The sequence below is a fragment of the Chromobacterium sp. LK11 genome (assembly GCF_001043705.1).
In the GTDB taxonomy this organism is placed as follows: Bacteria; Pseudomonadota; Gammaproteobacteria; order Burkholderiales; family Chromobacteriaceae; genus Chromobacterium; species Chromobacterium alkanivorans.
The window spans coordinates 112042-342727 of the sequence record NZ_LDUR01000016.1; the positions used below are offsets into that span (position 1 = coordinate 112042).

Below are 230686 nucleotides of genomic sequence, written 5' to 3' on the forward strand. Positions count from 1 at the left end.
GCCCGCGATGCGGCCGTCCACATGCAAGGGCAGGTTGATGCCGGGACGCGAGCCGTGCAGCTTGCCGGCGGTGGCCTCGTCGATCTCCACCGTGCGCCGCTGCGCCAGCGCCAGCAGCGCGCCGTCGTGCAATTGCCCCAGCCGGCCGGCGTCGCCGCTGCCCAGGATCGCGCCCCGGGCGTCCATCACGTTCACGTTGAAGGGGATGATGCGCATGGTGCGGCTGACGATGTCCTGCGCGAGTTCGGCGGTCAGAATGGGCATGGCGTTTCCGGAGTTTATGCGTTTGCATAATATATTCCGGTTTTTTCCCGTCATAAACCAGACGTTTGCACGAGGTATTTTCCGGCGGCGCTGACCAGAATGAGCGACGCAATACAAAAACAATATTCATCGGAACCAAGGAGAGGCGCCGGAGGGAATGGCCCCCGCGCGCAGAGGAGATGGATTTGAACCCTAGCGACACCCTGAGCGCGCCGCGGCAGGACATTCTGGCCGGCGCTTACAAGAAAGCCGTGTGGCGGCTGATTCCCTTCATTTTCGTTTGTTATCTGTTCAACTATCTGGACCGCGTCAACGTCGGCTTCGCCAAACTGGAGATGCTGGACGCGCTGGGTCTGAGCGAAACCGTCTACGGCCTGGGCGCCGGCATTTTCTTCATCGGCTACGTGCTGTGCGGCGTGCCCAGCAATCTGATGCTGCACAAGGTGGGCGCGCGGCGCTGGATCGCCTTGCTGATGCTGGTGTGGGGCACGCTGTCCGCCTGCCTGATGTTCGTGTCCACGCCGCAGTCCTTCTATCTGCTGCGCTTTTTCACCGGCGTGGCCGAGGCCGGCTTCTTCCCCGGCATCGTGCTGTATTTCACTCGCTGGTTCCCGGCCGACAAGCGCGGCCAGGTGATGGCGCTGTTCATGTCGGCGATTCCGGTGTCCGGCGTGCTGGGCGGCCCGCTGTCCGGCTGGATGCTGCAGCATTTCGCCGCCGGGCAGGGTGGCCTGGCCGGCTGGCAATGGCTGTTCCTGCTGCAAGGCCTGCCCACGGTGCTGCTGGGCCTGGGCGTGTACTTCTATCTGAACGACGGCATCGCCCAGGCGCGCTGGCTGAGCGCGGAAGAGAAGGCGGCGATGCAACAGGCGCTGATCGACGACGAGGCGCGGCGCGCGGCGCAGCGTCCGATGGAGCAGTCTTTCGCCAGCGTGCTGCGCAACGCCAATGTCTGGATGCTGGGCGCGATCTATTTCGCCATCCAGATGGGGGTGTACGCGATCAACTTCTGGTTGCCGTCCATCATCAAGGGCCTGGGCTTCCAGAGCGCCGGCGTCATCGGCTGGCTCAGCGCCTTGCCCTATCTGGCCGCCTGCTTCTTCATGGTCTGGGTCGGCCGTTCCGGCGACCGGCGCGGCGAACGCCGCTGGCATGTGGTGCTGCCGCTGCTGATGGGCGTGGCCGGCCTGCTGCTGGCGGCCAATAGCGGCGGCGCGGTCTGGCTGTCCATGCTGGGCCTGACACTGGCCACCATGGGCGCTTTGGCCGGGCTGTCGATGTTCTGGCCGCTGCCCACCGCCTTCCTAGGCAGCGCCGCCGCCGCCGGCGGGCTGGCGCTGATCAACTCGCTGGGTCAGGTGGCAGGCTTCGTCAGCCCCTTCCTGGTGGGCTGGATCAAGGATATGACCCACAGCACCGATCCGGCGCTGTACATCCTGTCCGGTGTGATGCTGGCCGGCGCCTTGCTGGTGCTGAGGATTCCGCCGCGGCTGGTCAATCGCTAATATCTTGCTCTTGTCATCTCTCGTGATTGAAAACCGCATGAAAATCGTGATTGCCCCGGACTCCTACAAGGAAAGCCTGAGCGCGCTGCAGGTGGCCCAGGCGATAGAGGACGGCTTCCGCCAGGTGTTTCCCGCCGTCCGCTATTGCAAGCTGCCGATGGCGGACGGCGGCGAGGGCACGGTGCAGGCCATGCTGGACGCGCTGGGCGGCCAGTGGCGCGAGGCTGCCGTGCGAGGCCCGCTGGGCGACAGGCTGTCCGCCCGCTACGGCTTGACCGCGGACGGCGTGGCGGTGATAGAAATGGCCGCCGCCAGCGGTCTGGCGCTGTTGTCGCCGGCGCGGCGCAATCCCCTGCTGACCGGCAGCCACGGCACCGGCGATCTGATTCGCGACGCGCTGGACGCCGGCGCGCGCCGCTTCGTGCTGGGCATAGGCGGCAGCGCTACCAACGACGGCGGCGCCGGCATGCTGCAGGCGCTGGGCGTCAGGCTGCTGGATGCGGACGGAGCGGAGTTGCCGGCCGGCGGCGCGGCCTTGGCGCGGCTGGCGCGGCTGGACCTGTCCGGACTGGACCCGCGCTTGGCTGCCTGCCGCATCGACGTGGCCTGCGATGTCGACAATCCGCTGACCGGCCCGCGCGGCGCGTCGGCGGTGTTCGGGCCGCAGAAGGGCGCGACGCCGGCGATGGTGGTGGAGCTGGACGCGGCGCTGGCGCGTTTCGCGGTCTTGATGGAAGGGGAGTCGGGCGTGGCGGCGGCCGACGCGGCCGGCGGCGGCGCGGCCGGCGGCATGGGCGCCGCGCTGCTGGCCTGCCTGGGCGGCCGGCTGCGCTCCGGCAGCGCCATCGTCGCCGAGGCCGTCGGTCTGGACGCGGCGCTGGCCGACGCCGATCTGGCGGTGACCGGAGAAGGCCGCATCGACAGTCAGAGCGTGCAAGGCAAGACGCCGATAGGCGTCGCCCGCGTCGCCCAGCGCCATGGCGTGCCGGTGCTGGCGATAGGCGGTTGCTTGGGCGCGGGCAGCGAGCTGACCCACGCGCACGGCCTGGACGCGGTGTTCGCCGCGGTCAGCCGGCCGTGCAGTCAGGAACAGGCCTTGGCCGAGGCCGCGGACAATGTCAGCCGCGCCGCGCGCAACGCGGCGGCGGCATTGGCCTTGGGCATGAAGCTGACAGCTCAGAAACGCTCGAAGTCCGGCACATAACGCCACTGCCCGGCGGCCAACTGGCCGATGGCCAGCCGCCCGATGCGGATGCAGCGCAGCGCCAGCGGGCTGACGCCCAGGCCGGCGCAGATGTCGTCCAGCCAGCGCGCGTCGCGCGCCGCGAGCACCAGGCGCAGCTGGCGGTCGCTCTGGCGCGAGACCTTGAGCTCGCGCGGCGGCTTGCCGCCGGGGCGCAGGGCGTTCTGCCGCTGTTGCAGCTCGGCGGCGGCGGGCGCGGCGTCGACGTTGATCAGGAATTCCAGCTGGCAATCGGCCAGCCGCTGCGCCAGCTTGCGATCCTGGGTCAGCGCCACCAGTCCGTGGGCGCGCTCGGCGACGGCGCCGAAACCTTGCAGATGCTGGCGATGGCGCGGCAGCCAGCTCAGCCCGCTGACGTCGCCCGGCAACTGGCTGTCCGGCCCCAGCACGGCCAGCGGCTCGGCGCCGGCGGGCTTGTGCAGCAGCAGGGTGACCGCCGCGTCGCGCTGGATCTCGGGCCGGCCCGTGAGTTCGACGCGCTGTTGCGGCTCCACCCGGCTGCCCAGCGCGGTGACGGTCTGGCCGTCCACTTTCACCAGACCCTGTTCGATGCAGGCGTCGGCTTCGCGCCGCGTGCACAGACCCAGCTCCACCATGCGTTTTGAAAGTCGGATTGCGGAGTCGCTCATTGTGTCGGGCCTTGAATGCGGGGTTCGGGCGGCGATTATCCCCTTTGCCGGCGTGGCCGACAAATTTGGCGAATCGGGTATCCTTCTCATCTGGAACTGCAGCGGAACCGCCGCGCAGACGGATTCGGGAGTCGCCGTGAATATCTTGATCATTGGAGCGAGCCGTGGCCTTGGCAAGGCTTTTGTTGAGGGATTGGGGACTGAGGGGGACCGTGTGGTCGGCGTGTCCAGGCGCAGGCCCGAGGGTTTGCGGCCGCCGGCCGGCCTGGCCTTGGACTGGATCGAAGCCGATTTGTCCGATCCGGCCCAGGCCGTGCGACAGGTCGTCAGCGCTCTGCCGGAACGGCTGGACGTGGTGATGTGCAATGTGGGCGTCTGGGAGCGGGAGGCGTTCGAGCCGTCCTATGCCTTCTCCCGCTGCTCGGATCAGGAGCTGCTGGACGTGGTCCAGGTCAATATCGCTTCGACCATTCTGCTGCTCAAGCATGTGTTGCCGCGCATGTCGGGCGCGGCCAAACCGCAGCTGTTCCTGACGGGATCGACATCCGGCCTGTCGCGCAGCGGCCGCCCCGAAGTGGCTTTCGCCGCGAGCAAGTTCGCCTTGAGCGGCATGGCCGACGCGCTGCGCGAGGAATACCGCGCGCAGCGTCTGGCCGTGACCTGCCTGCAATTGGGCTATCTCAATACCGAGGACGATTTGTCCGTGCCCCGCGAGCAGGCCGCCGAGCGTGGCGCCGGCCAGCTGATCCCCTTGCATGACGTGGTGAGCCTGGCGCGCGCCGTGCTGAATTTGTCCGACGCCTCCTTCGCGCGGGAAATCGTTCTGCCGGCTATTCTGGACGAACGCTTCTGAACGCGGCGAGCGCGTCTCATCCCGCTTACGGGTCGTTTAAAAGCTCGAATCGAATTAAAGTGTCGCCATCATGAGCCTGCTTCCCCAAGCGCTGGACGCGCTGAACTGCCCGCTGAGCGGCATCAACCTGATCGAGGCCTCGGCCGGCACCGGCAAGACCTGGACCATCGCGGCCCTGTTCGCCCGGCTTTTGCTGGAAGAGCGCGACGGCCAGTCGCCGCCCACCGTCGATCAAGTGCTGGTGGTCACCTACACCAAGGCGGCCACCGCGGAGCTGCGCGAGCGCCTGCGCCGGCGGCTGAGCGAGCTGGCGCAAACGCTGGCCGGGGAAGGCGAGGCCGGCGGCGATCCCTTCCTGTCGGCGCTGGTGCAGCGTTTTCCGCCGGGCGCGGAGCGGGAGCGGGCATTGCAGCGGCTCAAGGCCGCGATCACCGGCTTCGACGCCGCCGCCATCTACACCATTCACGGCTTCTGCCAGCGAGTGCTGACCGACGCCGCCTTTGAAAGCAGCCAGACTTTCGAAGCCGAGCTGGTCAGCGACGACGAGGAGCGCTTGACCGAAATCGTCGACGATTTTTGGCGACGGCGGGTGGTGGACGATCCCTTGCTCGCCCAAGTGCTGGTGGACAACGGCGAAACGCCGGACGGTTGGCTGGCGGACATCCGGCCCTATCTGTCCAAGCCCTATCTGCGCATGCGCGCGCCGCACGTCGCCGGACTGGAGCGCGCCTTGCTCGCGGTGGAGCAAGGCTGGCGGGCGCTGGCGGTGCGGCCGGAACTGGCGGCGGAGGCGGCCGATCTGCTGCGCGCCGCCGCGGGCTTCAACGCGCGCAGTTATAGCCCGGCCATCATCGAGCGCGCCATCGGCGCCTTGAACGGCCTGCTGGCCGCGCCGGACGCCACGCCGGTGCTGGACAAGGACGGCCGCCGTCAATTGGACAAGCTGCTGCCGGCCTCGCTGGCCAAGGGCATGAAGAAAGGCCACGCCGCGCCGGAACACCCCTTGTTCGCGTTGGTGGAGGCCTGGCTGGGCGCCTGGGACGCTTATCTGGACGAGGTGGCGCTGTCGGTGGCTCAGCTCAAGCTGGAGCTGATCGCCTGGACCAATGAGCAACTGAGCGCGCGCCGCGCCGGCGAGCGCAGCCGCAGCTTCGACGACCTGCTGACCGATCTGGGCGCGGCGCTGGCCGATCCCATCAGCGGCCCGCTGCTGGCCGCCCATGTGGCGCGCAGCTTCCAGGTGGCGCTGATCGACGAATTCCAGGACACCGACCCCATCCAGTACTCGATCTTTCGCCATTGCTTCGTCGCGCAGCAGCGGCCGGTCTTCCTGGTGGGCGATCCCAAGCAGGCGATCTACAGCTTCCGCGGCGCCGACATTTTCGCCTATCTGGCGGCGCGCGGCGACGCGCAACATCATTACACGCTGGACACCAACCGCCGCTCCGAAGCCCCGTTGGTGAGCACCGTCAACGCGCTGTTCGCGCGCGAACTGCCGTTTCTGATCGAGGGCATCGCCTATCAGCCGGTGGCGGCGCAGCCGGCCTCCGGCGGCCGGCTGGAGGTCGACGACGACAGGCCGCCGTTCTGCTTCCAATGGCTGCGGCCGGAGACGGCGGACAAGGCCGCCAGCGGCGAAACCGCCACCGCGCTGGCCGCCGACGCCTGCGCCGACGAGATCGCGCGCTTGCTGGCGCTGGCGGCCGACGGCCGCGCCGCCATCGTCGCCGGCGACGCGCGCCGGCCGCTGGCCGGCGGCGACATCGCGGTGCTGGTGTCCACCCACCGCCAGGGCGACCGGGTGCGCCAGGCCTTGGCCGAACGCGGCGTGGCCAGCGTGGCGCTGACCCAGGAGAGCGTGTTCGCCAGCCGCGAGGCCGGCGAGATGCTGGCGTTGTTGCGCGCCTGGGCGGAGCCGGCCAGCGAGGCGCGCCTGCGCGCGGCGCTGGTGACGGAACTGGCCGGAGTCGACGCCGGCGAATTGCTGGCCAGGGTGGAGGACGAGACGCGCTGGGAGGCGCAGCTGCAAGCCAACGCCGCCGACCACCTGCTATGGCGCGAGCGCGGCTTCATGGCTGCCTGGCGGCATTTCTTCGCGCGGGAACGGGTGGCGGAACGCCTGCTGCCGCTGCCGGACGGCGAGCGGCGGCTGACCAATCTGTCGCATCTGGCCGAGCTGCTGCAGCAAGAAAGCGATCAGCGCCAGGGCATGGCGCCGCTGCTGGGCTGGCTGGAGACGCGGGTGGCGCAGCCGCCGGGCGGCGAAGAGGCGGTGCTGAGGCTGGAGAGCGACGCGGCCCTGGTCAAGATCGTCACCATCCACACCGCCAAGGGCCTGCAATACCCGGTGGCCTTCTGCCCCTTTCTGTGGGGCGGCGCGCTGGAGCGGCGCGACGCCGCGTTCTGGCGCTACCACGCCGAAGAGCAATCCTGGCTGGCGCCGGACGCCGCCGCCGACGCCGGGGTGAAGCTGGCGGCGCGCAGCGAGCTGTTGGCGGAGAAGCTGCGCCTGCTCTACGTGGCGCTGACCCGGGCGCAATATCGCCAATACCTGTGCTGGGGCTGGGTGCGCGGCATGGAGACGGCGGCGCTGAGCTGGCTGCTGCACGGCCGCGACGCGCGCGCGCTGCCGGAACTGGAGGCGCTGGAACTGAACGCCGCGGTGCTCAGGCGCGAACTGGACGTTTTCGCGGCCGCGGCCAACGCCGCCGCGGAAGGCGCTTGCGCGGTGCTGGAGGAGGACGCGGCCGGGCCGTCCCTGGCCGCGCGCCGCGAAGCCGGGAGGGATTATCTGGCCCAGGCGTTCGCGCGCCGGCTGGCCGCGCCGTGGCGAGTGGCCAGCTTCACCTCGCTGACCCATGCGCAGGCGGCCGGCAAATGGCAGGAAAGTCCGGACCACGACGCGGGGCAGCCGGCGGCGCCGGCCGAACCGCAAGCACCGCCGGCTCTGGATCGTTTCGGCTTTCCGCGCGGGGCCAAGGCCGGCACCTGCCTACACGAGATTTTCGAAACCATCAGTTTCGGCGTCGACGCCGCCGGCTTGCGCCAGGCGGTGGAGCGGGCCCTGGCCAGGCACGGCTTCGCGCCGGAGTGGACCGACGCGGCTTGCGAGATGGTGGCGGCGACGCTGAACGCGGAGCTGGACCCGGGCGTAAGGCTGGCCGAGGTGCCGGACGGCAAGCGGTTGGTGGAAATGGAATTCATGCTGCCGGCGCCCAGGCTGGAGGTGGCCAAGCTGGCCGCCATCCTGTCCGCGCCGGAGCACGGCCTGGCCGCGCCCTTGCGCGCGGCGGCGTCGCAGCTGGACTTCTCCACCGTGCGCGGCTTTCTCAAGGGCTTCATGGACCTGGTGTTCGAGGCGGACGGGCGCGTCTATCTGGTGGACTACAAGTCCAACCACCTGGGAGGGCGGCATGAAGACTACCGCGCAGAGCGGCTGGCGGAGTCCATCGCCCAAGAACATTATTACCTGCAATACCTGATCTACTGCGTGGCGCTGCGGCGCTATTTCAGCGCGCGCGGCGTGGACTTCGCCGCCCGCTTCGGCGGCGTGCGCTATCTGTATCTGCGCGGCGTCGGCGTCGACGCCTGCGGGATCTGGAGCGATCAACCCGCGCCGGCCTTGCTGGCGGCGCTGGACCAATGGTTCGCCGGGCATGCGTAGGAATGCGGAGTGCGCAAGCCGCGGTCATGGGACTAAGCTGAACTATCTGAAGTGGAACGCGGCCGGAAGGGGAGAGTTGCGCCGGGCGCGGGCCGATAATAAGAACCTGTTCAAAGTCTGCTGCGCTTCGTGAGCGCGTGACACTGTGAGTACAGCATTTGAAATGCTCATGTGCATTCCGTTTTCTCAGCTGTTTTCGCCTGGTCTCGCTCTTGCTCGCGAGACTTTAGAACAGGTTCAAACCAAGGACGCATCATGTTCGAATCCGCCGAAATCGGCCACAGCATCGATAAGAAGACTTTCCGCGAAGCCATGCCCAAATTGCGCGAGGCCTTGCTGGACCTGCAATACGATTTGAAGGAGAAGGCCGACTTTCCGGTGCTGATCCTGATTCACGGCTTCGACGGCGCCGGCCGCGGCGAAACCATGAATCTGATCAACGAATGGCTGGACCCGCGGCTGATCGACACCGTCGCCTTCGCCGAAGCCAACGACGACGCCCGCGCCCGGCCGTGGATGTGGCGCTACTGGATGCAGCTGCCGGCCAAGGGCCGCATCGGCATGTTCTTCGGCTCCTATTATTCCGACGCCTTGTTCGACCGGGTGTTCGCCCGCAGCGACCGCGACGCGCTGGACAAGCAGATTTTCGACATCCTGCGTTTTGAACGCATGCTGACCATGGACGGCGCGCTGGTGCTGAAATTCTGGTTCCACCTGACCCGGGAGCAGCAGCACAAGCGGCTCAAGCAGATGGAAAAGGACCCGGCCAGCAGCTGGCGCGTGACCAAGACCGATTGGGAGCATTACGAGCGCTACGACAAGATACGCAAGTCCGCCGAGCACATTCTGCGGCTGACCAATACCGCCGCCGCGCCCTGGGTGGTGGTGGACGGCGAGGACGCCAATTACCGCAGCCTGACGGTGGGCAACACCCTGCTCAACGCCATCCGCAATCGGCTGGCGCAGGCGCAGGGCTCGCAGGCCGAGCTGATAGACGCGCCGCCGCTGCTGGCGCCGATAGACAACAAGTTGCTGCTGGACACCCTGCAACTGGATCAATCCATGGACAAGGCCGAGTACAAGGCGGAGCTGGAGCAGTTGCAGGGCCGGCTGCACCGGCTGACCCGGCATCCGCGCTTCGCCCAGCACTCGCTGGTGCTGGCCTTCGAAGGCAACGACGCCGCCGGCAAGGGCGGCAGCATACGCCGCATCACCCAGGCGCTGGACGCGCGCCGCTACCGGGTGGTGCCCATCGCCGCACCCACCCAGGAAGAAAAGGCCAAGCCCTGGTTGTGGCGCTTCTGGCGCCACGTGCCGGGCAAGGGCGGCATCACCATTTTCGACCGCACCTGGTACGGCCGGGTGCTGGTGGAGCGGGTGGAAGGCTTCGCCAAGGAGGCGGACTGGATGCGCGCCTATTACGAAATCAACGACTTCGAGCATCAGCTCAGCGAAAACGGCGCCGTCATCGTCAAGTTCTGGCTGGCCATCAGCAAGGAAGAGCAGATGGAGCGTTTCAAAGGACGCGAGGAAACCGGCTTCAAGCGCTTCAAGATCACCGAGGAAGACTGGCGCAATCGCGACAAATGGGACGCCTACAAGCTGGCCGTCAGCGATATGGTGGACCGCACCAGCACCAGCAAGGTGCCGTGGACGCTGGTGGAGGCCAACAACAAATACTATGCCCGCATCAAAATTCTCAAAACCATTTGCGATGCGCTGGAAGCCCGGCTTGCTTGAGCGCGGCGCCTGGCTGATCGCCCTGCTGCTGGCGGCGCAGGCCGCGTCCGCGGCGGCGCCCGTCCTGCGCGCCGGCGTGGCCAACGACAGCTTCGGCTTGCTGTACAGCGCCCAGGACGGCGCGCTGGCCACTCAGTACCGCGCCGCGCTGGAACTGATCGGCCGGCACAGCGGCGTCCGCTTCGAGCTGGAGTACTACCCGTCGTCGCGGCTGCAGCAATTGTTCGAAGTGGGCAAGGTGGACGTGGAGGTGGGTGTCAATCCGTCCTGGCGCGCGCTGTCGCCGGTGGCCGGCTTCTACACCCGGCCCATCGACGTGCAGACGCTGCGGCTGTGCTTCGCGCCGGGCAAGCGGCGCAAGGGCGCGGCGCCGGCCAGCCTGAGCGGCCTGAGCCTGGGGGTGTTGCAGGGACGCAGCTATCCCGTGCTGGAGCCCGGTTTCGCCAGCGGCCAGTTCAAGCGGGTGGAGGCCGCCAGCGAGAGCGACCTGCTCAGCGGCCTGCGCCAGGGCAGCATGCAGGCCATCGTCTTGAGCCAGCGCCAACTGGATTCGCTGCTGAGCCGCGCGCCGGAGGCGCAGCCCTGCGCGGCGGGCGACGCGGTGGGCGGCGTGCCGGTGATGTTGCGGCTGCATCCGCAATACCGGCAGCTGTTGCCGCAATTGGACAAGGCGATTCAGCAGCTGCAAGATAGCGGCAAATTGCGCTGAAGCGCTTCGAGCTTCCCCATCCCGGCTCCGCATCGCGGAGCGCAAAGCATCCGGATTCCAGCCCATGTCTGTCCAGCAAGCCCTGTTGCCCGCCGAACTGGCGCGCTTGTTCGCCCGTCTCGATCCCGGCGTGGACGAGGCCGCGCTGGCGCTGATCCACGAACTGGCCAGCGCCAACCAGGCCGGCCACGTCTGCCTGCCCCTGGCGCAGCGCCCTGAGCGCAAGGCCTTGCAGGCCAGCGCGCTGGTCGGCCGGCCCGGCGACTACGCGCCCTTGATCCTGGACGCGGCGGGCCGGCTGTATTTCGCCCGCCACTGGTTCGACGAAGCGCGGCTGGCCGAGCGTCTGGCCGCCTTGGCCGAGCCGGGGCCGGCGCCGGACGGCGCGCGGCTGCGCCCGCTGCTGGAGGCCTTGTTCGGATCGGCGTCCGCGGCCGGACCGGACCGGCAGAAGCTGGCGGCGGCGCTGGCGGCGCGTCAGCGGCTGATGATCATTTCCGGCGGTCCGGGCACCGGCAAGACCACCACCGTGCTCAAGCTGCTGGCCTTGCTCGCCGGCCTGTCGCCGCGGCCGCTGGTGATGGCGATGGCGGCGCCCACCGGCAAGGCCGCCGCGCGGCTGTCGGAGTCGGTGCGCGGCGCGCGCGCGGGGCTGGACCTGGCCGAGGGCACGCTGCGGCAATTGCCGCAGCAGGCGCAGACCTTGCACCGGCTGCTGGGCCTGCGCCCGGGCGCGGCGGCGCCGCGCCACCACGCCGGCAACCCCTTGCCGCTGGATGTGCTGGTGGTGGACGAGGCGTCGATGATAGATCTGTCGCTGATGGCGCGCATGGTGGAGGCGCTGCCGTCCCAGGCGCGGCTGATTCTGCTGGGCGACCGCGACCAGTTGGCCTCGGTGGACGCCGGCGCGGTGCTGGGCGATCTGTGCGCCGACATCCATTACCGCCCGGACACCCTGGACTGGCTGCGGGCGAATTGCGGCGACACCCTGCCGCCGACGCCGGGCGCGGGCGGCAAGCTCACCGACTGCGTGGCGCTGCTCACCCACAGCCATCGTTTCGGCGCCGACTCCGGCATCGGCGAACTGGCGCGGCGGGTGAACGGCGGCGACGGCGCCGGCAGCTGGGCGGTGTTGCAAGACCCGGCTTGGCGCGACGTGGAGGCGGTGCCGGCGCTGGACGCGGCCGAGGTGCTGGCGCGCTGGCGGCCGTATTGGCGGGCCGTGCGCGCCGGCGCGACGCTGGCCGAGCGGCAGCGGGCTTTCGCCGGCTTCATGCTGCTGGCGGCGGAGCGGCGGCAGGTGGAGGCTTTCAATCAGCGCGTGGAGCGGCAGCTGGAAGCCGACGGCGACAAGCCGGCCGGCCGCGACTGGTATCCGGGGCGGCCGGTGATGATCAGCGAGAACGATTACGGCCTGGGCCTGTTCAACGGCGACATCGGCTTTACGGTGCAGCGCGAGGCCGGTTTGCGCGTGGCTTTTCCCGGCGACGACGGCGGCTGGCGCGAGTTCGCCCCTGGCCGCCTGCCGCAGCACGACACCGTGTACGCGATGACGGTGCACAAGAGCCAGGGTTCCGAGTTCGGCGAAGTCTGTTTGCAGCTGCCGGAAGCGGCGGGACCCTTGCTGAACCGGGCGCTGGTGTATACCGCGATCACCCGGGCGCGAGAGCGCTTCCTCGTCTCCGGCGCGCAGCCGGTGTGGGAGCAGGCGGCCGCGGCGGCGCCGCAGCGCTACTCCGGGCTGGTCGACAAACTGAGATGACAATGGCGTTAAATTTGCCGGGCGCGGCGGTTTGCACGCCGGCCGCCGCGACAATTCCGCAACATCCCACCGCAAAATAATCTGTTTATTTGCCGGCTGTTACGCCAGATATAGTCAAAGCCGAAGAAGCATCCTAAGATGCAGCCTTCCCGAAACACATCGCAGCGGAGTCGGCAATGCAAGTGGATGCGGTTCTGGCCTATCTCGACAAGATCACCCGTTTTGATCGTCAGCAGTTCACGCCTTTGTACATCGGCAAAGAGCGACTGGGCTGGGTCAACGCGGCGTGGAGGGAACGCTTGCTGAGCAGCGAATCTCAGCTGTTCGAGGAACAATACCAGAAGCTGCACTGCCGGCTGGACGGCAGCTACCGCAGCATCAGCCACGCGCTGGCGCAGGCGGCGCGACGCTGGCAGCAGGCCGGCTGGCTGAATGGCTGGCGCAATGAGAACTTCACCGCCTTCCGTCACGACGGCTCCCCGTATTTCGAACTGGAGCGCGCCGCCTTCCGTCCGCTGGGCCTGACCAGCCGCGCGGTGCATCTGAACGGCCTGACCCGGCTGCCGTCCGGCGAAGTGCGGATGTGGGTGGGACGCCGCAGCCCGCACAAGGCGGTGGACCCCAATCGCATGGACAATCTGGTCGGCGGCGGCGTGGCCGCCGGCGAAACCATTGAACTGGCGCTGGAGCGCGAGGGTTGGGAAGAGGCCGGCGTGCGTCGCGAGCAGGTGCGGGACTTGCCGCAATCCAGCTTGCTGTTGGCCGAGCGCCCGGTGCAGCGCGGCCTGCACCGTGAATGGATTTACGCTTTCGACCTGTGGCTGGAGCCGGGCGAAACGCCCTGTAACCAGGACGGCGAGGTGGCCGAGCACATCCTGACGCCGTTCGCTGAAGTCGAGCGCTTGCTGCTGGAAGAGCGCTTCATGATAGACGCGGCGCTGGTGGCCACCGACTGTCTGGCCCGCCACGGTTATTGGGGAGAGCGCACGCCGACGATAGACGCCGCGCTGGCGCGCATCCGTCACCCGCAGCGGCACGACGTGCACGCGCTGGCCCACTAGCCGGTTCCGCAAGCGCCGGGCCGCCTCCGCGGCGGTTCCGCCTGGCCCGGCGCGCGTTTGCACGGCTTCCCCATTGGTTTATGTTACAACTGCGTGAATTAATTCAGGAATCTTTGCCTGATACCGCAGGTAATGGGTAGAATCATTCCTTAAGAGCGGCAAAAGCCGTCAATAAATGCCAAGGGCCAAGGCCCGCGCTGTTTCCCCACGCCAAACACCGCGCCATTGAGCGCCGCCGTCTGCGGATGGAGGCTTGCTTCGCGCAAAATTATGCCAATGAGATTGTCTTGGCAGGATTAACGAAACAGCGGCATGGCGAGTTTCTCACTTTTTGTCGACGGCGCGTCGGCGGCGCTGAACGCCGTCGCCGCGGTCTTGGGGGGGCGCAAGGGGGATGTATCGTTTGAAACTGATCTCGGAGCAGTTCGGCGTCGACGACAGCGGGCCGCTGCATCCCAGCCAGGAACAGGCGCGGCGGGCCGCGCTGGTGATGTGGAACGTTTACCGCGGCCAGCTGCGCATCGAGATTCACCGGGTGGTGGACCTGCGCAGCCGCAAGACGGAAAAGCTCGAGGAGTTGTGCTGACTGTCGCGTTTTAGCCAATGTAGTTGCCGACAAATAAACCCTGTTCGTGTTTATTGGCTGAATATGACAAATGCGGGCATGGCCGGCGCTAATTTTCCATTGCGCGATTTTCCGCGCTTGGCTATTGTCCTACTTCCTATTAAACCCAAAGCAGGCGCGGTCCAAGCGGCGGCCTCTGCACTGGAGCGATCTTTGTTCAACTGGTTCGAAAAGCGGATCAATCCGTATCCCGACACGTCCCCGGCCCAACCTCCCAAGGGCTTTTTCCCATTTTTGTGGTTCTGTACCCGCGGCCTGCGCGGCCTGATTGCGGCCGTCATTCTGCTGACCGCCGGCATCGGCGCTTTCGAGGCCTTGCTGTTCTCCATGCTCGGCTCCGTCGTGGACTGGCTGAGCGCGGTCAAGCCCGCGCTGTTGTGGGACGCGCAACGCCATAATCTATTGCTGCTGGCGGGCATTCTGCTGGCCAGCCCCTTGCTGATCGCCTTGCAGGCGCTGATCAAATACCAGGGCCTGTCCGCCAACTTCCCTATGCTGCTGCGCTGGAACTTCCACCGCCACCTGCTGCGGCAAAGCATGAATTTCTATCAGGACGAATTCGCCGGCCGGGTGTCCGCCAAGGTGATGCAGACCGCGATCGCGGTGCGCGAAACGGTGATGATCGTCGCCGACATCCTGGTGTTCGTGGTGATTTACTTCGTCACCATGATCGCCGTGGTCGGCAGTTTCGACAGCCGCCTGCTGTGGCCCTTCCTGGCCTGGCTGGCCTTGTACGTGGCCACGCTGTACTTCTTCGTGCCGCGGCTGGGCCAGGCCGCCACCGCCCAGGCCGACGCGCGCAGCCTGATGACAGGCCGCATCACCGACGCCTACACCAATATCGCCACGGTGAAGCTGTTTTCGCATGCGCAGCGCGAGGCCGGCTTCGCCCGCGGCGCGATGCAGGAGTTCCTGGCCACCGCCTATCGCCAGATGCGTTTGATCAGCGGTTTCGAAATCATCAACCACAGCCTGAGCATGTTGCTGATCGCCAGCACCGCCGGCGCCACCTTGTGGCTGTGGAGCATGGGCGAAGTCGGCGTCGGCGCGGTGGCGGCGGCCACGGCGATGGCGCTGCGCCTGAACGGCATTTCGCACTGGATCATGTGGGAGATGGCCTCGCTGTTCGAGCAAGTGGGCACGGTGCAAGACGGCATCGCCACCCTGTCGCGGCCGGTGCTGGTCAACGACAGCGCCGACGCCAAGCCGCTGGCGGTCAAGCAGGGCGAGATCCACTTCGATCAGGTGGACTTCAGCTACGGCGGCAGCAAGAGCGTGATCGAGCAGCTGTCGCTGACGATACGTCCGGGCGAGAAGATCGGCCTGGTCGGCCGCTCCGGCGCCGGCAAATCCACCATCGTCAACTTGCTGCTGCGTTTCTATGATCTGGACGGCGGCCGCATTCTGATCGACGGCCAGGATATCGCGCGGGTGACGCAGGACAGCCTGCGCGCCCAGGTGGGCATGGTGACGCAGGATACTTCCTTGCTGCACCGCTCGGTGCGCGACAACCTGCTCTATGGCAGGCCGGACGCCGACGACGCCGAGATGGAGGCCGCCGCGCGCCGCGCCGAGGCGCACGACTTCATCCTGACCCTGACCGATCCCAAGGGCCGCGTCAGCTATGAAGCCCATGTCGGCGAACGCGGCGTCAAATTGTCCGGCGGCCAGCGCCAGCGCATCGCCATCGCCAGGGTGATGTTGAAGGACGCGCCCATTCTGCTGCTGGACGAAGCCACCAGCGCGCTGGATTCGGAAGTGGAAGCGGCGATCCAGCGCAGCCTGTACCGGCTGATGGAAGGCAAGACCGTGGTGGCCATCGCCCACCGCCTGTCCACCATCGCGGCGATGGACCGGCTGATCGTGTTGGACAAGGGGCGCATCGTGGAAGAGGGCGACCACCGCAGCCTGCTGGCCAAGGGCGGCCTGTACTCGCGGCTGTGGGCGCATCAGAGCGGCGGCTTCCTCGGCGAAGAAGACGACGACGCCGCCGAGCCGATGGCCACGCTGGCCTGAGGCCGAGCGGATTGAACGAAGCGGGACGCGTGGGCGGCCCGCTTTTTTCATTGCGGCGGCGCGGACGCAATGCGAGGAAAACGCGGTTTTGGCGCGCGGCGCTGAAAATAGAGGGGAAAAAGCGGGAAAACGGAAAATATCGAGGAGTTGTGGCGCACCCGACAGGGATCGAACCTGTGACCTTCAGCTTCGGAAACTGACACTCTATCCAACTGAGCTACGGGTGCGCTGTGCTTGCTTTGAGGCAGGTCCGCATCATAGCGCAACTTCCTTACCCGAGTCCAGTGTATGGTTTTGCCTTGCCTTCAGGCTTACCGTATAATTATCCTATTTTAAATGTCATTAATTCCAGGCGAGGCTCGTAATGAGTAATGAGAACGTAATGGCTCCCAGCCAGGTCATCAAAGTGCTGGTTGGCGTCGTTGTCTTTCTTGTGGTGGCGATTTGGCTTCTGGCCAAGCTGGCCACCAGCGGTTACAACGTGGATGCCGAAGTAATGACCAAGGAGGCCATCGCGTCTCGCCTGAAACCGGTCGGCGAAGCCAAGGCCAGCGACGCGCCTCCGGGCATGCGCACTGGCGAACAGGTTTATAAAGGCATCTGTATTTCCTGTCACGGCACCGGCCTGGCCGGCGCGCCCAAGTTCGGCGACACCGCCACATGGGGTTCGCGCATCGCCAAGGGCTGGGACACGCTGACCCAGCACGCGCTGCAGGGTTTCAACGCGATGCCGGCCAAGGGCGGCGCCACCGACCTGAGCGATGACGAAGTGAAACGCGCGGTGGCCTATATGGGCAACTCCGCGGGCGGAAAGTTCACTGAGCCGCCGGTGGGCGGCGCAGGCGGCGCGGCCGCGGCGGCAGATCCGGCCGTGGTGGGCAAGAAAATCTACGACAGCGTGTGCATGGCTTGCCACGCGGCAGGCATCGCCGGCGCGCCGAAGTTCGGCGACAAGGCGGCTTGGGCCGAGCGCCTGAAACCGGGCCTGGACGAAGTGGTCAAGATCGGCATCAAGGGCTTGAACGCGATGCCGGCCAAGGGCGGCTATACCGGCAGCGACGCCGAATTCCGCTCGGCTGTCGAGTTCATGGTGAATAATTCCAAATAAGCGGCTGATCGCCGCAGCAAAAAACGCCTTGCAATGCTGCAAGGCGTTTTTTATCGCCAAAAAGCCGGGTTTTCTATGTTTTTTGGGAGATTTTGCTCGGATGAAATGGCAATGTGCTATGTCAACAAAACCCCGCTGTAACAAGGGACAGGTGCCCTCGGGGTGCGCATGGTGCATGATGGGTTCATCTGTTTAGGTCGTGAAGCGTCAGGCGTTTCGCGGCTTGGTGTGGGGATTCAGTGGCTTTCCACTTTCGCTTCACCCAGAGATGTTCCTCATTCTTCATATGGCGCCGCTGGCGCCATTTTCTTTTGCGTTGCGGGACCGACTAGATGGACCGGCCGCGCGCTCCTAAGTTCGAGCGGAGCGAGCGTTTCTCGGATGTCGCCCATGATGTGGCGCGCTAGAATGCGCTAAGAGCCTGTTTACGATCTGCTGCGCTTCGGCGATACGGCGTTGGAAATGACCTCAGAATGCTCATGTACCGTATGTACATTCCGCTTCTTCGGTCATTTCCGCCTTGTCTCGCTCTTGCTCGCGAGATCGTAAACAGGCTCTAAGGCGAATGCCGCTGAGAAAGCGGAATGCGCGAGTGGCGCCGAGCGTGCTTCGCGGTTTTCAACGCGGCGCCGCTGACGCATAGCGCATCGTGAACCGCTTCTCAGGATTCGGCCGGCTTTTCCTTATTGGCCAGCATCGCGCTGAGGCTGGCCAGCCGCGATTTGCCTTCGGTCTTGCTGACGATGGGCTCGGCGCCGGGCTTGCCGAAATGACGCAGATCGTCGCCGTTGATTTCGCTGATGAAGCGCGAAGGCTCGACGAACTGCCATTCGCCGGCGCGCTTGCGCTTGACGCAATAGGTCAGCGTCAACGTGCGCTGGGCGCGGGTGATGCCGACGTACATCAGCCGGCGCTCTTCCTCCACCATGCCGTTGTCCACCGATTCGCTGTGCGGCAGGATGCCTTCCTCGGTGCCGACCAGGAACACGTAGGGATACTCCAGACCCTTGGACGCGTGCAGCGTGGACATCTTCACCGCGTCCACCTCGCCTTCCTCGCGGCCTTCCAGCATGGTGATCAGCGCGATGGTCTGGGTCAGCTCCACTAGGTTCTTGCCGCTATCTTCGCCTTTGCGGCTGAGCCAGGCCACCATTTCCAGGATGTTCTTCCACTTGGTTTCGGCGATGCGCGGGCTGTCCTCGCTATCGTAAAGCCAGGCCTCGTAGCCTATCGCCTGCATCATCTCCATCGCCAGCGGGCCGCCGTCCTCGCGGGTGGCGCGGTATTGCAGGTTGGCGATGAAGTCGCAGAACTGTTCCAGCGGTTCGAGCTGGGCTTTTTGCACCTGCAGCCGGAAGCCTTCCTCATGGGCGCTGGCGAACAGGCTCTTGCCGCGCTCGCCGGCCCAGGCGCCCAGGCGCTCCAGCGTGGCGGCGCCGACGCCGCGCTTGGGCGTGGTCAGCGCGCGGATGAAGGCCGGATCGTCGTCGGGATTGGCGATCAAGCGCATATAGGCCAGCATGTCCTTGATTTCCGGCTTGTCGAAAAAGCTCTGGCCGCCGGCCATTTGGTAAGGGATGCGCTGGTTGCGCAGGGCTTGCTCGAAGATGCGCGCCTGGTAGTTGCCGCGATAGAGGATGGCGTAGTCCTTGAACTCGGTGCGGTATTCGAATTTGTGCGCCAGCAGCCTTTGCACCACGGTCTCGGCCTCGTGCTCCTCGTCCTTGCACTGGATCACGTGGATGGGTTCGCCCAGGCCCAGTTCGCTCCACAGCTGTTTCTCGAACAGCTTGGGGTTGTTGGAGATCACCGAGTTGGCGGCGCGCAGGATGCGGGCGGTGGAGCGGTAGTTCTGCTCCAGCTTGATGATCTTGAGCTTGGGGAAGTCGCTTTGCAGCAGCCGCAGGTTTTCCATATTGGCACCGCGCCAGGCGTAGATGGACTGGTCGTCGTCGCCCACCGCGGTGAACATGCCGCGCAGGCCGGTCAGCAGCTTGACCAGTTGGTACTGGCAGGTATTGGTGTCCTGGTATTCGTCTATCAGCAGGTAGCGCAGCTTGTGCTGCCACTTCTGCAGCACCTCCTCATTGCTCTGGAACAGTTGCACCGGCAGGCGGATCAGGTCGTCGAAGTCCATCGCCTGATAGGCGCTCAGGGTGTCCTGGTAGGCCGAGTACGTGGTGGCGCAGACGCTTTCCCACTGGTCCTGGGCCTCCAGCAGCATCTGGTCCGGCGTTTTCAGGTCGTTCTTCCACAGCGAAATCTGGCTCTGCACCTTGCGCACCTCGTCCTTGGAGGTGGTCTTCAGAATGTCGGAAATGATCTTGCCGGCGTCGAAGGCGTCGAGGATGGAGAATTGCGGCTTATAGCCCAGATGCGGCGCTTCCTGGCGCAGCATCTGCATGCCCAGCGAGTGGAAGGTGGAGACCGTGATGCCGCGGATTTCCGCCGGCGTCATCAGCTTGCCCACCCGTTCCAGCATCTCGCGCGCGGCCTTGTTGGTGAAGGTGATGGCGGCGATATTGCGCGCATTGATGCCGCCTTCGCGGATCAGGTGCGAAATCTTGAAGGTGATGACCCGGGTTTTGCCGGAGCCGGCGCCGGCAAGCACCAGCAAGGGGCCGTCAAGATACTGGATCGCCGCGCGTTGCGGCGGATTGAGCAAGGGAGCGGACATGGCGGTATCGGGGAAGGGGCCCGGCGGGGCGCAGTAAATCGGTAACTCAGCCAGTGCATTGTAGCATGCGGTATCATGGCGCTATCCGCGGATGACGTCTCAAGATCGATCCGCCACTCATGAGGTGCATATGGCCATCTACGCTATCGGCGACATCCAGGGCTGCTTCCAGCCGTTTCAGCAATTGTTGCGGCAAATCGATTTCAATCCGGGCAAGGACACCTTGTGGCTGACCGGCGACCTGGTCAACCGCGGCCCGCAGTCGCTGGAAGTGCTGCGCTGGGTGTTCCAGCATCAGGATCAGGTCGAGATCGTGCTGGGCAACCACGACCTGCATTTGCTGGCGGTGGCCGAGGGCTTTGGCAAACTGCATCGCAGCGACACGGTGCTGGACATCCTCAACGCCGCCGACGGCAAGGTGCTGCTGGACTGGCTGCGCTGCCAGCCTATGATGATAGCCGGCCACGGCTACGCGATGGTGCACGCCGGCCTGCTGCCGGAGTGGAGCATAGACCGCGCGCTGGATCTGGCGGAAGAGGTGGAGGCCGGGCTGTCCGGCCCCAGGCATCGCGAATTCCTGTCGCGCCTGTACGGCAACCGGCCGACGCGCTGGAACGAGGAGTTGCGCGGTTCGGACCGGCTGCGCGTGATCGTCAACGCGATGACCCGGATGCGTTTCTTGAACCGCGACGGCGAAATCGACCTGAATTACAAGGGCGAGCTGGAAAACGCGCCGGCCGGCCTGACGCCCTGGTTCGAGGCGCCGGGGCGCTGGCAGGGCGAGATGCCGATTATCTGCGGCCACTGGTCGGCGCTGGGCGTGCACATCACCGATGACGTGGTGGCGATCGACTCCGGCTGCTTGTGGGGAGGCAGCCTGACCGCGATGCGTTTGGGCGACCAGGCCTTATTCTCCTTGCCGTGTTCGGCTTATCGCGAAATCACCGCTTAAAGAGTATCGGCGGCGTTGCCGCCGTAAATAAAATATCGGCAAGCCATAGTCAGCCGGGCCCTAGGGCTGTCATAATCGCGGCTCTTGCCAGAGCCGTTTTTTTATTTGTATGAGTTACCTTTCGATTGAGTTCGCACTGGCATTCCTGGCCTTTTTCGCCCTGTATTGGCTGTGCCGCAAGCGCACGGATTGGCAGAATGGTTTGCTGTTATTGGGCAGTTACGCCTTTTATGCCAAGCTTGATTGGCGTTTTGCGCTGATTCTGGCCGTTTATACCCTGTTATTGACCCTGATATCGTCGCGGATGCTCGATTCCGTCCGTCCCAAGCGCTGGTTGCGCGCGGGCTTATTGATGGCGGTGGGCAATCTGGCGGTATTCAAATACTTTGATTTCTTCCGTGAAAGCGCGCAAGCGGGTCTGCACGCGCTGGGCATTGCCGCGATATTGCCGGCGGTGGATTTCCTGATGCCGGTGGGCATCTCCTTTTATACCTTTCAATCGGTCAGTTATCTGGTGTCTTTGTACCGCGGTGAATTGCGTTTCGCCCGAGCCAGGGAGCTGGGGCTGTTTCTGGCCTTCTTCCCCACCTTGCTGGCCGGGCCGATCTGCCGCGCCACCGGCCTGCTGGAGCAGCTGCGCAGCGGCGCGCGCCGTCACATCCTGCAACTGGACCGCGCGCTGGGTCTGATCGTGCTGGCCCTGGCCAAGAAGCTGTGGCTGGCCGGCTGGCTGGCCAGCGCCTGGGTGGACCCGGTGTTCAGCGCGCCAGAAACCTATCACGCGCTGGAGGTCTGGGCGGCTTTCTACGCCTACGCCTTCCAGATCTATCTGGATTTCTCCGGCTACACCGATCTGGTCACCGCCTTGGCCTTGCTGTTGGGCATTCAGCTGCCGCGCAACTTCGACGCGCCGTATCTGGCCCACAATCTGCGCGATTTCTGGCGGCGCTGGCATATGTCGTTGTCCAGCTGGATTCGCGATTACATTTATATACCGCTGGGCGGCAACCGGCTGGGCTTTGCCCGCGCCCAGCTCAATTTGCTGCTGGCGATGCTCTTGTCCGGCCTGTGGCACGGCGCCAGCCTGAAATACCTGGCGTGGGGCGGCATGCACGGCCTGGGCGTGGTGGGCTTGAACCTGGGCGACAAGCTGCTGGGCAAGGAGGCCTTGTCGCGGCGGCTGGCCTGGCTGGCGCGCCTGCTGACCTTTCATTACGTCTGCCTGGCCTGGGTGTTTTTCCGCGCGGCTTCGCTGGAGGACGCCTGGAGCTTTTTGGAAGCCATGGCCGGCACCGGCCAGGAGCTGACGCTGAACGCGCCTGGCTTTCTGGCGCTGAGCGCCGCGGCGTTCGCCGCGCTGCCCTATCTGGGCGCGGCATGCGAACGCGGCATCGCCCAGCTGGGCCGCCTGCCGTGGTGGGGCAAGCCCAGCTTGCTGGCGGGCTGCGCCTTGCTGATCATCGTGGTGTCGCCGCCGGGCATTCCGGGTTTTATTTATTACCAGTTTTAGTCGCGCCGCCGCGCGTTTCATCTCTTACCGCATTGAGGCAAGCGTCACATGATCGCCCGTTCCGCCATCCGCCAGGCCCTGGCCATCCTCGGCAGCAGCATGTTGCTGTTGTGCTGGATTGAACAGAGTTCGATCAACGCCTATTGGCGGCAGACTTTTCATCGTCCCAGCCAGCTGGAAGCCCTGTCCGAGTTGAGCGTCTGGCGTCTGGGCGCGGAACTGGGGCGGGAATTCCGCGATCAGAGCCGAGGGCTGTTGACCCGGCTGGATCGCTGGGACGACGATATGATCGCCTATTTCAACGCCTGCTGCCTGCGGCCGGACTTGCCGTCGCCGGCAGCGCCGGCGGAAGCCGCCGCGCAGCGGATTACGGCGCCGGCGTCGAACGCGGTTCCGTTGCCGCCGTCGTCATTGCCGTCGGCCCCGCCGCCCGCGGCGGCCAAGGACGTTCGCATCTTGCTGCGGCCGGGGCAGAAGGTGTTGCTGGCCGGAGACTCCATGATGCAGGGCGTGGCGCCGCATTTGTTGCGGCCCTTGTTCAAGCTGCACCAGATCAAGGCGCTGGATCTCAGCAAGCAGAGCACGGGGCTGACCTATCCGGACTTTTTCAATTGGCCGGACACGATAGAACGGCAGTTGGCGGCGAATCCCGACGCCGGCCTGGTGGTGGTCTTCCTGGGCGCCAACGATACTTGGGACATGGTGGGCGGCAGCCGCTACATCCGCTTCGCTTCCGAGGAGTGGGAACAACGCTACCGCGAACGCATCCGCGCCATCCTGGCTTCGGCCCGCAAGCATAGGGCGCAGTTGCTGTGGCTGGGCGCGCCGAATATGGGCAAGGACAAGCTCAATCGCGGCGTGCATTACATCAACGGCCTCTTCCGCGAGGAAGTCGAAGGCGCCGGCCAGCGTTATCTGTCCACTCGCGAAGCCCTGGGCAGCGCGGACGAGGCGTTCACCAAATTCATGACCCTGCCCGATCAGGGCGAAGTGGCGGTGCGCACCGCCGATGGCATTCATTTCACGCGCCAGGGCCAGGTATTGCTGGCGCGGCGCGTGTTGGCAGAATTGAGGTTTGAATGAAGTTGAGAATCAGCGCGGCATTGGCCGGCTGGCTGGCGGCGGCATCGGCGCTGGCCGCGCCGGTGCAGGATTTCGGCGAGATCAATCTGGCGAGGCTGGCCTCGCGGCTGAAGGCGATTTCCACCGCGGTGCAGCCGGTGCGCGTCACCCAGCTGGGTGACTCGCACACCGCGGCCGATTATCTGACCGGCACGCTGCGCGAGCGCTTCCAAGCCAAGTTCGGCGACGCCGGCATCGGCTGGACGCCGCCGATGGCGGTGCCCGGCCAGCGCCACGCCCTGGTGATCCAGCGCAGCGAGGGCTGGGCGCTGATCAATAGCCGCAAGGACGGCGATCCGGACTTCCCGCTGGGCGGCTATATCGCCCAGGCCCAGCGGCCGGGCGCCGCCATCAGCGTGTTGCCGCGCAACCCGCTGGACGGCTTGTGGCGGGCGCGTTTCCGCGTGCGCGCGGCTCAGGACGGCGCCGGCGCGCTGGAAGTGGACGACGGCCACGGCAGCCGCAAATTGAATCCGCCGGAGCCGGGCAAGGGCTGGCAGACGGTGGAGCAGAAGCTGTACTTCCCCTTCGTGGTGCGCGCCGGCGCGCTGCCGGCGGTGGAGTTGGGCGGCGTCGAGCTGGAGCGGCTGGCGCCCGGCGTGGTGCTGGACAGCATAGGCAGCAACGGCGCCCAGCTGTCGATCTGGCAGCGTTGGGGCAAAAACTGGAGCGCCCAGCTGGCGGAGCGCAACAGCGATCTGGTGATCCTGGCCTACGGCGCCAACGAGGCCTTTGACGACCGCCTGGACCTGATCGAGTACCAGCTCAATCTGCAGGCGGCGATCAACACCGTGCGCCGCGACCTGCCGCAGGCCGCCATCCTGATGCTGGGCGCGCAGGACGCCGCCCGCAAGCGCGGCGCGGCCAGCAAGGAGTGCTCGCCGGGGCGGCCGCTGCAATTGGCGGCGGTCAAGCGCATCCAGCAGAAAGTCGCGCGCGACAGCCATGTGCTGTACTGGGACTGGGAACAGGCGATGGGCGGACCGTGCAGCATGAAGCGCTGGCAGGCGCAGCAATTGGCGCGGCCGGACATGGTGCACTTCTCGCAGCAGGGCTACGCCAAGCTGGCCGACGATTTGTTCGATAATCTGATGGCGCGGCTCAGTCTGTGAGCGTAGTCGGCGATGGATGAGAAAAGCCCCCGGAACGGGGGCTTTTGCATGGGCGGGACTTGGCCCAGGTTTTCAGAGTTGCCGCTCCGCATTCTGTTCCTGCGGCGCTTCCGCGGCCGGAGGCGGGCTCAGGCGCAGCGCGCGCGCCACTTCCTGCTGCGCTTGCTGCGCCAGCGCGAAGCGGGTGTCCAGCCCGTTTTCCCAGGCTTTCAACGGTTGGCCGTAGCTGACCTCCACCTCCATCGCCGGCATCGCCAGCACTTTGCGCACGCTTTGCAGAAAGGTCAGTTCGCCGATGAAGGCCGGCACCAGCGTTTGCTCGCCATCGGCGTCGTAATAGCGCAGGCCCACCGGCTGCACGGTGCCGCGCGACAGCAAGGCGGCTTCGAACAGCGAGGCCTTGAACGGCAGCAGGTTCAGGCCGTCCGAGGTGGTGGATTCGGGGAACACCGCCATGCAGGCGCCGTTTTCCATCGCGTGGGCCAGCGCCTTGTAAACGCGGCTGGCGTCCTTGCGCTTGCTGCGGTCGATGAACAGGGTGCCGCCCAAATGCGCCAGCCAGCCCAGCACCGGCCAGGAGCGAAGTTCGCGCTTGGCGACGAAGCGGGACACCGTGCAGCTATTGAGCACGAAGATGTCCAGCCAGGAAATGTGGTTGGCCACCAGCAGGGTGTTGGGCGGGTAAAAGCCGGGGTTGACGCCCTGGATCCGCACGCTGATGCCCAGAATCTTCAGCGCGTGAGCGGCCCAGCGCCGGGTGACGACGGCGCGCTCGGCGTGGGCCAGCCGGGAATAACGGGTGACCAGGATGAAGACACCGATGGCCAGGTGGCCGAACAGGCGCGCGACGCGTGCTATCCGGGTGAGCAAAGAGGTTGTGGCGATTGACTTCAAGATGCTTCGAGGCTCGGTGCGCAAGGTTGAGGCCGTAACTCTAGCATGGCTGGCACAGCGGACAATAGTAGGAACTGCGCTGGCCCTGGCGCAAATGCCGGATCGGCGTGCCGCATTGCCGGCATGCTTCATCCTGGCGGCCGTACACCATATAGCTTTGTTGAAAGTAGCCGGGCTTGCCGTCGCTGTGCACGAAGTCGCGCAGCGTGCTGCCGCCGGCCTGGATGGCGCGGCTCAGCACGCTGCGGATTTCCTCGGCCAGCCGGCGGTATTCGCCGTCGCGCACCGCGTTGGCGGCGCGGGCGGGATGGATGCCGGCGTGGAACAAGGCTTCGTTGGCGTAGATATTGCCGACGCCCACCACCACGTGATTGTCCATCAGCATCAGCTTGACCGCGCTGCCGCGGCGTTGCGCGGCCCGGATCAGCGTGTCGCCGTCAAAGCCGTCGGACAGCGGCTCGGGGCCAAGCGCTTGCAGCAGGGGATGGTGTTCGATGGCGCCGACATGCCACAGCACCGCGCCGAAGCGGCGCGGATCGCGGTAACGCAGCACATTGGGGCCCAGCAGCAGGTCGACGTGGTCGTGCTTTTCCGGCGGCGTGTCCGCCGGCAGGAAGCGCAGGCTGCCGGACATGCCCAGGTGAATGATCAGGGTGCCGGCGTCGGTGCCCAGCAGCAGATATTTGGCGCGGCGCTCCACCGAGCGTATCGTCAGGCCGCGCAAGGCGGCGTGCAGTTCCGGCGGCACCGGCCAGCGCAATCCGGCTTGGCGGACCACGGCGCCGTCCAGTTTGGCGTTCAAGAGGTGGGGCAGAATCCCGCGGCGGGTGGTTTCGACTTCTGGCAGTTCAGGCATGGGTAGAATGGCGCGAAGATAAAAACAGGTCATGCTATTCTACGCATTCAACAGGTTTATAAGCAGGTCTCTGACTCCATGCGAATGCAACGGCTGAAAAAAACACTCCCTTTGCTGATGGTCGCGCTGCTGTCGGCATGCGCCAATTTCAAGCACCCGGGCGCGGCGAAGGCGGTCGATGCCGGCAAACCGGCCGGCGACGAGGCCGCGATAACGCAGAAAGAAGACGAAACCCTATTGCCCAAGGCGGAGCTGACGCCGGAAATCCTTTATGGCGTGGTGGCGGGCGAAATCGCCGCCCAGCGCGGCTCGGTGGGCGCTTCCGCCGTGACCTATCTGGAGCTGGCGCGGCAGACGCGAGATCCGCGGCTGGCGCAGCGCGCGGCTGAATTCTCGATGTTCGCCGGCTTGCTGAAGGAAACCTCGGAAGCCTTGACCCTGTGGATGGAGCTGGCGCCGGATTCGGTGCCGGCGAGAGAACAGCTGTTCATCACCCTGCTGCGCGCCGGCAAGCTGGCGGAAAGCAAGCCGCTGATCGAGGCGCTGCTGCTGAAAGAGCCGGAGCGCGCGCCGGCCATCTTCGTTCAGCTGGCGCGGCTGACCTCGCGCCAGAGCGACAAGCAAGCCGCTTACGAACTGGTCAAGCAGTTCGCCGCCCGTTATCCGGACCTGGCCGAGGCGCGCTTCGCGCTGCTGGCCGTGGCCGCCGAAGCCGGCGACCAGGCCACGATGAACCGCGAGTTCGACCGGCTGGCGCAGATCGCGCCGGCCTGGGACTTGCCGGTGGCCTGGCAAGTGGATCGGCTGCGCCGCGAGCAGCCGGAGCAGGCTATCGATTTTCTGCAGCGCGAACTGGCGCGACGGCCTAACGCCGGCCTGGAACTGAAGCTGGCCAAGCCGCGGCTGCTGGTGGGCGCCAAGCGCTTCGCCGAGGCGAGACAGGCTTTCGATCAGCTCTTGCCCGGCAATCCCAACAATCCCGACCTGCTCTACGCGTCCGGCCTGATGGCTTACCAGATGCGCGATCTGCCCGCCGCGGAGCGGCATCTGCGCCAGGCGCTGGCGGCAGGGCATCCCGAGGCCAATTTCATTCGCTACACCCTGGGGCAGATCGCCGAGGAGCGCCAGGACGTCGGCGCGGCCAAGGGCTGGTACGAGATGGTGGGCGCCGGGCCGCAATTCCTGCCGGCGCAAGGCCGGCTGGCGGTGATGGAGGCCGGCGACGGCAAGCTGGATCTGGCCCTGGCGCGTCTGGCGCCCTTGGGCGGCAACGACCAGGAGAAAATCACCCTGGCCCTGCTGCAGTCCCAGCTGGCGCGCGAAGCCAAGCAGCCGGGCAAGGCCCACGATTTGCTGAGCAAGGCGCTGCTGCGCATGCCCAAGGCGCCGGAGCTGCTGTACGAGCGGGCGCTGGTGTCGGACACCCTGGGCAATGTCGGCAACGCCGAGCGCGATCTCAAGCAAGTGCTGAAGGAAAAGCCGGGCGACGCCCAAGCGCTGAACGCGCTGGGCTATACCCTGACCAATCGCACCAGCCGTCATCAGGAAGCGCTGGGCTATATCGAGAAGGCGCTGAAGAGCGAGCCGGACAATCCCACCATCCTGGACAGCCTGGGCTGGGCGCAATACAAGCTGGGCCGCCTGGACGCGGCCTTGAAGACGCTGCAGAAGGCCTACGCGCTGTTGCCGGACCCGGAGCTGGCCGCCCATCTGGGCGAAGTGCTGTGGAAGCTGGGCAAGAAGGACGAGGCGCTGACGGTGTGGAACAAGGCCTTGGAGGCGAGCCCGGATCATGACGTGCTGCGCGAGACCATGCGCCGCCTGGGAGCGCATTGATGAGGTGGGGCGGTCTGATTCTGGCCTTGTCTCTGGCGGCGACCGGCTGCGCGACGCGCGAGGCGGTGTTCATGCCCTCCGCGACGCAGTCCGCGGACCAGCCCTTCGCGGTCAGCGGGCGTCTGTCGGTCAATCTGGACGGCAAGGGGCATGTCGCCAACTTCGATTGGCGGCATCAGCCCGAGCGCGACCAATTGGCGATCAACTCGCCGTTGGGCAATACCGTGGCCGAAGTGGTCCGCGACGCCGGCGGCGTCACCCTGCTGGCGGACGGCAAGGCCTGGCAGGCGCCGGATGTGGAAAGCCTGACCGAGAAAACCCTGGGCTGGCCGCTGCCGCTGTCCGGCTTGGCCTGGTGGATCCGCGGCATGCCGGTGCCGGGCGAGGCGAGCGAGATCCGTCCCGACGGCGAGCTGTTGCAGCAGGGCTGGCGCATCCGCTTCGTGCGCGAGGCCGAGTCCGGCGAGCGCTATCCCAAGCGCGTGGACCTGGTCCGGGACGGATTGACGGTAAGAGTGGTGGCCCGCGATTGGCGCTGACGCGCATTGCTCCGCTCGTGTGATTTCAATGATTGCCATGGTGTTCTGTTGATGAGTTCCCCCGTATTCCAAGACTTTCCGGCTCCGGCCAAGCTCAACCTTTTATTGCACGTCGTCGGCAAACGCCCGGACGGCTATCATCTGCTGGAGACGGTGTTCCGTTTCATCGATTTCAACGACACGGTGTCGCTGGCCTTGCGCGACGACGGCCGCGTCGTGCTGGAAACGCCGATCGCCGGCGTGGACCCGGAGCAGGATCTGACGGTGCGCGCGGCGCGGCTGTTGCAAGCCCATGCCGCTTGCCGGCAGGGGGTCGGCATCCGCCTGGACAAAAAGATACCGATGGGGGGCGGTCTGGGCGGCGGCAGCTCCGACGCCGCCACCGTTTTGCTGGCCCTTAACCGCATGTGGGGACTGAATCTGCCGCGGGCGGTGTTGCAGGAATTGGGTTTGAAGCTGGGCGCTGACGTGCCGGTGTTTATTTTCGGCCGCAGCGCGCTGGCCACCGGCGTGGGCGAAAAACTGAATGAAATCAAATTGAAGCCGGCATGGTATGTGGTAATTCATCCTCAGGTGCAGGTGCCCACCGGCAAAGTATTTCAAAATTTTTCGCAAGAGGTGTTGACAGAGGTAGGGGGCGTGGGCATAATGCGAATCCTCGAAACAACGCAGCAACGACGAAACGATCTGCAAAACGTTGTTTCGAATATGTACCCAGCGGTGAATGAAGTGCTGACCGAATTAAGAAAATATGGTTCGCCGCTGATGACTGGTTCCGGCTCCTGTGTGTTTCTGGAGTGCCAGTCTAAAGACGAAGCCGATAAAGTTTATCAGGCGGTGTCGATAAAATATAAGGGATTTTTAGCAAAAGGACTCGATGTCCATCCCTTGATCGACAACGCTGAATAAAGGTTACTGGGGAGTCGCCAAGTGGTAAGGCACCGGATTTTGATTCCGGCATTCGTAGGTTCGATCCCTACCTCCCCAGCCAAGACTTTCTCTCAATAAGAGAGAGCATGAAAAAAGCGTGTAAGAATCCCTTACACGCTTTTTCTTTATCTAGCTAAGGCACACGAATCATGGCGGCATACGACAGTTTGATGGTATTCACCGGGACCGCGAACCCGGAACTGGCCCAAAACGTAGTCAAACATCTGGATATCTCGTTGGGACGCGCCGACGTCGGCAAATTCAGCGACGGCGAAGTGGCGGTGGAGCTGCTGGAAAACGTCCGCGGACGCGACGTGTTCATTCTGCAGTCGACCTGTGCGCCGACCAATGACAATCTGATGGAAATCCTGACTATGGCCGACGCGCTGAAACGCGCTTCGGCCGGTCGTATTACCGCGGCGATCCCGTACTTCGGCTATGCGCGGCAGGACCGTCGTCCGCGTTCCGCCCGCGTGCCGATTTCCGCCAAGCTGGTGGCCAATATGCTGACCAGCGCCGGCATCGACCGCGTGCTGACCGTCGACCTGCACGCCGACCAGATTCAGGGTTTCTTCGACATTCCGGTGGACAACGTCTACGCGACGCCGGTGCTGTTGAAGGACATCCGCTCGCAGCGCATCGAAGACCTGATCGTGGTCAGCCCGGACGTGGGCGGCGTGGTCCGCGCCCGCGCGATGGCCAAGGCCTTGAACACCGATCTGGCCATCATCGACAAGCGCCGCCCCAAGGCCAATGTGGCCGAAGTGATGAACATCATCGGCGACGTGTCCGGCCGCACTTGCCTGATCGTCGACGACATGATCGACACCGCCAACACCCTGTGCAAGGCTGCCAGTGCTCTGAAAGAGCGCGGCGCCCAGCGCGTGCTGGCCTATGCGACTCACCCGATCTTCTCCGGTCAGGCGATCGATCGCATCAAGAATTCCGACATCGATATGGTGGTGGTGACCGACACCATCCCGTTGACCGCCGAGGCCAAAGCCTGCCCGAACATCCGGGTGGCCTCCATCGCCGGCCTGCTGGCCGAGACGCTGCGCCGGATCAACAACGAAGAATCGGTGTCCTACCTCTTCAATGAGGAACTGGTTGCGGCGGGCGCCTGCCTGCCGTGAACATCGGGCCCGCTGGTCGCGGCGGGCCGGGTGCTTTTAATCTGAAACTGGAGTTTTGCCATGTCTTTTGAATTTACCGCCAGCAAGCGTGAAGAGTCGGGTACGAGTGCGAGCCGCCGCCTGCGTCACGCCGGCCAGGTTCCGGCCGTTGTTTACGGCGCTTCCAAAGAAGCCGTATCCATCGTTCTGGACCACAACACCATGTACTACGCGCTGAAGAACGAAGCGTTCCACACTTCCGTTCTGGATCTGGTGATCGACGGCCAGAAAGAACAAGTTAAAGTGGCTGCGTTCCAAATGCACCCGTACAAACAGCAAGTGATGCACATCGACTTCGCTCGCGTGTAATCTAGCTGCCGTGCCGTCTGACGGTAACGGTTGAAAAGCTCGTTGCTAGCCGTCGGCCCGCAACGAGCTTTTTCATTTGGAACAAGAGAATATGTCCGGCATTCGCCTGATAGTGGGTTTGGGCAACCCCGGCCCCGAATACGAAAGAACGCGCCACAACGCCGGTTTCTGGCTGCTGGACGAGTTGTGCTGGCGCCATAAAGGCAGCTGGCGCACGGACGGCAAGTTCCACGGCGACGTGGCCCGCGTGGAGATAGAGGGGCGGGACGTCTGGCTGCTGAAGCCGATGACCTATATGAATCTGTCCGGGCAGGCGGTGTTGGCGCTGGCCCATTTTTACAAGATTCTGCCGGATCAGATTCTCGTCGTGCACGACGAGCTGGACCTGCCTCCGGGCGCGGCCCGCTTCAAGCAGGGCGGCGGCCACGGCGGCCACAATGGTTTGAAGGACATCGCCGCGCGGCTGAGTTCGCCGGCCTTCTGGCGCCTTCGGCTGGGCATCGGCCATCCGGGCGACCGCAACGAGGTCGCCAATTTCGTGCTGAAGAAGCCGCGCGCCGAGGAACAGCAGGCGCTGGACGAGGCGATCGAGCAGGCTTTGCGGCAATTGCCGGCGGCCGTAGGCGGCAAGATGGCGGCGGCGATGAAGGAATTGCACACCGCCGCCAAATGAGCGGCTGGGCAAATCGCCGGCTAGCCGCTATGCTGCGGCAGAACAAGATTTTTCAAGAATTCGAAGGAATGCGGACATGAGTCTGAAATGCGGTATCGTCGGCCTGCCCAATGTGGGCAAGTCCACCCTGTTCAATGCGCTGACCAAGGCCGGCATCGAAGCCGCCAACTATCCGTTCTGCACCATCGAGCCCAATGTCGGCATCGTGGAAGTGCCGGATCAGCGGCTGGCCGAACTGGCCAAGATCATCAATCCGCAACGCATCCAGCCGGCCATCGTCGAATTCGTCGACATCGCCGGCCTGGTGGCGGGCGCCTCCAAGGGCGAGGGTCTGGGCAACCAGTTCCTGGCCAATATTCGCGAGACCGACGCCATCGTCAACGTGGTGCGCTGCTTCGAGGATGAGAACATCGTTCACGTCGCCGGCAAGGTGGATCCGATCGCCGACATCGAAACCATAGGCACCGAACTGGCGCTGGCCGATCTGTCCGCGGTGGAAAAGGCGATGACGCGCGAAGGCAAGAAAGCCAAGTCCGGCGACAAGGACGCGCGCGCGCTGATCGCGGTGCTGGAAAAACTGGTGCCGCATCTGGACCAGGGCCTGCCGGCGCGTTCGCTGGAGCTGAGCCCGGAAGAGAAGGTCTTGATCAAGCCGCTGTGCCTGCTGACGATCAAGCCGGCGATGTACGTGGCCAACGTGGCCGAAGACGGCTTCAGCAACAACCCGCTGTTGGAGCGGGTGCAAGAGCTGGCCGACAAAGAGGGCGCGCCGGTGGTGGCGCTGTGCGCGGCGATCGAGTCCGAAATCGCCGAGCTGGACGACGCCGACAAGGCCGAGTTCCTCGAAACGCTGGGCCTGGAAGAGCCCGGCCTGGATCGCCTGATCCGCGCCGGCTACAAGCTGCTGGGCCTGCAGACCTACTTCACCGCGGGCGTCAAGGAAGTGCGGGCCTGGACCATACATATCGGCGACACCGCGCCGCAGGCGGCCGGGGTGATCCACACCGACTTCGAGCGCGGCTTCATCCGCGCGCAGACCATCGCCTATACTGATTTCATCGCGCTGGGCGGCGAAGCCAAGGCCAAGGAGGCCGGCAAGATGCGCGCCGAAGGCAAGGAGTATGTGGTGCAGGACGGCGATGTGATGAACTTCTTATTTAATGTGTGATCTTAACGGATCGAAAATAAAGGCATGCAGCTCTGGCTCATGCCTTTTTTTTGGAAGTAAACTGGAACGCGGCAATGTGATGCCGGCTGGATGTTGATAAAAGGGAATACGTTTTGGAACGCCAAGCTGAAATTGTTGATGAGATTGGTTTGATTGATGTCGTTCGTTTTTGTAAGGAACAATGGCGGTTGATGGTGTTTCTGCCCATCATCGCTGCGTTGGCGGCAGTGGCCTTGGTTTTGAATATGCAGGACAGGTACGCGGCAACCTCCCTGCTCCTGGTGCCGGCGCCCTTAGGCCCTCAGGGCGGAGCCAGCGTGTTGAAGGACAATGCGATGCTGGGTGTGACTGCGGCTCATTTTGAGCTGGCCAAGCATTACGACGTGGAGGGAGCGGACAAGGCCAAGCTCAGCCTGTTGGACAACCTCAAAGTCACCGCCGGCAAAGACGGTTTGCTTGAGGTCTCGGTCACCGATGTGGACCCGGCATTTGCCGCCCAGCTCGCCAACTACCTGGTGGAGCAGACCCGGCAGCGGATTCTGGGCTTGCACGTGACGGAGCAGAGCAAGAAATACCTGGTAGTGCAGGAGCGGATCAAGGCGGTACAAGGCCAGGTGTCGGAGGCGAGACGGCAGCAGAAACAGTTGGGCAGCGTGGCGGAGGCCTTCTTGAACAGCGAGTCGGCGCGAGTGATCGAGAGTTTCGCGCGTCTGGAAGCGCAAATGAACGCCCAGCAAATGGAGGGGAATAGCCCGGTACAGTCGTCTTTATTGCAATTGCGCGCGGAATTGGAGCGCAGCAATCCATTGGTAAAGTCCATCTCCCCGCGGCAGTTGGCCACGATGCGAGATTTGTTCTTCTACCAGGCCACGCTGGAGGAACTGCAGAAACAGGCTTTGGTGGCCAAAGCCCTGATGTCGCAGGATGTGCAGGTGGTGTTGCCGGCGAGTCAGCCTCTGGAAAAGGCCGGACCCAAGCGCGCGGCGATGGTGTTGCTGGCCGGTCTGGGAGGGTTTGCCTTGGCGGTGTTGATTGGCTTGGGGCGCAAAGCTTGGGGTTCCATGCGTCAGCGCTTGCAAGTCGCCGTGTAAGGCGGGCTTGACGAAATGGCCGCGGTTCGCGGCCATTGTTCTATCTAGAACTTGGCAGCGGCCATGGCTGGTGATATTCTCGCTTTTTGTTATTTTGTTTTTCAAAATCACTAAAGGTTATATTGATATGCGCAAGCTGATGACGGTTCTTGTAATGGCGGGCCTGGCTGGCCAGGCGTTCGCGGCGGACTTGCTGGACACGGTCAAGCAGCGCGGCAGTCTGAAAATAGCTTTGGAAGGCACGTATCCGCCGTTCAATTTCAAGGACGCCAAACAGCAATTGACCGGCTTCGATGTCGAGATCGCCACCGAAATCGCCAAGCGCCTGAAAGTGAAGCCGGAGTTCACTACCGCGGAGTGGAGCGGCCTGCTGGCGGGCTTGCAGGCCGGCAAGTTCGACATCGTGGTCAACCAAGTGGGCGTGACCGACAAGCGCAAGGAAGTGTTCGACTTTTCCCAGCCCTACACTTACTCCAGCGCGCAGTTGATCGTACGCAAGAACGAGACCCGCGCCTTCAAGAGCCTGGCGGAACTGAAAGGCAAGAAGCTGGGCGTGGGGCAGGGCAGCAATTACGCCGATATGGCCAAGGCCGTGCCCGGCATCGAGGTGAAAACCTATCCCGGCGCGCCTGAATATCTGCAGGACCTGGCCAGCGGCCGCGTGGACGCGGCGTTGAACGACAGCTTGCTGATCCCCTTCGCCATCAAGCAGGCCAAGCTGCCCTTGAAGGCCGGCGCGCCGGTGGGCGAGGTGGCGACGATGGCGATTCCGTTCGCCAAGAACAATCCGCAGTTCAAGGCGGCGATAGACAAGGCGTTGGGCGAGATGAAGGCCGACGGCAGCTTCAAGAAAATCTCGGTTAAATGGTTCGGCATCGATGTGTCGAAAGCGCCGGCGGCGGCCAAGAAATAAGCGGCCGTTCGGTTTCGAGTGGATAGGGCAAGACGCCCCTGCTTGCGCGGGGGCGTCGGTTTTTTTGGAAAAACGTGAATGACTGACTGGATCGTCCTGTTCGAATCGGCGCTGCCGGTGTTGTTGCAAGGCGCGGGCTATACCTTGATGTTCGCGGTGGTCGCGATGGTGCTGGGACTGGCGCTGGGCTTTGTCGTGGCCTTGCTGCGCGTCGCCAGGGTGCCGCTGCTGGCTCAACTGGCCGCCTTCTATGTCAGCGCAATGCGCGGCACCCCGCTCTTGGTGCAGATTTTCGTCATTTATTACGGTTTGCCGGGCGCGGGCATCGAATTGGGACCGGTGACGGCGGGCATTCTGGCCTTGACGCTGAACGTGGCCGCCTACCTGTCGGAAAGCCTGCGCGGCGGCATCGCCGGCGTGCATCGCGGGCAGTGGGACGCCGGCCTGTCGCTGGGCTTGAGCTGGTGGCAGACCATGCGTCACATCATCGCCCCGCAGGCGCTGCGCTTGTCGGTGCCCAGCCTGTCCAATTCGCTGATCAGTCTGATCAAGGACACCTCGCTGGTATCGGTGATCACCGTGACCGAGTTGATGTTGGCGACCAAGGAGGTGATCGCCCAGACCTTCCAGCCTCTGCCGCTGTATCTGGCCGCGGCGGCGATCTATTGGGTGTTGAGCGCCAGCTTCGAGCGGGTGCAGCGCTATGTGGAGCAGCGCTTGGAGCTGGCGCACAAGCGCTGAACGTGTCCAAAGAAAAAGCCCCGCGTTGCGGGGCTTTGTCGCATCGGGCTCAGGCCGGAGCGTAGAGGTTTTCTATCATTGCGCGGCAGCGCTCGGCTATCACCTTGCGGCGCAGCTTGAGCGTGGGCGCCAATTCGCCGGCGTCGACGCACCAGGGCTTGTCGACCAGGGTGAATTTCTTGATGTGCTCCCAGTTGCCGAAGTAGCGGTTGAAGCGCTTGATTTCGCGGTCTATCAGCTCGACGATCTTGGGATGACTGCTCATCTCGCTGTCGGTGGTGTAGGCGACGCCGTGTTCGGCGCACCATTCCTTCAGTTTTTCGAAAAGCGGGACAATCAACGCCGCCGCGTATTTCTGACCGTCGCCCACCACCATGATCTGGTCGATGAAGGCGGATTCCTTCAGCTTGTTCTCCAGCGCTTGCGGCGCGATGTATTTGCCGTTGCTGGTTTTGAACATTTCTTTCTTGCGGTCGGTGATGCGCAAGTAGCCGTGTTCCAGCACGCCGATGTCGCCGGTGTGCAGCCAGCCGTTGTTCAACGCTTCGGCGGTGAGCGCCGGCTCCTTGTAATACCCGAGCATCACATTGTCGCCGCGCACCAGGATTTCGCCGTCGTCGGCCAGGCGCACTTCCACGCCGGGCAGCGGCAGGCCCACGCTGCCGATGCGGGTGTCTCTGGCGTTGAACGGGTTGGCGGAGATCACCGGCGCGGATTCGGTCATGCCGTAGCCTTCCGCCACCGACACGCCGCAGGCCCAGAACAGCCGCGCCAGCCGCGGCTGCAGCGCGGCGGAGCCGACATTGATCCATTTGAGTTCGCCGCCCATCGCGGCGCGCCATTTGCGGTAGACCAGCTTGTCGGCCAGCGCGTGCTTGGCGGCCTCCAGCGGCGAGCGCCGCGCATTGGGGTCGAAGCGCTCGGCGCGCTCCACCGCCCACAGATACAGGCGACGCTTGAGGCCGCTGAATTCACGGGCCTTGCCCACCAGTTTGTCGTGGACTTTCTCCAGCACGCGCGGCACCGCGCTGAAGGTGTGCGGACGGATGTCGGCCAGCGCGGAGGACAGGCATTCCACGCTGGAGAAGTAAACGCCGGCGCTGCTGTACATATAGTAGAACACCCCGGCGCGCTCGAAGATGTGCGACAGCGGCAAAAAGCTCAGCGCGCGGCATTCGCCGTGCGGCAGGCGGGTGAACTCCGCGGTGGCGATCACGGTGCTGAGCACGTTGCGGTGCGACAGCATCACGCCTTTGGAGCGTCCGGTGGTGCCGGAGGTGTAAATGATGGTGTAAACGTCGTCAGGCTGGATCGCGTCGCGGCGGCCTTCCAGCTCGGCTTGCCGTTCCGGCTTGGCCAAGGCCAGGATCTCGGTCCAGGACGGGCAGCCTTCGATCTGGCTCAGGCCGTAGATCGGGCAGCTGAACTTGCCCAGCGCCTCATGCAATTTGCGTTGCAATGCGGCATTGCCGACGAAAGCGAGCTTGACCTCGGCATGAGTCAGGATATAGCGTGCATCATCAAGGGTCATTGTGGGGTAGAGCGGCACGCTGACGGCGCCGATTTGTTGCAGCGCCAGATCGGCGAGCACCCATTCTATGGAGTTGTCGGCGGCAATGGCGACCTTGTCGCCGCTGGCGATGCCCAATTCCAGCAGACCCAGGCTGAAGCGGTTGACGCTGTCCGCGACTTCCTCGGTGGACAGCCTGCGCCATTCCTTGCCGGCCTTGGCGGCGAGGCAGTCGGTGCGCGGGTGGCGTTCGAGTTGGCGGGGCAGGATGTCAAATACGCGTTCTAGCTTCATTCGTACAATTGTTTGAATGCGAAACGCTGCAAAATAGTCCTAAAGCGCGTGGATGTAAAGTCAAAGCTGCTAAAAATTTAGTCAAGATCAAGGGAGTAGTCGCCGTTTTAGCGGCGGTTTCCTTGAAGTTTTCGAAAAATGATGAAAGAGTCATGGCTGCGGCGCACTAGGCGCTTGATTGCGGTCGGTTTGTCCGACAAAGCGGACAAGTAAATGATTTTTTGAGGAAAAGCCGTGAAATTTGCAACCAGATCCATTCATGTCGGCTATGACAACGCAGATCATGGCAAGGCGGTGATGCCGCCGGTGTACCAGACTTCGGTGTTCGAATACGGGCATGTCGGCGAATCCATGCCCTTTGTTTACGCCCGCACCGGCAATCCCACGCGGGCGGCGCTGGAAGCCTGCCTGGCCAGCCTGGAAAACGCCCGTCACGGCCTGGCCTTCGCCAGCGGCATGGCGGCCATAGACGCGGTGCTGCGCGCCTGCCTGAAGCCGGGCGACGAAGTGATTGCGGTGGCGGATCTTTACGGCGGCGCTTACCGCTTGTTGACCAAGGTGATGGAGCCGGCGGGCGTCAAGGTCGTTTTCGCGGATTTGAGCGACAGCCGGAAACTGGAAACGCTGATCAGCGCGCGGACCAAGCTGCTGTGGCTGGAGTCGCCCACCAACCCGCTGTTGGGCATGGTGGACATCGCGGAGCTGGCCAAGACCGCGCACGCGCACGGCGTCCGGGTGGCGGTGGACAGCACTTTCGCCACGCCTTATCTGCAGAACCCGCTCGATTTGGGCGCCGACATCGTCGTGCATTCCGCCACCAAGTACTTGGCCGGCCACTCCGACGTTCTGCTGGGCCTGGTGGCGGTCAGCGACGACGCGCTGCACCGCGAGATCAAATTCATTCAGAACGCCGCCGGCGCGGTGCCGGGGCCGCAGGATTGCTTCCTGACCCTGCGCGGCATCAAGACCCTGCATTTGCGCATGGATCGGCATTGCGACAACGCGGAGCGGGTGGCGGATTATCTGCAGTCGCATCCCAAGGTGGAGCGGGTGTTCTTCCCGGGGCTGCCGGAGCATCCGGGGCATGATTTGGCCGGCCGTCAGATGCGCCGCTTCGGCGGCATCGTCAGCATCTGGCTGAAGGACGACAGCCGCGAGGCCGCCAGCCGGCTGGCCGAGCGCTTGCGCCTGTTCGCGCTGGCCGAGTCGCTGGGCGGAGTCGAGTCGCTGATCAATCACAGCTACACCATGTCGCATGGCGGCATGCCGCCGGAGCAGAAAGCGCAATTGGGCATACGCGAAGGCGGGGTAAGGCTGTCGATAGGCATTGAGGATATCGACGACATCCTGGCCGACCTGGAGCAGGCTCTGGCGGACTGATCTGGCTGGGCTGTCTTTCAACCGACGCCCGCGAGGGCGTAATCGAGGAAAAATATGGCTTCCGCTTTGTGCCGTCGCTGGCAGTTGCACACCCCTTTGATTCAGGCGCCGATGGCGGGCGGCGCCACCACCCCGCCCTTGGTGGCCGCGGTCAGCCAGGCCGGGGGCCTGGGCTTCCTGGCGGCGGCGCTGCTGCCGCCCGAACGCTTGCTCAGCGAAGCCGCCGCGGTGCGGCGTCTCACCGACAAGCCCTTCGGCATCAATCTGTTCGTGCAGGACGATCCGGCTCCCAGCCGGGAGGTCTTGCAGCAGGCGCTGGAGTGGCTGGCGCCGCTGCACCGCGAACTGGGCCTGCCGGCGCCGGCAATCCCGGAGCGCTTCTGCGAGCCGTTCGCGCGCCAGTTCGAAGCGCTGCTGGAAGCCAAGCCGGCGGTCGCGAGCTTCACCTTCGGCATCCTCAACCGCAATCAGCTCAAATTGTTGAAGCAGGCCAAGATAGAAGTGATCGGCACCGCCACCAATATGGCGGAAGGGCTGGCCTGGGCCGAGCTGGGTGCGGACGCGATCTGCGCCCAGGGCCGGGAGGCCGGCGGCCATCGCGGCACCTTCATCGGCCGGCCGCAGGACAGCCTGCGGCCCACGTTGTCGCTGGTTTACGAGCTGGCGCAGAACCAGCCGCTGCCGGTGATCGCCGCCGGCGGCCTCATGCATGGACGCGACATCGCCGCCGCGATGCGCCACGGTGCCCAGGCGTGCCAGCTGGGCACCGCGTTTTTGCGTTGCCCGGAATCCGGCATTTCCGCCTTGTGGAAAAGCGAGCTGGCCAAGGCCGCGCCCGGCGGAACCCGTTTGACCCGAGCCTTTTCCGGGCGCCCCGCGCGCGGCCTGAACAATCGTTATATGGAGTTGATGGCCGACAAGGAAGAGCTGGTGCCCGCGTATCCGGTGATGAACGCCTTGACCGGGCCTTTGCGCGCCGCGGCGGCCAAGGCCGGCTTGCGCGACTTTTTGTCCTTGTGGGCGGGGGAGAACGTGGCTGCCGGCCGCGAGCTGCCGGCCGGGCAGCTGGTCGCCACGCTGCACGAGGAGTGGCTGGCCGCCTATCGTTGAGCGCCGCGGAGGCGCAGGCTTGAAGCCGGGGCCGATCTGGAGCACAATACTTGAGTAATTTACTTGGGTATTGGCGAGCAATGGATACAGCGATCGAAGAGAAATACACGGTTCAACCCATCTTGTGGCTGCGGCGCTGGGCGGACAATCTGCTCAGCTTCCGCTTGCGGCGGCCGGACGCCTATCGGTTTGAGCCGGGGCAGTTCGCGCGGCTGGGCTTGCCGCTGGGCGAACAGGGCGGCCAGGTGTGGCGGGCGTACTCGATGTGTTCCGCGGTGACCGACGAGTATCTGGAGTTTTATTCCATCGTGGTGCCGGACGGCCAGTTCAGTTCGCGCCTGGCGCGGCTGCAAGTGGGCGCGGAAGTGATGTTGGACAAGAGGGCGATGGGCTTCTTCCTGGCGGACCGGCTGCCGGCGGGCGAGGATTTGTGGCTGCTGGCCACCGGCACCGGCTTGGCGCCGTATTTGTCGATTCTGCAGGATCCGGGCCAGTGGCAGCGCTTCGAACGCATTGTGCTGGCGCATTGCGTGCGGCACGCAGCTGAGCTCAGCTATCAGGATTTCATCGCCGCTTTATGCGAGCATCCGCTGTGGGACGAGCACGGGCACAAGCTGCAATACCTGCCCATCGTGACGCGCGACGCTCCGGAGGGGGTGTTGAACGAGCGCATTCCGGCCTTGCTGGCCAATGGAAGCCTGGAGCGGGCGGCGGGGCTGGCGATGTCGCCGGAGCACTCGCGCTTCATGATCTGCGGCAACCCGGCCATGGTGGAGGACACCCATAGGCAGCTGATGAAGATGGGCTACCGGATGAGCCGGCAAAGCGCGCCGGGCCATCTGGTATTGGAGAACGGCTGGTAGCCGTCGCAAGCCGGCCGGCCTATAAGGCCTTGCTCATGAACAGGCTGAGCGGGTCGGGCCGGTAGTCGCCGAACGGCGGGCAGGGATCGAATCCGGCGCGCCGGTACAGGCCGATGGCTTCAGGCTGCGACACGCCGGTTTCCAGTTTCAGCGCGGACAGGCCGGCGGCGCGGGCTTCTTCCTCCAGGCGCGCCAACAGCGCCTGAGCCACGCCCTTGCCGCGTTGGGACGTCGCCACGAACATGCGCTTGATTTCGCCGTAATCCTCATGCGGCACCAGCGCGGCGCAGCCGACCGCCGCATGCTTGTCGTCGCGGGCGACGATGAAGCAAACCTGCTGGCGCTCCAGCTCCGCCGGGTCCATCAAGTGATTGCTTTCCGCCGGGTAGAGGGCGGCCTGGTATTCGTCCAGTTGTCGAATCAGTTCCAATACATCGCGTTGCCGCGGCGATTCCCGTTGCAGATGCATGGCGCTATTACTTGTTGGCGTTGGCGAGCAGGGCGCCGAACAGCAGAAAAGTCATGCCGCCGGCCTTGTTCACCCACTTGCCGCCGCGTTCGCTGGCCAGCCAGCGCCGCGCGCGTTGCGCGGTCAGCGCGTACACGGTGTGGATCAGGATGATCAGGCTGCTGAAGGTGCCGACCAGCAGCAGGAACTGCGGCGCGTAAGCGCCCTGGGTGTCGATAAACTGAGGGAAGATGGACAGAAAGAAGAAAATGGATTTGGGATTGGTCAGTTGCACCGCCATGCCTTCCCCAAAGCGCCGGGCAAAGCCGCGCGGCTGGGTTTGGATCTCATCGAAGCGGAAAGCCGGCGCGCGCAGCAGCTTGACGCCCAGGTAGAACAGATAGGCGGCGCCTATCCACTTCATCACGGTGAAGGCCAGCGCCGAGGCGGCCAGCAGCAGGCCGAGGCTGGTGGCCGACACGCCGGCGACGATGAAGGAGCCGCAGGCGGTGCCGAGAATGCCGCCCATCGTGCCGCGCAGGCCGAAGCGCAGCGAATTGGTCAGGGTCATCAAAATGCCGGGGCCGGGACTGAGCACGGTGGCGGCGGCCATCAGCAGATAAAGCGGATAGTGTTGCATGAGGATTGTTCTGGTTGGGGGGCGGGCCCTTAGTCTACGCAGGGTTCGCCATCGATGACAATGTTGTTGCGCGCGCGCCTGGGCCGCGCGGTTTGGGAGAATGAGCTATGACGGTACGCGTCGTGCAATTGGGCAGTCCGCGTCACCCGCAGGAGGGCACGCGCATCGGCACGGTGCGGCGGCCGCCGCGCGGGGTGCCCAAGGAGGCGTTTGCCAGCGGCGACTGGTACGATGTGTGGTTTCCCAACCTGGCGCCCAGCGCGGAATTGGTGAAACAGGCGCAGGCGGCGCAGAGTCCCGCCGAGTGGCAGGCGTTCGAGCGCGCGTATCGCGCCGAGATGAAGGCGCCGGCGCAAAGCCGCGAGCTGGATTTGCTGGCGGCGCTGTCGCACGGCAGCCACTTTTCCATCGGTTGTTATTGCCAGGACGAGGCGCATTGCCACCGTTCGGTGTTGAGAGCTTTGCTGGGAGAACGCGGCGCGGCGCTGGAGTGAGGCTTTGATTCCGACGGGCAGGCTCGTATCATATCGGTTTGTATTTATCCGGAATGTCCGTCATGCCTGATTTGTCCACGCTATTGTTGTTCAGCCTCGCCTGCGTCGCGCTGGCGGCGACGCCGGGGCCGGACATGCTGTTGATCGCCAGCCGCAGCGCCAGCCAGGGACGCCGAGCCGGTTTCGCCACCTTGGCGGGCATCCTGATGGGCACTTACTGTCATGCGCTGGCGGCGGCCTTCGGCCTGGCGCAGCTGTTCGTGCACGCGCCGCTGGCCTACGATGCGGTGCGCATCGCCGGCGCCGCCTATCTGTTCTACCTGGCCTGGACGACGCTGCGCAGTCGCAGCGTGTTGAGCGTTCCCGGCGCGGCGGGCGCGCAGTCGATGCCGCGCATCGTGGCCCAGGGCCTGATCACCAATCTGCTCAATCCCAAGATGGCGCTCTTCGTGCTGGCCTTGTTTCCCCAGTTCGTGCATCCGGCCGCGGGGCCGGTCTCGTTGCAGATCATGGTGCTGGCGACCTTGCTGAACGCGATAGGCTTGCTGATCAACGGCGCGATCATCCTGGCGGCCAGCCGTTTCGGGCGCGCGCTTGGCGACAGGCTGGGAAGCAGCCGGCTGCCGCAATGGCTGCTGGCCTCGGTGTTTGGCGGCTTGGCTTTGCGCTTGGCGCTGGCGAGCAAGGACTGATAGCGCCTGTTCAACGCCTCATGCGCCGCGCTTGGCCCAGGGCAGGATCAGTTGGGCGATGACGCCGCCGTTGGCGGCGTTTTGCACGTGCAGCTTGCCGCCCTGGGCCCGCGCCAAGGTTTCGCAGAGCGGCAAGCCCAGACCCATGCCGCGCGAGCGGGTGGTGAAGAAGGGCAGGAAAATCTTGGGCAGGATGGCGTCGGCAATGCCCGGGCCGTTGTCTATGATCTTGAAGCGGTAGTTGTGTCCGTCGCTTTCGCCGCTGATCACGATGCGGCCGCCTTGTTCCTGCAACGCGTCGCAGGCGTTCTGCACCAGGTTGTGCAGGATCTGCTCCAGCGCGGTGCGCTCCGCGCGCGGCCATTCTTCCGGGCTTAAGTTATGCCACTCCAGCGTGATGTTCTGATTGGCCAGCTCGGCCTGGCGCAGGAACAGCAGGGAGTTCACCAGCGCGTCGGGATCCAGCGGGGTGGTTTCCGTGGCTTTGGGATGGGCCAGCAGACGGCTGAGCCGGCTGATCAGCGCCGCGGCGCGGCGCGCCTGCGCGCCGGTGGCCTGCAGCGTATCGCGCGCGGCTTCGCGTTGCGAGGGTTCGTCCAGCGTCCGTTCCAGCTGGCGGGTATTGGCGATGATGGCGGTCAGCGGCGGGTTGAGTTCCTGGGCCAGCCCGGCCATCATTTCATTCAGGGTATTGAGCCGGGCTTGAGCGGCCAGCCGGTCCTGCTGCTGCTGGCGCTGTTGCGAGGCGCGTTGGCGATGTCTGGCGTAGAGCGCGACGGCGACGGCGGCCAGCAGCGCGTTCCACAACAGGATTTCCATCCAAGGCAAGCTGTTCCAGCTCAAGGCGGTGCGGCTGGACAGGCGGAAGGGCTGGCTGGCGCTGGGCAGCTTGCGATCCAGGCTCAAGTCCCAGTCATTGGCTTGTCCGCCGGCCTTGCGTTGCAGCAATTCGATGCGGTGGCCGCGCAATTGCAGCGAGATGTTTTCCAGAGGTTCGGGCAGTTCGGCCTGGACCAGCATGCGCAGCGGGTCGATCAGCAGCGCCCAGCCGTCTGGGCTTTGCAGCCAGTAGCGTTGTTGCGAGTCGAAGCCGAGAATGGTCTGGCCTTGTTGCTGGGCCTGCCACAGCAAGGCCAGAGGCGGGCGCAGGCCGCCGGGGTCGCCATGCCATTGCTGCTGCCGCCAGTAGCCGATGGCGCTCAACTGCGGCATGGCCGTTTGCAGGCGCTTGAGCATGTCGGCCGGCAAACGGCTTTGCTCCGAGGCGGCCAGCGTGGCCAGCACCGCGTCGTGTTGCGAGGCTTTCTGGCTCAGCAGGCGCAGGGTGATGAAGGACTCCTGGCGGAAGCGCTGCTCCAATTCGCCAAACTGGCGCCAGCCCAGCCATAGGCAGCCCGCCAGGCTGAGCAACAGCCAGGCGGTGAGGGCGTAGCGGCGATCCAATGACATCATGGCGGCGATTATCGCACGCCGCCGAGGGCGCGCCAGCCTGGTGTGTTAAGGATTATTGTGTAGAAAGTGTGCGGCGGGCGGAGCGCCGCCCGCCGTTCCTCATTTCACGCAGTCGACGCAGTAGACCTTGCTGCCGTCAAGCTCCGCCGCCACCAGCCCGTGCACATCGGTTTCAAAGCCGGGCAGCTCGCGGTTGAAGTCCTGGGCGAAACGCAGATAGTCGACGATGGTCTTGTTGAAACGCTCGCCGGGGATCAGCAGCGGGATGCCCGGCGGGTACGGCGTCAACAGCACCGCGGTGACGCGGCCTTCCAGCTGTTCCACCGGCACGCGCTCGATTTCGCGGTGGGCCATTTTGGCGAAGGCGTCGGCCGGGCGCATCGCCGGCTCCATTTCCGACAGATAGATCTCGGTGGTGATGCGGGCCACGTCGTGCTTGCTGTAGAGCTGGTGGATGCGCTGGCACAGATCGCGCAGGCCGACGCGCTCGTATTGCGGATATTTGGCGATGAACTCCGGCATCACCCGCCACATCGGCTGGTTCTTGTCGAAGTCGTCCTTGAACTGTTGCAACAGGGAGATCAGCGTGTTCCAGCGGCCCTTGGTGATGCCGATGGTGAACATGATGAAGAAGCTGTACAGCCCGGTCTTTTCCACCACCACGCCGTGCTCGGTCAGGTACTTGGTGACGATGGCGGCGGGAATGCCCATCTCTTCGAAACTGCCGTCCACATCCAGGCCCGGGGTCAGCACCGTGGCCTTGATCGGGTCCAGCATATTGAAGCCGTCCTCGATGCCGGCGAAACCGTGCCAGCGCTCGTCCGGACGCAACTGCCACTCGGCCGGGTCGCAGATGCCGTCGTCGGACAGGTCGTCCGGACCCCAGACGCTGAACCACCAGTCGCGGCCGTATTCCTCGTCCACCTTGCGCATGGCGCGGCGGAAGTCCAGCGCCTCCACCAGCGACTCTTCCACCAGCGCCTGTCCGCCCGGCTGTTCCATCATCGCCGCGGCCACGTCGCAGCTGGCGATGATGGAATATTGCGGGCTGGTGGAGGTGTGCATCAGATAGGCCTCGTTGAACCAGGCGGTATCCAGCTGACGCTGCTCCGGGTCCTGTACCAGGATCTGCGAGGCCTGGCTGATGCCGGCCAGCAGCTTGTGGGTGGACTGGGTGGAGAAGATCAGGCTGTCCTTGCAGCGCGGCCGCCCTTCGCCGATGGCGTGGAAGTCGCCGTAGAAATCGTGGAAGCCGGCGTGGGGCAGCCAGGCTTCGTCAAAGTGCAGGGTGTCGACCTCGCCGTCCAGCAGATGCTTGATTTCCTCCACGTTGTAGAGAATGCCGTCGTAGGTGGACTGAGTCAGCGTCAGGATGCGCGGCTTGGCCTGCGGGTTCTTGGCCAGCGCTTCGCGGGCGAAGGGATTGGCCTGGATTTTCTTCTTGATGTTGTCGAGCTGGAATTCGGACTTCGGAATCGGGCCGATGATGCCGTAATGGTTGCGCGTCGGCATTAGGAACACCGGGATCGCGCCGGTCATCATGATGGCGTGCAGATTGGATTTGTGGCAGTTGCGGTCCACCAACACGATGTCGCCGGCCGCCACGCAGCTGTGCCAGACGATCTTGTTGGAAGTGGAGGTGCCGTTGGTGACGAAGAACAGATGGTCGGCGTTGAAGATGCGCGCGGCGTTGCGCTCGGAGGCGGCGATGGGGCCGGTGTGGTCCAGCAACTGGCCCAGTTCGTCCACCGCGTTGCAGACGTCGGCGCGCAGCATGTTCTCGCCGAAGAACTGGTGGAACATCTGGCCCACCGGGCTCTTCAGGAAGGCGACGCCGCCGGAGTGGCCGGGGCAGTGCCAGGAGTAGGAGCCGTCGTGGGCGTAGTCCACCAGCGCGCGGAAGAACGGCGGCGCCAGGCTGTCCAGATAGCTTTTGGCCTCGCGGATGATGTGGCGGGCGACGAACTCCGGCGTGTCCTCGTGCATGTGGATGAAGCCGTGCAACTCGCGCAGGATGTCGTTGGGAATGTGGCGCGCGGTGCGGGTTTCGCCGTACAGATAGACCGGGATGTCCGGATTGCGGCGACGGATTTCCGCGACGAAGCCGTAGAGCTTGCCCAGCGCTTCCTGCGCCGCGTCCTCGGTGTGGAATTCCTCGTCGTCTATCGACAGGATGAAGCCGGCGGCGCGGCTTTGCTGCTGGGCGAAGGAAGTCAGATCGCCGTAGCTGGTGTAGCCGATCACGCTCATGCCTTCCGCCTCCATGGCGGCGGCGAGTTCGCGGATGCCGGAACCGCTGGTGTTTTCCGAGCGGAAGTCCTCGTCGATGATCACGATGGGGAAATGAAAACGCATACCTGAGTCCTTAGTTGCTTTAACTCGGACACGCGCGGGGCGGGATGCGGGTTGGCCGCCGGTTCGCCGTAGGCGGGGCCGGAGCCGCGGGCACCTGTAACCCTTTGCGGTGTCACTCGGTGCGCGTTGGGGCGCAGTTCTGTACGCACGGGCAGACGCGGGGTCCGCCGCCGCCATGGAGGCTGGCCTTGAGGCGCGAATAAAAACAGGGCGCTTTGCGCCGCGGTCCGTAGTCGGCTCGCGCTGGAATCCGCGCGGGCTTCACGTCTGCCGGCCTGGAGAACATCCCAAGAAAGCGCGCATTTTAGACCTTTTGCTTGTCATGTTGTTGCGCAGCAAAAACTTTTCGGCGAAAAAAACGCCCGGCGGCGGCCAGGCGCGGTGCGGCGAAGCGGCCAGGGGAACGCAGCCCCTGGTCAACGGATTGTTTTTAATCGAATTTGTCCTGAGGCGCGCCATCTTGACCGCTTGCCGGCGCGGCCGGCGGCGGCTGTTGTTTTTTGCCACGTCTGGCCCAGTACAAGCCCAGGGCCTTGGCGACGATGGCGCCGCCGCTGAGCAGCAGCAGAAACAGCAAGGGCGCGGCCACCAGCCAGGGGAAGAAGGCGATCAGGCCGGCGAAGATCAGCAGGGCCATGCCTATGGTCAGAAAGGCGGACGCCTCGCTGGCGTCGACGTTGCGGGTGCCGCGCACCACCACGCCCAGCGCGTCCCCGATCCGCGCCGCTTGCCGCGCGGCGGCGCTGGCGCCGCTGATGGCGGCGGTGTGCGGCGGCAACAGCAGGCCGTGATAGTCCTTGGGACGCGGCTTGGTCAGCGTCGGGCGGCGGCGCTGGCCGGCCAGAATCACTTCGGTGGCGTGGTCCAGATCCTGCAGGAATTGCTCGGCCAGCTTTTCCGCCAAAGCCTGGTCCTCCACCGCCACGTCCAGTTCGCGATTGGCCAGCCAGCTGGACAGATTGAGATTGGTGGAGCCGATGCGCGCCCAGCGGCCGTCCGCCACCGCGGTCTTGGCGTGGATCATCGGGCCGTCCCATTCGAATACGCGCACGCCGGCTTCCAGCAGCGGGCGATACTGGGTGCGCGACACGGTGGCGATCCAGCCGATGTCGCTGGAGCGCGGCACCAGCAAGCGGACGTCGACGCCGTCGCGCGCGGCCTGTTTCAGCGCGGTCAGATACATGCTGGTGCCCATGAAGTAGGCGTCGGTCAGCCACAGCGTGCGTCGGGCGAAGCAGGCGATCAGCAAATCCAGGCGCATCATTTGAGCGGTGGCGGGCGTGGTGGCGATCAGACGCGCCGCCACGGCGCCGCGGTTCTCCGCCGGCGGCGGGGTCAGCCATTCCTCGGGCAGCGGGCCGCCGCAGCTGGCCCAGCTGTCGGCGAAGGCGGCCAGCGCGTCGGCCGCCAGCGGGCCGCTGAATTTGACGCCGGTATCGCGCCAGGGCTCTTGGCCGCGTTCCGGCCGCCCTTCCCAACTGGAGCTGATGCACAGGCCGGACACGAAGACGGTCTGGCGATCAATCACGATCAGCTTGCGATGGTTGCGGCCCAGCATGCTGAGGCCGGCGGTCAGCGACGGCGGGTTGTAGGCGCGCAATTCCGCTCCCGCGGCCTGCAAGGGCTTGAAAAAACTGCCCAGATGGGTTTTCCAGCTGCCCAGCCAGTCGTAAAGCACGCAAACCTTCACCCCGGCGCGCGCGCGCTCGGTCAGCAGGTCCCGCATCCGCAGGCCGAACGCGTCGTTGGCGAAGATATACATCTCTATGAATATCGACTCCCGGCTGTCGGCGATGGCTTGTTCCCATGCCGGGAAATTCTCCGCGCTGTCGTAGAGCAATTCCAGGTGATTGCCGCCCACCAGCGGGGCGCCGGCGGAGCGGGAAAACGCCTGCTCGGCCAGGTGACGGATCAGCTCCTGATTGGCGGGGGAGGGAGACAGGATGGGCATTATGCTTGGCTATTGTTTGACAATATACTTAATTCGATTAAAAGAGCCATTTTGGATGTCCTTGACAAGGCGGCTTGACGGTCGTTTTATTGAACGTTCGCGTCACAAAATCACAATTAATCCGTCGTAAAAATACGATTTTTCGACATCGAAAAATTAAAAAACATGCTGTAACTTGATGATTTTTATAGTCTAATGCGGTGCACAAAAACCGGTTGCAGGGTCAAGCTCCTTGCCCTTAGAATCGAAACATTCGTTTCACATTATAAGCAGGACAAAGCTATGGACAGACAACGCTGGCTACAGGGCACCCTGTACCATCCGGACTTCGAACAGGATAGCTGCGGTTTTGGCTTGATCGCCCAGCTTGACGATAAACCCAGTCACTGGCTGGTGGATACCGCCATTTCCTCGCTGGCCAAACTGACTCATCGCGGCGCAGTGGCCGCCGACGGCAAATCCGGCGACGGCTGCGGCCTGCTGTTTCGCAAGCCGGACGGTTTTTTGCGCGAAGTCGCCGCTGAGACCGGCTTGGCGCTGAAGCCAGTGTACGCCGCCGGTCTGGTGTTCCACCATCCCGATTCGGAACAGGGCGAGCGCAGCTTGCGCCGTCTGCGCGAGTTCCTGGAATCCCAGGGATTGGAGGTGGCCGGCTTCCGGCAGGTTCCCACCGACGACAGCGCCTGTGGGGAGGCGGCCTTGGCATCGCTTCCCGCCATGGTCCAGGTCTTTGTTAACTGTCCGTTCGGCATGGACGAATTAATGTTCCAGCGCCGTTTGTACATGGGTCGTCGCCAGGCTGAGAAAGCCAATAAGGCGGACGACCCGTTTTTTTATCTGCCGACCTTGTCGCCGCACACCCTGTCCTACAAAGGCTTGGTGACGCCGGAGAACCTGTCCAAGTTCTTTCTGGATTTGAACGATCCCCGCTTCGAGTCCAGCCTGGCTGTGTTCCATCAGCGCTTCTCCACCAATACCTGGCCGCAATGGAAGCTGGCGCAGCCTTTCCGTTTCCTCGCCCATAACGGCGAAATCAACACCGTACAGGGCAATCGTCATTGGGCGCGCGCGCGCGAGCGCATCATGGCCTCTCCGCATCTGGACATGGACGCGGTGCGTCCCATCGTGCAGACCGACGGTTCCGACTCGATGTCGCTGGACAATATGCTGGAAGGCCTGCTGATGGGCGGCATTCCGCTGTTCCGCGCGCTGCGCCTGCTGGTGCCGCCGGCTTGGCAGAATGTGGACTCCACCGACAAGGACTTGCGCGCCTTCTACGAATTCAACTCCATGCATATGGAGCCCTGGGACGGCCCGGCCGGCATCGTGCTCACCGATGGCCGCTACGCCGCCTGCATGCTGGACCGCAACGGTCTCCGGCCGGCGCGCTGGGTGTTGACCCGGGACAATGTGCTGACCATCGCCTCCGAAGTGGGGGTGTGGGACTACCAGCCTGAAAACGTGGTGCGCAAGGGCAGGGTCAAGCCGGGTCAGCTGTTCGCCGCGGACCTGGCCACCGGCGAGCTGTTGCTGCCGGAGGAAATCGACGCTCAGCTCAAGAGCGCCAAGCCGTACCGGCAATGGATCAAGGACAGCGCCAAATACCTGGAGCTGTCGATCGAGGACGACGCCGGAGTCGAACCTTTGTCCAAGGACGAGCTGGCGCGCCTGCAGAAGTTGTTCAACATCAGCTTCGAGGAACGGGATCAGATCCTGCGCGTGCTGGCCGAGGACGGCCAGGAGGCGGTGGGTTCGATGGGGGACGATACGCCGATGGCGGTGCTGAGCCGTAAGGTGCGCTCGCCGTTTGATTATCTGCGCCAACAGTTCGCCCAGGTGACCAACCCGCCGATCGACCCCATCCGCGAAGCGGTGGTGATGTCGCTGAATACGGTGTTCGGACCCGAGCGCAATATGTTCGAGGAGAGCGCCGAGCACGCCAAGCGGCTGGAAGTGCGTTCGCCGGTGCTGTCGCATGAGAAATTTACCCGCGTCACCACGCGGCCGGAGCCCTATCTGAAGGCGACGACCTTTGATCTGTGCTACGACCCGGCCGAGACCGACCTGCGCCAGGCGATAGAGAGCCTGAGCCGGCATGTGGTCGAAGCTGTGGAGGAGGGCACCGTCATCGTCGTGCTGTCCGACCGCCACGTGACGGCGCAACGGCTGCCTATTCCAGCCTTGTTCGCCACTGGCGCGGTGCATCACGCGCTGATCGACAGCGGCCTGCGTTGCAAAACCAATATCGTGCTGGAAACCGGCACGGTGCGCGACGCGCACCAGATGGCCTGCATCATCGGCTACGGCGCCACCGCGGTCTACCCTTACCTGGCTTACCAAAGCATCATCGAGCTGGTGCAGAGCGGCGAGGTCAAACTCAAGCTCAACGAAGCCTTGCAGCACTATCGCAAGGGCATCAACAAGGGCCTGCTCAAAGTACTGTCCAAGATGGGCATCTCCACCATCGCCTCCTATCGCGGCGCGCAGCTGTTCGAAGCGGTGGGCATTCACGAAGAGGTGGTGGAGCTGTGCCTGAAGGGCACGGTGTCGCGGGTGTCGGGCGCGGGTTTCTCCGACTTCGAGGACGATCAGCGCAAGCTGGCGCGTTTCGCCTTCAACCCGATGAGGCCGATTTCCCAGGGCGGCTTGCTCAAATACGTGCACGGCGAGGAGTACCACGCTTACAACCCCGATGTGGTGACCTTGCTGCAAAAGGCGGTGCAGAACGACGACTACCAGGCCTATCAGCAATACGCCGAGGCGGTGAACCAGCGCCCGGTGGCGATGCTGCGCGACCTGATGCAGGTGCAGCCGCTGGGCGAGCCCATCTCCATCGACGAGGTGGAGCCGGTGGAAGCCATCCTCAAGCGTTTCGACTCCGCGGGCATGTCGCTGGGGGCCCTGTCGCCGGAGGCGCACGAGGCGCTGGCGATAGCGATGAACCGTCTGGGCGGGCGCTCCAACTCCGGCGAGGGCGGCGAGGACGCCGCGCGCTACGGCACTGAGAAGATGTCCAAGATCAAGCAGGTGGCGTCGGGACGCTTCGGCGTCACGCCGCATTACCTGGTCAATGCCGAAGTGCTGCAGATCAAGGTGGCCCAGGGCGCCAAGCCGGGCGAGGGCGGCCAGCTGCCGGGCGACAAGGTGTCCGGCCTGATTGCGCGGCTGCGCCACGCCAAGGAAGGCATCAGCCTGATCTCGCCGCCGCCGCATCATGACATCTATTCGATCGAAGACCTGGCGCAGCTGATTTTCGACCTCAAGCAGGTCAACCCGTCCGCGCTGGTGTCGGTCAAGCTGGTGGCCGAGCCCGGCGTCGGAACCATCGCCGCCGGCGTGGCCAAGGCCTACGCCGATCTGATCACCATCTCCGGCTACGACGGCGGCACTGGTGCTTCGCCGCTGACCTCAGTCAAATACGCCGGCTCCCCTTGGGAGCTGGGCCTGTCCGAAGCGCAGCAAGTGCTGCGCGCCAACGGCCTGCGCGGCCGGGTGCGGGTGCAGACCGACGGCGGCTTGAAGACTGGGCTGGATGTGGTCAAGGCGGCGATGATGGGAGCGGAAAGCTTCGGCTTCGGCACCGGGCCTATGGTGGCGCTGGGCTGCAAATACCTGCGCATCTGCCATTTGAACAACTGCGCCACCGGCGTGGCCACCCAGGAAATCAAGCTGCGCTCCAAGTACTTCACCGGCTTGCCGGAAATGGTGATGAACTATTTCCTGTTCATCGCGCGCGAAACCCGCGAGTGGATGGCCAAGCTGGGCGTGCGCAATATGGAGCAGCTGATCGGCCGGATGGACCTGCTGAGCCTGGCGGCCGGCGACACCGACAAGCAGCAGAAGCTCGACCTGTCGCCCTTGTTGTCGCAAGGCCGGGTGCCGGACAGCGAGCCGCGTTTCTGCGTCAGCGCCAGCAATCCCTCCTTTGACAAGGGCGAATTGGCGGAAGCCATTCTGCAGGACGCCTTGTCCGCCATCCACAATAAACAGATGATGGAGCTGAGCTACCCAATCGAGAACACCCACCGTTCCATCGGCGCGCGCCTGTCCGGCGAGATCGCCCGCGTTCACGGCGCGGCGGGCCTGCCGTTCGGCTGTCTCAAGATCAAGTTCAGCGGCAGCGCCGGGCAAAGTTTCGGCGTATGGAACGCATCCGGTCTGCATCTGGAACTGGAAGGCGACGCCAACGACTATGTGGGCAAGGGCATGGCCGGCGGCCGGGTGACCATCTACCCGCCCAAGAACGCCGGATACCGGGCGGGCGAGTCCATCATCATCGGCAATACCTGTCTGTACGGGGCTACCGGCGGCCAGTTGTTCGCCGCGGGCGTGGCGGGCGAGCGTTTCGGCGTGCGCAACTCCGGCGCGCTGGCCGTCATCGAAGGCGCCGGCGACCATTGCTGCGAATACATGACCGGCGGCAGCGTCATCGTGCTGGGCGAAACCGGCTACAACTTCGGCGCCGGCATGACCGGCGGCTTCGCCTTCGTCTACGACCCGAATGAGAAATTCGCTTATCGCTACAACAACGAGCTGATCGACATCCATCTGATCAACGGCGAGGCCATGGGCATGTATCGCGCCTATCTATTGGAAAAGATCGCCAAGCACGTTGAGTTGACCGGCTCCGAGACGGCCAAGGCGATGCTGGAGAACTTCGACGATTACGTCGACTACTTCTGGCTGGTCAAACCCAAGGCGGCCAAGCTAGACAGCCTGCTCAAGGACTAAGACGCGCAGGGCGGGGCGGCTCAGACGCCGTCCCGCCCACACCTCATTCAAAATCCGGCCGCCGGCGAGCGGCGGGTACAGCAAGACAGGAAACAACCATGAGCGATGTTTTCCAATTCATGAAGCTCTCGCGCAACCCCGGCGACAAGGTCGACGCCTCCGTGCGCAAGATCGAATTCAAAGAGATCTACCAGCCGCTGCACAGCGTGGATGCGGCGGAGCAGGCCGGCCGCTGCCTGTCCTGTGGCAACCCGTACTGCGAATGGGAGTGCCCGGTGCACAACTACATCCCCAACTGGCTGAAGTTGGTGGAGGAGGGGCGCTTGTTCGAGGCAGCGGAAATGTCGCACAAAACCAATAGCCTGCCGGAGATCTGCGGCAGGGTCTGCCCGCAGGATCGTTTGTGCGAAGGCGCTTGCACTTTGAACCAGGGAGGCTTCGGCGCGGTTTCCATCGGCAGCATCGAAAAATACATCACCGACGAGGCCTTCAAGGCCGGCTGGCGTCCGGACATGTCCAAGGTGGTGTGGACGGACAAGAAAGTGGCGGTGATCGGCGCCGGTCCGGCCGGCCTCGCCTGTGCCGACGTGCTGGTGCGCAATGGCGTCAAGGCTGTGGTGTTTGACCGCTACGAGGAGATCGGCGGCCTGCTGACTTTTGGCATCCCGGAATTCAAGCTTGAGAAAGATGTGGTGCGCCGCCGTAGGGAAATCTTGGAGGGCATGGGCGTGGAGTTTGTGCTGAATACGGAAGTGGGGAAAGACATCGCCTTCGACAAATTGCTGAGGACGCACGACGCCGTGTTCATGGGTATGGGAGCTTATCAATATATGAAGGGTGGTTTCACTGGTGAGGAGAGTCCCGGCGTATTGGAGGCTTTGCCCTACTTGATCAACAATGTGCGACAGACGCAAGGAACCCTGTCTAAGGGCGAAGCTGCAATCTCGATGAAGGGTAAGCGCGTATTGGTGCTGGGCGGGGGCGATACAGCGATGGATTGTATAAGGACGGCCGTTCGGCAAGGTGCGCTGAATGTCAAATGCGTATACAGGCGTGGCGAGGCGAGCATGCCAGGCTCAAAGAGAGAAGTCACAAATGCAAAAGAAGAAGGAGCTGATTTTCTATGGAATTATCAGCCGCTGGCGATTGAGCCGATGGTGAGCGGGAGCTTAGCTGTACGACTCGCGCAGACTCAGCACCTCCCTGTAGGCAAGAGAGGGCGCGGCACTGTAGAGCTTGTGCCGGGAAGTGAGATGGTCATAGAATGTGACCGCGTTATCATTGCGTTTGGCTTTATGCCACAGAAGCAATCATGGTATGAGACGGCAGGCATAATGACTGATGAGGCTGCGCGAGTGAAAACAAGCTTAAAACCAACCTTTCAGCATCAAACTTCCCATAGCAAGATTTTTGCAGCAGGCGATATGGTGACAGGTTCGGATTTGGTTGTGACAGCAGTGTTCGGAGGTCGACAAGCCGCGTTAGAAATAGTTGACTATCTTGCTGGTATGGATTCATCCGCTAGCTAAGGTAATTGCGTTAAGCGAAAATTAAACTGGGTGGTCAAAAAAGGCGTGAAGTCATTTGTGGCATTAGTCATTAATTGCTTCGCGCCTATTTGCAATATATGCTGCTTTTTTAAAGATTTTCATGAGATTTGGGTTCGGGCTTCAATTTATAAGTTGGCGGCGCACATAAGGTGTTATGTGGCTTATGTGGGCTTGCGATGCAAATCAATATCAAATCAACAAAATTGTGAATGAAACAGGTGTCATTGATTATGAAAACTGATAATCTTAAGCTGGCAGTTGTTGGGCTTGGTTATGTCGGTCTTCCTTTGGCCGTAGAATTTGGTCGAAAAAGAGCGGTTGTTGGGTTTGATATAAAAGAAGAGCGGATTAAAGAGCTAAAAGAAGGCGTGGATTCAACTTTGGAAACATCTAAAGAAGAAATTCATGCCGCCTCCTTTTTGAAGTTTACAAGCGATCTGGGTGATATCGCTGATTGCAATTGCTATATTGTTACAGTCCCGACCCCGATAGATAAATATAACATTCCAGATTTGTCCCCTTTGATCAGCGCTAGTAAAAGCGTTGGGAAGTTGCTAAAGAAGGGCGATATCGTAATTTATGAGTCGACTGTTTATCCAGGGGCAACGGAAGAGGATTGCGTTCCTGTACTGGAGCATGAGTCGGGCTTGACCTTTAATGTAGATTTTTATTGCGGATATAGCCCGGAGCGGATTAACCCTGGTGATAAACAACACCGAGTTACAACTATCAAAAAAGTGACATCCGGCTCAACTGTTGAAATCTCTGAAGTTGTAGATCAACTCTACAACGAGATTATCGTTGCAGGAACACATAAAGCCTCAAGTATAAAAATTGCAGAGGCGGCCAAGGTTATTGAAAATACCCAGCGTGACCTGAACATCGCACTCATTAATGAGCTCGCCATCATCTTTAATAAGATGGGCATTGATACTGAGGAAGTTTTGAACGCGGCAGGTAGCAAGTGGAATTTTCTGCCATTCAGGCCTGGTCTCGTAGGCGGGCATTGTATCGGTGTTGATCCTTATTATTTGACACATAAAGCTCAAGCCATTGGCTATCACCCAGAAATTATCTTGGCAGGTCGCCGCCTGAACGACAATATGGCGGAATATGTCGCTGGTCAATTGATAAAGCAAATGGCTATGAAAGATATCTCGGCGTCAAAAGCCAAGGTTTTGATTTTAGGTCTTGCCTTTAAAGAGAACTGTCCAGATCTGCGTAACACCAAGATCATTGATGTCGTTTCTGTGTTAAAAGAGTATAACTGTACTGTGGATGTATATGATCCATGGGTTAGTTCAGTAGAAGCTGCTCATGAATATGGTATTTCAGTTTTGGAAGAGATAAACGATACGGATTACGATGCTGTCATCGTGGCTGTTGCGCATAATGAATTTAGAAGCATGGGAGTCAAAAAGATTCGTTCTTTTGTTAAACAAAAGAGCGTGATTTATGATTTAAAATATGTTTTAAATGCAACTGATTCGGACTTGAGGCTGTAATATGAGGTATTTTCAACAGCTAAGAAGTAAAATTTCGGAAACCGAAAAGGTCTGGCTGATTACAGGTGTTGCTGGCTTTATTGGTAGTAATCTTCTAGAAGAGCTACTGATATTAAATCAGAAGGTGATTGGTCTAGATAATTTCAGTACCGGCAATATGCGCAATTTGGAAGAAGTCCAGCGTGGGGTAACGGCAGGGCAGTGGAGTAATTTTAGATTTATCGAAGGAGATATACGAGATTACTCGACTTGTGAGGGGGTATGTAAAGGAGTGGATTATGTGCTCCACCAAGCAGCTCTTGGTTCCGTCCCCAGAAGTATTAATGATCCAATAACGACCAATCAAACTAATATTGATGGTTTTTTGAACATGCTACAAGCTGCAAAAAATGCCTGTGTAGAAAGTTTTACGTATGCGGCTAGCAGTAGCACATATGGAGATCATCCAGCTTTACCTAAAGTGGAAGACAATATTGGAAAACCGCTAAGCCCTTATGCGGTTACAAAGTTGGTGAATGAGCTGTATGCGGACGTATACTCAAAAGTATATAATTTTAAACCTATAGGGCTTCGTTATTTTAACGTATTTGGACGTAGACAAAACCCTGCAGGAGCTTATGCAGCTGTTATTCCGAAGTGGACGTCAGCAATGATTGCTGATTCCGATGTGCTCATAAATGGCGATGGTGAGACCAGCCGGGATTTTTGTTTTATAGAAAATGTTGTTCAAGCAAATTTACTAGCAGCGTTGGCGTCGGATAGTGCAAAAGGCCAAGTATATAATGTGGCGTTTGGTGGTCGAACCAGCTTGAACCAGCTTTTCGATATGATTCGGTCTGAATTAAAAGAAAATGGAATAGTTTACTCTAAAGACGCATTGAAGCAAGATTTTCGAGCTGGTGATGTACGTCATTCTCAAGCTGATATTTCCAAGGCAGAGGGACTTCTCCATTACAAACCCATATTTTCGGTTGGAGATGGGATTAAGAAAACTATGCCATGGTATGTTGGCTACTTCTTAGAGAAAAAATAAAGCTGCAAAGCACAGGGAAATAAAAGGTCTAAATTGATTTGTTAGAATTGTAATTCCATTTTAACTATTTCAATTTAGACCTTTTGTCTTGGTTGTTTTTGTTTTTGTTGGGCTAAATTTAATCTACCTTTATTAGCTTGCTAATATAGTGCCGTTCAACTGAATGAAGATAGTTTGTTGATTTGCTACATATGCTTAATAGGGGAGAAGCATATTTTTTGATGTGGAAGAAAGTCTCATGTGTGTTGCAGTCAGCCGCAGGTAGAAAGCATTAAGTGCTTGGCGAGTCTAAATGGAGATGATTCCACATCGTTTCATGGTCTGAGCTGAGGTGCAGTATGGAGGTTAGATTTGGGGAACGAGTCTACAATTGTACTGCACGTCGCTCTCTTTTAGAGATACTGGCTCATTCTTGGATAGCTTTATCTAAATAAGATGCTTATCTCTTTGGGTCTCTTGGTCTAAGTTTTGTGATTCTGCATCCCAAAAATCTAATATATAGTCTGCGGAATAAAATAGTACCCTTTTTCGAGGGCATATTGCAGTAGTTTTTATTGCCTCCCATTGTTGAACGTTGTACAAAGGTTATGAGAAAGAGCGAAGCCGTTAGCATGAAAATGCAGGCTATTGATGTGAATAAATAAGTAATTGCACTTCGGAGTAATGTTAGGCCATGAGAGGTATGTTCACAATTGCCATGGGAGATGTTATCTCGAAGTTGTTATTGGTCGTAATAAATTTAATGCTCATTCGCAACCTTAGTGTTACTAATTATGCGCACTTTACGATTTTAACAACGGTTTCTTTTCTTGGTTATCAAATGGTATGCGGGCCATTGGAGAGGCTTTATATTGCGGAGCATGCAAAATATAAAGAGCATCTGACGGCAATAAAAAATACATTGCTTTTATTGTGCCTGCTGTTGTCCAGCATTTGGTTGTGGAGAATTTCGACAGGTTTAGACGTTCTTCTTTGCTGCGTAGGTATTGTTATACTAACGCATCATCAGTATTTGAAGATTTTCTTCCAGAAGCATGAGAACTTCACATCATATAGCATGATGGAGATTTGTAAGAATTTTGGATGGCTTATTTTTGCAGCCCTTCCCATCGTATTTAAAATTCAGGTAAATGAAGTCTACTATTTCGTTGTGCTCATTTTGTCAGCGATGTTAACAGTTCTTATTTTTGGGGGCTCGAGTCAACTATTTTTGTTGAAAGTGCCTAAAAAAGGAGCGAGGCTTTGCTCTGCGGCTGTCTTAAAAAAGGCAAATTTTGTTATTGGCTATACTTTGGCCGGTGCCGCAATTCCATATTACCCCGTTTTTGTGGCGGCATACACGGGAGAGCCTTACGTTACATCACTTTACGGCGCGGCGAGCAGATATTTGGCCATTCTAAATATGGCTGCTTTTGCATTTAATACAGCATTACTACCTCAATTGGCTAGTGTAAAAAATATCGGTGAATGCAGGAGTATCATCAAAGGACTTTCCAAGAAACTGCCTTTTTTTATTTTGTGCTACATGCTAGTAATAGTTATTGTTTATTTTGGTATACCTTTTGTTGATAAAGGTAAGTATTCAGAATTGCCAGTTATTTTTTTGCTGATGTCGATTGCTCCATTCTTGTCGCTAATTAGTTCACCATTTATAAATATTCTTTTGCTCAATAATGGATCGAGACTGATTTTTTTGACAATGCTATCAGCTTTGATTCTGAGCGTTGTTATAGTTCCATTGATGAGTAGTGTGTTGCCATTTCAATACATTCCTGCTGTAGGTTCTATCATCACTTATTTCTTGATTGCTTTCATATGCATTCTTGGTGCAGGCAATATTAAAGAGCTTACTCCTCTGATTAATCAGAAAATGAAAATGTAAGAGATGAAAATTCTACTTATTAATTATTTTTTTCCTCCGGCAATTGATGCACATGCATATAGATGGCATCAATTGATGAGGTATTGGTCTGAAAATGGGCATGAGGTGGATGTCATAACAAGTGGTGATTTTGAAGGTACAATTTTTGATGAGCCGCATATTTTCTCTTCAATTGCCAGGCTAGGCAGAAAAAGAAGACAGCATAGTGCAGTATATGTTGAGAAAAAGCGAAGCCTACAAAGTAATATTAAGGACTCTCTTTTAAAATTGTACCGAAAAATATACTGGCCAGATGCATTTTGGCATTGGATATTTCCATTAAGTGCTGAGTTATTTAAGAGACGCAAGGTGAAGTATGATCTTATCGTGTCTTATTATCCATGTTTATTGGCGCACTTGGGGGCGTCATATTTGTATTCGAAGCAGAAAAATGATAATGCCAGATGGATTGCAGACTATGGAGATCCATTTTCTACTTCTGACTCGATGCAGCCAAATAATTTCGCACTTTATAAGAAAATTAATATTTATATTGAGAAGTTGATGTTGAATAGATGTTCTGCTGTCGTGTTTACTAATGAAACAACCGCTAGAGACTACGTGGGAGCAGAGGTATGTAACCGAGAAAAGGTCTCTGTTATTCCACACTTGGTGGATATTGACAGTTTTTATGTTGGAAGTGGACCTGGCTTACACGAGGAAACAAGTAAAAATAAAATAATTCGTCTTGTATATATAGGTGGCTTTCATAAAGGAATTAGGGAGCCAGATCAATTGTTTAGCCTGGTGAAGGTTGTTAACGAGCTTGGGTTAAAATTAGAATTAGATATCTATGGGCCAGCAAATGGATATGACTTCGGGAAGTATGACTTTAGCCATATAAACCATCGTGGGATTATTGCGAGAGAATTGGTTTCGACAGTTATAGAAACTGCAGATTTTTTGGTGAACGTGGATAATGTAAATTGTTCAATGACTCCAAGTAAGATTGTTGAGCTTATCGCTACAGGTAAACCAATTATAAATATTGGGGTTCAAAATACCCCGCATAAACTGTTCTCAATGTATGAGGGCGAGGGGTATTGTTTTAATTACAATTATATGGAGAGTCATGAGAATGGCTATACGAAAATAATTGATTTTATTGGTAAAAATACGGGGCGTTATGCTTCTATTGATACGGTAAAGGCTATCCTTGAGGGATATGATCTGCAAGATATAGCCTCTCAGTATGTAGCTGCAGTCGGCATGCATTGAGGAGTATGGGCAAAGTGATATTAATTTTTATTGCTCTAACAATACTACTTACCATTACTATAATGCTTCGGCGTTTTAAGTCGGCCGAAACTATGTTGCTGATCCCTTTTTGGGTGGGAGCTGCTTTTTTACCTGCACTGAGTGACCTGCCATTCTTTCATATTGATGAGGGGCACTATATATTATGTGTGTTTTTGATTTTTGAATGGTTTGTATTGACACTTCTTGGTTTAATATTTCCGAAAGTTTATCAAAGCAATCATTTGAAGAGCCGTGTTTGGCAGAATGAAAATATTACGTACCGTTGGGTGATAGGGATTTTAATAGGTTTGTTTGCAATTTATATTGTAGGTATTTTGGGTAAGTTAATAAATGCGCCAAGTATCAGTGATTACTTTTTAGAGCAACGTTCGCTTGCGCATGCGGGAGAAGGGGTTGATGCTTCTAATCCACTGATATATAGATCAATCAATATTTCCATGGGTTTGGTTGTTGTTTTCTTTTGGTTTATAAGGTTTTATGAAGGTAGTGTAGCAAAATATAATAATAAAATATTATGGGCTTTATTGATATTCTCGGGTTTGGCCAGCTTGTTGGAGGGCAATAGGTCTACACTTATCGTTACTGTTGTTGCATTGGTCTCAAGTTCTTATTATTACAGCCTCATAAATTCTAAGGTGCTATTGCGTGTCATAGCCATTTTTGTATCACTCTTTGTGGTCTCAATGCAGGTGCTGCGTTTGGATGGTGATTTCTCCATAGAGGGTATAAAAATTGCTCTTTCATGGTTCTTTATATACGCATTTGGATCGGTATATTCATTTTCTTTTTTCATTGCACAAAAGATAAATACTTATTGGTACGCTTTTGACATTGCGGCAAATAAATTTGGTTCTGATTTTTCAAAAATGGTTGGTGCAAAGGATTTCTTTATTATCGACTATACGAATATAGGAAGCCTTAGCACTAATGTATACAGTGGCTATGCTGTGTTGTATGATTACCTTGCTTGGTGGGGGCTGGCCTTTATATTTATCAAAGCACTTGTGTTTTATGTGCTTAAAATAATGTCGGGGCGTAGCTACTACTGGAGAGGGGCATTTTCTGTTGTTTTGGCAAGTTACCCATTAACTATTTATCATGAATTTTTTCTGACGACAATATATTACTGCATTAACATTGTGTACTTATATGTGCTGTACTGCGTAGTTTATTGTGTGGTAAGTGCGTGTAGAAAACTAACGCAAAAAAAACATAATATCTGAAAGGGAAAATGATGTGTGGAATAGCTGGTATTTTCTCTAGGAATCATCAGCCTTCATCGCTTGTGTGTGAGTTAAAAGAAATGCTGGATAAAATTTCTCACAGAGGCCCTGATGCTGAAAAAATCTGGTCTGATAATGATGTTAATTTGCATTTTGGCCATAGGCGGTTATCAATTTTTGATCTTAGTGATAGCGGCAGCCAGCCAATGATGTCGCAATGTTGTCGGTATGTCGTATCGTATAATGGTGAGATTTATAATTTTGAGGAGTTGAGAAAGGAATTAAATCAGATAAATGGATTCATGAATTGGCGGGGCGGTTCTGACACAGAGGTTCTGGTCGAGTGCCTTTCAAACTATGGCGTAATGGAAACAATCGCTAGGATAACTGGTATGTTTTCTATCGCGATATATGATAGGCAAGAAAAGTGTGTTTATTTAGTGCGTGATAGAATGGGGGAGAAGCCTTTATATTATGGCGTGATAAATGGAAGATTTGTTTTTGCTTCTGAGCTTAAAGCCATTGCGCAGTGTTATGGCGAGTATCTCAATTTGGATTTAGACTCTACTTCGTCGTATATGAGTTTCGGTTATGTCGGTGGAGGTAGATCTATATATAAAGAAATAAAAAAACTCCCCCCCTCCAGTTATATAAAATTGAATCTGGAGTCTTCAGTATTATCCGAGGTTGAGAAATATTGGAATATAGCCCATTACTTTGAGAAAGAGGACCAACCCTCTAATGAGATTGGAGTGTCTCAGCTTATTGCAAAATTGGATGATGCATTAAATACTGTGATAAGAAGACAAGCAATGGCAGATGTTCCATTGGGGGCATTCTTATCTGGAGGTGTCGATTCAAGCTTGGTTTCTGCAATTATGCAATCGCAAAGCCATCAACCAATAAAAACTTTTACTATTGGATTTGATGAAGATACATATAATGAGGCACCTTATGCAAAGGCAGTTGCCGAGCATTTAGGGACTGACCATACAGAGTTATTTGTACGTGCTTCAGATGCTTTAAAATTAGTCGAAGAGTTACCCTCTATTTATGATGAGCCCTTTGCAGACTCTTCACAGATACCGACATTACTCGTTTCGAGAATGACCAAGCAGTATGTCACTGTTGCCTTATCGGGCGACGGCGGGGATGAGCTATTTAGTGGCTACCCAAGATATCAGCTATGTGAGAAATTATGGCAAAAGCTTTCAAAGACGCCATATTGGGTAAAGAGTAGCACGTCAGCAATATCAAGCTCTCTCTCTCCGTTGAATTGGGACAAACTATTAAAATTAGTACCCAGAAGTCTTCGTTCAGATTTCACAGGAAGAAGAATATATGGGATTTCTGATTTTAGCAAATCAGTTAGCCTCGAGGATCTCTACTTAAAATTAATGACAAGATGGAAGCATGAAGATCACCTTGTATTAGGTAGTCAGACTACAGGTAATTTTGTTGATGGTTTTCATCGCGATTTGTCGAACATAAACCAAATGAGGCTTTGGGACATACAAAACTATTTGCCTGATGACCTACTGGTTAAGGTTGATCGTGCATCAATGTGTGCAAGTCTAGAGATTAGGGCTCCTCTATTGGATCACAAGATTGCGGAGTTTGCGGTCTCTTTGCCTCGAGATATTTTATTAAAAAATGGCAATGGCAAGTGGATACTAAGGGCGCTACTAGACAAATATGTGCCGCGTGAGCTTATCGAGCGTCCCAAGAAAGGATTTGAAGTTCCATTGGCAAAATGGTTAAGAAGTGATTTAAAAAAATGGGCTGAAGAGATTTTGGATCCTATTCAAATAAAAAATGAGGGTATTTTTGATTACGCTAAGGTTAGGAAAGTTTGGGATCAACATCAAAGTGGGCATTACGATCGCTCCCTATATCTTTGGCATGTTTTGATGTTTCAAGCATGGCGTAATTTTAGTCGGTGATTGTAAAAATGAAAATTTTAATAAATGCGCTTTCTGCAAAGCTTGGCGGTGGTCAAACATATATTAAAAACTTATTGGACAACTTGCCTAATAGGGATGGTTTGACAATTTACATATATTGCCCAGATAACTTGCTATTGCCGGAAAGTGAGAACTTAAAAAAATTATCTACCTTTTGGCCTACCAATAATCCAATTTCTCGATTTATTTGGGAGCGCTTTGCTCTTCCATTGATTCTAAAAAAATACAAAATTGATATCTTATTTTGTCCTGGTGGTGTGGTAAGTACAAAGCCTCCTGTTGGATGTAAAGTTGTGACAATGTTTAGAAATATGATGCCATTTGATGATGAGCTCATTTCTACTATGGGGTGGGGGAGGGATAAATTAAGACTAGTCTTGCTAAAAAGGGCTATGTTGAATAGTATGAGCAAGGCTGATTTAACGATTTTCATTTCAAATTTTGCGCGCACTCATATTGAAAAATATATTAAAATAAAAAATGCGGTAACTATACCGCATGGTATCAGTAAGGATTTTTTACTACAAAAATTGCCATTGGCTCGTCCTATAGAGGCTCCTCAGAAAAAATATATTCTTTATGTTTCAAGGTTTGAAATTTACAAACACCATCGAGAAGTTGTGGCAGCTTACGCAAGCTTGCCTCTAGAGCTGAGATCACAATACCCTTTGGTATTGGTTGGTGAGACCAATATGCCGGAGGCCTGCTTTATAAGAGAGTTGATAGCGCGTGAGAATTTACAAAATGATATCTTATTAATGGGCGGGGTGGATTATAAAAATATCCCTGCTTGGAATCAAAATGCTCACGTTATACTGTTTGCATCTTCGTGTGAGAATTGCCCAAACATCTTATTAGAGTCATTGGCTTCAGGTCGGCCTGTTCTTTCGTCTAACGTAATGCCAATGCCGGAGTTTGGAGGGGATGGAATATTATACTTCTCCCCACACTCTCCTGATTCACTAAGGGTAAAGTTGGAAGAAATACTTACCAATAAAACTCTTTTAGAGAATTTATCTAAATCTTCTTATGAAAGAAGCAGTGTATATCGATGGTCCGGTACTGCGAAAAAAACTTGGGACAATGTATTTGATTTAGCTGAGATGAATTGAAGGAACTGAGATGAGAGAACACAATAAGCGTATCGTCATACTGGGCGTATCGGGCATGCTTGGGAATGCAGTATATCGGTTACTGTCTCAATCTGGAGTGTATGAGGTATTTGGAACGGTTCGATCGATGGGAGCCATTTCCGCTTTTTCAGATGAGCTCAAATTAAATGTAACTCAAGGGGTCGATGTTGAAAACTTTGATCACCTTTTGTCAGTGCTGTCCTCTCATAAGCCAGATGTTGTCATAAATTGTATTGGTTTGGTTAAGCAATTAGCTGCTTCCAATAACCCTCTTGATGCATTGCCAATAAATGCTATTTTTCCACATAGATTAGCAAATATCTGCAGCGCAGTTGGAGCGAGACTGATACATCTGAGTACAGATTGTGTATTTTCTGGTAAAAAGGGAGATTATGTTGAGGCAGATTTCCCTGATGCCTATGACCTTTATGGCCGGAGTAAGCTGATTGGAGAGGTTGACTATCAGAATGCCATAACACTTCGTACCTCTATTATAGGTCATGAATTAAACGGGAGTAGAAGTCTGATTGATTGGTTCTTGAGTCAGGAAGGTAGTATATTGGGTTATAAAAATGCTATCTTCTCTGGGCTTCCGACGGTTGAAATTGCGAGAATAATCCGAGATTTTGTTATCCCCAATAGAGAGTTGAGAGGGGTGTATCATGTTTCGGCTGAACCTATTAATAAATTTGATTTGCTGACCTTGGTTGCTAAAATTTATGGTAAAGAGATTGAAATCAAAGAAGATATATCTCTTTCTATCAATAGGTCATTGAACTCCATCAGGTTCCGAAATGCAACAGGCTTTGAACCATTGGAATGGCCTGAGATGATTGCACTGATGAAGAACTTTAATTAAGAGAGAAATGAAAATGAATAGTTTTAAAGGGAAGTCATTGTTAATTACTGGCGGTACTGGTTCGTTTGGAAACGCTGTCTTGCAGCGTTTTATTGACTCTGATATTTCAGAAATTCGTATTTTCAGCCGCGATGAAAAAAAACAAGATGACATGCGGAAAAAATATAACAATATTAAGCTTAAATTTTATCTCGGCGATGTAAGAGATTATCGTAGCATAGAGCAAGCTATGCGCGGCGTTCACTATGTATTTCATGCCGCGGCTTTGAAGCAAGTGCCTTCTTGTGAATTCCACCCCATGCAGGCTGTTTGGACTAATGTGTTGGGAACTGAGAATGTTTTGATGTCTGCTATCGCTGCAGGTGTCAAAAAGGTTGTTTGTCTGAGTACTGATAAAGCAGTATATCCAATAAATGCAATGGGTATCAGTAAAGCGATGATGGAAAAGGTTATGGTTGCAACCAGCCGGAATCTGGAAGGAACCGGTACAACCATTTGCGGCACGCGTTATGGTAATGTTATGGCATCGCGTGGCTCTGTTATTCCTTTATTCGTTGAGCAAGTACTAGCAGGAAAGCCGATTACAATCACGAATCCGGATATGACTCGATTTATGATGACATTAGCTGATGCGGTTGATCTCGTACTTTATGCATTTGAGAACGGGAGGAACGGTGATATTTTTGTTCAAAAAGCACCCGCTGCAACTGTTGAGACTTTAGCGCATGCGATATTGTCCCATATGAAGAAAGAGAATCACCCTGTGCACGTTATTGGAACACGGCACGGTGAAAAGCTATATGAAGTTTTGTTAAGTAGAGAAGAAATGGCGTGTGCGGAAGATATGGGTGAATATTTCCGTGTTCCTCCCGATGGTCGAGATTTGAACTATACAAAATTCGTAGAACAAGGTGATCAACGTTTGACTCGCACGAGTGTGGGTGAAGATTATAACTCACACAATACAGACCGGCTTGCAATTGATGGAATGAAAGAACTTTTGATAAAGTTGGATTTCATGCAGCGTATTGTGAGAGGTGAAGTAGCGGTAGCGGAGGAGTGAAAGTGAAAAAGCTGAAAGTTATGACGGTTGTTGGGACTAGACCCGAGATAATTCGTTTGTCGCGTGTAATGAAGAAGCTGGATGATTTTTGTGAACATGTTATTGTTCATACGGGACAGAATTATGATTATGAGTTGAATCAGATTTTTTTTGACGATCTTTGCATTAGAAAGCCTGATCATTTCCTGAATGCTGCCGGAGCGTCCTCTGCTGAGACAATTGGCATGATCATTGCCAAAATGGACGATGTCCTGGTCACGGAGAAGCCTGATTCATTGCTTGTTTTGGGTGATACCAATAGCTGCTTATCTGTAATTCCGGCTAAAAGAAGAAAAGTACCTATATTCCACATGGAGGCTGGTAATCGCTGTTTTGATTTGCGTGTCCCCGAAGAAATTAATAGACGAATTGTTGATCATACTTCAGATGTGAATTTGACATATAGCTCTATTGCCAGGGAGTGCCTACTGAAAGAGGGTTTGCCTGCCGACTTAGTCATCAAAACAGGTAGCCCAATGGCGGAGGTATTGTCATACTATCAAGAAGCTATTGATCGGTCTGACGTATTGGAACGCTTGGGGTTGAAGTTTGGTGAGTTTTTTGTTGTCAGTGCTCATCGCGAAGAGAATATTGACTCTGAAGTTAATTTCTCTAAGCTGATAAACATTTTGAATGAAATTGCTGAGCAATATAAACTACCTATCATTGTGTCAACGCATCCAAGAACTCAGAAAAAGCTTGATACTATTGGTGCTAAATTTAATAAAATGGTTAGACTGCTCAAACCATTAGGCTTTACTGATTATAATAAGCTTCAACTTTCAGCTCGAGCCGTATTGTCTGATAGTGGAACTATAAGCGAAGAATCTTCGATCCTGAACTTTCCTGCGTTAAATATAAGAGAGACTCAGGAGCGCCATGAGGCCTTTGAAGAGGGGGCTGTGATGATGGTGGGGGTGAATATCGATAGAGTTATGCAAGGCTTGTCTGTTCTTGAACAGCAGCCGCGTGGAGATGAACGATTGCTTATGCCTGTTTCAGACTATTCTACCAGGAACGTTTCTGACAAGGTTGTGCGCATTATTCATAGCTACACCGATTATGTGAATAGGGTAGTATGGAAGAAGTATTGAGGCAAGATTAATGCGGATTGTACTAATCGCGGATACTTTTCCACCCCATCGCACCTCTGGGGCGGTGCAACTTCGGGATTTGGCTCGAGAGTTCGTGCGTCAAGGACATAATTTGACGGTTCTTCTTCCGTCATCTGGCCAAAGGGAGCCTTGGCTGTTGGAGGATTTTGATGAGGTGCAGGTGCTACGTTTAAAAGCGCCACGTACGAAAGATGTTGGTTATGTCCGACGTACGTTGGGGGAGCTCTTCATGCCCTTTTCGATGTTATTACAGCTTCGAAAAAGCCCACTAGCTAATGAAGGGTGGGAGGGGGTTGTGTGGTATGCGCCATCTATTTTTCATGCTCCTTTGGCGAGAGCACTTAAAAATGCTAGTGGTTGTAAAGGCTACTTAATCATTCGTGATATCTTTCCTGATTGGGCGGTTGATATGGGGCTGATGAAGCGGGGATTGCCTTATCTGTTTTTTGATATGGTGGCACGCTATCAGTATTCTGTAGCTGATATTATTGGTGTTCAGACCCCTGGTAATCGAAATTACTTTGATTGTTGGCAACAGCAGCCTGGTCGTCAATTGGAAATTCTACAGAACTGGCTTGATACTCCTGCTGCAGCACCATGTTCGATACAAGTCAACGAAACCTATTTGAAAGGGCGCAAGATTTTTGTCTATGCTGGAAACATGGGGGTGGCCCAAGGCATGGATATTTTGCTTGATTTGGCTGATAAACTGTATCGTAGATCAGATGTTGGTTTTTTATTTGTTGGCCGCGGTAGTGAGGTGAGTAGGCTAAGAGCTGCAGCTCAAAAACGGCAGCTTGATAATGTTATGTTTTTTGAAGAAATTCATCCTGATGAAATTCCTGGGCTTTATGCTCAGTGTAGTGCGGGTATTGTTGTTTTGGACCCTCGTCATAAGTCTCATAATATTCCTGGGAAATTTTTAACTTACATGCAAAGTGGCTTGCCTGTATTGGCAAGTGTTAATCGAGGTAATGACCTTGCCCAATTGATCCGTGATGAGCGGGTCGGGCAAGTCTGTGAAAGTAACCGAGTTGATGAGCTACTATTTCTTGCGGAGGAGTTGCTGACTCAGCTTGAAGGTAATACTGCAGCCTTTTCGGTGCGTTGTAAGGGTCTTTTTGAGCGTGAATTTTCTGTAAAAAAAGCCGTGGGGCAGATTGTGGCCGCGCTATCTTCTTGATTTCTTGCTGATAGTGTGTTGTAGGAATGTTTTGTATGGGTCTGATTTTTAATGTGAATTTACGAGCAAAGAGTTTTAACATGATTAGACCTGGTGGGAGTGGTGTATATGTAGTAGATTGCGGTGATAAAATATTGGATTTCAATGTATCCCTCGAATTTTAAAGCATCCTTGTAACTCTTTGCTTGGGGTTTTATCTTCGATAATCTTATGCTTTACCTTTGTTGGAAAACATCGAAGGGTGTATATAAATGCTGGTAATTCTATTGGCGGCTACATTTTTCTCCTTGCTTGTTGGAATGTGTTTGATTCATTTTGCACATTTGCACGAACATTTTTCGGCTGATTACGAACTGAGCGGAGTGCAAAAGTTTCATGCTCAGCCTGTGCCACGTATTGGAGGGGTGCCGATTGCTGCTGGGTTAGTGGCGGGAAGTTGTATGTTGGCGTGGCTATTAAAGGATGCTTCAGTTTTGATGCTCTTGGCGGTGGCACTTCCTGCTTTTGCCGCAGGGATTTTTGAAGATGTCACAAAAAAAGTGGGGCCATTGCCTAGGTTGCTGGCAACCTTTCTTGCGGCCGCGCTAGGGTATTATATTCTTGGTGCAAGTTTACAGCGCTTGGATATTCCCTTGCTTGATGGTTTTTTAGTACGTTTTTGGATTTTTTCATTGCTTTTAACGATAGTTGCCGTGGGAGGGGTCGCCCACGCAGTGAATATTATTGATGGGTACAATGGGTTGTCTGGCGTTGTGTCAATCTTCATTTTCCTTGCTATGGCGTATGTGGCATTTAAAGTGCAGGATACTATGCTGGTTGGCATCTGTTTTGCTATGGTCGGCGCTATCGCTGGGTTTTTGTTTTGGAACTTTCCCCGGGGGTTGATGTTTGCAGGGGATGGCGGTGCTTATTTGGTTGGTTTTATGATCGCAGAAGTCGCTGTATTATTGGTTGCACGCCACTCTCAAGTCTCTCCTTGGTTTCCATTACTGTGTGTGATTTACCCAGTATTTGAAACCTTATTTTCAATCTATAGGCGTAAGTTTTTGCAAGGCCGAAGAATCGGTTACCCTGATGCGCTGCATTTACATCAATTGATCTATATGCGGTTGGTGCGGTGGATGGTAGGCTCCAAGGATGTAAGTCATAAAACTATGCGTAATAGTTTGACTTCTCCTTATTTATGGGCACTGTCTTCTGTGTCTGTGGTGCCAGCTATGTTGTTTTGGAATAATACTGTTGTATTGATTGGCTTCGTGTTGGCATTTATGTTTACTTATGTGAGGCTATATCGAATGATTATTCGTTTCCGCACCCCGGGCTGGTTGTTGCTGCGGAAGTCGGTCCGTCATTGATGATTTATGCCTTTATTAATATTTGTCGTTTTGAATGCAGGGGTTGGCGGGAGACAAGTCTTGTCTGGGATTTTATTTGCAGTGGGCATACTCTGAAAGTATGGTGCATACTGACTGTAAGCCATTTTCCACATATAGTTGAGAAAGGGCTGTTGCAGAAAGCTCGTAATAAATATGAAACAGCGTTGCTTCAGTGAGGAACAGCCAATCGTCTTCCTCTTGTAAGCTAAACTCTGCATGGAGGGGCGATCTGTGCTCGGCGTGACCGACTCTTGACGAACCAATGCTGTGCTATCTAAGAGAACTTGCTATGTCGCTGACCACCACAAGCGACAGTTTGACTCGTGTATTTAACTTGCTGAAATCGAGTCACACGTCATCTTTCCTGCTTTCACTGTTGGGGCCATCAGCTTGGGCTTCGCCTCATCTGACCGCGGTTTTCGACTGAGGCGATTTTGCTGTTTGGGTTTTGTGTGGAGCATTCCTGAAGGGCTACGCTTTCGACTGCTGAGTGCTTGGTGTGTGTGTGGCTGTGTGTCACGTTTAGGCGTCGATCTAGCTAAGCAGGCCAGGATGCTGAAATTTGACATGGCAGGCTCTTGAAAACCCTCTCTCTCGTCCCTATCATTAGCACTCGCAGCAGGTGAGTGCTAACGCCCGCCTCAACTCAACAGGTTTCAACTCTCAACAGCCACTGTAATAGGAGAGATCCATGGCAATTCGTCCTTTGCACGACCGTGTTGTTATCAAACGCCTCGAGGCTGAAGAAAAGACCGCTTCCGGCATCGTTCTGCCGGGCGCCGCCGCCGAGAAGCCGGACATGGGCCAGGTGTTGGCCATCGGCAACGGCAAGATCCTGGACAACGGCGAGCGTCGCTCGCTGGAGCTGAAAGTTGGCGACAAGGTCATCTTCGGCAAGTACTCCGGTCAGACCGTCAAGGTTGACGGCGATGAAGTCCTCGTGATGCGCGAGGAAGATGTAATGGGCATCGTTGAGTAATCCGACCCGCATCTGAACTTCCCTACACAGAATTCTGGAGATTTAAAGAATGGCTGCTAAAGACGTAAAGTTTGGTGATTCCGCTCGCGCCAAGATGGTAACCGGCGTCAACATTCTGGCTGATGCCGTTAAAGTGACTCTGGGCCCGAAAGGCCGCAACGTGGTGCTGGACCGCTCCTTCGGCGCGCCGACCATCACCAAGGACGGCGTATCCGTTGCCAAGGAAATCGAACTGAAAGACAAGTTCGAGAACATGGGCGCGCAGATGGTGAAAGAAGTCGCTTCCAAGACTTCCGACGTGGCCGGCGACGGCACCACCACCGCTACCGTGCTGGCCCAAGCCATCGTGCTGGAAGGCATGAAGTACGTTGCCGCCGGCATGAACCCGATGGATCTGAAGCGCGGCATCGACAAGGCCGTTGCCTCGCTGGTGGGTGAAATCGCCAAGATCGCCAAGCCGTGCGCTACTACCAAGGAAATCGCTCAGGTTGGCTCCATCTCCGCCAACTCCGATTCCGACATCGGCGACATCATCGCCAATGCGATGGAAAAAGTGGGCAAGGAAGGCGTGATCACCGTTGAAGACGGCAAGAGCCTGAACAACGAGCTGGACGTGGTTGAAGGCATGCAGTTCGATCGCGGCTACCTGTCCCCGTACTTCATCAACAACCAGGACAAGCAGATTGCCGCTCTGGACAATCCCTTCATCCTGCTGTTCGACAAGAAGATCTCCAATATCCGCGACCTGCTGCCGGTTCTGGAGCAAGTGGCCAAGTCCGGCCGCCCGCTGCTGATCATCGCCGAAGACGTGGAAGGCGAAGCGCTGGCGACTCTGGTGGTCAACACCATCCGAGGCATCCTGAAAGTGGTTGCCGTTAAAGCCCCGGGCTTTGGCGATCGTCGCAAAGCCATGCTGCAGGATATCGCCTTCCTGACCGGCGGCACCGTGATTGCCGAAGAAGTGGGCCTGACCCTGGAAAAAGCCTCGCTGGAAATGCTAGGTCAAGCCAAGCGCGTTGAAGTGGGCAAGGAAAACACCACCATCATCGACGGCGCCGGCCAAGCTGCCGAGATCCAGTCCCGCGTGGGCGAGATCCGCAAGCAGATGGAAGAAGCCACTTCCGATTACGACCGCGAGAAACTGCAAGAGCGCGTGGCCAAGCTGGCCGGCGGCGTTGCGGTGATCAAGGTTGGCGCTGCCACCGAAGTGGAAATGAAAGAGAAGAAGGCCCGCGTTGAAGACGCGCTGCACGCTACTCGCGCCGCTGTGGAAGAAGGCGTTGTGGCCGGCGGCGGCGTTGCTCTGCTGCGCGCCCGCTCCACTCTGGACAGCCTGAAAACCGACAACGCCGACCAGGACGCCGGCGTTAAGATCGTACTGAAGGCCATCGAAGCGCCGCTGCGCCAGATCGTCAAGAACGCCGGCGAAGAGCCGTCGGTCGTGGTGAACAAGGTGCTGGAAGGCAAGGGCAACTTCGGTTACAACGCGGCTAGCGGCGAGTACGGCGATATGCTGGAAATGGGCGTGTTGGATCCGGCCAAGGTAACCCGCTCCGCTCTGCAGCACGCTGCTTCGGTAGCTGGCCTGATGCTGACCACCGACTGCATGATCGCTGAACTGCCGGAAGACAAGCCGGCGGCCGGCATGCCGGATATGGGCGGCATGGGCGGCATGGGCGGCATGATGTAAGTCGACGCCTCCTAGGCTTTGAAAAAACCCCGCTACGGCGGGGTTTTTCTTTTGCGGGCTTAAAATGCGTAGGCTTCTGGCAAAATAAGGCCGGGGCATATATTAAGTTAAGGAGTGCGTGATGGAATTGAAGGCGTTGTTGGGCAGTCTGGACGAGATTTTGGAGCCGTGGCGCTACAAGGACTACGCGCCCAACGGCCTGCAGGTGGAGGGCGGGCCGGCGGTGCGCAAGTTGGTGACCGGGGTGACGGCCTCCCAGGCGCTGATTGAGGCGGCGGCGTCGCGCGGAGCGGACGCCGTGCTGGTGCACCATGGTTATTTCTGGAAGGGCGAAGACGCCCGGATTTGCGGCATGAAGCGCAAGCGGGTCAAAACTTTGCTGGAGCATGATTTGAGCTTGCTGGCTTACCACCTGCCGCTGGATGCGCATCCGGAGCTGGGCAATAACGCGATGCTGGGCAAGGTGCTGGATTTGGAGGCGCAGGGGCAGGGCGGCGAGCAGGGCTTGCTGTGGCACGGGGCGTGGCGGCATGGCGGTTCCGCCGGGGATTTCTGCGGGCATGTTTCTGCCCGGCTGGGGCGCGAGGCTTTGTTGCTGGGCAGGGTGGACAAGCCGGTTTCGCGCGTTGCCTGGTGCACTGGCGGCGCGCAGAGTTTTTTCGCCGAGGCCATTGATCTGGGGGTGGACGCCTTCATCACCGGCGAAGCCTCCGAGCAAAATCATCATATGGCAATGGAGTGTGATGTGGCTTTCATCGCGGCGGGGCATCACGCCACGGAGCGTTTTGGCATCAAGGCTTTGGGCGAGCGTCTGGCTCAGCTTCATGGCATAAGTGTTGAATTTGTGGACATTTCCAACCCGGTTTAGGCGGCTTGGCAGGGCTTCGGCCAATTTATTTGCATAGAAGCTTCAAGTCCCTACTCGGAATCGGGTAAAATCAGGCAGTTTTGGGCTCGGTTTCCACGTTTGAGGATGACTGTAATGAGTGAACAACAAGTCGATGCGGGGCGCCGTCGCTTTCTGACGGTTGCAACCAGCGCTGTTGGTGGTGTGGCGGCGGCCGGAGTGGCGACGCCGTTTCTGATGAGTTTCTTCCCGTCCGAGAGGGCGAAGGCCGCCGGCGCTCCCGTCGAGGTGGATATCGGCAAGATCGAGCCGGGCCAGAAGATCAACGTCGAGTGGCGCGGCAAGCCGGTATGGGTGCTGAACCGCACGCCGGAGCAGTTGAAAAACCTGCCGAAGCTGGACGATAAGCTGGTTGATCCCAAGTCCGAAATGGATCAGCAGCCGACGTACTGCCAGAACGAGCACCGCTCGATCAAGCCCGAGCTGCTGATCGCCGTCGGCATCTGCACGCATTTGGGCTGTTCGCCGACCCACCGTCCGGATATCGCGCCCGCCGATCTGGGCCCGGACTGGCTGGGTGGCTTCTACTGCCCCTGTCATGGTTCCAAGTTCGATTTGGCCGCGCGCGTTTACAAGGGCGTGCCGGCGCCGAAGAACTTGGAAATTCCGCCGCACAAATATCTGTCCGACACCCGCCTGCTGATTGGCGAAGACAAATAAGCTGAGGGGGCTACATGACTAAAGGACAAAAGCTGCTCAACTGGGTGGACGAACGTTTTCCGCTATCGTCGATGCTCAAGGAGCACGTCACCGAGTATTACGCGCCGAAGAACTTCAACTTCTGGTACTTCTTCGGTTCGCTGGCCATGCTGGTTCTGGTGATCCAGATCGTCACCGGCATCTTCCTGACCATGAACTACAAGCCGGACGGCACCTTGAATGGCGCCGGCATCCCGGTCGCCTTCGCCTCGGTCGAATACATCATGCGCGATGTGGCCGGCGGCTGGATCATCCGCTACATGCACTCCACCGGCGCCTCGATGTTCTTCGTGGTGGTGTATCTGCACATGTTCCGCGGCCTGATCTACGGCTCCTACAAGCAGCCGCGCGAGCTGGTTTGGGTGTTCGGCACGCTGATCTTCCTGTGTCTGATGGCCGAGGCCTTCATGGGCTATCTGCTGCCTTGGGGCCAGATGTCGTTCTGGGGCGCGCAGGTGATCGTCAACCTGTTCGGCTCCATCCCGGTGATCGGTCCGGACCTGTCGGTGTGGATTCGCGGCGACTACGTGGTGTCTGACGCCACGCTGAACCGCTTCTTCGCGCTGCATGTGATCGCGGTGCCGCTGGTGCTGCTGGCGCTGGTGGTCGCCCACCTGATCGCCTTGCACGAAGTGGGTTCCAACAACCCGGACGGCGTTGAGATCAAGAAGCTGAAGGACGACAAGGGCATTCCGCTGGACGGCATCCCCTTCCACCCGTACTACACCGTCAAGGACGTGCTGGGCGTGGTGGTGTTCCTGATCGTGTTCTCCGCCATCGTCTTCTTCATGCCGGAAATGGGCGGTTACTTCCTTGAGAAGCCCAACTTCGACCAGGCCGACCCGCTGAAGACCCCGCCGCATATCGCGCCGGTATGGTATTTCACCCCGTTCTACGCCATCTTGCGCGCCATTCCGTCTTTCCTGGGCACCCAGGTTTGGGGCGTGATCGCGATGGGCGCGGCGGTGGTGCTGATCGCCTTCCTGCCGTGGCTGGACCGCTCGCCGGTGAAGTCCATCCGCTATCGCGGTCCCAAGTTCAAGTTCATGCTGGTCCTGTTCATCGTGTCCTTCATCGGTCTTGGCATTCTGGGCGCCCTGCCGTCCACCAATGCCCGCACCGTGATCGCGCAGGTGCTTTCGTTCATCTACTTCGTCTTCTTCCTGGGCATGCCGTTCTACACCAAGAACGATGTGGGCAGCATTCCGGTGCCGACGCGGGTGACCGATACCAACGCCAAGCGCCAAATCCGGTTTGCGGTGCTGGTGGTGGTGACCGTGGTGGCCGCCGCCGTATTCGCCATGAACGTGTAATAGGGGAGAGGACTCATGAAAAGCAAAATCCGTCACCTGATCGCGGCCATGGCGCTGGCGCTGCCGTTCAGCGCTACGGCCCTGGCGGCCAGCGAGGGACCCGCGCTGCCCAAGGCGCCAATCAATATCCAAGATACGGAAAGCCTGCAACGCGGCGCGCAGATCTTCACCAACTACTGCCTGTCCTGCCACTCGGCCAGCGCGATGCGCTACAACCGCCTGACCGATATCGGCCTGACCGAAGAGCAGATCAAGGCGAACCTGCTGCCGGAAGGCGCCAAAATCGGCGATCAGATGAATATCGCGATGAACAAGAAGGACGCGCAAGCCTGGTTTGGCGCCACGCCGCCGGATTTGTCGCTGATCGCGCGTTCTCGCGGCGCCGACTATCTGTACGGCTATCTGCGCGGCTTCTACCGCGACCCGAGCCGGCCTACCGGCTGGAACAACGCGGTGTTCGACAAGGTGGGCATGCCGCACATCTTCTGGGAATGGCAGGGTGAGCAGGTGCTGAAAACCGCGAAGAACGCGGAAGGCCATGAAGAGCACAAGCTGGAGCTGATCAAGGCCGGCACCCTGACCAAACTGGAGAACGGCAAGGCCAACACCGTGGAGTTTGACAAGCGCATGGCTGACTTGACCAACTTCCTGGTCTACGTCGGCGAACCGGCTCAGGTGAAGCGTCAGCAGATCGGTTATGTCGTCTTGATGTTCCTGTCGCTGTTGCTGTTGCCGTTGGCCTACTTCCTGAAGAAAGAGTACTGGCGCGACGTGCATTAAGCCCGATTGCGGCTTTTGAAAAAGGCGGAGAAATCCGCCTTTTTTATTTTGAATCATTGACTTACGATGCGGTGCTGGAAATGGGGTGGGGGAAAGTGCTAGAATGCCCAGCTGAATCAACCCATTGTTAGTTAAGGATTTCCTCCTGCCATGATGACTCTTTACTCCGGAATTACCTGCCCGTTCAGCCAGCGTTGCCGCATCGTGCTTTTTGAAAAGGGAATGGATTTCGAAATCATTGATGTGGACATCCATAACAAGCCGGAAGACCTGGCGGTGATGAACCCCTACAATGAGGTGCCGGTATTGGTCGAGCGCGATTTGATCCTGCACGAATCCAATATCATCAACGAGTACATCGACGAGCGCTTCCCGCACCCGCAGCTGATGCCGGCGGACCCGGTGATGCGCGCGCGCGCCCGCCTGTTCCTCTATCGTTTTGAAAACGAGCTGTTCATCCACGTCAAGGCGCTGGAAGCCGGCGCCACCGGCAAGGAAGCGAACAAGGCGCGCGAAGCCATTCGCGACGGCCTGACCACGATCGCCCCGATTTTCGCCAAGCAGAAGTTCATGCTGGGCGACGACTTCTCCATGATCGACGTGGCGATTGCGCCGTTGATGTGGCGCCTGGAGCATTACAACATCGATCTGGGCAAGAACTCCGCGCCTATCCTGAAGTACGCCGAGCGTATCTTCCAGCGCCAGTCCTTCATCGATTCGCTGACGCCGTCCGAAAAGGCCATGCGCAAATAAGGATTGCCAATGAGCTCCAGCACCAAGCCCTACATGATCCGAGCGCTGCACGAGTGGTGCGGCGACAACGGCTTCACGCCCTATGTGGTGGTATGGGTCAACGAGCGCGCCGACGTGCCGCGCGAGTACGTGAAGAACAACGAAATCGTGCTGAACATCGGTTTGTCGGCCACCAAGAACTTGCGCATCGACAATGACTGGCTGTCGTTTTCCGCTCGCTTCGGCGGCGTTTCCCGCGACATCTGGGTGCCGATCGGCAATGTGATGTCGATCTTTGCCCGGGAAACCGGCGAAGGCATGGGCTTCGAAGTGGAGCTGGGCGAGGCGGAAGCCGCCGCGCCGACGCTGAAACCGGTGGCGGCCGACGACGAGGCCAAGCCGACGGAGGCGTCGTCCGAGCCGGAGGCTCCGGTCAAGCCGAGCGGGCGTCCCAGTCTGCGCATCGTCAAATAGCGCTTGCAGTCCCGAGAGCGAAAGCCGGCCCTTCAGGGCCGGCTTTTTCATGGGCGGGGGCTTAAAAAAAGGGCGCCGACGGCGCCCCAAGTCCCTTACCACAACAAGAAAATCCGGATTTATTCGACACGCTCCCCGTGCAGGATCACATCCAGCCCTTCGCGTTCTTCGTCTTCCGCGACGCGCAGCCCAATCACCACATCGATCAGCTTCAGCAAGACGAAGGTGACCACGGCGCAATAGGCCGCGGTGATGCCCACGCCCAGCGCTTGAGCGGCTAAGCTGCCTTCGGCGCCGCCGATTTCCTTGACCGCGAAGACGCCGGTGAGCAGAGCGCCCAGAATGCCGCCGATGCCGTGCACGCCGAAGGCGTCCAGAGAGTCGTCGTAGCCCAATATGTGCTTGAGCCCGGTGGCGCCCCAGAAGCAGACCACGCCGGCCGCCAGGCCGATGATCAGCGCGCCCTTGACGTCGACGAAGCCGGCCGCGGGGGTGATGGCGACCAGGCCGGCGACCGCGCCCGAGGCAATGCCCAGCACCGAAGGCTTTTTCTTGGTGAGCCATTCGGCGAACATCCAGGCCAGCGCGGCGGCGGCGGTGGCAAGCTGAGTGGTGACCATGGCCATGCCGGCGCGGCCGTCCGCGGCGGCGGCGGAGCCGGCGTTGAAGCCGAACCAGCCCACCCACAGCATCGACGCGCCCACCAGGGTCAGCACCAGATTATGCGGCGGCATCGCCTCTTTGCCGAAACCGACGCGCTTGCCCAGCACCAGGGCGGTCACTAGGCCGGCGATGCCGGCGTTGATGTGCACGACGGTGCCGCCGGCGAAGTCCAGCACACCCTTGTCCGCCATCCAGCCGCCCGGCGCCCAGACCCAGTGCGCCACCGGCGCGTAGACCAGCAAGGACCACAGCGCCATGAAGACCAGCATGGCGGAAAACTTCATCCGCTCGGCGAAGGCTCCGGTGATCAAGGCCGGGGTGATGATGGCGAAAGTCATCTGAAAGGTCATGAACACCGATTCCGGTATGGTGCCGGCCAGCGGATGCACGGCCAGTTTGCCGGCTTCTTTCAGATAAACCATGCCGTCCAGCATCACGCGGCTCAGGTCGCCGAGATAAGGCGTGCCGACGGTGAAGGCCAGGCTATAGCCGATGACCACCCACAGCACCGTGATCAACGCGGTGATGGCGAAACTCTGCATCAGCGTCGCCAGCACGTTTTTCTTGCGCACCATGCCGCCATAGAACAGCGCCAGGCCGGGGATGGTCATGAACAATACCAGGGCGGTGGAGATCAGCATCCAGGCGGTGTCGCCGGCGCTGATGCTCTTGGCGTCGGCAATCGCCGGACCCGCCGGCGCGGCGGCGAGCGCCAGCGGAGCCATCAGGCTCAAGCCGGCGAGCTGAATGGTTGCGAGCAGTTTTTTCATTGTCGTTTCCCCTGTGTCTCTCTTGTGGTTCAGACCGCGTCGGCGCCGGTTTCGCCGGTGCGGATGCGCACCACCTGTTCCAGGTCGTAGACGAAGATCTTGCCGTCGCCGATCTTGCCGGTGCGGGCGGATTTTTCGATGGCCTCCACCACCTGGTCGAGCAAGGCGTCGTCGATGGCGATCTCCAGCTTGACCTTGGGCAGGAAATCCACCACGTATTCGGCGCCGCGGTAGAGTTCGGTATGGCCTTTTTGGCGGCCGAAGCCTTTGACTTCGGTGACGGTGACCCCTTGCACGCCGATGGCGGACAAGGCTTCGCGGACTTCGTCCAGCTTGAAGGGCTTGATGATGGCAGAAACGAGTTTCATGACTGCTCCTTGGGTCAAATGATCCGGTGTCTAGAGTTGAGCGCTGCTGTCGCGTCAATACGCATGAATCGTGCCAGGCCGGATTGGCGCAAAAGAAATCCCTAAGATCATGTTGCAACGCAAAAAAGGCCTGTACTGGCCTTTTTGGCACTTTCCCGGTGCATGCGGCGACGGCGCGCCGCACTGATTTGGTGCCCAAGGCGCGCGGCGCAGGGAAGGCGGGGGCGAGGAGGCCGCCGCCGGCCCGCGTGGGGGCGGGGACGCGCCGGCGAGTGGCGGACTTGGCTTTTTGCTACACTCTGCTCTGTTATCACTTACTCATTCAAGGAGCCGCGTCATGTTGAGCCAAAAGTTGTTCGAGGAAATCGGCAACAAGATCAGCGAGACCATCGCCGCCAGTCCGGCCAAGGACATCGAGAAAAACGTCAAGGCGATGATGGCCTCCACCTTCAGCAAAATGGATCTGGTGACGCGCGAGGAGTTCGACGTGCAGCAGGAGGTGTTGGTGCGCACCCGCGAGAAGCTGGCGCAACTGGAGCAGAAGCTGGCGCGGCTGGAGGCGCAGGTGTTCCCGGAGGAGGCGAAAGCCACGGTAGAGGCGCAATCAGAACTCGGCCACTCCTGAGCGACATGGCGCTGGCCGTGGTCGCAAGCCGGGCGCTGGCGGGAATGGACGCGCCCGAGGTGGCGGTGGAAGTGCATCTGGCCAACGGCTTGCCCGCCTTCACCATTGTCGGCCTGCCGGACCTGGAGGTGAAGGAAAGCCGGGAGCGGGTGCGCGCGGCGATCCTGACCTCGGGCTTTGAGTTTCCGGCCCGGCGCATCACCGTCAACCTGGCTCCGGCCGATCTTCCCAAAGACTCCGGCCGCTTCGACCTGCCCATCGCCATCGGCATTCTGGCGGCCAGCGGACAAGTGCGCTGCCCTCAGTTGGCGACCTATGAAATCGCCGGCGAGCTGGCCCTGACCGGCGCCTTGCGGCCGGTGCGCGGCGCCCTGGCGATGGCGTGCAAGACGCGAGAGGCGGGGCGCGCCTTCATGCTGCCGATGGCCAGCGCCAAAGAGGCCGCCGTGCTCGAGGGCATGCCCTTGTACGGGGTGAACTCTCTGGTCGAAGCCTGCGCCTTTCTCAACGGCCTTGCCGCGCTGGAACCGTATCGACCCGAGGAAGGCTTGTCCCGCTCGCCTCCGGACTATCTAGATCTACAAGACATCAAAGGCCAGCCGCTGGCGCGTCATGCGCTGGAAGTGGCCGCGGCCGGACGGCACAGCCTCTTGCTGCTCGGGCCGCCCGGCACCGGCAAATCCATGCTGGCGGCGCGCCTGCCCGGCATCTTGCCCGGCATGCCGGACGAAGAGGCGCTGGAAAGCGCCGCCGTGCGTTCCTTGGGGAGCGACGGCTTCGCGCTGGACGATTGGGGCGTGCGGCCGTTCCGCTCTCCGCACCACACCGCGTCCGCGGTTGCGCTGGTGGGCGGCGGCAGCGATCCCCGGCCGGGGGAAATCAGCCTGGCGCATCATGGCGTCTTGTTTTTGGACGAATTGCCCGAGTTCGACCGCAAAGTGCTGGAAGTGCTGCGCGAGCCGTTGGAGGCCGGGGTGATCCACATCTCGCGCGCCGCGCGCCAGGCCAGTTTTCCCGCCCGCTTCCAGTTGATAGCGGCAATGAATCCCTGCCCCTGTGGTTATCTTGGGCATTTCAGCGGAAAATGCCGGTGCACGCCCGAGCAAGTGGGGCGCTATCGAGGTAAAATCTCCGGTCCCTTATTGGATCGTATCGATTTGCACGTCGAAGTGCAGTCCTTGCCCGCCGACGAGTTGGTGGAAGGACCCGCCGGCGAGCCCAGTGCCCAGGTGCGCGAGCGGGTGGAGGCGGCGTATCGTCGGCAATTGGAGAGGCAGGGCAAGGCGAATGCCGGCTTGAGCGGGGCGGAGTTGGAGGCGGTTGGCGCTTTTCACGCCGAGGCGCTGGCATTATTGCGGCAAGTTTTGGACAAGATCGGCTTGTCGGCGCGCAGTTATCATCGGATACTTCGAGTTTCCAGAACCATTGCCGATTTGCAGGGTCAGGCTATGGTCATGCGGGAGCATGTGTTGCAGGCGATTCAATTACGACGCGCCGCAATGCCTAATGGCTAACAATAAATAAAGAATTGATCAATCCAGATAGTTTGTTGAACTATTTGATTAGTTAAAAGCGTAAGTGCTGCATGGCAAATCGAGATTTAAAAAATTCCTCACGTAGTTCCCGCAGCCGCTCATCCGGCTCCAAAAGCGGAGGCGGCGGCATGGTGGCGGGCATCGTCATCGGCCTGATCGTCGGCGTTGCCGTCGCGGTTGGCCTCGCCATGTATCTGAATAAGTCCTCTACGCCGTTCAGCAATTTGGAAAAGTTGGACCGCAAGGCGGCCGGCGCCTCCGCGCCGCCGACCGAGCTGCTGGCTCCGGGCACCCGCCTGGCCGACGCGGCCTCGGAAACCGCCGCGGTTCCGGCGCCGGCGGCCAAGCCGGCACAGGAGCCGCCGTCCGCTCCGCCGCCGATGCCGGCGGAAACTCCCGCCAAACCGGCCGCGACCGCGCCGGCGGCCAAGGATGCCGGCAAGGACGAACAACGCTTTGATTTCTACAAGATCCTGCCGGGACAGGTGGACGCAGTGCCGGGCAAGAACGGCAAGGCGGCGGAACCTTCGGCGCAGCAGGCGGCCAAAAAGGTCTACTTGCAGCTGGGATCCTTCCAGAATCAGGACGAGGCGGACAACCTCAAGGCCAAGCTGGCCTTGTTGGGCGTGGAAGCCAAAATCCAGTCGGTGACTGTGCCAGAAAAGGGGCTGGTGCATCGAGTCCGAGTGGGGCCGTACAGCCGCCAGGACGAGGTGGACCGGGTGAAGGCTCAGTTGAAGCAGGATGGCATTGGCGCGACTGTCGTCAAGGCGGAATAAACTCTTCCTCTATAGGGAATCGATAATGAAAAAGTGGTTATTGCTTTCGTTGATGCTGTTCAGCGGCCTGGCAAACGCGGCGATTGAGCTGGGCAAGGATTACACCATGCTGGCGACGCCGCAGCCGGTGGCGGATCCGAAAAAGGTGGAGGTGCTCGAGTTCTTCTCCTACCACTGCATTCACTGCCTGGAGCTTGAACCGGCGATGAGCGCTTGGGAAAAGAGCAAGCCCGCCGACGTGGCCTTCTCCAAGGAGCAGATCGTGTGGCAAAAGTCGATGGAAGGCTTTGTGCGCATGTTCTCCGCCTTCAAGACCTCCGGCGCCTACGACAAGCTGCACCGCCCGGCTTTCGAGGCCGTGGTGAAGTCGCGCGTCAATCTGTCCGACGAGAGCGTGTTCGCCAACTGGCTTAAGCAGCAGAAGGGCGTTGACGCCGCCAAGGTGATGCAGGCCTACAAATCCTTCGGCGTGAACGCGCAGGTGGCCAAGGCCGCCAAGATGACCCGCGATTATGCGATCCAGGGCACCCCGACGGTGATCGTCAACGGCAAATACGTGGTGACGCCGGTGGCGCCGGAGCGCATGGTGCAGGTGATCAACGAGCTGGTGGCCAAGGCCCGAGCCGAGAAAAAATAAGAATCGAGCAAGACGCTTGGTGAAGAAGGCAGCCCCGGGGCTGCCTTTTGCGCATATTAAACCGTGATGGGGGATGGGTGGACATGGATGTGATGCTGTTGGCCAAGGCTTTATTGCTGGGCATCGTCGAAGGGGTGACGGAATTTTTTCCGATTTCCAGCACCGGGCATTTGATCGTGGTCGGGGACCTGATCGGTTTTCAAAACAATGCCGACGTGTTCGAGGTGGTGATTCAGCTGGGCGCGATCCTGGCGGTGGTGTGGGAGTATCGGCAGCGTTTTCTGGGCGTGGCGCAGGGGGCTTTGCAGCGGGATGAGCAATCGCTGCGCTTCATCGGCAATTTGCTGGTGGCTTTCCTGCCGGCGGCGGTCATCGGCTTCTTCGCGATCAAGGCGATCAAGCATTATCTGTTCAACCCGGTGACGGTGGCGCTGGCCTTGGTGGTGGGCGGTGTCATCATCCTGCTGGTTGAGCGCAGGCAGCGCGTGCCGCGGGTGAACAGCGTGGACGCGATGAGCTGGCGGGACGCGTTGAAAGTGGGGGTGGCCCAGGTGTTCGCCATGGTGCCGGGCACCTCGCGTTCGGGCTCCACCATTATCGGCGGCATGCTGTTTGGCCTAGACCGCAAGGTGGCCACCGAATTTTCCTTTTTCCTCGCTGTGCCGACCATGTTCGCGGCTACGTTTTACGATGTGTACAAGCATTGGCACCAATTCACCGCCGCCGATGTGCCGGTGATAGGCGTGGGCTTTGTCGCGGCCTTCATCAGCGCCTTCTTCGCCGTGCGTGGTTTGATCCGCTATGTGTCCAGCCATAATTTCAATGCGTTCGCCTGGTACCGTATCGTCTTTGGCTTGGTGATTTTGGCGACATGGCAGCTGGGCTGGGTGAATTGGAGCGCCTGAACTGGCTCAAGGTAGAAATATCTTGACAGCCAAAGCCTGCTTGTATAATATGCAACCTCTCTGACGCGGGGTGGAGCAGTCTGGTAGCTCGTCGGGCTCATAACCCGAAGGTCGTAGGTTCAAATCCTGCCCCCGCAACCAAATTCAAAAATCCAGCTTTCTTTTGAAAGCTGGATTTTTTGTTTGCAGCGCCGCAGAGTCCAATGGACGGCGAGCGTCGTGACGTAAAAAAACCGCCGGGGACGGCGGTTTTTTCATTGCTGGCGCAAACGCGTTTAAATGCGCTTGGCCAGTTCCGCGGCTTTGCCGATGTAGCCGGCCGGGGTCAGTTCCAGCAAACGGGCTTTTTCCGCTTCGGGCAGCTCCAGGTTCTTGATGAAGGCGTGCAGGGTTTCGCGGGTGATGCCGCCCTTGCCGCGCGTCAGTTCCTTCAGCTGCTCGTACGGATTGGGCACGCCGTGGCGACGCATCACGGTTTGCACCGGCTCGGCCAGCAGTTCCCAGCTGTTGTCCAGATCCGCGGCGATCGCCTGCTGATTGATTTCCAGCTTGTTCAAGCCCTTCAGGCAGGCTTTGAGGCCCAGAATGGTGTAGCCGAAGCCCACGCCCATATTGCGCAGCACGGTGGAATCGGTCAGGTCGCGCTGCCAGCGCGACACCGGCAGCTTTTCCGCCAGGTGGCCCAGGATGGCGTTGGCCATGCCCAGATTGCCCTCGGCGTTTTCGAAGTCGATCGGGTTGACCTTGTGCGGCATGGTGGAGCTGCCGACTTCGTCTTTCTTCACCTTCTGCTTGAAGTAGCCCAGCGAGATATAGCCCCAGACGTCGCGGTTCAGGTCGATCAGGATGGTGTTGACCCGCGCCAGCACCTGATACAGCTCGGCCATGTAGTCGTGCGGTTCGATCTGGATGGTGTAGGGATTGAAGGTCAGGCCCAGGCCGGTGACGAAGCGGCCGCAGAAGCTTTCCCAGTCGATGTCGGGATAGGCGACCAGGTGGGCGTTGTAATTGCCCACCGCGCCGTTGATCTTGCCAAGGATTTCCTGATGCACCAGTTGCTCGCGCTGGCGTTTCAGGCGGTACACCGTATTGGCCAATTCCTTGCCCATGGTGGACGGGGTCGCCGGCTGGCCGTGGGTGCGGCACATCATCGCGGTGTCGGCCAGTTCGTGCGCCAGTTTTTGCAGTTTGTGGATGACTTCGTCGATGGCGGGCAGCACAACGGTGTTGCGCGCGGTTTTCAGCATCAACGCGTGCGACAGGTTGTTGATGTCCTCGGAGGTGCAGGCGAAGTGGATGAACTCGCTGGCCGCCATCACCTCAGGGTTGCCGGACAGGCGTTCCTTCAGCCAGTACTCGATGGCCTTCACGTCGTGATTGGTGCGCGCCTCGATGGCTTTGACCTCTTCGCCGTGTTGCACGCTGAAGTTGGCGATCACGTCGTCGACTTCACGGATGGTGGCTTCCGAGAAGGAGGGCACTTCCTCGATGTCCGGCTCGGCGGCCAGCATCTTCAGCCATTCCAGTTCCACTTTGATGCGGAACTTCATCAGGCCGTATTCGGAAAACAGATTGCGCAAGGCCTCGACTTGGCCGGCGTAGCGGCCATCCAGGGGGCTTAGGGCGGTCAGCGTGGTCAGGTTCATGCTGGGTAGTTCCAAACGTGGGTTGCCGGTGTTCTGGCGGGTTGCAGTACAAAATCGCTCATTGCTCAACGCAGGCGGCGCGCGAGCGCCGCGGCCAACTCTTCCGCGGCTTGCGGCCGGAAACGGAAAAACAGCTCCGGCTCTATCATCTCCAACTCCATGACCGCCAGGCGGCCATGGTTGTCGCGTATCATGTCGACGCGCGCGTACAGTACGTCGAAAGGCACCGCCCGCACGGCGGCTTCGGCGAAGGCGATCTCTTGCGCGTCGGCCTGATGCGGGTGGACCTGACCGCCGTGATCGTCCTGCACGCGAAAGTCGCCGGACTTCGGCGTTTTGCGGATGGCGTGGCTGAAGCGGCCGTCGATGACGATCAGGGACAGCTCGCCCTGGCTCAGCACGCTGTGTTGCATCGGTTGCAGCAGCATGGCCTCTTGCTGGATCAACTCGGCGTACGCGCATTCCAGCGTTGCCGCGTTCGCCGGGGCGACGCGGTAGGTGTGCCGGGCGGCGCCGGAGACGGCCGGTTTCAAGATGGCGTCGTCCCAGCCTCGCTCTGCCAGCAATTGGCGCAAGGTTTGCGGCGCGCCTTTCTCAATGTAGTGCGTGTCCACGGTATGGACAGCGTTTTGTTGCAGCTCGGACAGGTAACGCTTGTCCAGATTCCAGCGAATCAGCCCAATCTCGTTGAACAGCCGCGTTTGACCGGCCGCGCGCGCCAGCCAGTCGGCAAACGCGGACAGGCGCTCGAAGTAGTCCCAGGTGGTGCGGAACAACGCGCAGCGGACGCCGGCCCAGTCCATGTCCGGATCGTCCCAGGCCAGACGGCGGGCGCTCAGCCCCTGGCGTTGCAACGCCGCCAGCACCAGGCCGTCCTCGTGGTGAACCTGGCGGCGATACCAATCGCCGTCGTCCGGCGGCAGCAGGCGAGAATCGGTCAGAACGGCAACATCGAGCGACATCGAAATCCTTTTACATCAAGAAAAACGGGTGCTAGGCACCCGTTTCAGCTTACATGCCGGGCATCATGCCCTTCATGCCGCGAAGCATTTTCATCATGCCTCCCTTGGAGGAGAACTGCTTCATCATTTTCTGCGTCTGCTCGAACTGGTTCAGCAGCTTGTTGACTTCCTGCACCGTCACGCCGGCGCCGGCGGCGATGCGGCGTTTGCGGCTGGCCTTGAGCAGTTCCGGCTTGTGGCGTTCCTGCGGCGTCATCGAATTGATGATGCCTTCGATGCGGCGCATGGCTTTCTCCGCCTCCGCGCCTTGCACGCCTTTGGCCATCTGCCCCAGTTGTCCCGGCATTTTCTCCAGCAGATTGCTCATGCCGCCCATTTTCTTCATCTGCTGCATCTGGGCCTTGAAGTCCTCAAGGTCGAAGCCCTTGCCGGACTTCAACTTCTTGGCCATCGCGGCGGCCTCGTCCTGATCGATGCCTTTTTGCACTTCTTCGATCAGCGACAACACGTCGCCCATGCCCAGAATGCGGCTGGCGATCCGGTCCGGGTGGAAGGGTTCCAGGCCGGACACTTTTTCGCCGACGCCGATGAATTTGATCGGCTTGCCGGTGATGTGGCGGACCGACAAGGCGGCGCCGCCGCGCGAGTCGCCGTCCATCTTGGTCAGGATGACGCCGGTCAGCGGCAGCGCCTCATTGAAAGCCTGGGCGGTGTTGACCGCGTCCTGGCCCTGCATCGCGTCGACGACGAACAGGGTTTCCACCGGGTTCAGCGTCGCGTGCAGCGCCTTGATCTCGGCCATCATCGCTTCGTCGATGGCCAGGCGGCCGGCGGTGTCCACCATCAGCACGTCGAAAAAGTGGCGTTTGGCGTGATCCACCGCGGCGCGGGCGATGTCGACGGGGTTCTGGTCGCCGGAGGACGGGAACCATTCGACGCCGACCTGCTGGGCCAGCAGCTGCAATTGCTCGATCGCGGCGGGGCGGTAGACGTCGGCGGAGACGACCAGCACTTTTTTCTTCTGGGTCTCTTTCAACAATTTGGCGAGCTTGCCGACCGTGGTGGTCTTGCCGGCGCCCTGCAGGCCGGCCATCAGCACGATGGCGGGCGGCACGGCCGCCAGATTGAGGGCGTCGTTCTTGTCGCCCATCAATTTGGTCAATTCCTCATTGACCACGCCCACCAGGGCCTGGCCCGGAGTCAGGCTGCCGGCCACGTCTTGGCCGAGCGCGCGTTCCTTGACCTGGGCGATAAAGGTCTTGACCACGGGCAGGGCGACGTCGGCCTCCAGCAGGGCCATGCGCACTTCGCGCATCGCGTCCTGGATATTGGCTTCGGTCAAGCGCGCATTGCCGCGCAGATTTTTCATCACGCCGGACAGGCGGCTGGTCAGGTTGTCTAGCATGGTGCGTCCTTACTTCTGCCAACGGCTTGCCGGTTGGTGTAGACTCTCAAACTATCGATTTTACCACGAGCCGCCGGGGCTGCGCCCGGTTTTGATAAAACACCCGACATGACCCGTTTCCTGCTCGTACTTTCTATTGCGCTGATCCTCTCCTATGGGGTTTTCACCTGGCACTACTTCGCCAACTGGCGCGGCCTGGCGTGCTGGCCGCGCAAGCCTCGGCTGGAGCACAGCCTGCTGGGCGTGCTGCTGCTGCTGCAGGCGATTGCCGTGCTGTTGCCGCTGACGCAGGGGGCCTTGCTGTCCCTGGGGGTCGGCCGCGCCTTGTCGGTGATGGTGTGGATCATGTTGTTGATTTACTGGACCTGCAGCTTCTTCTACCGCGTGGAAGGCCTGCAGCTGTTCATGATGCCGCTGGCGATGGCCGCGCTGGGCTTCGCCCTGCTGTTTCCCGGGCAGCACGTGGTGCAGGACCTGAGCAACCCGGCTTTCGTGCTGCATATCCTGGTGTCCTTGTTCGCCTACAGCCTGTTCGCCATCGGCGCGCTGATCGCCATCCTGATGCTGTTCCTGGAAAAGGCCTTGCACGATAAACGGGCGTCCCCGCTGGTCCGGCAATTGCCGCCCTTGCTGTCCTTGGAAAAAATGATGTTCCAGGTGATAGGCGTCGGCTTTTTGCTGCTGACGGTTTCGCTGCTGACCGGGGTGGTGTTTTCAGAAGAGGTGCTGGGGCACGCCGCGGTGCTGACGCACAAGACCGTTTTCGCCGTGTTGTCCTGGCTGTTGTTCGGCGGCCTGCTGATCGGCCGCAAGTTGCAAGGCTGGCGCGGGCGGGTGGCGATTCGCTGGACTTTGGCCGGTTTCCTGTCCTTGGCGCTGGCTTACATTGGCAGCAAGGTCGTCATAGAATTGATCCTGCAACGCGGTTGAGGTTGCCCAGCCCTGTCTCACAAGGAGATCAATGATGAAAAAATTGTTAGCCCTGTTTGCCGCCCTGATGCTGATTTGCAGTACCGCTTTTGCCGCCGTCAACATCAATACCGCCAACCAGCAGGAGTTGGAGGCGCTCAAAGGCATCGGCCCGGTCAAGGCCAAGGCCATCGTGGATTACCGCGCCAAGAACGGGCCGTTCAAGAGCGTGGACGACCTGAAGAATGTCAGCGGAATCGGCGACAAGACCTTGGAAAAACTGCGTAGCGAGCTCGCGGTCAGCGGCGCGTCCAGCGCCGCGCCGAAAGCGGAGGCCAAGCCCGCCGCCGCCAAACCCGCCGCCAAACCCGCCGCCGCAGCGGCCAAGCCGGTGGCCGGCGTCAAGAAAGAAGCCTCCAAGCCGGCGGCCAAGAAAAAGCCCTGACGCTTGTCCGGCAACGGTTTGCTTGCAATAACGCCCGCGGATGCGGGCGTTTTTCATTGCTTGCCGAACAGGGCCAGCGCCAGTTGCCTTTGTTCGGCGTGGTCGACGATGGGGCGCGGATAGTCCCGGCCCAGCACGAAGCCCCCCGGCAGCGTTTTGGCTTGCCAGGGCGCGTGGATCGCCTGATCGCTTAGCGCGGCCAGCTCCGGCACGTAGCGGCGGATGAAGCGGCCGTCCGGATCGAATTTCTGCGATTGCGTCACCGGATTGAAGATGCGGAAATAGGGCTGCGCGTCGCAGCCGGTGGAGGCGGCCCACTGCCAGCCGCCGTTGTTCGACGCCAAGTCGAAATCCAGCAGTTTCTCCGCGAAATAGCGCTCGCCCAGACGCCAGTCAATCAGCAGATCCTTGACCAGAAAGCTGGCGGCGATCATGCGCAGCCGGTTGTGCATATAGCCGGTTTGGTTCAGTTGTCGCATGGCCGCATCAATCAGCGGATAACCGCTTAGTCCTTTCTGCCAGCTTTCCAGCCAGTCCTGGCGGTTGGGAAAGGGCAGGTCGCGGTATTGCGGCTTGAAGCTGTGAGCGGCGACATCGGGGAAATGCCACAGCAGTTGCTGATAAAACTCCCTCCAGATCAACTCCTTCAGCCAGCACATTGCGCCCTCGCCGCCGTCGAAGCAAGCGAATTGCACCAATTGGCGGATCGAGAGGGTGCCGAAGCGCAAATGGGTGGAAAGATAGGACACGCCCTTAACACCGGGATAGTCCCTTTGTTGATGGTAGCGCTGGATACGCTGCCGGCAGAAATCGGCGAACAATTCCCGTGCTCCGGAGGCTCCCGGCGCCAGCAAGCAGGGCTCGGTCTGGGCAAAGCCCAGCTCGGCCAGGCTAGGCATGGCGGGCGTGCCGGTAGGCGCACGCAGCCGGCCGGCCAGCGGCGGCACGGTCAGCGATTGGCTGTGTTGCGGGCTCAGTCTTTTAAGCCAGGCGTTGCAATACGGGGTAAACACGGTGAACGCCTTGCCGCTGGCCGTGAGCAACTCGTCTCGAGCGAAAATGACCTGATCCTTGTAGGCGTGCAAGGTCTTGCCCTTCGCAGCCAGGCTTTGGGCAACCATGGTGTCCCGCTGGCGCGCATAGGGCTCGTAATCCTCGTTCACATAGACGGCGTCGGCGTCGAGCTGCGCGGCCAGCCTGGGGATGACGTCTTGCGCGGGGCCTATTTCGCACCACAGCTCGCCGCCCGCCGCGCGCAGAGCGTCTTGAATCTCCCGCAAGGATTGCCAGATGAAGCCGAGGCGCCGGTCGGTGGGAGAAAGTGTGCCGAGAATATTGCTGTCGAAAACAAAGACGCATTGCACTGGGTAGCCGGAGGCCAGTGCTTGTTGCAAAGCGTGATTGTCCTCCAGGCGCAGGTCGCGCCTGAGCCAGTAAAGCGAAACCTTGCCCATGGGTAAGGTTTCGGTTTGATTGTCTGACATGGGATGATCCATTTTATGCCTTATGATTTGTTGCTTTTTTGCACTAAGTTGCTGCTTGTGTTGCGTAATTGCATCTTAGTGGCGGCGGCGACTAAGTCTGGTGTTCATGTAAAACAATGGTTTGCAATGCATGTGTTGTTTTTTTGAGTGCTTTTTTGTTGGAAGTGCATGCTGTTTTTGTTTTTTCGCAACGTCGGTCTTATATTGAGCCTAGCGATCACCGAAACATATCGGTGGCATATAAATGTCCGGGTTCTCTGGCTTTGAACAGCGAAATCAACAGGACAACATCAACTGACTTGAAAGGAACTGCAATGAACAAGACGCATATCGCTCTTGCAATCGCCGCCCTGATGCCGGCCGCCGCCGCGATGGCCGACGTCACCATCTACGGTGAGATCCGTGGTGGTTACGAGTACAACAAGACTTACAGCTCCACATTCAGCTTGGATGGCAATAACAAGCTGCAAGGCGGCTCCCAAATCAACGACTGGACTTCGCGCATCGGCTTCAAGGGCAACGAAGATTTGGGTAATGGCCTGAAGGCTATCTGGCAAGTGGAAAACCGCGTGCATATCGATGGTACCACTGGCGCGGGTTCCACTCAGGATACCTTTGCGACGCGCGATAGCTTCATCGGCTTGGCTGGCGAGAGCTGGGGTAAGTTCCGTTTGGGCCGCCTGTCCAACTACGCCAACGATATGATGGAGCAAGTGGATCCGGGCTACTACAGCGATGAAAGCGTTGGTGGTTTGGGCATGTTCACTCGTCTGGACGGCCGTCAAAACAACGCGGTGCGTTACGACAGCCCGAACTGGAACGGCTTCAGTTTTGCCTTGCTGTATGGCACTGATGAAAAACGTACTCTTACTAATGGCTCTACTACCAATAACCAGACCTGGAACCTGGGCCTGAGCTACGAAAACTCCGGTTTCTTCGGTAAATACAACTACCAAAACTGGAACGATGCCGACAAGCTCACTAGTGTCAAAGACTGGCATCGTCTTGAGGCTGGCTATATAGCCAACAACCTCTACGCCGCTTTGGGTTATCAGCAGATTCAAGGCTATGGTCTTGGCACCTTCTACAACGGGTCGCTGAGTTCCAGCATTAACACCGCAGTGGTGAACGCAGGTTACACCCAGGCGCAAATTAATGGGGCCAAGCTGAAAACCAAAGAACTGGCTTTGACTCTCGGCTACACCTTCGGCGCCTTCACTCCGTACTTCTCCTATGTCAAAGGTTACGATGCCAGCTTGAACGGCAATACCATCGACAAGTCCGGCTACGACCAGTTTGTTCTGGCGCTGGACTACGCTTTGTCCAAGCGTACCGAGGTTTACACTTCCTACGGTCACGTGAAGTGGAAAGACGGCGCTTTGGACAAGGAAAACTCCTTCGGCCTGGGTCTGGTGCACCGCTTCTAAGCGCACTTGAGTACGATCTTGAAAGGACTGCTTCGGCAGTCCTTTTTTGTTTTTAGCTTGGCGGCCGATGGAATCCGGTCGCGCCGGGATTTAAGTCAAAGCAGCATCCGCATTTTGCATATAATGTTGTAACGGTAGTGCGGCTGTCTTCAAGGTGGCGAGCTCTGACACGGGGCGCCGCGCGGTGTCGTCCAATCTGTTCACAGGTGAGTTGCAAGCGTATGGAAGCTTCGGCTGGGATTTCCGGCTTGGGTCGGGCCTTGGTGCAAAACAATATGCTGTTGCAGCAGGATGCGGACGCCATTCTGCGCCAGTCTCAGGCGTCGCACATCAGCTTCGTCGAGCAGCTGATTCAGAGCAAGAAGATGACGGCGCAAGATGTCGCGATGTTCGCGTCCAAGACTTTTGGCTATCCCTTATTGGACATGTCGGCGATTGATCTCGATCAGTTGCCCAAGGGGGTGGTTGACGACGAACTGATCGCCAGCCGGCGCTTGCTGCCCCTGCTCAAGCGCGGCAACAAGCTGTATGTCGGCACTTCGGACCCCACTCAAACCTCGGCCTATCACGCGATCACCTTCAAGACCGGAATGACGGTGGAAGTGGTGGTGGTGGAGGACGACAAGCTGGGCAAGATGCTCGGCAAGTACAGCGAGGACGCCACCGCCGCGATCAAGGCGTTGGAGAATGAGGATTTCGGCGATCTGGAATTCGCCGATCCGGACGCGCCGGGGGATACCGGCGCGCAACCGGACGTCGACGACGCGCCGGTGGTCAAGTTCATCCACAAGGTGTTGCTGGACGCCATCAACGGCGGCGCGTCGGATATCCATTTCGAGCCTTATGAGAAGTTCTACCGCATCCGCTATCGGGTGGACGGGGTGTTGAAGGAGATTTCGCAGCCCCCCTTGGTGTTGAAGGAAAAGATCGCCTCCCGGATCAAGGTGATCTCCAAGCTGGATATTTCGGAAAAGCGGGTGCCGCAGGACGGCCGGATGAAGCTGGTCATATCCAAGGCGCGGGCGATCGACTTCCGGGTCAGCACCTTGCCCACCCTGTACGGCGAGAAGATCGTGATGCGTATCCTGGACTCGTCGTCGGCGAATCTGGATATCGAGCAGCTGGGCTTCGAGCCGGAGCAGAAACGTTTGTTGCTGGAGGCGATCGGACGCCCCTACGGCATGGTGCTGGTGACCGGCCCCACCGGCAGCGGTAAAACGGTGTCGCTGTATACCTGTCTTAATTTGTTGAACAAGCCGGACATCAATATCGCCACGGCCGAGGACCCGGTGGAAATCAACTTGCCGGGCATCAACCAGGTCAACGTCAACGAGCGCGCCGGACTGACCTTCGCCTCGGCCCTGAAGGCTTTTCTGCGTCAGGATCCGGATATGATCATGGTGGGCGAGATTCGGGACTTCGAAACGGCGGACATCGCGATCAAGGCGGCGCAGACCGGCCATATGGTGTTTTCCACCCTGCATACCAATAATGCGCCGGCGACCTTGACCCGGATGTTGAACATGGGGGTGGCGCCGTTCAATATCGCCAGCTCGGTGCTGTTGATCATGGCGCAGCGGCTGGCGCGGCGATTGTGCGCGCATTGCAAGAAGCCGGCGGATATTCCCGAAGAGGCGCTCTTGCGCGCCGGTTTCAAGAAAGAGGAACTGGACGGCAGCTGGAAGCCCTATGCGCCGGTGGGCTGCGAGGAGTGCCGCAGCACCGGCTACCGCGGCCGCACCGGCATTTACGAAGTGATGCCGATCACCGACGCGATGACGCGCTTGATCATGCAGAACGGCACCGCCATCGATATCGCCGATCTGGCGCGCAAGGAGGGCATGGTGGACTTGCGCCATGCCGGCTTGCTGAAAGTGAAGGCGGGCTTGACCTCGTTGACGGAGATCGAGGCGGTGACCAACGAGTAAAGCCGGTTTCGCGCCTCCGGCGGCGGCCGGCGAGCGGGCTAAACGGCTTGGAATAAGAAAGAGGCCATGGAATGGCAGTCACGGTAGCAAAAAAAGCGACGCCGGGCTTTGTCTGGGAATGGGAAGGCAAGGACAAGGCGGGCAAGGCGATACGCGGGGAGTTGCGGGCGGAGTCCGAGGCGGTGGCCAAGACCCAGTTGCGGCGTCAGGGCATTAACGTCGTCAAGATCAAGCGCCGGCGCGGCGGTTTCGGCAAGCGCATCACCGAGCGGGACATCACCTTGTTCACCCGCCAGCTGGCGACCATGATGCGCGCCGGCGTGCCCTTGCTGCAGGCGTTCGACATCGCGGCCAAGGGCCACGGCAACCCAGCGGTGACCAAGATGCTGCTGGAGGTGCGCGCCGACGTCGAAACCGGCCTGTCGCTGGCGGAAGCCTTCCGCAAGCGGCCCTTGTACTTCGACAAGCTGTTCTGCAACATCATCGCCGCGGGCGAAACCGGCGGCGTGCTGGACTCTTTGCTGGACAAGCTGGCCACCTACAAGGAAAAGGTGATGGCGATCAAGGGCAAGATCAAGTCGGCCCTGATCTATCCGTCGGCCATCGTCGGCACCGCCTTCATCATTACCGCCGTCATCATGATTTACGTGATTCCGGCGTTCAAGGATCTGTTTTCCAGCTTCGGCGCCAATCTGCCGGCGCCGACGCTGTTCGTGATCTGGCTGTCGGACGGCTTCGTCCATTACTGGTGGCTGATCTTCGGCGTGATTTTCGGCAGCCTGTTCGGCTTTCTTTACGCCTTCAAGCGCACGCCCAAGCTGCAAGAGCGGATGGACCGCATCCTGCTGCGTGTGCCGGTGATCGGCGATATCATCCGCAAGGCCACCATCGCGCGCTGGGCGCGCACCTTGTCCACCTTGTTCGCCGCCGGGGTGCCCTTGGTGGAGGCGCTGGACTCGGTGGGCGGCGCTTCCGGCAACCAGGTGTACGCGGACGCCACCAAGCGGATCCAGAACGACGTCAGCACCGGCTCCAGCCTCAATTACTCGATGCAGCGCACCGACTTGTTCCCTAATATGGTGCTGCAAATGACCTCGATCGGCGAGGAGTCCGGCTCGCTGGACCAGATGCTGGACAAGGTGGCGGATTTTTACGAAGAAGAAGTCGATAACGCGGTGGCCGCGCTGTCCAGTTTGCTGGAGCCGGCCATCATGGTGATTCTGGGGATCTTGATCGGCGGTTTGATCATTGCGATGTATATGCCGATTTTCAAAATGGGGCAGGTGGTTGGATGATTGAGGAGTGGCGCTGGATCGCCGGCTCGTACCCGCTGGCTTTCGCCGGCGCGGCGCTGGTGCTGGGTTTGTTGCTTGGCAGTTTTCTGAATGTGATCATCCATCGTTTGCCGAAGATGCTGGAAGCCGAGTGGCGGCGCAATTGCGTGGATTGCCTGCAATTGGAAGAGGACGAGGCGGGCGAACGCTACAATTTGATGCGGCCGGCCTCGCACTGCCCGCAATGCCGGGCCGCGGTGCGTCCATGGCAGAACATCCCGGTGCTGAGCTTTCTGCTGTTGCGCGGACGGTGCGGCAGCTGCCGGGCCAAGATCTCCTGGCGTTACCCGGCGGTGGAGTTGTCGACCGGGGCCTTGTTCGCCTTCCTGGCCTGGCGCTATGGCTGGTCGGAACAGTTGCCGGCCTATATGGCCCTGACCGCGGTGTTGCTGGCCCTGACCTTCATCGACGCGGACACGCAGCTGCTGCCGGACAATCTGACCTTGCCCTTGCTGTGGGGCGGTTTGCTGTTCAATCTGCTGACCGGCACCGTGCCGCTGGCCGACGCGGTGATCGGCGCGATGGCGGGCTATCTGTGCCTGTGGCTGCTGTTCCACGGTTTCAAGCTGGCCACCGGCAAGGAGGGCATGGGCTACGGCGACTTCAAGCTGCTGGCCGCCTTGGGCGCATGGCTGGGATGGACCTTGCTGCCGCTGGTGATTCTGTTGTCCTCGCTGGTGGGCGCGGTGGTGGGCGTGGTCTTGATTTTGCTGGCCAAGCACGGCCGCGGTCAGCCGCTGCCGTTTGGTCCTTATCTTGCGGCCGCCGGCTGGATCGCCTTGATCTGGGGTCAGGACATTGTGAACTGGTATTTGCATGCCTATTAAAGTAGTAGGGTTGACCGGCGGCATCGGCTCCGGCAAAAGCGCGGCGGCGGATCGTTTCGCCGAGCTGGGCGTGCCGGTGGTCGACACCGACGCCATCGCGCATGAGCTGACCGGTCCGCGCGGCGCGGCGATGCCGGCCCTGGCGGCGGCGTTCGGCGCTGGCGCGGTGCGAGAGGACGGAGCGCTGGATCGCGGCTGGATGCGCGAGCGGGTGTTCGCAGACGCCGACAGCCGGCAGCGGCTGGAAAGCGTGCTGCATCCGTTGATCCGGCGGGAGAGCGAGGCCAGGGTGGCCGCGGCGCGCGGGCCGTATTGCGTGCTGGTGGTGCCCTTGTTGTTTGAAACCGGGCATTATCTGCCGATGCTGGCGCGCACCCTGCTGGTGGACTGCGAGGAGTCGGCGCAGCTGGAGCGGGTGATGCGGCGCAACGGCATGGACGAAAAGGCGGTGCGGGCGATCATGGCGACGCAATGTTCGCGAGCGCAGCGACGCGAACGCGCCGACGATATAATTTGTAATAATGACAGCTTGGCTGCATTGAGGCTTCAAGTCGACGCCAAACACGATTATTATCTTGCCAGCCTAGCCGATAGATCATAACCGGGCTCTCGCGAGCCAAGCAGAAGGGCCGATGCGCCGTGATCAGTTTTGAGTTTCCCGTCACCGAGCGAACCCGCATCCTGCTCCGCCTGGAGCATCTCTACGCACGTCTTGGGTATTTCATCGGCAAGGACCATCCGTATGATCACCATGCGGCCCTGCTGGTCTTGTTCGAGCTGATGGAAACCGCCTCGCGCGCGGACTTGAAGGCGGATCTGCTGCAGGAATTGGAGCGGCAGAAACAGATGCTGGAAGCGCTGCGCGAGAATCCGCAGGTGGCGGAGGAAACCCTGGAGGGCGTGCTGGAGGACATCGAGCACGCGTCCACCCGCCTGCTGGCCCTGACCGGCAAGTTCGGCCAGCATCTGCGCGAGAACGAGTGGCTGATGGCGATCAAGCAGCGCGCCGGCATTCCCGGCGGCACCTGCCAGTTCGATTTGCCGTCTTATCACCAGTGGCAGCAGAAGTCGGCCGAAGTGCGGCGCCAGGACATCAAGCGCTGGGCGTCGCCGTTGATGCCCACCGCGGAGGCGGCGGGCATTCTGCTGACCCTGTTGCGCGACAGCGGCAAGACCCACCATTACGTGGCGCGCCGCGGCGTGTTCCAGCAGATGTCCGGCGGCAAGGTGGTGCAGTTGATCCGCGTCGCCTACGACGGCGGCCTGGAGTTGCTGCCCGAACTATCCGCCAATAAATACGCGCTCAATATCCGCTTCGTCAGCGCGGTGACCGGGGAGTCCCGGCCGCGGCAGACCGAGCAGGATGTCGAGTTTCACCTGACCAATTGCAAGTTCTGACCGGCGCGCGCCGGTCTTTGCCCCCGTTTTGAGAAGCCATGTCTGATTCTGTACGCGTTGTCGCCTGTCCCACCTGTCGCGCTCCGGTGCGCTGGGAGCCGCAAAGCCAGTTCCGCCCGTTTTGCAGCAAACGCTGCCGCCTGATCGATTTGGGCGAGTGGGCGACGGAAAGCTATCGGGTGCCGGCGCAGGAAGAATCGCCGAGCGAGGCGAGCCGCGGCGAGTGAGCGCCCGGCCGCAATGAAAAACAGGTCCCTGACGGGACCTGTTTTGCTTTGGCCGCGGCTCGAACTCAGGCTCTGGCCGCCAGCGCCGCGCCTTGGGAGAAATAGCCCTTCATGCCGGTGAAGATGGCATTGGCCATTTGCTGCTGGAAATCGCTGCTGAGCAGGCGCTGCTCTTCCTCCGGATTGGAGATGAAGGCGGTTTCCACCAGGATGGACGGAATGTCCGGCGCTTTCAGCACCGCGAAGCCGGCCTGTTCCACCGCGCTCTTGTGCAGCTTGTTGAGGCCGCCCAGGTGCCCCAGCACGGTCTTGCCCAGTTTCAGGCTGTCGTTGATGGTGGCGGTCTGAGTCAGGTCCAGCAGGGTGTGGGCCAGGTATTTGTCCTTGCTGCCTATCTTGACGCCGCCCACCAGGTCGGCGTCGTTCTGGCTTTGCGCCAGGGCTTTGGCGAAGGCGCTGGTCGCGCCTTTTTCCGACAGCGCGAACACCGAGGAACCGCGCGCGGCGCGGTTGGGCGCGGCGTCGGCGTGGATGGAGACGAATAGGTCGGCGTTCAGCTTGCGCGCCTTGGCCACCCGTACGCCCAGCGGGATGAACACATCTTCGTCGCGGGTCATATAGGCCTTCATATTGCTTTCCGCATCGATCATTCGTTTCAACTGCTTGCCGATGCTCAGCACCACGTCCTTCTCGCGGGTGCCGTTCAGGCCGACGGCGCCGGGATCTATGCCGCCATGGCCCGGGTCCAGCATCACGATGATCGGGCGGTTGCTGTCCTTTTTCTTGGGCTTGATCTGCGGCGCGGGCTGTTCCAGCTTGCCCTTGTTGTAGTCCTGCAGCAGCGCGAGCAGGGGATCGTCCTGCTTGCCGTCGGCCGGGTAGAGGTCGACCACCAGCCGGTGTTTGTACTCGGCCACCGGCACCATGGTGAAGGCTTGCGGCGTGACGTTGGCCTTCAATTCCAGCACCAGGCGCACGGTGTTCGGATCGAACTGGCCGGCGCGCGCGGTCTTGATGTAGGGGTCGGCGGCGGCAATCTGGCTGCCGATGTCTTTCAGCACGCTATTGAGTTGCACGCCTTGCAGGTCGATCACCAGCCGGTTGGGGTTGGCGATGGTGAACTGCTTGTATTGGATGGCCTCGCTGGCCTCCAGCGTGATGCGGGTGTAAAGCGACGCCGGCCAGATGCGTAGGGCGACGATCTGGCTGCCGGCGGCAAAGCCGACGCGGCTCACCGACAGCATGAAGGTGGCGGCGGCCGCGCCGATCAGTCGGCGGCGGAGGGGGTCGAAAGTCGAATCAGGCATGACTGTCCGGTTTCTGAGTGGGCGAGTAAACGATAATTGCGACCATTTCCGGCCACGGCTAGTTCCAGCACGATATCGGCGCGCGGCAGCAAATCCGCCGCCTTGTCCGGCCATTCAACCAGGCACAGGCTGTCCGGGCCGAAGTATTCGCGGAAGCCGGCATCCTCCCATTCCTCCGGGTCGGCGAAACGGTACAGGTCGAAATGGTGCACGCTATAGTGAGGAAAAGGATAGCTCTCCACCAGAGTATAGGTGGGGCTTTTGACCTTGCCGGCATGACCGAGCGCGGTCAGCAGGCCGCGCGTGAACGTGGTCTTGCCGGCGCCCAGGTCGCCCAATAGATAGACGACGAGGCCGGCTTGCGCCGCTTCGGCGAAGGCTTTGCCCAGCGCCAGGGTGGCGGTTTCATCTTCCAGGTAGCCGCAGCGAACGCTGGTATCATCCATGGCCATGACCGAAAACTCTTTACAAAAACCGGATTATCCCGAATTGGCGCGCCAAATCAAAGCCTGGGCGCGAGAATTGGGCTTTGCCGACGCCAGAATCGGTCGCGCCGGCTTGCCGCCGGAGGCGGAACAGAAGTTGAACGCCTGGCTGGCCGCCGGTCATCACGGCGAGATGGACTATATGGCCCGCCACGGCGCCTTGCGGGTCAAGCCGGCGGAGCTGGTGCCCGGCACCCTGTCCGTCATTTCCCTGCGCATGCATTACTGGCCGCAAGCGCGCGACTCGGCCGAAGTGCTGGCCGACGGCGGCAAAGCCTATTTATCGCGCTACGCGCTGGGGCGCGATTATCACAAGGTCTTGCGCAACCGGCTGCAGGCGCTGGCGGACCGAATCAAGCGGGAGATCGGCGATTTCGGCTACCGGGTGTTCACCGACAGCGCGCCGGTGGCCGAGGTGGCGCTGGCGGCGCAGGCCGGCCTGGGCTGGCGCGGCAAGCACACTTTGCTGCTGACCAAGAACGAGGGCTCGCTGTTTTTCCTGGGCGAGGTCTTCACCGATCTGCCCTTGCCGGAGGACGAGGCGGAGGACGGCCATTGCGGCCGCTGCACCCGCTGCATCGATGTCTGTCCCACCGCGGCCATCGTCGCGCCCTATACCGTGGACGCGCGCCGCTGCATTTCCTACCTGACGATAGAGCTGAAGCGGGCGATTCCGGAGGAGATGCGGCCCTTGATCGGCAACCGCGTTTACGGTTGCGACGATTGCCAGTTGTTCTGTCCATGGAACCGTTTCGCGGTCGATACCCAAGAGACCGATTTTGCGGTGCGTCATGGTCTGGACGACGTGAGCTTGCTAGAGTTGTTCGCCTGGAGCGAGACTGAGTTCAAGGAGAAGATGGCCGGCAGCCCGATTTACCGCATCGGCTATCACAAATGGCTGTCCAACCTGGCGGTGGGCCTGGGCAACGCGCCCACTACGCCGGAAGTGGTGGCGGGGCTGCGCGCGCGCTTGGACTTTCCCGACGAGATGGTGGCCGAGCCGGTGCGCTGGGCGCTGAGCCGGCACGGGGTCTTGGTCTGAATCTCAGTTCTTGCTGGGAGCCTTGACCAGGGATTCGCCTTCCAGCACCACCTTGCCGCGGACCGAGCACTGGGTCGCCAGTTTGACGAAGTGCTTTTCCGGATTCAGTTCGATCACGGTGGCGCGGGCGGTCACGGTGTCGCCGATGCGCACCGGCGCCTTGAAACGGGTGGATTGCGACAGATAGATGGTGCCGTGGCCGGGCAACTGGGTGCCCACCACCGTGGAGATCAGGCTGGCGGTCAGCATGCCGTGCGCGATGCGGGTCTCGAACGGCGTCGTTTCCGCGTATTCCTGATTGATGTGCACCGGGTTGTTGTCGCCGGAGACGGCGGCGAACATCAGCACGTCGGCTTCGGTGATGGTCTTGCTGAACTCGGCCGAATCGCCGAGGCTAAGATCTTCAAACCAAACAGTCATGACCGCTCCTGACTTGATATGACGAGGAAATGTTGCAGTGCATTGTGACAGCTTTTGGCCGAAATGCAAATTACCGAGAAATCACGTACTATCGGCGATAAGTTGCGTTTTTGCCACGCTGTATGCAATACAAATCAACCAAACGCTCGTTTGAATTTGTGCTTGGGGCATAATCAGCCTTGCTTCGGCAATTGCTGCTTCCGCGTTCGATCAATCCAGACGGCGGCATTTCTGAAACGGCCGCGCTTGGCGGCGCGGCGGCGGCGTCGAGCCGCTCCAGGTTTCTTTTAGAGATGTCCAGAGGTTTGTTGGAGGAATATGAAAGTTCTAGTCGCTGTGAAACGCGTTGTGGATTACAACGTGAAGGTTCGGGTCAAGGCCGACGGCACTGACGTGGATATCGCCAACGTCAAGATGTCAATGAACCCGTTTGACGAAATCGCGGTGGAAGAGGCGGTGCGTCTCAAGGAAGCCGGCAAGGTCAGCGAAATCGTCGCGGTGTCGCTGGGCGTCAAGCAATGCGAGGAAACGCTGCGCACCGCGCTGGCGATGGGCGCCGACCGCGCCATCCTGGTGGAAACCGACGTGGAGCTGCAGCCGCTGGCGGTGGCCAAATTGCTGAAGGCGCTGGCGGACAAGGAACAGCCGCAGCTCTTGATCGTGGGCAAGCAGGCGATCGACGACGACGCCAACCAGACCGGCCAGATGGTGTCCGCGCTGCTGGGCTGGGGCCAGGGCGCTTTCGCCTCCAAGGTGGAGCTGTCGGCCGAGACCGTGGACGTCACCCGCGAGATCGACGGCGGTCTGGAAACCGTCAAGCTGCGCCTGCCGGCGGTGGTCACTGCCGACCTGCGCCTGAACGAGCCGCGCTTCATCAAGCTGCCCAACATCATGGCGGCCAAGAAAAAGCCGCTGGACAAGACCACGCCGGCCGAGCTGGGCGTGGACGCCGCTCCGCGTCTGAAGACGCTGAAGGTGGCCGAGCCTTCCAAGCGCAGCGCCGGCATCAAGGTGGCCAACGCCGCCGAGCTGGTCGCCAAACTGAAAACCGAAGCAAAGGTGCTGTAAGCCATGGCCATTCTCGTTATCGCTGAACACGACAACCAGGGCCTGAAAGCAGGCACTCTGAACACCGTTACCGCCGCCGCCAAGCTGGGCGAAGTGCACCTGCTGGTGGCCGGCCACAACGCCGCCGCCGCCGCCGAGGCCGCCAAGAGCGTGGCCGGCGTCGCCAAAGTGCTGCTGGCCGACGCCGCGCACTACGCGCACGGCCTGGCCGAGAACCTGGGCGCGCTGGTGTCCGGCCTGGCCAAGGGCTATAGCCACGTGCTGGCGCCGGCGTCCTCCTTCGGCAAGAACCTGCTGCCGCGCGTGGCCGCCTTGCTGGACGTGGCGCAGATCTCCGAGGTCGTCGCCATCGAGTCCGCCGACACCTTCGTGCGGCCGATTTACGCCGGCAACGTGCTGGCCACCGTGCAGTCCGCCGACCCGATCAAGGTCATCACCGTGCGCACCACCGCCTTCGACGCGGCGGGCCAGGGCGGTTCCGCCGCGGTGGAAACCGTGGCAGCGGCCGCAGACGCGCAGCTGTCCGGCTTTGTCGGCCAGGAACTGACCAAGTCCGACCGCCCGGAACTGGGTTCGGCCAAGGTCATCGTTTCCGGCGGCCGCGCGCTGGGTTCGGAAGAGCAGTTCAAGGCGGTGATCGATCCGCTGGCGGACAAGCTCTCCGCCGCCGTCGGCGCTTCCCGCGCCGCGGTGGACGCCGGCTACGCGCCGAACGACTACCAAGTGGGCCAGACCGGCAAGGTGGTGGCGCCGCAGCTGTACTTCGCGGTCGGCATTTCCGGCGCGATCCAGCACTTGGCCGGCATGAAGGACTCCAAGGTGATCGTCGCCATCAACAAGGACGAGGAAGCGCCTATCTTCCAGGTGGCGGATTACGGCATCGTCGGCGATCTGTTCACCGTGGTGCCGGAGCTGATGGCCGAGTTGTCCAAATAATCCCGCGTCCGCGCCGCGAGTCTCTCGCCGGCGCGGACTTTAAGAACGTGTTTACGCGCTCGCGAGCCAGAGAGAAACAGGGCGAAAGCGGCTGAGAAAGCGGAATGCGCTGGTGGCGCGTCAGCATTTCGAAGCGGAACTCACCGTGCAAGCTCTCTCAACGCGCAGCAGATCGTAAACCGGTTCTGCGGGCCGGGCGCGCCGCATGGCCGCACGGTACAAGAATATTCAGCCGGCACGTCCGCGCGCAGTCATCGGCCCGATGCGGGCCGGACCCGTCGCGGCGTTTGCCGGCTTTTTCATGTCTGCGAAGAGAAACCGATGGCCGGTTGTGTTGGCCATCCCAGCCATCCAAACACGAGGAGAAGGCGATGATTTATCAAGCACCGATCAAGGACATCCAATTCGCGCTCAACGAGCTGGCCGAGCTGCCGGCCATCTGCGGCCTGCCGGGCTATGGCGAATGCTCGGTGGAACTGGTGGACGCCATTCTGGAGGAGGGCGCCAAGTTCGCCGAGGGCGTGCTGGCGCCGATCAACAAACAGGGCGATCAGGGCGCCAAATGGCGCGACGGCGAAGTCAGCGCCGCGCCCGGCTTCAAGGACGCCTGGCAGCAGTACGTCGAATCCGGCTGGGTCGGCCTGCGCGCGCCGGAGGCCTACGGCGGCCAGGGCATGCCGGCCTTGGTGGCCACCGCTGCCGAGGAGATGTGGTGTTCCGCCAACCTGGCCTTCTCGCTGGCGCCGCTGCTGACCCTGGGCGCGATCGAGGCCATCCACCATCATGCGTCGGACGAACTCAAGAACGTCTATCTGCCGCCGATGTCCAGCGGCGCCTGGACCGGCACCATGAATCTGACCGAGCCGCAAGCGGGCTCCGACCTGGCCCAGGTGCGCAGCAAGGCCTTGCCTCAGGCTGACGGCAGCTACCGCATCAGCGGCCAGAAAATCTTCATCACCTGGGGCGAGCACGATATGGCGGACAACATCGTCCACCTGGTGCTGGCCCGCTTGCCGGACGCGCCGGCCGGAGTGAAGGGCATTTCCTTGTTCATCGTGCCCAAATTCCTGGTCAAGGCCGACGGCAGCCTGGGCGCGCGCAACGACGTGCGCTGCGTGTCGCTGGAGCACAAGCTGGGCATCCACGGCAGCCCCACCGCGGTGATGAGTTTCGGCGACCAGGACGGCGCGGTCGGCTATCTGGTCGGCGAAGCCAACAAGGGCCTGAACTATATGTTCACCATGATGAACCACGCGCGGCTGGGCGTGGGCATCGAAGGTCTGGCGGTGTCGGAGCGCGCCTACCAGAAGGCGGTGGAATACGCGCGCGAGCGCGTGCAGAGCCGCGCCGTGGGTTCGCCCGATCCGGCCGGCGTGGCCATCATTCAGCATCCGGACGTGCGCCGCATGCTGCTGACCATGCGCGCCCAGGTGGAGGCGCAGCGCGCGCTGGCCTTGTACACCGCGGCGGCGCTGGACCGCGCCGCGCGCCATCCGGTGGCGAGCGAGAAGGCGCGCAACCAGGCGCTGGCCAATTTCCTTATCCCCATCGTCAAGGGTTGGAACACCGAGCAGGCCAACGAGATCACCAGTCTGGCGCTGCAGGTGCACGGCGGCATGGGGTATATCGAGGAAACCGGCGTCGCTCAGTACTACCGCGACGCGCGCATCACCGCCATCTACGAAGGCACCACCGGCATCCAGGCGCTGGACTTGATCGGCCGCAAGACCGCGGGCGAGGGCGGCGTCACCGCCCGCGCCTTGCTGGAGGAGGCGGCAGGCTGCGCGGCCAAGCTGCGCGCGGCCGGCTTGACCAGCCTGGCGGACAATCTGGACGAAGCGGTCAAGCAGGCGCGCCGCAGCGTAGACTTCATCCTGGAGACCTTCGCCGGGCAGCCGCAGCGGGCAGCGGCCGGATCGGTGCCCTTCCTCAAACTGATGGGCATCGTGCTGGGCGGCTGGCAGATGGCGCGCGCGGCCTTGATCGCCAAGGATAAGCTGAGCGAGGGCGAGGCCGACCATGACTTCATGCGCGCCAAACTGGCCACCGCGCGTTTCTACGGCGAGCATCTGCTGCCACAGGCGGGCGGCCTGGCGGCCGCCATCGTGGAGGGCGCGGACAGCGTGCTGGAGATGAACGAAGCCTGGTTCTGAGGCTGGACGAAGACGCGAAACAAACGCCGCGGGGGTTCCGCGGCGTTTTTTGTTGCCTGGCCGACGCAAGAGCGATTCTTGCATGAGCTTGTAATCGGGCTTTGAGATAATGGCAAAGACCTTGTTGCGGGATGCTGCGGCGCGACAGCAAAAACCGTTTGTCATTAAAAATATTTTGCCGCATAGTGTTTGCTCCGCCCCTAGCTACGGGGGGTGTGCGAAATCAGGCGGAAAAATAGTTCTTAATAGAAGAATTTATCGCATGGCGCGCTGATATTCGCTTGAATATTGCCTGGCTATGCAATTCGGTCTTTTTTCGGATTGACCGTATCCTGATGGCGTGCAAATAATCCGCTGCATGACTCACAGCCATGCTTGAGCCCAACCCCGGCCGATTCCACCACGGCGCGGGCGTCCGCTTGAACTTGGCCGCAAGGTCCGCGCTTAGATTTCAAGAATGAATACAGAAGCCAGGATGCAATGAAGCAAGTGGTCCATTGGAGTGAAAAGGGGAAGCGGTTATTGCCGTCGGCCGCGACGCTGGGGCGTCTGGTCGCCGCTTTGCCCTGGCTGGCGCTGGCAGGCGCCGCCGCATGGCTGGGCACCGCCGCCGCGCCTTTGCTGGGACCCGCCGCCAAGCAATGGCGCGGCTTAAGCGAGCCGGCGCCGCAGTCCGCCGCCGCCAATGTGGCGATGGCGCATTGGTTCGGCGAGCCGGTGGCGCAACAGGCGGTGGCCTTGCCGCCGGTCAAGCTGATCGGCGTCTACGCGCCGCAGGCTTCCGGCGCGCCCGGCTTCGCGGTGATAGACGACAACGGCCGCTCGGTGGCCCTGCTGCTGGGCAAGACGACGCCGGACGGCTGGGAGCTTGCCCAGATCACCGCCTCCGGCGTGCTGATGCGCTCCGGCGGCAGCGAGCAGTTCGTGCCGCTGGTCGAACGCGTGCCCGGCGCGGGCGCCGTCGTCGGCAATGTCCCGCCGGCGATGCCGCCGCCGATTTCCCCTCCTTCCCAGGCTCCCGTTTCGCCCCCCGCTGTGGTTCCTGTGAATCCTGAAACCCCGCCGCAACCTGGGCTGGATTCCGCCAGCATGGTTCGCCAATAAGAAGACTGAATATGCGTATCCACAAACTCGTCGCCATCCTGGCCCTGGTCTACGGTTGCAACGCCGCATTGGCCGCCACCCCGCAGAACGACGGAGTGATGCTCAACTTCGTCAACGCCGACATCGAAACCGTGGTCAAGGCGATAGGCGAGATCACCGGCAAGAACTTCATCATCGACCCGCGGGTCAAGGGCACGGTCAACATCGTGTCCAGCAAGCCGGTGCCGCGCGCCTTGTCCTACCAGATCCTGCTGTCCTCGCTGCGCTTGCAGGGCTTTTCCGCGGTGGAGGGCGGCGGCGTGGTCAAGATCGTGCCGGAAGCCGACGCCAAGCTGCACGCCAAGGCCAGCAAGGGCATTCCGCGCGGCGACGGCGACCGCCTGATCACCAAGGTGTTCACGCTCAAGTACGGCAACGCCAACCAGTTGGTGCCGGTGATCCGCCCCATCGTGTCGCCCAACAACACCATCGCCGCCTACCCGCAGTCCAACGCGCTGATCGTCACCGACTACGCGGACAACATCCAGCGCATCGAATCCATCATCGATTCGATCGAGAGCGCCGCCGCCGGCGACACCGTGGTGGTGCCGGTGCTGTTCGGCTCCGCGGTGGAGCTGGCCGGCAGCCTGAACAAGCTGTTGCAGGACAGCGGCGCCGGCGCCGACGGCGGCAAGACCACCATCATTCCGGACGCGCGCGCCAATGTGCTGATGGTGCGCGCCGACACCCCGGGCAAGATAGGCAAGATCAAAAGCCTGCTCAAGCTCTTGGACCAGCCCAGCCAGGCCGGCGCCAATGTGCGCGTGGTCTATCTGAAGAACGCCGAGGCCGGCAAGGTGGCGCAGACGCTGCGCGCGCTGATGACCGGCGACGCCGGCCCCTTGCAGGGCCGCACCGCGGTGAGCACCAACGGCGGCTCCAGTTCCAGCCTGCTGAACCAGAGCGGCTCGGGCAGCGGCTCCGCCTCTTCGTCCAGCGGCTCAGCCAGCGCCGCGCAGGCTGCCAGCCCGGTGGGCGGCGACAGCGCGTCCAGCGGCTCCGGCAGCGGGGCCGGCGGCGGCGGATCGATGATCCAGGCCGATCCCACCAACAACGCGCTGATCCTGAACGTGCCGGACTCCATGTACCAGAATCTGCGCAACGTCATCGACCTGCTGGACAAGCGCCGCGCCCAAGTGATGGTGGAGGCGCTGGTGGTGGAAGTAGCCGCGCAGCGGGTGATGGAGTTGGGCGTGCAATGGCAGGCCTTGGGCGCGCTCAACGGCAACGGCGCCGGCGTGTTCGGCGGCACCAACTTTCCCGGCACCACCAACCCGGGGATCATCGGTTTGTCCGGCGGAACGTTGGCCGGCGGCACCGGCGCTGCCGCCACCCCCCTGGGCACGCTGGCCGGCTCCGCCGGCCTCAATATCGGTTGGGTCAAGGGCACCGTCAACATCCCCGGCATCGGCACCGTGTTGAACATGGGCGCGCTGGCCCGGGCGATGGAGACCGAAATGGGCGGCAACATCGTGTCCAGCCCGTCGCTGATGGCGATGGACAATGAGAAGGCCAAGATCCAGATTGGCCAGGAAGTGCCTATCCTGACCGGCCAGTACAGTAATACCGGCAGCAGCAGCAGCGGTTCGGTCAATCCCTTCCAGACCTATGACCGCAAGACCATAGGCTTCAACCTGGAAATCACCCCGCAGATTTCCGAAGGCGGCTCCATCCGCATGAAGATTCTGCAGGAAGCATCCACCATCGTGCCGGGCACCGATAAAAACCCGCAAGGTCCGACCACCAATAAGCGGATGATAGAAACCATCGCGAATGTCGACGACGGCGGCATCATCGCCATCGGCGGCCTGCTGCAGGAAGCGGTCAGCGACAATGAAAGCAAGGTGCCGCTCTTGGGCGACATCCCGTGGCTGGGCGCCTTGTTCCGCTACAGCAACAAGAAGCGCGACAAGACCAATCTGATGATCTTCATCAAGCCCACCATCGTTCGTGACGATCTGGGCGCGCGCTCCATCGCCACCGATCGCTACAACTACATCATCGGCGAAGGCCATAAGGCGGAGAAGGAAAAGCTGCAGATGAACCTGGATTCGGCGCTGAAGTCCCTGCCGGAGAGCGGCATCCGCTCGACGCTGGAACAAAGCCTGAAGGCGCAGCAGAAATGAACAAGCCCAAGCTGTCGCCGGCGCTGGGTTTCCCGTTCGCGCGCGCCAACGGCGTGATTCTGCTGGACGGCGAAAGCGGCCGCCATCTGCTGCTGCGCGAAGACTGCCGGCCCGAGGCCTGGGCCGAAGTGCTGCGTCTGCACGGCCAGGGACTGGCCAGCGTCGAGACGCTGGAGGCGGCCTTGTTCGACAAGCGCCTGTCCGAGCATTACGCCAACCGCGACGGCGCTGCGGCCGAGGTGGTGGACGACATCGGCCAGGATCTGGACCTGACCCAGATGGTGGAGTCTCTGCCGACGGTGGAGGACTTGCTGGAAAGCGAGGGCGACGCGCCCATCATCCGCATGATCAACGCCTTGCTGACCCAGGCGCTGCGCGACGGCGCCTCGGACATCCACATCGAGGCTTTCGAAGACCGCTCGGTGGTGCGCTTCCGCCTGGACGGCTCGCTGCGCGACGTGGTCAGCCCGCACCGCGCGCTGCACGCGGCGATGGTGTCGCGGATCAAGATCATGGCCAATCTCGACATCGCCGAAAAACGCATTCCGCAGGACGGCCGCATCTCGCTGCGCCTGGGCGGCCGCCCGGTGGACGTGCGGGTGTCCACGCTGCCCACCAGCCACGGCGAGCGCGTGGTGCTGCGCCTGCTGGACAAGGAGAACGCCCGCCTGGACCTGGCCACGCTGGGCATGGCGGCGGACACGCTGCAGGCGGTGGACAAGGTGATCCGCCAGCCGCACGGCATCCTGCTGGTCACCGGTCCCACCGGCTCGGGCAAGACCACCACGCTGTACGCGGCCTTGTCGCGGTTGGACGCGCGCCACACCAACATCATGACGGTGGAGGACCCGGTGGAATACCATCTGGACGGCGTCGGCCAGACCCAGGTCAATCCGCGCATCGACATGAGCTTCGCCAAGGCGCTGCGCGCGATTCTGCGCCAGGATCCGGACGTGGTGATGATAGGCGAGATCCGCGATCTGGAAACCGCGCAGATCGCGGTGCAGGCCTCATTGACCGGCCACCTGGTGCTGGCCACGCTGCACACCAACGACGCCGCCTCGGCGGTGACGCGGCTGGTGGACATGGGCGTCGAGCCCTTCCTGTTGGCGTCCAGCCTGTTGGGCGTGATGGCGCAACGGCTGGTGCGCCGGCTGTGCCCGCATTGCAAGACGCCGCATCCGGTGCCGCTGGAGGGCGAGGAGAACACGCCGCACTACCGGCCGGCCGGCTGCCCGAACTGCGGCCATTCCGGCTACAAGGGGCGTTACGGCGTTTATGAATTGCTCTTGGTCGACGATCAATTGCAGCGCTTGATCCACGATCGCGCTTCCGAGCAGAAAATGCGCGACTACGCCGCCCGCCACGGCATGCGCTCGCTGCGCGACGACGGCCTGCGCTGGGTCAAGGCCGGCGAAACTTCGCTGGAAGAAATCATGCGGGTGACGAGGAACTGATGGCCGCCTTCCGTTTTACCGCTTTCGACCCCGCCGGCAAGGAGCAGAAGGGCTTGCTGGAGGCGGACTCCGCGCGCGCCGCGCGCAGCCAGCTGCGCGAGCGCGGCCTGCTGCCCTTGGAGGTGGAAAGCGTCAGCGCCAAGAACGGAGACGCCGGCAGCTCGGCGCTGCGCCGCGGCTTGCCGCGCGCCGAACTGGTGATGATCACCGAACAGCTGTCCACTCTGCTCAACGCCGGTCTGCCGCTGGAAAAAGCGCTGACCGCGGTGACCGAGCAGTGCGAACACCCGCGCAGCCGCACCGTGCTCGCGGCCTTGCGCAGCGACATCCTGGAAGGCAAGAGCTTCGCCCAGGCGCTGTCCGCCGCGCCGGGCGTGTTCTTCCCGTTGTATCGCTCGCTGGTGCAGGCCGGCGAGCAATCCGGCCACCTCGACACCGTTATGGCGCGTTTGGCCGAATATCTGGACAAGCGCCAGAACACCCAGCAAAAAGTGATGCTGGCGATGGCCTATCCGGCCGTGGTCACCGTGGTGGCCATTCTGGTGGTGGCCGGCCTGATGAGTTATGTGGTGCCGCAGGTGGTCAGCGTGTTCGCGCAGACCAAGCAGACCTTGCCCTTCCTGACCCGGGCGCTGGTGGCCGCCAGCGATTTTCTGCGCCAGTGGGGCGTCGCGCTGCTGGCCGGCATCGTCGCCGCGCTGTTCCTGACCGTGCGCGCCTTGCGCGCGCCGGCGCTGAAGCGGCGCTTCCACGCCCGGCTGCTGAAGCTGCCGGTGTTCGGCCGCCTGCTGCGCGCGCTCAACACCGCGCGCATGGCCAGCACCCTGTCCATCCTGGTGGGCAGCGGCGTGCCGCTGCTGACCGCGCTGGAAACCGCGCGCGGCCTGATGACCTTGTTGCCGATGCAGGACGCGGTCAGCGAGGCGATGGCCAAGGTGAGGGAAGGCGTGGCGCTGTCGCGCGCGCTGCACGCCACCCGTCAATTCCCGCCGGTGCTGATCCATCTGATCGGCAGCGGCGAATCCAGCGGCACGCTGGCGCATATGCTGGACCGCGCCGCCCAGCAGCAGGAGCAGGAGGTGGAGCGCAAGCTCGCCACCTTCACCACGCTGATGGAGCCGCTGCTGATCCTGTTCATGGGCGGCATGGTCTTGTTGATCGTGCTGGCCATCATGATGCCCATCATCGATATGAACCAGATGGTGCATTGATTTTCGCGGAAAGAAGCACGGCAATGTCTCACAAGGCAGTTTTACAGCAATGGGTGCTGGAGGCGCTGGCCGCCCACGGCGGCAAGGCGGACCGGCTGACGGTGGCCAAGCACATCTGGCATGCGCGCGGGCGCGAGCTGGAAGGCACCGACTTGTTTTACACCTGGCAATACGATATGAGCTGGGCGGCGAGCGAGCTGAGGAAGCTGGGCCAGCTCAAGCCGGCCAATGCCGGACCCGCCGGCGTCTGGGAGCTGTCCGGCGACGGCCCCTCCCTGTTTTGACCCCTTGAAACCTCGGTAGTAGGAGTAGATATGCGACACCTTTCCCAAGCGGCCCAGCGAGGCTTCACCCTGATCGAAATCATGGTGGTGATCGTGATTCTCGGCGTACTGGCGGCGTTGGTGGTGCCCAAGGTGATGAGCCGTCCGGACGAGGCGCGCGCCGTCGCCGCCAAGCAGGACCTGGGCGCCTTGAGCCAGGCCTTGAAACTGTACCGGCTGGACAACGGCCGCTACCCCAGCAGCGAGCAGGGCCTGCAGGCCTTGGTGCAGAAACCGAGCTCGGCGCCGGAACCGAAAAACTGGAAGCCGGGCGGCTATCTGGAGCGCCTGCCCAAGGACCCGTGGGGCAATCCCTACCAGTACGCCAATCCGGGCACCCACGGCGAAATCGACATCTGGAGCTTCGGCGCCGACGGCGAGCCGGGCGGCGAGGGCGTGGACGCGGACATCGGCAACTGGGACGCGGTCAAGTAAGACCGGAGTCGTCGATGAACTCCTCCTTTTCGGCGCGCGGCTTCACCCTGATCGAGGTGATGGTGGTGATGCTGATCATCGGGGTGCTGGCCACCACGGTGACGCTGAGCATGCGGCCGGACACCCATCGCCAGGCCTCGGACGAGGCCTACCGTTTGGCGCGGGTGCTGGAGCAGGCGGCCGACGCCGCCGAAATGGGGGACCCGCTGGCGCTGATGTGGGACGCCAAGGGCTACGGTTTCCGCCGCCGCGGCGACAATGGAGACTGGGGCGGCGCCAACGATGAATTGCTGGCCGACCGGCTGTGGCCGGAGGGCGTGCACGGGGGGGCGCTGTTGCTGGACGGCCAACCTTGGCCGGCGGGCCGGCCGCTGCCCTTGTGGCAGGACGGGCGCGCCAACGCGCTGGCCTTGCAGATCAAGACCGAGACGCGCGGCCTGGCCGTGACCCTGTCGCCGCTGGGGCGCAGCCGGGTGGACGAAGGCTCATGAAGCGCGAGCGCGGATTTACGCTGTTCGAAGTGCTGGTGGCGCTGGCCATCATCGCGGTGGCCTTGGGCGCGCTGCTGCGCGCCACCGGCCTGGCCGCAGACAACGGCGAGGGCATGAAGCGGCGGATGCAGGCGGCCTGGGAGGCGCAGAACATGATCGCGCTGATGCAGGCGCGCCGCGAATGGCCGGACGTGGGCGAGCAGGCGGGAGAGTTGGACGACGACGGCGCGCGCTGGCGCTGGCAGCGCGTGGTCAGCCAGACGCCCAATCCCAATTTCCGCAAAGTGGCGGTGCGGGTGCTGGCCCAGGGCGACGGCCGCTACGTGTTGGCCGAGATGACCGGCTATTTGCGCATGAACATCGGAGGCGGCTCGTGAGGCGCGGCCGGCAGCGCGGCATGACCTTGATCGAGATCCTGGTGGCGATGAGCTTGCTCGCCATCCTGTCGGTGCTCGGCTACAAGGCGTTCGGCTCCTTGCTGATCTCGCGCGAGCGGCTGATGCAGACCAGCGAGCAATGGGTGGACGCCGCGCGCGCCTTCCGGCGGCTGGAGGGCGACCTGACCGGCCAGATGCCGGCGCCGACGCAAGGGCAGGGCCCGAGCCTGGGCGGCAGCCAGCTGCTGCTGCAAAGCGACGGCGACGGCCAGACGCTGACCCTGCAGAGTTTTTCCGCCCGCTATCCCGGCGGCCAGGAACGCATCAGCTACCATGCCGGCGCGCAAGGCCTCAGCTGGGCGGCGGGCGACGCCCAGGGCGCGGCGCCGACCGCTTATGTCCTGCTGGGCAAGGACGCCGCGGTGCGCTGGCGCGTGCTGCTGGACGACGGCAACTGGCTGGACAACTGGCCGCCGCGCGAAGCCAGCCCGGCGCACAGTCCGCGCGCGCTGGAAATGCGCATCCGCATGCCGGGCAATGAATGGGCGAAACGGATATGGGCGCTGCCATGAAGAGGCCGGGAAGCCGGAAGCAGCGCGGCATGGCGGTGATCATGGCCTTGCTGATCGTGGCCTTGGCCACCACCGCCGCCTCGCTGGTGCTGTGGCAGCAGGGTCTGTGGTGGCATCAGCTGGACAACGACCGCAACCGCGCCCAACTGCGCCTGGTGGCCGACGCCGGCCTGGGCTGGGCGATGGAAATCCTGCGCTTCAACAACGGCGCGGCCGGCAACGGCGTGGTGGCCTTGTCCCAGCTGTGGGCGCAGCCCTTGCCGCAGACCGAGGCCCAGGGCGTGACCGTGTCCGGGCAGTTGAGCGATCTGCAAGGCCGCTTCAATCTGAATTCGCTGGTGCAGAACGGCCAGACCAATGCGCGGCAGCTGGTGTTCTACAAGCGGCTGCTGACCACGCTGGGCCTGCCCACGCGCTTGTCCGAACCCTTGGTCAGGCAGTTGCGCGGCGGCAAGGATTCGGAGGACGCCAGCCAGCCGGCGGGGGAGAACCGTCCGCCGGAGCCGGGCGCGACGGCGCCGGGTCATCCGCTGCTTCGCGTGGAAATGCTGCGCTGGCTGCCGGGCTACACCCCGGAGGTGCTGGACAAGTTGCTGCCGCACGTGGCGGCTTTGCCGGCGGACGTCAGCCAGATCAACATCAACACCGCCACGCCGGCGGTGATGAAAACCTTGTTGCCCGGCGTCGGCGACGGCAATTTGCTGGTCTTGCTCAACCAGCGCAAGGTCAATTACTACAAGGACGCCAACGACTTCAAGGCGCGGTTGCCGGCGCCGGGCATCATCGCCGACACCGACATTGCCGCGGCGTCCAATTACTTCATGCTGGACAGCTCGGCCCGGCTGGAACGGGCGCGGCTGGAAATGCGGGCGCTGATCTACAGCAATATGAACGTGGTGAAGACGCTGTGGCGGCAAGACGGCGCGGGACGTCCGCCGCCGGCCAGGGGAAACGGAAATCAGAATGACAACGCTTAGACTGTATCTGCGGGCCGGCTGGCCCGATAGCGAACCGGGGCTGCCCTGGGCCCTGCTGGGGGCGCGCGGCGAAGCCAGCGCCCAGGGCGACAGCGCGCCGGCCGGCTGGCCGCGCGCCGACCGCTGCGAACTGATCCTGCCCGCCGGCCGCACCCTGTTCACCCAGGCGCGGCTGCCGGCCGCGGTCAAGCTGCCGACGGCGGCGATGATGGGCTTCGCGCTGGAGGAGGGGCTGATCAACGACCCGTCCGCCAATCTTTACGCACTGGGCGGAGAACTGCCGGACGGCAGCCGCGCGGTGGCGGTGACCGAGGCCTTCCCGGTGCGCCGCGCCGTGGCCATGCTCAAGAGCGCCGGGCGCTTGTGCGACCGCATCTTGCCGGAGGAAAGCCTGCTGCCGCCGCCGGCGCGCGACGGCTGGAGCGTGGCGCGCGGCGGCGAGGGCTGGTTGCTGCGGCTGAGCGCCACGCGCGCGGCCTGGCTGCCCTACTGCGGCGAAACGGCCGAACAACTGCTGTTCGCGCGGCTGGCGGCGCAACTGCCGCCGGCCAGCCTGACCGTGTGCGGGGCCGAAGCGGCCGGCCTGATCGGATCGCGGTTGCCGGCGTGGCAGGGCGAACCCAGGCAGCTGGCGGCCCATGACTGGCGCAGCGGCCAGGCGCAACAGGCTTTCGACTTCGCCAACGGCGAGCTGGCGGCCAATCGCCGCTGGCGCGACTGGGGGCCGGCGCTGCGCCGCGCCGGGCTGGTGTTGGGCGGCCTGCTGACGGCGCAACTGGCGTTGACCCTGGGCCAGGCCGGCTGGTACACCTGGCAAAAACACAGCTTGTCGGCGGAGATCCGCGCCGCCGCCAAACCCTGGATCGGCGGCCAGGCGATGCCGGGCAGCAGCGCGCTGGCGATGACGCGCGCGGTGGACAAGCTGCGGCTGAGCCACGGCCTGCCGGCGCGGGACGACGTTTTGGAGCTGATGGGCGCGCTGGCGGCGCTCAGCGGCCGCGATCTGCAGACTCGCACCCTCAGCTACGACGGCGGGCGGCTCAAGCTGCAAGTGGCGGACGTGCCGGCGGAGACCTTGCAGCGCTGGCGCGGCCAACTGGCGGCCAAGCAGATCCGCCTGGACGTGACCGCCACCCAGCAAGGGACCAAAGAACTCAGCCTGTCCCGGGAGCCCTGACATGAAGCAATATCGTGAACAATTCGCCGCCTACTGGCGGCAGCGCAGCCGCCGCGAACAAGCCTTGCTGCTGGTGATGGCCGTCGTACTCGGCGTCGGCGTGCTCTACGCCGGCGTCTGGGAACCGGCGGGCAAATCGGTGGAGCGCAACCGCGCCGCCGCGGCGCGTCTGCAAGCCGAGCTGAGCCATGTGCAATCTCTGGCGCACGAGGCCGAGCAGTTGAAACGCCAGCCGGCGCAGGCGGCGCTGCCGGCCAAGGAGTTGTTGCCGGTGATTCGCCAGGTGGCGCAGAGTCAGGGCCTGTCCGAGGCCGGCTGGCAGTTGAGTCCCGAGGGCGAGTCCGGCGTGGCGATGGAGGGCACGATGGCGTTCGACGCCTGGGTCAAGCTGGCCGGCGTGCTGGCGGCCCAGCACCAGGTGCGCGTGCTCAATCTCCGGGCCGAGGCCCAGCCGATGCCGGGCCAAGTGCATATCAAGGCGCTGCTGGCGCATGCCGGAGGCGGCGCATGAAAAAGAAAATATTGTTGGGCGCGCTATTGGGCGCGTTGTTCCTGGCCGGCCTGATCGCCGCATTGCCGGCGAGCTTGCTGTCGCTGCCGCTGTTGAGCGCCACCGGCGATCGCTGGCAGTTCAGCGGCGCGCAAGGCACGGTGTGGCAGGGCAAGACGCAATTGGTCTATGTCGGCGACAAGGGCGAGGTGTTGCCGATGAGCCGGATAGGCTGGCGCTTCCAACCCAAGGCCTTGCTGTCGGGGCGGGCGATCTGGCTGCTGGAGAGCGACGGCCAGGACGGCAAGCTGGAGTGGGGCTGGGACGGGATGGAGGTCAACGGCGTCAACCTGACTCTGCCGGTGGCGGCGCTGGCGAATTTGTCCAAGACCTGGCAGGCGGCGCGCTTGGGCGGCGATCTGCAGCTCAAGATCGGCCAGTTCAGCCGCAAGGGCGGCCAGTTGGCCGGCAATCTGCAACTGAGCTGGCTGGGCGCGGCCTCGCCCTTGAGCCCGTTGTCGCCGTTCGGCTCCTACCAGATGGATGTCAACGGCGCCGGCGCGGGCGTGGCGCTGAACGTGTCGACGCTGGACGGACCGTTGAATCTGAGCGGGCAGGGGCAGTGGCAGCCGGGCGCGGCCTTCGCGCTGAGCGGCAGCGCCCACAGCCCGCCGGAAAAATACGACGCCTTGAAACCGCTGATGCTGATGTTGGGCAAACCTAGCGGGCCGACCAGCGTGCAGTGGCAGATCCGCCCCGGGGCCTGATTGCCGCTCATTTGTCATGTTATCGATTTTTCTTGTGAGTTTTCCGGTTCGGCGTTACTATAGAAAGGTTTAACCAAACGGGACTGATGCGCCAGGCATCGAGTCCCGTTCTTCACATAAAGCAATTCGAAAACTTAGGGTAGGGACAGATCCCATCTGTCGCGGCGGAGGCCTTGCGCGAGCGAGGCGGCCAGGCCGGCGGACGGGGTCAACAAAAACCGGCGCAGCCGGTTTTTCCTTACCCGCCGCAAACGCAATAGGAGCAGCTTGTGTCAACCGTACCCGCAATCCTTGTCTTGGCCGATGGCACCGTGTTCAAGGGCAGTGCTATCGGGGCCGCCGGACATACGGTGGGCGAGGTGGTGTTCAATACCGCCATCACCGGCTATCAGGAGATTTTGACCGACCCCTCCTATACCAAACAGATCGTCACCCTGACTTATCCCCATATCGGCAACGTCGGCGCGAATTCGGAAGACACCGAATCTCGCGCCGTTTTTGCATCCGGCCTGATCATTCGCGATCTGCCGCTGCTGCATAGCAACTTCCGCGCCGAAAACTCCTTGTCCGGCTATCTGAAGCAGCACAATGTCGTCGCCATCGCCGACATCGACACCCGCCGGCTGACCCGCATCCTGCGCGAGAAGGGCGCCCAGGCCGGCTGCATCATGGCCGGGGACATCGACGAGCCGCGCGCGCTGGAGCTGGCGCGCGGCTTCGGTTCCATGGCCGGCCAGGATCTGGCCCAGGTGGTCAGCTGCGACAAGCCTTACGCCTGGACCGAGCGCGAGTGGAAGCTGGGCGCCGGCTATCAGGTGCAGGCGTCCACCCGTTTCCACGTGGTCGCCTACGACTTCGGCGTCAAGCACAACATTCTGCGCATGCTGGCCGAGCGCGGCTGCCAGCTGACCGTGGTGCCGGCCAAGACCCCGGCCGCCGACGTGCTGGCGCTGAATCCGCACGGCGTGTTCCTGTCCAACGGCCCCGGCGATCCGGAACCGTGCGATTACGCGATCTCCGCCATCCGCGACATCCTGGACGCCAAGCTGCCGGTGTTCGGCATCTGCCTCGGCCACCAACTGCTGGGTCTGGCCAGCGGCGGCAAGACTTCCAAGATGAAGTTCGGCCACCACGGCGCCAACCACCCGGTGCAGGATCTGGACAGCGGCCGGGTGATGATCACCAGCCAGAACCACGGCTTCCAGGTGGACGAAACCAGCTTGCCGGCCAATGTGCGCGTCACCCACCGCTCTTTGTTCGACGGCACGGTGCAGGGCATCGCGCTGACCGACCGTCCGGCCTTCTCCTTCCAGGGCCACCCGGAAGCCAGCCCGGGGCCGGAGGACGTCGCCTATCTGTTCGACCGCTTCATCGCCTCGATGGCGGAACGCGTCTAAGCCGGGGAGCGGGAACATGCTGGGGATTACCGATCTCACCACCTATCTGCTGGGCGCCGTGCTCATCGTGCTGCTGCCGGGGCCGAACTCCATGTACGTGCTGTCGGTGGCGGCGCAGCGCGGCACCCGCGCCGGCTTCGCCGGCGCCGGCGGCATCATCATCGGCGACTTCATCCTGATGACGCTGGCGGCCACCGGCGCGGCCGGCCTGCTGAAGGCCAACCCGGCGCTGTTCGCCGTGGTCAAGTACCTGGGCGGCGGCTATCTGGCCTGGCTGGGCTTCAATATGCTGCGCGGCGCGCTGACGGCCTGGCGCCGCGCCGCCCGCGGCGAGGCGGCCGAGGCCAAGTCGGTGCTGGTGGGAGAGGAAAACCCCTTCGTCAAGGCCTTGCTGATCAGCTTGATGAATCCGAAGGCCATCCTGTTTTTCGTGTCCTTCTTCGTTCAGTTCGTCGATCCCGCCTACCCGCATCCGGCGCTGACCTTCGTCGCGCTGGGCTTGATCGTGGAAGTGTGCAGCACGCTGTACCTGACCGCGCTGATCGTCGCCGGCCACCGGCTGGCCCAGGCCTTCCGCCGCCGCCGCAGGCTGAGCGCGGCGTTGGGCGGCTCGGTGGGCGCGCTGTTCGTCGGCTTCGGCGCCAAGCTGGCCGCGGCCAGCCTGTAAGACAGAGATTTAACATTCGCCGCCAAGCCGCCGGGCGTCCCAGGCGCCCGGGCCTGGCGGCAAACAAAATGCAATCATAAAGAGTAGAACCATGCCAAAGCGTAGCGACCTCAAAAGCATTCTGATCATCGGAGCCGGCCCCATCGTCATCGGCCAGGCCTGCGAATTCGACTACTCCGGCGCGCAAGCGTGCAAGGCCCTGCGCGAAGAGGGCTACAAAGTCATCCTGGTGAACTCCAACCCGGCCACCATCATGACCGACCCGGACATGGCCGATGTCACCTACATCGAGCCCATCACCTGGAAAGTGGTGGAAAAAATCATCGCCAAGGAGCGTCCGGACGCCATACTGCCGACCATGGGCGGTCAGACCGCGCTCAACTGCGCGCTGGACCTGGCCAAGAACGGGGTGCTGGAAAAATACAAGGTGGAGCTGATCGGCGCCACCGAGGATGCCATCGACAAGGCCGAAGACCGCGGCCGCTTCAAGGAAGCGATGGCCAAGATCGGCCTGTCCTGCCCGCTGTCCTTCGTTTGCCACACCATGGAAGCGTCGCTGGAAGCGCAGGCCAAGGTGGGTTTCCCGACGCTGATCCGCCCGTCCTTCACCATGGGCGGCTCCGGCGGCGGCATCGCCTATAACCGCGAAGAATTCCTGGCCATCTGCGAGCGCGGTTTCGAAGCCTCGCCCACCCATGAGCTGCTGATCGAACAATCGGTGCTGGGCTGGAAAGAGTACGAGATGGAGGTGGTGCGCGACAAGAACGACAACTGCATCATCATCTGCTCGATCGAAAACTTCGATCCGATGGGCGTGCACACCGGCGACTCCATCACCGTGGCGCCGGCGCAGACGCTGACCGACAAGGAATACCAGATCATGCGCAACGCCAGCCTGGCGGTGCTGCGCGAGATCGGCGTGGACACCGGCGGCTCCAATGTGCAGTTCGCCACCAATCCGGCCACCGGCGAGATGATCGTCATCGAAATGAACCCGCGCGTGTCGCGTTCCTCGGCGCTGGCGTCCAAGGCCACCGGTTTCCCGATCGCCAAGATCGCCGCCAAGCTGGCGGTGGGCTTCACCCTGGACGAACTGAAGAACGATATCACCGGCGGCGCCACCCCGGCTTCGTTCGAGCCGTCCATCGACTACGTGGTTACCAAGATCCCGCGTTTCGCCTTTGAAAAATTCCCGCAGGCCGACGACCGCCTGACCACCCAGATGAAGTCGGTGGGCGAGGTGATGGCGATGGGCCGCACCTTGCAGGAATCGATGCAGAAAGCGCTGCGCGGCCTGGAAACCGGCCTGTCCGGCTTCGATCCGGTCACCAGCGACGAAGCGGCGATCCGCCACGAACTGGGCACGCCGGGACCGGAGCGCATTCTCTACGTGGCCGACGCCTTCCGCATCGGCATGAGCCGCGACGACATCCACGCGGTCAGCAAGATAGACCCCTGGTTCCTGGCCCAGATCGAAGACCTGATCGGCGAAGAGCAAGCGCTGGCCGGCCGCAAGATCGAAGAACTGGACTACGCCGAGCTGCGCCGCCTCAAGCGCAAGGGCTTCTCCGACCGCCGGCTGGGCGAGCTGTTGGGTTCGGACCAGGCCGCGGTGCGCGCCAAGCGCTGGAGCCTGGGCCTGCATCCGGTGTACAAGCGCGTGGACACCTGCGCCGCCGAATTCGCCACCAACACCGCCTATATGTACTCCAGCTATGAAGAGGAGTGCGAATCCAATCCGTCCGACCGCAAAAAGGTGATGGTGCTGGGCGGCGGGCCCAACCGCATCGGCCAGGGCATCGAGTTCGACTACTGCTGCGTGCACGCGGCGCTGGCGCTGCGCGAATCCGGTTTCGAGACCATCATGGTCAACTGCAACCCGGAAACCGTGTCCACCGACTACGACACCTCGGACCGCCTGTACTTCGAGCCGCTGACGCTGGAAGACGTGCTGGAAATCTGCCGCATCGAAAAACCGTTCGGCGTCATCGTCCAGTACGGCGGCCAGACCCCGCTGAAACTGGCGCGCGCGCTGGAGGCCAACGGCGTGCCCATCATCGGCACCACGCCGGACATGATAGACGCCGCCGAGGACCGCGAGCGCTTCCAGAAGCTGCTGAACGAGCTGGGCCTGAAGCAGCCGCCCAACCGCACCGCGCGCGCGCCGGCCGAAGCGATGAAGCTGGCCGAGGAAATCGGCTACCCGCTGGTGGTGCGCCCGTCCTACGTGCTGGGCGGCCGCGCGATGGAAATCGTCCACGAGCCGGCCGATCTGGAGCGCTATATGCGCGAGGCGGTGAAGGTGTCCAACGACAGCCCGGTGCTGCTGGACCGCTTCCTCAACGACGCGATCGAAGTCGACGTCGACTGCGTGTCCGACGGCGAGAACGTGGTGATCGGCGGCATCATGCAGCACGTGGAGCAGGCCGGCGTCCACTCCGGCGACTCCGCCTGCTCGCTGCCGCCGTACAGCCTGTTCCCGGCGGTGCAGGACGAAATCCGCCGTCAGACCGTGGCCATGGCCCGCGCGCTGAACGTGGTCGGCCTGATGAACGTGCAGTTCGCCATCCAGGGCGACACCATCTACGTGCTGGAGGTGAATCCGCGCGCCAGCCGCACCGTGCCCTTCGTCTCCAAGGTGACTTCCGCGCCGCTGGCCAAGATCGCCGCGCGCGCGATGGCCGGCATCGGCCTCAACGAGCAAGGCTTCACCAAGGAAGTGATCCCGCCGTTCTACGCGGTGAAGGAGGCGGTGTTCCCCTTCATCAAATTCCCCGGCGTGGACACCATCCTGGGGCCGGAAATGAAGTCCACCGGCGAGGTGATGGGCGTGGGCAAGACCTTTGCCGAAGCCTACGTCAAGGGCCAGCTCGGCGCCGGCGACCGCCTGCCCAAGACCGGCAAGGTCTTCCTGTCGGTGCGCGATGGCGACAAGAACGGCGCGGTGGAAGTGGCGCGCGAACTGCAGCGGCTGGGCTTCGGCGTCTGCGCGACGCGCGGCACCGCCAAGCATCTGTCGGCGGCCGGCATCGTGGTGCAGGTGGTCAACAAGGTCAATGAAGGCCGCCCGCACATCGTCGACATGATCAAGAACTCGGAAATCGATCTGCTGATCAACACCGTCGACGAAAAACGCCAGGCTATTCAGGACAGCCACTCCATCCGCCGTTCGGCCCTGCAGGCGCGGATTCCGCAATACACCACCCTGGCCGGCGCCAAGGCGGTGTGCGTGGGCATGGCCCACGCCGAGGAGTTCGACGTCTACAGCGTGCAGGAACTGCACAGCCAGATTCAGGGCTGAGTCCTGACGCGGGGGCTTGGAAGCGGGAGGGGTTTGCCGTTACAATCCCTCCCATAACCCGCTACTTCAAGCCGCCGTCCAGTACGGCGGCTTGTGCTTTTGATGAAGGCGGATGCCGCCTCTGGAGAGAATTCTGAAATGATCAAAGTCCCGTTGACCGTGCGCGGTGCCGAGCTGCTGAAAGAAGAGCTGCAACGCCTCAAGAGCGTGGAACGTCCGGCCGTGATCGAGGCGATTGCCGAGGCTCGTTCGCATGGCGACCTGTCCGAGAACGCCGAATACGACGCCGCCAAGGAGCGTCAGGGCTTTGTCGAAGGCCGCATCGCCGAACTGGAAGGCAAGATTTCCAACGCGCTGATCGTGAACCCGGCCGAGCTGGACGCCGACGGCCGCGTGGTGTTCGGCGCCACCGTAGAGCTGATGGACCTGGAGAGCGAGGAAAACGTCACCTACCAGATCGTCGGCGACGACGAGGCCGACATCAAGGTGTGCAAGGTGTCGGTGAACTCCCCGATCGCGCGCGCGCTGATCGGCAAGGAAGCCGGCGACGTGGCCGAAGTGGTGGCCCCGGGCGGCATCCGCGAATACGAAGTGCTCGACGTCAAATACATCTGAGCTCCGTCTGCGGGCGGGCCGGACGGCCCGCGCGCGGCGCGGCGCGGGAGAGGGGCTGAGACATGGATGGATTGCGTTCCATCGCCAAGACGTTCTGGATTGGCGGCTTGTGGGTGATAGGCATCATCGTGGCGCCGGTGCTGTTCGCCATGCTGGACCGGGTCACCGCCGGCATGGTGGCCGGCAAGCTGTTCGCCAGCATCGCCTGGGTGGGGCTGGTGTGCGGGGTGATCCTGCTGGTCGACCACATCCGCCGCAACGGCGCTTCCGGGGTCAAGGAAAGCGGCTTCTGGCTGGTGATGGGCATGCTGGCCTGCACGCTGATCAATCATTTCGCCGTCACCCCCATCATCGCCAACCTCAAGGCGCAGATGAACCATGCGGCCGAAGGCCTGTTCGGCGGCGGCTTCGCCACCTGGCACGCGATTTCCAGCCTGATCTATCTGGTGCAGAGCCTGATGGGCCTGGTCTACGTCTGGCGCAACGACTAAGAACCCGTTTGCGATCTGCTGCGCGTCGGCGGGATGGATAGAAGAGGGCGTTGAAAACATCTTCGAAATGCCGATGTGCCGTATCCACATTCCGCTTTCTCGGTCGCAACGCCTGGCCCCGCTCTCGCTGGCGAGACTTCGAGCAGGCTTCAGGACGCCGCTCCCTGTCTGGAGCGGACAAAACAAAAGCGGTGGCATGCCACCGCTTTTCTATCAAGCGCGATCGCCGCGAACGGCGTTCAGCCCTTCAGCGCCTGCTTGTTCTTGGGCAGAACGATGCGCTCTTTATCGCTGGGGCGCCACAGCACCAGCAGCTTGCCGATGTGCTGGACCGGGGCGGCGCCCAGGTCTTCGCAGATCTGCTCGAACATGGCGACGCGCGCTTCGCGGTCGTCGCCCAGCACGCGGACCTTGATCAGTTCGTGAGCGTCCAGATTGATGGCGATTTCGCGGATCACCGCGTCGGTCAGGCCGTTGTTGCCTATCATCACCACCGGGTTGAGGTCGTGCGCCAGTCCCTGCAGATGCTTGCGCTGGAACGGCTTGAGTTCAATTTTCATGGGAAATACGGATTTACAAAGCAAAAGCCGATTCTACTCGAGTTGAGCGCTTTCCCAAAGTCCGGACCTAAAATAAATGAAAAACAACAGGATAGCGCGGCTGGCCTGTTGCCCACCTATTAAGAGCGGAACGCAATGGCTAGAAGCAAAAGCAGCAACAGCTGGCTGCAGGAACACGTCAACGACCCCTACGTCAACCAGGCGCAGAAAGACGGCTACCGCGCGCGGGCCGCTTACAAGCTGCTGGAGATCAACGACAAGGACAAGCTGATCCGCCCCGGCACGGTGCTGGCCGATCTGGGTTCCACCCCCGGCAGCTGGTCGCAGGTGGCGGCGCGCCTCGTCGGCGACAGCGGCAAGGTGTTCGCGCTCGACATCCTGGACATGGACCCGGTGCCCGGCGTCGACTTCATTCAGGGCGACTTCCGCGAGGAGGAAGTGCTGGCGCAATTCGTGCAATTGCTCGGCGGCCGCGAATTGGACCTTGTAATTTCCGATATGGCGCCCAATATGTCAGGCATGAGCGCCATCGACCAGGCCAGAAGTTTTCTGCTGTGCGAGCTGGCGCTGGAATTTGCGCGAGATCATTTGAAACCTGGCGGTCATTTTCTCGTCAAAGTGTTCCAGGGCAGCGATTTCCAAGTCTATCTCAAGTCCATGCGCGAGCTGTTCGACGAGGTAGTCACCCGCAAGCCGAAAGCGTCGCGCGACCGCTCCAGCGAAATTTATCTGCTGGGCAAAGGCCGACGCTGACATAAAGTGGCTCGCGGCGTACAATCAAAGCAAATATCTAGACAAGCAACCAAAAAGTCAGGGCACAGAGGAGTCCGCTACTCGTGAACAATATCGGCAAAAACATCGCGATATGGGTCATCATCGGTTTGGTACTGATGACGGTATTCAATCAGTTCAACAAGCGTCAGGATACCCAGAATCAGCTTGAGTATTCGCAGTTCATCAGCGATGTCGAGTCCGGCAAGGTCCAGTCCCTGACCATAGAAGGCCACCCGCTGCGCGGGCAATGGCTGAAAGGCAAGCTGACCGACGGCTCCGCGTTCAGCACCTATGCGCCCTACGACCCGCAACTGGTCGACGACCTGATCAAGAACAACGTCCGCTTCTCCGCCAAGCCGGAAGAAGAGCCGTCCATGCTGATGAATATTTTCATCAGCTGGTTCCCCATGCTGTTGCTGATCGGCGTCTGGGTGTTCTTCATGCGCCAGATGCAGGGCGGCGGCAAGGGCGGCGCGTTCTCCTTCGGCAAGAGCAAGGCCAGGATGCTGGACCAGGACGCCAACACCGTCACCTTCGCCGACGTCGCCGGTTGCGACGAGGCCAAGGAAGAGGTGAAGGAGATCGTCGATTACCTGCGCGATCCGTCCCGCTACCAGAGCCTGGGTGGCCGCATTCCGCGCGGCATTCTGCTGGCCGGCTCGCCCGGTACCGGCAAGACCTTGCTGGCCAAGGCCATCGCCGGCGAAGCCAAGGTGCCGTTCTTCAGCATCTCCGGTTCCGACTTCGTTGAAATGTTCGTCGGCGTGGGCGCGGCCCGCGTGCGCGACATGTTCGAGCAGGCCAAGAAGAACTCGCCGTGCATCATCTTCATCGACGAGATCGACGCGGTTGGCCGTCAGCGCGGCGCAGGTCTCGGCGGCGGCAACGACGAGCGCGAACAGACGCTGAACCAGTTGCTGGTGGAAATGGACGGCTTCGACACCAATTCCACCGTGATCGTGATCGCCGCGACCAACCGTCCGGACGTGCTGGACCCGGCGCTGCAGCGTCCCGGTCGTTTCGACCGCCAGGTGGTGGTGCCGCTGCCGGACATCCGCGGCCGCGAACAGATCCTGGGCGTGCACATGCGCAAGGTGCCGATCGCCGCCGACGTCAACGCCGAAGTGATCGCGCGCGGCACGCCGGGCTTCTCCGGCGCCGACCTCGCCAACCTGATCAACGAAGCCGCGCTGTTCGCCGCTCGCCGCAACAAGCGTCTGGTGGACATGGAGGACCTGGAGTCCGCCAAGGACAAGATCATGATGGGCGCCGAGCGCCGCAGCATGGTGATGACCGACGAAGAGAAGCGCAACACCGCTTACCACGAGTCTGGCCACGCCGTCGTCGCCAAGCTGCTGCCCAAGGCCGACCCGGTGCACAAGGTCACCATCATCCCGCGCGGCCGCGCGCTGGGCGTGACCATGCAACTGCCGGAGCAGGACCGCTTCGCCTACGACCGCGGCTATCTGCTGGACCGCATCGCCATCCTGTTCGGCGGCCGCATCGCGGAAGAGCTGTTCATGAACCAGATGACCACCGGCGCTTCCAACGACTTCGAGCGCGCCACTCAAATGGCGCGCGACATGGTGACCCGCTACGGCATGAGCGACAAGCTGGGCCCGATGGTGTACGGCGAGAACGAGGGCGAAGTTTTCCTTGGCCGTTCCATCACCACCCACAAGAATTTGTCCGAAGCGACCATGCAGCAGGTGGACGCTGAAATCCGCCGCATCATCGACGAGCAGTACGCGCTGGCGCGCCGCCTGCTGGAAGAGAACCGCGACAAGGTGGAGGCGATGACCGCCGCGCTGCTGGAATGGGAAACCATAGACGCCGATCAGATCAACGACCTGATGGACGGCAAGCCGCCGCGTCCGCCCAAGCCGGGCGCCGGTTTCGCGGCCAAGCCGCAGGAAGACAAGCCGACGCCGCCGGCCGCCGAGCCGACCGCCGATCCGGCCCAGGAAGTCTGAGTCTCTCAGTCATCAAGCCGGGCAAGCCTTAAGGGGCTTGCCCGGCTTTTTTGCGACAATCCCTCCCCCTCCATGAGCGTAGTCAGATCATGAAATCCTCTTTGCAATGCGGGCGCTTCACGCTCGATCTGTCCCGTCCCCTGGTGATGGGCATTCTGAACGTCACCCCTGACTCCTTCTCCGACGGCGGCCGTTTCAACGGTCTGGAGCAGGCGCTGCGCCACGCCGAGCAAATGCTGGCCGACGGCGCGGCCATTCTCGACATCGGCGGCGAATCGACGCGCCCCAACGCGCCCCACGTCAGCCCGGAACAGGAGATGGAACGGGTGCTGCCGGTGCTGGAGGGTCTGCGCGAGCTCGGCGCGCCGCTGTCGCTGGACACCCGCCGCGCGGCGGTGATGCGCGAGGCGCTGGCGCTGGGCGCGGTAGACCTGGTCAACGACGTGTCGGCGCTGGAAGACGCGGGCGCGCTGGAACTGGTGGCGGCCGCCGACGCCGCGGTCTGCCTGATGCACAAGCAGGGCAATCCGGACACCATGCAGGACAAGCCGGCCTACGCGGACGTGGTGGCCGAAGTGGCCGACTATCTGGCGCGCCGCGTCCGGCTGTGCCTGGACGCCGGCATCGCCCGCGAGCGGCTGCTGGTCGACCCCGGTTTCGGCTTCGGCAAGACGCTGGAACACAATCTGGCGCTGCTGCGCGGCTTGCCCGAGATAGAACGCGCCGCCGGCGCGCCGCTGCTGGTGGGCCTGAGCCGCAAATCCATGCTGGGCGCGATCACCGGCGAAGCGGTGCCGGCGGAGCGGCTGGGCGCCAGCGTGGCCGCGGCGCTGGAGTCGGCGCGGCGCGGCGCGCGCATCATCCGCGTGCACGACGTCAAGGCCACGCACCAGGCGCTGCAAGTGCTGGAAAGTTTGAACTGAGGGCGGCGTCTGGCGCACAATAGCCGGCGTAACGATTACAGCGGTTGGCCGGGAGCCGGCCGGATTCGAGAGAAAAACATGAGCCGTAAATACTTTGGCACCGATGGCGTGCGCGGCGAGGTCGGCCAATTCCCGATCACGCCGGAATTCGTGATGAAACTGGGCTATGCCGCCGGCCGCGTGCTGGTCGACCACGACAAGGCCCACCGTCCCACGGTCTTGATCGGCAAGGACACCCGGATTTCCGGCTATATGCTGGAAGCGGCGCTGCAGGCCGGCTTTTCCGCCGCCGGCGTCAACGTGCTGCTGACAGGCCCGTTGCCGACGCCGGGCATCGCCTATCTGACCCGCGCGCTGCGGCTGGAGGCCGGGGTGATGATCTCCGCCTCGCACAACCCGTTCCAGGATAACGGCATCAAGTTCTTCGCCGAAGGCGGCAAGAAGCTGGACGACGCCATCGAACTGGAAATCGAGGCGATGCTGGAGCAGCCGATGGCGACCAATCCTTCCGAGGAACTGGGCCGGGTGCGCCGCATCGAAGGCGCGGTGGAGCGCTACATCGAATTCTGCAAGAGCAGCTTCCCCAACGACCGCGACCTCAAGGGCCTGAAACTGGTGGTGGATTGCGCCCACGGCGCCACCTATCACGTGGCGCCCAAGGTGTTCCACGAACTGGGCGCCGAGGTGGTGACCATAGGCGGCGAGCCGGACGGCTACAACATCAACGAGAAGGTGGGCGCCACCTATCCCAAGACCTTGCAGGTGGCGGTGCTGGAACATCACGCCGATTACGGCATCGCGCTGGACGGCGACGGCGACCGCCTGATCATGGTGGACCGCGACGGCACCGTGTACGACGGCGATCAGCTGATCTACGTGATCGCCAAGGCGCGGGCGGCCAAGGGCGAGCTCAAGGGCGGCGTGGTCGGCACGGTGATGACCAATCTGGCGATGGAGCTGGCGCTGAACAAGCAGGGCGTGGCCTTCGGCCGCGCCAAGGTGGGCGACCGCTATGTGCTGGAAATGCTGCACGGCAAGGGCTGGCAAGTGGGCGGCGAAGCTTCCGGCCACATCCTGTGCCTGGATTGCCATTCCACCGGCGACGGCATCATCTCCAGCCTGCAAGTGCTGGCCAGCCTGACCGACCTGGGCATGAGCCTGGCCGACGCCTGCGGCGACTGGCAGCCGTATCCCCAGACCTTGATCAACGTCCGCCACAACGGCTGCGACTGGAAAGGCGCTTCCGCCGAGTCGCTGGCCGCCGCCGAGCAAGCGCTGCAAGGCCGCGGCCGGGTGGTGCTGCGTCCGTCCGGCACCGAGCCGGTGGTGCGGGTGATGGTGGAGGCCGACGACAAGGCGCTGGCCGATCAATGGGCGCAGTCCATCGCGGCGGCGATCCAGAGCGTCGCCTGATCGCGACAGCCGCTTAGCGCCGGCATCGGCATGAAAACGCCAGACATTGCTTGTCTGGCGTTTTTTTATTGCCTGAATTTGGAAAGAAACGGCGCTTACTGTTTTCAGATGAAACATACAGATAGTGACTTTGCGTGCAACTGTATCTAATGACATCTTTTTGTCATTGCGCTCTGGTTAGAATCAGCGCTCCTTACGCTCGTGATGAATCCAGACAATGAAGACAGCAAAAGCATTCAAAACGCTGAGCCCCATCGCCATGGCAGTGGCGTTGGCGATTCCGGCCCTGGCCCAGGCCGCTTGCGGCGCGGCCGGCGCCACCTTGATCCATGATGTGCAGGGCCGCGCCGTCGGCAGCCCGCTGCAGGGCAAGACCGTTACCGTGGAGGGGGTGGTCAGCGGCGCCTTCACCGGCGCCGGCCAGCTGCGCGGCTTCTACCTGCAGGAAGAGGCGCGGGACCAGGACGCCGATCCGGCCACCTCGGAAGGCGTGTTCGTTTTCCTCGGCAACCTGGCCGCGCCGGCGCTCAAGGCCGGCGACGTGGTGCGCGTCACCGGCAAGGTGTCCGAATACAGCCGCAAGGGCGACGCCGCCAGCGAAACCCAGATCACGCCGGCCAACTTGGCCGCGGTGGAGCAGTGCGCTTACAGCGAGCCGCTGACTTACGCCAGCCTGCGCCTGCCGCTGCAGTCCAGCGCTCAGCTGGAGGCGCTGGCCGGCATGGCGGTGCGTCTGGAAGGCCCGGTCCACGTCGTCGCCAATTACGACTACGGCCGCTACGGCGAGTTGACCCTGTCCAGCCGGCCGCGCTTGTGGACCGCCACCCAGCGCTTCCTGCCCGGCAGCGCCGAAGCCAAGGCGCTGAGCGAGGCCAATCAGCTGGACAAGCTGACCCTGGACGACGGCCTGCAGATCCAGAACGCCGACGCCTGGCTGCCGGCGCCCGGCGGCCTGTCCGCCAGCCGCACCCTGCGCAGCGGCGACCGCCTGGACGGCGTGACCGGCGTGGTCAGCTACGCTTTCGGCAAATACCGGCTGCAGCCGCTGGCCGCGCCGCGCGTAGTGGCCGGCAATCCGCGCCCAGGCGCGCCCAAGCGCCAGCCGGAGAGCGTGCGCTTCGCCAGTTTCAATGTGCTCAACTTCTTCAACGGCGACGGCCAGGGCAAGGGCTTCCCGACGCCGCGCGGCGCCAAGACCCCGCAGGATTTCGAGCGCCAGCGCGCCAAGATCGTGGCGGCGATCCGCCAGCTGGACGCCGATGTGGTGGGCTTGATGGAAATCGAGAACGATGGTTTCGATCGCTACTCGGCGATCCAGGATCTGGTCAACGCCTTGAACCAGGGCCAGCCGCAGCCCAAGCAATACCAGTTCGCCAATCCCGGTCTGCCGCAGGTGGGCAGCGACGCGATCACCACCGGTCTGATCTATCGTCCGGCCACGGTGACGGCGCAAGGCAAGGCCGAGGTGAGGACGATAGGCAATCCGCAGAAAAACCGGCCGGCGCTGCTGCAGACCTTCGTGCTGGACGCCAAGAGCAAGACCCGGGTAACCGTGGCGGTCAACCATCTGAAGTCCAAGGGCAGTAGCTGCGCCGAGCAGGTGGTGGACGGCCAGGCCGATGTGGACAAGGGCGACGGCCAGGGCAATTGCAATCTGACCCGAGTGCAGGCGGTGCGCGATCTGATGGCCTGGTACGCCACTCGTCCGCAGCCCGGCCTCAACGACGGCATGTTGTTGCTGGGCGATATGAACTCCTACGCCAAGGAGGATCCTATCCGCGCTTTTGAAAGCGCCGGCTTCAACAATCTGCTGGCGCGCTGGAGCCGCGACGCCTACTCCTATGTGTTCAACGGCGAATCCGGCAATCTGGACCACGCCTTGGCGGACAAGCCGCTGAGCGCCATGGTGCTGGCCGCCGGCGAGTGGCACATCAACGCCGACGAACCGACGGCGCTGGAATACAGCAGCGAGTTCAAGAGCGCGGAGCAGCAGCAGAAATACTACGCGGCGGACGCCTACCGCTCCTCGGACCACGATCCTCTGTATGTAGACGTGGCGCGCCGCGGCAACGCGGTGGCGGCGGCGGACGAGGGCGGGCTGGCTTTGTTGCTGGGCTTGGGGGCGCTAGGGGCGACGGCGCTGTGGCGCCGCAAGCGCTGAAGCCCAAGGCAGGCGCTTGGCCGTGGGGGCTGGCGCTGGCCGTGCTGCTGCCGCTGGCCGCGCCCTGGGGGGCGGCGGCGCTGGCGTGGCGCTTCGAGCCGTGGAACGTCGCGGAGTGGTGGCGGATGGCGAGCGGAGGCTGGGTGCACGCCGACGCGCGCCACGCCTGCCTCAACAGCGCGGCGTTGGCGACGCTGGCCTGGCTGGGGCGCGACCGGGCGTCCTTGCTGTTGATGCTGGCCTTGGCGGCGCCGCCGCTGATCGCCGCGACGCAATGGCTGTGGCCGGCGCCGCAGGCCTTCGTCGGCGCGTCCGGTCTCGTTTATTGCTGGTGGGCGGCGTTGGCCCTGACGCAGCCGGGCTGGCGCGGTCTGTGGCTGGCCGCCTTGCTGGGCCGGCTGGCCTGGCAGAGTCTGTTCCCGGGAAACTGGAGCGGCGGCGAGCCGGTATTGGCGTCGGCGCACTGGAGCGGCGCCGCCTTGGGCTTGCTGGCCGGCGGCGGCTGGCTGCGTTGGGTTCAGTCGCGGACGATGCGCGGCACTCGCGGCGCCAGCGCGCACATCAGTTCGTAGCCCAGGGTGCCGGCGCCGGCGGCGACGCGTTCTATCGGCACTTGCGGACCCCATAGCTCCACCTGGCTGCCGACGCCGGCCTGGGGCAGGGCGCTCAGGTCCACCGCCAACATGTCCATCGACACCCGGCCGACGGTGCCGGTCAACTGACCGTCCACTGCGACCGGGGTGCCGTTGTCGGCGATGCGCGGATAGCCGTCGGCGTAGCCGCAGGCGACGATGCCGACGCGCATTTCGCGTTCCGCCACCAGGCGGCGGCCGTAGCCGACGGCGTCGCCGGCCGGCACCCGCTGCACCGCGATGACGCGGCTGCTCAGCGTCATCGCCGCCCGCAGGCCCAGGCCGGCGGCGTCGACGTCGGCGAAGGGCGAACAGCCGTAGAGCACGATGCCGGGGCGCACGACGGCGCCGTGGGTGTGCGGGTGGCGGAACAGCGCGGCGGAGTTGGCGGCGCTGACAGGCAGCGCGCTGGGCGCGATCAAGGGTTGGAAGCGCCCCCATTGCTCGGCGACGCCGTAGTCGTCGTCGGCGGTGGCGAAATGGGTCATCAGCGCGTCGACGCGCGCGCCGGGCTGCGCGCGCAATTGCGCCAGCGCGGCGGGAGCCTCCGCCGGGGTGAAGCCCAGCCGGTTCATGCCGCTGTTGACCTTGAGCCAAACGGAAACCGGCTGTTTGGCGGAACCTTTGGCCAGCCAGCTTATCTGTTGTTGGGAATGCACCGCGCCGCCCAGCCGGTAATGCGCCATCGCCGCGGCCTCTTCGGCGTCGAAAGCGCCTTCCAGCAGAACGATGTCCTGCTGGACGCCGGCTTCGCGCAAGCGGACGGCGTCCTCGATATTGAGCAGGGCGAAGCCGTCGGCGACATCGGCCAAGGCCTGGACCGCGTCCAGCAGACCATGGCCGTAGGCATTGGCCTTGAGCACGGCGTAAGCCTTGGATTGCGGGGCCTGGGCGCGGGAAAGCAGGTAGTTGTGGCGGATGGCGGCGCGGTGGATTTCCACCTGGATAGGGCGAGTCATGTCAAGAAAGTCTGCGTTGGAGGTGTGCTATTATAAGCCCCTGGTGATGTACCCCGATAACGCAGCCGCGCCAGGATCGTCCTGAACGGAGACATGGCGGCAAGCGGAACAAAATGGACACTCTGCAAATACTTCTCGATTTTTTCACTGGCTACGGCTACATCGCCGTATTCACCGTGTTGCTGGTATGTGGTTTCGGCGTGCCGATTCCCGAGGACATCACCTTGGTGGCTGGAGGCATCATTTCCGGCCTCGGCTACACCAATGTGCATTGGATGTTTTTCGTCGGCATGGCCGGGGTGCTGGCCGGCGACGGCATCATGTTCACCGCCGGGCGAGTGTTCGGCAGCAGGGTGCTGAAATTCCGGCCGATCGCGCGCATCCTGACCCAGGAGCGTTTCGAGGCGGTGCAGGAGAAGTTCGAAAAATACGGCAATTGGGTGTTGTTCGTCGCCCGTTTCCTGCCGGGGCTGCGCTCCCCCATCTTCATCACCGCCGGCATGACCCGCCGCATTTCCTACTGGCGTTTCCTTGTGATGGACGGCTTCGCCGCGCTGATCTCGGTGCCGGTATGGGTGTATCTGGGCTATTACGGCGCCGCCAACCGCGAGTGGCTGATGACCATGGTGCACCGCGGCCAGGCCGGCATTCTGGCGGTGGTGGCGGCCTTGCTGCTGGGCGTGGCCTTTGTCTGGATGCGCCGTCGTCGCCAGCACCAGTGCGTGAAGAAGTAAGCCGGCATCGTCCAATAAAAAAAGCTTCCCTTGGGAAGCTTTTTTTACGCCCTTGTGCCGTCGGGTTTCAACCCACCTGCAGCAGCTCCACTTCGAACACCAGGGTGGCGTTGGGCGGAATCACGCCGCCGGCGCCGCGCGCGCCGTAGCCCAGCTCGGCCGGGATGGTCAGTTTGCGCTTGCCGCCCACTTTCATGCCGGCCACGCCCTGGTCCCAGCCCTTGATCACATAGCCGGCGCCCAGCGGAAAGCTGAACGGCTGGAAGCGGTCCTTGCTGGAATCGAACTTGGTGCCGTCGGTCAGCCAGCCGGTGTAGTGAACGGTGACTTCCTGGCCGCTGACGGCTTCGGCGCCGTCGCCGATCGCCAGTTCTTCGATAATCAGTTCGCTCATGAGATGTCCTTTCGCGCAAGCGCGGAATGAGGCCTGGCCCGGCGGCGCGAAACGCCGTGTTCGCCAGGGGCCGTGGCAATCGCGGGATTATAGCAGCCGGACGGTCAGCTTGTGTTTTACTGCGCGTGGCGTATAACGGTAAGGATGCGAGGGCTGCCTTGCATCGTATCCTTGAGGGGGACTTGTCATGGACGCGACTCACGATATCCCGCGCGACCGCCCGGTTGCGCGCAGGGTGGAAACCTCCCGGCCGTTGCAATGGCTGAAAAAAGGCTTCCGCGACTTTCAAAAAGCCCCGGCCGACTGCCTGTTTTACGGCGCGGTTTTCGTGTTGATGGGGTATTTGCTGACCTTGTACTCCGAGCACTCTCCTGAACTGATCATCACCTTCGCCACCATCTTTCTGCTGGCCGGCCCTTTCCTGGCGATAGGCCTGTACGACATCGCCAAGCAGATGGAGGCTTTCGACGGCCATGGCCGGGTGAAGCTGGCGCACAGCATGGCGGCCTGGCGCGTGAATCTGCCGGCCTTCACCTTGTACGCGGCCTTGCTGGCGGTGCTGGTGTTCGGCTGGTTCCGGGTGTCCCTGCTGATGTTCGCGCTGTTCTACGACACCGCCGCCTTGCCGTCCTTGAACGACATCGTGGTCAACGCCTTCAATCCCGACAATATCGCCTTCCTGGTGGCCTACTTCGCGGTGGGCTTTGTGTTCGCTCAGGTGGTGTTCTCGGTCAGCGTGGTTTCCATCCCCTTGATGCTGGACAAGGAGGTGGACACCGTCACGGCGATGATCGCCAGCGTGCAGGCGGTGCTGAAGAATCTGCTGACGATGGGCATATGGGCGGCTATCATTGTGGCGCTGAGCGCGGTGGGCTTTGTGACTTATTTCCTGGGCCTGATCATCATCATGCCGGTTCTGGCGCTGGCCAGTTGGCATGCGTACCGCGATTTGATCACTTTCGAGAGATGACTGAATAGCCGATGACCCACTCCGTCGTGTTTCTTGACCGGGACAGCTTGCCTGTCCCGGTTCCGCTTCTGCCGTTCCCGTCCGAGTATCACGAGTTTCCCTCCACCAGCGTCGAAGACGCGGCGATGAACTGCTCGGGGGCGGACATCGTCATCACCAACAAGGTGCCGTTGCGGCGGGAAACCCTGGAACAGCTGCCGGGCTTGAAACTGGTGGCGATCGCCGCCACCGGCTACAACCATGTCGACCTGGACGCCTGTCGCGAGCTGGGCATCGCGGTCTGCAACATCCGCCATTACGGCGACGACACGGTGGCGGAGCACGCGCTGACCCTGATGCTGGCGTTGGCCAAGAACCTGCCGGCCTATCAGCGCGACGTCGCCGCCGGAGTGTGGCAGCAATCGCGCCAGTTCTGTCATTTCGGCGCGCCTATCCGCGATCTGCGCGGCGCGACCCTGGGCATTGTCGGCGCGGGCGGCATCGGCCTGCGCCTGGCGGAGATGGCCGGCGCGCTTGGCATGCAGGTGCTGTTCGTCGAGCGCAAGGGCGCCAAGGACGTGCGCTCCGGGCATGTGGCTTTTGCCGAAGCCTTGGCGCAATGCGATGTGATCTCGCTGCATTGTCCGCTGACCGAGGACACCCGGGATTTGATCGCCCAGCCGGAATTGATCGTGATGAAGCCCGGCGCCTTGCTGATCAACACCGCGCGCGGCGGTCTGGTCAACGAAGAGGATCTGGTGGCCGCGCTCAAATACGGGCAACTGGGCGGCGCAGGTTTCGACGTGCTGAGCGAGGAGCCTCCGGTTCACGGCAATCCCTTGTTGAAAACCCGCTTGCCCAATCTGATCGTCACCCCTCATGTGGGCTGGGCCAGCCGCCAGGCGATGGAGCGTCTGGCCGCGCAGCTGGTGGACAATATCGCGGCTTTTGTCGCCGGCACCGAGCGCAACCGTTTGTTGTGAGGTGAACGGGATTCAGGATCAAGCCGGCCTTGGCCGGCTTTTTTGACGGCATATTTTAAATAAAACATTCATATAAATGATTTGATATTTTATTTATTGTTAACTGTTAAAAAACTATTTGCATTTTGTTTATTGTGGGAATAGCATGAGGAGGCTCTTCTGGCTCTGCCAGTACGAGCTGCCCCGCTTGATCGCCGTGGAGGGTTTCCCCCACGGCTCTTTTTTTGCCTGCCGCCGCCAATGCAAAACGCCCGGCGGAGCCGGGCGTTGGGCGAGGGCGACGAGGCGCGGCCTCAGTCCGGGATGTCCTTGGGGTTGATCCTGGGCTGCTCTTCCGCTCCCATGCCCAGCTTGCCGCGAATACAGCCGATGTAGCGGTTTACGTCCGGTCCGCCGCCATGGCGCTGAGCGTGCCAGATCATTTCGCCGAGACAGTCCATCATCACATGTTGCGCCTGATGCTCGCTGCCGTGGCGCAGCGCCAGCTGCGCGTACAGCGAGCGGATGCCGAAGGGCTGGTCGATGGAGCGTTGTTCCTCAATCGCCACATGCAGGCCCAGGTGCAGGAAGGGATTGCTCTGGCCCATTTCCGGAGTCCACTCCTGTTCCATATACTGTTCCGGCTTATCCAGAATGGCGTGATACTCCGGGTGGTCTATAAGAATGGGGAGCACCATTTTTTCCAGGTCGGACAAGTCCGCTCCGGATTTGGATTTCTGCCAGGTGTCGAAGAAGAAGCGCCGGGCGTCCTGCCGGCTGGGATTGAACAACATCGGATAGTGCCTGAGTGGATTCTCGGGAGCGCTCATTATACGAGACGGAGGTGGCCATGACCACGCTTTACGACTTCTCCGCCGCGCGCATAGACGGCAGCGAACAGCCGCTGTCGGCGTACGCCGGCCAGGTGGCGCTGGTGGTGAATACCGCCAGCGAGTGCGGCTACACCCGGCAGTACGCCGGCTTGCAGGATCTGCAGCGTCATCTAGGCGGCCGCGGATTGGTGGTGCTGGGCTTCCCCTGCAATCAGTTCGGCGGCCAGGAGCCGGGCGGCGAGGCCGAGATCGAGCGTTTTTGCCGCACGCGTTTCGAGGTGGATTTCCCTCTGTTCGCCAAGGTGGAGGTCAATGGGCCGAACGCTCACCCGCTGTGGCGCTGGCTGACCCAGGCCGACTCCACGCATCCGCACCCGGTGAAGTGGAACTTCACCAAATTCCTGATCGACGCCAAGGGCAGGGTGGTCAAACGTTACGAGCCGGCGGTGGAGCCGCACGAATTGTTGGAGGATTTGGAGGCTTTGCTGCCTAAAGGCGGCTAGACCCGCCGCTGGCGGCGGGTCCGGGAGGACATCAGCTCCGGCGGAAAATCACATCCCACACGCCGTGGCCCAGCTTGATGCCGCGGGCTTCGAACTTGGTCAGCGGGCGGTAGTCCGGGCGCGGCGCGTAGCCGTCGGCGGTGTTGACCAACTGAGGCTGGCCGCTGAACACGTCCATGATCTGCAAGGCGTAGTCTTCCCAGTCGGTGGCTGCGTGCAGATAGCCGCCCGGCTTGAGTTTGGAGACTAGTTTCTCCACCAGCGGCGCCTGGATCAGGCGGCGCTTGTTATGACGTTTCTTGTGCCAGGGGTCGGGGAAGAAGATGTGCACGCCGTCCAGGCTGCCGTCGGCCAGCATGTGGTCCAGCACTTCCACTGCATCGTGGCGGATGATGCGCAGATTGCTCAATTCCTTTTCCGCGATCAGCTTGCACAGATTGCCGACGCCGGGGGAATGCACTTCCACGCCAAGGTAGTCCTGGGCCGGATTGGCGGCGGCGATTTCGGCGGTGGCGCCGCCCATGCCGAAGCCGATCTCCAGGATCTTGGGCGCGGCGCGGCCGAAGGCCTGCTCCAGATCGATGCGCTCGGGGCGGTATTCGATGCCCCAGCGCGGCATGCCTTCGTCCATCGCGCGTTGCTGGCCGGGAGACAGATGGCCTTGGCGCAGCACGAAGCTGCGGATGGCGCGTTGAAATGCCGGATTTTCCATAGAGAAGCCTGCTGAAAACTCAAAAAAACCGCGATGTTACCGAATCTTGGCCGCCGAGGCGAGCGCGGCGGCGATGCGTTCCGGCGCCAGGGCCAGCGCCGTCAGGTAGCCGGCGGTGTCGGGCCAGAGCAGTTCCGGCAGCAATTCCCGGCGCAAACGCCGGTTGCTGAGCCGTCTGGACTCCATCATATAAGACCATAGACCAGCGGAGACCCGGGCGCGGACTTCCTCGCGCGGCAGCAGCGGCGGCAAGGTTTGGCCAAGCGCGGCGGCGAGCCCGCGATACCATTCGCTGATCGGCAGCGGCTGATCGTCGCTGACGTTGTATACGCGCGGGCCGCCGCGGCATTGGCGCAAGGCGGCCGCGCAGGCAGCGGCGAGGTCGTCGGCGTGGATGTGATTACTCCAGCTGTCCTCTTCCGGGCGGATCAGCGGCGTTTGCGAGGCGAAGCGGCTCAGCGGCAGGCGGTCGTCGGCGTAGATGCCCGGCGCGCGCAGCACCGTCAGCTGGCTGCCGTGGGCGACGGCGAAACCGCGCAATTGGCTTTCCGCGTCCAGCCGCCGCCAGGCGCGGTCGTTGTGCGGGCGGGGGCGGGCGCCTTCGTCCAGCAAAGCGCCGTCGGCGTTGCCGTACACGCCGCTGGTGCTGATATAGACTAGGCGCTGTGGTATCCTGCAACCTTTTGCCAACGCAGACAACAACTTGCGCATGCGCAAGTCCTTGCGGCCGGTTTCCTGGGGGGGAGCGGTCAGCAGCAGATCGTCGGCCAGGCCGGCCAGGCGGCGCAAAGTGGCGGGGTCGTCCAAGTCGCCGCGAATGGGCGTGACGCCCTGGCGGCGCAGCGCTTCGGCGCTTGCGCTGGAACGGCACAGCGCCAGCACCCGCCAGCGGCGGGTCAGTTCCGGCAGGGCGCGGCGCGCGACATCGCCGGCGCCGATGATCATCAAGGTTCGCATGATGCGCATTTTAGCCAGATATTGAGTAGAGGAAACAGATGACAGCGCAGGTGAAAGTGCTCCCTAGCGGGCATACATTTGGCGTCGAGCCGCATGAAACCGTATTGGAAGCGGCATTGCGCCAGGGCGTGGGCCTGCCCTACGGCTGCCGCGACGGCGCTTGCGGCGCCTGCAAAGGCAAGGTAGTGGAAGGCGAAGTGAGCCAGGACGGCTTCCAGGAAAAAGCCTTGACCGAGGCCGAGCGCGCCCAAGGCATGGCGCTGTTCTGTTGCGCCCGCCCTCAGGGCGACATCACCATCGAGGCGCGCGAAGTGGCCGGCGCCGGCGACATCCAGATCAAGACCCTGCCGTGCCGCGTCGAAAAAATCGAAAAAATCCACGACGTGGCGGTGCTCAAGCTCAAGCTGCCGGTTTCCGAGCGTTTGCAGTTCAAGGCCGGTCAATACATAGACATCCTGATGAAGGATGGCAAGAAGCGCAGCTTCTCCATCGCCAACGCGCCGCATGACGACGCCTTCCTGGAACTGCACATCCGCCATCAGCCCGGCGGCTCGTTCTCCGACTATGTGTTCAGCCAGATGAAGGAGCGCGAGATCATGCGCTTCAAGGGGCCGCTGGGTTCCTTCTTCCTGCGCGAGGATTCGGACAAGCCCATCCTTTTCGTGGCCAGCGGCACCGGTTTCGCGCCGGTCAAGGGCATCATCGAGCATGCGATCCATAGCGGCATCCAGCGCGAGATGGTGTTTTACTGGGGCGCGCGCACCAAGGCCGACCTCTATATGGCGGAGCTGGCCGGCGCCTGGCAAGCGCAGAACCCCAATATCACCTTCATCCCGGTGCTGTCCGACGCGCTGCCCACCGACGAATGGGCGGGCCGCACCGGCTTCGTCCACCAGGCGGTGCTGGAGGATTTCGACAACCTGTCCGGCTATCAGGTTTACGCCTGCGGCGCGCCGTTGATGGTGGAGGCCGCGCATGGCAGCTTCACCCGCGAGCGCGGCTTGCCGGAGGACGAGTTCTTCTCCGACGCCTTCTTCCTGTCCAAGGACATGGGCGGCAGCAAGTGAGGATGCCGGCCAGGCATCCATGACGTGAGCCAGTTTTTGCAGCGAAACTGATTCGAACTGTATCGCCGTATGAACAACTGTAATGATATAAGTTTCTGATTTTTAGGAAATGAGCCCTTGGCGCGAGCCAGGGGCTTTTTATTTGTCTTGCATCAAACTTGGAGGTCATGCCGTTTGATTTGGGTCAATGGGCGGGCGGCCCAACTGGCTAAGATGAGGGTCAAGAAACCTATATGGGGCGTGGCCCCGGAAAAGGAGTGGCGATGGAACTTCTGACTCTGCTTCTCTCCGACGATGTCGGCATTTTAAGCCTGGTGACCATTGTGGTGACCACCTTGGTGGTGCTGGGCGCTCTGGTGGCGATTTTCAAGAACGTGAAAAAACCGGAGTGAGCGCCTGAGCAAACAGGATACGTTTATCCTCTTGATGTGTGTGTTGGTGGATGCGGTGGTGGGCCGCATCCACTTTTTTTTGCGTGTTGCGCGTTGGCGCCGGTCTGATTCTCCTCGTCGGCCGCGGCGGTGCGGCCGGACCCGACCTCCCCAACTCTCCTTGCCCCGATGTCTCCCTTCCTGAACGAAGCGCCGCTCTCTCCGGCAAGTTTTCGTGCGTTCGAATAGTTAGAAATTGTTTAATAAGAATTAAATAAATATTTTGTGCACTGCACATTTTATTATTTTGTCATTCCAATGAGGGGGTTCTATAAAGCTTTTGTTCTATTGCCATTGTGGGAGGGATAGGGCGAAGGGGCGCTATTTGATGCAGGTCAAACGGATGTTCGACTGTTCTGGCGATCACTAAATCCGAGGTATACCATTGTCTCAGATGATAAGAATTTAATTATATAACAACAGATTTGCAGGTTAATGTACTCTCACGGAGAACGAAAATGTCTACGGAAACTGAAACCCAAGGCGGCGGCGCTCCCAAGCTCAAGCTTGGCGCGCTGACCGCTCTGGTGGTGGGCTCCATGATCGGCGGCGGCATCTTCTCGCTGCCGCAGAACATGGCGGCGGGCGCCGGAGCCGGCGCCATCTTGATCGGTTGGGTGATTACCTTCTTCGGGATGTTGACTCTGGCATTCGCCTTTCAGATGCTGGCCAATCGCAAGCCTGAAGTGGAAGGCGGCGTTTACGGCTACGCCAAGGCCGGTTTCGGCAACTACATGGGCTTCAACTCGGCCTGGGGTTACTGGATTTCGGCCTGGATCGGCAACGTGTCCTACTTTGTGGTGATGTTCTCGGCGCTGGCCTTCTGGTTCCCGGTGTTCGGCGAGGGCAATACCACCACCGCCATCGTCTGCGCGTCCATTCTGCTGTGGGCCTTGCATTTCCTGGTGTTGCGCGGCGTGCACGGCGCGGCCTTCATCAACACCATCACCACCGTGGCCAAACTGGTGCCGCTGGCGCTGTTCATCCTGCTGGTCATCTTCGCTTTCAAAGTGGATACCTTTAATCTGGACTTCTGGGGCTCGGCCAAACTCGGCTCGGTCGTCGATCAAGTCAAGAGCACCATGTTGGTGACGGTGTGGGTGTTCATCGGCATCGAAGGCGCGTCGATGTTCTCCAGCCGTGCGGAAAACATGAAAGAAGTGGGCAAGGCCACCGTGATCGGCTTCCTGCTGACCATCGCCCTGCTGGTAGCGGTGTCGGTGCTGTCGCTGGGCGTGATGTCGCAAGCTGAACTGGCCGCGCTGAAAAACCCGTCCACCGCCTATGTGCTGGAAAAAGCCATCGGCCCCTGGGGCGCCAATCTGATGAACGCCGGCCTGGTGATTTCGGTGGGCGGCGCGCTGCTAGCCTGGACGCTGCTGGCTTCGGAAGCGCCCTACCTGGCGGGCAAGGACGGCGTGATGCCCAAGGTATTCGGCACCACCAACGCCAATGGCTCCCCGGCCGCCTCGCTGTGGCTGACCAACGGCCTGATCCAACTGTTCCTGATCATCACGCTGTTCAGTTCCGCGGGATACCTGGCGCTGCTGTCGCTGGCCACTTCGATGATTCTGATTCCTTACCTGTTGTGCTCCGGCTACGCCTTGCTGGTGGCCAAGCGCGGCGAGGGCTACGCCCAGGGCGAATCCAGCGGCAAAGAGTTCAGCATCGCCGCCGTCGCTTCGGTCTACGGTGTTTGGCTGATCTACGCCGCCGGTCTGAAGTATCTGTTCCTGTCCATGGTGCTGTACGCCCCGGGTCTGCTGTTCTACCTGTGGGCTCGCAAGGAACGCGGCGAGAAAGCGTTCACCGGCGCCGAGGCGGTACTGGCGGCACTGATTGTAGTGGCGGGCTTGTTCGCCGCCTACGAACTGGCTACCGGAGCGCTGACGCTCTAAGCCGGAACCTTGTAAGAAGATTACCGGAGGCGCGCGAGATCCACGGGCCTCCACCAGCTCCCCCAATATCATTAAGGAGTTTGTCATGACCAAGTTTGGTGTTCATTCCGAGTGCGGCAAGTTGCGAACTGTGATGGTGTGCCGTCCCGGCCTGGCGCATAAGCGCCTGACCCCGGACAACTGCCACGGCCTGTTGTTCGATGACGTGATCTGGGTTGAGCGCGCGCAAAAAGACCATGCCTACATGGTTGAGCAAATGCGCTCCCGCGGCATCGAGGTGGTGGAGGTGCACGACGCGCTGGCCAAGGTATTGGACGACAAGGCTTCCCGCGCCTGGATCCTGGACCGCAAGGTCAAGGCCGACAACGTAGGTATCGGCATGTTGCGCGATCTGCGCAGCTGGCTGGATGAAATGCCGTCTTCGCAACTGGCCGAGCATCTGGTGGGCGGCATCGCCAAGTTCGAACTGCCGTTCGACCCGAAAGGCCTGTTCGGCGGCTACCTGGACCAGTCCGAATTCGTGCTGCCGCCGGTGCCGAACAGCCTGTTCCAGCGCGACCCGTCTTGCTGGATCTATGAAGGCGTGACGCTGAACCCGATGTACTGGCCGGCTCGCCGCCAGGAAACCCTGATTCTGCAATCCATCTACAAATTCCATCCGATGTTCGCCGGCAAGGTGAAAGTATGGTGGGGCGATTGCGACCAGGAACACGGCCCGGCCACGCTGGAAGGCGGCGATGTGATGCCGATCGGCAACGGCGTGGTCCTGATCGGCATGGGAGAACGCACCAGCCCGCAGGCGGTGGTGCAAGTGGCCAAGCGCGTGCTGGGCAAGGAAGGCGGCGCCACTCGCGTGATCGCTTGCCAGATGCCTAAGTCCCGCGCGGCGATGCACCTGGACACCGTGTTCAGCTTCCTCGACATCGACTTGCTGTCGCTGTTCCCGGACGTGGTGGACGACATCACATGCACCAGCATGTACGCCGGCGACCGCGAAGGCGAAATCCGCTTCGAACGCCATGAGGGCGTGCACCTGGTGGAAGTGGTGCGCCAGGCGCTGGGTCTCAAGGAAATCCGCGTGATCCAGACCGGCGGCGACGCCTACCAGCGCGAACGCGAACAGTGGGACGACGGCAACAACGTGGTGGCGCTGGATCGCCGCGTGGTGGTGGCCTACGACCGCAACACCTACACCAACCGCCTGATGCGCGAGCACGGCGTGGAAGTGATCGAGATTCCGGCTTCCGAGCTGGGCCGCGGCCGCGGCGGCGGTCACTGCATGACTTGCCCGATCACTCGAGACGAAGTGAAAGTGTAATTCGGCTGTAGTATCCCGGCCGCGGGCGCGGCCGGGAGGACAACTTAAAATTCATGTGCAAAAAGACAGGTTGACCGCCGGTTTCCCCGGAAACGACGGCCGGCTTGCCCAGACTCTAATCAGGAGCAATATCATGGCTTTCAATCTGCGCAACCGTAACTTCCTCCGCATGCTGGACTTCACCCCGCGCGAAATCCGCTACATGCTCGACCTGGCCCGCGACCTGAAGCGCGCCAAGTACACCGGCACCGAACAGCAGCACCTGAAGGGCAAGAACATCGCCCTGATCTTTGAAAAAACCTCCACCCGCACCCGCTGCGCGTTTGAAGTGGCCTGCTACGACCAGGGCGCCAACGTGACCTACCTCGGGCCGTCCGGTTCGCAAATCGGCATCAAGGAATCGATGAAGGACACCGCCCGCGTGCTGGGCCGCATGTATGACGCGATCGAATACCGCGGCTTCGACCAGCACATGGTGGAGACCGAATTGGCCAAGTTCGCCGGCGTGCCGGTGTACAACGGCCTGACCGATGAATGGCACCCGACCCAGATGCTGGCCGACGTGCTGACCATGTGGGAAAACAGCGACAAGCCTATCTCCCAGATCAGCTACACCTATCTGGGCGACGCCCGCAACAATATGGGCAACTCCCTGCTGGTGATCGGCGCCAAATTGGGCATGGACGTGCGCATCGGCGCGCCCAAGCACCTGTGGCCGACCGACGAGCTGGTGGCGCAGTGCCGTGAAATCGCCGCCAAGACCGGCGCGCGCATCACGCTGACCGAAGACGCCAAAGCCGCGGTCAAAGGCACCGACTTCATCCACACCGACGTATGGGTGTCGATGGGCGAGCCGGCCGAAGTCTGGGCCGAACGCATCAAGCTGCTGAAGCCTTACCAAGTGAACGCCGCGCTGATGGCCGCCGCCGAAAACCCGCAAGTGAAGTTCATGCACTGCCTGCCGGCCTACCATAACAGCGAAACCAAGGTGGGCAAGGAAATCGCCGCGCAGTATCCGGACCTGGCCAACGGCATTGAAGTGACCGAGGACGTGTTCGAGTCCGAAGCCTGCATCGCCTTCGAACAGGCCGAGAACCGCATGCACACCATCAAGGCCATCCTGGTGGCCACGCTGGGCGATTGATCCGGTCTTAGGCATCCCTAACTGCACTTTTGCCGGCCAAGGCTTCCCTGACCGGGAACCTTGGCCGGTTTCACATCAAGAACGCGGCTCGCCGTCGCAGACGGCGGGCGCGGCAATAGCGAGGAACAGAATATGCGAGTCGTCGTAGCTCTGGGCGGCAATGCCCTGCAACGTCGCGGCGAGGCCATGACCGCCGACAATCAGCGCGCCAACGTCAAAGTGGCCGCCGAACAACTGGCCGGCGTGACCCGGCTGGGCCACAACCTGGTGATGTGCCACGGCAACGGGCCGCAAGTGGGTCTGCTGGGCCTGCAGAACGACGCCTACGCCCGCCACGTGGACGAAAAAGTGACGCCCTATCCGCTGGACGTGCTGGGCGCGCAGACCGAAGGCATGATCGGCTATATGGTCGAGCAGGAGCTGGGCAATGTGCTGCCGTTCGAAGTGCCGATCGCCACCATCCTGACCCAGACCGAAGTGGACGCCAAGGACCCGGCCTTCAAGAACCCGACCAAGTTCGTCGGCCCGGTTTACAGCAAGGAAGAGGCCGACAAGCTGGCCGCGGAAAAAGGCTGGACGGTGAAGGCCGACGGCGAATACTTCCGTCGCGTGGTGCCCAGCCCGAAACCGAAGCGCATCTTCGAAATGCGCCCGATCAAGTGGCTGATCGAAAAAGGCGTGGTGGTGATCGCAGCCGGCGGCGGCGGCATCCCCACCATGTACGAGGGCGACAAGCTGGTGGGCGTGGAAGCGGTGATCGACAAGGATCTGGCCTCCGCCTTGCTGGCGCGCGAAATCGACGCCGACTACTTCGTGATCGCCACCGACGTGAAGAGCGTGTTCGTCGGCTGGGGCACGCCGGAAGCCAAGGCGATCAAGCAGGCGCATCCGGACGAAATGGACAAGCTGGGCTTCGCCGCCGGCTCGATGGGTCCGAAAGTGGAAGCGGCTTGCGAGTTCGCCCGCCTGACCGGCAAGAAAGCGGTGATCGGCGCCTTGGAAGACATCGAGAAAATCGTCAAGGGCGAGGCCGGCACCGTAATCTCCACCGAGAAGGCAGGCATCAGCTGGTATTGATGTCGCCGGTGCTTAGCCAAGCGTCAAGGGCTGCCGTCAGGCAGCCCTTTTTGTCGTCTAGACCTAGCCCAGCAGCTTGCCGCGGTGCTGGCGGAGCAGATCCTGTCCGGCCTGATAGCCGATCTGATATAGCTGGGACAGATTGGAGTGCGACCAGTCCAACTCTTCCGCGCGGCGCTGCGGGTCAATCAGCTTGTCGAACTGGATCTTCAGCACTTCGGTGCGCGGCCGGCCTTGATCGTCCTTGTTGTGCAAGGCCTCGAACAGCTTCAGGTCGTCGCGCGCGATTTCGGTCAGCGGGGTGATGATGGATTGCACCCAGGCGTCGTAAAGGCCGCGCGGCGGGTGCAGCAGCCTGTCGCTGCCCAGCACGTCGAACACCAGGGTGTAGTCGATATGCGGGTGGTCGCGGAACAACTGCTTGAAGTTCAGCGTGTCTATGGCCGCGCCTTCGATGTAGTCGCCGTCGGCCAACGGATACGGCGGGTAGATGAAGGGAAAGGACAGCGCGGCCAGGAAGTGCTCGTGGCCGATTTCGCTCTTGTCCCAGCAGCGCATCTCGCCGCGGGTGATGTTGTAGGCGTTAAGGTAGAACTGCGGCGCAATGGCCTTGAGGCGATCGAAATCCACGATCTCCTCGATGAAGGGCACGTGCGCGCACAGGCCTTGGCTGTTGGGGCCCAGATCGCTGGGGCACAGCGTGGCCAGCAGCAGCGAGGTCCAGTCCGCCAGCAGGCGCTGCCAGGGTCCTTGGTCGGCCTGTTGCTGGATGGACTGCAACAGCGGATTCTGGCTTTGCCAACTGCGCCACAGGTCGGCGGCCGGGCCGGGCTTGTTGAACACCTTGTAGTTGATCGGCAGCAGCCGGTAAATCGGATCGGATACGCCTAGATCGGCCAGCCGGCGCAAATTGTCCAGCGGCGTGCCCTTGCGCGGCGCCGCGTACAAGAGGCCGACGATGGCGCCGGCGCCGGAGGTGGAAATGATGTCGAATTCGACGCCGGCCTCCATCAGCGCGACCAGCGCGCCGGCCATCAAGGTTGCGTTGGGCGCGCCGCCGCCCAAGACCAGCGCAATGCTGGGCCTGTTTGCTTTTGCCATCGAAATCCCCGTCGAAAGAGTAGCCGGTTGCGGGAACCGGTTTGGTTGATATTTAGTTCAATGTCATTGTTGCTGTTGAATTATGGATGGCAAGGCGTATTTTGCAACGCAATATGGTGTCAGTAATGACATTCTGATTTGTTGCGAGAAAGCCGCAGCAAGAATTATTTGTCATTGGGTAATGAAAGATACCTTGCGGTACAAGGTAGTGGTTTGTATAGTGCAATCACAAGCAGATTTATGCCTTGGTCCGTCTAGCTATCTTGCAATGCAAGGTAGTTGGGCGAGAAGGACCGGGCGGTTTCAAGGAAGGCAAGATGAAAACCCAGTTGAAGAAGGGGACCCTGGACATGTGCGTATTGGCGGTATTGGCCCAGTCAGACAGTTACGCCTACGAATTGGTCAGCACCTTGTCGCGCACGATGGAAATCAGCGAAGGGACGATTTATCCGCTGATGCGCCGGCTGCAGAACGAATCCTGGGTCAGCACCTATCTGGTGGAATCGGCGTCCGGGCCGTCGCGCAAGTATTACGCGCTGACCGAGGCGGGCAAGCGGGAGCTGGAGCTGATGCGGCGCGAGTGGCAGGAGTTCGTCAGCGAAGTGGGCAGCGTGCTGAGCCGCCTGCCGGCGGCAGACAAGTCGGGAGAACAACAAGCATGAATCGCAAAGCGTTTTTGGCGCAATTGGAACAGGCCTTGGCCGGTATGCCGGCCGAGGAAATCCGTGAAATCGTCGCCGACTACCACGAGTATTTCAACGACGCGCAAGAAGCCGGCCGCGCCGAGGACGAGGTGGTCGCCGCGCTGGGCAGCCCGCAGAAGCTGGCCAAGGAACTGAAGGCGCAGGCGCATTACCGTCAATGGGAAAACCATCGCTCCTTCGGCAATTTGATGAGGGTGGTGGCCTCGGTTGCCGGCCTGGGCGTGCTGAATTTCTTTCTGGCGCTGCCCTTCATGCTCTATCTGCTGTGCCTGTCCATCGGCTACATGGTGTCCGGCAGCCTGCTGATCGCCGGGGTGGCGCTGGTGGCGGCCTGGGGCGGCAACAGCCTGTTCGGCTGGCCGGAGCTGGAGCCCAGCCTGTCGCCCGTGAACGGCAAGGTCGAGTTCAAAGTCGAGGCCGACGGAAAGCCGGTCCACGGCGTGACCCTGAGGCAGGGGAGGCTGCTGCTGACGCTGGAGGAGGATGAAACCGCCAGCCTGCAACTGCGGAGCGGCGATCCGGTGCGGGTCAGCTACGACGGCGGCGAGTTGAAAGTGGACGCCAGCAATGCGGCCGCGCGGCAATCGATCAAACGCGAGAGCGAGCGCGCGGTCAGCCTGGAGCGCGGTCAACTGAGCGCGCTGACGCTGACGTCGGGCGACGGCGAGAGCATGGTGCTGGCGCAGGATGGGGACGGCCGCTCGCTGCGCTGGCGGATGATCTCGGCGGAAGCTTCCGCCGCCGCCGGCGAGGCCGGGCAAGCGGGCGATCTGGTGTTGAGCGACGGCGAGAGTTCGCTGGTGATCAAGGAGAACCGGCTGTCGCTGAAGGACGGCAAGGACCATTTCGAGATCAATGGCATTCCGGGCTTGTCGCTGCAGGGGTCGGCGGCGGTCAGCGGTCTGGTGCTGTTGCTGGTTGGTGGATTGGGGCTGGTGTTCTGCGTATGGCTGACGCGGCTGACCTGGCGCGGATTGGTGCACTACGTCCGTTATCAGATCGACTTGGTGGCGGGCAGGAGCTTGGGCGGCAACGCGGTGTGAAGAGTGAGATTTTTACCGGATTTGGGAGAGAAACATGAAACACGACGCATGCATTCAACAATTGCAACTGACCATGGAGCGCTTGCCCGAAGCTGAGCTGCGCAAGATTCTCAGCGATTATCGCGAATACATTCGCGACGCGGTGGCCGATCAGCGCAATGAGAGCCGGCTGATCGCCGCGCTGGCGGACTCCCGGCGGCGGACCGTCTCGGCCTTTGCGCGCCAAGGCTCGCTGAGCGCGCAGTGGGCGCGGCTGACTCGCCACGCTTTGGGCGGGATGGCGGCCGCTTGCGGCGTGGTCGCGATGTACTGGCTGTTCATGCAGTGATGGAGACGGCCGCCGCCGGCCACGGCGGCGGCATCAACTTGAGAAAGGGGGCGGTGATGATGCGCGGGACAATGCGGTGTTTGATCTTGGCGGGCATGGCGTGCGGCGGAGCGGTTCACGCGGCGGAGGCGCCGATTGAAAAACTGGTGATCAACGGCGACTCCGCCGTGCTCAAGCTGAGCGCGGACGACAAGCGGCCGTATCAGCTCGATCTGAACAAGAGCAACTGGGACGTCAAGCAGTGCAGCGCCCAGCTTAGGCGCGAGGGCGGCGTGGTCACCATCACGGTCAAGCTCAACGACAAACTGCTGGGCGCCGGTTGCGGGCTGGAGATCGCCGGCAATCTGAAGCCGGGCAAGCAGGTGGAGTTGGGGCTGGCCGCGGTCAAGGGGTCGATTCACGGCGCTTATTCGGCGATCCGGGTAGACAGCCGGGCCGTGGATCTGACGCTGGACGGCAAGGCGGCCAGCTTGTCCATGTCCGCCGACGCGATCCGAGCCCAGGCCAAGGGCGCTTACGACAAGCTGGCGCTCAAGGGACAGGCGCTGACGCTGGGTTTCGAGGGCAGCAGCCGCGAGATGGTTTTTGACGGCCAGGCGGTGAAGGCGAAGGTGAAGCTGACCGACGCCAAGCCCAGCGGCTCCTTGTCGCTGGACGCCACCACCGGAAAATTGTCGCTGACGCTGCCGAAATCCGCGACGCTGCAGTACGAAGTGCGCGGCGCGGCGGCCTCGGTGGACAGCAAGCTGCCCAGCACCGCCGGCGCGCCGTTGAAGCTGAGCGCGCGCGGCCAGGCGCTGAAAGTGGCGGTGGAGGCGAATTAAGGCGCGGCCAAACAAAAACGGAGCCCCAGGGCTCCGTTCGCGTGGCCGGCGAGTCCGGCTCAGTAGGCGCAGACGGTGAACAACTCCAGGCCGCCGTCGCGCACCAGCTTGCCGCCGCCCAGCTCGGGCAGTTCGATGATGGCGGCGGCTTCCAGCACGTCGGCGCCCATGCGCTTGAGCAGCTTGTAACCGGCCATCATGGTGCCGCCGGTGGCGACCAGGTCGTCGATCAGGATCACGCGGTCGCCCGGCTTGCAGGCGTCGGTGTGCATTTCCACCGCGGCGTTGCCGTATTCCAGTTCGTATTCTTCTTCCACCGTGGTGAAAGGCAGCTTGCCGCGCTTGCGGATGGGCACGAAGCCCACGTTCAACTCGTAAGCCAGCACCGAGCCGATGATGAAGCCGCGCGCGTCCAGGCCCGCCACCAGGTCCACCTTCTCCATCATGTAGCGGTGCACATAGATGTCGATCAGCATGCGGAAGGTCTTGGGATTCTGCAGCAACGGGGTGATATCGCGGAACATCACGCCTTGTTGCGGCCAGTTCGGCACATTGCGGATCCAGCCTTTCAGATAGCTGGAGTAGTCGAGATTGCTAAGGTTTTCCATGGCCTTATTGTACTTCGAAATGAAGAGAGTCGCCGCGCGGCCCACAAGAAAAAGCCCGCCGCGCAGCGCGGCAGGCCAGGAGTCCGCATCAATTATTGACGTTTCAGTGGAAGAAAGCCAGCTTGAAGATCCACAGCGCGGCGATCACCAGCACCGGCAGCTTCAGGTCGGAGAAACGGCCGGCCAGGATCTTGATCACCGCGTAGCTGATGAAGCCGAAGGCGATGCCGTCGGCGATGGAGAAGGTGAACGGCATCGCCAGCGCGGTCATCACCGCCGGAGCGGATTCGGTCAGATCGCTCCAGTCGATTTCGGCCAGGCCGCGGGCCATCAGCACCGCCACATAGCACAGCGCCGGCGCGGTGGCGTAGGCGGGCACGGTGGCCGCCAGCGGCGACAGCCACAGCGAGGCCAGGAACAGTACGGCCACCACCATCGCGGTCAGGCCGGTGCGGCCGCCGACGGCGGTGCCGGCGGCGGATTCCACATAGGCGGTGGTGGACGAGGTGCCCATCACCGCGCCGGCGGTGATCGCCACCGAGTCGGCCAGCAGCGCGCGCTTCAGGCGCGGCAGCTTGCCGTCCTTGAGCAGGCCGGCGCGATGCGATACGCCGACCAGCGTGCCGGTGGTGTCGAACAGATCGACGAAGAAGAACACGAAGATCACGCCGATCAGGCCGGCTTGCAGCGCGCCGGCGATGTCCATCTTCATGAAGGTGGGCGCCATGCTCGGCACCGGCGCCACCACGCCCTTGAACGGAGACAGGCCCATGGCGATGGACAGCACCGTCACCACCAGGATGCCGATGATGATGGAGCCCGGCACCTTGCGGTATTCCAGCGCCACGATCAGGAAGAAGCCCAGCACGGCCAGCAGGGTGGTGGGCTTGTGGATGTCGCCCAGGGTCAGATAGGTTTCCGGATGCGGCGCGATCACGCCGGCGTTCTTCAGCGCGATGATGGCGAGGAACATGCCGACGCCGGCGGAAATGGCGAATTTCAGCGATTGCGGGATCGCGTTGACGATGGCCTCGCGCACGCGGAACAGGCTCACCGCCAGGAACACGATGCCGGAGATGAACACCGCGCCCAGCGCGGTCTCCCAGGACAGGCCCATGCCCTTGACCACGCTGAAGGTGAAGTAGGCGTTCAGACCCATGCCCGGCGCCAGCGCGATCGGGTAATTGGCCACCAGGCCCATGATGGCGGTGCCGAGGGCGGCGGCCAGACAGGTGGCGACGAAGACGGCGTTCAGGTCCATGCCGGTGCTCGACAGGATCAGCGGGTTGACCAGGATGATGTAAGCCATGGTCAGGAAGGTGGTAAAGCCGGCGATGACTTCGGTCTTCACCGTGGTGCCGTGTTCTTTCAGCTTGAAGAAGCTGTCAAGGAATTGCATGGCGAAACGCGCTCCAAAGGAGATAGGTAGGAAAAAAACGAGCCATTTTATTCAGCCTGAAGAGATTTACCTAAATCTTGACGTGAAAATAACTTGGCGATTAACAGTAGACGCGCGCTTATGGTATTCTGGAGAATTACTCATTTGGCAGGAAGTACCTTTTCATGAGCCAGCCAACCGGTAATATCTTTATCGTGGTCGCTCCTTCCGGCGCGGGGAAAACCTCGCTGGTGGCGGCCTTGCTAGACGCGGAACCTTCCGTGGAGCTGTCCATTTCTTATAGCACGCGCGCGGCGCGCAAGGGCGAAGTGGACGGCAAGCATTACCATTTCGTCGACCAGGCGACGTTCAAGTCCATGATAGAGCGCGGCGATTTCCTCGAGTACGCGGAGGTCTACGGCAACTATTACGGCACCAGCGCGTCGTGGATACGCGGCCGCCTGGACGTGGGGCAGGACATCCTGCTGGAGATAGACTGGCAGGGCGCCGAGCAAGTGCGCAAAGTCTTCCCCGACGCGATCGGCATCTTCATCGCGCCGCCGTCCATCGAAGAGCTTGAGCGCCGTCTGCGCGGCCGCGCCACCGACAGCGAGGAAGTGATCCGCCGCCGGCTGGCCTCGGCCCGCGCCGAGATCGACAAGATCTCCGAGTACGACTACATCGTGGTCAACGACGATTTCGAGCGCGCCCGCCTCGATCTGATCAGCGTGGTGCGCGCCAACCGGCTGCGCAGCGCCATCCAGTGTCGCAAGCTGGCCCCGATGCTGGCGCGGATGGGGCAGGGCGGCTGATCCGACCGTTTGTTGGTGAGTCGACTAAAATTTAGATATAGTGATCCCCTGGGCGTTGCCGCGGCCGCAAGAATGGCGACCGACAACGCCCTTGGCAACTTTGAGGAAAGAAAGCACATGGCCCGTATTACTGTTGACGATTGCCTGGACCGCATCCAGAACCGTTTCGACCTGACCCTGGCCGCGGCCTACCGTGCGCGCCAAGTGGCTTCCGGCGCCAGCCCCTTCGTTGAAGCCGGCCGTCATAAGCCCACCGTCGTCGCGCTGCGTGAAATCGCCGCCGGCCACGTCGGCAAGGAAGTCCTGAGCCGCGGCAAAGCCTGATTGCAAGTGGGTGGTGGGTTATGGCAACCGGCATCGAGGATGAAATCGACTATAACGCCCTGATCGACAGCGAAGCGCAAGCGTTTTTCGAGTCAGTCGCGCGTTATCTCAAGCCGGAGGACGTCCAGCTGTTGCGGCAGGCTTTTGAAGTCAGCCGCGCGGCGCACGAAGGGCAGACCCGCAAGAGCGGCGAACCCTACATCACCCACCCGCTGGCGGTGGCCGGCATGCTGGCCGAGTGGCGGCTGGACGTGCAGGGCCTCGCCGCCGCGCTGCTCCACGATGTGCTGGAGGACACCGGCGTCACCAAGCCGACGCTGATCGAAAAATTCGGCAAGATCATCGCCGACCTGGTGGACGGCCTCTCCAAGCTGGAGCGGCTGGAATACCAGACCAAGGAAACCGCGCAAGCGGAAAGCTTCCGCAAAATGGTGCTGGCGATGGCGCGCGACATCCGCGTCATCATCGTCAAGCTGGCGGACCGGCTGCACAATATGCGCACGCTGGATTCGATGCGCGAGGACAAGCGCCGCCGCATCGCGCTGGAAACCCTGGAAATCTACGCGCCGATCGCCAATCGCATCGGCCTCAACAAGGTTTACCGCGAGCTGCAGGACCTGGCGTTCAAGCACCTGCACCCGCATCGCTACGGGGTGTTGTCCAAGGCGGTGCGCGCCGCGCGCGGCAACCGCCGCGAGGTGGTGACCAAGATCTTGCAGTCCGTCAGCCAGAAGCTGGTGCAGAGCAATATCGAAGCCACCATCAAGGGGCGGGAGAAAAACCTCTACAGCATCTACAAGAAAATGCAGGAAAAGCACCTGTCGTTTTCCGAGGTGCTGGATATCTACGGCTTCCGCGTCGTCGTCAACGACATTCCCGGCTGTTACCTGGCGCTGGGCGCCTTGCACAGCCTGTACAAGCCGATCCCCGGCAAATTCAAGGACTACATCGCCATTCCCAAGGGCAATGGCTATCAGAGCCTGCACACCACCTTGTTCGGTCCCTACGGCACGCCGGTGGAGATGCAGATCCGCACTCGCGAGATGAACAGCGTGGCCGAGGCCGGCGTGGCCTCGCACTGGATGTACAAGAGCGGCGACGGCGTCAACACCGCGCAGCAGCGCACCCACCAGTGGCTGCAGAAAATCATGGACATGCAGGAGGAGAGCGACGATCCGGTCGAATTCCTAGAGCACATCAAGATCGACCTGTTCCCGGACGAGGTCTACGTGTTCACGCCCAAGGGCAAAATCATGGTGATGCCGCAGGGCGCGACGCCGGTGGACTTCGCCTACGCGGTGCATACCGACATCGGCCACCGTTGCATCGCCGCGCGCGTCAACCACGCGCTGGTGCCGCTGCGCACCGTGCTGCGCAACGGCGACACCGTGGAAATCATCACCTCCACTCAGGCCAAGCCCAATCCGTCCTGGCTGACCTTCGTGCAGAGCGGGCGCGCGCGTTCCGGCATCCGCAACTATCTGAAGAGCCTGCAGCAGGAAGAGGCGGTCGGTCTGGGCGAAAAGCTGCTCAAACAGGCGATCGGCGCGCTGGCGGTGACGCCGCTGACGCTGAGCGAGGAGCTGTGGGTGGAGTATCTGGCCGCCTTCGGCGAGAAGCTGGCCTCGCACCAGGACGTGTTGGCCGACATCGGCGCCGGCAAGCTGATGCCCATCGTGGTCGCGCGGCGCTTGCTGGAGCTGGCCGGCGAGCGGCTGGGCGAGGAAGTGAAAGTGGGGCCGGTGACGATACGCGGCAACGAGGGCGGCATGGTGCAGCTGTCGCCGTGTTGCAACCCGCTGCCGGGCGACGACATCCTGGGCGTGATCACCAAGGGCCAGGGCCTGGTGATACACCGCAAGGGCTGCCCGAACGCGCGGCGGGCGGATCACGACAAGCTGCTGGACGTCAATTGGGAGGCGCAGCGCGACCGCATGTTCGGCGTCACCGTCGGCGTGTTGTCCCGCAACGAGCGCGGCGCGCTGGCCGACATCGCCACCGCGATCTCGCAGGCCTCGGCCAATATCGAAAGCGCCGACACCCAGGACAGCAGCCGCGACGGCGACGGCCTGTTCAATATCCACTTCCGTCTGCAGGTGGAGGGCGTCGAGCATCTGGAGCGGGTGCTGAGCGCCATTCGCGTGCTGCCGGTGGTGCAGCGCGTGCAACGGAGATGAGATGCTGAAACTCAAGATCAACGGCGAGGGCCGAGAACTGGCCGGCGTCGCCAACGTGGCCGAGCTGGTGGCGGCGCTGGGCATCGCCGGCAAGCGCGTGGCGCTGGAAAAGAATGGCGAGATCGTGCCGCGCAGCCGGTATCCGGCCACCGGGCTGGCCGACGGCGACGAACTCGAAATCGTGGTGGCCGTCGGCGGAGGCTGAGCGGCAAAGCTGAATAGAGGTGCAGGAGTGGCGGATCAACTGATCATCGCAGGCAAGGCTTACAATTCGCGTTTGCTGGTGGGAACCGGCAAGTATCGGGATTTTGAGGAAACGGCCCAAGCGCTGGACGCGTCGGGAACGGAAATCGTCACCGTCGCCATTCGCCGAGTCAATCTGGGGCAGAATGCGGGCGAACCCAATTTGCTGGACTTTTTGCCCAAAAACCGGTATAACCTTCTCCCCAATACGGCGGGATGTTATTCCGCCGACGACGCCATCCGCACTTTGCGCCTGGCCAGAGAGCTTCTGGACGACCACCGTCTGGTCAAACTGGAAGTGCTGGGCGATCCGAACACCTTGTTCCCCAACGTCAAGGAAACCCTGAAAGCCGCTGAAGTGCTGGTGGCCGAGGGCTTCGACGTGATGGTGTACACCTCGGACGATCCCATCATCGCGCGCGAGCTGGAGCAAATGGGCTGCTGCGCCATCATGCCGCTGGCCAGCCTGATCGGCTCCGGGATGGGGATTCTGAATCCGTGGAATTTGAAGTTGATTATCGAGCAGTCCAAGGTTCCCGTGCTGGTTGACGCCGGCGTCGGCACCGCGTCCGACGCGGCGATCGCGATGGAACTGGGCTGCGATGGCGTGCTGATGAACACCGCGATTGCCGCCGCGCAACAACCGGTGTTGATGGCCCACGCCATGAAACAGGCTGTAGAAGCAGGCCGCTCGGCATATCTTGCCGGCCGGATGCCGAAACGTTTTTATAGTGCAGTACCTAGTTCTCCTAGTGAGGGGGTGATTTCTTCCGTCAAGCCGTGATGCGTAAAGCGCCACAGATTGCTTGGTCGGAACGCTTCAGACTTTTCCAAACCGCGTAACGTTGTTAAAATGCTGTTTTTTATAGCTCCAGCCACGTCTGGACGCTAGGAACTAAGGATACTAGATTCAATGCCGAACATTCGTGTTAAAGAGAACGAGCCGTTTGAAGTTGCAATGCGTCGCTTCAAGCGCGCAGTGGAAAAAACCGGTCTGCTGACCGAACTGCGCGCCCGCGAGTTCTACGAAAAACCGACTGCCGAGCGCAAGCGCAAGCACGCCGCTGCCGTTAAGCGCCACTACAAGCGCATCCGCAGCCAAATGCTGCCGCCGAAACTCTACTAAGAGTTCGTCTGGTCAGTAAGCAGGACCGCAGGCCTAGCCTGCGGTTTTGCCATTTGTAGTTCCCCGTTTGCAGACTCTGACGGCATGGGTTTTGAACCCTTCAAAACCAATGTCATCAGGGTTTGACTCTCTCTAAGTGCGCACTCGCCGCCCGCGACGGGTGGCGGTCATCTTCCGGAAAGCAAGCAATGAGCCTCAAGCAGCGAATCAGCGACGACATGAAATCTGCAATGAAAGCGCGGGAAAGCGACAAACTGGCGGCCATTCGCCTGTTGCTGGCGGCCATCAAGCAGAAGGAAGTGGACGAGCGCGTGGAGCTGGATGACGCCGGCGTCGTCGCCGTCATCGACAAGATGCTCAAGCAGCGCCGCGATTCGGTCAGCCAGTACGAGGCGGCCCAGCGTCAGGACCTGGCTGACAAGGAAAAATTCGAGATGGACGTGCTGATGGCCTATATGCCGCAGCAGCTGTCCGCCGAGGAGGTCGACGCGTTGGTGGTCAAGGCCGTCGCCGACAGCGGCGCCGCCGGCATGCAGGACATGGGCAAGGTGATGGGGCTGTTGCGGCCGCAATTGGCCGGTCGCGCCGACATGGCGCAGGTGTCCGCCTGCATCAAGGCCAAGCTGGCCGGTTGAGCCGGCAGCGGGCCGGCTTGTCGGCCCGCGCCATCGGTGACCTTGCTTGATCCCTCAGGATTTCGTTGATCAGTTGTTGTCCCGCGTCGATATCATCGACGTGGTGGACCGTTACGTCCCTTTGAAAAAGGGCGGTCAGAACTATCTGGCCTGCTGCCCGTTTCATAAGGAAAAGTCGCCGTCGTTCACGGTGAGCCCGTCCAAGCAGTTCTATCACTGCTTTGGCTGCGGCGCCCACGGCTCGGCCATCGGCTTCGTGATGGAATACCAGGGGTTGGGCTTCGTCGACGCGGTGAAACTGTTGGCCGAAGGCGTCGGCATGCAGGTGCCGGACAGCCGCGCCCACGCCAACCCGGAAGCCAGCCGCGCCGCGCGCGAGCGCAAGCTGTCGCTGGAACAGATGATGCAGATGGCCGCAGGCTACTACAAACAGCAGCTGAAGTCCGCGCCCAACGCCATTTCCTATCTGAAAGGCCGGGGTTTGAGCGGCGAAGTGGCCGGCCGCTTCGGCCTTGGCTTCGCGCCGGACGGCTGGCAGAACCTGGAGGCGGTGTTTCCGGACTACCAGGACGACAAACTCGTCGATACCGGCCTGGTCATCGTCAATGAAGAGAAGGGCCAGCGTTACGACCGCTTCCGCGATCGGGTGATGTTCCCGATCCGCAACCAGCGCGGCGCCATCATCGGCTTCGGCGGCCGGGTGATGGGCAAGGGCGAGCCCAAGTACCTGAATTCGCCGGAAACGCCCTTGTTCGAGAAGGGCCGGGAGTTGTACGGCCTCTACGAGGCGCGGCAGGCGATACGGGATAAAAACCGCGTGCTGGTGGTCGAAGGCTATATGGACGTGGTGGCGCTGGCTCAGTTCGGCGTCGCTTACGCGGTGGCCACGCTGGGCACCGCCACCACCGGCGAGCACGCGCGCAAGCTGATGCGCCACGCGGACCAGGTGTATTTCTGCTTCGACGGCGACAAGGCCGGTCAAAAAGCGGCTTGGCGCGCGCTGGAAAACAGCCTGCCGCAATTGCAGGACGGCAAGGCGCTGAACTTTCTGTTCCTGCCGCAGGAGCACGATCCGGACAGCTATATCCGCGAGTTCGGCGCCGAGGCCTTTGAAAAAGTATTGGAAGAGCAGAGCCTGCCTCTGTCCGTTTACTTCACCCGCGAATTGTGTCGCGAGGTGAACCTGACCACGCCGGAAGGCAAGGCCGATCTGATTCGTCAGGCCGCCCCCCTTCTGGCGCAGATTGCCGCTCCGGCACTGGGCTTCATCATCAAGAAAAGACTGGCGGAACTCGCCGGTGTGGATGTCGACGAATTCGACATGTTGACGACGGGCCAAAGGAAGTCGGAGCGCAAAGGCAAGCGGGAGCACCGTTTGCCGGAGGTATCGCATCGCCCGCCACAGTCCTCCATGGTAACGCGCCTGATCAAATGGCTGCTGTTGAACCCTGGTTGGGCCGGCGATGTGCGTTTGCCGGACAGCATGGCACTGTCCGACGAGCTTGCCTGTTTTGCCATGTTGGCCGAATGCGTGCAAGGGCACGACCAGCCGCCGAATACGGCGCAATTGATGGAAAGCCTGCGTGGCACTCCATACGAAGGGCTGGTGGATAGTGTTCTGCAGCAGGCCATGCAGGATCCGGACGAGTTCGCCGATCCCAGCGAGGAGGATAGACAGCAGTTCCAGGACGGCGCGGCCAAGCTCCTGAAATTGCTGCATCAAACTCAGGTGGAGCGGCTAAAACAAAAGGACCGGAACGAAGGCCTGACTCCGGAAGAAGTCAGATTGCTAGGGGAATTGCTGCGGGATTTGCTGGCGCCGAACGCTTGACGACGTCGCCGCCGCGGCGGATCGCGGAGCAATCGGGCGCGAGCGCCGGATTGCCGAAAGCGATGCCGCGGTTTTAAAAGCGCCCCGCAGGGCTACACAAACAGCGTTGTTTGCTTGTGTTATTATCAACTGTTTTTTTCGGCTTATTTCAAGCAGGAAGCGAAATGGCGGCCTCTCCCGAAAATCAAAAAGACGTGCAGGAAAACGAAACCGAAGTGATGAGCCTGGAAGAGCAGCGTAAACGCCTGCGCCAGCTGATCGCCTTGGGCAAGGAGCGTGGGTATCTGACCTACGCGGAAATCAACGACCACCTGCCGGAAGACGTGTCTGACGCCGAGCAGATCGAAAACATCGTCACGATGATTTCCGGTCTGGGCATCCAGGTTTACGACGAGGCGCCGGATGCGGACACCCTGCTGATGTCCGACGCCACCCCGCCGGTGGCCGACGAAGACGCCGTGGAAGAAGCCGAAGCGGCGCTGTCCTCGGTGGATTCCGAATTTGGCCGCACCACGGACCCGGTGCGCATGTATATGCGCGAAATGGGTTCGGTGGAACTGCTGACCCGCGAAGGCGAGATCGAAATCGCCAAGCGGATCGAAGACGGCCTGAAGTACATGATCCAGGCGATTTCGGCTTGTCCGGGCACCATCGCCGAAGTGCTGGAGCTGGTGGAGCGCGTCGGCCGCGACGAAGTGCGCGTGGACGAGGTCGTCGACGGCTTCATCGATCTGAACGCGCCGTCCGAGGACGAGGCCGCGTTCGCCGAACCGGCGGACGAGGACGAACTGCTCGACGCTGAAGCCGAGGAGGAAGACGAGGAGGAGGATGAGGACGGCGACGCCGCCGACGCCGCCGGCGTCAACCTGGAAGAGCTGAAGCAGCAAGCGCTGGAGCACTTCACCGGCGTGCGCATGCTGTTCGACAAGATGGTCAAGGTGCTCTCGGCCAAGGGCGCGCAGAGCAAGGAATACCTGGAGCTGCAGGACGCGATCACCACCGAGTTCATGCTGGTGCGCTTCTCCACCCGTCAGGTGGAAAGCCTGTGCGACTCGCTGCGCAGCCGCGTCAACGAAATCCGCACTTACGAACGCGACATCCAGGATATCTGTGTCAGCCGCGTGCGCATGGAGCGCGCCCACTTCATCAAGGTGTTCCCGGGCAACGAGACCAATCTTGACTGGGTGGAAGACGAGATCCATTCCGGCAAGGCCTGGGCGGAAGCCTTGACCCGCTTCAAATACGCGATCATCGAGAAGCAGACCAAGCTGTCCGAGCTGCAGGATCGCGCGATGCTGCCGATCAAGGCGCTGAAGGAAATCAACCGCCAGATGTCGGCGGGCGAATCCAAGGCGCGCCGCGCCAAGAAAGAGATGATCGAGGCCAACCTGCGCCTGGTGATCTCCATCGCCAAGAAGTACACCAACCGCGGTCTGCAGTTCCTCGACCTGATCCAGGAAGGCAATATCGGTTTGATGAAGGCGGTGGACAAGTTCGAATACCGCCGCGGCTACAAGTTCTCGACCTACGCCACCTGGTGGATTCGCCAGGCGATCACCCGCTCCATCGCGGACCAGGCGCGCACCATCCGCATCCCGGTGCACATGATCGAGACCATCAACAAGATGAACCGCATCAGCCGTCAGATCCTGCAGGAAACCGGCCACGAGCCGGATCCGGCCGAGCTGGCGGAAAAGATGGAGATGCCGGAAGAGAAGATTCGCAAGATCATGAAGATTTCCAAGGAGCCCATCTCCATGGAAACCCCGATCGGCGACGACGACGATTCCCATCTTGGCGACTTCATCGAGGACCAGAACAACCTGGCGCCGTCCGACGCTGCGATGTATTCCAGCCTGAAGGACGCCACCAAGGAGGTGCTGGACACGCTGACGCCGCGCGAAGCCAAGGTGCTGCGCATGCGCTTCGGCATCGACATGAACACCGACCACACGCTGGAAGAGGTGGGCAAGCAGTTCGACGTGACTCGCGAGCGCATCCGCCAGATCGAAGCCAAGGCCCTGCGCAAGCTGCGTCACCCGACCCGCTCGGAACGCCTGCGCAGCTTCCTGGACAACGAGCCGGGCGGTCAGTGATTCGATGCGACCTCGGTCTAGGCTAAAAGCCTGAGCCAGATGAAAACCCCAAGCCGTCGGTATTCGACGCTTGGGGTTTTGCTTTTTGGCTGTTATAATGCGCAGCTCTGGGCCTCTAGCTCATGCCTGGTTAGAGCAGCGGACTCATAATCCGTTGGTGCGGGGTTCGACTCCCCGGGGGCCCACCAAGACTCCCACGCGGAATGCGGCGGTTCTTGGCGATTCACATCAGAAGCCGACGCTTGAGTCGGCTTTTTTGTTTGCCGGCCGCGTCGCGGTCGAGACGCCCTGTCCGCCTCTTTCGCTGGACGCTTCCCCGCCCGCAGATCTCCGTGCCGGATCGACGTAGCTTTTAACTATTTTCCCGCTATGCCGATGGGGAAAATCAATATGCTGCGCCGTTTTAAGTTACTATCTAGCGTTTCGCGCATCATTGCGCAATCTCGTGTGGAAAAGACCGAATGCCCCAGAAGGAAAAAAAGGCGGCAAGCAGCAACGCCACATTGGCCGACAAGGTATTCCAGGAGTTGCGCCGGGACATTCTGCTCGGCGTCTACCGTCCGTCGCAGAAGCTGCTGTTGCACGAACTCAAGGCGCGCTACGACGCCGGCGGTTCTCCGATCCGGGAGGCACTGCTGCGCCTGAGCTGGTGCAAATACGTGCTGATGGAGCCGCAGCGCGGCTTTTGGGTGGCGCCGATTTCCCGCCATGAGCTTTACGACATCCTGCTGGTGCGCCGAGTGCTGGCGGAAGAGGCGGTGCGCCGCTCGCTGGAGCAGGGCGACGAGGCCTGGGAGCTGGAGGTGTTGGCCAGCTACCATCGTTTGAGCCGGATAGACCTGAACGACGCCAATGTGGATTTGCAGGACTGGGCGGACCGCCACATGGCGTTTCACCTGGCCATCATCAGCGGCAGCCACTCGCCGGTGATCCTGGAGGTGATGGAGTCCTTGTACAACCGGCTGGAGCGCTACCGGCACATCTGGTTCGATCCGGTGCTGCCGGCGTCCAAGCGCTACAGCGACGAAGGCGAGCATCAGGCCATCATGCAGGCGGTGCTGGCCAGGGACGCGGAGCGGACGCTGCACTTGCTGGATCAGCACTATTCCCACGTGATGCAGGTGGTGGAAGGCCTGAGCACGGAAGCTTTCCTGCCCCGCTAGTTTACCGGCTCGCGGGCCCCTCCGCGGCCGGCGTCCCCGCCCATCCGCCGTCAGGCGTCAGGGCGGGGCGAGCCCGGCGCTTCAGCGTCCGGGCCGTTTCGCGCGTTTCCGCGCGCTCATTCCCAAATCAGCAGACAATACTGTTTCTTGCCGCGCCGCAACAGCGTATAGCGTTGATGACGGCGGTTGTCCTGTTCGAGGCGAGCGTCCAGCGCGTCCGCCCGGACGCCGTTGACGCTGACCGCGCCGCTTTGCAGCAGGGCGCGGGCCTCGCTTTTGGACGCGGCCAGGCCGCTGGCCGCCAAGGCGTCGATCAGCGGCGTGGACTGCGGCGGCAGCGTCAGCCGCGGCACGCCGTCCTGGGCCAGTTGAGCGAAGTCCGCGGCGCTGAGCCGCTCCACCTCGTTGTCGAACAGGCTGAGGGTGATCCGTTGGGCGGCGGCGAGCGCGTCCGGGCCGTGCACCAGTTCGGTCACCTGCTCGGCCAGCAGGCGCTGCGCCCGCGGCTTGCCGCCGGAGGCGCGGTCCTCGGCCTCGACGGCCTCGATCTCTTCATTGGACAAAAAGGTGAAGTAGCGCAGGAAGCGGTAGACGTCGGCGTCGGCCGCGCCCAGCCAGAACTGATAGAAGGCGTAGGGCGAGCACTTGTTCGGGTCCAGCCAGACCGCGTTGCCTTCGCTCTTGCCGAACTTGGTGCCGTCGCTATTGGTGATCAAGGGCATGGTCAGGCCGAAGGCTTGTTGCTGGGTCACGCGTCTGACCAGGTCGACGCCGGCGGTGATGTTGCCCCATTGATCGGAGCCGCCGATCTGCAGCTTGCAGCCGAAGCGGCGGTTCAGTTCCACGAAGTCGTGGCTCTGGAGCAGGCTGTAGGCGAACTCGGTGAAGGAGATGCCGACATCGTCGCGGTGGATCCGCTGCTGCACCGACTCCTTCTTGATCATGGCGTTGACCGAGAAATGCTTGCCGACGTCGCGCAGGAAGTCCAGCGCGCTCATGTCGGCGAACCAATCGTGGTTGTTGGCCATCAGCGCGGCGTTGTCGCCTTCGAAGCGGAGGAAGGGCTCCACCTGGCGGCGGATCTTGTCCACCCAGCCGGCCACCACGTCCGCGGTGTTGAGTTTGCGCTCGCTGGCCTTGAAGCTGGGGTCGCCTATCATCCCGGTGGCGCCGCCGACCAGGGCGATAGGGCGGTGCCCGGCCATCTGGAAGCGCTTGAGCAGCAGCAGCGGCACCAAGTGTCCGAGGTGCAGGCTGTCGGCGGTGGGGTCGAAGCCGCAGTACAGGGTGACCGTTTCCCGGGACAGCAGCGCGTCGAGCGCGTCCGCGTCGGTGGCCTGCGCGATCAGGCCGCGTTGCTGCAGATCCCGGATCAGGGTCGATTGCTTCATTTCGTTTACCTCCATGATTGCGGCGCGCGGCCGTGCTGGCCGCGCGTCCGGACGACGGCGCGGGGGCGCCGTCAGAACACGGGCAGCAGTCCTTGCATCACCAGGATCTGGAACAAGATGATGGCGAGGCCGGAACCGCCTATCGCCCAGTGCAGGGTGCCGCCGCCGCTGACCTGGTAGCCGGGACGGTAGTTGTCCTGGCGGCGCAGTTTGATCAGGGCCAGCGCCGGGAACAGGATGGCGAGAATCACCAGGAAGATGGCGGCGGCGCCCAGCGCGGCGACGAAGCCGCCGGGAAAGAACAGCGCGAAGCCCAGCGGCGGCAGATAGGTGATCAGCGCGGTCTGCAGCCGCTGCCGCAGGCCGTCGCCGCGTTTCAGGGTGCTGGCCATGGCGTCGAACAGGCCCAGCGACACGCAAAGGTAGGAGGTGAACAGCGCGATGGACGAGAAGGCGGACAGCAGGGAAGGCACTTGCGGCGTGGGCACCAGCGCGTGGAATTCGTCCAGGAACATGCCCACCGAACCGTTATGGGCGGAGATGGCCTGGAAGCTGTGGCTGCCGTAGCGCGGCAGCGCGCCCAGGGTGTTGAACACCCACAGCAGGTAGACGCCCATGGGAATCAGGCTGCCGGCGATGAAGACGTTGCGCAGCGTGCGCGGTTGGTCGCGGCCCAGGTATTTGACCATGCTGGGCACGCTGCCGTGAAAACCGAAGGCGGTCAGAAACATCGGGATGGCGGCCAGCATGTATTTGGCCGAGTCCGTGCTTTCCGACAGGTTGCCGGTGTCGACATAGGGCTGGATCACCGCGCTGAGCGCGAGAAAGATCAGGATGTTCAGGCTGAACAGCAGCCGGTTGACCTTGTCCACCGCCGTGGTGCTGGCGAAGACGATGCCGCCGATCAGCGCGGTGAAGGCCAGCGAGACCTGGCCGGGAGACAGGGCCAGGCCCAGGTATTGGTGCAGGCTGGATTGATAGGTGGAGCCGCCGCCGGAGATATAGGCGGAGGAGAGCGCGTAGAGCAGCAGCAGCAGGCTGGCGTTGATCAGATAGCTGCCCTTGGCCTTGAACAGCGAGCGGGCGATGGCGTCGAAGCCGTAGCCTTCGGGGAAGGACAGGCAGACCTCCAGCAGCATCAGGCCGGTGTAGGTCATCAACGCCCAGATCAGAAACAGGGTCAGGCAGGCATAGCCGAAGCCCATGCCGGCGGACACCAGCGGCAGCGCCAGCATGCCGGCGCCCAGCATGGTGCCGGAGATCAGCAAGGTGGCCCCGACGGCCTTGAAATTGACTTGCATGTGGAATCCTCAACCATCCTTGATGAAGAGAAGGATGCGTTCGTAAAAACCGGACAAACTCATAGTCGGTGTGGGGTCTGGTGATGAAAAAAAACGCTCCCGGCCAGGCCGGGAGCGGAGGTGGCTCAGGCAGCGATCAAGGCGTCGGCGTCGGAGCCGGCCTTGTCCTCCATGTCCACGATCTGGGCCAGCTTGGCGGCGAAGACTTCGCGCAGCTGTTCCCAGTAGGCGTCGAAGTCCTCGGCCTTGCGCAGGAAGTGGGTCATCACCGCGGCGCGCAGGATGTAGACGCTTTCCACCTTGTCCCATTCGGCGCGGCTGAAGCCGCGGCTGGCCACGTAGTGCCACGGGGTGTCGCCGTACTCTTCCACCGACAGCGAGGTGGAGGAGGTCAGGAAGTCGTTGGTGTAGGTGCGGCCGGAAGCGTAGGAGCAGATCTCGTACATCTTCTTGTTCAGCCGGTTGTGGTCTTCCAGGCTGTCGTTGCCGATTTCCTTGAAGGTGAAGTTCACCATGTGGAAGTCCGGATGCATGATGGGCCGCACTTCGAACTTGCGGCGGCCGACGGTCAAGGGCTTGGCGTCGGCCAGGCGCTGGGCGAACCAGTCGGCGGTGACGATGCCGCGGCCGATCACCTTGCCGTAGCCGCCGATGTTCAGCGGCACCAGGCGGTGGGCCGCCCAGACCGCGGCGGCGGTGGCGCCGGCCTTGGAGCCTTCCATGATGGAGGAGCCCAGCACCACCTTGGTGTCGGCGCCTTCGGCCTCGTCCACTTCTTCGAACACATAGGCCGCGTGGTAGGAGATCAGGTCGACGATGCGCTTGTCCTTCATGCACACGGCGCCGGCCGCGTACTGGATGTAGCCCACCTTGTGCGGGTCCACGGTGATGGAGTCCGCTTCCGCCATCGCCTTGAAGCCTTCGTAGACGTCGCGCTTGGGCCAGGTCACGCCGGCCGGGATGATGTCTTCGGCGCGGTAGCGGGCCAGCAGCGCGTCGTAGTCCATGAAGCGGTTGTCTTCGTCGAGGAACATCGCGCGGACATAGCCGCCGTAGGCCGCGTCAACGTGCACGTAGAAGGAGGCGCCGTACTTCCGTTCGCATTCGGCGCGCAGCTTGATCACCTCGTCGACATGGTCGATCGAGCCTTCCTCTGTGGTGCCCACCACCGACACCATGGCCAGGATGGGGTGGCCTTCCTCGATCAGGCGGAAAGTGATCTCGCGCATCTTGGCCACGTCGGTGCGGTAGTTCTCGTCCACCGGCAGCGGCACGATGTGTTCCTGGCCGATGCCCAGCACGTCCATCGCCTTCATCCACGAATAGTGCTTGGATTGCGGCACCAGGATCTTGCCCAGCGAACCTTGCTTGATGCCGACGCCGCGGCAGGACATCGCGCGCACTTCTTCGAACAGGCCGCGCTTTTTCAATTCGTCGGTCAGGTCCAGCACCGCGCTGGGCGACAGGTTCAGCAGTTCCTTCTCGCTCTTGCCGGCCACCAGGTCGCGGGCTTTTTCATGCTGGGCGATGGCCAGCGGCATGGTTTTCAGATTGCGCGCCACCCACATCCCTTCGTAGTTGGCCACGGTGCCGCCGGAGGTGATGTGGCCCCAGCTGCGCTTGGGGTCGTAGCCGAACATCCGGCACAGGTCGAGGCCGGCTTCCACTTCCAGTTCGGTGGTGGTGGGCGAGGCTTCGTGCGCGCAGTTGTTCGGGTTGTACATCATGGTCATCACGTAGGCCAGATTGGACACCATCAGCGTGTCCGCATTCATGTGGCCGAGGTAGCGCGGCGAGAACCAGGGCACCGAGGTGTTCTTCAGCTTGGAGGACAGCTGGCGCAGGATGCCTTCGGTGCGGTACAGGGTCTGGCGGAAATCGCCGGCGTGTTGCTCCACCGGGGTGACCAGCGCCGGGTCTTCCGGGTGGAAGTCCGCGCGCCAGTGCAGGTGTTCGGACACGGCGTATTCCATCATTTCCTTGAAGAACACGCGGTTTTCGGATTTGGGGCCGATGAACAGGGCATCGACGTTCAGCGGGGAGGAATTGGGAGTGTTCATAATGGGTTAACCTTGTGATTGACGGATGCGTAAGCGGCTCATTTGCCTTCGGCGGGACGAGCTTTGCTGGCGGGAGAGGTGCGCGGCGCGACGCCGGCGGAGCGAGCGTGCTTGGCTTTTTGGCCGTAGGCGTACACCAGGAAGGGAATCACCAGCATGACGGCGAGGCCGATGAGCTGGAATTGCAGGTAGTCATGGGCGGAGCCATGGAAGCTGCCAGGCGGGATGAAGCCCAGGTAGCCGGCCAGCAGCGAGATGGCGATGCCCAGGCCGGAGCAGATCCACATGCCCGCCTTGCCGCCGGGAACGCGGAAGCTGCGTTCCACGTCCGGGCGCTTGTAGCGCAGGTAGATGGCGGCGGAGAACATGAACAGATAGGCCACTAGATAAACCAGGCCGGTCAGGCCCATCAGCATGAAGTAGAAGTTGTCCACGTTCGGCATCACGGTGATCAGCACGCCGACGACGGTGATGGCCGCCGCCTGGATCAGCACCAGAGTCACCGGCACGCCGTGGCGGTTGGTGGTCTGCAGGAATTTGGGCAAGGCGCCGGAGTCGGCGGTGGCCTGCAGGCCGCGCACCGGGCCCAGCACCCAGGAGTTCACCTGCCCCACCAGGCCCAGGCCGATGCACAGGCCCATGACCGGCGCCAGCCAGCCCATGCCCCATTGATTGAAATAGAGCTCGAAGGCCTGCATCAGGCCGGCGGTCATCGAGATTTTTTCCTTGGGGATGGCGATGAAGATCGCGGCGGAGCCGATTACCGACAGCAACACCATGATCACCGACACCAGGATGATGGCGATCGGATAATTGCGGCGCGCGTCCTTGATGGAGGACACGTTGGAGGCGGACACTTCCATGCCCATCACCACGAAGATGAAGCCGATGAACAGGCCGAGCGTGCCGCTGTCGCTAAAGCTGGGCACCAGGTTGTTCCAGCTCCAGGACACGTCGGTCATGATCGGGTGGCCGCCGGCCAGATAGGCGATGCCGCAGCCGATCAGCACCACGCCGGGCAGGAACACGCCCAGGCTCACGCAGATGGTGGACACCCAACCCAGGGTTTTCACGCCGCGCATGTTGACCAGGGTGCAGGCCCACCAGATGCCCAGAATCATCGCCAGCATGTAGAGCTTGTTGCTGGCGAGCGCCGGGTCGAACACATAGGCGAAGGTGGCGGCGATGATCATGATGATGGAGGTCATGCCGAACACCATCTGTATCCACTGCATCCAGACGGCGACGAAGCCCATGCGCTCGCCGAAGGCCTCGCGCACCCAGATGAACAGGCCGCCGTCCTGCGGCCAGGCGGTGGCCAGTTCGGCCGATACCAGCGCGGTGGGCACCAGGAACAGCAGCGCGGCCGCCAAGGTCAGGAAAATCGTCATCATCCCCGGTTGCGCCGTCATCGGCAGCGTGCGGACGCTGACGACCACGGCGGCGGTGATCATGACGAAGGCGAAGACGCTGATCTTGGGGGGCGCCTTATCTATTGTCGTCATTTTTCATCTCCATCGAACAAAACAATAAAAACGTGAAAATATAAAATTTCGAAAATCTTATTTATTTCGTGATGTTTGGTGTTTGATGAAAGTCAATATTAGGAAAATTCAATAATCGATAATTCAAATGGAATTATTTAGAGAGTGCGGCAAAGCCTTGCCGGAAAAGGCTTTCCGGGCATTTGGCCGCTGCGGCGCCATCAAGGCGGACGCGGGCCGGAGCAGGGAGGACGGCGTGCTTGGCAGGCGTTCATGCTCTCGCGAGCGGGTGCGAGGCCGGGGGCGGCGGCATAAAAGACGGAAGGCGCGGGCACAGGAAGGACGTGTCCGGCCCGACGGGATCGAACGCGATGGACAACGCGGCGCCGCTCACGCCCGGTGAGGCGGAGCATGGCGCGAGGGGATGGTTAGGGAGAGGGGGGAAGGCGGTGACGGCGCGAGCAGGCGCGCCGCCGCAGAGGCTAAAGGTTTACAGGGCCTGGGACGGGTTCATGCCTTTGGGCAGCAGCATCCACAGATTGCCTTGCTGCTTCATCCTGCCGGCGTACATGCCGGCTTCGGTGCCGTAGCCCCAGAAGAAGTCGGCGCGCACCGCGCCCTTGATCGCGCTGCCGGTGTCCTGGGCGTGCACCAGCCGCGTCAGCGGCTGGGTGGAGTGGGGCCAGGTGGTGACCAGATAGACCGGCGCGCCCAGCGGGATGTAGCGCGGATCTACCGCGATGCTGTAACCGCCGGTCAGCGGCACGCCCAGCGCCCCCATCGGCCCGCCGTTGTCGCCGGGCAGGGTTTTGAAGAACACATAGCTGGGATTCACCGCAAATAATTCCTGCCGGCGTTGCGGGTTGCGCGCCAGCCAATCCTTGATGCCCTGCATCGACGCGTCGCCCATGGTCAGCTCGCCCTTGTCCACCAGCCACTTGCCTATCGACTGGTAGCCGTAGCCGTTTTGCTCGGCGTAGCCGATGTGGATGAAGCTGCCATCGTCCAGCTGGATGCGGCCCGAGCCTTGCACCTGCAGGAAGAACAATTCCACCGGATCTTCGACCCAGGCCAGGATGGGCGCGTTGGCCACGCCCTTGCCCTGATTGATTTCGGCGCGGGTGTAATAAGGCAGCAGGCGTTTGCCGTCCAGCCTGCCTTTCAGCCGCGTGCCGCGGTTGTCGGCGGGAAAGTCGGCGGGACGGAGTTCAATGTCGCCGGCCGCGCTCAACGTCAGCCGGTTGGGGCCGCTGCGGCGCGCCGTCAGGCTGGATTTGCCGCGGGCGGAGGCCGGGACGTCCACGCTGTAGAAGTCCGCCGGGATGCCGTATACCGGCCAGGGGGTGCGTTCGCTGCGCGTCCGGCTGCCGCTGAGCAGCGGCTCGTAATAACCGGTGATCAGGCCGCTGTCGCGGCCGCCGTCGTTGACCTTCCAGGTGGCGAAACGGTTTTCGAAGAACTGGCGCACCGCCTGCGCGTTGTCGGCGGAGATGCCGTCGGCCTGCCGGCACACTTCGGTCCAGCCGGGTTTTCTGGCAATGGCCTTGCAGCTTTGCTTCAACGCGACGAGGGTGTCGCCCAGTTCTTGCTGGCTCCAGGCCGGCAGCGAGGTCGGCGCGCCGCTTTCCCGCGCCGCGCCGCCCGGCTTGCTGGGCGGACTGGAGGTGGAGCAGGCGGCCAGGCCGACGACGAGCAGTAATAACAGCCATTTTCTAAACATGCGGTAGGTTCTCTGAAACGGGGCTAGGGCAGCGACGCGCTGCGAGTCGGTCTGATTCTACGCTGGGACGCGCATGACGGGGCGATGACGGCCGCGGCGCTTGTTGCGGCGGCGCCAACGGGCGGAACGCTCATGCACGTTGTCATGGACCGGCAACAAAATTGAAAAGTTTCCTCGCTAGTATGCGGTAAAACATTCGCGCTGAAGCCTGGGCTTGAGCGCATGCAGGTCATATCACTGGAGAATCTGATGAAACGTTTTTGCATCCGCGCCTTGTTGTTGACCACCTTGTTGTCCGCCGGCTTGCCGGCGTACGCCGAGCAGACCCCGCCGACCGATGAGGAACTGGCCGCCAGCGTGCAGCAGGCCTTGAACGGCGACGCCGAACTGCAGGCGCTGGGCTTGAAGGTGAGCAGCAAAAAGAGCGAGGTGACGATTGAGGGCGGCATGACCGACGACCAGCAAATGTTCAAAGCGGGACAGATTGCCGAAAAAGTGCCGGGCGTGAAGTTCGTCATCAACAATATGGTGCAGAAAAACTAGGCGGGAACGGTTTTGCACGTCGGCTGGGCCGGCGACATGGAAGGGCGCTGCGGCGCCCTTTCGTCATTTTCACCGCAAGCGTTTTCGCCAGGAATTTAAGATTAATCCGATTGTGGCGTATTCCCTAATTGAGAAAAATGCGAGGAGTTGCCGGCTGAGGGCCGTTCCGAAGGCATGAGCCGGCAAGGTTTTCCAATCCGCAGCATGGATCGCTCGCCGCTCCACTGCGAAGCACCGGACACGACTCATGGAATACGCATCCGCACTCGGCAAGAGGCTTTCCCACCGCATGATGCTGCAACCGGCGGAGCAGGTGGACAAACTGATTTCACGGCTGGAGGGCGCGGATGAGGCCAAGCTGGTGTATTGGGACGAGCGCAGTCAGCGCTTGCGCGCCTTGAGCCCGCATTCGCGCCGCGGCCAGCAGTTGCTGGCGCGCGGCCTGCAATCGCCCCAGGTGGTGGGCGTGTTCGACGGCTACGCCAGTTATCAGGACATCTACCAGGCCTTCCAGCAAACGCTGGCCGATTTGGAGCTCAGCTGAGCCAGGCCTAGACGCGTTCCAGCTCCAGCAATTCCGCCATGGTCTGGCGACGACGGATCAGGCGGCTGGACGCGCCGTCGATCAGGGCCTCGGCCAGCAGCGGCCGGCTATTGTAGTTCGACGACATGGTGGCGCCGTAAGCGCCGGCGTCGTGAAACACCAGCAGATCCCCTACCTGAGCGTCCGGCAGCGGACGGCTTTCCACCACGCCGCCTTCCTGTTGAGTGAAGACGTCTCCCGACTCGCACAAGGGCCCTGCCACCACGCAGGGCGCGCGCTCGCCGGATTTTTCCGCGCCGTCCGCGCTCAGGACGGTGATGTCGTGATGGCTGCCGTACATGGCCGGGCGCATCAAATCGTTGAACCCCGCGTCCACCAGCACGAAACGCCGGCTGCCCATGGTTTTGACCGCTCTGACCTCGGAGATCAGGGCGCCGGACTCCGCCACCAGGAAGCGTCCGGGTTCGATTTCCAGCCGCACCGGATGTCCCAGATGCGCGGCGATCCGCCGCCGCGCCTCGTCCCATAGCTCGAAGTAATGCGCGGTGTCGATGCGCGCGTCGCCGTCGCGGTAGGGAATGGACAGGCCGCCGCCGGCGGAGATCGCCTCGATGTCGTGGCCCAGCTCGGTCGCCAGCTTGACCATGGCGCCGCAAACCTGTTGCAGATGGCCGTAATCGACGCCCGAACCGATGTGCATGTGCAGGCCGACCAGGCGCAGGCCGAACTGGCGGATCACCGCCAGCGCGTCGGAAACCTGCTCATGCCAGATGCCGTGCTTGCTGTTCTCGCCGCCGGTATTGGTTTTCTGGCTATGGCCGTGGCCGAAGCCGGGATTGACGCGCAGCCAGACGCGATGGCCGGGAGAAGCCGCGCCCAGCTGGCGCAGCATGTCGATGGAGCCGGCGTTGACCGCGATGCCCGCGGCCGCCACCCGCTCCAGCGTGGCGCGGTCCAGCACGTCGGCGGTGAAGACGATGTCGGAGGGTTCGGCGGAGTCGGCCTGGTAGCCGGCGGCCAGCGCGCGTTCGATTTCGCCCAGAGACACCGCGTCCACCTTGACGCCCTGTTCCCGCATCAAGCCGAGGATGTGGATGTTGGAGTTGGCTTTTTGCGCGTAGCGGATCACGTCGAAGCGCTTCAGCTCGGCGATGCGCTGGCGGATGGTGTCGGCGTGGTAAACCCAGAGCGGGCTGCCGTATTGGCGGGCGAGTTCGGTCAGTTGGCGGGCGTCAAAGCATTTCATGGCGTGGCGATGGCTAGGGGTGGCAGACAGAAGCATCATGGCGCGCGTCGCGGCAAAAATAAAATATCAAATTATCGACAGCTCTTTCATTTATGATATGGATTGCCAAGGCAGAGGCGGCTGGCGCGCCGCCCATCGGGAAGGGAAGACGGGATGGAAATCAGTCTGCGCCATATCGAAGTGTTTCGCGCGGTGATGACCACCGGCAGCGTCACCGAGGCGGCCGCCTTGCTGCGCACTTCGCAGCCCACGGTCAGCCGCGAACTGGCGCGCTGCGAACAATTGCTGGGCATGCGCTTGTTCGAGCGCAGCCGCGGCCGACTGCGGCCAAGCGCGCAAGGCTTGCAGTTGTTCGAGGAGGTGCAGCGCAGCTATCAGGGCCTGGAGCGCATCGTCAGCAGCGCGGCGGCGATTCGCCAGTTCGAGCAAGGGCAATTGTCGATCGCCTGCTTGCCGGTGTTCGCGCAATCGCTGCTGCCGGCGGTGTGCCGGCATTTTCTGTCGCAAGCGCCGGGCATCAGCCTGAACATCGCGCCGCAGGAATCGCCGTTGCTGGAAGAGTGGCTGGCGGCGCAGCGCCATGACCTGGGCTTGAGCGAGAGCGCGCACGCGCCGGCCGGGACGAGGGTGGAGCCTCTGTTGCTGGCGGACGAACTGTGCGTGTTGCCGGAAGGGCACCGTCTATTGGGCAAGGCGGTGCTGGCGCCCGAGGATTTCGAGGGCGAGGCCTTCATCAGCCTGGCGGCGACCGACAGCTATCGGCAACAGCTGGACCAAGTGTTCGCCGAGCGGGGGATTCGGCGGCGCATGGTGGTGGAGACGCATAGCGCCGCCTCGGTGTGCGCGATGGTGCGGCAGGGGATAGGCGTGGCCGTGGTCAATCCGCTGACCGCGCTGGATTACGCCGACCATGGGCTGGCGACGCGGCGCTTCGGCGTCTCCATCCCGTTCGCGGTCAATCTGGTGAGGCCGCTGCACCGACCGGCCTCGCCGTTGCTGGAGCGCTTTGTCGACAGCCTGAAGGCCGAACTGGCCGCGATCGGCCGGCGCTTGGCCGGAGCTTAGTCGCGCAGCGCCACCACCACCCGCTTGTTGCGCGTGCCCTTGCTTTCAATCTTCTTCACCACGACCGGACCGATCTCGCCGGTGCTGCGCACATGGGTGCCGCCGCAGGGCTGCAGATCGACGCCCTCGATATGGATCAGCCGGATTTCCGGCAGATGCAGCGGCGGCGTCACCGACATGGTCTTGATCAGCTCCGGCTGCCGCTGCAGCGCCTCGCCGCTGCTCATTTCGACGCGCACCGCGCGGTCTTCCGCCACCAGCCGGTTCAGCTCGCTTTCGATGTGTTCGCGGTCCAGCTCCATGCCCTCGGGCAGGTCGAAATCCAGGCGGCCGGATTCCGCGCTCAGATTGCCGCCGGTGACGCCGGCCTTGATCACCACCGACAACAAATGCAGACAGGTGTGAATGCGCATGTGGCGATGGCGGCGTTCCCAGTCCAGTTCCAGGGTGACCGGCGTGCCGGCGGCGAGCCGCGGCGCGTCGGCGGGCAGCAGGTGGACGATGGCGCGCGTTTCGCGATCGCGCCGGGTATCGCTGACTGCACAGCCGCCGCCGTCCCAGCTCAGCGCGGCGGTGTCGCCGGGCTGGCCGCCGCCCAGCGGGTAGCACAGCGTGTCCTCCAGCACCAGGCCGGCGTCGTCGTGCCGCGCCACGCGGGTTTCCAGACGGGTTTGATAGGGATCGATGTAAAAGCGCTCTGCCATGCGGTGATTCCTTTTCGGGCTATGCTGGGAAGGCCGGCGGCGTTTGTCGCCGCCGGGGGCGATGACTTTGAGAATGCTGTCGCCGGCTGTGTATTTCAAGAGACAGCGCCGGGGAAAAGTCATGGCAACAGCTTGTCGCAGCAGCGTTTAGCGCAGATAATCGCCGCCTTTTTCCGCTTTCTTTTCCCTGTGCCCTCATGACCATTCGCCATAATCTGGAACATTACAATCCGCCGCCGGACACCGGCCTAGACGTGATCTACGCCGACGAGGCCTTGTTGGTGCTGAACAAGCCCTCCGGCTTGCTGTCGGTGCCGGGACGCGGCGAGGACAAGGCGGATTGCCTGATCAGCCGCGCGCAGCGGGCCTATCCGGACGCGCTGACCGTGCACAGGCTGGATATGGCGACGTCCGGCCTGGTGGTGATGGGGCGCGGCGCCAGCATGCAGCGCGAGCTGTCGATCGCCTTCATGGACCGCAAGGTGGACAAACGCTATCTGGCGGTGGTGGACGGCATCGTCGAACAGAACAGCGGCACCGTGGATCTGCCGCTGATCATAGACTGGCCCAACCGTCCGCGTCAGAAGGTGGATTTCGAACACGGCAAGCAGGCCATCACCCATTACCGGGTGGTGCTGCGGGACGGCTTGCGCCAGACCAGCCGGGTGGAGCTGGAGCCCTTGACCGGCCGCGCCCATCAGCTGCGCATGCATATGTTGCATCTGGGCCATCCCATTCTGGGCGACGACATCTACGCGCCGGAGGAGGTGCTGGCGAAAGCGGAGCGCTTGTTGCTGCACGCGGAGCGCTTGACCCTGCGCCACCCTATCACGCGCGAGGAAATGGAGTTCGTCGCCAAGGCGCCGTTTTGAGCGCTTGTTCCATGTTTTCCTCCAGCGCGGCTTGACCGCGGAATCCCAAGGGTTCCGCCGCGTCGACACCGCCCCGGCTTCGCTATCGAAGCCGGGGCGGTGTCGCATTCGGACGGCCGCCGCCGTGGTCTTCCCCGCCCGCCGTCCCGGCCATTCAGCCATGCCGGCGGTTTTTTCTGCTGCGAAATCTTGGCTTGCCCTGCCAGCCTGTGCATACTCCTTCCTTGATCTGAAGCAAGAACTCCCTAAACAAGCGTGTTGCCGCCAGGACGCTTGTTTAGTGATTTCTGCCTTGTAAGGATCTTGTCATGTTAAGTCGCAATTCCGCATTGCCCAGCATCGTCGTCGTCGGCGGCGGCGCCGGCGGCCTGGAGCTCGCCACCCGACTGGGACGCACCTTGGGCGCGCAGCACAAGGCCCGCGTCGTGTTGGTAGACGGCTCGCCCACCCACATCTGGAAACCGCTGCTGCACGAGGTGGCCACCGGCGCGCTCAACACCGGCGAGGACGAGGTCAATTACTTCGCCCACGGTTATCGCAACGGCTACGAGTTCGAGTTCGGCTATATGCAGTCGCTGGACACCGAGCGGCGCTGCATCCAGCTTGCCGAAGTGCTCGACGCCGGCGGCGAGCGGCTGAGCCCGCCGCGCGAAGTGCCCTACGACTGGCTGGTGCTGGCGGTGGGCGCGGAGGCGAACGACTTCGGCACGCCCGGCGTCGGCGAGCACGCGATGTTCCTGAACACGCCCAACGACGCGGAGAAGCTGCGCCACCGGGTGCTGGAGCTGGCCTTCCGCTGCAGCAGCGGCCAGCAGCCGCTGGCCAAGCTCGGCATCGCCATCGTCGGCGGCGGCGCCACCGGCGTCGAACTGGCGGCGGAGCTGAACCACACCCTGTGCGAACTGCACCACTACGGCGCGCGCCTGCAGCCGGAGCGGGTGGAAATCAGCGTGATCGAAGGCGCGGACCGCATCCTGGCCGCCGCGCCGCCGTCCTTGTCCGCCTACGCCCAGGAGCAATTGGCCGCGCGCAACATCAAAGTGCTGACCGGCAGCCGGGTGGCGGCGGTGCGCGCCGACGGCGTGGAGCTGCAGGGCGGCGACAAGGTGGCGGCCGACATCACCGTCTGGGCCGCCGGCGTCAAGGCGCCGACCTGGCTGGCCGGCCTGGGAGGCTTGCAGACCAACCGCATCAACCAGCTGCAGGTGGACAAGTGGCTGCGCTGCCAGGGCGCCGCTTGCGTTTATGCGCTGGGCGATTGCGCCGAGGCGCCGGACGGCGACAGCGGCCGCAATCTGTCGGCCACCGCCCAGGTGGCCCACCAGCAGGCGCGTTGGCTGGCGGACGAATTGAGCCGGCGCGTGGCCGGCCGTCAGGGCAAGCCCTTCGTCTTCAAACCGCAGGGCATGCTGGTGTCGCTGGGCAAGCACAGCGCGGTGGGCAGCCTGGCGGCGGTGGTGGGGCCCAAGCGCGACTACTATGTGGAGGGCCTCGGCGCCAAGCTGATCTACAGCTCGCTGTACCGCATGCACCAGGCGGCGGTGCACGGCTGGGTGCTGGCCACTCTGCTCTATGTCGGCGACAAGCTGCGCCGCGCCGCGCGGCCGTCCTTGAAGCTGCACTGAGCCGGCCCAAGCCGACGCGCCAAGCCCACCCGCGCGGTGGGCTTTTTTGCGGGCGCGGCTTGACCGGGCGGCGGTTTGCGGACATCTTGTTTGCCATTTGCATATTCGGGGGCGGAAATGGCGCAAGCTTCAGGTCTGGAGATCGACGCCTGGCTGGATCAGCGGCCGCTGGGCGGGTTTCAGCGCCGGCTGCTGCTGATCTGCGGCTTGCTGATGATTCTGGACGGGTTCGACGTGCAGGCCATGGCCTATGTCGCGCCGGCGCTGCTGGCGGACTGGGGCATGGCCAAGCCGGCCTTGGGGCCGGTGTTCAGCGCCGGTTTGCTGGGCTTGCTGCTGGGCGCTCTGCTGTTCAGCCCGCTGGCGGACCGCTTCGGCCGCCGCGCCTTGCTGCTGCTGTGCACCTTGTGGTTCGGCCTGGGCATGCTGGCCACCGCCTTCGCCGCCACGCTGGAGCAGTTGCTGTGGCTGCGCTTCCTGACCGGCTTGGGATTGGGCGGCATCATGCCGAACGCGATGGCGCTGGCCGGCGAGTACAGCCCGCGCCGGCGCCGGGTCAGCATGATGATGCTGATTTCCTGCGGCTTCACCGTCGGCGCGCTGTTGGGCGGCTTGCTGGCGGCCTGGCTGGTGCCCGCCCACGGCTGGCGCGCGGTGTTCGCGGTCGGCGGCGTCGCGCCGTTGCTGCTGGCGTGGTGGATGTGGCGGCAATTGCCGGAGTCCTTGCAGTTTCTGCTGTCGCGGCAGCGGCGCGAACAGGCGCTGGCCTGGCTGCGGCGCATGGACCCGGCGATGAGCGGGACGGCGGCGTCCAGCCTGACGCTGCGCGAACCCGTCGCCGCCGCGTCGTTGCCACACTTGTTTCAGGCCGGCCGCGCGCGGCTGACGCTGACCTTGTGGGCGCTCAGCTTTCTGAACCTGCTCCTGCTCTATTTCCTGTCCAACTGGATGCCGGCCTTGGCGCGGGACGCTGGGCTGGACACGCGGAGCGCCATCCTCGCCGGCGCCGCGCTGCAACTGGGCGGCGTGGCCGGCACCTTGCTGCTGGGTGTCTGGATAGACCGGCTGGGTTTCTTGCGGGTGATGCTGCCGAGCTTCGCGCTGGCGGCGGCGGCCGTGGCCATGCTGGGCCAGTTGGGCGCGCAGCAGGCCGGCCTGTTCGGCCTCTTGTTCGCCGCCGGTTTTTGCGTGGTGGGCGGCCAGCCGGCGATCAACGCCCTGGCGGCCAACGCCTATCCCACCTCCTTGCGCGCCACCGGCGTGGGCTGGAGCTTGGGCGTCGGCAGGGCGGGCTCGGTGTTGGGGCCGTGGCTGGGCGGGGAGTTGCTGCGCCAGGACTGGAGCCTGGCCAGCCTGTTCCTGCTGGCGGCGGCGCCGGCCTTGCTGGCCGCCTGCCTGGTGTGGAGTTGCCCGCAGGCGGCGCGGACGGCCGCCGGCTGAGTCAGATCGCCAGCAGAGCGGCGACGACGCGGCGGTCTTCCGCCAGCAGGATGTTGAAGGTGCGGCAGGCGGCCTGGGTGTCCATGGTTTCCACGCCGATGCCGGCGTTGGCCAGCGCGGCGGACAGGCGCGGGTGGCAGAAGCGCAGGCTCTTGCCGGTGCCGAACAGCACCACTTCCGGCCGCAGCGCCAGCAGCGCGCTGAAATGGCTTTCCTGCAAATCCTCGAAAGCGGCCACCGGCCAGGGCGCCACGCTGTCCGCGGAGACGATCAGATTGCCTTCGTGGCGCTGGGCGTTGATCAGAACATGGCCGTCGCCATAGCCGGTGAACAAGTTGCGGCCTTGCCCCAGCGATTGCTGCATTTTCATATGAGTGAATTCCCGATTGCGAGCGCTGCGGCGGACGGCCTTTTCCGGGCGCGAATTAAGCTGCTGCAGTGCATCAGAGATTGGGATAGGATTATAACTCGACCCCGCCGCTGATTGCCGCCACAACGTCAACGTGGTCATCGCTTCAGCGGGGACATCCAAAGAGATCAGATGAAAGAACACAAACCGCGCCGCCAGGGCAAGACCGCCGTCTCCGGCGGGCGGCAAGCCACGGAAACCATTGTCGTCATGCAGCCAGTCCATAAATCGCAAAAACTCGCCAACGTTTGTTACGACATCCGCGGTCCGGTGCTAGAGCACGCCAAGAAGATGGAAGACGAAGGCCATCGCATCATCAAGCTGAACATCGGCAACCCGGCGCCGTTCGGTTTCTTCGCGCCGGACGAAATCATCGAGGACGTGATCGTCAACCTGCCGTCCGCCTCCGGCTACTCCGATTCCAAGGGTCTGTTCGCCGCGCGCAAGGCGATCATGCACTACGCCCAGCAAAAACAGCTGCCCAATGTGGGCATGGACGACATCATCGTCGGCAACGGCGTGTCCGAACTGATCGTGATGGCGATGCAGGCGCTGCTGGACAACGGCGACGAAGTGCTGGTGCCGGCGCCGGACTACCCGCTGTGGACCGCCGGCGTCAGCCTGGCCGGCGGCAAGGCGGTGCACTATCTGTGCGATGAAGAGCAGGGCTGGTTCCCCAGCATCGACGACATCCGCGCCAAGATCACCCCCTCCACCCGCGCCATCGTGGTGATCAATCCCAACAATCCCACCGGCGCGGTCTACCCGCCGGCGCTGCTCAAGCAGATCGTGGAAGTGGCGCGCCAGCACCAGCTGATCATCTACGCCGACGAAATCTACGACAAGGTGCTGTACGACGAGGTCAAGCACACCTCGATCGCCTCCCTGGCGCCGGATCTGTTCGTGGTCACCTTCAACGGCCTGTCCAAGAACTACCGCGCCTGCGGCTACCGCGCCGGCTGGATGATCCTGTCCGGCGAGAAGAAACACGCCAAGGACTATATCGAAGGCCTGAACATGCTGGCCTCGATGCGCTTGTGCGCCAACGTGCCGGCGCAGTTCGCTATCCAGACCGCCTTGGGCGGCTACCAGAGCATAGACGACCTGGTGGCGCCGGGCGGCCGCCTCGCGCGCCAGCGCGATCTGGCGCACAAGCTGCTGACCGACATTCCAGGCGTCAGCTGCGTCAAGCCGCAGGGCGCGCTCTACCTGTTCCCCAAGCTGGACCCCAAGGTTTACCCGATAGGCGACGACCAGCAATTCATTCTGGAGCTGCTGCAGGAGGAAAAGGTGTTGCTGGTGCAAGGCTCAGGGTTTAACTGGATTGCGCCCGATCACTTCCGCGTGGTATTCCTTCCCAACTCGGATGATTTGGTGGAGGCCATCGGCCGCATCGCGCGTTTCCTGGAAAATTACCGCAAGCGCCACGGCGGCGAAGTCTGACGCCAGGGCGGTTTGAGACGGCGGACGGGGGCGACGGCCCCCGTCTTGCCATCAGGTCTTCCTTGTCAGCGGATACGGTCCGTTGACAAGGAAAACTTGGGACACGCGCCGGCGGCGGCCAGGCGGTGCGGCTCTTGATCAGGGCCGGCCGCCGCGGGCAGGGACAGAATACTAGAGACAGGGAGCAGACAATGAAACCGATCAATATCGGCCTATTGGGCGTGGGGACTGTGGGTGGCGGCACCGCCACCGTTCTCAAACGCAACGCCGAGGAAATCAGCCGCCGCGCCGGCCGTCAGATCCGCCTGCTGCAGGCGGCCAACCGCAATCAGGCCCGCGCGCAATCGCTGCTGGGCCCGGACGTGGAAGTGGTGGCCGACGCGCTGCAGGTGGTGAACAATCCCGACGTCGACATCGTGGTGGAACTGATAGGCGGCGACACCGCGGCCAAGGAGCTGGTGCTCCAGGCCATCGCCAACGGCAAGCACGTGGTCACCGCCAACAAGAAGCTGCTGGCGCTGCACGGCACCGAGATCTTCGCCCGCGCTCAGGAAAAGGGCGTGATGGTGGCCTTCGAGGCCGCGGTGGCCGGCGGCATCCCCATCATCAAGGCGCTGCGCGAAGGGCTGTCCGCCAACCGCATCGAGTGGATCGCCGGCATCATCAACGGCACCTCCAACTTCATCCTGACCGAGATGCGCGACAAGGGCGCGAGCTTCGCCGAAGTGCTGGCCGAGGCGCAGCAGCTGGGCTACGCCGAAGCCGACCCCACTTTCGACATCGAAGGCCATGACGCCGGCCACAAGCTGACCATCATGGCGGCGCTGGCCTTCGGCATCCCGATGCAGTTCGACCGTTGTTACCTGGAAGGCATCAGCAAGCTGGAAGGGCGCGACATCAAGTACGCCGAGGAACTGGGCTACCGCGTCAAGCTGCTGGGCCTGACCCGCCGCACCGCCGCCGGCGTCGAATTGCGCGTGCACCCGACGCTGATCCCGGCGCGCCAGCTGATCGCCAACGTCAACGGCGTGATGAACGCGGTGCTGGCCAAGGGCGACGCGGTGGGGCCGACCTTGTACTACGGCGCCGGCGCCGGCGCGCTGCCCACCGCCTCCGCGGTTGTGGCGGACATCGTCGACGTGACCCGTCTGCTGACGGCGGACCCGGAACACCGCGTGCCGCACCTGGCCTTCCAGCCGGACCAGCTGCAGAACCTGCCCATCCTGCCGATTTCCGACGTGGTCAGCTCCTACTACCTGCGCATCGGCGCCGCCGACCGCGCCGGCGTGCTGGCCAACATCACCCGCCTGCTGGCGGAGAACGGCATCTCGATCGAGGCGGTGATCCAGAAAGGCTCGGTGTCCGACGGCACCGCCGAGGTGGTGATCCTGACCCATCGCGTGCAGGAACAGGCGATAGACCGCGCCATCGCCGGCATCGAAGCGCTGGAAAGCATCACCGGCAAAGTGGTGCGCCTGCGCATGGAAGAGTTGAATGATTAAACGCTGGCTGACCGGCCTCGGCGCCGGTCTGATCCTGGCGAGCGCCGGGGCGACGCCCTTGTCCCCCGGCCAGCACAGCCTGTTGCAGGGCTTCTTGATGCGCGGCTGCGTCAAGCGCACGCCGGCCTCGGATGGCGTCGGCCAGCGCTCGTCGGAACAAGTGCAGAAGTATTGCCAGTGCGCCAGCGAACATCTGGCCGGCCGCTTTTCCTCCGAAGAGGTGATGGGCGTGCTGACCGGCCAGATCAAGAAAGACGACCCGCGCGGCAAACAGCGGATGAAGGACGCGTCCGCCGCCTGCGCCCAATATCTGGAAACCCCCTGATGCGTTATATCAGCACCCGCGGCGGCATGGCCCCGCAATCGTTCAGCGACATTCTGCTGATGGGCCTGGCGCCCGACGGCGGCCTGGTGTTGCCGGAAAGCTATCCGCGGATCGGCCGCGAGCAGCTGGACGCCTGGCGCGGCCTGTCCTACGCCGAACTGGCCTTTGAAATCATCCGCCTGTTCGCCACCGACATTCCGGAAGACGATCTCAAATCCATCGTCGAGCGCACCTATACCCGCGCGGCCTTCGGCAGCGAAGAGATCACGCCGCTGAAGCGGCTGCGCGACGGCCTGGCCATCCTGGAACTGTCCAACGGCCCGACGCTGGCCTTCAAGGACATGGCGATGCAGTTGCTGGGCAATCTGTTCGAATACGTGCTGGCCAGGAAGGGCGAACGCCTGAACATCCTGGGCGCCACCTCGGGCGACACCGGCAGCGCCGCCGAGTACGCGATGCGCGGCAAGGCCGGCATCCAGGTGTTCATGCTCAGCCCGGACGGCCTGATGAGCCCGTTTCAGCGCGCGCAGATGTACAGCCTGCACGACGCCAACATCCACAATATCGCGATTCAGGGCATGTTCGACGATTGCCAGGACATCGTGAAGGCGGTGCAGAACGACCACGCCTTTAAGGCGAGTCACAAGATAGGCACCGTCAACTCCATCAACTGGGCGCGCGTGGTGGCTCAGGTGGTGTACTACTTCAAGGGCTATTTCAACGCCACGGCGAGCAATGAGGAGAAGGTCAGCTTCTGCGTGCCGTCCGGCAACTTCGGCAATGTCTGCGCCGGCCACATCGCGCGTCAGATGGGCCTGCCTGTCGAGCGCCTGATGGTGGCCACCAACGAGAACGACGTGCTGGACGAGTTCTTCCGCAGCGGCGCCTATCGCCCGCGCGGCGCGGCCAACACCTACGTCACCTCCAGCCCGTCGATGGACATTTCCAAGGCGTCCAACTTCGAGCGCTTCATGTTCGATCTGCTGGGGCGCGACCCCGAGGCCTTGAGCGCGCTGTGGCGCCAAGTGGACGCCGGAACCGGCTTCACGCTGACCGCCGAGCAGACCGCCGCCGCCGCCGAGGTTTTCGGCTTCGTCTCCGGCAAGAGCGATCACGCCGACCGGCTGGCCACCATTCGCCAGCTGGACCGCGAAGACGGCGTGGTGGTGGACACCCATACCGCCGACGGCGTCAAGGTGGCGCGCGAGCTGCGCCGCCCCGGCGAAACCGTGGTCTGCCTGGAAACCGCCTTGCCGGCCAAGTTCGCCGCCACCATCCGCGAGGCGCTGGACCGCGATCCGCCGCGGCCGGCCGGTTTCGACGGCCTGGAGGATCTGCCGCAGAAAGTGACAGTGTTCCCGGCGGACGCCGGCGAGGTCAAGGCCTTCATCGAACGCAGTTTGAGCTGACGCGCGTCGGACGAAAAAACGGCCCCCAGGGGCCGTTTTTTTTTGCGCGGAGGCCTTAGAGCCTGTTTACGATCTCGCGAGCTAGAGCGAGACAAGGCGAAAACGAGCGAAAAAGCGGAGGGTACACACGGCACATGCGCATTTCGAGCTTGTTTTTAACGCCGCTTTCTATCCATCCCGCCGACGCGCCGCGGATCGTAAACAGGTTCTTAGAAAGTCAGCGCCATGCCGACATTGCCTGAGGTCTGGCTGCTGCCGCTGCGGCCGCTGACGGCGCTGAGCTGGCCGAACATCGACACGCTCTTGCTCAGCTGCGCGCTGAGGCCGGCGGTCCATTCCAGCCAGTCCGCTTTGGGCTTGCCCAGCTTGACGCTGTAATCGCCCGACGTGGTGGCCAGGCCGGCGGTGACCACGCGGTCGTCGCGCTTGAACTCGTGAGCGTAGCTCAGTTTGGCGTAGGGGCTGAAACGGCCGATGTCGGCCTCCAGTTGCCAGCCGACGCGGGCCACCAGCGAGGTGCCGTTTTGCGCGTTGAAGGCCATGCTGCTGCTGTTGCCGCCTTGCTCGGTGAAGCCGTTGACCTTGACGTGGGCGTAGTCCAGGCCGGCGATGGGGCCGGCGCGGTAGGCGCCCAGCGGCATCAGATAGCCGCCGGCTACGCGCATGCCGTACTGGCTCTGGCGCGCGTTGCCGTTCAGCGCGATCCGGGCCGCGCCCAGCGAGACCTGGCGACGGGTGTCGATGTCGCCGGAACCGATATGGGCGTCGCCGTCCAGCCAGAACCGTCCCTGCTGGTAGCTGAACAGCGCGCTCATCAGCGTGCTGTGGTCGTCGACGCTGCCTGGCGTGGCGATGCCGTTGATGTCGGTCTTGCCGTTCTGGCGCGACATCGCCAGCCCCAGGCTCAGCGCCGGGCTGACCTGGAAGTCCAGGCCCAGCGTGTACAGCCGGCCTTGCGGCTTGGCGGACAGGGCGTCGTAGCCGACCTTGTCGTCGTTGAAGGCGCCGCTGACGAAGGCGCTGACCGCGCCGACCTCGCGCTTCCGCGCGCGGATGGCCTGGTAGCGGCTGTCCAGCGCGCTGCCCAGCTGGCGGGCGTTGTTCAGCGCGGACTCCGGCAGCGCGCCGGCGAAATAGGGCGCTTGCAGCAGATCGTAGACGTACTCGGCGATCATCGCGTGGGCGGCGGGGGTGGGGTGCAGCGCGTCGCTGAACAGATAGCTCTGCGCGGGAAGGATGTTCGCGGGGCAGCTGATCGCGGATTGGGGGCAGGACGAACCCAGCGCATTGGTGAAACCGTATCTCGCCGGATTGGCCAGCACCTCCTGAAACAGCAGCGAGATATTGGCGCGGACAACGCCGTGTTGCCGGCCGCTGCTTAGCAGCGCGTTATCCACCAGCGCGTTGTAGCCGTTGCTCAATGTTTGCAATCCGGCGGCGGCGGTGTTGTAGCTTGCGGTGAGGGTGGTGACGGAGTCGGGCTGGCCGATGGCGGCGTTGGCCGCGGCGAGCGCCTGCTGGATCACGGCGTTTTGATTGCCGGAGGTGGAGGCGTTGCTGCTCAGCACCTGCCAGGCGGCGCCGACGGCCTGAGTGACGTAGTTGCTCAGCGCGGTTCCGCTCAAGCCGTTCGTCATGCCTACCTTGGTGGCCACGCCCTGCACTGTCTGGTAAATCACGGCGGGAGTGGAGGCCAGGTTGGGGACATTGGGCACGATGATGGTCTGGGCGCCCGCGCTCTGCAATTGGCCGATCAAAGAGCTGGTCGAATTGGCTGAGCTGATCAGCAGTTTGGTAGCGCTCGTTTGAGTGGGGTCCGCAGTGATGGTGCCGGCGGCGGCGGCAATGTCGTTGCCCCCGATCCAGACTGAATAAACGGCGTTGGGGTTCGCTTTGCCGCCGCTGGCGGCCAGGTAGGCGCTGATTTGCTGCGGCAGCTCCTGAATGGCGGTGGTTTTGTCCGGGCCGAATTGTTCGACCGAGCCATTGGCGCCGGTGGTGCCGGGAAAGACGGTGATGTCGCCGTAGAGCTGCGCCACGGCGCCGCCTTGGGCGTAGTTGTTGCCGCTCGGGCTCGCGTTCGGATTGCTTGAGTTGTTGGCGATGGATTTCAAACCGTAGCGCGCTGCCAGCGCGTCGGTCCAGTTGGCTCCATTGCCGGTGGTCCAGCGAGCGTTGGCGGGCAGGCCGCCAAGCCCGCCGAAAGCCCCGACGTCGGAAAGACTGTCCCCGAAGAAATAGAAATTGCTATAGGCGCTGGCGGCGGCCGGCATCGCCAGCAGAGTGGCCACGGCCAGCGTGTTCAGGCGTTTACGCATTTGGAATGTCCCCTTCCGGATAAAACTTTGGTTTTATTTGAATTTAGATTTAAGAGTCTAAGCTCTATTCAAACGATTATTTTAATTTATGCATCGCATTGTCAATAGCGGGCGCGGGCTGCAGCCTCGGGCCCGCTTGCGCTAGAATGCGGGAATGCGACGTTTACTACTTTGGATGATGTGCTGCGCCTGGAGCGTGGCGGCATCGGCCGCGGGCATGCAGGACCTGGGGCGGCTGGAGGCCTTGGCCGGAGACTTTCTCAAGCACGAACTGTCGATGCGGCCCGCCACTTGGACGCTGGGGCAGTTGGACCGCAAGCTGGCGGTGCCGGCCTGCGCGCAAGCCAAGGCGGATTGGGCGACGCCCGGCGTCACCACCGGCTCCACCTTCGTCGCGGTGTCCTGCCCGGAGCTGGGCTGGGCCTTGCGGATTCCGGTGCGGATCAATGAAAAGAAAATGGGGGTGGCCTTGAGCCGCGCCGTGGCGGCCGGCGAGGTGCTGAGCGCCGCCGACGTGCGCCTGGTCGATGTGGCCAATCCCAGCCTGGCGCGCAATGTGCTGGACGACCTGCAGCAGGCGATAGGCAAGACCATGCGCTCCGGCGCGCCGGCCGGCGCCTGGCTGCGCAGCTTCATGGTGCGCGCGCCCTATTTGGTGAGCAGCAATCAGCGGGTGAAAGTGGTGGCCTCGGGCGAAGGCTTCGCCGCGGCGGCCGACGGACTGGCGATAGGCAACGCCGCCGAAGGCGAGCAAGTGTCGGTGCGCATGGCTTCCGGGCGGGTGGTACGCGGACAAGTTCAGGCGGACGGCAGCGTGATGGTGATATATTGAGACGGTTCGCCGTCGGACCGACGCGCCGGCCGCGGCGCGCGCGGGCGGATAATTCCGAGAAAGTCTTCAAGATATTGTTTTTCCGTCCGATAATAGAGGTAATCCAGGTTCCCTTTGGGAAGGCCATGCCATGAAAGTAGATAACTCGGGCAAGCTGTCAGCAAGCTACAGCACCCAGAACAAGGCGGTGCCGCGCGACGCGGCCGCCAACGCCAACCCTGCCGCCAGTGGATCCGACAGCGTGACGATCAACCCTTTGGCCAGCCGCCTGAGCGCGGTGGAAAGCAAGGTCAGCGGCGATTCCGGCTTCGACGCCGGCAAGGTGGCCGCGATCAAGTCGGCGATCGCCGCCGGCACGTTCAACGTCAATCCGGAGAAGATCGCCGACGGCTTGATCGCCTCCACCAAGGAATTGTTGGCGCGCTAAGCGCGCGCAGTTGAGAGTCAGGCATGAACGTTGTTGAAGAATTCTGCCAGCTGTGCCGGGACGAGACTGCGCTCGTTGCCCGGCTGATCGTGTTGCTGGAGCAGGAACAGAAGGTGCTGGTGCAAGGCCATGACGTCCAGCTGGACGCCTTGGCCGAGAGCAAGAGCGGCGTGCTGGACCAACTGGCCGTCAGCGCCGCCCAGCGCGGCGAATTGATGCGTCGGATCGGCGTGCAGGACAGCGAGACGGTCTACATCTGGCTGGCGGACAAACCGGAAGCCAGCCTGGCCTGGACCGGGCTGGAAGAGGCGATCCAACGCGCGCAGAGCATCAATCAGCTCAACGGCAGCTTCATCGACCAGCGCCTGTCGCTGGTGGAGGGCGCGCTGAACACCTTGCGCGACGCCGCGGCGTCCACCGTGGGTTACGACAAGGCCGGCCAGTTGCCGGAACTGGCGACCGGGCGTCGTTTTCTCGGCTCCGCCTGAGATTCCGCCAAAGCCCCGCCGGCGGGACGTTGAAAACATTCGTGGCATGTCCAGAGCGAGAGAGCGCCGTTGCGGCGCTCTTGGCGTTTTCACCGCGCCGCGGCCGGTTTTAGAGTCTATTCTCAAGGAGCAGTGGGAATGCCTGGGCCTTTATGGTATCTTCCTCTCCGGGCCTGAGAAAACCACTATCCGGAACCAATGACCCTGATTTCCTTGATTATCGCTCTGGCACTGGAGCAGTTGCGGCCGCTGGGCAACCGCAATCGCGTCTGGCTGCTGTTCACCCGCTACGCCAATCATTTGGAACGCAATCTGAATGCCGGCTCCAACCGTCATGGCGTGTTGGCGTGGTCGTTGGCGATCGTGCCGGCCGTCTTGCTCAGCTTGCTGATCTATTACGCGCTGCACGCCTTGAGTCCGATTCTGGCGATGTTGTGGAATGTCCTGGTCTTGTATCTGACCATGGGCTTCCGCCACTTCTCCAGCGCGTTCTCCGAGATATCCCTGGCCTTGGCCGAGGGGCGGGATCTGGACGCGCGCACCGCGCTGGCGAACTGGACCGGTCAGGGCACCGCTGAATTGTCGGTCGAGGAGATTTCTCGGCTGGCGATCGAGCAGGGGGTGGTGGACAGCTACCGCCACGTGTTCGGCACCATGTTCTGGTTCGTGCTGTTGCCGGGTCCGGCCGGCGCGCTGTTGTACCGTCTCTGTTCTATGCTGAATCAGAAATGGGGCAACCGCGACGCGGAGGAGGATCCGTTCGGTCGTTTCTCGGCCAGCGCCGCAGCTTGGCTGGACTGGATCCCGGTGCGTTTGACCGCCGCCAGCTTCGCCATCATGGGCGATTTCGAGGATGCGGTGTATTGCTGGCGCTCCCAGGCCAAAACATGGGGGAACTACGCCAACGGCATTCTGCTGGCTTCGGCCGCGGGTGCGATCGGCGTGAAATTGGGCGATCCGCTCAGACAGGATTACTCCATACGCTTCCGGCCCGAACTGGGCTTGGGCGACGAAGCGGACCCCAACTACCTGAAAAGCGCAGTTGGCCTGGTCTGGCGTTCCGCCTTGCTATGGTTGGCCGTAATCCTGCTGCTCAGCGTCGCAAGCCACATGGGCTGACGACCCAACGCCGCCGTCCGGGCGGCGTTGCCTTGTCCGTTCGTGTCATTTGAATACGGGGGCGTGTTGGCGCGTGCGCGCAACAGGCCCCGCGAGTTTTGCAGGAGTGTTGTCCATGCTGTTTTCCGAACTCGGGTTGTCTCCCGAGATTCTGCGCGCCATCGAAGAACAGGGCTATTCCCAGCCCACCCCGATTCAGGAAAAGGCGATTCCTCTGGTTCTGTCCAGCCGCGATTTGCTGGCCGCCGCCCAAACCGGCACCGGCAAGACCGCGGCCTTCATGCTGCCGATTCTCGAGCGCTTGAAGAAATACGCGAACACCAGCGTGTCGCCGGCGATGCATCCGCTGCGCGCCCTGGTGCTGTCGCCTACCCGCGAATTGGCGGATCAGATCGGCGTCAACGTCAAAACCTACACCAAGTATCTGCCGCTGCGCGCCACCACGGTGTTCGGCGGGGTCAATATGGACCCGCAGACTCAGGAATTGCGCCGCGGCGTGGAAATCCTGATCGCCACGCCAGGCCGCTTGCTCGACCACATCCAGCAGAAGACGATTCAGCTGAACAAGGTGGAAGTGCTGGTGCTGGACGAAGGCGACCGCATGCTGGACATGGGCTTCATCCAGGACATCCGCAAGATCATGGGCATGCTGCCCAAGGAGCGCCAGACCCTGCTGTTCTCCGCGACCTTCGCGCCGGAGATCAAGCGCCTGGCTTCCGATTTCATGAAGTCGCCGCAGACGGTGGAGGTGGCGCGTCAGAACGCCACCAACGACCAGGTCGAGCAGATCGTCTACTCGGTGGACGCTTTCAAGAAGCGCCATCTGCTGACCCATCTGATCAAGTCTCGCGACATGAGCCAGGTCATCGTGTTCTGTAAGACCAAGCTCAGCGCGGACCGACTGGCGCGCGAATTGCAGCGCGACGGCCTGCAAGCCGAAGCCATTCACGGCGACAAGGCCCAGGGCGCGCGTCTGGAAACACTGGCGGCGTTCAAGGAAGGCAAGCTGCGCGTGCTGGTGGCGACCGATGTCGCCGCCCGCGGCCTGGATGTGACCGAACTGCCTTACGTGGTCAACTTCGAGCTGCCGAACGCGCCGGAAGACTATGTGCACCGGATTGGCCGCACCGGCCGCGCCGGCGCCAAGGGCGTGGCGATCTCGCTGATGTCCCCAGAAGAAACCCGCCAGCACGAGTCCATCGAGAAGCTGACCAAGCTGACGCTGACGCCGCAGACCGTCGACGGCTTCCGCCCGTCCTGGATGGCGCGCCCCAATGAGCGCGAACGGGAGCGCGAACGCGAACGCGCGCCGGCTCCGTCCAAGCCGGAGGCTTCGGTGCTGGCCGGCTCCACCGAGGGCGTGAAAAAGCCGATGAACAGCCGCCGCAGCCGCAAGGCGAAGCGGGAAGTGCCGGCGCTGCTGCTGCCGCCGCGCTACAAGGTGGAAATCATTCGCTGATTGCGCGGATGCCCAAGGAACGGTCCCGGAAGGGGCCGTTTTTTTATGGGCGTCGCCGGCACTTCCCGGCGGAGGCGGGGTCGGACTTCAGGGTGAACGGCTAGCTAAAGAGGTGAGCGCGATGCGGGTGAAATGGCGGCATATTGGCGTGGGCGGAGCGATGCTGGGCATCGGCGCGGCGGCGGGAGCGACGACGACGGTCGCGCCGGCGGCGCGGGAAACCGAGGCCAAGCCCGCGTCGGCGTCGGTGATGCTGGCGGAGGCGCAGCGGCTGGAACGCCTGCGCGCGCTGGTGAAGCGGCATGCGATCGAATGCCATTGCTCGCTGTGTCTGGGGCTGAACCCCGTTGGAGCGAGCGGCGGAAGAGAACAGGAGTCGAACCTGCCCGGGACCGCTGGCGGCCCCATCTGATTTTGAAGACCAGCCGCCCCACCGGGGACGCGTCTCTTCCTGCGTACGGCCGGGCCTTTGGCCCGACGGCGTCGAGCCGACGCCAGCGCGCATTATATCGCGGAATCGCGATAAGCCAATTTTATGCCTGATAAATAAAATGAATTTCTAGGACGCGCTTCATGTCATTAGAATGGACGGGCCGCCGAACGCGCCGCGAGAGCGCCCGGGGCCATTCCGTCTACCGAGAATAAAGGAAATCAGCATGAAGCACGTTCTGTCCCTGTTTATCCAGCTTTGCCACGTCGCGGGCCGTCCGGGGCTGCGCCGCGGCAAGTAAGTCCGGCCGGCGTCGCCGGCGGAGCGAAGGGAAAGCGGCCCGGCAGGGCCGCTTTTTCATTGCGCGCGGCGCGTTGTCCGGCGGCTACTGTCCCATGGGACTGGTCCGGATGCCGGCGGATGGTGTTTTGTCGGGCGGCTTGATATATTGGCCGTAAATATTTTAATGGCATTTTTGTTCTAATTAGATTTAATTGTTTAGTTTGTGAAATCAAAGTTCAAATGCCATCAATCCGGCGCTGAAAGCCGTCGGACGACGGGCGCGGAATGAGCAGGGTCGGGAGCTTGGCATGGGGAAGAGCTGGAAGGCGGTCTTGGGCGGAATGGCGCTGGCGTGTTGCGTGGCCGCGCTGCATGCCGAACCGGGGCCTGTGGTGTTGACGGTGTCGGGCAAGATCAGCCAGTTCACCAATAAAGAAAAGAACGTGTACGAGTTCCGCGAGCAGGATTTGCTGAGCTTGCGCCAGCACTCGGTGGTGACCCGGACCACCTGGACGCCGCAATCGGTGTTCAGCGGGCCGCTGATGCGGGACATCCTGGCCAAGGTGGGCGCCGGCGGCCAGAAGGTCAAGCTGCGCGCCTTGAACGACTATGTGTACTGGATAGACCGCCGCGAGTTCTACGACTTCGACGTGGTGCTGGCGCGCTCGGTCAACAACAAGCCTTTGGACATCACCAACCGCGGCCCGCTGTGGCTGATGTATCCGCTGGATCAAATGCCGGAGGATAAGAAAGGGCCGGTGATGGACGCCAAGCTGGTGTGGCAGATCAACCGCCTGGTGGTGTTTTGATGCCGGCCGGCCAGGAGGGCTCGGGGCGAGCGATGAACAAATCGATGCTGTCCGGCTGGAAGGGCATCCCGGCGCTGGCCTTGCTCGGCTTTTTGCTGCTGGGCATCGGCGTGTACATGGCGATCGAGCGTTACGTGCCGGCGCGCGGCTTTGAGGGGCGCAGCGAGGATTTGTACTGGTCGGTGGCGCAGATGCAGCTTGAGCTTGAGAAAGCCCGCGCCGACCTGCTGCGCCTGAAGGCGGGCGAAGTCCCCGAATCGCAGGTGCAGTTCCGGCTGGCGGTGGCCAACAGCCGTTTCCTCGATTTCGTCACCCCGTCCAAGATGCAGGAGATGCTGAGCCGCGTCGACGGCTTCAAGGGCACCGCCAGCCTGCTGCAGGATTTCTTCGAGGACGAGAACATCCTGCATCCCAGCGTTCGCAGCGCGCAGCAGAACATAGACCGCATCGACAGCATCCGGCCGTCTCTGGCCGAGTTCGCGGTTCAGGCGCGCGTGGCCGAGGTGTCTTCGCGCGACGCGCGCAACAAGGATTTGCGGCACAACCAGCAATTGGTCGCTTCGCTGTGGTTCGCGCTGGGCGGCATCTGCATGGTGATTTTCGTGCTGCTTTACCGTTACCAGGGCGCGCGTCGCGACGCCGCCGCGCGCCAGCAACTGCTGGAGCAGGAGCGGGCGGCGCACAAGGCCACGGTGAACGCGGAACTGGACCGCACCACCTTCCTCGCCACGCTGAGCCACGAGATCCGCTCGCCGCTGCAGACCATGCAGGTGTGCGTGGAGCTGATCGAGCCGGACATCGATCCGGCCGGCAAGGCCGCCAAGGCGGTGGGGCGGCTGAAAACCTGCATGGCGCACCTGATGACCCAGGTGCGCGACATCATGGACATCTCCGCGATCAAGAACATGCAGTTCCGGCTGCACATCAGCGACGTGGACGTGGCGGCCACGCTGAACGAGGTGATAGACGTGCACCGCGCGCAGCTGGACGGCAAGGGCCTGGGCCTGCATGTGCGGCTGGGCGAGCTGCCGCCGACGGTGAAGCTGGACGGCGACCGCTTGCGGCAGATCGTCGGCAATCTGCTGACCAACGCCATCCGCTACACCGATCACGGCACGGTCACGGTGGAGGCCGGCGTGGACGGCGCCGATGGCCGCAACATCCTGGACATCCGGGTGATAGACACCGGCATCGGCGTGCCCGAGGAGTTTCAATCGCGCATCTTCCAGCCGTTTTTCCAGGGCCATTCGCGCCGGGTGGGCAGCAGCGGGCTGGGCTTGGCGGTGGTCAAGGAACTGGTGTCGCTGCTGGGCGGCGAGCTGGAGCTGAAGAGCGTGGTGGGCGTCGGTTCCGAATTCATCGTGCGCTTGCCCATCGTGGTGCCGGATCAAATGCCGGGGCCGGAACGTTCGGTGCTGGTGGTGGACGACGACAAGAACATCCGCGAACCGTTTTCCGACTGCCTGCAAATGAACGGCTACGCGGTGTCCACCGCCAGTTCGGTGGCGGAAGCTTGTCAGAAGCTGCAGCAGGCCAGTTTCAACGTGGTGCTGCTGGACATGCAGCTAGGCAATGAGAGCGGCTATTCGGTGGCGGAGGCGCTGAAGCGCAGCGTGCGCCACCGCGGCGTGAAAATCATCGCGATGACGGCGTATCCGGAAGAGTACGCCGATCCGCGCGCCGCCTGGTTCGCCGCGCGGCTGGAGAAGCCGTTCGATATCAGCCGTTTGCGCGCGGTATTGGGCCGGGCGCTGGAATCGCCGTCCGGACCCGGCCACGTCGGCTAGTCGAACAGCCGCGCTTCGCGCAGCAAATGCCTGTCCCCCAGGCGGCGGGTGAAGCCGCAGCGGTCGAAATACTCCAGGATCTGAATCGCCAGCTTGCGGCCGCAGCCCAGCTGGTCGCGGAAGTTGGCGGCGTCGGCGTAGCCGGCGTCCTGGTTCAACTGGCGCACGCTGGCCGCCATGTCGCGGATCGCCGCGCTGCTGAGGTAGCGGTCCCGCACCACGGCGTGGACATGGCCCAGGCGCGCGGCTTTGCGCAGCAGCGCGCGCGCCGCTTCCTCCTCCACGCCGGCCGTCGCCGCCAGCTCCCGCACCCAGGGCGCCTGGTTCGCTTCGGCGAAAGCCGGCTCCAAACGCCGCCACAGCGCGGCCTCCTCCGCGTCGAAAGCCAGCACGTGTCCGGGCAGATGCAGCCAGCCGCGGGTATTGGCCAGTCTTCCCTCCGCCAGCAATTGATCGATCATCAGATTGACCGCGGCCTCGCTTTCCTGCGGCAGCGCCAGCCGGCGCGCGCGGCCGCGGCTGGCGCCCAGTTGGTCCGGCTGCTGAAGATGCAGCGCCGCCAGCCGTTCCAATAGCTGGCTTTGCAAATCCGCCCAGTGCTCCGGCGCATAGGCGTGCTGGCCGGCGACGCGCAGCGGCGCGGCGCGCAGCAGCCGCTCCAGGCCGGCCTCGCTCAATTGCCGGTCCCAGGCCAGCTCGGCCAGGGACACCGCCTGCCGGCCCAGGCGCAGCCGCAGATTTTCGGCGTCGTCCGCGCCGGCCGCGGCCAGCGCGCGCAGATGGGCCAGCCTGTCCTCGTGGCGCTTGCCGCGCGTCGGCGGCTGCCGCTCCAGCACCGTGGCGCAGGCCAGGGTGTGTTGCGCGCCGGCGTCGCGCAGGATCAGCCGGTCGCCGTCGGCCAGGTGGAGCGGGCGGTCCAGGCTCAGTTCCGCCAGCCCTTCGTCGCCGGGATGGAGCTGCGGACGTTCCAGCAGCGCCACCCGGCCGGTGCAGTGGCTGGCGGCGTGGTGGACGTGCACGGCTTGCCAGTGGCGCAGCGCGGCGTGCAGCGCCGGCGCCAGGCGCAAGCGCACGCTGACGCGGGCGGCCGGCTCCGGGGCGGCTTGCGCCAGCAGCCAGTCGCCGCGTTGAATCTGTTGCTTGTCCACGTCGCCGGCCAGATTGAGCGCGATGCGTTGTCCGGCCTGGCCTTCCCGCGCCGGCTGGTTCTGCACGTGCAGGCCGCGCACGCGGACGGCGGCGTCCCTGCCGCTCAGCCATAGGGCGTCGCCGACGCCGACGCGGCCGCTCCAGGCGGTGCCGGTCACCACCAGGCCGGCGCCGCTGATGGTGAAGGCGCGGTCTATCGCCAGGCGGAAGCGCCGTTCGGTTCCGACGGCTTCGTCGCGCAGTTGCAGCAGATGCCGCCGCAGCGCGTCGACGCCGGCGCCGGTGCGCGCGGACACCGGGAGCAGCGCCGCCGCTTGCAGGCCGTGCTCGGCCAGCGTCAGTCGCGCAGCGGCCATCGCGCGCTCCAGCGCTTCCGGGCCGGCCAGGTCGCTCTTGCTGACGACCACGGTCAGGCTGTCCAGGCGCAGCAATTGCAGGATGGCGAGGTGTTCGCGGGTTTGTGGCATCACGCCGTCGTCGGCGGCGATCACCAGCAGCGCGTGGCGCACGCCGCCGACGCCGGCCAGCATATTGCCGAGGAAGCGCTCATGGCCGGGCACGTCGATGAAGCCGATTGCACCGCCGTCCGGCGTCGGCAGATAGGCATAGCCCAGGTCTATGGTCATGCCGCGCTTTTTTTCTTCCGGCAGGCGGTCGGCGTCGGTGCCGGTCAGGGCGTGAAGCAGGGCGGTCTTGCCGTGGTCTACGTGTCCGGCGGTGGCGATAATCATGGCGGGCGAAGCGGCAGGGGGAAAAGGCCAAGTATCGCCAGAAACGGCGGGCTTGGCCATGGGCCCGCGCTCAGCGGGCGGGCGCGGGATCCGGAAGATAGTGGCCGGCGGGGTCGATGTGGACCAGCACGTCCAGCACCGGATGCCGCTCCAGCACGCGGTGGCGCGCGGCTTCGGAGATGGCGTGGGCCTGTTCCACGCTGATGGCGCCGTCCACTTCCAGATGCACGTCCACCTGGATCAGGTCGCCCATCTTGCGGGTGCGCAGATCGTGCACGCCGTGGATGCCCGGTGTGGCCAGCAGGGTCTGGCGGATGGCGGCGACGGCGTCGTCGTCGGCGGCGCGGTCCATCAGGTCGTGCATCGCGTCCCAGCCGAAGCGCCAGCCCATGCGGGCGACCAGCAGGCCCACCAGCAGGGCGGCCACCGGGTCCAGCAGCGGATAGCCCATCAGGTTGCCGATGATGCCCAGCGCCACCACCAGGGAGGAGGCGGCGTCGGAGCGCGCGTGCCAGGCATTGGCCACCAGCATGCTGGAGCGCACGCGGCGGGCCACCGCCAGCATGTAGCGGAACAGCGCTTCCTTGACCGCCAGCGCCAGCAGCGCCACCCACAGGGCGACGGCGTGGACGGTGGGGATGGCGGAGGGGTCGTGGAATTTCGCGGCGGCGCTGTAGAGCATGCCCAGGCCCACGCCCAGCAGCAGCAGGCCGAGGATCAGCGAGGCGGCGTTTTCGTAGCGGTGGTGGCCGTAGTGGTGGTCGTTGTCCGGCGCCTTGTGGCTGTGTTTGCCGGCCAGCAGCACGACGAAGTCGGCGATCAGGTCGGACAGCGAGTGCAGACCGTCGGCGATCAGGGCCGAGGAGTGGGCCAGCGCGCCCACCACGATCTGGGTGGTGGAGAGGATCAGGTTGACAGCGACGCTGACCAGCGTGCTGACGCGGCCGGCGCGGCGCTTCTCCGCGCTGTCGCCGTCGATGGCGTGATGGGTATGGGCCATGGCAGTGCAGTCCGGCAGTGGGTGGGATGTCGCCATTATCGCACAAAAAGCTATTAAATTTGAAAAATTGATTGTTTTTCTTAATGAGAATGAGAACAAGAACGAACCTCAGCCGCGGCGGAGGCGGCTTGTGACACAATCGTGGTTTTCCGCGGGCGGGGCAGGGAATGGCTTTATTGCTGAAAAGCGCCTTGGGCGCGCTGGCGGTCTTGTTGATCAGCGTGTTGGCCAGGTCCAGGAGTTACTACATCGCCGGCCTGGTGCCGCTGTTCCCCACTTTCGCGCTGATCGCGCACTACATCGTCGGCGGCGAGCGCGGCGCGGCGGAGCTGAAAACCACCTTGTTGTTCGGCATGGCTTCGCTGCTGCCTTATTTCATCTATCTGCTGGCCTTGTATTGGCTGATAGACCGTTGGCGGCTGGGCGCGGCGCTGCTGGGCGCGGCGGCTTGCTGGGCGGTGGCCGCCGGCGCCTTGGTGTGGCTATGGACGCGCCAATGAGGCCAGGTTGGCGATGAAGCCTGCCTCGTCTTCCAGGCAGCGCAGGTCCAGCCATAAGCGGCCGTCGGCCAGGCGGCCGATCACCGGCCGCGGCAGCCCGCGCAGCGCTTCGGCCAGCCGTTCCAGCGTGCCGCCGCGGCCGTCGGCGGGCGCTATCGCCAGCGCCCAGCTGGGCAGCCGGTCTACCGGCAGCGAGCCGCTGCCGATCTGGGACAGGCAGGCGGCGCCCTCCGCCAGGTAGTCCGTTCCCAGCGCCGCGGCCAGCGGCGCGAGCAGGCGTTCGGCGCTGGCGCGCATCGCCGCTTGCGGGCGGCTCAGCCGGCGCAGCGTGGGCAGGGCGTCGGCCAGCCGGTCCGGCTCCAGATAGAGCCGCAGCGTGGCCTCCAGCGCCGCCAGCGTCATCTTGTCGCAGCGCAGCGCGCGTTTGAGCGGGTGCTGCTGAATCTTGTCTATCCATTCGCGCTTGCCGATGATCAGGCCGGCCTGCGGGCCGCCCAGCAGCTTGTCGCCGGAGAAGCTGACCAGGTCGACGCCGGCGGCGATCATCTGCTGCGGCATCGGTTCGTGCGGCAGGCCGTAGGCGGCCAGGTCGATCAGCGCGCCGGAGCCCAGATCGGTGGCCACCGGCAGGCCGCGTTCGCGCGCCAGTTCGGCCAGCTCCGCTTCCGCCACGCTGCTGGCGAAGCCCTGAATCGCGTAATTGCTGGTGTGGACCTTGAGCAGCAGGCCGGTCTCCGCGCTAATGGCGTTGCGGTAGTCCTTCAGGTGGGTGCGATTGGTGGCGCCCACTTCCACCAGCCGGCAGCCGGCCTGGCGCATCACGTCCGGCATGCGGAAGGCGCCGCCTATCTCCACCATCTCGCCGCGCGACAGGATCACTTCGCGGCCGGCGGCGACGGTGGACAGCATGATCAGCACCGCCGCCGCGTTGTTGTTGACCACGCAGGCGGCTTCCGCGCCGGTGAGTTCGCGCAGCAGTTCGCTGACCGCCTGGTCGCGGTGGCCGCGGCCGGCGCCTTGCAGATCGAATTCCAGCGTCGCGGCTTCGCGCATCGCGGCGCTCACGGCCTCTACCGCGGCTTCGGCCATCGGCGCCCGCCCCAGATTGGTGTGCAGCACGGTGCCGGACAGATTGAACACCGGCCGCATCCGCATGCGCTGGCGTTCGGCGACCCGGTCGCCGACGGCGGCGGCCAGGCTGTCGTCGCTGGCGGCCCAGGCCGGCAGCGCGTGCTGTTCGCGTATGGTCCGGCGCGCCTGCTCCAGCGTTTGGCGCACGGCTTCGGCCAGCGCGGCGTTGCCGTGGCGGCCCAGCAGGCGGGCCAGGCGGTCGTGGCCCAGCAGGCGGTCTACCGAGGGCAGGCGGGTGTACAGGTTCTTCAGGTCCATGGAGAGCTTCCGGCGCGGCGTCAGATTTCTTCATTTTACCCGCTTACGCCCGAGAGCTGCCGGCTGCGTATAATGGCTGGATGCAGACACATCAAACGCCTCCCTACGCCGGTCTGACGCCGGACGCCATCCTCGACGCCGTGGACAGCCTTGGCCTTTACAGCTCCGGCAGCCTGCTGGCGCTGAACAGCTACGAGAACCGGGTTTATCAGGTCGGCATCGACGACGCCGCGCCGCTGGTGGCCAAGTTTTACCGGCCGGAGCGCTGGAGCGATGAGCAGATTCTGGAGGAGCACGCGTTTTCGCTGCAATTGGCGGAGCGCGAGATTCCGGTGGTGCCGCCGCTGGTCTTCAACGGCGCGACGCTGCACCATCACGGCGGTTTCCGCTTCGCCCTGTTCCCGCGCCGCGGCGGCCGGGTGCCGGAGTTGGGCGACGCGCGCACGCTGGAGTGGATAGGCCGCTTTCTCGGCCGCATCCACGCCCTGGGCCGGGTGGAGGGCTACGCGCGGCGGCCGGCTTTGGATGCGTCCAGCTTCGGCCGCGAGCCGGCGGACTATCTATTGCGGCACGCGGATTTGCCGCCGGAACTGCGCGAGGTGTTCCGCGGCGTGCTGGAGCAGGCCTTGGCCGGCGTCGACCGCGCCTACCAGCGCGCCGGCGCGGTGAGCGCGCTGCGCTTGCACGGCGATTGCCATGTCGGGAATATGCTGTGGACCGACGATGGCCCGCATTTCGTCGATTTCGACGATAGCCGCATGGGGCCGGCGGTGCAGGATTTGTGGATGCTGCTGTCCGGCAGCCGCGAGGAGCAATCGGCGCAGCTGGCCGAGGTGCTGGCCGGTTACGAGGACTTTTGCGAGTTCGATCTGCGCGAACTGCATTTGCTGGAGGCGCTGCGCACCCTGCGCCTGATCCATTACAGCGCCTGGCTGGCGCGGCGCTGGCACGATCCGGCCTTCCCGGCCGCCTTCCCCTGGTTCAACGGCCAGCGCTATTGGGAGGAGCAGATCCTGACGCTGCGCGAACAGATCGCGCTGCTGGACGAGCCGCCGCTGTGGTCGGCTTGAATTCAGCGCTCAGCCGGTGCTGGCTTCCTTGTTTTGCTGCATTCTTTCCTTGACCCAGCTTTCGAAGTGGGGCGCGTCCATCGGTTTGGCGATGAAATAGCCCTGGCCCATCAGGCAGCCGCGGTTGCCCATGAAGTCCAGATCGGTGGTGGTTTCTATGCCTTCCGCCACCGTGGTCAGCTGCATGCGCTGCGCCAGTTCGATCACGCTGTTGAGCACGGCCTCCAGGTGCGGCTTGGTGGACACCGAGGTGACCAGCGACTGGTCTATCTTCAGCTCGGTGAACGGGAAGCGGGTCAGCTGCTGCAGGGTGGCGAAGCCGGTGCCGAAGTCGTCGATGGACAGGCCCAGGCCGCCCAGGCGCAGCCGGGCGGCGATGCCGATGGCTTCGGCCAGATTGTCGGCGATGGCGGTCTCGGTCACTTCGAAGATGATGAAGCGCGGCGGCACATGGGTGCTGAGCAGGCGCTGTTCGATTTGCTGGGTCAGGTCGTCCCCTTTCAGCGACAGCGCGGACAGATTGACCGACAGCGGCAGCCGCAGACCGCGGCGCGCCCATTCCTGCCATTGCTTCAGGCCCTGGTCCAGCATGCTCAGCGTCAGCTCGGTGGCCCAGCCGCTGGCTTCCACCACCGGGATGAAGCGGGCGGGGGAGACGATGCCGAGTTCAGGGTGCTGCCAGCGCGCCAGCATTTCCGCGCCCTTGAGCAGGCCGCCGTTGAGGGTGACCTTGGGCTGGTAGTAGGGAATGATCTCGCCCTTGTCCAGCGCTTCGCGCACTTCCACCTCGCTGAACAGCTCGGCGTGATGCTCGTCGCCGCCCTTGGGCGTCCACACCCGTTTGAGCAGGTCCAGCAGCTCGGGCTGGCGCAGCGGCTTCTTTAAGCCGCCCAGCACCGGCAATCCCAATTCCCGCCCCATCAGCTCCACGGTGGAGATCAGCAGGTAATCCTTGCTGGAGGTGACCACCAGCGGCGCGGCCAGCCCCTCCTTGGCCATGTGCTGCATCACTTGCACGCCGTCCAGCTTGGGCATTTCCAAATCCAGCAGGATCAGGCTGGGCAGCTGCTCGCGCATCCGCTCCAGGCCTTCCTCGCCGTTGGCGGCCTGGCGGATCTGCTGCGCGCCCAGGCCTTGGCAGATCTCGCAGCCGTGCTGGCGCTGCAAGGTGCTGTCGTCGATGATCAGGACGTCCTGGATATCCAGTTGCATGGTGTTTCCTCGTTCAGCGGCAAATCGCCTTGGCGATGGTGTCCAGCGACATCACTTCGTCGGCCGCGCCCAGGCGGATCGCCTCCTTGGGCATGCCGAACACGACGCAGCTTTCCTCGTCCTGGGCGATGGTCTTGGCGCCGCAATCGTGCATTTCCTTCAAGCCCTTGGCGCCGTCGTCGCCCATGCCGGTCATGATGATGCCCAGCGCGTTCTTGCCGGCGAACTTGGCGGCGGAGCGGAACAGCACGTCCACCGACGGTTTGTGGCGGCTGACCAGCGGGCCGTCCACCACTTCCACCAGGTAGAAGGCGCCGCTGCGCTTGATCATCATGTGCTTGCCGCCGGGGGCGATCAGCGCGCGGCCGGGCAGGATGCGGTCGCCGTTGCTGGCTTCCTTGACCTCGATCTGGGACAGGCTGTCCAGCCGCTCGGCGAAGGAGCGGGTGAATTTTTCCGGCATGTGCTGGACGATGGCGAGGCCGGGGCAGGTGCGCGGCAAGGCGGTGAGCACGGTTTCCAGCGCCTGGGTGCCGCCGGTGGAGGTGCCCACGGCGATGATGCGTTCCGTGGTGGCGAACATATTGCCGCCGGTGGGCGCGGACAGGATGGCGTCGGCGGACAGCTTGGGCCGGGTTTCCAGCGGGTTGGGCGCCGGTGCCGCAGCGCCCAGGGAGGACGAGCCCGGCGTCGCGCCGCCGGCCGACGGCATCACCCGCACCCGGTTCATCCGGGCGGCGGCGGCGCTGCGCACCGCGTGCACCAGTTGACTGGCGCTCTCCTCCAGGAAGCCCTTGACCCCGGCCATGGGCTTGGCGATCACTTCCACCGCGCCGGCGGCCATCGCCTGCATGCTGATGTCGGTGCCTTTCTGCGTCAGCGAGGAGCAGATCACCACCGGCGTCGGCCGGCTGGCCATCAGTTGCTTGAGGAAGGTGATGCCGTCCATGCGCGGCATCTCGATGTCCAGCACGATGACGTCCGGCCATTGCTGTTTCATTTTTTCCATCGCGGCGATGGGGTCGGTGGCCACATCCATCACCGTCATGCCGGTTGCCTGGCTGAAAACCTGGCTCAGCACCTGGCGAACCACTGCAGAGTCGTCCACGATCAGCACTTTGATAGTCATGCCCGAGTCCTTGCCTTATGGTGTGCGGAAATCCTGCTCATGTCCGCGTCCTGCGTCTGTTTTACCCACACATCGCCCGTGGCCAGGTCGAACATCACCAGCCGCGGGCTGTTGCCGCCCAAATCCTCCGCCTGCACCGACAGCCCCAGTTGCTTGACCAGTTGGTAGGCCATGTCGATATTGCGCGACGGCACGTCGTGCGGCTGATCGCGCTCGACGCCGGCCAGCACCGCGGCGCCGCCCACCAGCTTGGCGTGGAACTCCTGCAAGGGCAGGCCGGAGGACAGCACCTCGTGCAGCATCAGCAGCATGGCTTCGTCGCCGTAGCGGCCGGACAGCGCCGACGGCCGGCGGTCGGTGCGTCGCGCCAGCAGGTAGTGGCACATGCCGCCGATCTTGGCCTTGGGGTGCCACAGCGTGATCGAGACGCAGGAACCGAGCAGCGTGCGGATCTTGTGGTGCTTGTCGCCGAAGTACCAATCGCCGGGATGCAGGAAAATATCGACGTCTTGTTTTGTCATTACCAGGGCCTTTGCGCCTAAGGTGGCCAAGCGACCGGTTCATTCGTTTCAATGTAGAACAGTTGCCGCGCCGTTTCAGGGCGGATTCGACGCGCCCTCCGGCGCGGCGTCCGCGTCCCGGATCAGGAAGTAGGCGATTTGCTGTTGCAGGCGCGCCGCCTGTTTGTGCACTTCGGCGGCGGTGGCCGCCAGCGCTTCGCTGTTGGAGGTGTTGCGCTGGGACACCTCGCCCAGGCGCTCCATCGCGTCGTTGACCTGGGCGATGCCGCGCGCTTCCTCGCGGCTGGCGACGCTGATGCCGCCCACCAGCTCCGCGGTGGCCGCGCTGCGCTCCAGGATGCCGGACAGCGCGCGCGCGGCCTGGCGCGCCTCATGGCGGCTGCGCCGCGCCAGTTCGCCTATTTCCCGCGCGGCGTTCTGGCTGCGTTCGGCCAGCTTGCGCACATCGTCGGCCACCACGGCGAAGCCGCGGCCGTGCGGGCCGGCGGTGGCGGTCTCGATGGCGGCGTTGAGCGCCAGCAAATTGGTCTGGTAGGCGATGTCCTCGACGATGGCGATGCGTTCGGCGATCTGCTCCAGCGCGCTCTCCGCGGTCTGCACCGCCTGTTTGCCGTCCGCCACCTGGCGCGCGGCGTCGTGGGCGGCGGCGTTGGTCAGCTCCGCCTGCGCCAGATTGCCCTGGCTGACGTCGTGCATCTGGGCGCAGGATTCCGCGGTGGCGCCGACGCTGAGCGCGGCGGCCCAGCTGCTTTGCGCCAGCGCCTCGGCGGTGGCCCGGATTTCGCGGGCGCTGTCGGCCAGTTGGTCGGCGCTGTGGCTCACGTCCAGGATGATGCCGCTCAGATGGCGGTCGCAATACTCCAAAGCGGTGTGCACGCTGCGGCGCGTTCCGGCGGGCGCTTTGTCGCCGCGGCACAGGCGGCCGGCGGCCATGTCGCGCATGCGCGCGGCCAGCGCGTCGGGCTCCGCGCCCAGGATGCGCCACAGATTGCGGTGGATGGCCCAGGCCAGGGTCAGGCCGGCCAGCGCGCTGCCGCCGGCCAGCGCCAGCAGCAGCGTTCTCAGTTGCCGGCCGCGGCGCTCCGCCAGCTCGCTGGCTTGCTGGCGCAGGGCGTGCGCTTGTTCGCGCAGCTGCCGCAGCGCGACGAGCAGCGCCGGCGCGGCCTGGTCCAGCGCTTTGCGGGCTTCGTATTTCTGATTGGCCGCGGCCTGGCGCATGCCTTGATCCAGTATCGCGAAGGCCAGGCCGCGTTGGGTTTGCAGCTGCCGCATCGAGCGTTGCAGCGCTTCCTTGCCCGGCGCCTGCTGTCGTTCTATGGCGTCGGCGAGTTTTTGCTCCAGCTCCAGATAGCGGCCGCGGGCGGCGAGATAGCTTTCGCGCCAGGCCTGGATGTCGCGGCGGCTGGAGACGATGATCAGCGAGCGGTAGTCGATGCGCATTTCCTGAATCTGGACATGCATGCGGTCGCTGAGCCGGGCTTGGCGGCCGTAGACCCGGGTGACCTCTTCCAGCTGGGTGTGGAACTGCTCAAGGCCGTAGAGCCCGGCGCCGATCAGGGCCAGCAGCAGGCACAGCAGCGCACCGAAGCCCAGCTTCAGTTGCCGGGAGACGGACAGGGGATTCCGGCCGGGCGCGGAGGCGAAGGGGGCCGGCATCGCCGCTCAGGCCTTTTCCGTTTGGGTTTCCGCGGCGGCGTCCTGTTGGCCCAGGCTGGAGATCAGCGCCATTTCATCGACCGACAGCACTTTGTTGACGTTGAGCAGCACGATGAAATGGCCGTCCAGCTTGGCCATGCCGGCGATGAAGTCGACGCGGATCTTGCTGCCGAACTGGGGCGGCGGCTCGATGTCGGCGTCGGGGATGGCCAGCACCTCGTGCACCGCGTCCACCAGGATGCCGATCAGCTGCAACTGGTCCTCGCCCTCGACTTCGATGATGACGACGCAGGTGCGGCGGTTGATTTCGGTTTCGCCGCGGGCGAAGCGCAGCGACAGGTCTATCACCGGCACCACCGAGCCGCGCAGATTCATCACGCCGCGGATGAAGGGCGGCATCAGCGGCACATGGGTGGGTTTCAGGTATTCCAGGATTTCGCGTATCGCCAGGATGCCGATGGCGAAGACGTCGCCGCCCAGTTGGAAGGTCAGGTATTGGCGGACGTCGGCCTGCGGCTCGGCGGAGGAGGCGTTGTCGTGCTTGCGCTGCAGATGTAGCGGTTTCATGGCGCTGTCCGGGTTAGAAACGGATGAAGTCGGACTCTTCCGCCAGCGGCGGGTGCAGCGGCTTGTGCAGCAGGGCGGGTTCGTGCCGCGCCCGCACCCGCGTCGCAGGATGCAGGGTTTCGGCGGCGCCCAGCTTGAAGTAGCCCATCAGCTCCTGCAGGTGTTCGGCCTGATCGTTCATTTCCTCGGCGGTGGAGGCCAGCTCTTCGCTGGCGGACGCGTTCTGTTGGGTGGTCAGGCTCAGTTGCTGGATGGCGGAGTTGATCTGGCTGACGCCGCTGGCCTGTTCGTTGGACGCGGCGGCGATTTCCTGCACCAGATCGGCGGTGCGGCTGCTGGAACGGACGATTTCCTCCAGGAACTGGCCGGCTTGTTCGGCCAGCTTGACGCTGCTGCCGGCCACGCCGCTGATTTCCTGAGCGGCGATCTGGCTGCGCTCGGCCAGTTTGCGCACTTCCGCCGCCACCACGGCGAAGCCCTTGCCGTGTTCGCCGGCGCGCGCGGCTTCGATGGCGGCGTTGAGCGCCAGCAGATTGGTCTGGTAGGCGATGTCGTCGACGATGCCGATCTTGTCTGCGATCTGGCGCATCGCCTCCACGGTGCGGCGCACCGCCTCGCCGCCCTCGGCCGCTTCGCGCGAGGCCTTGGTGGCGATGCTTTCGGTCACGCGGGCGTTGTCGTTGGTCTGGCTGATGGAGGAGGACATTTCCTCCACCGAGGCCGAGGTCTCCTCGATGCCGGCCGCCTGTTCGCTGGCGGCCTGGGACAGCGCCTGGGAGGTGGAGTTGATCTGCTGCGCGGCGCTGGACAGCGCTTCGGAGCCGCTCTTGACCTCGGCGATGATGGTGCGCATCCGCTCTATGGTGACGGCGATGGCGGCGCACAAGCTGCTTTGGTCGCCCGGCCGCAGCCGGATCTCCGCGTCCAGATTGCCGTCGGCCACATGGCGCATCACTTCGGACACATAGTGCGGTTCACCGCCCAGGGTGCGCAGCAGATTGCGGGTGATCAGGGTGGCGATGACGGTGCTGAACAGCGCGGCCAGCAAGGACAGCGCGATCATCACCCAGTGGGCCTGTTGATAACTGGTGTCGGCCTGGTTGGCCAATTGCTCGTTGAGCTTGTCCTCCAGGTCCGCCAGCGCGGTCAGCTGTTGGTTGAAGGCGATCATCTGCGGCGCGATCTCGCCCTGCATCATTTTTTTGGCCTCGTCCTGGCGCCCCTGGTTGGCCAGGTCCACCGCCTTGTCCACCATGGTGAGCGTGGCCGGACGCATGTTCTGGATGCGGCTCATCTGCTCCAGTTCCTGAGGGGTGTTGTTGTCCGCCTGCCGGAAGACTTCGGCCAGTTTCTTTTCCCGGTCCATATAGATGACTTTGGCCGCCTGATAGGCTTGCAGCGCGTTGTTGATGTCGGCCGGCCCCTCGGCCAGCATCACGTTGCGGTAGGCGATGCGGATGTCCTGGTTGTCGCTGATCAACTGGCGCGCCAAGCGGCTTTCCACATTGTTGACCTGGGTGATGTCGCGCAGCGCGACATTGCTGATTTCCAGCCCGTACAGCGCCGCGCCGACGCAGATCAGCATCAGCACGATGATCAGGCCGAAGCCCAGGCCGAGTTTCTGCGCGATGGACATGCCGTGTTTGTATTGGCTCATTGGGCGCTCCTATCCGTTTTCGCCGCGGTGTTTGTCGTGCCTGGGTCCCATTCCCGGGCGGGAAACAGCGCGTAGCGCTCCGCCTCTTTTTGGGTGGCGTGGTGAATCAGGGCGGGCACGTCGAGAATCAAGGCGACTTCGCCGGTGCCCAGTATGGTGGAGCCGCTGATGGCTTTGAGATGGCGGAACAGGCTGCCCAGCGGCTTGATCACGGTCTGGAATTCGCCCAGCAAGGCGTCCACCACCAGGCCGGCCTTGCGCTCGCCGTAGTGGACCACCACCACGTTGCGGCGTTTGGCCGCGACGGCGGGCAGATCCAGGAAGCCGTCCAGGCGCAGCAGCGGCAGCAGTTCGCCGCGCAGGTTCAGGCAGTCGTGCACGCTGTCCTTGTCCAGCGCGGCGGGCAGTTCTATGCATTCGATCACCGCTTCCAGCGGCACCACGAAGGTGGCGGCGGCGACTTCCACCAGGAAGCCGTCGATGATGGCCAGCGTCAGCGGCAGCCGGATGCGGAAGGTGGTGCCGAGTCCGAATTCGGATTCGATGTCTATGGTGCCGCGCAGCTGCTCTATGCTTTTCCTCACCACGTCCATGCCGACGCCGCGGCCGGAGATGTTGGTGACCTGGTCCGCGGTGGAGAAGCCGGCTTCGAAGATCAGCCGGAACGCGTCCTGCTCCGGCAAGGTCGCGTCGGCGGGCAGCAGGCCGCGCTCCACCGCCTTGGCCAGGATGCGTTGCTGATTGAGGCCGCCGCCGTCGTCGGCCACTTCGATCACGATGCTGCCGGACTCATGGTAGGCGTTGAGCCAGACATGGCCTTCGGCCGGCTTGCCGGCGGCCAGCCGGCGCTCGGTGGTTTCGATGCCGTGGTCGATGGCGTTGCGCACGATGTGCATCAGCGGATCGCCCAGTTTCTCCACCATGGATTTGTCCAGCTCGGTTTCCGCGCCGGAGATGTGCAGCTGGATGTCCTTGCCCAGTTCGCGCGACACGTCGCGCGCCACCCGCGGGAAGCGGTTGAAGATTTCGCCGATCTGGATCATGCGCATGGACAGGGTGCCGGCGCGGATCTGTTCGATCAGGTTGGCGATGGCCTGGGTGGACTCCACCAGCGCGCTTTGCTGCGAACGGCGCGCCACCAGGTTGGCGGCGGCGCCGGCGATCACCAGTTCGCCGATCAGATTGATCAGGCTGTCCAGCTTGCCGGCCTCCACCTTGATGAATTTGCTTTCGGCCGCTTTGCCGCTTTTGGCGTCGCTGACGGTTTTGGCGCCGGCGCGCGCGGCGGGGGCTTCCGGCGCCGCGTCGGCGAGCGGCGCGGGATCGGCGTCCGCGGCGGCGAGGTCTTCCGGCGCGAACTCCACGATCTCCACCAGCGGCGCTTCCTCCTCCTCCGTCAGCGGCGCGTCGGACGCCGCCTCGGCCTCGTCGGCCTCGGCGCCGGGCTCCAGGCCAAAGCGCAGCCAGACCGCCTGCACCGCGTCGGCTTCCTCCGGCGACGCGCTGGCCAGCGTCTGCGCCTGTTGCCGCGGCGTGGGCGGCCAGGCCAAGATGTGGACCTCGCTGTCTTCGCGGGCGAATTCGAAGACGTCCACCAGCGTCTGCTGCGCCTCCTGGCTGCGGTACAGCGCTTCCAGCCGCAGATAATTGGTTTCCGGGTTGAAGGCGTCGCCGGCCGGCAACTGGGTGGTGACGGCTTCGATCCGGTCGATCTCGCCTATGGTGGCGAGATAGCGGATGAAGGACGAGGGGTCCATGCCGTTGCGCAGCATGTCCGGGCCGAAGCGCAGCGACAGCAGCCATTGCTCCGGCCTCTGCGCGGCCGTAGGCTCGGCTTCAACAAGGGCCTCGGGCGGCGCTTGCGGCGGCTCGCTCTCCGCCGGAGCTTCCTCGACGGCCGCGCCGCCGACGGCGCGGCTGTAGGCGACCAGTTCCTCCAGCAGTTCGGTGCCGGCGAAGCGCTCCAGGCTGTCCTTGGCCGCCAGCGCGGTCAGCATTTCCTTGACGTGGTCGTGGCAGCGCAGCAGCAGGCCGGTCAGCATGTCGTCCAGCCGCAGCGCGCCGTCGCGCAGCAGGTCCAGCACGTTTTCCACTTCATGGGTGAAGCCGACGACGACGTCCAGGCCGAACAGCCCGGCCGAGCCCTTGATGGTGTGCATGGAGCGGAACAGGGCGTTCAGCTGTTCCGTGGTGGTGGAGTCGGCTTCCGCGTCCAGCAGGATGCGTTCCATCTCCCCCAGCAGATCGTTGGATTCTTCGAAGAAGGTTTGCAGCGCCAGTTCAAGATCCATGCGCGGCCTCCTCCAAAGAGAGTTCGCCTTGCAGGCCGACCAGGCGGATGAAGTCCAGCGACGCCGGGCTGGGGTCGACGAAGCGCAGCGCGACGCCCTTGCGCAGGCTTTCCCGGCGCAGCCACAGCAACACTTGGGCGATGGCGCAGTCCAGCTCGCCAACGCAGGACAGGTCCAGTTCGATGGCGGCGTGGCCGGCCAGGGCGGCGTGGAGTTGCTGGTGCAGTTCCGCCGCCTGGTAAATGGTTTGTTCTCCGCTGAGCGTCAGCTGGAAAGCGGCGGCGGGCGGCGCGGCGGGCGCGCTGTCTTGGGCGTCTGTTTTTTTGCGGGCGCGCGGCATGTCGGGCTCCCGGTCAGGGCAGGATCAATTTGGAAACGGCGGTCAACAGCACCGGCGGCTGGAACGGTTTGACCACCCAGGCCTTGGCCCCGGCGGCCTTGCCTTCCTGCTTCTTTTCCTCGGAGGATTCGGTGGTCAGCATGATCACCGGAGTGAACTTGTAATTGGGATGGACCTTGATGTTGCGCAGCAGCGCGATGCCGTCCATCAGCGGCATGTTCACGTCGGAGACGATCAGATGGACTTTGCGCCCGTCCAGCACGTCAAGGGCTTCTTGGCCGTTGGCGGCCTCCAGCACCTCATAGCCCGCGCCGGCAAGCGTCATGCGCACCACCTGCCGCAGGCTGGCCGAGTCATCGACGATGAGTATGGTTTTGGCCATCGAAAGCGTTCCCCGGATCAAAAAAAGGTGATGTTGTTCTGGTTATTGCCCGATTCAGTCTTGTCGCTGCTGTGCAGGACGCGCTGCTCATGGGTGGTATAGCTGTTTTTCAAGGCCTCCAGCCAGGCGGCGGTGTCCGGTGGCGCCGGCCGCTGCTCGGCGTCGATCAGCGCCAGGCTGAACACGTTTTCCAGCCGTCGCATATCGTTTTGCACCCCGCTGAGGATTTGATCCACCCGGTCCTGGAATTGCAGCTGAACCAGGATGTCTTCCAGCGCCTGCTGCAGGGATTGCGACTGCGCGGCTTCGTCGTCCGGCGCGGCTTCCGGATCCTGCGCGGCCGCGTCGGCGGGATTTCGCGGCGTCTGCGGCCGCAGCGGCTCGTGCGCCATCAGCGCCAGGCTGTCCATGGCCTTGTCTATCTGGTTCTGCAGCCGGGACAGCTGTTCCAGCGTGTCGCTGCCCAATTGCTCCATGCTTTGCTCGCCGTCCAGCTGGCGGCCGCTGATCAGGCTGCGCACCAGGTTTTGCAGGGTGCTGGCCGACTGGCCCAGGGTGTGCAGATGGATGGCGAGGTCGGTCTGTTGCCGGGTGGCGTTCTGCAAGAGCTGAAGCAAGTGCTGGAGCCGGCTTTCCGCCTGCGCCAGCGCCGCCTGGTCGGTGTGCTCGCCCGGTTTGGGCACCGCGCCGCCCACTTGGCGCAGGATGCCGTCGAAGCGCAGGGTCAGCCGGTTGGCGGCGTCGTCCATCTGTTCCTTGCCCAGGGAGATGTGGCCGGCCCACAGCGGCAGCAAGGCGCAGACGTGGCTGGCGAAGCCCTGCCAGTATTCGTCCGGGCTAGACGGCTGCGGCGCGGCGGCGGGCGCGGGCCAACACAGGGCCAGCGCCAGCGCGGCGGAACTGAGCGCCAGACCGGCCCAGAGCAGGGGCTGCCCCCAGAACAGCCAGCACAGGACGCCGCCATTGATGGCCAGGCCCAGCAGCAGGCGGTTTCTTGGCGTCAGGGGCGGGAGCAGGGCCATGTCGATCAACCGGGATAGAAAAAAGTCATACCTTTTTTGTAGTTGTTGGTTTTTTCTTATGCAAACGGACGGCGCGGCCAAAGCGCTCGCCGACGCCATGAAAAAAGCCTCCGTGTAGGAGGCTTGGGGGGACGTTGGGAGCGGCGGCTTAGCCGGGAAACAGCAGCGGATTGACTCCGCTGCGGGCGAAGCCGCGTTGCTCCAATTGCTGGTCCAGCGCCAGCGTGGCCAGATCGTCGGCCGCCGGCTCGGCGTTCAGGTCCTTGTCCAGCGCCAGGATCTTCAGATAGCTGCCGCAGTCGCCGCAGCTTTCGCCGCGCACCGCGGCCTGCTGGCTGTCGCCTTGCTCCAGCGACCAGTAGCCGATGTCGCGCGTGGCTTCGCAATTGCTGCACTTGGCGCGCACCAGATGCCATTCGCTCTCGCACAGGCTGCAATGCAGATAGCGCAGGCCGGACTCGTTGCCGAGGCGCACCACGCTGGCCACCGGCGGCATCGCGCACACCGGGCACAGGTGGCGGGCGTCGTCCGGTTCGGCCACCGCCGTCACCTGCAGTTGCGCGGCCAGCTGGCTGAAGTAGACCGACAGCGCCGCCCACAGCAAGGGCGCTCGCGCCGAGCCGACGGCGGCGAAATCGCCGTCGAGCAGCGCGCGCGCGGCGCTTTCCAGCGCCGCGTCGTCGGCCTGTTCCAGCTCGCGCGCCACCTCGCCGGCGGGGCCGGGCAGGGCGGCCAGCTCCGCGCACAGCGCGCGCAGCAGATCGCGCCAGACCGGATCGCGCGGCCAGGCGGCGGCGCCCAGCGGCGGCAGGCCGTGTTCGGCGCAATGATGAAAGTAATCGCCGCGCGGCGGCAGCGTCACCGGCTGTTCGCGCACCAAGCGGTGCTGCGCGGCGGCGATGCGGGCGGCGAAGGCCAGGTAGGCCGCCATCGGGTGGCCGTCGGCCAGCGCGGTCAGGCGTTGGCTGCGGGCCAGATAGCGTTCGGCGGGCTGGGGCAGCAATAACGGCGGGATTTCTCCCGCCGCGGTTTGCAGCCGGCCAGCCTCGTCCAGGGGGACGATGCGTATGCTCATGGCTTGTTCTTGTCTCCGGTCATTTCACGATACCAGCGCGGATGATGCTTCTTGGCCCAGGCGTGGGTGACCACGCCTTCCACCATCGCCCGTATCGTGCCGCGCACCCAGATGGCGGCGTAGACGTGGACGATGATGCCGGCGATCAGGATCAGCGCGCTCCAGGCGTGCAAGAGCAGCGCCACGCGGATTACCGGGATGGGGAAGTACAGGGCGAAGTAGGGCCGCCACATGATGAAGCCGGTGCACACCAGCACCAGCATGCAGCCGGTCATCAGCCAGAACATGCCCTTTTGGCCGCCGTTGTACTTGCCGATGTCGCCGACCTCGTGGCCGGACAGCACCGACTTCACCGCCATCATCCACTTCACGTCTTCCTTGTCCAGGAAGTTGTGATGCCAGTAGCGCAGGAACTGGCGCGCGAAGCCGACGAACATCAGCACCCCGACGAAGGGGTGGATGATGCGCGCCAGCTGCGGCGTGCCGAATACGCCGGTCAGCCAGAAGAAGGCCGGGTAGAAGAAGGCCAGGCCGGAAATCGCCAACAGCACGAAGCACACCGCCACGATCCAGTGGTTGAGGCGTTCCGCCGCGCTGTAGCGCTTGATCAGCTTTTCCTTGCTCATGCCTGTTCCTCCTCTTCCTCTTCCGCCTTATTGGGGCCGACGCCGATGTAGTGGAAGAAGCCGAACAGCACCGAGGCCGCCAGGCCTATGGTGGACAGCGGCTTGAGGATGCCCTTCCACAGACTGACCACCGGGCTGATCTTGGGATCCTTGGCCAGGCCGGAATACAGCTCCGGCTTGTCGGCATGGTGCAGCACGTACATCACGTGGGTGCCGCCCACGCCTTCCGGATCGTACAGCCCGGCGTTGGCGTAGCCGCGGGTCTTCAGCTCTTCCACCCGCTCGTGGGCGTAGGTCTGCATATCGGACTTGGTGCCGAAGCGGATGGCTCCGGTGGGACAGGTCTTCACGCAGGCCGGCTCCTGGCCCACCATCACCCGGTCGGAGCACAAGGTGCATTTATACGCCTTGTTGTCCTTCTGGTTGATGCGCGGGACGTTGAACGGACAGCCTGAGATGCAATAGCCGCAGCCGATGCAGTGCTCGGACTGGAAGTCCACGATGCCGTTGGCGTACTGGATGATGGCCCCCGGCGACGGACAGGCCTTCAGACAGCCCGGGTCGGCGCAGTGCATGCAGCCGTCCTTGCGGATCAGCCATTCCAGCTTGCCGCTTTCCTCCACCTCGCTGTAGCGCATCACCGTCCAGCTGTGGGCGGTGAGGTCGGCCGGGTTGTCGTAGACGCCGACGTTGCTGCCCACTTCGTCGCGGATGTCGTTCCACTCCGAGCAGGCCACCTGACAGGCCTTGCAGCCGATGCAGGTGGACACGTCGATCAGCTTGGCCACTTCGGCCTTGTAATCGCGCACCACCGGCGGCTGGGTGGGGCTGGCGGAGCGGCGCAGGATATCTTGCGATTGCAGTGATGACATGGTCGCTCCTTACACTTTCTCGACGTTGACCAGGAAGGACTTGAATTCCGGGGTCTGGGTGTTGGCGTCGCCGACAAACGGCGTCAGCGTGTTGGCGCTGAAGCCTTTCTTGGCCACTCCTTCATAACCCCAGTGAATAGGAATCCCGATCTGGTGCACCGTCTTGCCGTTGACCTGCAGCGCGCGGATGCGCTTGGTCACCACCGCCTTGGCCTTGATGTAGCCGCGCTTGGACGACACTTTCACCGTGTCGCCGTGGGCGATGCCTTTCTCCTTGGCCAGCGCCTCGCCGATTTCCACGAACTGCTCCGGCTGGGCGATCGCGTTCAGCCGCGCGTGCTTGGTCCAGCCGTGGAAGTGCTCGGTCAGCCGGTAAGTGGTGGCCGCGTACGGGAAGGCGTCGTGCTTGCCCATCTGTTCGCGGTCCGACGCGAACACCCGCGCCGCCGGGTTGGACACCACCTTGGGATGCAGCGGGTTGGTGCCCAGCGGCGTTTCGAACGGCTCGTAGTGCTCGGGGAACGGGCCTTCGGCCATCTTGTCGAGCGCGAACAGCCGCCCCAGGCCCTCGGCCTGCATGATGAAGGGGCCCATGGCGCTGCCGGGCGGCTCGTCGGCCTTGAAGTCAGGCACGTCCACGCCCACCCACTTTTCGCCGTTCCACTTGATCAGCGTCCGCTTCTTGTCCCACGGCGTGCCGTCCGGCTTACAGGAAGCGCGGTTGTACAGCACGCGGCGGTTGGCCGGCCACGCCCAGGCCCAGCCCAGGGTATTGCCCAGCCCGGACGGGTCGCTGTTGTCGCGGCGCGCCATCTGGTTGCCGGCCTGGGTCCAGCTGCCGGCGAAGATCCAACAGCCGGACGCGGTGCTGCCGTCCGCCTGCATCAAGGCGAAGCCGGACAGCTGCTCGCCTTTCCTGGCCAGGAACTGGCCGGGGTTCTTCGGGTCCGGGATGTCCGCCAGCGCTTTGCCGTTGAGCTCCTTGGCCAGCTCTTCCGGCTTGGGCTCGTGCGGATTGCCGTAAGCCCAGGACAGGCTCATGATGGCCTCGGCGTTCTTGCCGCCTTCCTTGGCGTACTGCGCCTTCAGCCGGGTGAAGATGCCGGCGAGGATTTCCGCGTCGGTGATGGCTTCGCCCGGCGCGTCCGCGCCTTTCCAGTGCCATTGCAGCCAGCGGCCGGAGTTGACCACCGCGCCGTCTTCCTCGGCGAAACAGGTGGTGGGCAGGCGGAACACCTCGGTCTGGATTTCCGCGGTTTTCACGTCGTTTTGCTCGCCGTGGTTCTTCCAGAAAGTGGAGGTGTCGGTGGCCAGCGGGTCCATGATCACCAGGTACTTCAGCTTGGAGAGCGAGGACACCACCTTGTTCTTGTCCGGGAAAGCCAGCACCGGGTTGAAGCCCTGGCAGAAGTAGCCGTTGATCTTGCCCTGGTGCATCAGCTCGAAGTACTGCAGCACGTCGTAGCTCTTGTCCCACTTGGGCAGCCAGTCGTAACCCCACTGGTTGTCGGCGGTGGCCTTGTCGCCCCACATCGCCTTCATCAGTGAGACGAAGAACTTGGGATAGTTCTGCCAGTAGTTCATCTGCCCGTCGGCCAGCGGTTTGCTGGTGTACTTGGCCAGATAGCTCTCCAGCGTGGGCTCCTTCTCCGACGGCATGTTCAGATAGCCCGGCAGGCTGGTGGACAGCAGGCCGATATCGGTCAGACCCTGGATATTGGAGTGGCCGCGCAGCGCGTTGACCCCGCCGCCGGCCATGCCCATATTGCCCAGCAGCAGCTGGATCATCGCCATGGTGCGGATGTTCTGCGAACCGATGGAGTGCTGCGTCCAGCCCAGCGCGTACAGGAAGGAGGTGGTCTTGTCGTGGGCGCCGGTTTCCGCCAGGTATTCGCATACCTTGAGGAAGGCTTCCTTGGGCGTGCCGCACAGGGTTTCCACCATTTCCGGCGTATAGCGGGCCACGTGCTCGCGCATCAGATTGATCACGCAGCGCGGGTTGGACAGGGTGTCGTCGCGCTTGGCCATGCCCTTGTCGTCCAGCTGGTAGCTCCAGGTGGACTTGTCATAGCTGTGCTTGTCGGCGTTGTAGCCGGAGAACAGGCCGTCGTCGAACTTGAAGTCCGGGTTCACCAACAGCGCGGCATTGGTGTAGGCCAGCGTGTATTCCTTATTGTACTTGCCGGTTTGCAGCAGGTAGCGGATCACGCCGGACAGGAACGCAATGTCCGTGCCGGTGCGGATGGGGGCGTAATAATCCGCCACCGAAGCCGTGCGGGTGAAGCGCGGATCGATGACGATCAGCTTCGCCTTGTTGCGGGTCTTGGCTTCAATCGCCCAGCGGAAACCCACCGGGTGCGCCTCGGCCGCATTGCCGCCCATGACGACAATGAGGTTGGCGTTCTTGATGTCGACCCAATGGTTCGTCATGGCACCGCGACCAAATGTTGGGGCAAGACTTGCCACCGTTGGTCCGTGTCATACACGCGCCTGGTTGTCGACCGCCAGCAGCCCCAGGCTGCGGGTGAATTTGTGGGTCAGCCAGCCGGCCTCGTTGCTGGACGCGGAAGCGGCCAGAAAGCCCGTGGTCAGCCAGCGGTTGACGGTGACGCCGTCCGCGTTCTTCTCGACGAAGTTGGCGTCGCGGTCGCGCTTCATGTGGGCGGCGATGCGCTCGAAGGCCTCGTCCCAGCTGATGCGTTTGTATTCGTTGGAGCCCGCTTCGCGCACTTCCGGGTAGCGCAGGCGGTTGGGGCTGTGGATGAAGTCGATCAGGCCGGCGCCCTTGGGACAGAGCGCGCCGCGATTGACCGGGTGGTCCGGATCGCCTTCAATGTGGAAAATATCGGCTTTGGCGTTCTTGGCGCCGTCGCCCAGGCTGTACATCAAGATGCCACAGCCCACCGAACAGTATGGACAGGTATTCCGGGTTTCCGTCGCGCGTATCAGTTTATAGCTGCGCGTGTCGGCCAGCGCGGTCTCGGGCATGAAGCCCAGGGTCGCGATGGTGGTGCCTGCCATGCCGCCGGCGCAGAGCTTGAAAAACTGCCGTCTGCTGACTTGCATGGGTTTGTCTCCTTGGTATGAACCTGGCGCCCTTGACCCACCAAGGGCGCATTGCTCACTCACAGCGGAAAATCTATTATCGCCCTAGGTATCAATTAGTACAAACTATTGCAGCCGATGACAGGCCAAAATTCTATGAAAAACGATGAAGCGCTGGAGCATGCGGCGCTTGAGCTAGACATTGTCGATTGCCGCGACGGCGGCGCCCAGGCCAGGCGGGACTGGGTGGCGGTGGAGACGCCGGTGGCGCTGGTGTACAACGGCCTGTCCCACGTGGTGATGATGGCCAGCCCGCAGGAGCTGGAAGACTTCGCGCTGGGCTTCAGCCTGGCCGAGGGCATCGTCGCCCATCCGGGCGAGATCTACGGCGTCGACGTCCTCCCGGGCGAGCGCGGCGTGGAAGTCCATATCGAGCTGGCCTCGGCCCGCTTCATGGCCTTGAAGGAGCGCCGCCGCCAGCTGGCCGGGCGCACCGGCTGCGGGCTGTGCGGCGTGGAGCAGCTGGCGGAAATCCACCGGCCGCTGCCGCCCTTGCCGGCCACCCAAAGCTTCAGCCTGGACGCGCTGGCGCGCGCCCTGCCTGCCTTGCAGCAAGCGCAAAGCCTGTCCCAGGCCACCGCCTGCGCCCACGCCGCCGGCTGGGTGACGCCGCAGGGCGAACTCTTGCACCTCAGCGAGGACGTGGGCCGCCACGTGGCCCTGGACAAGCTGATCGGCGCGCGCGCGCGCCAGGGCTGGCGCGACGGCGCCGCCGTGGTCACCAGCCGCGCCAGCTATGAAATGGCGCAGAAGGCCGCCGCCGCCGGCATCGAGATATTGATAGCGATGTCCGCGCCCACCTCGCTGGCGGTGGAGATGGCCGCGCGCTACGGCCTGACCCTGATCGGCTTCGCCGGCCGCAGCCGCGCCAATCTGTATAGCTGTCCCGAACGTTTGCGCATGGAATCTTAAAGAGCATCCTTACGATCTCGCGAGCTAAGGCGAGACAAGGCGAAAACAGCTGAGAAAGCGCAATGTAGAGGTGGTGCATGAGCATTTCGAAGTTGGTTTCAACGCGGTATCGCCGACGCGTAGCAGATCGTAAATCGGGATTTAAGGAAACAATCTGCCGGCAAACGGCATAGCTGCTACGGATTGATGCCAGGACGCGGCGCAAGCGCGGCAGCTTGCGCCGCGCTGCGCCGGCCGGGGCCGGCAGCGGGTTTTGCGATGCAGCATCGGCGGTGAATTCCGCCTTGCAATTCTTGGCAAGTTGGGGTCAGAATCGAAGCTCGACATTTCAACCCTTTCGAATATAAGAAACAAGCATGGCACTCATCGTACAAAAGTACGGCGGCACTTCGGTTGGAACCACCGAACGGATCAAGAACGTTGCCCGCCGTGTCGCCAAGTGGAAGTCGCAGGGACATGATGTCGTGGTGGTGGTGTCCGCCATGAGCGGCGAAACCAACCGCCTCATCGCCCTGGCAAAGGAGATTCAGGACTATCCGGACCCGCGCGAGCTGGACGTGGTGGTGTCCACCGGCGAGCAAGTCACCATCGGCCTGCTGGCCATGGCGCTGAAGGAAATCGGCGTGCCGGCCAAGAGCTACTGCGGCTGGCAGGTGAAGCTGGTCACCGACAACGCCCACACCAAGGCCCGCATTCAGGATATCGACGATGCCGCGATGCGTTCCGACCTCAATGAAGGCCGCGTCGTCATCGTCGCCGGCTTCCAGGGCGTGGACGAGGACGGCGACATCACCACGCTGGGCCGCGGCGGCTCGGACACCTCCGCCGTGGCGCTGGCCGCCGCGCTGAAGGCCGACGAATGCCAGATCTACACCGACGTGGACGGCGTGTACACCACCGATCCGCGCGTGGTGCCGGAAGCGCGCCGCCTGAAGACCGTCACTTTCGAGGAGATGATCGAAATGGCGTCCTTGGGCTCCAAGGTGCTGCAGATCCGCTCGGTGGAGTTCGCCGGCAAGTACAAGGTTCGTTTGCGCGTGCTCTCCAGCTTCGAAGACGAAGGCGAAGGCACCCTGATTACGTATGAGGAAGATGAAAGCATGGAAAAGGCCGTTGTCGCAGGCATCGCATTTGACCGTAACGAAGCGCGCATCAACGTCAAGGGCGTGCCGGACAAGCCTGGCATCGCCTACCAGATTCTGGGGCCGATCGCCGATGCCAATATCGAAGTGGACATGATCATCCAGAACGTGGGCGAAAACGGCGCGACCGATTTCTCCTTCACCGTGCCGCGCGGCGAATTCCAGCGCGCGCTGACCATCCTGCGCGAAGTGCAGACCCATATCGGCGCCGCCAAGATCGACGCCGACGACAAGGTGGCCAAGATCTCCATCGTGGGCGTGGGCATGCGTTCGCACTGCGGCATCGCCTCCACCATGTTCCGCACCCTGGCGGAAGAGGGCATCAACATCCAGATGATCTCCACCTCGGAAATCAAGGTGTCGGTGCTGCTGGACGAGAAGTACCTGGAGCTGGCGGTTCGCGTTTTGCATAAAGTTTTCGGACTGGACCAGCCGGCGTAAATAATTTCGGATTCACGCTTGACAGGGGGCGCAGCGCTAATTAATATGGCGCTCTCTGAACGGAGAAATGGCCGAGTGGTCGAAGGCACTTCCCTGCTAAGGAAGCATACGGGCTTAAACCTGTATCGAGGGTTCGAATCCCTCTTTCTCCGCCAGTCAGCGCACCCGTAGCTCAGTTGGATAGAGTATCTGGCTACGAACCAGAGGGTCGGGCGTTCGAATCGCTCCGGGTGCGCCACTTGCTGTCCCTATAGTTTAGCGGTTAGAACACCGCCCTTTCACGGCGGTAGCCGGGGTTCGATTCCCCGTGGGGACGCCAGATTCAGAAAAGCCCATCGCGCAAGCGGTGGGCTTTTTGCATTGCCGCGGCGCACGGCCGCGTTCAAGCGCTTAGCTTTTGGCGGGCCGCGTAAAACACTGCTCCACCACCTGTTCTCCCCAACGCGCTCCCGCGCGCTCCTCGCTCAAGACAAAGCCGAAAGCCTCGTACAAATGCCGCGCCGCCAGCAAGCCCTGAAAGGTCCACAGCCGGACGGCGAAGCGCTGCTGATCGCAAAACGCCATCGCCTGTTCCATCATGCGGCGGCCCAGGCCGCTGCCGCGCGCCTCCTCGTCCAGGATGAACCAGCGCAGTTGCGCCTGCCCCGGCGTGCCCGGCTCCGCCGCAATCACCAGCGAACCGATAACGCGGCCGTCGCGGATGGCCAGCCACAGCTGATTGCCGGGCTGGCTCAGGCGGCCGAGGAAGTCGGCCAGGCCGGTGGCCACCTGCCGTTCGAAGAAAGCGCCGAAACCGGCGTGGGCGTGGTAATAGCGCGCATGCATGGAGACAATGCTGCCCAGCGCGCCGCTGCGGTAACCGGTTTCAATGGCGATGGGGGCCGCGGCCGGCGGAGCGTGTTCGGCGCGTCTGGCTTCCAGCGCCGCCGCATAGCAATCCAGGCCCTGTTCCACTTGCCGCTGCTGTTCCGCCGAAAGATGGAGGAGGGCGGCGCCCACCTGGCCGCGGCCGTAATCCTGCAACTGCGCAAACAGCCGCTGGCCGGACGGGCTCAAGGCCAGCAGCTTGGCCCGGCCGTCGCTGGGGCTGGCCTGCTCCAGCAGTTCGCCGCCCTGCGTCAGCTTGCGTACCAGCCGGCTGACCGTGGATTTCTCCAGCTGCAGCTTGTCCGCCAATTGGCTGGCGGACAAGCTGCCGGCCAGGCCGATCTCCACCACCGCGTGCACGGCGGAAGCGGAGTGCCGGCTCATGGCCAGGGTGCTGCGCATGAAGCCCAGTTCGCGCACGATGCGCCGCGACGCGGAGCGGATCTGGTCGATGACAAGCTGCTGCGGCTGGGTGGGGTTCATGCGCGCTCTCCTGTGGTGGTAGTTGTAAGATACAACCATATGGTTGCTTATTACAACTAATGGCGAGCGCGCCAGCCGTTCAGAACTTGTGGTTCAACTCCACCCACCATTGGCGGCCGTAGGGCAGATAGCTGCCCACCGGGTAATAGGGCCAGCCGCTGGTGTCGTCGCGCTTGATGGTGTCCAGCACATTGTTGACGATGAGCCCCACCGAAGTCTGCTTGTTCCACTGGTACTGGGTGCTGAAATTGGCCAGCACCGTGGGCGTCAGATTGCCGGTGCCATCCGCCTTGGGGATCTTGCCGTAGCGGGTCAGCAGCACGGTGGACGACCACGGGCCGATGTCCCAGGTCAGGCTGGTGTCCAGCTTGTCCGGCCAATCGGTGTTTTCCGGGTCGTTCAACATATTCTTTTCCGCGTCGCCGGCAAACTGCTGGTAAGTGTGCTTCAACACCTTGGTGTAATTGGCTTTCAGCAGGAAGCCGCCCCAGTTGGCGGTTCTCCAGCGCAGCTTGCCGGCGATGTCGAAACCGCTGGTGCGCTCGCTGGCGGCGTTGATCGGGTTGACCACGATCTGCTTGACCGCGCCCGGGTTGATCAGCGCGCTGTCGGGATTGCGCTGCACTCGGCGCAGCGTGTCCTGGCACAGCTGGGACGACGCGTCCAACATGCCGGCGCGGCACAGCGCCTCGTCGCGCAACAGCTTGTCGCCGCTCAGGTCGGTGACCAGATCGTTGATGGCGATGTCCCAGTAATCCACCGAAATATCCGCGCTGCTGCTGGGCGACCACACAAAGCCGAAGCCGTAGGACTTGCCGTTTTCCGGTTTCAGTTCGGCGTTGCCGTTCTTCACGTAATCCGCGCCCGGCGACATGCTCTTATAGTCGCAGCTGGCCAGCGGCTGGCCGGCCTGGGCGCAACGCCAGTAATCGGTGCTGGACGAGTAATAGCCGCGGCTCTGGGTCAGGAACAGGTAATTCATGTCCGGCGCGCGGAAGCTGGTGGCGTAACTGCCGCGCAGCAGCAGCGTGTTCAGCGGCCGGAACTCCAGGCCGGCGCCGTAAGTGAACTTGCCGGCGCTGCTGTCCGGCAGCTGGTAGCGGTCGTAGCGGCCGGACAGCGTCAGGTTCAGCTGCTTGAACACCGGGATGTACAGCTCGCCGCCCGCCGCCTGGCGCGAGCGGGTGCCGCCGGCGTGCGCGGCCGGCGAGGTATTGTAGAAAGCGCCCTGATTGATCAGTGGGTCCGGATCGTTGCTGAAGCCCTGGCTGCCCCATTCCAGCGTGCCGGCCAGCTTCACCGCGCCGGCCGGCAGCTTGAACAACTCGCCGCTGCCGCTCAGGCTCAGCGCCTGCAGCCAGGACTTGTTCTGGCTCACCGAGCGCCCGGCGATGCTGTCGAACTCCGCCTGGCTCAGCCGGCGGTTGAACGGCCCGGCCGACGGCGCGTAAATCGGCACCCCCTTGGCGTCCACGCCCTGCTGCTGGCCCAGGAAAAAGCTGTCCGCATTGGCCAGCAGCCGCGGCGCGATGTTCTGGCTGGTGTAGATCGACGCGTTGTAAGCGGCTTCGTAACTCCAGCTGCTGTCCGGCACCGCGCCGCGCAGGCCGAAGGTCAGGTTGGCCGCCACATCGTCCCATTTGCGGTTGTAACGGCTGGCGCCGCCCATCTCCTCCGGCGACAGCAGCCGGCTCCAGGCCTCGTAGCGGCCGCTGTTCTGGTTGAGGAAATAGCCGCCGTTGCCGCCGGCCGAGGTCCAGCTGGGGCCGCGGGTATTGTTCTCGCTGTGGTTGAAGGCCAGCAGCGCGTCACCAAACAGCTCCAGATGATCGTTAAGCGCGTAATTCAGGCTCAGATAGCCGTTCTGACTCTGGTTGGCGGTCTGCACCGTCCAGTACGAGGCCTTGGCCAGCGGGCTGGCGCAAACATTGGTCTTGCTGGTGCGGTAGGCGCGCACGCTGCCGGCGTACAAGCCGCCCAGCTCGCCGCAAGCCGCGCCGGGATCGATGAACTTGCCGGTCTTCACATCCTTCTGCGACCACACCGTGGTGGGCGCCGCGCCGTTGACGGTGTTGTCCGCCATGAAGCCGCGCTGGCGCGACCAGATCGGGTTGCGTTGGCTCAATTCCAGCGCGTAGACCAGGTTCAGCTTGTCCCAGCTTTTGCCGCCGCTCAGCTGCAGGCGCAGGTTTTCGCCGCCGTGATGCTCGCTGGCGCCGGCCTTGACGTTGACCGTTACGCCGTCGGCCTTCTTCTTCAGAATCACGTTGACCACGCCAGCGATGGCGTCGGAGCCGTAAATCGCCGACGCGCCTCCGTTGAGCACCTCGATGCGCTCAATCATCGCCGCCGGGATATTGGCCAGATTGACGAAGTTGACCGAGCCTTCGTAAGCCACCGGGTAATCGGCGATGCGGCGGCCGTTGAGCAAGGTCAGCGTGTGGTTGGGCCCCAGCCCGCGCAGGCTGATGGCGTTGGCGGCCGGGGTGAAGGTGTTGCCGAAGTCCGCGCCCTGGGTGAAGCCGGTGTTCTGCGCCAGATTGTTCAGCGCGTCGTAGACATTGGTGTAGCCCTGTTTTTCGATATCGGCGCCGGTCAGCACCGTGACCCCGGTGGCGCCTTCCTTGCCGGCGCGCGCAATGCGCGAACCGGTGACGGTGACGCTGTCCAGCGTGTTGCCGCTGTCGGCCAGCGCCGGCAAGGCTTGCCCTGCCAAGGCCAGCGCCAGCGCGGAGAGAGTGAAATGTGGATATGCCATCGCGGAACGCCGGCTGAGCCGGCCCTTTCTTGATTTTGGAAAACAAAATCTAGCACGATTGCATATATGTTAAAAATCTGGAAAATTAGATTATTATTCAAATTTAGAATAATGCGATTGGAAGGATTGCGGGAGGCGGGAGTTGGGGAGGAGGGGCAGGGTGCGGGGCTATGAGGACAGCGGGTGCAGCTGTCGCGGGCTTGCGTCGGCTCAGCCCTGGCGCGCTTTGGCTTTTTGGTAGGCTTGGTTCTTGTCGCGATGTCCGATAGCCACCACGATGATGATGATTTTGCCGTCGTCCACCTCATAAACCAGCCGGTATCCGGTCTGGCGCAGCTTGATCTTGTAGCAGCCTTCCAGGCCATGCAGCTTGGCGGCAGGGTTGTGCGGATGCTCGGCTCGTTCTCTCAGTTTCTTGGCAAACTGCTGTCGGATTGATGGGTCCAACTTTCGCCATTCCTTCTCCGCATCCACCCGGAAAACAATTTCATAGCTCATCCAGGTCCACCTTGACGGTGGGCTGCTGCCGACGTTCCAGCACCAGCTTTGTGTCCTCAATGTCTTCAAGCAGGCTCATCATGCGTTCGTACTGGGCGGCAGGGACAAGATAGGCCTCTGGGCGGTTGTGATTCAGGATCACCACCGGATGCCCTGCGGCCTCGCGCATGATGCCGGCAAAATTGCGCTTGAGCTCGGTGACGCTGACGGCCACATCGGCAAGTACCAAGTCCATAATTTCTCCCTAGTCAATGTCAATTTAGATGCCTAATATAGCATTGATTTTGTTGTGGAGAACTACCTGTCCGGCAGTGAACTAGAGCCGGCAGGCCCCACTCACCTCTTGAGCTTTCTAAGCTGCCCATCCGGCAGAGAACTTGTCTGGCCTCCGCGGCGAGATCATCGGTGCTTTCTAAGCTGCCCATCCGGCAGAGAACCCCGCGGTCGTCCCAGAGGTCGGCGGCGGACATTTTCTAAGCTGCCCATCCGGCAGAGAACGCGCAGCGGAACGCGATAGGATTGGCCGGCGATTTCTAAGCTGCCCATCCGGCAGAGAACAAGGCGGTAAAACATGCCTCCACTTTTTTGCGTTTCTAAGCTGCCCATCCGGCAGAGAACGCCGGCAATTTCCAATGGACGCTCAACTGCGATTTCTAAGCTGCCCATCCGGCAGAGAACGACGGCACATGCATCAGCAGGTCGAGATACCATTTCTAAGCTGCCCATCCGGCAGAGAACGCGCCGCCGCCGGCACACCGCATAGCCTTCACTTTCTAAGCTGCCCATCCGGCAGAGAACATGTCCAGTTCTGGGTTTAGCGCATGCCGGACTTTTCTAAGCTGCCCATCCGGCAGAGAACTACTAAGAATGCAGATGGTACTGAGTCACAATTTTCTAAGCTGCCCATCCGGCAGAGAACAACCTGTTCACCGAAGCCATCGAATTCACCCTTTTCTAAGCTGCCCATCCGGCAGAGAACGCTTATTTCTGCTGTGGAATACATCGTAACTATTTCTAAGCTGCCCATCCGGCAGAGAACGCGTCATGCCCCGGCGCGAAGCCTTCCGCTATTTTCTAAGCTGCCCATCCGGCAGAGAACTAGCGTTTTCTGGCCCTCGCCGGCCGGCGCCATTTCTAAGCTGCCCATCCGGCAGAGAACTAGAGCCTTTCCCCCGCAAACCCGCGCCAGCGGGGGAAAGCGTCACTTTCCCCAATAAAAACCCTTTTATCCCACCCCGCGCCAAGCCCTTGATTTAACAGGCTTGGCGGCGGGGCTTGGAAAAAAGGGTTAGAACCACGGCACGGTGGCGTCGGGGCTGAGGCCGAAGGCGTTGAAGCGGCCGCCGTGGGTGGCCGGGGCCGGGCGTTGCTCGATGTGCAGCTGATAGCGCTGGCCGGTGCTGGCGCTGTTGAGGGTGAGGAAGGGCAGAGCCAGCCGGCGGGCGGCGCTGTCCGGGAAGCGCTGCGCGGCTTCTTCCGCGCTGATGCCCAGCCGCCGCACCAGCCGGCGGCGTTCCTTGTCCGGATTGGTCTTGGCCTGTTTGCGCCGTACCTGCCAGGCCTCCGCCTGCGGCGGCACCGGCTGGATGGCGGCCAGCGCGATGTGGTCGCGCATGCCGCTGAGCCAGTCGCCGGCCATCAGCCGCTGCAAGGCGGCGTGACCGCCGTGCAGGCGCAGGGTGTCGCCCAGCGCGGCGGTTGGGGCCGCGCGCGGGAAGCTGACGCCGATGTCGTCGCGGCCTTGCTCGCTCAGCGCGCGGTGTAGTTTGGCGAACAGCGCGTTCATCAACAGCGTGGGCGCAAACTCCGGGTCCGGACGCAGCCGGATGTCCAGGTAATGATCCATGGCTTACTCCGCCGCGCCGAACACGCCGCCGCGGATCAGCGTGGCCAGCACAAAGTGCTGATCATGCGCCGTTGGGGCCTGGTCTTTCAGCACCCAGTTGTCCAGCAGGGTGTAGAAATCGGACTTGGCCTTGGGCTGGCGGCAGGCCTTGCCCAGCGTGGTGACCGAGCCGTAGGGCTCCACCGCGATGGGGCCGAGCTGCTCGGCTTCCGGGTGCCAATCGTCAATGGTGCGGATGGCGTTGCCCAGCTTCTGCGAGTGGATGGCGGCGATTTTCAGCGCGCCTTGCTCGATGGCGTACAAGGTCTTGCTCTTGTCGCCGCGGCCGCGGTCCAGGATCAGCTCCTGCGACGGGAACACCTCCTGGCCGGCGCCCAGCCGCGCAAAGGCGGTGACTTGCAACAGCAGATGGCGCTGGCCGGCCAGGCCGGCGGCGATGGCGGCGGCCAGCTGCTCCAGCGCGGCGGCCTGGCTGCCGGGGTCGAAGTGGCGCAGGGACAGCGCCAGCGCGTCGAACTGCCATTGCTGCGCCGGCTGGCCTTGCTCCAGCAGCGCCACCCGCACCTCCACCTGCTCCGCGCCCACGCGGTTGCGCCACAGGAAGCGGCCATTGGCCAGGTTGCAGGCGTAGCGGCGCGCCAGTTCGGCAAAGCCGTGGGCCTGCACATAGCCGGCCACGGTGGCGCGCAGCTTGGCTTGGTAGGCGCTGTCGTTGCAGGCGGACGGCGCGCCGACATTGCCCAGCACCCGCAGCGTGAAGCTGACTTTCAAGGTGTCCGCGTGGTGCGGCAGCGCGGCCACGTCCACGGTTTGCAGATTGGGGTTTTCAATTTGCGCGTCCAGCTTGGCCGGGTCCTGGTCCTTGGTTTTCAGACGGTTGGAAATGGTGCCGCGCACGGATTTTTCGATGACTCTGACCGGCTCCCAGCCGGCATGCTGTTCGCGCTGTTGCCAGTCGCCGGCGTGAAACAAGGCGTCGGACGGGTCCAGCTTGCGTTCAAAGGCCAATACGGTAGCGGTTTTCAGCGGTGCGGTGCTCATGGGGCTTCCTTTCTAGTCTTCTATGTCCAAGGTGGCGGCGTAATCATTGCGGCAGCGGTACAAGCCGCTGGCGGTGTCGTCATCGGCGTACCACAGCAGTTGGCTGACATCGTGCAAGCGGTGCGGGCTGACCCATTCGCCCAGCGAATACAGGCTTTCCACAAAGCGGAACGGCGTATGCATGTCGCGGGCGTTGGCCACGCTGCCGGCCGGGTAGAGCGGGGACAGCGCGCCGTAGCCCACCGGCATCGGCACGGTCCAGCCCTGGCTGTGGCCGCGTTGGCTGCGCCATTCCAGCGTGCGGCGCGGTTCGCCGCCGGCCGGGTCCGCTTGTTCCTGCCAGTGCGGCGCGTGGTTGATGCGGGACAGGTCCAGCCAGGCGTCGAAGGCGTCCGCCTGTGGCTGGCTGGCGCGCAGCGCGGCCAGATGGCTTTGCAACAAGTCGTCGCGCGATACCAGCGCAAAGCCGGGCAGCAGGCTGCGCCGCAGTTGGCGGAATTCTTCGCGCCGCGTCGCCTCGTCCTCGTTCAAGGTCATCAGCAGCGGCGCGGGACGGCGACGGCCGGGCAGCGGCGGCGTCACGCTGCCGCCGGCAATGCGCATGCCGTGCAGGGTGTCCGCCACTAGCAGCGCCAGTGCCGGCAGCTGCTCCTTGGGCGCGGCCAGCGCTTCGCCGGTGAGACCGAACAGCAGGCTGATGTCCAGGTGGATGCGGCCTTCCTCCACGATGGCGGCGGTGCTGCCGTCCTTGTCTACCGGGTTGCGGCTGAGGTGGAAGCCCTGGGTGTAAGCGCCGCTGGTTTGCGCCTGGTAATGGTGGCAAACTACGCCCACCGCTTCGAACTGCAAATCCAGGCTGCCGGCCAGCTTGCGTTCCAGCGCCTGGGCCAGGCCGGTGAAGGCGGTGATGGCCGGAAAGCCCCAAGTGAAGGGGCTGGAAATGGCGTTGGCGTTTTGCACCCGCAGCCGGGGCACGCTCAGCAGGCCGGTGATCACGGGCAGGGTGCTCATGCTTGCTCCTTGGCCATGGCCGCCAGCTGGCGGCGGGTTTGGTCGTGCTGGGCCTGCCAGCCCAGGTCCCCGGCCAGCTCCCGCGCCCAGTGGCGGAATTCCGCGTCGCCCATTTCCAGCGGGCTGGCGTCGAATTGCTGGTTCAGCCAGCGGCCGAAGCGCTTGGCCACTTCCAGCGGCCAGTCCTCGCCGTGCCAGCGCGCGGCAAAGTCCGCGTCCGCATCGGCGCGCCAGGGGTCCAGCCACAGCTGCTGGTATTCCGGCAGCCGGCAGCGCGCTTCCGCGCTCCAGCCGGGCGGCAGGCCTTCATGCATTTCCTTGCCGAACAGCAGCAGTTCCTCCAGCAGCGCATTGCCCAGATCGTCACGACGATCTTGGGCATCTTTGTTTTGAGGCGGCTGGTTTTCCAGAAAGGCGCGCAGCTGGCGGACCAGCCGGCGCACATCGTTGCGGCGGCCAAAGCGCAGCAGCGCGTCTTCGGTATTGAGCGGCGGTTTCAGGCCTAGGCTCCGCCACTGCGGCGGCAGGGAAGCCAGCAGATAGTTATTGCCCTTGCGTTCGCTATTGAGCTGGGAAATATTCTGCGGCTTGGTGCCGCCCAGCTTCTGCACCGCCAGCTGCGGATAGTCGCAATAGCCGTGCGGATGATCGCGCTGTTCGCGGCGGGCCTGACGCGCGGCCTTGGCGGCTTCGCCGAAGCGGTGTTCCTGGATGGTTTGATACAGCCGTTGCGCCAGCGCGCTGGGATAGAGCGGGGCCAGCAAGTGGTAGTCCTCGTCTTTGGCCGGTTCGTAACCCACCAGCCAATACACTTGTTTGGCGCGGCTGTGGCTGGCGGCGTCCGCGCCGGCGTCGGTCAGCGCGGCGAAGGCGGCGATCCAGGCCTGCGCCTGTTTGGTGTCGTCGCTGAGCGCGGCGGCCAGGTCGGCGTCCTGCGCCAAGGCTAGGGCCAGCAGGCTTTGGCCGTCGTGCTGTTGCTTCAGAAACTTGTACACATCCAGCGCGGCGGCGTTGCCCACCACGTCGTCGGCAAAATCCGCGCCCAGGCAGTGGCTGCCCACTTCGCGGCGTGCCGGCAGGGTGGAGGGCGGCGCGTACAGATTGCTGCCGCGGGCGTCCGGGTGAACGGCTTTAAGGGTGTGAGTGGCGGCTTGCAGCTGGCCGGCGCGGCGGGCGGCGTCCGCCAGCCAGGCGGCGGGCTGGTGCTGGGTCAGCAGCGCTTCGCGCTTGGCGTCGTCGTCGGGAGCAAGCTTGTCCAGCTTGTCGTCGCGCCGTTGCCGGATGAAGTCGGCGATCAAGGCGCGTAGTGCGGTGGCGCGGGGCGTGAGGGTAGGGGGCATGGCTGTCCTTGGATCACAAAGTCAGGAACAAACAGCAACGCGGCCCCGGCGCTATTAGGCTGCCGGGGCCTTGGCTCGGTGCTTCATTGCATGCGCATCCTCCTGTTTTGCAAGGGATAGGGGTGGGAGGCCGGTCTGCCAGGCGCACTCTCACGGCGCCAATCGTACGGCATTTCGTATCCTAATTAAAGTCTATTTTACCTTTACATTTGCCTTCCGGAGGGGCCTGTATCATCGATACCACTGTCGGATAAGGCAGCTTAGAAATAATTGAAGTCGAATTTTCTTTTCAGTTCTCTGCCGGATAGGCAGCTCAGACCGGCCAGCGCGCAAGCGACTGGCCTTTTTTTACGTCCATTCGGCTGGCATGCCGTCTGCCAGTGTGCCTGCGGCGGGATCGTATTGGAATGGACAGTGGGTTGGATTTACTTGATTTGAATCAGGCGGGGGGAGGGTTGGTGTTTTGGAGGAGGCATGCGGCTGGAGATGGGATAGGCCTAATCAAACCAATATTGATAATCATTCCTATTTATAGTGTAAGATTGCTGCTCTCATTTGATCTGCCCACGCATCATACGCGCTGGCATGGAACCGCAACGGCACGCCTTCTTATGACTTTGACCGCTTCTCGCCTCCCCGTCAGCGCCGCGCAGCACGGCATCTGGATGGGGCAGCAACTCTCCCCGGACAACCCGAGTTACCTCACCGCCGAAGCCACCGAGCTGCGCGGCGCGCTGGATCTGGACGCCTTGCGCGACAGCGCCGCCGAGGTGCTGGCCAATTGCGCGGCGCTGAACATGCGCTTCGAGTTTGACGGCAACCAGCTGTGGCAGCAGCCGGTGGCCGCGCAGGCGGAGATACCCTGCCTGGACTTCAGCGCGGAGGCGGAGCCGGAAGCGGCGGCGCGGGCCTGGGTGGCCCAGACGCTGACGCGGCCATGCGATCCGGCGCGGGACGCGCTCTATCTGGGCGCGGTGCTGAAGCTGGGGCCGGAGCGGCACTGGTGGTATCTGCAAACCCACCATATCGCGCTGGACGGTTTCGCCTACGGCTTGCTGAGCCAGGCGCTGGCGGCGCGCTACAGCGCCCGCGTCAAACAGCAGGCCTTGCCGCCGCTGGCGGATTGGTCGCTGGACAAGATCGTCGCTGCCGATCACGACTATCAGGCCAGCGAGGCCTGCGCGCAGGACCGCGACTTCTGGTTGCAGCGCCAGGGCCGGCAGCCGGCGGCCAGCACGCTGGCGCCCGCCGCCTTGCTGGCGGACGGGGTGAACAAGGCCGAGCAATGGCTGAGCCCGGCGCAGATCGCCGCCTGGCAGGCTTCGGCCAAACAGCACGGCGTGGACTGGGGCGCCTGGCTGCTGGCGGCGGTGGGCGCCTGGCTGGCCAAGCGCAGCGGCCGCCGCGCGCTGGCCCTGGGCCTGCCGGTGATGAACCGCCTGGGCACGCCGGCGCTGGCGGTGCCGTGCATGGCGATGAATATCGCGCCGCTGAGCCTGCGGCTGGACGAAGAGCTGGGCGCGGCGGAGCTGAGCCGCCAGCTGGCGGACAGCCTGCGCGCGATCCGGCCGCATCAGCGCTATCGCTACGAGCAGCTGCGCGGCGATCTGGCGCGCGTCGGCGGCCAGCAGCGCTTGTTCGGCGCGGTGGTGAACCTGATGCCTTTCGACCGCCGCGCGCCGTTCGCCGGCCTGGACAGCCGAGTGCTGCCGCTGGGCTCTGGCCCGGTGGAGGATGTGTCGATCAATTTCAGTCTGTTGAACACCGAATGGCGGCTGTGCCTGGAGGCCAACCCCAACGCTTACCCGCAGGCGGAGCTGGACGGTTTGCGCGACGATTTGCTGGCCTGGCTGGACGCCTGGGCCGGCCGCGCGCCGGAAGCCGCGCTGAGCGAGCTGTTGCCGGAGCTGCCGCCGCTGAGCGTGCTGGACGGCCCGGCGCTGGAGCGCGAGCCGCGGGAGGTGCTGAGCCTGATCCGCGCCGCCGCCGCCGCGCGGCCGGACGCGACGGCGCTGGAGCAGGACGGCGAGCGCCTGTCCTACCGCGAGCTATTGCAGCGCGTGCTGCAACTGGCCGGCCGTCTGCAAGCCGCCGGCCTGCAGGCGGAGGAGCGGGTGGCCATCGTGCTGCCGCGCAGCCCGGAAGCCATCGTCGCCAT

The 230686-nt window shown here is 62.5% G+C and carries 203 protein-coding genes, 8 tRNA genes and 1 CRISPR repeat array (2 of these 212 running past the window's edge); of the genes, 146 read left to right on the plus strand and 65 right to left on the minus strand.

Annotated features, from left to right (window positions below):
- Positions 1–264: the beginning of a sugar diacid recognition domain-containing protein gene (locus tag VK98_RS11240; RefSeq protein ID WP_048414120.1), read on the minus strand. Its footprint begins 873 nt before the window's first position; 264 of the gene's 1137 nt are visible here — the first part of the coding sequence; the start codon lies at positions 262–264; its stop codon lies beyond the left edge, outside the window.
- 179 nt (positions 265–443) lie between these two features.
- Between VK98_RS11240 and VK98_RS11245 the strand changes: the two genes are divergently transcribed.
- Both VK98_RS11245 and VK98_RS11250 read left to right on the plus strand, forming a co-directional pair.
- Complete coding sequence (locus VK98_RS11245; RefSeq protein WP_048414121.1) at positions 444–1769, plus strand: MFS transporter; 1326 nt, start codon at positions 444–446, stop codon at positions 1767–1769.
- A gap of 37 nt (positions 1770–1806) precedes the next feature.
- Complete coding sequence (locus VK98_RS11250) at positions 1807–2973, plus strand: glycerate kinase (protein ID WP_048414122.1); 1167 nt, start codon at positions 1807–1809, stop codon at positions 2971–2973.
- Here the strand turns inward: VK98_RS11250 and VK98_RS11255 are convergent.
- Complete coding sequence (locus tag VK98_RS11255; protein ID WP_048414123.1) at positions 2946–3641, minus strand: S4 domain-containing protein; 696 nt, start codon at positions 3639–3641, stop codon at positions 2946–2948. The two genes, VK98_RS11250 and VK98_RS11255, sit on opposite strands and share 28 nt — an antisense overlap.
- Here VK98_RS11255 and VK98_RS11260 point away from each other — a divergent pair.
- The 8 genes from VK98_RS11260 (at position 3607) to VK98_RS11295 (ending at position 16071) form a co-directional block, all read left to right on the plus strand.
- Positions 3607–4494 (plus strand): SDR family oxidoreductase, encoded by an 888-nt coding sequence (locus tag VK98_RS11260; RefSeq protein ID WP_231589259.1) that lies wholly within the window; start codon positions 3607–3609, stop codon positions 4492–4494. The two genes, VK98_RS11255 and VK98_RS11260, sit on opposite strands and share 35 nt — an antisense overlap.
- Before the next feature lie 70 nt (positions 4495–4564).
- Positions 4565–8158 carry an exodeoxyribonuclease V subunit beta gene (gene recB / locus VK98_RS11265; protein ID WP_048414125.1) on the plus strand — a complete coding sequence of 1198 codons (3594 nt, stop codon included), beginning with the start codon at positions 4565–4567 and terminating at the stop codon, positions 8156–8158.
- Positions 8159–8413: 255 nt separating this feature from the next.
- Positions 8414–9898 carry a polyphosphate:AMP phosphotransferase gene (gene pap / locus VK98_RS11270; RefSeq protein WP_048414126.1) on the plus strand — a complete coding sequence of 495 codons (1485 nt, stop codon included), beginning with the start codon at positions 8414–8416 and terminating at the stop codon, positions 9896–9898.
- Complete coding sequence (locus VK98_RS11275; protein WP_048414127.1) at positions 9873–10607, plus strand: ABC transporter substrate-binding protein; 735 nt, start codon at positions 9873–9875, stop codon at positions 10605–10607. Before pap ends, VK98_RS11275 begins: the two co-directional genes overlap by 26 nt.
- Before the next feature lie 64 nt (positions 10608–10671).
- Positions 10672–12369, plus strand: coding sequence for an exodeoxyribonuclease V subunit alpha (gene recD, locus VK98_RS11280; RefSeq protein WP_048414128.1), 1698 nt, complete (start codon positions 10672–10674; stop codon positions 12367–12369).
- Between the two features lie 176 nt (positions 12370–12545).
- A complete protein-coding gene (locus tag VK98_RS11285; RefSeq protein ID WP_048414129.1) occupies positions 12546–13430 on the plus strand; it encodes a DUF4743 domain-containing protein in 885 nt (294 codons plus the stop codon).
- Positions 13431–13824: 394 nt separating this feature from the next.
- Positions 13825–14016, plus strand: a complete 192-nt coding sequence (locus VK98_RS11290; protein ID WP_048409471.1) for a hypothetical protein — start codon at positions 13825–13827, stop codon at positions 14014–14016.
- Between the two features lie 192 nt (positions 14017–14208).
- Positions 14209–16071, plus strand: coding sequence for an ABC transporter ATP-binding protein (locus tag VK98_RS11295; RefSeq protein WP_048414130.1), 1863 nt, complete (start codon positions 14209–14211; stop codon positions 16069–16071).
- 150 nt (positions 16072–16221) lie between these two features.
- Here VK98_RS11295 and VK98_RS11300 read toward each other — a convergent pair.
- A tRNA-Arg gene (locus VK98_RS11300) sits at positions 16222–16298 on the minus strand.
- A gap of 155 nt (positions 16299–16453) precedes the next feature.
- Here VK98_RS11300 and VK98_RS11305 point away from each other — a divergent pair.
- Positions 16454–17179, plus strand: coding sequence for a cytochrome c5 family protein (locus tag VK98_RS11305; RefSeq protein WP_231589260.1), 726 nt, complete (start codon positions 16454–16456; stop codon positions 17177–17179).
- A gap of 661 nt (positions 17180–17840) precedes the next feature.
- On the opposite strand, the gene VK98_RS11310 is transcribed toward VK98_RS11305, so the two are convergent.
- Positions 17841–19856: a UvrD-helicase domain-containing protein gene (locus tag VK98_RS11310; RefSeq protein ID WP_048414132.1), complete on the minus strand. Its 2016-nt coding sequence runs from the start codon at positions 19854–19856 to the stop codon at positions 17841–17843.
- A 130-nt stretch (positions 19857–19986) separates the two neighbouring features.
- On the opposite strand from VK98_RS11310, the gene VK98_RS11315 reads away from it, so the two are divergent.
- The 4 genes from VK98_RS11315 (at position 19987) to VK98_RS11330 (ending at position 24552) form a co-directional block, all read left to right on the plus strand.
- Entirely contained in the window at positions 19987–20808 is an 822-nt protein-coding gene (locus tag VK98_RS11315; RefSeq protein ID WP_048414133.1) for a symmetrical bis(5'-nucleosyl)-tetraphosphatase, read from the plus strand.
- Between the two features lie 304 nt (positions 20809–21112).
- A complete protein-coding gene (locus VK98_RS11320; protein WP_231589261.1) occupies positions 21113–22318 on the plus strand; it encodes an MBOAT family protein in 1206 nt (401 codons plus the stop codon).
- 48 nt (positions 22319–22366) lie between these two features.
- On the plus strand, positions 22367–23401 hold the full coding sequence (locus tag VK98_RS11325; protein WP_048414135.1) for an SGNH family hydrolase: 1035 nt from the start codon (positions 22367–22369) through the stop codon (positions 23399–23401).
- Entirely contained in the window at positions 23398–24552 is a 1155-nt protein-coding gene (locus VK98_RS11330) for an SGNH/GDSL hydrolase family protein (protein ID WP_053077343.1), read from the plus strand. The genes VK98_RS11325 and VK98_RS11330 overlap by 4 nt, the downstream gene beginning before the upstream one ends.
- A gap of 72 nt (positions 24553–24624) precedes the next feature.
- Here VK98_RS11330 and VK98_RS11335 read toward each other — a convergent pair whose 3' ends face one another.
- Positions 24625–25446 carry a 1-acyl-sn-glycerol-3-phosphate acyltransferase gene (locus VK98_RS11335; protein ID WP_048414136.1) on the minus strand — a complete coding sequence of 274 codons (822 nt, stop codon included), beginning with the start codon at positions 25444–25446 and terminating at the stop codon, positions 24625–24627.
- A 40-nt stretch (positions 25447–25486) separates the two neighbouring features.
- On the minus strand, positions 25487–26302 hold the full coding sequence (gene mutM / locus VK98_RS11340; RefSeq protein WP_048414345.1) for a bifunctional DNA-formamidopyrimidine glycosylase/DNA-(apurinic or apyrimidinic site) lyase: 816 nt from the start codon (positions 26300–26302) through the stop codon (positions 25487–25489).
- Positions 26303–26380: 78 nt separating this feature from the next.
- Here mutM and VK98_RS11345 point away from each other — a divergent pair, with 78 nt between their 5' ends.
- The 11 genes from VK98_RS11345 to VK98_RS11395 all read left to right on the plus strand — a co-directional run bounded on the left by VK98_RS11345 (position 26381) and on the right by VK98_RS11395 (position 35674).
- Positions 26381–28138, plus strand: coding sequence for a tetratricopeptide repeat protein (locus VK98_RS11345; RefSeq protein WP_048414137.1), 1758 nt, complete (start codon positions 26381–26383; stop codon positions 28136–28138).
- Positions 28138–28677, plus strand: a complete 540-nt coding sequence (gene lolB / locus VK98_RS11350; RefSeq protein ID WP_156187832.1) for a lipoprotein insertase outer membrane protein LolB — start codon at positions 28138–28140, stop codon at positions 28675–28677. Before VK98_RS11345 ends, lolB begins: the two co-directional genes overlap by 1 nt.
- A gap of 51 nt (positions 28678–28728) precedes the next feature.
- On the plus strand, positions 28729–29586 hold the full coding sequence (gene ispE, locus VK98_RS11355; protein WP_048414139.1) for a 4-(cytidine 5'-diphospho)-2-C-methyl-D-erythritol kinase: 858 nt from the start codon (positions 28729–28731) through the stop codon (positions 29584–29586).
- Between the two features lie 7 nt (positions 29587–29593).
- Positions 29594–29668, plus strand: a tRNA-Gln gene (locus VK98_RS11360).
- Positions 29669–29756: 88 nt separating this feature from the next.
- Positions 29757–30740 (plus strand): ribose-phosphate pyrophosphokinase, encoded by a 984-nt coding sequence (locus tag VK98_RS11365; protein WP_043589892.1) that lies wholly within the window; start codon positions 29757–29759, stop codon positions 30738–30740.
- Between the two features lie 60 nt (positions 30741–30800).
- Positions 30801–31088, plus strand: coding sequence for a 50S ribosomal protein L25 (gene rplY / locus VK98_RS11370; RefSeq protein WP_048414140.1), 288 nt, complete (start codon positions 30801–30803; stop codon positions 31086–31088).
- A 91-nt stretch (positions 31089–31179) separates the two neighbouring features.
- Positions 31180–31761 carry an aminoacyl-tRNA hydrolase gene (gene pth / locus VK98_RS11375; protein WP_048414141.1) on the plus strand — a complete coding sequence of 194 codons (582 nt, stop codon included), beginning with the start codon at positions 31180–31182 and terminating at the stop codon, positions 31759–31761.
- A 76-nt stretch (positions 31762–31837) separates the two neighbouring features.
- A complete protein-coding gene (gene ychF, locus VK98_RS11380; RefSeq protein ID WP_048414142.1) occupies positions 31838–32929 on the plus strand; it encodes a redox-regulated ATPase YchF in 1092 nt (363 codons plus the stop codon).
- A 113-nt stretch (positions 32930–33042) separates the two neighbouring features.
- Positions 33043–34020 (plus strand): hypothetical protein, encoded by a 978-nt coding sequence (locus VK98_RS11385; RefSeq protein ID WP_197083033.1) that lies wholly within the window; start codon positions 33043–33045, stop codon positions 34018–34020.
- A 139-nt stretch (positions 34021–34159) separates the two neighbouring features.
- Positions 34160–34933 (plus strand): transporter substrate-binding domain-containing protein, encoded by a 774-nt coding sequence (locus tag VK98_RS11390; protein ID WP_231589262.1) that lies wholly within the window; start codon positions 34160–34162, stop codon positions 34931–34933.
- Between the two features lie 78 nt (positions 34934–35011).
- Positions 35012–35674, plus strand: coding sequence for an amino acid ABC transporter permease (locus VK98_RS11395; protein ID WP_048414145.1), 663 nt, complete (start codon positions 35012–35014; stop codon positions 35672–35674).
- Between the two features lie 49 nt (positions 35675–35723).
- Here the strand turns inward: VK98_RS11395 and VK98_RS11400 are convergent, their stop codons facing one another.
- The gene (locus VK98_RS11400; RefSeq protein WP_048414146.1) at positions 35724–37478 is read right to left on the minus strand and encodes a long-chain fatty acid--CoA ligase; all 1755 of its coding nucleotides are present in this window, start codon (positions 37476–37478) and stop codon (positions 35724–35726) included.
- A 234-nt stretch (positions 37479–37712) separates the two neighbouring features.
- On the opposite strand from VK98_RS11400, the gene VK98_RS11405 reads away from it, so the two are divergent.
- The 3 genes from VK98_RS11405 (at position 37713) to VK98_RS11415 (ending at position 40831) form a co-directional block, all read left to right on the plus strand.
- The gene (locus VK98_RS11405; RefSeq protein ID WP_048414147.1) at positions 37713–38858 is read left to right on the plus strand and encodes a PLP-dependent aspartate aminotransferase family protein; all 1146 of its coding nucleotides are present in this window, start codon (positions 37713–37715) and stop codon (positions 38856–38858) included.
- 54 nt (positions 38859–38912) lie between these two features.
- The gene (locus VK98_RS11410; protein ID WP_048414148.1) at positions 38913–39968 is read left to right on the plus strand and encodes a nitronate monooxygenase family protein; all 1056 of its coding nucleotides are present in this window, start codon (positions 38913–38915) and stop codon (positions 39966–39968) included.
- Positions 39969–40048: 80 nt separating this feature from the next.
- Positions 40049–40831, plus strand: coding sequence for a ferredoxin--NADP reductase (locus tag VK98_RS11415; protein WP_048414149.1), 783 nt, complete (start codon positions 40049–40051; stop codon positions 40829–40831).
- A gap of 19 nt (positions 40832–40850) precedes the next feature.
- On the opposite strand, the gene VK98_RS11420 is transcribed toward VK98_RS11415, so the two are convergent.
- The gene (locus VK98_RS11420; RefSeq protein WP_048414150.1) at positions 40851–41300 is read right to left on the minus strand and encodes a GNAT family N-acetyltransferase; all 450 of its coding nucleotides are present in this window, start codon (positions 41298–41300) and stop codon (positions 40851–40853) included.
- Between the two features lie 7 nt (positions 41301–41307).
- Positions 41308–41919 carry a LysE family translocator gene (locus tag VK98_RS11425; RefSeq protein ID WP_043637009.1) on the minus strand — a complete coding sequence of 204 codons (612 nt, stop codon included), beginning with the start codon at positions 41917–41919 and terminating at the stop codon, positions 41308–41310.
- A gap of 107 nt (positions 41920–42026) precedes the next feature.
- On the opposite strand from VK98_RS11425, the gene VK98_RS11430 reads away from it, so the two are divergent.
- Both VK98_RS11430 and VK98_RS11435 read left to right on the plus strand, forming a co-directional pair.
- Entirely contained in the window at positions 42027–42413 is a 387-nt protein-coding gene (locus tag VK98_RS11430) for a DUF488 domain-containing protein (RefSeq protein WP_048414151.1), read from the plus strand.
- A 62-nt stretch (positions 42414–42475) separates the two neighbouring features.
- Positions 42476–43105, plus strand: a complete 630-nt coding sequence (locus VK98_RS11435; RefSeq protein WP_048414152.1) for a LysE family translocator — start codon at positions 42476–42478, stop codon at positions 43103–43105.
- An 18-nt stretch (positions 43106–43123) separates the two neighbouring features.
- Here VK98_RS11435 and VK98_RS11440 read toward each other — a convergent pair whose 3' ends face one another.
- The 3 genes from VK98_RS11440 to VK98_RS11450 all read right to left on the minus strand — a co-directional run bounded on the left by VK98_RS11440 (position 43124) and on the right by VK98_RS11450 (position 48863).
- Positions 43124–44557, minus strand: coding sequence for an ATP-binding protein (locus VK98_RS11440; RefSeq protein ID WP_048414153.1), 1434 nt, complete (start codon positions 44555–44557; stop codon positions 43124–43126).
- 99 nt (positions 44558–44656) lie between these two features.
- Positions 44657–46912, minus strand: a complete 2256-nt coding sequence (locus tag VK98_RS11445) for an arginine/lysine/ornithine decarboxylase (protein WP_048414154.1) — start codon at positions 46910–46912, stop codon at positions 44657–44659.
- A 430-nt stretch (positions 46913–47342) separates the two neighbouring features.
- Complete coding sequence (locus tag VK98_RS11450; RefSeq protein WP_048414155.1) at positions 47343–48863, minus strand: phosphatidylserine/phosphatidylglycerophosphate/cardiolipin synthase family protein; 1521 nt, start codon at positions 48861–48863, stop codon at positions 47343–47345.
- A 282-nt stretch (positions 48864–49145) separates the two neighbouring features.
- Here VK98_RS11450 and gltB point away from each other — a divergent pair, with 282 nt between their 5' ends.
- The 22 genes from gltB to VK98_RS11550 all read left to right on the plus strand — a co-directional run bounded on the left by gltB (position 49146) and on the right by VK98_RS11550 (position 78392).
- On the plus strand, positions 49146–53594 hold the full coding sequence (gene gltB / locus VK98_RS11455) for a glutamate synthase large subunit (RefSeq protein WP_048414156.1): 4449 nt from the start codon (positions 49146–49148) through the stop codon (positions 53592–53594).
- Positions 53595–53692: 98 nt separating this feature from the next.
- On the plus strand, positions 53693–55123 hold the full coding sequence (locus VK98_RS11460) for a glutamate synthase subunit beta (protein WP_048414157.1): 1431 nt from the start codon (positions 53693–53695) through the stop codon (positions 55121–55123).
- 251 nt (positions 55124–55374) lie between these two features.
- The gene (gene tviB, locus VK98_RS11465; protein WP_048414346.1) at positions 55375–56649 is read left to right on the plus strand and encodes a Vi polysaccharide biosynthesis UDP-N-acetylglucosamine C-6 dehydrogenase TviB; all 1275 of its coding nucleotides are present in this window, start codon (positions 55375–55377) and stop codon (positions 56647–56649) included.
- 1 nt (position 56650) lies between these two features.
- The gene (locus tag VK98_RS11470) at positions 56651–57682 is read left to right on the plus strand and encodes an SDR family oxidoreductase (protein ID WP_048414158.1); all 1032 of its coding nucleotides are present in this window, start codon (positions 56651–56653) and stop codon (positions 57680–57682) included.
- A gap of 682 nt (positions 57683–58364) precedes the next feature.
- Positions 58365–59564, plus strand: coding sequence for a hypothetical protein (locus tag VK98_RS23710; protein WP_156187833.1), 1200 nt, complete (start codon positions 58365–58367; stop codon positions 59562–59564).
- Between the two features lie 3 nt (positions 59565–59567).
- Positions 59568–60821 (plus strand): glycosyltransferase, encoded by a 1254-nt coding sequence (locus tag VK98_RS23330; RefSeq protein WP_082158933.1) that lies wholly within the window; start codon positions 59568–59570, stop codon positions 60819–60821.
- Positions 60822–60913: 92 nt separating this feature from the next.
- Complete coding sequence (locus VK98_RS23715; RefSeq protein ID WP_156187834.1) at positions 60914–62086, plus strand: O-antigen polymerase; 1173 nt, start codon at positions 60914–60916, stop codon at positions 62084–62086.
- An 11-nt stretch (positions 62087–62097) separates the two neighbouring features.
- Positions 62098–64029, plus strand: a complete 1932-nt coding sequence (gene asnB, locus VK98_RS11480; protein WP_048414348.1) for an asparagine synthase (glutamine-hydrolyzing) — start codon at positions 62098–62100, stop codon at positions 64027–64029.
- 8 nt (positions 64030–64037) lie between these two features.
- A complete protein-coding gene (locus VK98_RS23335) occupies positions 64038–65162 on the plus strand; it encodes a glycosyltransferase family 1 protein (RefSeq protein WP_048414159.1) in 1125 nt (374 codons plus the stop codon).
- Positions 65163–65172: 10 nt separating this feature from the next.
- Entirely contained in the window at positions 65173–66042 is an 870-nt protein-coding gene (locus VK98_RS11490; RefSeq protein WP_048414160.1) for an SDR family oxidoreductase, read from the plus strand.
- A 7-nt stretch (positions 66043–66049) separates the two neighbouring features.
- On the plus strand, positions 66050–67105 hold the full coding sequence (locus tag VK98_RS11495) for a polysaccharide biosynthesis protein (protein WP_048414161.1): 1056 nt from the start codon (positions 66050–66052) through the stop codon (positions 67103–67105).
- Positions 67106–67107: 2 nt separating this feature from the next.
- Positions 67108–68238 carry a non-hydrolyzing UDP-N-acetylglucosamine 2-epimerase gene (wecB, locus tag VK98_RS11500; RefSeq protein WP_048414162.1) on the plus strand — a complete coding sequence of 377 codons (1131 nt, stop codon included), beginning with the start codon at positions 67108–67110 and terminating at the stop codon, positions 68236–68238.
- Positions 68239–68350: 112 nt separating this feature from the next.
- Positions 68351–69442, plus strand: a complete 1092-nt coding sequence (locus VK98_RS11505) for a glycosyltransferase family 4 protein (protein WP_231589263.1) — start codon at positions 68351–68353, stop codon at positions 69440–69442.
- A 251-nt stretch (positions 69443–69693) separates the two neighbouring features.
- The gene (locus VK98_RS11510; RefSeq protein WP_082158935.1) at positions 69694–70797 is read left to right on the plus strand and encodes a glycosyltransferase; all 1104 of its coding nucleotides are present in this window, start codon (positions 69694–69696) and stop codon (positions 70795–70797) included.
- Positions 70798–71509: 712 nt separating this feature from the next.
- Positions 71510–71797 (plus strand): co-chaperone GroES, encoded by a 288-nt coding sequence (groES, locus tag VK98_RS11515; protein ID WP_048414164.1) that lies wholly within the window; start codon positions 71510–71512, stop codon positions 71795–71797.
- 49 nt (positions 71798–71846) lie between these two features.
- Positions 71847–73487 (plus strand): chaperonin GroEL, encoded by a 1641-nt coding sequence (groL, locus tag VK98_RS11520; RefSeq protein WP_048414165.1) that lies wholly within the window; start codon positions 71847–71849, stop codon positions 73485–73487.
- 121 nt (positions 73488–73608) lie between these two features.
- Complete coding sequence (locus VK98_RS11525) at positions 73609–74355, plus strand: Nif3-like dinuclear metal center hexameric protein (protein ID WP_048414166.1); 747 nt, start codon at positions 73609–73611, stop codon at positions 74353–74355.
- A gap of 114 nt (positions 74356–74469) precedes the next feature.
- Positions 74470–75054 carry a ubiquinol-cytochrome c reductase iron-sulfur subunit gene (gene petA / locus VK98_RS11530; RefSeq protein ID WP_048414167.1) on the plus strand — a complete coding sequence of 195 codons (585 nt, stop codon included), beginning with the start codon at positions 74470–74472 and terminating at the stop codon, positions 75052–75054.
- Between the two features lie 14 nt (positions 75055–75068).
- The gene (locus VK98_RS11535; protein WP_048414168.1) at positions 75069–76406 is read left to right on the plus strand and encodes a cytochrome bc complex cytochrome b subunit; all 1338 of its coding nucleotides are present in this window, start codon (positions 75069–75071) and stop codon (positions 76404–76406) included.
- Between the two features lie 15 nt (positions 76407–76421).
- Positions 76422–77186 carry a cytochrome c1 gene (locus VK98_RS11540; protein ID WP_048414169.1) on the plus strand — a complete coding sequence of 255 codons (765 nt, stop codon included), beginning with the start codon at positions 76422–76424 and terminating at the stop codon, positions 77184–77186.
- 150 nt (positions 77187–77336) lie between these two features.
- A complete protein-coding gene (locus tag VK98_RS11545) occupies positions 77337–77939 on the plus strand; it encodes a glutathione S-transferase N-terminal domain-containing protein (protein ID WP_039756141.1) in 603 nt (200 codons plus the stop codon).
- Positions 77940–77948: 9 nt separating this feature from the next.
- The gene (locus tag VK98_RS11550) at positions 77949–78392 is read left to right on the plus strand and encodes a ClpXP protease specificity-enhancing factor (RefSeq protein WP_048414170.1); all 444 of its coding nucleotides are present in this window, start codon (positions 77949–77951) and stop codon (positions 78390–78392) included.
- A 119-nt stretch (positions 78393–78511) separates the two neighbouring features.
- Here the strand turns inward: VK98_RS11550 and VK98_RS11555 are convergent, their stop codons facing one another.
- Positions 78512–79780, minus strand: coding sequence for an ammonium transporter (locus VK98_RS11555; protein WP_369700243.1), 1269 nt, complete (start codon positions 79778–79780; stop codon positions 78512–78514).
- A 74-nt stretch (positions 79781–79854) separates the two neighbouring features.
- Positions 79855–80193, minus strand: a complete 339-nt coding sequence (glnK, locus tag VK98_RS11560; protein WP_043591378.1) for a P-II family nitrogen regulator — start codon at positions 80191–80193, stop codon at positions 79855–79857.
- Positions 80194–80530: 337 nt separating this feature from the next.
- Between glnK and VK98_RS11565 the strand changes: the two genes are divergently transcribed.
- From VK98_RS11565 to VK98_RS11590, 6 genes are all read left to right on the plus strand, one after another.
- Complete coding sequence (locus VK98_RS11565) at positions 80531–80818, plus strand: accessory factor UbiK family protein (RefSeq protein ID WP_048414172.1); 288 nt, start codon at positions 80531–80533, stop codon at positions 80816–80818.
- Between the two features lie 5 nt (positions 80819–80823).
- Positions 80824–82332, plus strand: a complete 1509-nt coding sequence (locus tag VK98_RS11570) for a YifB family Mg chelatase-like AAA ATPase (protein WP_048414173.1) — start codon at positions 80824–80826, stop codon at positions 82330–82332.
- Positions 82333–82481: 149 nt separating this feature from the next.
- Positions 82482–83132: an SPOR domain-containing protein gene (locus tag VK98_RS11575; RefSeq protein WP_231589264.1), complete on the plus strand. Its 651-nt coding sequence runs from the start codon at positions 82482–82484 to the stop codon at positions 83130–83132.
- 25 nt (positions 83133–83157) lie between these two features.
- The gene (locus VK98_RS11580) at positions 83158–83769 is read left to right on the plus strand and encodes a thiol:disulfide interchange protein DsbA/DsbL (RefSeq protein WP_048414175.1); all 612 of its coding nucleotides are present in this window, start codon (positions 83158–83160) and stop codon (positions 83767–83769) included.
- Positions 83770–83852: 83 nt separating this feature from the next.
- Positions 83853–84674, plus strand: a complete 822-nt coding sequence (locus VK98_RS11585; RefSeq protein ID WP_048414176.1) for an undecaprenyl-diphosphate phosphatase — start codon at positions 83853–83855, stop codon at positions 84672–84674.
- Positions 84675–84738: 64 nt separating this feature from the next.
- Positions 84739–84815 (plus strand) — tRNA-Met (locus tag VK98_RS11590).
- A gap of 134 nt (positions 84816–84949) precedes the next feature.
- On the opposite strand, the gene purB is transcribed toward VK98_RS11590, so the two are convergent.
- The 3 genes from purB to ffh all read right to left on the minus strand — a co-directional run bounded on the left by purB (position 84950) and on the right by ffh (position 88687).
- Positions 84950–86320: an adenylosuccinate lyase gene (purB, locus tag VK98_RS11595; protein ID WP_048414177.1), complete on the minus strand. Its 1371-nt coding sequence runs from the start codon at positions 86318–86320 to the stop codon at positions 84950–84952.
- A gap of 65 nt (positions 86321–86385) precedes the next feature.
- Positions 86386–87282, minus strand: a complete 897-nt coding sequence (locus VK98_RS11600; protein ID WP_048414178.1) for a RimK family alpha-L-glutamate ligase — start codon at positions 87280–87282, stop codon at positions 86386–86388.
- A gap of 49 nt (positions 87283–87331) precedes the next feature.
- Positions 87332–88687 carry a signal recognition particle protein gene (gene ffh, locus VK98_RS11605; RefSeq protein WP_048414179.1) on the minus strand — a complete coding sequence of 452 codons (1356 nt, stop codon included), beginning with the start codon at positions 88685–88687 and terminating at the stop codon, positions 87332–87334.
- 108 nt (positions 88688–88795) lie between these two features.
- Between ffh and VK98_RS11610 the strand changes: the two genes are divergently transcribed.
- Both VK98_RS11610 and VK98_RS11615 read left to right on the plus strand, forming a co-directional pair.
- Positions 88796–89617, plus strand: a complete 822-nt coding sequence (locus VK98_RS11610) for an inner membrane protein YpjD (protein WP_048414180.1) — start codon at positions 88796–88798, stop codon at positions 89615–89617.
- 34 nt (positions 89618–89651) lie between these two features.
- Complete coding sequence (locus tag VK98_RS11615; protein WP_048414181.1) at positions 89652–90041, plus strand: helix-hairpin-helix domain-containing protein; 390 nt, start codon at positions 89652–89654, stop codon at positions 90039–90041.
- A gap of 53 nt (positions 90042–90094) precedes the next feature.
- On the opposite strand, the gene VK98_RS11620 is transcribed toward VK98_RS11615, so the two are convergent.
- Complete coding sequence (locus VK98_RS11620; protein WP_231589265.1) at positions 90095–91525, minus strand: deoxyribodipyrimidine photo-lyase; 1431 nt, start codon at positions 91523–91525, stop codon at positions 90095–90097.
- A 314-nt stretch (positions 91526–91839) separates the two neighbouring features.
- Between VK98_RS11620 and VK98_RS11625 the strand changes: the two genes are divergently transcribed.
- From VK98_RS11625 to yacG, 7 genes are all read left to right on the plus strand, one after another.
- Positions 91840–92952 carry a porin gene (locus VK98_RS11625; RefSeq protein WP_048414183.1) on the plus strand — a complete coding sequence of 371 codons (1113 nt, stop codon included), beginning with the start codon at positions 91840–91842 and terminating at the stop codon, positions 92950–92952.
- Positions 92953–93173: 221 nt separating this feature from the next.
- The gene (gene pilB, locus VK98_RS11630; protein WP_048414184.1) at positions 93174–94880 is read left to right on the plus strand and encodes a type IV-A pilus assembly ATPase PilB; all 1707 of its coding nucleotides are present in this window, start codon (positions 93174–93176) and stop codon (positions 94878–94880) included.
- Positions 94881–94951: 71 nt separating this feature from the next.
- Positions 94952–96175: a type II secretion system F family protein gene (locus tag VK98_RS11635; RefSeq protein ID WP_048414185.1), complete on the plus strand. Its 1224-nt coding sequence runs from the start codon at positions 94952–94954 to the stop codon at positions 96173–96175.
- Positions 96172–97041, plus strand: coding sequence for an A24 family peptidase (locus tag VK98_RS11640; RefSeq protein WP_048414186.1), 870 nt, complete (start codon positions 96172–96174; stop codon positions 97039–97041). The genes VK98_RS11635 and VK98_RS11640 overlap by 4 nt, the downstream gene beginning before the upstream one ends.
- A complete protein-coding gene (gene coaE / locus VK98_RS11645) occupies positions 97031–97642 on the plus strand; it encodes a dephospho-CoA kinase (protein ID WP_048414187.1) in 612 nt (203 codons plus the stop codon). The genes VK98_RS11640 and coaE overlap by 11 nt, the downstream gene beginning before the upstream one ends.
- Positions 97643–97680: 38 nt before the next feature.
- Positions 97681–98439, plus strand: coding sequence for a cell division protein ZapD (zapD, locus tag VK98_RS11650; protein ID WP_048414188.1), 759 nt, complete (start codon positions 97681–97683; stop codon positions 98437–98439).
- Positions 98440–98477: 38 nt separating this feature from the next.
- On the plus strand, positions 98478–98666 hold the full coding sequence (gene yacG, locus VK98_RS11655) for a DNA gyrase inhibitor YacG (RefSeq protein WP_048409544.1): 189 nt from the start codon (positions 98478–98480) through the stop codon (positions 98664–98666).
- Positions 98667–98731: 65 nt separating this feature from the next.
- Here the strand turns inward: yacG and VK98_RS11660 are convergent, their stop codons facing one another.
- Complete coding sequence (locus VK98_RS11660; protein WP_048414189.1) at positions 98732–99973, minus strand: N-acetylmuramoyl-L-alanine amidase; 1242 nt, start codon at positions 99971–99973, stop codon at positions 98732–98734.
- Positions 99934–100419, minus strand: a complete 486-nt coding sequence (gene tsaE, locus VK98_RS11665; RefSeq protein WP_369700244.1) for a tRNA (adenosine(37)-N6)-threonylcarbamoyltransferase complex ATPase subunit type 1 TsaE — start codon at positions 100417–100419, stop codon at positions 99934–99936. Before tsaE ends, VK98_RS11660 begins: the two co-directional genes overlap by 40 nt.
- Between tsaE and queG the strand changes: the two genes are divergently transcribed.
- Positions 100418–101500 carry a tRNA epoxyqueuosine(34) reductase QueG gene (queG, locus tag VK98_RS11670; protein ID WP_338030545.1) on the plus strand — a complete coding sequence of 361 codons (1083 nt, stop codon included), beginning with the start codon at positions 100418–100420 and terminating at the stop codon, positions 101498–101500. The two genes, tsaE and queG, sit on opposite strands and share 2 nt — an antisense overlap.
- A 3-nt stretch (positions 101501–101503) precedes the next feature.
- Here the strand turns inward: queG and VK98_RS11675 are convergent, their stop codons facing one another.
- A complete protein-coding gene (locus tag VK98_RS11675) occupies positions 101504–101920 on the minus strand; it encodes a MaoC family dehydratase (RefSeq protein WP_048414192.1) in 417 nt (138 codons plus the stop codon).
- A 318-nt stretch (positions 101921–102238) separates the two neighbouring features.
- Here VK98_RS11675 and VK98_RS11680 point away from each other — a divergent pair, with 318 nt between their 5' ends.
- The 21 genes from VK98_RS11680 (at position 102239) to VK98_RS11780 (ending at position 124094) form a co-directional block, all read left to right on the plus strand.
- Positions 102239–102988: an electron transfer flavoprotein subunit beta/FixA family protein gene (locus VK98_RS11680; protein ID WP_048414193.1), complete on the plus strand. Its 750-nt coding sequence runs from the start codon at positions 102239–102241 to the stop codon at positions 102986–102988.
- A 3-nt stretch (positions 102989–102991) separates the two neighbouring features.
- A complete protein-coding gene (locus VK98_RS11685; protein WP_048414194.1) occupies positions 102992–103924 on the plus strand; it encodes an electron transfer flavoprotein subunit alpha/FixB family protein in 933 nt (310 codons plus the stop codon).
- A gap of 371 nt (positions 103925–104295) precedes the next feature.
- A complete protein-coding gene (locus VK98_RS11690) occupies positions 104296–106077 on the plus strand; it encodes an acyl-CoA dehydrogenase C-terminal domain-containing protein (RefSeq protein ID WP_048414195.1) in 1782 nt (593 codons plus the stop codon).
- A 480-nt stretch (positions 106078–106557) separates the two neighbouring features.
- Entirely contained in the window at positions 106558–107181 is a 624-nt protein-coding gene (locus tag VK98_RS11695) for a hypothetical protein (protein WP_156187835.1), read from the plus strand.
- An 11-nt stretch (positions 107182–107192) separates the two neighbouring features.
- Complete coding sequence (gspD, locus tag VK98_RS11700; protein WP_048414197.1) at positions 107193–109346, plus strand: type II secretion system secretin GspD; 2154 nt, start codon at positions 107193–107195, stop codon at positions 109344–109346.
- Complete coding sequence (gene gspE / locus VK98_RS11705) at positions 109343–110803, plus strand: type II secretion system ATPase GspE (protein ID WP_048414198.1); 1461 nt, start codon at positions 109343–109345, stop codon at positions 110801–110803. The genes gspD and gspE overlap by 4 nt, the downstream gene beginning before the upstream one ends.
- A complete protein-coding gene (gene gspF, locus VK98_RS11710) occupies positions 110803–112014 on the plus strand; it encodes a type II secretion system inner membrane protein GspF (RefSeq protein ID WP_019100903.1) in 1212 nt (403 codons plus the stop codon). The genes gspE and gspF overlap by 1 nt, the downstream gene beginning before the upstream one ends.
- A gap of 23 nt (positions 112015–112037) precedes the next feature.
- Positions 112038–112298, plus strand: coding sequence for a hypothetical protein (locus tag VK98_RS11715; RefSeq protein ID WP_048414199.1), 261 nt, complete (start codon positions 112038–112040; stop codon positions 112296–112298).
- Positions 112299–112328: 30 nt separating this feature from the next.
- A complete protein-coding gene (gene gspG, locus VK98_RS11720) occupies positions 112329–112772 on the plus strand; it encodes a type II secretion system major pseudopilin GspG (protein WP_048414200.1) in 444 nt (147 codons plus the stop codon).
- Between the two features lie 14 nt (positions 112773–112786).
- On the plus strand, positions 112787–113263 hold the full coding sequence (locus VK98_RS11725; protein ID WP_048414201.1) for a prepilin-type N-terminal cleavage/methylation domain-containing protein: 477 nt from the start codon (positions 112787–112789) through the stop codon (positions 113261–113263).
- On the plus strand, positions 113260–113640 hold the full coding sequence (gspI, locus tag VK98_RS11730) for a type II secretion system minor pseudopilin GspI (RefSeq protein ID WP_048414202.1): 381 nt from the start codon (positions 113260–113262) through the stop codon (positions 113638–113640). The genes VK98_RS11725 and gspI overlap by 4 nt, the downstream gene beginning before the upstream one ends.
- Positions 113637–114212: a type II secretion system protein GspJ gene (locus VK98_RS11735; protein ID WP_048414203.1), complete on the plus strand. Its 576-nt coding sequence runs from the start codon at positions 113637–113639 to the stop codon at positions 114210–114212. The genes gspI and VK98_RS11735 overlap by 4 nt, the downstream gene beginning before the upstream one ends.
- A gap of 29 nt (positions 114213–114241) precedes the next feature.
- Positions 114242–115189: a type II secretion system minor pseudopilin GspK gene (gene gspK, locus VK98_RS11740; protein ID WP_048414204.1), complete on the plus strand. Its 948-nt coding sequence runs from the start codon at positions 114242–114244 to the stop codon at positions 115187–115189.
- Positions 115176–116366 (plus strand): type II secretion system protein GspL, encoded by a 1191-nt coding sequence (gspL, locus tag VK98_RS11745; protein ID WP_048414205.1) that lies wholly within the window; start codon positions 115176–115178, stop codon positions 116364–116366. The genes gspK and gspL overlap by 14 nt, the downstream gene beginning before the upstream one ends.
- Before the next feature lies 1 nt (position 116367).
- The gene (gspM, locus tag VK98_RS22785) at positions 116368–116877 is read left to right on the plus strand and encodes a type II secretion system protein GspM (RefSeq protein ID WP_053077346.1); all 510 of its coding nucleotides are present in this window, start codon (positions 116368–116370) and stop codon (positions 116875–116877) included.
- Positions 116874–117623 (plus strand): type II secretion system protein N, encoded by a 750-nt coding sequence (locus VK98_RS11755; RefSeq protein ID WP_048414206.1) that lies wholly within the window; start codon positions 116874–116876, stop codon positions 117621–117623. The genes gspM and VK98_RS11755 overlap by 4 nt, the downstream gene beginning before the upstream one ends.
- 269 nt (positions 117624–117892) lie before the next feature.
- Complete coding sequence (carA, locus tag VK98_RS11760; RefSeq protein ID WP_048414207.1) at positions 117893–119020, plus strand: glutamine-hydrolyzing carbamoyl-phosphate synthase small subunit; 1128 nt, start codon at positions 117893–117895, stop codon at positions 119018–119020.
- A 16-nt stretch (positions 119021–119036) separates the two neighbouring features.
- Entirely contained in the window at positions 119037–119687 is a 651-nt protein-coding gene (gene leuE / locus VK98_RS11765; RefSeq protein WP_048414208.1) for a leucine efflux protein LeuE, read from the plus strand.
- Between the two features lie 91 nt (positions 119688–119778).
- On the plus strand, positions 119779–122988 hold the full coding sequence (carB, locus tag VK98_RS11770) for a carbamoyl-phosphate synthase large subunit (protein ID WP_048414209.1): 3210 nt from the start codon (positions 119779–119781) through the stop codon (positions 122986–122988).
- Between the two features lie 138 nt (positions 122989–123126).
- The gene (gene greA, locus VK98_RS11775; RefSeq protein ID WP_048414210.1) at positions 123127–123603 is read left to right on the plus strand and encodes a transcription elongation factor GreA; all 477 of its coding nucleotides are present in this window, start codon (positions 123127–123129) and stop codon (positions 123601–123603) included.
- A gap of 62 nt (positions 123604–123665) precedes the next feature.
- Positions 123666–124094, plus strand: coding sequence for a DUF4149 domain-containing protein (locus VK98_RS11780; RefSeq protein ID WP_048414211.1), 429 nt, complete (start codon positions 123666–123668; stop codon positions 124092–124094).
- 239 nt (positions 124095–124333) lie between these two features.
- Here the strand turns inward: VK98_RS11780 and yhbY are convergent, their stop codons facing one another.
- Positions 124334–124648, minus strand: coding sequence for a ribosome assembly RNA-binding protein YhbY (yhbY, locus tag VK98_RS11785; protein WP_369700245.1), 315 nt, complete (start codon positions 124646–124648; stop codon positions 124334–124336).
- Between the two features lie 141 nt (positions 124649–124789).
- On the opposite strand from yhbY, the gene rlmE reads away from it, so the two are divergent.
- The 6 genes from rlmE (at position 124790) to VK98_RS11815 (ending at position 132470) form a co-directional block, all read left to right on the plus strand.
- Positions 124790–125407, plus strand: a complete 618-nt coding sequence (gene rlmE / locus VK98_RS11790) for a 23S rRNA (uridine(2552)-2'-O)-methyltransferase RlmE (RefSeq protein WP_048414213.1) — start codon at positions 124790–124792, stop codon at positions 125405–125407.
- An 83-nt stretch (positions 125408–125490) separates the two neighbouring features.
- Positions 125491–127401, plus strand: a complete 1911-nt coding sequence (gene ftsH, locus VK98_RS11795; RefSeq protein WP_048414214.1) for an ATP-dependent zinc metalloprotease FtsH — start codon at positions 125491–125493, stop codon at positions 127399–127401.
- A gap of 89 nt (positions 127402–127490) precedes the next feature.
- Positions 127491–128324, plus strand: a complete 834-nt coding sequence (folP, locus tag VK98_RS11800; RefSeq protein WP_048414215.1) for a dihydropteroate synthase — start codon at positions 127491–127493, stop codon at positions 128322–128324.
- Positions 128325–128402: 78 nt separating this feature from the next.
- The gene (gene glmM, locus VK98_RS11805) at positions 128403–129737 is read left to right on the plus strand and encodes a phosphoglucosamine mutase (RefSeq protein ID WP_048414216.1); all 1335 of its coding nucleotides are present in this window, start codon (positions 128403–128405) and stop codon (positions 129735–129737) included.
- 217 nt (positions 129738–129954) lie between these two features.
- Positions 129955–131898, plus strand: coding sequence for an ExeM/NucH family extracellular endonuclease (locus tag VK98_RS11810; RefSeq protein ID WP_156187836.1), 1944 nt, complete (start codon positions 129955–129957; stop codon positions 131896–131898).
- Positions 131880–132470 carry a rhomboid family intramembrane serine protease gene (locus VK98_RS11815; RefSeq protein ID WP_048414217.1) on the plus strand — a complete coding sequence of 197 codons (591 nt, stop codon included), beginning with the start codon at positions 131880–131882 and terminating at the stop codon, positions 132468–132470. Before VK98_RS11810 ends, VK98_RS11815 begins: the two co-directional genes overlap by 19 nt.
- Here VK98_RS11815 and alr read toward each other — a convergent pair.
- Positions 132416–133489 carry an alanine racemase gene (gene alr / locus VK98_RS11820; RefSeq protein ID WP_048414218.1) on the minus strand — a complete coding sequence of 358 codons (1074 nt, stop codon included), beginning with the start codon at positions 133487–133489 and terminating at the stop codon, positions 132416–132418. The genes VK98_RS11815 and alr overlap by 55 nt on opposite strands.
- A 113-nt stretch (positions 133490–133602) precedes the next feature.
- Between alr and VK98_RS11825 the strand changes: the two genes are divergently transcribed.
- The gene (locus VK98_RS11825) at positions 133603–134223 is read left to right on the plus strand and encodes a DedA family protein (RefSeq protein ID WP_048414219.1); all 621 of its coding nucleotides are present in this window, start codon (positions 133603–133605) and stop codon (positions 134221–134223) included.
- 67 nt (positions 134224–134290) lie between these two features.
- On the opposite strand, the gene VK98_RS11830 is transcribed toward VK98_RS11825, so the two are convergent.
- A complete protein-coding gene (locus VK98_RS11830; protein WP_019101992.1) occupies positions 134291–134617 on the minus strand; it encodes an FKBP-type peptidyl-prolyl cis-trans isomerase in 327 nt (108 codons plus the stop codon).
- A 187-nt stretch (positions 134618–134804) separates the two neighbouring features.
- Here VK98_RS11830 and VK98_RS11835 point away from each other — a divergent pair, with 187 nt between their 5' ends.
- Together VK98_RS11835 and VK98_RS11840 are read left to right on the plus strand one after the other, a co-directional pair.
- Positions 134805–135587 (plus strand): DUF2189 domain-containing protein, encoded by a 783-nt coding sequence (locus VK98_RS11835; RefSeq protein ID WP_048414220.1) that lies wholly within the window; start codon positions 134805–134807, stop codon positions 135585–135587.
- An 11-nt stretch (positions 135588–135598) separates the two neighbouring features.
- The gene (locus VK98_RS11840; RefSeq protein WP_048414221.1) at positions 135599–136549 is read left to right on the plus strand and encodes a D-2-hydroxyacid dehydrogenase; all 951 of its coding nucleotides are present in this window, start codon (positions 135599–135601) and stop codon (positions 136547–136549) included.
- 293 nt (positions 136550–136842) lie between these two features.
- Here the strand turns inward: VK98_RS11840 and VK98_RS11845 are convergent, their stop codons facing one another.
- On the minus strand, positions 136843–137322 hold the full coding sequence (locus VK98_RS11845; RefSeq protein ID WP_048414222.1) for a DUF1841 family protein: 480 nt from the start codon (positions 137320–137322) through the stop codon (positions 136843–136845).
- A gap of 56 nt (positions 137323–137378) precedes the next feature.
- Here VK98_RS11845 and VK98_RS11850 point away from each other — a divergent pair, with 56 nt between their 5' ends.
- Positions 137379–137864, plus strand: a complete 486-nt coding sequence (locus tag VK98_RS11850; protein WP_048414223.1) for a glutathione peroxidase — start codon at positions 137379–137381, stop codon at positions 137862–137864.
- Between the two features lie 31 nt (positions 137865–137895).
- Here VK98_RS11850 and trmB read toward each other — a convergent pair whose 3' ends face one another.
- Positions 137896–138576 (minus strand): tRNA (guanosine(46)-N7)-methyltransferase TrmB, encoded by a 681-nt coding sequence (gene trmB, locus VK98_RS11855; protein WP_048414224.1) that lies wholly within the window; start codon positions 138574–138576, stop codon positions 137896–137898.
- 36 nt (positions 138577–138612) lie between these two features.
- Positions 138613–139533, minus strand: a complete 921-nt coding sequence (locus VK98_RS11860; RefSeq protein ID WP_048414352.1) for an NAD(P)H-binding protein — start codon at positions 139531–139533, stop codon at positions 138613–138615.
- A 38-nt stretch (positions 139534–139571) separates the two neighbouring features.
- On the opposite strand from VK98_RS11860, the gene VK98_RS11865 reads away from it, so the two are divergent.
- The 6 genes from VK98_RS11865 (at position 139572) to arcC (ending at position 146468) form a co-directional block, all read left to right on the plus strand.
- Complete coding sequence (locus tag VK98_RS11865; RefSeq protein WP_048414225.1) at positions 139572–140600, plus strand: CDP-6-deoxy-delta-3,4-glucoseen reductase; 1029 nt, start codon at positions 139572–139574, stop codon at positions 140598–140600.
- A 263-nt stretch (positions 140601–140863) separates the two neighbouring features.
- Positions 140864–140992, plus strand: coding sequence for a DUF3149 domain-containing protein (locus tag VK98_RS23340; RefSeq protein ID WP_019103856.1), 129 nt, complete (start codon positions 140864–140866; stop codon positions 140990–140992).
- Positions 140993–141489: 497 nt separating this feature from the next.
- Entirely contained in the window at positions 141490–142929 is a 1440-nt protein-coding gene (gene arcD / locus VK98_RS11870) for an arginine-ornithine antiporter (protein WP_048414226.1), read from the plus strand.
- 85 nt (positions 142930–143014) lie between these two features.
- On the plus strand, positions 143015–144247 hold the full coding sequence (locus VK98_RS11875; protein ID WP_019103858.1) for an arginine deiminase: 1233 nt from the start codon (positions 143015–143017) through the stop codon (positions 144245–144247).
- Positions 144248–144380: 133 nt separating this feature from the next.
- Positions 144381–145391 carry an ornithine carbamoyltransferase gene (locus VK98_RS11880; RefSeq protein WP_019103859.1) on the plus strand — a complete coding sequence of 337 codons (1011 nt, stop codon included), beginning with the start codon at positions 144381–144383 and terminating at the stop codon, positions 145389–145391.
- Positions 145392–145523: 132 nt separating this feature from the next.
- Positions 145524–146468, plus strand: coding sequence for a carbamate kinase (gene arcC / locus VK98_RS11885; protein ID WP_019103860.1), 945 nt, complete (start codon positions 145524–145526; stop codon positions 146466–146468).
- 63 nt (positions 146469–146531) lie between these two features.
- Here the strand turns inward: arcC and VK98_RS11890 are convergent, their stop codons facing one another.
- Positions 146532–147569: a patatin-like phospholipase family protein gene (locus tag VK98_RS11890; RefSeq protein WP_048414227.1), complete on the minus strand. Its 1038-nt coding sequence runs from the start codon at positions 147567–147569 to the stop codon at positions 146532–146534.
- A gap of 317 nt (positions 147570–147886) precedes the next feature.
- Here VK98_RS11890 and VK98_RS11895 point away from each other — a divergent pair, with 317 nt between their 5' ends.
- From VK98_RS11895 to VK98_RS11910, 4 genes are all read left to right on the plus strand, one after another.
- Positions 147887–148231: a PadR family transcriptional regulator gene (locus VK98_RS11895; protein ID WP_048414228.1), complete on the plus strand. Its 345-nt coding sequence runs from the start codon at positions 147887–147889 to the stop codon at positions 148229–148231.
- Positions 148228–149316, plus strand: a complete 1089-nt coding sequence (locus tag VK98_RS22790) for a DUF1700 domain-containing protein (RefSeq protein WP_053077348.1) — start codon at positions 148228–148230, stop codon at positions 149314–149316. The genes VK98_RS11895 and VK98_RS22790 overlap by 4 nt, the downstream gene beginning before the upstream one ends.
- Positions 149317–149350: 34 nt before the next feature.
- Positions 149351–149644, plus strand: a complete 294-nt coding sequence (locus tag VK98_RS11905) for a hypothetical protein (protein ID WP_156187838.1) — start codon at positions 149351–149353, stop codon at positions 149642–149644.
- Positions 149645–149715: 71 nt separating this feature from the next.
- The gene (locus VK98_RS11910) at positions 149716–150468 is read left to right on the plus strand and encodes a hypothetical protein (RefSeq protein WP_156187839.1); all 753 of its coding nucleotides are present in this window, start codon (positions 149716–149718) and stop codon (positions 150466–150468) included.
- Between the two features lie 59 nt (positions 150469–150527).
- Here the strand turns inward: VK98_RS11910 and VK98_RS11915 are convergent, their stop codons facing one another.
- The gene (locus VK98_RS11915) at positions 150528–151076 is read right to left on the minus strand and encodes an adenine phosphoribosyltransferase (RefSeq protein ID WP_048414231.1); all 549 of its coding nucleotides are present in this window, start codon (positions 151074–151076) and stop codon (positions 150528–150530) included.
- A 103-nt stretch (positions 151077–151179) separates the two neighbouring features.
- Complete coding sequence (locus tag VK98_RS11920) at positions 151180–152475, minus strand: NCS2 family permease (RefSeq protein WP_048414232.1); 1296 nt, start codon at positions 152473–152475, stop codon at positions 151180–151182.
- Between the two features lie 164 nt (positions 152476–152639).
- Between VK98_RS11920 and gmk the strand changes: the two genes are divergently transcribed.
- The 11 genes from gmk (at position 152640) to VK98_RS11975 (ending at position 162861) form a co-directional block, all read left to right on the plus strand.
- The gene (gene gmk, locus VK98_RS11925) at positions 152640–153266 is read left to right on the plus strand and encodes a guanylate kinase (RefSeq protein WP_048414233.1); all 627 of its coding nucleotides are present in this window, start codon (positions 152640–152642) and stop codon (positions 153264–153266) included.
- Positions 153267–153383: 117 nt separating this feature from the next.
- Positions 153384–153590, plus strand: coding sequence for a DNA-directed RNA polymerase subunit omega (rpoZ, locus tag VK98_RS11930; RefSeq protein WP_019103869.1), 207 nt, complete (start codon positions 153384–153386; stop codon positions 153588–153590).
- 20 nt (positions 153591–153610) lie between these two features.
- A complete protein-coding gene (locus VK98_RS11935; protein ID WP_048414234.1) occupies positions 153611–155767 on the plus strand; it encodes a bifunctional (p)ppGpp synthetase/guanosine-3',5'-bis(diphosphate) 3'-pyrophosphohydrolase in 2157 nt (718 codons plus the stop codon).
- A 1-nt stretch (position 155768) separates the two neighbouring features.
- Entirely contained in the window at positions 155769–155972 is a 204-nt protein-coding gene (thiS, locus tag VK98_RS11940) for a sulfur carrier protein ThiS (protein WP_048414235.1), read from the plus strand.
- 27 nt (positions 155973–155999) lie between these two features.
- On the plus strand, positions 156000–156794 hold the full coding sequence (locus VK98_RS11945) for a thiazole synthase (protein ID WP_048414236.1): 795 nt from the start codon (positions 156000–156002) through the stop codon (positions 156792–156794).
- Positions 156795–156923: 129 nt separating this feature from the next.
- The gene (gene rpsU, locus VK98_RS11950; protein ID WP_039756346.1) at positions 156924–157136 is read left to right on the plus strand and encodes a 30S ribosomal protein S21; all 213 of its coding nucleotides are present in this window, start codon (positions 156924–156926) and stop codon (positions 157134–157136) included.
- Positions 157137–157324: 188 nt separating this feature from the next.
- Positions 157325–157771, plus strand: a complete 447-nt coding sequence (locus VK98_RS11955; protein ID WP_048414237.1) for a GatB/YqeY domain-containing protein — start codon at positions 157325–157327, stop codon at positions 157769–157771.
- Between the two features lie 46 nt (positions 157772–157817).
- Positions 157818–159602, plus strand: a complete 1785-nt coding sequence (gene dnaG, locus VK98_RS11960; RefSeq protein WP_048414238.1) for a DNA primase — start codon at positions 157818–157820, stop codon at positions 159600–159602.
- A 164-nt stretch (positions 159603–159766) separates the two neighbouring features.
- Positions 159767–161698: an RNA polymerase sigma factor RpoD gene (rpoD, locus tag VK98_RS11965; protein ID WP_048414239.1), complete on the plus strand. Its 1932-nt coding sequence runs from the start codon at positions 159767–159769 to the stop codon at positions 161696–161698.
- A gap of 109 nt (positions 161699–161807) precedes the next feature.
- Positions 161808–161886 (plus strand) — tRNA-Ile (locus VK98_RS11970).
- A gap of 273 nt (positions 161887–162159) precedes the next feature.
- A complete protein-coding gene (locus VK98_RS11975) occupies positions 162160–162861 on the plus strand; it encodes an FCD domain-containing protein (RefSeq protein ID WP_048414240.1) in 702 nt (233 codons plus the stop codon).
- 116 nt (positions 162862–162977) lie between these two features.
- Here the strand turns inward: VK98_RS11975 and tyrS are convergent, their stop codons facing one another.
- The 5 genes from tyrS to VK98_RS12000 form a co-directional block, all read right to left on the minus strand.
- The gene (gene tyrS / locus VK98_RS11980; protein ID WP_048414241.1) at positions 162978–164252 is read right to left on the minus strand and encodes a tyrosine--tRNA ligase; all 1275 of its coding nucleotides are present in this window, start codon (positions 164250–164252) and stop codon (positions 162978–162980) included.
- Between the two features lie 71 nt (positions 164253–164323).
- A complete protein-coding gene (locus VK98_RS11985) occupies positions 164324–165553 on the minus strand; it encodes an amino acid permease (RefSeq protein ID WP_048414242.1) in 1230 nt (409 codons plus the stop codon).
- Between the two features lie 125 nt (positions 165554–165678).
- The gene (locus tag VK98_RS11990; protein ID WP_048414243.1) at positions 165679–167613 is read right to left on the minus strand and encodes a pyridoxal-dependent decarboxylase; all 1935 of its coding nucleotides are present in this window, start codon (positions 167611–167613) and stop codon (positions 165679–165681) included.
- Positions 167614–167651: 38 nt separating this feature from the next.
- The gene (locus tag VK98_RS11995; protein WP_053077349.1) at positions 167652–169118 is read right to left on the minus strand and encodes an amino acid permease; all 1467 of its coding nucleotides are present in this window, start codon (positions 169116–169118) and stop codon (positions 167652–167654) included.
- Between the two features lie 469 nt (positions 169119–169587).
- Positions 169588–170817 carry a murein transglycosylase A gene (locus tag VK98_RS12000; RefSeq protein ID WP_048414244.1) on the minus strand — a complete coding sequence of 410 codons (1230 nt, stop codon included), beginning with the start codon at positions 170815–170817 and terminating at the stop codon, positions 169588–169590.
- Between the two features lie 249 nt (positions 170818–171066).
- On the opposite strand from VK98_RS12000, the gene VK98_RS12005 reads away from it, so the two are divergent.
- Both VK98_RS12005 and VK98_RS12010 read left to right on the plus strand, forming a co-directional pair.
- On the plus strand, positions 171067–171360 hold the full coding sequence (locus VK98_RS12005; protein WP_048414245.1) for a BON domain-containing protein: 294 nt from the start codon (positions 171067–171069) through the stop codon (positions 171358–171360).
- Positions 171361–171607: 247 nt separating this feature from the next.
- Positions 171608–171904, plus strand: coding sequence for a hypothetical protein (locus VK98_RS12010; RefSeq protein WP_156187841.1), 297 nt, complete (start codon positions 171608–171610; stop codon positions 171902–171904).
- Positions 171905–171911: 7 nt separating this feature from the next.
- Here VK98_RS12010 and lysA read toward each other — a convergent pair whose 3' ends face one another.
- Positions 171912–173150, minus strand: a complete 1239-nt coding sequence (gene lysA / locus VK98_RS12015) for a diaminopimelate decarboxylase (protein ID WP_048414247.1) — start codon at positions 173148–173150, stop codon at positions 171912–171914.
- A gap of 153 nt (positions 173151–173303) precedes the next feature.
- Between lysA and VK98_RS12020 the strand changes: the two genes are divergently transcribed.
- Positions 173304–174215, plus strand: a complete 912-nt coding sequence (locus tag VK98_RS12020) for a LysR family transcriptional regulator (protein WP_048414248.1) — start codon at positions 173304–173306, stop codon at positions 174213–174215.
- Here the strand turns inward: VK98_RS12020 and VK98_RS12025 are convergent.
- Complete coding sequence (locus VK98_RS12025) at positions 174212–174919, minus strand: alanyl-tRNA editing protein (protein ID WP_048414249.1); 708 nt, start codon at positions 174917–174919, stop codon at positions 174212–174214. The genes VK98_RS12020 and VK98_RS12025 overlap by 4 nt on opposite strands.
- A gap of 197 nt (positions 174920–175116) precedes the next feature.
- Between VK98_RS12025 and VK98_RS12030 the strand changes: the two genes are divergently transcribed.
- The 3 genes from VK98_RS12030 (at position 175117) to VK98_RS12040 (ending at position 178856) form a co-directional block, all read left to right on the plus strand.
- Complete coding sequence (locus tag VK98_RS12030) at positions 175117–175791, plus strand: pseudouridine synthase (protein ID WP_048414250.1); 675 nt, start codon at positions 175117–175119, stop codon at positions 175789–175791.
- A gap of 308 nt (positions 175792–176099) precedes the next feature.
- On the plus strand, positions 176100–177416 hold the full coding sequence (locus VK98_RS12035; protein ID WP_048414251.1) for an NAD(P)/FAD-dependent oxidoreductase: 1317 nt from the start codon (positions 176100–176102) through the stop codon (positions 177414–177416).
- Positions 177417–177533: 117 nt separating this feature from the next.
- Complete coding sequence (locus VK98_RS12040) at positions 177534–178856, plus strand: MFS transporter (RefSeq protein ID WP_048414252.1); 1323 nt, start codon at positions 177534–177536, stop codon at positions 178854–178856.
- A 1-nt stretch (position 178857) separates the two neighbouring features.
- Here VK98_RS12040 and VK98_RS12045 read toward each other — a convergent pair whose 3' ends face one another.
- On the minus strand, positions 178858–179226 hold the full coding sequence (locus tag VK98_RS12045) for an Mth938-like domain-containing protein (protein ID WP_048414253.1): 369 nt from the start codon (positions 179224–179226) through the stop codon (positions 178858–178860).
- Positions 179227–179475: 249 nt separating this feature from the next.
- On the opposite strand from VK98_RS12045, the gene VK98_RS12050 reads away from it, so the two are divergent.
- The 4 genes from VK98_RS12050 to thrC all read left to right on the plus strand — a co-directional run bounded on the left by VK98_RS12050 (position 179476) and on the right by thrC (position 183944).
- Positions 179476–180708, plus strand: a complete 1233-nt coding sequence (locus VK98_RS12050; protein ID WP_048414355.1) for a pyridoxal phosphate-dependent aminotransferase — start codon at positions 179476–179478, stop codon at positions 180706–180708.
- Between the two features lie 191 nt (positions 180709–180899).
- The gene (locus VK98_RS12055; protein WP_048414254.1) at positions 180900–182210 is read left to right on the plus strand and encodes a homoserine dehydrogenase; all 1311 of its coding nucleotides are present in this window, start codon (positions 180900–180902) and stop codon (positions 182208–182210) included.
- On the plus strand, positions 182203–182535 hold the full coding sequence (locus VK98_RS12060; protein WP_048414255.1) for a hypothetical protein: 333 nt from the start codon (positions 182203–182205) through the stop codon (positions 182533–182535). The genes VK98_RS12055 and VK98_RS12060 overlap by 8 nt, the downstream gene beginning before the upstream one ends.
- Positions 182535–183944: a threonine synthase gene (thrC, locus tag VK98_RS12065; protein ID WP_048414256.1), complete on the plus strand. Its 1410-nt coding sequence runs from the start codon at positions 182535–182537 to the stop codon at positions 183942–183944. Before VK98_RS12060 ends, thrC begins: the two co-directional genes overlap by 1 nt.
- Before the next feature lie 209 nt (positions 183945–184153).
- Here thrC and VK98_RS12070 read toward each other — a convergent pair whose 3' ends face one another.
- Positions 184154–186262 (minus strand): autotransporter outer membrane beta-barrel domain-containing protein, encoded by a 2109-nt coding sequence (locus tag VK98_RS12070; protein ID WP_048414257.1) that lies wholly within the window; start codon positions 186260–186262, stop codon positions 184154–184156.
- Between the two features lie 154 nt (positions 186263–186416).
- Between VK98_RS12070 and flgA the strand changes: the two genes are divergently transcribed.
- The 5 genes from flgA (at position 186417) to VK98_RS12095 (ending at position 190587) form a co-directional block, all read left to right on the plus strand.
- Positions 186417–187094 carry a flagellar basal body P-ring formation chaperone FlgA gene (gene flgA / locus VK98_RS12075; RefSeq protein ID WP_048414258.1) on the plus strand — a complete coding sequence of 226 codons (678 nt, stop codon included), beginning with the start codon at positions 186417–186419 and terminating at the stop codon, positions 187092–187094.
- Positions 187095–187224: 130 nt separating this feature from the next.
- Complete coding sequence (gene flgM / locus VK98_RS12080) at positions 187225–187521, plus strand: flagellar biosynthesis anti-sigma factor FlgM (protein WP_048414259.1); 297 nt, start codon at positions 187225–187227, stop codon at positions 187519–187521.
- Positions 187522–187544: 23 nt separating this feature from the next.
- On the plus strand, positions 187545–188009 hold the full coding sequence (locus VK98_RS12085; protein ID WP_048414260.1) for a flagella synthesis protein FlgN: 465 nt from the start codon (positions 187545–187547) through the stop codon (positions 188007–188009).
- Positions 188010–188207: 198 nt separating this feature from the next.
- Positions 188208–189128 carry a CobD/CbiB family protein gene (locus VK98_RS12090; protein ID WP_048414261.1) on the plus strand — a complete coding sequence of 307 codons (921 nt, stop codon included), beginning with the start codon at positions 188208–188210 and terminating at the stop codon, positions 189126–189128.
- A 109-nt stretch (positions 189129–189237) separates the two neighbouring features.
- On the plus strand, positions 189238–190587 hold the full coding sequence (locus tag VK98_RS12095; RefSeq protein ID WP_231589266.1) for a DEAD/DEAH box helicase: 1350 nt from the start codon (positions 189238–189240) through the stop codon (positions 190585–190587).
- Positions 190588–190947: 360 nt separating this feature from the next.
- On the opposite strand, the gene VK98_RS23720 is transcribed toward VK98_RS12095, so the two are convergent.
- Positions 190948–191039, minus strand: a tRNA-Sec gene (locus VK98_RS23720).
- Positions 191040–191607: 568 nt separating this feature from the next.
- Between VK98_RS23720 and VK98_RS12105 the strand changes: the two genes are divergently transcribed.
- Both VK98_RS12105 and VK98_RS12110 read left to right on the plus strand, forming a co-directional pair.
- Positions 191608–192108: an oxidoreductase gene (locus tag VK98_RS12105; protein ID WP_156187842.1), complete on the plus strand. Its 501-nt coding sequence runs from the start codon at positions 191608–191610 to the stop codon at positions 192106–192108.
- A gap of 32 nt (positions 192109–192140) precedes the next feature.
- Positions 192141–193895: a HAMP domain-containing sensor histidine kinase gene (locus VK98_RS12110; protein WP_048414265.1), complete on the plus strand. Its 1755-nt coding sequence runs from the start codon at positions 192141–192143 to the stop codon at positions 193893–193895.
- Here the strand turns inward: VK98_RS12110 and selB are convergent.
- Positions 193892–195775 (minus strand): selenocysteine-specific translation elongation factor, encoded by a 1884-nt coding sequence (gene selB, locus VK98_RS12115; protein ID WP_048414266.1) that lies wholly within the window; start codon positions 195773–195775, stop codon positions 193892–193894. The two genes, VK98_RS12110 and selB, sit on opposite strands and share 4 nt — an antisense overlap.
- Before the next feature lie 70 nt (positions 195776–195845).
- Complete coding sequence (locus VK98_RS12120; protein ID WP_048414267.1) at positions 195846–196775, minus strand: cation diffusion facilitator family transporter; 930 nt, start codon at positions 196773–196775, stop codon at positions 195846–195848.
- Between the two features lie 167 nt (positions 196776–196942).
- On the opposite strand from VK98_RS12120, the gene VK98_RS12125 reads away from it, so the two are divergent.
- Complete coding sequence (locus VK98_RS12125; RefSeq protein ID WP_048414268.1) at positions 196943–197275, plus strand: GlpM family protein; 333 nt, start codon at positions 196943–196945, stop codon at positions 197273–197275.
- Here VK98_RS12125 and selA read toward each other — a convergent pair.
- Complete coding sequence (selA, locus tag VK98_RS12130) at positions 197258–198664, minus strand: L-seryl-tRNA(Sec) selenium transferase (RefSeq protein ID WP_048414269.1); 1407 nt, start codon at positions 198662–198664, stop codon at positions 197258–197260. The two genes, VK98_RS12125 and selA, sit on opposite strands and share 18 nt — an antisense overlap.
- 80 nt (positions 198665–198744) lie before the next feature.
- Between selA and VK98_RS12135 the strand changes: the two genes are divergently transcribed.
- Positions 198745–199734, plus strand: a complete 990-nt coding sequence (locus VK98_RS12135; protein ID WP_048414270.1) for a serine/threonine protein kinase — start codon at positions 198745–198747, stop codon at positions 199732–199734.
- 9 nt (positions 199735–199743) lie between these two features.
- Here the strand turns inward: VK98_RS12135 and VK98_RS12140 are convergent, their stop codons facing one another.
- The 14 genes from VK98_RS12140 to fdnG form a co-directional block, all read right to left on the minus strand.
- On the minus strand, positions 199744–200946 hold the full coding sequence (locus VK98_RS12140) for an EAL domain-containing protein (RefSeq protein ID WP_048414271.1): 1203 nt from the start codon (positions 200944–200946) through the stop codon (positions 199744–199746).
- Between the two features lie 13 nt (positions 200947–200959).
- The gene (locus VK98_RS12145; RefSeq protein ID WP_048414272.1) at positions 200960–202075 is read right to left on the minus strand and encodes a chemotaxis response regulator protein-glutamate methylesterase; all 1116 of its coding nucleotides are present in this window, start codon (positions 202073–202075) and stop codon (positions 200960–200962) included.
- Positions 202072–202596 carry a chemotaxis protein CheD gene (locus VK98_RS12150; protein WP_048414273.1) on the minus strand — a complete coding sequence of 175 codons (525 nt, stop codon included), beginning with the start codon at positions 202594–202596 and terminating at the stop codon, positions 202072–202074. Before VK98_RS12150 ends, VK98_RS12145 begins: the two co-directional genes overlap by 4 nt.
- A 75-nt stretch (positions 202597–202671) precedes the next feature.
- Positions 202672–204252 (minus strand): methyl-accepting chemotaxis protein, encoded by a 1581-nt coding sequence (locus VK98_RS22795; RefSeq protein ID WP_053077350.1) that lies wholly within the window; start codon positions 204250–204252, stop codon positions 202672–202674.
- A 6-nt stretch (positions 204253–204258) separates the two neighbouring features.
- Positions 204259–204819, minus strand: coding sequence for a chemotaxis protein CheW (locus VK98_RS12160; RefSeq protein WP_048414274.1), 561 nt, complete (start codon positions 204817–204819; stop codon positions 204259–204261).
- Positions 204820–204832: 13 nt separating this feature from the next.
- Positions 204833–206476 (minus strand): methyl-accepting chemotaxis protein, encoded by a 1644-nt coding sequence (locus VK98_RS12165; protein ID WP_053077351.1) that lies wholly within the window; start codon positions 206474–206476, stop codon positions 204833–204835.
- Positions 206473–208767 carry a chemotaxis protein CheA gene (locus tag VK98_RS12170; RefSeq protein WP_048414275.1) on the minus strand — a complete coding sequence of 765 codons (2295 nt, stop codon included), beginning with the start codon at positions 208765–208767 and terminating at the stop codon, positions 206473–206475. The genes VK98_RS12165 and VK98_RS12170 overlap by 4 nt, the downstream gene beginning before the upstream one ends.
- Positions 208757–209107, minus strand: coding sequence for a lipid asymmetry maintenance protein MlaB (locus VK98_RS12175; protein ID WP_053077352.1), 351 nt, complete (start codon positions 209105–209107; stop codon positions 208757–208759). The genes VK98_RS12170 and VK98_RS12175 overlap by 11 nt, the downstream gene beginning before the upstream one ends.
- Before the next feature lie 13 nt (positions 209108–209120).
- Positions 209121–209489, minus strand: coding sequence for a response regulator (locus VK98_RS12180; protein ID WP_048409685.1), 369 nt, complete (start codon positions 209487–209489; stop codon positions 209121–209123).
- Between the two features lie 17 nt (positions 209490–209506).
- Positions 209507–210511, minus strand: a complete 1005-nt coding sequence (locus VK98_RS12185) for a hypothetical protein (protein ID WP_156187843.1) — start codon at positions 210509–210511, stop codon at positions 209507–209509.
- Positions 210512–210659: 148 nt separating this feature from the next.
- Positions 210660–211586: a formate dehydrogenase accessory protein FdhE gene (fdhE, locus tag VK98_RS12190; protein WP_048414277.1), complete on the minus strand. Its 927-nt coding sequence runs from the start codon at positions 211584–211586 to the stop codon at positions 210660–210662.
- Positions 211583–212212: a formate dehydrogenase subunit gamma gene (locus VK98_RS12195; protein WP_048414278.1), complete on the minus strand. Its 630-nt coding sequence runs from the start codon at positions 212210–212212 to the stop codon at positions 211583–211585. The genes fdhE and VK98_RS12195 overlap by 4 nt, the downstream gene beginning before the upstream one ends.
- Positions 212209–213084 (minus strand): formate dehydrogenase subunit beta, encoded by an 876-nt coding sequence (fdxH, locus tag VK98_RS12200; protein ID WP_048414279.1) that lies wholly within the window; start codon positions 213082–213084, stop codon positions 212209–212211. Before fdxH ends, VK98_RS12195 begins: the two co-directional genes overlap by 4 nt.
- 9 nt (positions 213085–213093) lie before the next feature.
- On the minus strand, positions 213094–216150 hold the full coding sequence (gene fdnG / locus VK98_RS12205; protein WP_082158945.1) for a formate dehydrogenase-N subunit alpha: 3057 nt from the start codon (positions 216148–216150) through the stop codon (positions 213094–213096).
- A 135-nt stretch (positions 216151–216285) separates the two neighbouring features.
- Here fdnG and fdhD point away from each other — a divergent pair, with 135 nt between their 5' ends.
- The 5 genes from fdhD (at position 216286) to VK98_RS12235 (ending at position 219003) form a co-directional block, all read left to right on the plus strand.
- On the plus strand, positions 216286–217101 hold the full coding sequence (fdhD, locus tag VK98_RS12215) for a formate dehydrogenase accessory sulfurtransferase FdhD (protein WP_082158947.1): 816 nt from the start codon (positions 216286–216288) through the stop codon (positions 217099–217101).
- A 356-nt stretch (positions 217102–217457) separates the two neighbouring features.
- The gene (locus tag VK98_RS12220) at positions 217458–218684 is read left to right on the plus strand and encodes an aspartate kinase (protein ID WP_048414282.1); all 1227 of its coding nucleotides are present in this window, start codon (positions 217458–217460) and stop codon (positions 218682–218684) included.
- 61 nt (positions 218685–218745) lie between these two features.
- Positions 218746–218839: transfer RNA gene (locus tag VK98_RS12225), tRNA-Ser, on the plus strand.
- A 6-nt stretch (positions 218840–218845) separates the two neighbouring features.
- Positions 218846–218922: transfer RNA gene (locus tag VK98_RS12230), tRNA-Arg, on the plus strand.
- A gap of 6 nt (positions 218923–218928) precedes the next feature.
- Positions 218929–219003, plus strand: a tRNA-Glu gene (locus tag VK98_RS12235).
- A 71-nt stretch (positions 219004–219074) separates the two neighbouring features.
- On the opposite strand, the gene VK98_RS12240 is transcribed toward VK98_RS12235, so the two are convergent.
- The 8 genes from VK98_RS12240 to csy1 all read right to left on the minus strand — a co-directional run bounded on the left by VK98_RS12240 (position 219075) and on the right by csy1 (position 228528).
- Positions 219075–220034 (minus strand): bifunctional helix-turn-helix transcriptional regulator/GNAT family N-acetyltransferase, encoded by a 960-nt coding sequence (locus VK98_RS12240; protein WP_048414283.1) that lies wholly within the window; start codon positions 220032–220034, stop codon positions 219075–219077.
- Between the two features lie 79 nt (positions 220035–220113).
- Complete coding sequence (locus VK98_RS12245; RefSeq protein ID WP_048414284.1) at positions 220114–222792, minus strand: TonB-dependent siderophore receptor; 2679 nt, start codon at positions 222790–222792, stop codon at positions 220114–220116.
- 210 nt (positions 222793–223002) lie between these two features.
- Positions 223003–223290, minus strand: a complete 288-nt coding sequence (locus VK98_RS12250) for a type II toxin-antitoxin system RelE/ParE family toxin (RefSeq protein ID WP_048414285.1) — start codon at positions 223288–223290, stop codon at positions 223003–223005.
- The gene (locus VK98_RS12255; protein ID WP_048414286.1) at positions 223280–223525 is read right to left on the minus strand and encodes a type II toxin-antitoxin system Phd/YefM family antitoxin; all 246 of its coding nucleotides are present in this window, start codon (positions 223523–223525) and stop codon (positions 223280–223282) included. Before VK98_RS12255 ends, VK98_RS12250 begins: the two co-directional genes overlap by 11 nt.
- A gap of 114 nt (positions 223526–223639) precedes the next feature.
- Positions 223640–224449: direct repeats of the CRISPR family, unit length 28 nt; unit sequence TTTCTAAGCTGCCCATCCGGCAGAGAAC.
- Between the two features lie 129 nt (positions 224450–224578).
- The gene (gene cas6f, locus VK98_RS12260; protein WP_048414287.1) at positions 224579–225136 is read right to left on the minus strand and encodes a type I-F CRISPR-associated endoribonuclease Cas6/Csy4; all 558 of its coding nucleotides are present in this window, start codon (positions 225134–225136) and stop codon (positions 224579–224581) included.
- Positions 225137–225139: 3 nt separating this feature from the next.
- Positions 225140–226177, minus strand: a complete 1038-nt coding sequence (csy3, locus tag VK98_RS12265; protein WP_048414288.1) for a type I-F CRISPR-associated protein Csy3 — start codon at positions 226175–226177, stop codon at positions 225140–225142.
- A gap of 12 nt (positions 226178–226189) precedes the next feature.
- A complete protein-coding gene (gene csy2 / locus VK98_RS12270) occupies positions 226190–227188 on the minus strand; it encodes a type I-F CRISPR-associated protein Csy2 (RefSeq protein ID WP_048414289.1) in 999 nt (332 codons plus the stop codon).
- Positions 227185–228528, minus strand: a complete 1344-nt coding sequence (gene csy1, locus VK98_RS12275; protein WP_048414290.1) for a type I-F CRISPR-associated protein Csy1 — start codon at positions 228526–228528, stop codon at positions 227185–227187. The genes csy2 and csy1 overlap by 4 nt, the downstream gene beginning before the upstream one ends.
- Before the next feature lie 611 nt (positions 228529–229139).
- Between csy1 and VK98_RS12280 the strand changes: the two genes are divergently transcribed.
- On the plus strand, positions 229140–230686 hold the 5' portion of the coding sequence (locus VK98_RS12280; RefSeq protein WP_048414291.1) for a non-ribosomal peptide synthetase. The gene runs 2338 nt beyond the window's last position; the window shows 1547 of its 3885 coding nt (coding positions 1–1547); its start codon is at positions 229140–229142; the stop codon falls past the right edge of the window.

Coding starts and splice junctions, on each gene's coding strand:
- VK98_RS12110 (WP_048414265.1), top strand. CDS start 192,141: ATGAACAAATCGATGCTGTCCGGCTGGAAGGGCATCCCGGCGCTGGCC.
- VK98_RS11610 (WP_048414180.1), top strand. CDS start 88,796: ATGACCCGTTTCCTGCTCGTACTTTCTATTGCGCTGATCCTCTCCTAT.
- VK98_RS11895 (WP_048414228.1), top strand. CDS start 147,887: ATGAAAACCCAGTTGAAGAAGGGGACCCTGGACATGTGCGTATTGGCG.
- VK98_RS12000 (WP_048414244.1), bottom strand. CDS start 170,817: ATGTTTAGAAAATGGCTGTTATTACTGCTCGTCGTCGGCCTGGCCGCC.
- greA (WP_048414210.1), top strand. CDS start 123,127: ATGATCAAAGTCCCGTTGACCGTGCGCGGTGCCGAGCTGCTGAAAGAA.
- VK98_RS23335 (WP_048414159.1), top strand. CDS start 64,038: ATGAAAATTTTAATAAATGCGCTTTCTGCAAAGCTTGGCGGTGGTCAA.
- lolB (WP_156187832.1), top strand. CDS start 28,138: ATGAGGTGGGGCGGTCTGATTCTGGCCTTGTCTCTGGCGGCGACCGGC.
- VK98_RS12030 (WP_048414250.1), top strand. CDS start 175,117: ATGACCATTCGCCATAATCTGGAACATTACAATCCGCCGCCGGACACC.
- VK98_RS11570 (WP_048414173.1), top strand. CDS start 80,824: ATGGCGCTGGCCGTGGTCGCAAGCCGGGCGCTGGCGGGAATGGACGCG.
- csy2 (WP_048414289.1), bottom strand. CDS start 227,188: ATGAGCACCCTGCCCGTGATCACCGGCCTGCTGAGCGTGCCCCGGCTG.
- VK98_RS11620 (WP_231589265.1), bottom strand. CDS start 91,525: ATGTCAGACAATCAAACCGAAACCTTACCCATGGGCAAGGTTTCGCTT.
- VK98_RS11990 (WP_048414243.1), bottom strand. CDS start 167,613: ATGAACACTCCCAATTCCTCCCCGCTGAACGTCGATGCCCTGTTCATC.
- cas6f (WP_048414287.1), bottom strand. CDS start 225,136: ATGGATCATTACCTGGACATCCGGCTGCGTCCGGACCCGGAGTTTGCG.
- VK98_RS11695 (WP_156187835.1), top strand. CDS start 106,558: ATGAAGCAAGTGGTCCATTGGAGTGAAAAGGGGAAGCGGTTATTGCCG.
- VK98_RS11390 (WP_231589262.1), top strand. CDS start 34,160: ATGACGGTTCTTGTAATGGCGGGCCTGGCTGGCCAGGCGTTCGCGGCG.
- VK98_RS11445 (WP_048414154.1), bottom strand. CDS start 46,912: ATGCGTTTTCATTTCCCCATCGTGATCATCGACGAGGACTTCCGCTCG.
- rpsU (WP_039756346.1), top strand. CDS start 156,924: ATGCCGAACATTCGTGTTAAAGAGAACGAGCCGTTTGAAGTTGCAATG.
- tviB (WP_048414346.1), top strand. CDS start 55,375: ATGAAAACTGATAATCTTAAGCTGGCAGTTGTTGGGCTTGGTTATGTC.
- VK98_RS12150 (WP_048414273.1), bottom strand. CDS start 202,596: ATGACAAAACAAGACGTCGATATTTTCCTGCATCCCGGCGATTGGTAC.
- VK98_RS11365 (WP_043589892.1), top strand. CDS start 29,757: ATGGCGGCATACGACAGTTTGATGGTATTCACCGGGACCGCGAACCCG.
- VK98_RS23710 (WP_156187833.1), top strand. CDS start 58,365: ATGTTCACAATTGCCATGGGAGATGTTATCTCGAAGTTGTTATTGGTC.
- gspK (WP_048414204.1), top strand. CDS start 114,242: ATGGCGGTGATCATGGCCTTGCTGATCGTGGCCTTGGCCACCACCGCC.
- VK98_RS11955 (WP_048414237.1), top strand. CDS start 157,325: ATGAGCCTCAAGCAGCGAATCAGCGACGACATGAAATCTGCAATGAAA.
- VK98_RS11825 (WP_048414219.1), top strand. CDS start 133,603: ATGGACACTCTGCAAATACTTCTCGATTTTTTCACTGGCTACGGCTAC.
- VK98_RS11685 (WP_048414194.1), top strand. CDS start 102,992: ATGGCCATTCTCGTTATCGCTGAACACGACAACCAGGGCCTGAAAGCA.
- VK98_RS11725 (WP_048414201.1), top strand. CDS start 112,787: ATGAACTCCTCCTTTTCGGCGCGCGGCTTCACCCTGATCGAGGTGATG.
- VK98_RS12170 (WP_048414275.1), bottom strand. CDS start 208,767: ATGGATCTTGAACTGGCGCTGCAAACCTTCTTCGAAGAATCCAACGAT.
- VK98_RS11320 (WP_231589261.1), top strand. CDS start 21,113: ATGCTCGATTCCGTCCGTCCCAAGCGCTGGTTGCGCGCGGGCTTATTG.
- VK98_RS11470 (WP_048414158.1), top strand. CDS start 56,651: ATGAGGTATTTTCAACAGCTAAGAAGTAAAATTTCGGAAACCGAAAAG.
- VK98_RS11535 (WP_048414168.1), top strand. CDS start 75,069: ATGACTAAAGGACAAAAGCTGCTCAACTGGGTGGACGAACGTTTTCCG.
- arcD (WP_048414226.1), top strand. CDS start 141,490: ATGTCTACGGAAACTGAAACCCAAGGCGGCGGCGCTCCCAAGCTCAAG.
- VK98_RS11845 (WP_048414222.1), bottom strand. CDS start 137,322: ATGTTGTTCAATCCCAGCCGGCAGGACGCCCGGCGCTTCTTCTTCGAC.
- tsaE (WP_369700244.1), bottom strand. CDS start 100,419: ATGGATGATACCAGCGTTCGCTGCGGCTACCTGGAAGATGAAACCGCC.
- gltB (WP_048414156.1), top strand. CDS start 49,146: ATGGACAGACAACGCTGGCTACAGGGCACCCTGTACCATCCGGACTTC.
- VK98_RS11325 (WP_048414135.1), top strand. CDS start 22,367: ATGATCGCCCGTTCCGCCATCCGCCAGGCCCTGGCCATCCTCGGCAGC.
- VK98_RS12185 (WP_156187843.1), bottom strand. CDS start 210,511: ATGGCCCTGCTCCCGCCCCTGACGCCAAGAAACCGCCTGCTGCTGGGC.
- VK98_RS11540 (WP_048414169.1), top strand. CDS start 76,422: ATGAAAAGCAAAATCCGTCACCTGATCGCGGCCATGGCGCTGGCGCTG.
- VK98_RS11905 (WP_156187838.1), top strand. CDS start 149,351: ATGAAACACGACGCATGCATTCAACAATTGCAACTGACCATGGAGCGC.
- VK98_RS12180 (WP_048409685.1), bottom strand. CDS start 209,489: ATGGCCAAAACCATACTCATCGTCGATGACTCGGCCAGCCTGCGGCAG.
- VK98_RS12125 (WP_048414268.1), top strand. CDS start 196,943: ATGGCTTTATTGCTGAAAAGCGCCTTGGGCGCGCTGGCGGTCTTGTTG.
- VK98_RS11850 (WP_048414223.1), top strand. CDS start 137,379: ATGACCACGCTTTACGACTTCTCCGCCGCGCGCATAGACGGCAGCGAA.
- VK98_RS11635 (WP_048414185.1), top strand. CDS start 94,952: ATGGCAGTCACGGTAGCAAAAAAAGCGACGCCGGGCTTTGTCTGGGAA.
- VK98_RS11935 (WP_048414234.1), top strand. CDS start 153,611: ATGGCAACCGGCATCGAGGATGAAATCGACTATAACGCCCTGATCGAC.
- alr (WP_048414218.1), bottom strand. CDS start 133,489: ATGACTCGCCCTATCCAGGTGGAAATCCACCGCGCCGCCATCCGCCAC.
- VK98_RS11260 (WP_231589259.1), top strand. CDS start 3,607: ATGCGTTTTGAAAGTCGGATTGCGGAGTCGCTCATTGTGTCGGGCCTT.
- VK98_RS11305 (WP_231589260.1), top strand. CDS start 16,454: ATGGCTCCCAGCCAGGTCATCAAAGTGCTGGTTGGCGTCGTTGTCTTT.
- ychF (WP_048414142.1), top strand. CDS start 31,838: ATGAGTCTGAAATGCGGTATCGTCGGCCTGCCCAATGTGGGCAAGTCC.
- VK98_RS11640 (WP_048414186.1), top strand. CDS start 96,172: ATGATTGAGGAGTGGCGCTGGATCGCCGGCTCGTACCCGCTGGCTTTC.
- VK98_RS12020 (WP_048414248.1), top strand. CDS start 173,304: ATGGAAATCAGTCTGCGCCATATCGAAGTGTTTCGCGCGGTGATGACC.
- VK98_RS11400 (WP_048414146.1), bottom strand. CDS start 37,478: ATGAAGCTAGAACGCGTATTTGACATCCTGCCCCGCCAACTCGAACGC.
- VK98_RS11600 (WP_048414178.1), bottom strand. CDS start 87,282: ATGTCGCTCGATGTTGCCGTTCTGACCGATTCTCGCCTGCTGCCGCCG.
- VK98_RS11985 (WP_048414242.1), bottom strand. CDS start 165,553: ATGCAAGTCAATTTCAAGGCCGTCGGGGCCACCTTGCTGATCTCCGGC.
- flgA (WP_048414258.1), top strand. CDS start 186,417: ATGCGACGTTTACTACTTTGGATGATGTGCTGCGCCTGGAGCGTGGCG.
- VK98_RS12060 (WP_048414255.1), top strand. CDS start 182,203: ATGATTAAACGCTGGCTGACCGGCCTCGGCGCCGGTCTGATCCTGGCG.
- VK98_RS12250 (WP_048414285.1), bottom strand. CDS start 223,290: ATGAGCTATGAAATTGTTTTCCGGGTGGATGCGGAGAAGGAATGGCGA.
- VK98_RS12255 (WP_048414286.1), bottom strand. CDS start 223,525: ATGGACTTGGTACTTGCCGATGTGGCCGTCAGCGTCACCGAGCTCAAG.
- petA (WP_048414167.1), top strand. CDS start 74,470: ATGAGTGAACAACAAGTCGATGCGGGGCGCCGTCGCTTTCTGACGGTT.
- VK98_RS12035 (WP_048414251.1), top strand. CDS start 176,100: ATGTTAAGTCGCAATTCCGCATTGCCCAGCATCGTCGTCGTCGGCGGC.
- VK98_RS12085 (WP_048414260.1), top strand. CDS start 187,545: ATGAACGTTGTTGAAGAATTCTGCCAGCTGTGCCGGGACGAGACTGCG.
- VK98_RS12195 (WP_048414278.1), bottom strand. CDS start 212,212: ATGAGCAAGGAAAAGCTGATCAAGCGCTACAGCGCGGCGGAACGCCTC.
- VK98_RS11565 (WP_048414172.1), top strand. CDS start 80,531: ATGTTGAGCCAAAAGTTGTTCGAGGAAATCGGCAACAAGATCAGCGAG.
- ispE (WP_048414139.1), top strand. CDS start 28,729: ATGAGTTCCCCCGTATTCCAAGACTTTCCGGCTCCGGCCAAGCTCAAC.
- VK98_RS11975 (WP_048414240.1), top strand. CDS start 162,160: ATGCCCCAGAAGGAAAAAAAGGCGGCAAGCAGCAACGCCACATTGGCC.
- VK98_RS11995 (WP_053077349.1), bottom strand. CDS start 169,118: ATGACGACAATAGATAAGGCGCCCCCCAAGATCAGCGTCTTCGCCTTC.
- ffh (WP_048414179.1), bottom strand. CDS start 88,687: ATGCTAGACAACCTGACCAGCCGCCTGTCCGGCGTGATGAAAAATCTG.
- VK98_RS11580 (WP_048414175.1), top strand. CDS start 83,158: ATGAAAAAGTGGTTATTGCTTTCGTTGATGCTGTTCAGCGGCCTGGCA.
- VK98_RS12175 (WP_053077352.1), bottom strand. CDS start 209,107: ATGCCGCGCGCCCGCAAAAAAACAGACGCCCAAGACAGCGCGCCCGCC.
- VK98_RS12245 (WP_048414284.1), bottom strand. CDS start 222,792: ATGGCATATCCACATTTCACTCTCTCCGCGCTGGCGCTGGCCTTGGCA.
- VK98_RS22795 (WP_053077350.1), bottom strand. CDS start 204,252: ATGCCGGCCCCCTTCGCCTCCGCGCCCGGCCGGAATCCCCTGTCCGTC.
- gspF (WP_019100903.1), top strand. CDS start 110,803: ATGGCCGCCTTCCGTTTTACCGCTTTCGACCCCGCCGGCAAGGAGCAG.
- VK98_RS11585 (WP_048414176.1), top strand. CDS start 83,853: ATGGATGTGATGCTGTTGGCCAAGGCTTTATTGCTGGGCATCGTCGAA.
- glmM (WP_048414216.1), top strand. CDS start 128,403: ATGAGCCGTAAATACTTTGGCACCGATGGCGTGCGCGGCGAGGTCGGC.
- fdhE (WP_048414277.1), bottom strand. CDS start 211,586: ATGAGCATACGCATCGTCCCCCTGGACGAGGCTGGCCGGCTGCAAACC.
- VK98_RS11910 (WP_156187839.1), top strand. CDS start 149,716: ATGCGGTGTTTGATCTTGGCGGGCATGGCGTGCGGCGGAGCGGTTCAC.
- VK98_RS12005 (WP_048414245.1), top strand. CDS start 171,067: ATGAAACGTTTTTGCATCCGCGCCTTGTTGTTGACCACCTTGTTGTCC.
- VK98_RS11830 (WP_019101992.1), bottom strand. CDS start 134,617: ATGAGCGAACTGATTATCGAAGAACTGGCGATCGGCGACGGCGCCGAA.
- VK98_RS12070 (WP_048414257.1), bottom strand. CDS start 186,262: ATGCGTAAACGCCTGAACACGCTGGCCGTGGCCACTCTGCTGGCGATG.
- leuE (WP_048414208.1), top strand. CDS start 119,037: ATGCTGGGGATTACCGATCTCACCACCTATCTGCTGGGCGCCGTGCTC.
- VK98_RS12165 (WP_053077351.1), bottom strand. CDS start 206,476: ATGAGCCAATACAAACACGGCATGTCCATCGCGCAGAAACTCGGCCTG.
- VK98_RS11715 (WP_048414199.1), top strand. CDS start 112,038: ATGTCTCACAAGGCAGTTTTACAGCAATGGGTGCTGGAGGCGCTGGCC.
- groL (WP_048414165.1), top strand. CDS start 71,847: ATGGCTGCTAAAGACGTAAAGTTTGGTGATTCCGCTCGCGCCAAGATG.
- coaE (WP_048414187.1), top strand. CDS start 97,031: ATGCCTATTAAAGTAGTAGGGTTGACCGGCGGCATCGGCTCCGGCAAA.
- VK98_RS11315 (WP_048414133.1), top strand. CDS start 19,987: ATGGCCATCTACGCTATCGGCGACATCCAGGGCTGCTTCCAGCCGTTT.
- gspI (WP_048414202.1), top strand. CDS start 113,260: ATGAAGCGCGAGCGCGGATTTACGCTGTTCGAAGTGCTGGTGGCGCTG.
- fdhD (WP_082158947.1), top strand. CDS start 216,286: ATGAAAAACGATGAAGCGCTGGAGCATGCGGCGCTTGAGCTAGACATT.
- VK98_RS12045 (WP_048414253.1), bottom strand. CDS start 179,226: ATGAAAATGCAGCAATCGCTGGGGCAAGGCCGCAACTTGTTCACCGGC.
- VK98_RS11435 (WP_048414152.1), top strand. CDS start 42,476: ATGCCTGATTTGTCCACGCTATTGTTGTTCAGCCTCGCCTGCGTCGCG.
- VK98_RS11330 (WP_053077343.1), top strand. CDS start 23,398: ATGAAGTTGAGAATCAGCGCGGCATTGGCCGGCTGGCTGGCGGCGGCA.
- VK98_RS12090 (WP_048414261.1), top strand. CDS start 188,208: ATGACCCTGATTTCCTTGATTATCGCTCTGGCACTGGAGCAGTTGCGG.
- VK98_RS11780 (WP_048414211.1), top strand. CDS start 123,666: ATGGATGGATTGCGTTCCATCGCCAAGACGTTCTGGATTGGCGGCTTG.
- arcC (WP_019103860.1), top strand. CDS start 145,524: ATGCGAGTCGTCGTAGCTCTGGGCGGCAATGCCCTGCAACGTCGCGGC.
- flgM (WP_048414259.1), top strand. CDS start 187,225: ATGAAAGTAGATAACTCGGGCAAGCTGTCAGCAAGCTACAGCACCCAG.
- rpoD (WP_048414239.1), top strand. CDS start 159,767: ATGGCGGCCTCTCCCGAAAATCAAAAAGACGTGCAGGAAAACGAAACC.
- VK98_RS11290 (WP_048409471.1), top strand. CDS start 13,825: ATGTATCGTTTGAAACTGATCTCGGAGCAGTTCGGCGTCGACGACAGC.
- VK98_RS11680 (WP_048414193.1), top strand. CDS start 102,239: ATGAAAGTTCTAGTCGCTGTGAAACGCGTTGTGGATTACAACGTGAAG.
- yacG (WP_048409544.1), top strand. CDS start 98,478: ATGTCTGATTCTGTACGCGTTGTCGCCTGTCCCACCTGTCGCGCTCCG.
- selB (WP_048414266.1), bottom strand. CDS start 195,775: ATGATTATCGCCACCGCCGGACACGTAGACCACGGCAAGACCGCCCTG.
- csy1 (WP_048414290.1), bottom strand. CDS start 228,528: ATGCCCCCTACCCTCACGCCCCGCGCCACCGCACTACGCGCCTTGATC.
- VK98_RS11625 (WP_048414183.1), top strand. CDS start 91,840: ATGAACAAGACGCATATCGCTCTTGCAATCGCCGCCCTGATGCCGGCC.
- VK98_RS11525 (WP_048414166.1), top strand. CDS start 73,609: ATGGAATTGAAGGCGTTGTTGGGCAGTCTGGACGAGATTTTGGAGCCG.
- thrC (WP_048414256.1), top strand. CDS start 182,535: ATGCGTTATATCAGCACCCGCGGCGGCATGGCCCCGCAATCGTTCAGC.
- VK98_RS12055 (WP_048414254.1), top strand. CDS start 180,900: ATGAAACCGATCAATATCGGCCTATTGGGCGTGGGGACTGTGGGTGGC.
- VK98_RS11675 (WP_048414192.1), bottom strand. CDS start 101,920: ATGACTGTTTGGTTTGAAGATCTTAGCCTCGGCGATTCGGCCGAGTTC.
- VK98_RS11255 (WP_048414123.1), bottom strand. CDS start 3,641: ATGAGCGACTCCGCAATCCGACTTTCAAAACGCATGGTGGAGCTGGGT.
- VK98_RS23715 (WP_156187834.1), top strand. CDS start 60,914: ATGTTGCTGATCCCTTTTTGGGTGGGAGCTGCTTTTTTACCTGCACTG.
- csy3 (WP_048414288.1), bottom strand. CDS start 226,177: ATGAGCACCGCACCGCTGAAAACCGCTACCGTATTGGCCTTTGAACGC.
- VK98_RS11835 (WP_048414220.1), top strand. CDS start 134,805: ATGGACGCGACTCACGATATCCCGCGCGACCGCCCGGTTGCGCGCAGG.
- VK98_RS12160 (WP_048414274.1), bottom strand. CDS start 204,819: ATGAAACCGCTACATCTGCAGCGCAAGCACGACAACGCCTCCTCCGCC.
- purB (WP_048414177.1), bottom strand. CDS start 86,320: ATGAACCTGACCACGCTGACCGCCCTAAGCCCCCTGGATGGCCGCTAC.
- VK98_RS11915 (WP_048414231.1), bottom strand. CDS start 151,076: ATGGAAAACCTTAGCAATCTCGACTACTCCAGCTATCTGAAAGGCTGG.
- VK98_RS11250 (WP_048414122.1), top strand. CDS start 1,807: ATGAAAATCGTGATTGCCCCGGACTCCTACAAGGAAAGCCTGAGCGCG.
- VK98_RS11860 (WP_048414352.1), bottom strand. CDS start 139,533: ATGCGAACCTTGATGATCATCGGCGCCGGCGATGTCGCGCGCCGCGCC.
- VK98_RS11810 (WP_156187836.1), top strand. CDS start 129,955: ATGAAGACAGCAAAAGCATTCAAAACGCTGAGCCCCATCGCCATGGCA.
- VK98_RS11875 (WP_019103858.1), top strand. CDS start 143,015: ATGACCAAGTTTGGTGTTCATTCCGAGTGCGGCAAGTTGCGAACTGTG.
- pth (WP_048414141.1), top strand. CDS start 31,180: ATGTCCGGCATTCGCCTGATAGTGGGTTTGGGCAACCCCGGCCCCGAA.
- pilB (WP_048414184.1), top strand. CDS start 93,174: ATGGAAGCTTCGGCTGGGATTTCCGGCTTGGGTCGGGCCTTGGTGCAA.
- VK98_RS11555 (WP_369700243.1), bottom strand. CDS start 79,780: ATGGCTCCGCTGGCGCTCGCCGCCGCGCCGGCGGGTCCGGCGATTGCC.
- VK98_RS11425 (WP_043637009.1), bottom strand. CDS start 41,919: ATGCAACACTATCCGCTTTATCTGCTGATGGCCGCCGCCACCGTGCTC.
- rlmE (WP_048414213.1), top strand. CDS start 124,790: ATGGCTAGAAGCAAAAGCAGCAACAGCTGGCTGCAGGAACACGTCAAC.
- VK98_RS12220 (WP_048414282.1), top strand. CDS start 217,458: ATGGCACTCATCGTACAAAAGTACGGCGGCACTTCGGTTGGAACCACC.
- fdxH (WP_048414279.1), bottom strand. CDS start 213,084: ATGTCATCACTGCAATCGCAAGATATCCTGCGCCGCTCCGCCAGCCCC.
- selA (WP_048414269.1), bottom strand. CDS start 198,664: ATGGACCTGAAGAACCTGTACACCCGCCTGCCCTCGGTAGACCGCCTG.
- thiS (WP_048414235.1), top strand. CDS start 155,769: ATGCTGAAACTCAAGATCAACGGCGAGGGCCGAGAACTGGCCGGCGTC.
- gspM (WP_053077346.1), top strand. CDS start 116,368: ATGAAGCAATATCGTGAACAATTCGCCGCCTACTGGCGGCAGCGCAGC.
- VK98_RS11510 (WP_082158935.1), top strand. CDS start 69,694: ATGCTGGTAATTCTATTGGCGGCTACATTTTTCTCCTTGCTTGTTGGA.
- VK98_RS11575 (WP_231589264.1), top strand. CDS start 82,482: ATGGTGGCGGGCATCGTCATCGGCCTGATCGTCGGCGTTGCCGTCGCG.
- VK98_RS11395 (WP_048414145.1), top strand. CDS start 35,012: ATGACTGACTGGATCGTCCTGTTCGAATCGGCGCTGCCGGTGTTGTTG.
- gspE (WP_048414198.1), top strand. CDS start 109,343: ATGAACAAGCCCAAGCTGTCGCCGGCGCTGGGTTTCCCGTTCGCGCGC.
- VK98_RS11275 (WP_048414127.1), top strand. CDS start 9,873: ATGCGCTGGAAGCCCGGCTTGCTTGAGCGCGGCGCCTGGCTGATCGCC.
- recD (WP_048414128.1), top strand. CDS start 10,672: ATGTCTGTCCAGCAAGCCCTGTTGCCCGCCGAACTGGCGCGCTTGTTC.
- VK98_RS11920 (WP_048414232.1), bottom strand. CDS start 152,475: ATGCAATTCCTTGACAGCTTCTTCAAGCTGAAAGAACACGGCACCACG.
- VK98_RS11755 (WP_048414206.1), top strand. CDS start 116,874: ATGAAAAAGAAAATATTGTTGGGCGCGCTATTGGGCGCGTTGTTCCTG.
- recB (WP_048414125.1), top strand. CDS start 4,565: ATGAGCCTGCTTCCCCAAGCGCTGGACGCGCTGAACTGCCCGCTGAGC.
- VK98_RS11430 (WP_048414151.1), top strand. CDS start 42,027: ATGACGGTACGCGTCGTGCAATTGGGCAGTCCGCGTCACCCGCAGGAG.
- gspL (WP_048414205.1), top strand. CDS start 115,176: ATGACAACGCTTAGACTGTATCTGCGGGCCGGCTGGCCCGATAGCGAA.
- gmk (WP_048414233.1), top strand. CDS start 152,640: ATGAGCCAGCCAACCGGTAATATCTTTATCGTGGTCGCTCCTTCCGGC.
- queG (WP_338030545.1), top strand. CDS start 100,418: ATGGCCATGACCGAAAACTCTTTACAAAAACCGGATTATCCCGAATTG.
- VK98_RS12040 (WP_048414252.1), top strand. CDS start 177,534: ATGGCGCAAGCTTCAGGTCTGGAGATCGACGCCTGGCTGGATCAGCGG.
- VK98_RS23340 (WP_019103856.1), top strand. CDS start 140,864: ATGGAACTTCTGACTCTGCTTCTCTCCGACGATGTCGGCATTTTAAGC.
- asnB (WP_048414348.1), top strand. CDS start 62,098: ATGTGTGGAATAGCTGGTATTTTCTCTAGGAATCATCAGCCTTCATCG.
- VK98_RS11450 (WP_048414155.1), bottom strand. CDS start 48,863: ATGCCCATCCTGTCTCCCTCCCCCGCCAATCAGGAGCTGATCCGTCAC.
- VK98_RS11865 (WP_048414225.1), top strand. CDS start 139,572: ATGACAGCGCAGGTGAAAGTGCTCCCTAGCGGGCATACATTTGGCGTC.
- VK98_RS12010 (WP_156187841.1), top strand. CDS start 171,608: ATGGAATACGCATCCGCACTCGGCAAGAGGCTTTCCCACCGCATGATG.
- groES (WP_048414164.1), top strand. CDS start 71,510: ATGGCAATTCGTCCTTTGCACGACCGTGTTGTTATCAAACGCCTCGAG.
- VK98_RS11660 (WP_048414189.1), bottom strand. CDS start 99,973: ATGCCTGATTCGACTTTCGACCCCCTCCGCCGCCGACTGATCGGCGCG.
- VK98_RS12135 (WP_048414270.1), top strand. CDS start 198,745: ATGCAGACACATCAAACGCCTCCCTACGCCGGTCTGACGCCGGACGCC.
- VK98_RS23330 (WP_082158933.1), top strand. CDS start 59,568: ATGAAAATTCTACTTATTAATTATTTTTTTCCTCCGGCAATTGATGCA.
- VK98_RS11890 (WP_048414227.1), bottom strand. CDS start 147,569: ATGGCAAAAGCAAACAGGCCCAGCATTGCGCTGGTCTTGGGCGGCGGC.
- gspG (WP_048414200.1), top strand. CDS start 112,329: ATGCGACACCTTTCCCAAGCGGCCCAGCGAGGCTTCACCCTGATCGAA.
- VK98_RS12050 (WP_048414355.1), top strand. CDS start 179,476: ATGCAGCCAGTCCATAAATCGCAAAAACTCGCCAACGTTTGTTACGAC.
- tyrS (WP_048414241.1), bottom strand. CDS start 164,252: ATGAAGCAATCGACCCTGATCCGGGATCTGCAGCAACGCGGCCTGATC.
- VK98_RS11550 (WP_048414170.1), top strand. CDS start 77,949: ATGAGCTCCAGCACCAAGCCCTACATGATCCGAGCGCTGCACGAGTGG.
- VK98_RS11545 (WP_039756141.1), top strand. CDS start 77,337: ATGATGACTCTTTACTCCGGAATTACCTGCCCGTTCAGCCAGCGTTGC.
- VK98_RS11840 (WP_048414221.1), top strand. CDS start 135,599: ATGACCCACTCCGTCGTGTTTCTTGACCGGGACAGCTTGCCTGTCCCG.
- VK98_RS11415 (WP_048414149.1), top strand. CDS start 40,049: ATGGATACAGCGATCGAAGAGAAATACACGGTTCAACCCATCTTGTGG.
- VK98_RS12240 (WP_048414283.1), bottom strand. CDS start 220,034: ATGAACCCCACCCAGCCGCAGCAGCTTGTCATCGACCAGATCCGCTCC.
- VK98_RS11245 (WP_048414121.1), top strand. CDS start 444: ATGGATTTGAACCCTAGCGACACCCTGAGCGCGCCGCGGCAGGACATT.
- VK98_RS11420 (WP_048414150.1), bottom strand. CDS start 41,300: ATGCATCTGCAACGGGAATCGCCGCGGCAACGCGATGTATTGGAACTG.
- rpoZ (WP_019103869.1), top strand. CDS start 153,384: ATGGCCCGTATTACTGTTGACGATTGCCTGGACCGCATCCAGAACCGT.
- VK98_RS11615 (WP_048414181.1), top strand. CDS start 89,652: ATGAAAAAATTGTTAGCCCTGTTTGCCGCCCTGATGCTGATTTGCAGT.
- mutM (WP_048414345.1), bottom strand. CDS start 26,302: ATGCCTGAACTGCCAGAAGTCGAAACCACCCGCCGCGGGATTCTGCCC.
- VK98_RS11285 (WP_048414129.1), top strand. CDS start 12,546: ATGCAAGTGGATGCGGTTCTGGCCTATCTCGACAAGATCACCCGTTTT.
- VK98_RS11490 (WP_048414160.1), top strand. CDS start 65,173: ATGAGAGAACACAATAAGCGTATCGTCATACTGGGCGTATCGGGCATG.
- trmB (WP_048414224.1), bottom strand. CDS start 138,576: ATGGAAAATCCGGCATTTCAACGCGCCATCCGCAGCTTCGTGCTGCGC.
- VK98_RS11460 (WP_048414157.1), top strand. CDS start 53,693: ATGAGCGATGTTTTCCAATTCATGAAGCTCTCGCGCAACCCCGGCGAC.
- VK98_RS11690 (WP_048414195.1), top strand. CDS start 104,296: ATGATTTATCAAGCACCGATCAAGGACATCCAATTCGCGCTCAACGAG.
- rplY (WP_048414140.1), top strand. CDS start 30,801: ATGTCTTTTGAATTTACCGCCAGCAAGCGTGAAGAGTCGGGTACGAGT.
- VK98_RS12120 (WP_048414267.1), bottom strand. CDS start 196,775: ATGGCCCATACCCATCACGCCATCGACGGCGACAGCGCGGAGAAGCGC.
- VK98_RS12025 (WP_048414249.1), bottom strand. CDS start 174,919: ATGGCAGAGCGCTTTTACATCGATCCCTATCAAACCCGTCTGGAAACC.
- VK98_RS11495 (WP_048414161.1), top strand. CDS start 66,050: ATGAAAATGAATAGTTTTAAAGGGAAGTCATTGTTAATTACTGGCGGT.
- VK98_RS22790 (WP_053077348.1), top strand. CDS start 148,228: ATGAATCGCAAAGCGTTTTTGGCGCAATTGGAACAGGCCTTGGCCGGT.
- VK98_RS12105 (WP_156187842.1), top strand. CDS start 191,608: ATGGGGAAGAGCTGGAAGGCGGTCTTGGGCGGAATGGCGCTGGCGTGT.
- VK98_RS11345 (WP_048414137.1), top strand. CDS start 26,381: ATGCGAATGCAACGGCTGAAAAAAACACTCCCTTTGCTGATGGTCGCG.
- VK98_RS12145 (WP_048414272.1), bottom strand. CDS start 202,075: ATGACTATCAAAGTGCTGATCGTGGACGACTCTGCAGTGGTTCGCCAG.
- VK98_RS11440 (WP_048414153.1), bottom strand. CDS start 44,557: ATGATGTCATTGGATCGCCGCTACGCCCTCACCGCCTGGCTGTTGCTC.
- carB (WP_048414209.1), top strand. CDS start 119,779: ATGCCAAAGCGTAGCGACCTCAAAAGCATTCTGATCATCGGAGCCGGC.
- lysA (WP_048414247.1), bottom strand. CDS start 173,150: ATGAAATGCTTTGACGCCCGCCAACTGACCGAACTCGCCCGCCAATAC.
- glnK (WP_043591378.1), bottom strand. CDS start 80,193: ATGAAACTCGTTTCTGCCATCATCAAGCCCTTCAAGCTGGACGAAGTC.
- gspD (WP_048414197.1), top strand. CDS start 107,193: ATGCGTATCCACAAACTCGTCGCCATCCTGGCCCTGGTCTACGGTTGC.
- VK98_RS11410 (WP_048414148.1), top strand. CDS start 38,913: ATGGCTTCCGCTTTGTGCCGTCGCTGGCAGTTGCACACCCCTTTGATT.
- VK98_RS11310 (WP_048414132.1), bottom strand. CDS start 19,856: ATGTCCGCTCCCTTGCTCAATCCGCCGCAACGCGCGGCGATCCAGTAT.
- VK98_RS12140 (WP_048414271.1), bottom strand. CDS start 200,946: ATGCAACTGGATATCCAGGACGTCCTGATCATCGACGACAGCACCTTG.
- VK98_RS11880 (WP_019103859.1), top strand. CDS start 144,381: ATGGCTTTCAATCTGCGCAACCGTAACTTCCTCCGCATGCTGGACTTC.
- pap (WP_048414126.1), top strand. CDS start 8,414: ATGTTCGAATCCGCCGAAATCGGCCACAGCATCGATAAGAAGACTTTC.
- folP (WP_048414215.1), top strand. CDS start 127,491: ATGAAATCCTCTTTGCAATGCGGGCGCTTCACGCTCGATCTGTCCCGT.